At 47.0% G+C, this 230,686-nt stretch carries 212 protein-coding genes and 7 pseudogenes (2 of these 219 running past the window's edge); 113 read left to right on the forward strand and 106 right to left on the reverse strand.

All coding sequences use genetic code 11. The features are described 5' to 3' along the window. On the reverse strand, positions 1 to 683 hold the 5' portion of the coding sequence (locus tag G5S52_RS01300; protein ID WP_062664036.1) for an aminotransferase-like domain-containing protein. 469 nt of this gene lie to the left of the window's left edge; 683 of the gene's 1,152 nt are visible here — the first part of the coding sequence; its start codon is at positions 681 to 683; the stop codon falls past the left edge of the window. A 126-nt stretch (positions 684 to 809) separates the two neighbouring features. Between G5S52_RS01300 and G5S52_RS01305 the strand changes: the two genes are divergently transcribed. Beyond that, positions 810 to 1,679: an AraC family transcriptional regulator gene (locus tag G5S52_RS01305; protein WP_205743730.1), complete on the forward strand. Its 870-nt coding sequence runs from the start codon at positions 810 to 812 to the stop codon at positions 1,677 to 1,679. Positions 1,680 to 1,739: 60 nt separating this feature from the next. On the opposite strand, the gene G5S52_RS01310 is transcribed toward G5S52_RS01305, so the two are convergent. After that, positions 1,740 to 2,348: a DUF6198 family protein gene (locus G5S52_RS01310; protein ID WP_165011457.1), complete on the reverse strand. Its 609-nt coding sequence runs from the start codon at positions 2,346 to 2,348 to the stop codon at positions 1,740 to 1,742. Positions 2,349 to 2,834: 486 nt separating this feature from the next. Here G5S52_RS01310 and G5S52_RS01315 point away from each other — a divergent pair, with 486 nt between their 5' ends. Further along, positions 2,835 to 4,847 (forward strand): EAL domain-containing protein, encoded by a 2,013-nt coding sequence (locus G5S52_RS01315; protein WP_235956037.1) that lies wholly within the window; start codon positions 2,835 to 2,837, stop codon positions 4,845 to 4,847. Positions 4,848 to 5,229: 382 nt separating this feature from the next. Here G5S52_RS01315 and G5S52_RS01320 read toward each other — a convergent pair whose 3' ends face one another. Continuing rightward, entirely contained in the window at positions 5,230 to 5,940 is a 711-nt protein-coding gene (locus G5S52_RS01320; protein WP_165011459.1) for a TetR/AcrR family transcriptional regulator, read from the reverse strand. A 157-nt stretch (positions 5,941 to 6,097) separates the two neighbouring features. Here G5S52_RS01320 and G5S52_RS01325 point away from each other — a divergent pair, with 157 nt between their 5' ends. From G5S52_RS01325 to G5S52_RS01335, 3 genes and pseudogenes are all read left to right on the forward strand, one after another. After that, a complete protein-coding gene (locus G5S52_RS01325; RefSeq protein WP_165011460.1) occupies positions 6,098 to 7,174 on the forward strand; it encodes an efflux RND transporter periplasmic adaptor subunit in 1,077 nt (358 codons plus the stop codon). Further along, a pseudogene (locus G5S52_RS01330) lies at positions 7,174 to 8,237 on the forward strand (efflux RND transporter periplasmic adaptor subunit). The gene G5S52_RS01325 and the pseudogene G5S52_RS01330 overlap by 1 nt, the downstream one beginning before the upstream one ends. Beyond that, on the forward strand, positions 8,234 to 11,317 hold the full coding sequence (locus G5S52_RS01335) for an efflux RND transporter permease subunit (protein WP_165011461.1): 3,084 nt from the start codon (positions 8,234 to 8,236) through the stop codon (positions 11,315 to 11,317). The pseudogene G5S52_RS01330 and the gene G5S52_RS01335 overlap by 4 nt, the downstream one beginning before the upstream one ends. Positions 11,318 to 11,364: 47 nt before the next feature. On the opposite strand, the gene G5S52_RS01340 is transcribed toward G5S52_RS01335, so the two are convergent. The 5 genes from G5S52_RS01340 to doeA form a co-directional block, all read right to left on the reverse strand. Continuing rightward, positions 11,365 to 12,777, reverse strand: coding sequence for an aspartate aminotransferase family protein (locus G5S52_RS01340; RefSeq protein ID WP_165011462.1), 1,413 nt, complete (start codon positions 12,775 to 12,777; stop codon positions 11,365 to 11,367). Positions 12,778 to 12,790: 13 nt separating this feature from the next. Next, the gene (locus G5S52_RS01345) at positions 12,791 to 14,305 is read right to left on the reverse strand and encodes an NAD-dependent succinate-semialdehyde dehydrogenase (protein ID WP_165011463.1); all 1,515 of its coding nucleotides are present in this window, start codon (positions 14,303 to 14,305) and stop codon (positions 12,791 to 12,793) included. Positions 14,306 to 14,481: 176 nt separating this feature from the next. Beyond that, positions 14,482 to 14,961 (reverse strand): Lrp/AsnC family transcriptional regulator, encoded by a 480-nt coding sequence (locus G5S52_RS01350; protein WP_165011464.1) that lies wholly within the window; start codon positions 14,959 to 14,961, stop codon positions 14,482 to 14,484. 72 nt (positions 14,962 to 15,033) lie between these two features. Then, positions 15,034 to 16,041 (reverse strand): N(2)-acetyl-L-2,4-diaminobutanoate deacetylase DoeB, encoded by a 1,008-nt coding sequence (gene doeB, locus G5S52_RS01355; protein ID WP_165011465.1) that lies wholly within the window; start codon positions 16,039 to 16,041, stop codon positions 15,034 to 15,036. Positions 16,042 to 16,066: 25 nt separating this feature from the next. Next, positions 16,067 to 17,254 carry an ectoine hydrolase DoeA gene (gene doeA, locus G5S52_RS01360; RefSeq protein WP_165011466.1) on the reverse strand — a complete coding sequence of 396 codons (1,188 nt, stop codon included), beginning with the start codon at positions 17,252 to 17,254 and terminating at the stop codon, positions 16,067 to 16,069. Positions 17,255 to 17,910: 656 nt separating this feature from the next. On the opposite strand from doeA, the gene G5S52_RS01365 reads away from it, so the two are divergent. Then, a complete protein-coding gene (locus tag G5S52_RS01365) occupies positions 17,911 to 18,678 on the forward strand; it encodes a phosphotransferase enzyme family protein (RefSeq protein WP_165011467.1) in 768 nt (255 codons plus the stop codon). Between the two features lie 223 nt (positions 18,679 to 18,901). Beyond that, on the forward strand, positions 18,902 to 20,944 hold the full coding sequence (locus tag G5S52_RS01370) for an EAL domain-containing protein (protein WP_165011468.1): 2,043 nt from the start codon (positions 18,902 to 18,904) through the stop codon (positions 20,942 to 20,944). A gap of 46 nt (positions 20,945 to 20,990) precedes the next feature. Here G5S52_RS01370 and bamJ read toward each other — a convergent pair whose 3' ends face one another. Further along, on the reverse strand, positions 20,991 to 21,461 hold the full coding sequence (gene bamJ / locus G5S52_RS01375; RefSeq protein WP_165011469.1) for a BamJ family beta-barrel-assembly machinery protein: 471 nt from the start codon (positions 21,459 to 21,461) through the stop codon (positions 20,991 to 20,993). 631 nt (positions 21,462 to 22,092) lie between these two features. Here bamJ and G5S52_RS01380 point away from each other — a divergent pair. Together G5S52_RS01380 and G5S52_RS01385 are read left to right on the forward strand one after the other, a co-directional pair. After that, positions 22,093 to 24,433 (forward strand): annotated as a pseudogene (locus G5S52_RS01380) (glycosyl hydrolase family 18 protein). A 184-nt stretch (positions 24,434 to 24,617) separates the two neighbouring features. Beyond that, positions 24,618 to 27,365, forward strand: a complete 2,748-nt coding sequence (locus tag G5S52_RS01385; protein WP_165011470.1) for a M16 family metallopeptidase — start codon at positions 24,618 to 24,620, stop codon at positions 27,363 to 27,365. A 48-nt stretch (positions 27,366 to 27,413) separates the two neighbouring features. On the opposite strand, the gene G5S52_RS01390 is transcribed toward G5S52_RS01385, so the two are convergent. Further along, positions 27,414 to 27,587, reverse strand: a complete 174-nt coding sequence (locus G5S52_RS01390) for an ATPase (protein ID WP_046307449.1) — start codon at positions 27,585 to 27,587, stop codon at positions 27,414 to 27,416. Between the two features lie 310 nt (positions 27,588 to 27,897). Here G5S52_RS01390 and G5S52_RS01395 point away from each other — a divergent pair, with 310 nt between their 5' ends. The 7 genes from G5S52_RS01395 to G5S52_RS01420 all read left to right on the forward strand — a co-directional run bounded on the left by G5S52_RS01395 (position 27,898) and on the right by G5S52_RS01420 (position 38,956). Then, the gene (locus G5S52_RS01395) at positions 27,898 to 28,782 is read left to right on the forward strand and encodes a PhzF family phenazine biosynthesis protein (protein WP_165011471.1); all 885 of its coding nucleotides are present in this window, start codon (positions 27,898 to 27,900) and stop codon (positions 28,780 to 28,782) included. Positions 28,783 to 29,004: 222 nt separating this feature from the next. After that, the gene (locus G5S52_RS23680) at positions 29,005 to 29,421 is read left to right on the forward strand and encodes a hypothetical protein (RefSeq protein WP_235956038.1); all 417 of its coding nucleotides are present in this window, start codon (positions 29,005 to 29,007) and stop codon (positions 29,419 to 29,421) included. Further along, positions 29,367 to 30,143: an EAL and HDOD domain-containing protein gene (locus G5S52_RS23685; RefSeq protein WP_235956039.1), complete on the forward strand. Its 777-nt coding sequence runs from the start codon at positions 29,367 to 29,369 to the stop codon at positions 30,141 to 30,143. Before G5S52_RS23680 ends, G5S52_RS23685 begins: the two co-directional genes overlap by 55 nt. Before the next feature lie 4 nt (positions 30,144 to 30,147). Continuing rightward, positions 30,148 to 33,456, forward strand: coding sequence for an ATP-binding protein (locus G5S52_RS01405; protein WP_165011472.1), 3,309 nt, complete (start codon positions 30,148 to 30,150; stop codon positions 33,454 to 33,456). Positions 33,457 to 33,751: 295 nt separating this feature from the next. Continuing rightward, a complete protein-coding gene (locus G5S52_RS01410; protein ID WP_165011473.1) occupies positions 33,752 to 34,789 on the forward strand; it encodes an efflux RND transporter periplasmic adaptor subunit in 1,038 nt (345 codons plus the stop codon). A gap of 1 nt (position 34,790) precedes the next feature. Then, positions 34,791 to 35,888, forward strand: coding sequence for an efflux RND transporter periplasmic adaptor subunit (locus G5S52_RS01415; RefSeq protein WP_165011474.1), 1,098 nt, complete (start codon positions 34,791 to 34,793; stop codon positions 35,886 to 35,888). Next, positions 35,888 to 38,956: an efflux RND transporter permease subunit gene (locus G5S52_RS01420; RefSeq protein ID WP_165011475.1), complete on the forward strand. Its 3,069-nt coding sequence runs from the start codon at positions 35,888 to 35,890 to the stop codon at positions 38,954 to 38,956. Before G5S52_RS01415 ends, G5S52_RS01420 begins: the two co-directional genes overlap by 1 nt. Before the next feature lie 430 nt (positions 38,957 to 39,386). Here G5S52_RS01420 and nhaA read toward each other — a convergent pair whose 3' ends face one another. From nhaA to G5S52_RS01435, 3 genes are all read right to left on the reverse strand, one after another. Next, the gene (gene nhaA, locus G5S52_RS01425; RefSeq protein WP_165011476.1) at positions 39,387 to 40,583 is read right to left on the reverse strand and encodes a Na+/H+ antiporter NhaA; all 1,197 of its coding nucleotides are present in this window, start codon (positions 40,581 to 40,583) and stop codon (positions 39,387 to 39,389) included. A 135-nt stretch (positions 40,584 to 40,718) separates the two neighbouring features. After that, a complete protein-coding gene (locus tag G5S52_RS01430; protein ID WP_165011477.1) occupies positions 40,719 to 41,195 on the reverse strand; it encodes a DUF4442 domain-containing protein in 477 nt (158 codons plus the stop codon). An 84-nt stretch (positions 41,196 to 41,279) separates the two neighbouring features. Continuing rightward, the gene (locus G5S52_RS01435; RefSeq protein WP_165011478.1) at positions 41,280 to 41,801 is read right to left on the reverse strand and encodes an NUDIX hydrolase; all 522 of its coding nucleotides are present in this window, start codon (positions 41,799 to 41,801) and stop codon (positions 41,280 to 41,282) included. 218 nt (positions 41,802 to 42,019) lie between these two features. Between G5S52_RS01435 and G5S52_RS01440 the strand changes: the two genes are divergently transcribed. From G5S52_RS01440 to G5S52_RS01475, 8 genes are all read left to right on the forward strand, one after another. Next, positions 42,020 to 43,345, forward strand: a complete 1,326-nt coding sequence (locus tag G5S52_RS01440) for a DEAD/DEAH box helicase (RefSeq protein ID WP_165011479.1) — start codon at positions 42,020 to 42,022, stop codon at positions 43,343 to 43,345. A 147-nt stretch (positions 43,346 to 43,492) separates the two neighbouring features. Beyond that, positions 43,493 to 44,305, forward strand: a complete 813-nt coding sequence (locus G5S52_RS01445; protein WP_165011480.1) for an alpha/beta fold hydrolase — start codon at positions 43,493 to 43,495, stop codon at positions 44,303 to 44,305. A gap of 216 nt (positions 44,306 to 44,521) precedes the next feature. Continuing rightward, positions 44,522 to 48,199 carry a glycosyl hydrolase gene (locus G5S52_RS01450; RefSeq protein ID WP_165011481.1) on the forward strand — a complete coding sequence of 1,226 codons (3,678 nt, stop codon included), beginning with the start codon at positions 44,522 to 44,524 and terminating at the stop codon, positions 48,197 to 48,199. 258 nt (positions 48,200 to 48,457) lie between these two features. Further along, a complete protein-coding gene (locus G5S52_RS01455; RefSeq protein ID WP_165011482.1) occupies positions 48,458 to 48,907 on the forward strand; it encodes a DUF302 domain-containing protein in 450 nt (149 codons plus the stop codon). 215 nt (positions 48,908 to 49,122) lie between these two features. Beyond that, positions 49,123 to 49,641: a GNAT family N-acetyltransferase gene (locus G5S52_RS01460; RefSeq protein ID WP_165011483.1), complete on the forward strand. Its 519-nt coding sequence runs from the start codon at positions 49,123 to 49,125 to the stop codon at positions 49,639 to 49,641. After that, positions 49,638 to 50,150 carry a GNAT family N-acetyltransferase gene (locus tag G5S52_RS01465; protein ID WP_165011484.1) on the forward strand — a complete coding sequence of 171 codons (513 nt, stop codon included), beginning with the start codon at positions 49,638 to 49,640 and terminating at the stop codon, positions 50,148 to 50,150. The genes G5S52_RS01460 and G5S52_RS01465 overlap by 4 nt, the downstream gene beginning before the upstream one ends. A gap of 133 nt (positions 50,151 to 50,283) precedes the next feature. Further along, the gene (locus G5S52_RS01470) at positions 50,284 to 50,709 is read left to right on the forward strand and encodes a hypothetical protein (protein WP_046306315.1); all 426 of its coding nucleotides are present in this window, start codon (positions 50,284 to 50,286) and stop codon (positions 50,707 to 50,709) included. 180 nt (positions 50,710 to 50,889) lie between these two features. Further along, a complete protein-coding gene (locus tag G5S52_RS01475) occupies positions 50,890 to 51,462 on the forward strand; it encodes a glutaredoxin family protein (protein ID WP_165011485.1) in 573 nt (190 codons plus the stop codon). Positions 51,463 to 51,519: 57 nt separating this feature from the next. Here G5S52_RS01475 and G5S52_RS01480 read toward each other — a convergent pair whose 3' ends face one another. From G5S52_RS01480 to G5S52_RS01490, 3 genes are all read right to left on the reverse strand, one after another. Beyond that, the gene (locus G5S52_RS01480) at positions 51,520 to 51,822 is read right to left on the reverse strand and encodes a putative periplasmic lipoprotein (RefSeq protein WP_165011486.1); all 303 of its coding nucleotides are present in this window, start codon (positions 51,820 to 51,822) and stop codon (positions 51,520 to 51,522) included. Between the two features lie 78 nt (positions 51,823 to 51,900). Continuing rightward, positions 51,901 to 52,839 (reverse strand): hypothetical protein, encoded by a 939-nt coding sequence (locus tag G5S52_RS01485; protein ID WP_165011487.1) that lies wholly within the window; start codon positions 52,837 to 52,839, stop codon positions 51,901 to 51,903. Positions 52,840 to 53,360: 521 nt separating this feature from the next. Beyond that, positions 53,361 to 53,786 (reverse strand): cupredoxin domain-containing protein, encoded by a 426-nt coding sequence (locus tag G5S52_RS01490; protein WP_165011488.1) that lies wholly within the window; start codon positions 53,784 to 53,786, stop codon positions 53,361 to 53,363. Positions 53,787 to 53,970: 184 nt separating this feature from the next. Here G5S52_RS01490 and G5S52_RS01495 point away from each other — a divergent pair, with 184 nt between their 5' ends. Then, positions 53,971 to 54,405, forward strand: a complete 435-nt coding sequence (locus G5S52_RS01495) for a VOC family protein (RefSeq protein WP_165011489.1) — start codon at positions 53,971 to 53,973, stop codon at positions 54,403 to 54,405. A gap of 82 nt (positions 54,406 to 54,487) precedes the next feature. Here the strand turns inward: G5S52_RS01495 and guaD are convergent, their stop codons facing one another. The 7 genes and pseudogenes from guaD to aceB all read right to left on the reverse strand — a co-directional run bounded on the left by guaD (position 54,488) and on the right by aceB (position 64,213). After that, positions 54,488 to 55,804: a guanine deaminase gene (gene guaD / locus G5S52_RS01500; protein WP_165011490.1), complete on the reverse strand. Its 1,317-nt coding sequence runs from the start codon at positions 55,802 to 55,804 to the stop codon at positions 54,488 to 54,490. A 4-nt stretch (positions 55,805 to 55,808) separates the two neighbouring features. Beyond that, positions 55,809 to 56,705, reverse strand: a complete 897-nt coding sequence (gene xdhC, locus G5S52_RS01505) for a xanthine dehydrogenase accessory protein XdhC (RefSeq protein ID WP_165011491.1) — start codon at positions 56,703 to 56,705, stop codon at positions 55,809 to 55,811. A 23-nt stretch (positions 56,706 to 56,728) separates the two neighbouring features. Beyond that, positions 56,729 to 59,107 (reverse strand): xanthine dehydrogenase molybdopterin binding subunit, encoded by a 2,379-nt coding sequence (gene xdhB, locus G5S52_RS01510; protein ID WP_165011492.1) that lies wholly within the window; start codon positions 59,105 to 59,107, stop codon positions 56,729 to 56,731. Beyond that, positions 59,097 to 60,551: a xanthine dehydrogenase small subunit gene (gene xdhA, locus G5S52_RS01515; RefSeq protein WP_165011493.1), complete on the reverse strand. Its 1,455-nt coding sequence runs from the start codon at positions 60,549 to 60,551 to the stop codon at positions 59,097 to 59,099. Before xdhA ends, xdhB begins: the two co-directional genes overlap by 11 nt. A 295-nt stretch (positions 60,552 to 60,846) precedes the next feature. Continuing rightward, on the reverse strand, positions 60,847 to 61,581 hold the full coding sequence (locus G5S52_RS01520; RefSeq protein ID WP_062664139.1) for a GntR family transcriptional regulator: 735 nt from the start codon (positions 61,579 to 61,581) through the stop codon (positions 60,847 to 60,849). A gap of 249 nt (positions 61,582 to 61,830) precedes the next feature. Then, the gene (locus G5S52_RS01525) at positions 61,831 to 62,271 is read right to left on the reverse strand and encodes a GlcG/HbpS family heme-binding protein (protein WP_165011494.1); all 441 of its coding nucleotides are present in this window, start codon (positions 62,269 to 62,271) and stop codon (positions 61,831 to 61,833) included. A gap of 317 nt (positions 62,272 to 62,588) precedes the next feature. Further along, positions 62,589 to 64,213, reverse strand: a pseudogene (gene aceB, locus G5S52_RS01530) (malate synthase A). Between the two features lie 293 nt (positions 64,214 to 64,506). Here aceB and gcl point away from each other — a divergent pair. From gcl to G5S52_RS01560, 6 genes are all read left to right on the forward strand, one after another. Beyond that, positions 64,507 to 66,285: a glyoxylate carboligase gene (gcl, locus tag G5S52_RS01535; RefSeq protein ID WP_165011495.1), complete on the forward strand. Its 1,779-nt coding sequence runs from the start codon at positions 64,507 to 64,509 to the stop codon at positions 66,283 to 66,285. A gap of 32 nt (positions 66,286 to 66,317) precedes the next feature. Continuing rightward, positions 66,318 to 67,106: a hydroxypyruvate isomerase gene (gene hyi / locus G5S52_RS01540; RefSeq protein ID WP_165011496.1), complete on the forward strand. Its 789-nt coding sequence runs from the start codon at positions 66,318 to 66,320 to the stop codon at positions 67,104 to 67,106. Positions 67,107 to 67,110: 4 nt separating this feature from the next. Then, positions 67,111 to 68,001, forward strand: coding sequence for a 2-hydroxy-3-oxopropionate reductase (locus tag G5S52_RS01545; RefSeq protein ID WP_046306346.1), 891 nt, complete (start codon positions 67,111 to 67,113; stop codon positions 67,999 to 68,001). Between the two features lie 141 nt (positions 68,002 to 68,142). Next, complete coding sequence (locus tag G5S52_RS01550) at positions 68,143 to 69,498, forward strand: glycerate kinase type-2 family protein (RefSeq protein ID WP_235956040.1); 1,356 nt, start codon at positions 68,143 to 68,145, stop codon at positions 69,496 to 69,498. A gap of 70 nt (positions 69,499 to 69,568) precedes the next feature. Further along, complete coding sequence (locus G5S52_RS01555) at positions 69,569 to 70,183, forward strand: TetR/AcrR family transcriptional regulator (protein ID WP_165011497.1); 615 nt, start codon at positions 69,569 to 69,571, stop codon at positions 70,181 to 70,183. A 375-nt stretch (positions 70,184 to 70,558) separates the two neighbouring features. Next, positions 70,559 to 71,041: a GNAT family N-acetyltransferase gene (locus G5S52_RS01560; protein ID WP_165011498.1), complete on the forward strand. Its 483-nt coding sequence runs from the start codon at positions 70,559 to 70,561 to the stop codon at positions 71,039 to 71,041. Positions 71,042 to 71,043: 2 nt separating this feature from the next. Here G5S52_RS01560 and G5S52_RS01565 read toward each other — a convergent pair whose 3' ends face one another. Continuing rightward, entirely contained in the window at positions 71,044 to 71,955 is a 912-nt protein-coding gene (locus G5S52_RS01565; protein ID WP_165011499.1) for a LysR substrate-binding domain-containing protein, read from the reverse strand. Between the two features lie 106 nt (positions 71,956 to 72,061). Here G5S52_RS01565 and G5S52_RS01570 point away from each other — a divergent pair, with 106 nt between their 5' ends. The 3 genes from G5S52_RS01570 (at position 72,062) to G5S52_RS01580 (ending at position 74,708) form a co-directional block, all read left to right on the forward strand. Beyond that, positions 72,062 to 72,931 carry a pirin family protein gene (locus G5S52_RS01570; protein ID WP_165011500.1) on the forward strand — a complete coding sequence of 290 codons (870 nt, stop codon included), beginning with the start codon at positions 72,062 to 72,064 and terminating at the stop codon, positions 72,929 to 72,931. 52 nt (positions 72,932 to 72,983) lie between these two features. Continuing rightward, positions 72,984 to 73,526: an NADPH-dependent FMN reductase gene (locus G5S52_RS01575; RefSeq protein WP_165011501.1), complete on the forward strand. Its 543-nt coding sequence runs from the start codon at positions 72,984 to 72,986 to the stop codon at positions 73,524 to 73,526. A 225-nt stretch (positions 73,527 to 73,751) separates the two neighbouring features. Continuing rightward, on the forward strand, positions 73,752 to 74,708 hold the full coding sequence (locus G5S52_RS01580) for a hypothetical protein (protein ID WP_165011502.1): 957 nt from the start codon (positions 73,752 to 73,754) through the stop codon (positions 74,706 to 74,708). 67 nt (positions 74,709 to 74,775) lie between these two features. Here the strand turns inward: G5S52_RS01580 and G5S52_RS01585 are convergent, their stop codons facing one another. Continuing rightward, positions 74,776 to 75,660 carry a LysR family transcriptional regulator gene (locus G5S52_RS01585; RefSeq protein WP_165011503.1) on the reverse strand — a complete coding sequence of 295 codons (885 nt, stop codon included), beginning with the start codon at positions 75,658 to 75,660 and terminating at the stop codon, positions 74,776 to 74,778. 113 nt (positions 75,661 to 75,773) lie between these two features. On the opposite strand from G5S52_RS01585, the gene G5S52_RS01590 reads away from it, so the two are divergent. Together G5S52_RS01590 and G5S52_RS01595 are read left to right on the forward strand one after the other, a co-directional pair. Next, on the forward strand, positions 75,774 to 76,496 hold the full coding sequence (locus G5S52_RS01590) for an outer membrane protein (RefSeq protein WP_165011504.1): 723 nt from the start codon (positions 75,774 to 75,776) through the stop codon (positions 76,494 to 76,496). 21 nt (positions 76,497 to 76,517) lie between these two features. Continuing rightward, entirely contained in the window at positions 76,518 to 77,105 is a 588-nt protein-coding gene (locus G5S52_RS01595) for a luciferase domain-containing protein (protein ID WP_205743732.1), read from the forward strand. A gap of 28 nt (positions 77,106 to 77,133) precedes the next feature. On the opposite strand, the gene G5S52_RS01600 is transcribed toward G5S52_RS01595, so the two are convergent. The 4 genes from G5S52_RS01600 to uraH form a co-directional block, all read right to left on the reverse strand. Further along, positions 77,134 to 78,501, reverse strand: coding sequence for an 8-oxoguanine deaminase (locus tag G5S52_RS01600; RefSeq protein ID WP_165011505.1), 1,368 nt, complete (start codon positions 78,499 to 78,501; stop codon positions 77,134 to 77,136). Between the two features lie 70 nt (positions 78,502 to 78,571). Further along, on the reverse strand, positions 78,572 to 80,005 hold the full coding sequence (locus G5S52_RS01605; RefSeq protein WP_165011506.1) for a nucleobase:cation symporter-2 family protein: 1,434 nt from the start codon (positions 80,003 to 80,005) through the stop codon (positions 78,572 to 78,574). 136 nt (positions 80,006 to 80,141) lie between these two features. Next, complete coding sequence (locus G5S52_RS01610; RefSeq protein ID WP_046306369.1) at positions 80,142 to 81,482, reverse strand: NCS2 family permease; 1,341 nt, start codon at positions 81,480 to 81,482, stop codon at positions 80,142 to 80,144. Between the two features lie 86 nt (positions 81,483 to 81,568). Next, positions 81,569 to 81,922, reverse strand: a complete 354-nt coding sequence (gene uraH, locus G5S52_RS01615; protein ID WP_082111436.1) for a hydroxyisourate hydrolase — start codon at positions 81,920 to 81,922, stop codon at positions 81,569 to 81,571. Positions 81,923 to 82,373: 451 nt separating this feature from the next. On the opposite strand from uraH, the gene puuE reads away from it, so the two are divergent. From puuE to G5S52_RS01640, 5 genes are all read left to right on the forward strand, one after another. After that, entirely contained in the window at positions 82,374 to 83,309 is a 936-nt protein-coding gene (gene puuE, locus G5S52_RS01620) for an allantoinase PuuE (protein WP_165011507.1), read from the forward strand. Between the two features lie 14 nt (positions 83,310 to 83,323). Then, positions 83,324 to 83,839 (forward strand): 2-oxo-4-hydroxy-4-carboxy-5-ureidoimidazoline decarboxylase, encoded by a 516-nt coding sequence (gene uraD, locus G5S52_RS01625; RefSeq protein ID WP_165011508.1) that lies wholly within the window; start codon positions 83,324 to 83,326, stop codon positions 83,837 to 83,839. A gap of 201 nt (positions 83,840 to 84,040) precedes the next feature. Then, positions 84,041 to 85,033: an allantoicase gene (gene alc, locus G5S52_RS01630; protein ID WP_165011509.1), complete on the forward strand. Its 993-nt coding sequence runs from the start codon at positions 84,041 to 84,043 to the stop codon at positions 85,031 to 85,033. A gap of 63 nt (positions 85,034 to 85,096) precedes the next feature. After that, positions 85,097 to 85,591: an ureidoglycolate lyase gene (locus G5S52_RS01635; protein WP_165011708.1), complete on the forward strand. Its 495-nt coding sequence runs from the start codon at positions 85,097 to 85,099 to the stop codon at positions 85,589 to 85,591. Between the two features lie 134 nt (positions 85,592 to 85,725). Then, entirely contained in the window at positions 85,726 to 86,946 is a 1,221-nt protein-coding gene (locus tag G5S52_RS01640; protein ID WP_165011510.1) for a urate hydroxylase PuuD, read from the forward strand. A 519-nt stretch (positions 86,947 to 87,465) separates the two neighbouring features. Here G5S52_RS01640 and G5S52_RS01645 read toward each other — a convergent pair. Beyond that, on the reverse strand, positions 87,466 to 87,978 hold the full coding sequence (locus G5S52_RS01645) for a hypothetical protein (protein WP_165011511.1): 513 nt from the start codon (positions 87,976 to 87,978) through the stop codon (positions 87,466 to 87,468). Between the two features lie 201 nt (positions 87,979 to 88,179). On the opposite strand from G5S52_RS01645, the gene G5S52_RS23690 reads away from it, so the two are divergent. Both G5S52_RS23690 and G5S52_RS23695 read left to right on the forward strand, forming a co-directional pair. Then, the gene (locus G5S52_RS23690; protein ID WP_235956041.1) at positions 88,180 to 89,106 is read left to right on the forward strand and encodes an SgrR family transcriptional regulator; all 927 of its coding nucleotides are present in this window, start codon (positions 88,180 to 88,182) and stop codon (positions 89,104 to 89,106) included. A gap of 38 nt (positions 89,107 to 89,144) precedes the next feature. Continuing rightward, positions 89,145 to 89,936 carry an SgrR family transcriptional regulator gene (locus G5S52_RS23695; RefSeq protein WP_235956042.1) on the forward strand — a complete coding sequence of 264 codons (792 nt, stop codon included), beginning with the start codon at positions 89,145 to 89,147 and terminating at the stop codon, positions 89,934 to 89,936. A 4-nt stretch (positions 89,937 to 89,940) separates the two neighbouring features. Here the strand turns inward: G5S52_RS23695 and G5S52_RS01655 are convergent, their stop codons facing one another. The 5 genes from G5S52_RS01655 to msrP all read right to left on the reverse strand — a co-directional run bounded on the left by G5S52_RS01655 (position 89,941) and on the right by msrP (position 94,619). Beyond that, positions 89,941 to 90,822: an AEC family transporter gene (locus tag G5S52_RS01655; RefSeq protein ID WP_165011512.1), complete on the reverse strand. Its 882-nt coding sequence runs from the start codon at positions 90,820 to 90,822 to the stop codon at positions 89,941 to 89,943. 9 nt (positions 90,823 to 90,831) lie between these two features. Further along, positions 90,832 to 92,199, reverse strand: coding sequence for an MATE family efflux transporter (locus tag G5S52_RS01660; RefSeq protein WP_165011513.1), 1,368 nt, complete (start codon positions 92,197 to 92,199; stop codon positions 90,832 to 90,834). A gap of 24 nt (positions 92,200 to 92,223) precedes the next feature. Then, on the reverse strand, positions 92,224 to 92,853 hold the full coding sequence (locus G5S52_RS01665) for a hypothetical protein (protein ID WP_062664194.1): 630 nt from the start codon (positions 92,851 to 92,853) through the stop codon (positions 92,224 to 92,226). Positions 92,854 to 92,979: 126 nt separating this feature from the next. Further along, a complete protein-coding gene (gene msrQ, locus G5S52_RS01670; RefSeq protein ID WP_165011514.1) occupies positions 92,980 to 93,597 on the reverse strand; it encodes a protein-methionine-sulfoxide reductase heme-binding subunit MsrQ in 618 nt (205 codons plus the stop codon). Next, a complete protein-coding gene (gene msrP / locus G5S52_RS01675; protein WP_002535919.1) occupies positions 93,597 to 94,619 on the reverse strand; it encodes a protein-methionine-sulfoxide reductase catalytic subunit MsrP in 1,023 nt (340 codons plus the stop codon). Before msrP ends, msrQ begins: the two co-directional genes overlap by 1 nt. A 507-nt stretch (positions 94,620 to 95,126) precedes the next feature. Here msrP and G5S52_RS01680 point away from each other — a divergent pair. Together G5S52_RS01680 and G5S52_RS01685 are read left to right on the forward strand one after the other, a co-directional pair. Beyond that, on the forward strand, positions 95,127 to 95,537 hold the full coding sequence (locus G5S52_RS01680; protein WP_046306394.1) for a hypothetical protein: 411 nt from the start codon (positions 95,127 to 95,129) through the stop codon (positions 95,535 to 95,537). A 190-nt stretch (positions 95,538 to 95,727) separates the two neighbouring features. After that, complete coding sequence (locus tag G5S52_RS01685; protein ID WP_165011515.1) at positions 95,728 to 96,687, forward strand: L,D-transpeptidase family protein; 960 nt, start codon at positions 95,728 to 95,730, stop codon at positions 96,685 to 96,687. Between the two features lie 19 nt (positions 96,688 to 96,706). Here the strand turns inward: G5S52_RS01685 and G5S52_RS01690 are convergent, their stop codons facing one another. The 6 genes from G5S52_RS01690 to G5S52_RS01715 form a co-directional block, all read right to left on the reverse strand. Continuing rightward, complete coding sequence (locus tag G5S52_RS01690) at positions 96,707 to 96,952, reverse strand: LPP leucine zipper domain-containing protein (RefSeq protein WP_165011516.1); 246 nt, start codon at positions 96,950 to 96,952, stop codon at positions 96,707 to 96,709. A 204-nt stretch (positions 96,953 to 97,156) separates the two neighbouring features. After that, positions 97,157 to 97,609, reverse strand: coding sequence for a copper chaperone PCu(A)C (locus tag G5S52_RS01695; protein ID WP_165011517.1), 453 nt, complete (start codon positions 97,607 to 97,609; stop codon positions 97,157 to 97,159). Positions 97,610 to 97,669: 60 nt separating this feature from the next. Then, positions 97,670 to 98,254 (reverse strand): SCO family protein, encoded by a 585-nt coding sequence (locus G5S52_RS01700; RefSeq protein WP_165011518.1) that lies wholly within the window; start codon positions 98,252 to 98,254, stop codon positions 97,670 to 97,672. Next, the gene (locus tag G5S52_RS01705) at positions 98,251 to 98,706 is read right to left on the reverse strand and encodes a hypothetical protein (protein WP_235956043.1); all 456 of its coding nucleotides are present in this window, start codon (positions 98,704 to 98,706) and stop codon (positions 98,251 to 98,253) included. The genes G5S52_RS01700 and G5S52_RS01705 overlap by 4 nt, the downstream gene beginning before the upstream one ends. Positions 98,707 to 98,866: 160 nt before the next feature. Next, on the reverse strand, positions 98,867 to 99,790 hold the full coding sequence (locus tag G5S52_RS01710; RefSeq protein ID WP_165011519.1) for a polyprenyl-phosphate transporter: 924 nt from the start codon (positions 99,788 to 99,790) through the stop codon (positions 98,867 to 98,869). 61 nt (positions 99,791 to 99,851) lie between these two features. Further along, positions 99,852 to 100,544: a methanol oxidase gene (locus G5S52_RS01715; protein ID WP_165011520.1), complete on the reverse strand. Its 693-nt coding sequence runs from the start codon at positions 100,542 to 100,544 to the stop codon at positions 99,852 to 99,854. Positions 100,545 to 100,753: 209 nt separating this feature from the next. Here G5S52_RS01715 and G5S52_RS01720 point away from each other — a divergent pair, with 209 nt between their 5' ends. The 3 genes from G5S52_RS01720 to G5S52_RS01730 all read left to right on the forward strand — a co-directional run bounded on the left by G5S52_RS01720 (position 100,754) and on the right by G5S52_RS01730 (position 103,808). Further along, entirely contained in the window at positions 100,754 to 101,593 is an 840-nt protein-coding gene (locus G5S52_RS01720) for a pirin family protein (RefSeq protein ID WP_165011521.1), read from the forward strand. A 150-nt stretch (positions 101,594 to 101,743) separates the two neighbouring features. After that, positions 101,744 to 101,980, forward strand: coding sequence for a hypothetical protein (locus tag G5S52_RS01725; RefSeq protein ID WP_165011522.1), 237 nt, complete (start codon positions 101,744 to 101,746; stop codon positions 101,978 to 101,980). Positions 101,981 to 102,065: 85 nt separating this feature from the next. After that, on the forward strand, positions 102,066 to 103,808 hold the full coding sequence (locus tag G5S52_RS01730; protein ID WP_165011523.1) for a bifunctional metallophosphatase/5'-nucleotidase: 1,743 nt from the start codon (positions 102,066 to 102,068) through the stop codon (positions 103,806 to 103,808). A 449-nt stretch (positions 103,809 to 104,257) separates the two neighbouring features. On the opposite strand, the gene G5S52_RS01735 is transcribed toward G5S52_RS01730, so the two are convergent. Then, entirely contained in the window at positions 104,258 to 105,061 is an 804-nt protein-coding gene (locus G5S52_RS01735) for a hypothetical protein (RefSeq protein WP_165011710.1), read from the reverse strand. A 381-nt stretch (positions 105,062 to 105,442) separates the two neighbouring features. Here G5S52_RS01735 and G5S52_RS01740 point away from each other — a divergent pair, with 381 nt between their 5' ends. From G5S52_RS01740 to G5S52_RS01785, 10 genes and pseudogenes are all read left to right on the forward strand, one after another. Next, a complete protein-coding gene (locus tag G5S52_RS01740) occupies positions 105,443 to 105,634 on the forward strand; it encodes a hypothetical protein (RefSeq protein ID WP_002535900.1) in 192 nt (63 codons plus the stop codon). 185 nt (positions 105,635 to 105,819) lie between these two features. Next, positions 105,820 to 106,092 carry an HlyU family transcriptional regulator gene (locus G5S52_RS01745; RefSeq protein ID WP_165011524.1) on the forward strand — a complete coding sequence of 91 codons (273 nt, stop codon included), beginning with the start codon at positions 105,820 to 105,822 and terminating at the stop codon, positions 106,090 to 106,092. A 362-nt stretch (positions 106,093 to 106,454) separates the two neighbouring features. Then, a pseudogene (locus tag G5S52_RS01750) lies at positions 106,455 to 108,007 on the forward strand (Re/Si-specific NAD(P)(+) transhydrogenase subunit alpha). Between the two features lie 15 nt (positions 108,008 to 108,022). Continuing rightward, positions 108,023 to 109,408, forward strand: coding sequence for a Re/Si-specific NAD(P)(+) transhydrogenase subunit beta (gene pntB, locus G5S52_RS01755; RefSeq protein WP_165011525.1), 1,386 nt, complete (start codon positions 108,023 to 108,025; stop codon positions 109,406 to 109,408). 135 nt (positions 109,409 to 109,543) lie between these two features. Then, positions 109,544 to 110,986, forward strand: coding sequence for an ATP-binding protein (locus G5S52_RS01760; protein ID WP_165011526.1), 1,443 nt, complete (start codon positions 109,544 to 109,546; stop codon positions 110,984 to 110,986). After that, complete coding sequence (locus G5S52_RS01765; RefSeq protein ID WP_165011527.1) at positions 110,955 to 111,626, forward strand: response regulator transcription factor; 672 nt, start codon at positions 110,955 to 110,957, stop codon at positions 111,624 to 111,626. Before G5S52_RS01760 ends, G5S52_RS01765 begins: the two co-directional genes overlap by 32 nt. Then, entirely contained in the window at positions 111,626 to 112,510 is an 885-nt protein-coding gene (locus tag G5S52_RS01770; RefSeq protein ID WP_165011528.1) for a DUF2861 family protein, read from the forward strand. Before G5S52_RS01765 ends, G5S52_RS01770 begins: the two co-directional genes overlap by 1 nt. A 199-nt stretch (positions 112,511 to 112,709) precedes the next feature. After that, positions 112,710 to 113,884, forward strand: a pseudogene (gene traF, locus G5S52_RS01775) (conjugal transfer protein TraF). A gap of 55 nt (positions 113,885 to 113,939) precedes the next feature. Beyond that, the gene (locus G5S52_RS01780) at positions 113,940 to 114,092 is read left to right on the forward strand and encodes a YoaH family protein (RefSeq protein WP_002535891.1); all 153 of its coding nucleotides are present in this window, start codon (positions 113,940 to 113,942) and stop codon (positions 114,090 to 114,092) included. A 112-nt stretch (positions 114,093 to 114,204) separates the two neighbouring features. Further along, entirely contained in the window at positions 114,205 to 114,729 is a 525-nt protein-coding gene (locus tag G5S52_RS01785) for a nucleotidyltransferase family protein (protein ID WP_046306417.1), read from the forward strand. Between the two features lie 229 nt (positions 114,730 to 114,958). On the opposite strand, the gene nadE is transcribed toward G5S52_RS01785, so the two are convergent. Then, a complete protein-coding gene (gene nadE / locus G5S52_RS01790) occupies positions 114,959 to 115,795 on the reverse strand; it encodes an NAD(+) synthase (protein WP_165011529.1) in 837 nt (278 codons plus the stop codon). 266 nt (positions 115,796 to 116,061) lie between these two features. Between nadE and G5S52_RS01795 the strand changes: the two genes are divergently transcribed. Both G5S52_RS01795 and G5S52_RS01800 read left to right on the forward strand, forming a co-directional pair. Then, the gene (locus G5S52_RS01795; RefSeq protein WP_165011530.1) at positions 116,062 to 116,595 is read left to right on the forward strand and encodes a nicotinate-nicotinamide nucleotide adenylyltransferase; all 534 of its coding nucleotides are present in this window, start codon (positions 116,062 to 116,064) and stop codon (positions 116,593 to 116,595) included. Between the two features lie 107 nt (positions 116,596 to 116,702). Then, entirely contained in the window at positions 116,703 to 117,167 is a 465-nt protein-coding gene (locus G5S52_RS01800; RefSeq protein ID WP_165011531.1) for a hypothetical protein, read from the forward strand. On the opposite strand, the gene G5S52_RS01805 is transcribed toward G5S52_RS01800, so the two are convergent. After that, positions 117,160 to 117,810, reverse strand: coding sequence for a hypothetical protein (locus tag G5S52_RS01805; protein ID WP_165011532.1), 651 nt, complete (start codon positions 117,808 to 117,810; stop codon positions 117,160 to 117,162). The two genes, G5S52_RS01800 and G5S52_RS01805, sit on opposite strands and share 8 nt — an antisense overlap. Before the next feature lie 232 nt (positions 117,811 to 118,042). On the opposite strand from G5S52_RS01805, the gene G5S52_RS01810 reads away from it, so the two are divergent. Further along, entirely contained in the window at positions 118,043 to 119,155 is a 1,113-nt protein-coding gene (locus G5S52_RS01810; RefSeq protein WP_165011533.1) for a 1-acyl-sn-glycerol-3-phosphate acyltransferase, read from the forward strand. A gap of 60 nt (positions 119,156 to 119,215) precedes the next feature. On the opposite strand, the gene G5S52_RS01815 is transcribed toward G5S52_RS01810, so the two are convergent. After that, positions 119,216 to 120,112 (reverse strand): LysR family transcriptional regulator, encoded by an 897-nt coding sequence (locus G5S52_RS01815; RefSeq protein WP_165011534.1) that lies wholly within the window; start codon positions 120,110 to 120,112, stop codon positions 119,216 to 119,218. A gap of 637 nt (positions 120,113 to 120,749) precedes the next feature. Here G5S52_RS01815 and chrA point away from each other — a divergent pair. Next, complete coding sequence (gene chrA, locus G5S52_RS01820) at positions 120,750 to 121,898, forward strand: chromate efflux transporter (RefSeq protein ID WP_165011535.1); 1,149 nt, start codon at positions 120,750 to 120,752, stop codon at positions 121,896 to 121,898. A 231-nt stretch (positions 121,899 to 122,129) separates the two neighbouring features. Here the strand turns inward: chrA and G5S52_RS01825 are convergent, their stop codons facing one another. The 7 genes from G5S52_RS01825 to G5S52_RS01855 form a co-directional block, all read right to left on the reverse strand. Continuing rightward, positions 122,130 to 123,158, reverse strand: a complete 1,029-nt coding sequence (locus tag G5S52_RS01825) for a Gfo/Idh/MocA family oxidoreductase (protein WP_165011536.1) — start codon at positions 123,156 to 123,158, stop codon at positions 122,130 to 122,132. Positions 123,159 to 123,253: 95 nt separating this feature from the next. Next, on the reverse strand, positions 123,254 to 124,018 hold the full coding sequence (locus G5S52_RS01830) for a heme ABC transporter ATP-binding protein (RefSeq protein WP_165011537.1): 765 nt from the start codon (positions 124,016 to 124,018) through the stop codon (positions 123,254 to 123,256). After that, the gene (locus tag G5S52_RS01835) at positions 124,018 to 125,061 is read right to left on the reverse strand and encodes a FecCD family ABC transporter permease (protein ID WP_165011538.1); all 1,044 of its coding nucleotides are present in this window, start codon (positions 125,059 to 125,061) and stop codon (positions 124,018 to 124,020) included. Before G5S52_RS01835 ends, G5S52_RS01830 begins: the two co-directional genes overlap by 1 nt. Positions 125,062 to 125,070: 9 nt before the next feature. Beyond that, entirely contained in the window at positions 125,071 to 125,925 is an 855-nt protein-coding gene (locus tag G5S52_RS01840) for a heme/hemin ABC transporter substrate-binding protein (protein ID WP_165011539.1), read from the reverse strand. Continuing rightward, positions 125,922 to 126,338, reverse strand: a complete 417-nt coding sequence (locus G5S52_RS01845) for an ExbD/TolR family protein (RefSeq protein WP_165011540.1) — start codon at positions 126,336 to 126,338, stop codon at positions 125,922 to 125,924. Before G5S52_RS01845 ends, G5S52_RS01840 begins: the two co-directional genes overlap by 4 nt. Next, entirely contained in the window at positions 126,335 to 127,051 is a 717-nt protein-coding gene (locus tag G5S52_RS01850; RefSeq protein ID WP_165011541.1) for a MotA/TolQ/ExbB proton channel family protein, read from the reverse strand. Before G5S52_RS01850 ends, G5S52_RS01845 begins: the two co-directional genes overlap by 4 nt. Positions 127,052 to 127,053: 2 nt before the next feature. Then, positions 127,054 to 127,701 carry an energy transducer TonB gene (locus tag G5S52_RS01855; protein ID WP_368737436.1) on the reverse strand — a complete coding sequence of 216 codons (648 nt, stop codon included), beginning with the start codon at positions 127,699 to 127,701 and terminating at the stop codon, positions 127,054 to 127,056. Between the two features lie 285 nt (positions 127,702 to 127,986). On the opposite strand from G5S52_RS01855, the gene hutW reads away from it, so the two are divergent. From hutW to G5S52_RS01880, 5 genes are all read left to right on the forward strand, one after another. Further along, the gene (gene hutW, locus G5S52_RS01860) at positions 127,987 to 129,378 is read left to right on the forward strand and encodes a heme anaerobic degradation radical SAM methyltransferase ChuW/HutW (RefSeq protein WP_165011543.1); all 1,392 of its coding nucleotides are present in this window, start codon (positions 127,987 to 127,989) and stop codon (positions 129,376 to 129,378) included. A 13-nt stretch (positions 129,379 to 129,391) separates the two neighbouring features. After that, positions 129,392 to 129,916 (forward strand): heme utilization cystosolic carrier protein HutX, encoded by a 525-nt coding sequence (gene hutX / locus G5S52_RS01865; RefSeq protein WP_165011544.1) that lies wholly within the window; start codon positions 129,392 to 129,394, stop codon positions 129,914 to 129,916. Beyond that, positions 129,913 to 130,446 (forward strand): heme utilization protein HutZ, encoded by a 534-nt coding sequence (gene hutZ / locus G5S52_RS01870; protein ID WP_165011545.1) that lies wholly within the window; start codon positions 129,913 to 129,915, stop codon positions 130,444 to 130,446. The genes hutX and hutZ overlap by 4 nt, the downstream gene beginning before the upstream one ends. A 149-nt stretch (positions 130,447 to 130,595) precedes the next feature. Continuing rightward, positions 130,596 to 132,788: a TonB-dependent hemoglobin/transferrin/lactoferrin family receptor gene (locus G5S52_RS01875; RefSeq protein ID WP_165011546.1), complete on the forward strand. Its 2,193-nt coding sequence runs from the start codon at positions 130,596 to 130,598 to the stop codon at positions 132,786 to 132,788. Positions 132,789 to 132,884: 96 nt separating this feature from the next. Next, positions 132,885 to 134,708: an ABC transporter ATP-binding protein gene (locus tag G5S52_RS01880; protein WP_205743733.1), complete on the forward strand. Its 1,824-nt coding sequence runs from the start codon at positions 132,885 to 132,887 to the stop codon at positions 134,706 to 134,708. Between the two features lie 68 nt (positions 134,709 to 134,776). Here the strand turns inward: G5S52_RS01880 and G5S52_RS01885 are convergent, their stop codons facing one another. Continuing rightward, positions 134,777 to 136,171: a glycoside hydrolase family 1 protein gene (locus G5S52_RS01885; protein WP_165011548.1), complete on the reverse strand. Its 1,395-nt coding sequence runs from the start codon at positions 136,169 to 136,171 to the stop codon at positions 134,777 to 134,779. Between the two features lie 282 nt (positions 136,172 to 136,453). On the opposite strand from G5S52_RS01885, the gene G5S52_RS24270 reads away from it, so the two are divergent. Beyond that, a complete protein-coding gene (locus G5S52_RS24270) occupies positions 136,454 to 136,678 on the forward strand; it encodes a GDCCVxC domain-containing (seleno)protein (protein ID WP_062664278.1) in 225 nt (74 codons plus the stop codon). Here G5S52_RS24270 and G5S52_RS01895 read toward each other — a convergent pair whose 3' ends face one another. After that, on the reverse strand, positions 136,679 to 137,017 hold the full coding sequence (locus tag G5S52_RS01895; protein ID WP_165011549.1) for a cupin domain-containing protein: 339 nt from the start codon (positions 137,015 to 137,017) through the stop codon (positions 136,679 to 136,681). A 234-nt stretch (positions 137,018 to 137,251) separates the two neighbouring features. Between G5S52_RS01895 and G5S52_RS01900 the strand changes: the two genes are divergently transcribed. From G5S52_RS01900 to G5S52_RS01910, 3 genes are all read left to right on the forward strand, one after another. After that, complete coding sequence (locus G5S52_RS01900) at positions 137,252 to 137,473, forward strand: hypothetical protein (protein WP_165011550.1); 222 nt, start codon at positions 137,252 to 137,254, stop codon at positions 137,471 to 137,473. A 374-nt stretch (positions 137,474 to 137,847) separates the two neighbouring features. Further along, positions 137,848 to 138,474, forward strand: coding sequence for a YiaD family glycine zipper/OmpA-like lipoprotein (locus G5S52_RS01905; RefSeq protein ID WP_165011551.1), 627 nt, complete (start codon positions 137,848 to 137,850; stop codon positions 138,472 to 138,474). A 225-nt stretch (positions 138,475 to 138,699) separates the two neighbouring features. Further along, positions 138,700 to 138,906: a hypothetical protein gene (locus tag G5S52_RS01910; protein WP_165011552.1), complete on the forward strand. Its 207-nt coding sequence runs from the start codon at positions 138,700 to 138,702 to the stop codon at positions 138,904 to 138,906. Positions 138,907 to 138,972: 66 nt separating this feature from the next. On the opposite strand, the gene G5S52_RS01915 is transcribed toward G5S52_RS01910, so the two are convergent. Beyond that, on the reverse strand, positions 138,973 to 139,242 hold the full coding sequence (locus tag G5S52_RS01915; protein WP_046303351.1) for a hypothetical protein: 270 nt from the start codon (positions 139,240 to 139,242) through the stop codon (positions 138,973 to 138,975). 427 nt (positions 139,243 to 139,669) lie between these two features. On the opposite strand from G5S52_RS01915, the gene G5S52_RS01920 reads away from it, so the two are divergent. The 3 genes from G5S52_RS01920 (at position 139,670) to G5S52_RS01930 (ending at position 141,492) form a co-directional block, all read left to right on the forward strand. Then, on the forward strand, positions 139,670 to 140,032 hold the full coding sequence (locus G5S52_RS01920; protein ID WP_235956044.1) for a hypothetical protein: 363 nt from the start codon (positions 139,670 to 139,672) through the stop codon (positions 140,030 to 140,032). Between the two features lie 175 nt (positions 140,033 to 140,207). Further along, complete coding sequence (locus G5S52_RS01925; RefSeq protein WP_039849546.1) at positions 140,208 to 140,519, forward strand: hypothetical protein; 312 nt, start codon at positions 140,208 to 140,210, stop codon at positions 140,517 to 140,519. Positions 140,520 to 140,670: 151 nt separating this feature from the next. Then, the gene (locus tag G5S52_RS01930; RefSeq protein WP_165011553.1) at positions 140,671 to 141,492 is read left to right on the forward strand and encodes a hypothetical protein; all 822 of its coding nucleotides are present in this window, start codon (positions 140,671 to 140,673) and stop codon (positions 141,490 to 141,492) included. Between the two features lie 52 nt (positions 141,493 to 141,544). Here the strand turns inward: G5S52_RS01930 and G5S52_RS01935 are convergent, their stop codons facing one another. Beyond that, positions 141,545 to 141,940: an ACT domain-containing protein gene (locus G5S52_RS01935; protein ID WP_165011554.1), complete on the reverse strand. Its 396-nt coding sequence runs from the start codon at positions 141,938 to 141,940 to the stop codon at positions 141,545 to 141,547. Positions 141,941 to 142,101: 161 nt separating this feature from the next. Between G5S52_RS01935 and G5S52_RS01940 the strand changes: the two genes are divergently transcribed. Together G5S52_RS01940 and G5S52_RS01945 are read left to right on the forward strand one after the other, a co-directional pair. Then, positions 142,102 to 142,320 carry a DUF6500 family protein gene (locus G5S52_RS01940; protein WP_165011555.1) on the forward strand — a complete coding sequence of 73 codons (219 nt, stop codon included), beginning with the start codon at positions 142,102 to 142,104 and terminating at the stop codon, positions 142,318 to 142,320. Between the two features lie 42 nt (positions 142,321 to 142,362). After that, positions 142,363 to 142,749 (forward strand): VOC family protein, encoded by a 387-nt coding sequence (locus G5S52_RS01945; protein ID WP_205743734.1) that lies wholly within the window; start codon positions 142,363 to 142,365, stop codon positions 142,747 to 142,749. A 98-nt stretch (positions 142,750 to 142,847) separates the two neighbouring features. Here the strand turns inward: G5S52_RS01945 and G5S52_RS01950 are convergent, their stop codons facing one another. From G5S52_RS01950 to G5S52_RS01960, 3 genes are all read right to left on the reverse strand, one after another. Then, positions 142,848 to 143,705 (reverse strand): delta-class carbonic anhydrase, encoded by an 858-nt coding sequence (locus tag G5S52_RS01950; protein WP_165011556.1) that lies wholly within the window; start codon positions 143,703 to 143,705, stop codon positions 142,848 to 142,850. 612 nt (positions 143,706 to 144,317) lie between these two features. Continuing rightward, positions 144,318 to 144,779: an RES family NAD+ phosphorylase gene (locus G5S52_RS01955; RefSeq protein ID WP_165011557.1), complete on the reverse strand. Its 462-nt coding sequence runs from the start codon at positions 144,777 to 144,779 to the stop codon at positions 144,318 to 144,320. Continuing rightward, positions 144,779 to 145,201, reverse strand: coding sequence for an Xre family toxin-antitoxin system antitoxin (locus G5S52_RS01960; RefSeq protein ID WP_165011558.1), 423 nt, complete (start codon positions 145,199 to 145,201; stop codon positions 144,779 to 144,781). The genes G5S52_RS01955 and G5S52_RS01960 overlap by 1 nt, the downstream gene beginning before the upstream one ends. Positions 145,202 to 145,654: 453 nt before the next feature. Between G5S52_RS01960 and G5S52_RS01965 the strand changes: the two genes are divergently transcribed. Further along, positions 145,655 to 146,530: a LysR family transcriptional regulator gene (locus G5S52_RS01965; protein ID WP_165011559.1), complete on the forward strand. Its 876-nt coding sequence runs from the start codon at positions 145,655 to 145,657 to the stop codon at positions 146,528 to 146,530. Here G5S52_RS01965 and G5S52_RS01970 read toward each other — a convergent pair. Continuing rightward, a complete protein-coding gene (locus G5S52_RS01970) occupies positions 146,519 to 146,983 on the reverse strand; it encodes an Lrp/AsnC family transcriptional regulator (protein WP_062664302.1) in 465 nt (154 codons plus the stop codon). The genes G5S52_RS01965 and G5S52_RS01970 overlap by 12 nt on opposite strands. Positions 146,984 to 147,141: 158 nt before the next feature. Here G5S52_RS01970 and G5S52_RS01975 point away from each other — a divergent pair, with 158 nt between their 5' ends. Beyond that, positions 147,142 to 148,953, forward strand: coding sequence for a trans-sulfuration enzyme family protein (locus tag G5S52_RS01975; protein ID WP_165011560.1), 1,812 nt, complete (start codon positions 147,142 to 147,144; stop codon positions 148,951 to 148,953). A 32-nt stretch (positions 148,954 to 148,985) separates the two neighbouring features. On the opposite strand, the gene G5S52_RS01980 is transcribed toward G5S52_RS01975, so the two are convergent. Further along, on the reverse strand, positions 148,986 to 149,525 hold the full coding sequence (locus G5S52_RS01980; RefSeq protein WP_165011561.1) for a hypothetical protein: 540 nt from the start codon (positions 149,523 to 149,525) through the stop codon (positions 148,986 to 148,988). 675 nt (positions 149,526 to 150,200) lie between these two features. Here G5S52_RS01980 and G5S52_RS01985 point away from each other — a divergent pair. Further along, positions 150,201 to 151,712: an alanine/glycine:cation symporter family protein gene (locus tag G5S52_RS01985; RefSeq protein ID WP_165011562.1), complete on the forward strand. Its 1,512-nt coding sequence runs from the start codon at positions 150,201 to 150,203 to the stop codon at positions 151,710 to 151,712. 75 nt (positions 151,713 to 151,787) lie between these two features. Here the strand turns inward: G5S52_RS01985 and yciH are convergent, their stop codons facing one another. From yciH to G5S52_RS02000, 3 genes and pseudogenes are all read right to left on the reverse strand, one after another. Continuing rightward, positions 151,788 to 152,114, reverse strand: coding sequence for a stress response translation initiation inhibitor YciH (gene yciH / locus G5S52_RS01990; protein WP_165011563.1), 327 nt, complete (start codon positions 152,112 to 152,114; stop codon positions 151,788 to 151,790). A 261-nt stretch (positions 152,115 to 152,375) separates the two neighbouring features. Then, positions 152,376 to 152,528: pseudogene (locus G5S52_RS24145) on the reverse strand (DUF3319 domain-containing protein); the annotation flags it as partial. 194 nt (positions 152,529 to 152,722) lie between these two features. Beyond that, on the reverse strand, positions 152,723 to 153,076 hold the full coding sequence (locus tag G5S52_RS02000) for a DUF3319 domain-containing protein (protein ID WP_165011564.1): 354 nt from the start codon (positions 153,074 to 153,076) through the stop codon (positions 152,723 to 152,725). A 263-nt stretch (positions 153,077 to 153,339) separates the two neighbouring features. Between G5S52_RS02000 and G5S52_RS02005 the strand changes: the two genes are divergently transcribed. Next, complete coding sequence (locus G5S52_RS02005; RefSeq protein ID WP_165011565.1) at positions 153,340 to 154,302, forward strand: tyrosine-type recombinase/integrase; 963 nt, start codon at positions 153,340 to 153,342, stop codon at positions 154,300 to 154,302. Positions 154,303 to 154,314: 12 nt separating this feature from the next. On the opposite strand, the pseudogene G5S52_RS02010 reads toward G5S52_RS02005, so the two are convergent. Further along, positions 154,315 to 155,315 (reverse strand): annotated as a pseudogene (locus tag G5S52_RS02010) (D-alanine--D-alanine ligase). Positions 155,316 to 155,574: 259 nt separating this feature from the next. Then, the gene (locus G5S52_RS02015) at positions 155,575 to 156,123 is read right to left on the reverse strand and encodes an SPOR domain-containing protein (protein ID WP_165011566.1); all 549 of its coding nucleotides are present in this window, start codon (positions 156,121 to 156,123) and stop codon (positions 155,575 to 155,577) included. Between G5S52_RS02015 and G5S52_RS02020 the strand changes: the two genes are divergently transcribed. Both G5S52_RS02020 and G5S52_RS02025 read left to right on the forward strand, forming a co-directional pair. After that, the gene (locus G5S52_RS02020; RefSeq protein ID WP_165011567.1) at positions 156,122 to 156,379 is read left to right on the forward strand and encodes a hypothetical protein; all 258 of its coding nucleotides are present in this window, start codon (positions 156,122 to 156,124) and stop codon (positions 156,377 to 156,379) included. The genes G5S52_RS02015 and G5S52_RS02020 overlap by 2 nt on opposite strands. Beyond that, positions 156,354 to 159,035: a bifunctional acetate--CoA ligase family protein/GNAT family N-acetyltransferase gene (locus tag G5S52_RS02025; RefSeq protein ID WP_165011568.1), complete on the forward strand. Its 2,682-nt coding sequence runs from the start codon at positions 156,354 to 156,356 to the stop codon at positions 159,033 to 159,035. Before G5S52_RS02020 ends, G5S52_RS02025 begins: the two co-directional genes overlap by 26 nt. Before the next feature lie 73 nt (positions 159,036 to 159,108). Here G5S52_RS02025 and G5S52_RS02030 read toward each other — a convergent pair whose 3' ends face one another. Both G5S52_RS02030 and G5S52_RS02035 read right to left on the reverse strand, forming a co-directional pair. Continuing rightward, positions 159,109 to 159,411: a Dabb family protein gene (locus tag G5S52_RS02030; RefSeq protein ID WP_165011569.1), complete on the reverse strand. Its 303-nt coding sequence runs from the start codon at positions 159,409 to 159,411 to the stop codon at positions 159,109 to 159,111. Positions 159,412 to 159,476: 65 nt separating this feature from the next. After that, positions 159,477 to 160,382: a LysR family transcriptional regulator gene (locus G5S52_RS02035; protein WP_165011570.1), complete on the reverse strand. Its 906-nt coding sequence runs from the start codon at positions 160,380 to 160,382 to the stop codon at positions 159,477 to 159,479. 242 nt (positions 160,383 to 160,624) lie between these two features. On the opposite strand from G5S52_RS02035, the gene G5S52_RS02040 reads away from it, so the two are divergent. Then, positions 160,625 to 162,256, forward strand: a complete 1,632-nt coding sequence (locus G5S52_RS02040) for a DUF2813 domain-containing protein (RefSeq protein WP_165011571.1) — start codon at positions 160,625 to 160,627, stop codon at positions 162,254 to 162,256. Here G5S52_RS02040 and G5S52_RS02045 read toward each other — a convergent pair. The 13 genes from G5S52_RS02045 to G5S52_RS23705 all read right to left on the reverse strand — a co-directional run bounded on the left by G5S52_RS02045 (position 162,253) and on the right by G5S52_RS23705 (position 174,549). Beyond that, positions 162,253 to 162,777 (reverse strand): DUF3833 domain-containing protein, encoded by a 525-nt coding sequence (locus tag G5S52_RS02045; RefSeq protein WP_165011572.1) that lies wholly within the window; start codon positions 162,775 to 162,777, stop codon positions 162,253 to 162,255. The two genes, G5S52_RS02040 and G5S52_RS02045, sit on opposite strands and share 4 nt — an antisense overlap. Beyond that, positions 162,774 to 163,370: a chalcone isomerase family protein gene (locus G5S52_RS02050; RefSeq protein ID WP_235956045.1), complete on the reverse strand. Its 597-nt coding sequence runs from the start codon at positions 163,368 to 163,370 to the stop codon at positions 162,774 to 162,776. Before G5S52_RS02050 ends, G5S52_RS02045 begins: the two co-directional genes overlap by 4 nt. Continuing rightward, positions 163,316 to 163,852: a DUF2878 domain-containing protein gene (locus G5S52_RS02055; RefSeq protein WP_165011573.1), complete on the reverse strand. Its 537-nt coding sequence runs from the start codon at positions 163,850 to 163,852 to the stop codon at positions 163,316 to 163,318. Before G5S52_RS02055 ends, G5S52_RS02050 begins: the two co-directional genes overlap by 55 nt. A gap of 24 nt (positions 163,853 to 163,876) precedes the next feature. Then, positions 163,877 to 165,115, reverse strand: a complete 1,239-nt coding sequence (locus G5S52_RS02060; protein ID WP_165011574.1) for an SAM-dependent methyltransferase — start codon at positions 165,113 to 165,115, stop codon at positions 163,877 to 163,879. Between the two features lie 2 nt (positions 165,116 to 165,117). Beyond that, the gene (locus G5S52_RS02065; RefSeq protein WP_165011575.1) at positions 165,118 to 165,855 is read right to left on the reverse strand and encodes a DUF1365 domain-containing protein; all 738 of its coding nucleotides are present in this window, start codon (positions 165,853 to 165,855) and stop codon (positions 165,118 to 165,120) included. Further along, positions 165,852 to 167,144 carry an NAD(P)/FAD-dependent oxidoreductase gene (locus tag G5S52_RS02070; protein WP_165011576.1) on the reverse strand — a complete coding sequence of 431 codons (1,293 nt, stop codon included), beginning with the start codon at positions 167,142 to 167,144 and terminating at the stop codon, positions 165,852 to 165,854. The genes G5S52_RS02065 and G5S52_RS02070 overlap by 4 nt, the downstream gene beginning before the upstream one ends. Next, positions 167,144 to 167,872, reverse strand: coding sequence for an SDR family NAD(P)-dependent oxidoreductase (locus G5S52_RS02075; RefSeq protein WP_165011577.1), 729 nt, complete (start codon positions 167,870 to 167,872; stop codon positions 167,144 to 167,146). The genes G5S52_RS02070 and G5S52_RS02075 overlap by 1 nt, the downstream gene beginning before the upstream one ends. After that, positions 167,869 to 168,318: a nuclear transport factor 2 family protein gene (locus G5S52_RS02080; RefSeq protein WP_165011578.1), complete on the reverse strand. Its 450-nt coding sequence runs from the start codon at positions 168,316 to 168,318 to the stop codon at positions 167,869 to 167,871. The genes G5S52_RS02075 and G5S52_RS02080 overlap by 4 nt, the downstream gene beginning before the upstream one ends. Beyond that, positions 168,315 to 169,766: a deoxyribodipyrimidine photo-lyase gene (gene phrB / locus G5S52_RS02085; RefSeq protein WP_165011579.1), complete on the reverse strand. Its 1,452-nt coding sequence runs from the start codon at positions 169,764 to 169,766 to the stop codon at positions 168,315 to 168,317. Before phrB ends, G5S52_RS02080 begins: the two co-directional genes overlap by 4 nt. A gap of 13 nt (positions 169,767 to 169,779) precedes the next feature. After that, positions 169,780 to 170,619: a MerR family transcriptional regulator gene (locus G5S52_RS02090; RefSeq protein ID WP_165011580.1), complete on the reverse strand. Its 840-nt coding sequence runs from the start codon at positions 170,617 to 170,619 to the stop codon at positions 169,780 to 169,782. Further along, on the reverse strand, positions 170,609 to 171,568 hold the full coding sequence (locus G5S52_RS02095) for a YbgA family protein (protein ID WP_165011581.1): 960 nt from the start codon (positions 171,566 to 171,568) through the stop codon (positions 170,609 to 170,611). The genes G5S52_RS02090 and G5S52_RS02095 overlap by 11 nt, the downstream gene beginning before the upstream one ends. 169 nt (positions 171,569 to 171,737) lie before the next feature. After that, entirely contained in the window at positions 171,738 to 172,742 is a 1,005-nt protein-coding gene (sbmA, locus tag G5S52_RS02100) for a peptide antibiotic transporter SbmA (RefSeq protein ID WP_165011582.1), read from the reverse strand. A 283-nt stretch (positions 172,743 to 173,025) separates the two neighbouring features. Beyond that, positions 173,026 to 174,549, reverse strand: coding sequence for an EAL domain-containing protein (locus G5S52_RS23705; RefSeq protein WP_165011583.1), 1,524 nt, complete (start codon positions 174,547 to 174,549; stop codon positions 173,026 to 173,028). A 751-nt stretch (positions 174,550 to 175,300) separates the two neighbouring features. On the opposite strand from G5S52_RS23705, the gene G5S52_RS02110 reads away from it, so the two are divergent. After that, positions 175,301 to 177,310 (forward strand): putative bifunctional diguanylate cyclase/phosphodiesterase, encoded by a 2,010-nt coding sequence (locus G5S52_RS02110; RefSeq protein ID WP_368737441.1) that lies wholly within the window; start codon positions 175,301 to 175,303, stop codon positions 177,308 to 177,310. A gap of 35 nt (positions 177,311 to 177,345) precedes the next feature. Here the strand turns inward: G5S52_RS02110 and G5S52_RS02115 are convergent, their stop codons facing one another. From G5S52_RS02115 to G5S52_RS02125, 3 genes are read right to left on the reverse strand one after another with little or no spacing between them, the layout of a single operon-like run. After that, positions 177,346 to 177,894 (reverse strand): YaeQ family protein, encoded by a 549-nt coding sequence (locus tag G5S52_RS02115; protein ID WP_165011584.1) that lies wholly within the window; start codon positions 177,892 to 177,894, stop codon positions 177,346 to 177,348. 13 nt (positions 177,895 to 177,907) lie between these two features. After that, complete coding sequence (locus G5S52_RS02120) at positions 177,908 to 178,219, reverse strand: GIY-YIG nuclease family protein (RefSeq protein WP_165011585.1); 312 nt, start codon at positions 178,217 to 178,219, stop codon at positions 177,908 to 177,910. A 14-nt stretch (positions 178,220 to 178,233) separates the two neighbouring features. Beyond that, positions 178,234 to 178,872: a YceH family protein gene (locus G5S52_RS02125; protein ID WP_165011586.1), complete on the reverse strand. Its 639-nt coding sequence runs from the start codon at positions 178,870 to 178,872 to the stop codon at positions 178,234 to 178,236. A gap of 270 nt (positions 178,873 to 179,142) precedes the next feature. Between G5S52_RS02125 and G5S52_RS02130 the strand changes: the two genes are divergently transcribed. From G5S52_RS02130 to nadN, 3 genes are all read left to right on the forward strand, one after another. Next, positions 179,143 to 179,571, forward strand: coding sequence for a bactofilin family protein (locus G5S52_RS02130; RefSeq protein ID WP_165011587.1), 429 nt, complete (start codon positions 179,143 to 179,145; stop codon positions 179,569 to 179,571). Between the two features lie 114 nt (positions 179,572 to 179,685). Continuing rightward, positions 179,686 to 180,120 (forward strand): DUF3069 domain-containing protein, encoded by a 435-nt coding sequence (locus G5S52_RS02135; RefSeq protein WP_165011588.1) that lies wholly within the window; start codon positions 179,686 to 179,688, stop codon positions 180,118 to 180,120. A gap of 368 nt (positions 180,121 to 180,488) precedes the next feature. Next, positions 180,489 to 182,342 carry an NAD nucleotidase gene (gene nadN, locus G5S52_RS02140; RefSeq protein ID WP_165011589.1) on the forward strand — a complete coding sequence of 618 codons (1,854 nt, stop codon included), beginning with the start codon at positions 180,489 to 180,491 and terminating at the stop codon, positions 182,340 to 182,342. Positions 182,343 to 182,436: 94 nt separating this feature from the next. Here the strand turns inward: nadN and G5S52_RS02145 are convergent, their stop codons facing one another. The 3 genes from G5S52_RS02145 to nhaD all read right to left on the reverse strand — a co-directional run bounded on the left by G5S52_RS02145 (position 182,437) and on the right by nhaD (position 184,783). Beyond that, positions 182,437 to 182,715, reverse strand: coding sequence for a peptidylprolyl isomerase (locus tag G5S52_RS02145; protein WP_046306610.1), 279 nt, complete (start codon positions 182,713 to 182,715; stop codon positions 182,437 to 182,439). Between the two features lie 71 nt (positions 182,716 to 182,786). Further along, the gene (locus G5S52_RS02150; protein ID WP_165011590.1) at positions 182,787 to 183,245 is read right to left on the reverse strand and encodes a dCMP deaminase family protein; all 459 of its coding nucleotides are present in this window, start codon (positions 183,243 to 183,245) and stop codon (positions 182,787 to 182,789) included. Positions 183,246 to 183,358: 113 nt separating this feature from the next. Beyond that, positions 183,359 to 184,783 carry a sodium:proton antiporter NhaD gene (gene nhaD / locus G5S52_RS02155; protein ID WP_165011591.1) on the reverse strand — a complete coding sequence of 475 codons (1,425 nt, stop codon included), beginning with the start codon at positions 184,781 to 184,783 and terminating at the stop codon, positions 183,359 to 183,361. A gap of 751 nt (positions 184,784 to 185,534) precedes the next feature. Between nhaD and G5S52_RS02160 the strand changes: the two genes are divergently transcribed. From G5S52_RS02160 to G5S52_RS02175, 4 genes are all read left to right on the forward strand, one after another. After that, positions 185,535 to 186,503: an ABC transporter substrate binding protein gene (locus G5S52_RS02160; protein ID WP_046306604.1), complete on the forward strand. Its 969-nt coding sequence runs from the start codon at positions 185,535 to 185,537 to the stop codon at positions 186,501 to 186,503. 18 nt (positions 186,504 to 186,521) lie between these two features. After that, on the forward strand, positions 186,522 to 187,433 hold the full coding sequence (locus G5S52_RS02165; RefSeq protein ID WP_046306602.1) for an ABC transporter permease: 912 nt from the start codon (positions 186,522 to 186,524) through the stop codon (positions 187,431 to 187,433). Beyond that, positions 187,430 to 188,224 carry an ABC transporter ATP-binding protein gene (locus G5S52_RS02170; RefSeq protein ID WP_165011592.1) on the forward strand — a complete coding sequence of 265 codons (795 nt, stop codon included), beginning with the start codon at positions 187,430 to 187,432 and terminating at the stop codon, positions 188,222 to 188,224. Before G5S52_RS02165 ends, G5S52_RS02170 begins: the two co-directional genes overlap by 4 nt. Positions 188,225 to 188,394: 170 nt before the next feature. Then, on the forward strand, positions 188,395 to 189,018 hold the full coding sequence (locus G5S52_RS02175) for a LysE family translocator (RefSeq protein ID WP_235956047.1): 624 nt from the start codon (positions 188,395 to 188,397) through the stop codon (positions 189,016 to 189,018). 61 nt (positions 189,019 to 189,079) lie between these two features. Here the strand turns inward: G5S52_RS02175 and viaA are convergent, their stop codons facing one another. The 3 genes from viaA to G5S52_RS02190 form a co-directional block, all read right to left on the reverse strand. Then, positions 189,080 to 190,528 (reverse strand): ATPase RavA stimulator ViaA, encoded by a 1,449-nt coding sequence (viaA, locus tag G5S52_RS02180; RefSeq protein WP_165011593.1) that lies wholly within the window; start codon positions 190,526 to 190,528, stop codon positions 189,080 to 189,082. 9 nt (positions 190,529 to 190,537) lie between these two features. Further along, a complete protein-coding gene (locus G5S52_RS02185) occupies positions 190,538 to 192,172 on the reverse strand; it encodes an AAA family ATPase (RefSeq protein ID WP_205743755.1) in 1,635 nt (544 codons plus the stop codon). A gap of 286 nt (positions 192,173 to 192,458) precedes the next feature. Then, positions 192,459 to 193,307 carry a sulfurtransferase gene (locus G5S52_RS02190; RefSeq protein ID WP_165011595.1) on the reverse strand — a complete coding sequence of 283 codons (849 nt, stop codon included), beginning with the start codon at positions 193,305 to 193,307 and terminating at the stop codon, positions 192,459 to 192,461. 87 nt (positions 193,308 to 193,394) lie between these two features. Here G5S52_RS02190 and G5S52_RS02195 point away from each other — a divergent pair, with 87 nt between their 5' ends. After that, a complete protein-coding gene (locus tag G5S52_RS02195; protein ID WP_165011596.1) occupies positions 193,395 to 194,297 on the forward strand; it encodes a lipid A deacylase LpxR family protein in 903 nt (300 codons plus the stop codon). A 78-nt stretch (positions 194,298 to 194,375) separates the two neighbouring features. Here G5S52_RS02195 and G5S52_RS02200 read toward each other — a convergent pair whose 3' ends face one another. Beyond that, positions 194,376 to 194,912, reverse strand: coding sequence for an NUDIX domain-containing protein (locus G5S52_RS02200; protein ID WP_165011597.1), 537 nt, complete (start codon positions 194,910 to 194,912; stop codon positions 194,376 to 194,378). Between the two features lie 503 nt (positions 194,913 to 195,415). Here G5S52_RS02200 and G5S52_RS02205 point away from each other — a divergent pair. From G5S52_RS02205 to G5S52_RS02220, 5 genes are all read left to right on the forward strand, one after another. Then, the gene (locus tag G5S52_RS02205; RefSeq protein ID WP_165011598.1) at positions 195,416 to 196,570 is read left to right on the forward strand and encodes an HD-GYP domain-containing protein; all 1,155 of its coding nucleotides are present in this window, start codon (positions 195,416 to 195,418) and stop codon (positions 196,568 to 196,570) included. Positions 196,571 to 196,674: 104 nt separating this feature from the next. Continuing rightward, positions 196,675 to 197,097 (forward strand): DUF3010 family protein, encoded by a 423-nt coding sequence (locus tag G5S52_RS02210; RefSeq protein ID WP_046308234.1) that lies wholly within the window; start codon positions 196,675 to 196,677, stop codon positions 197,095 to 197,097. Between the two features lie 166 nt (positions 197,098 to 197,263). Continuing rightward, on the forward strand, positions 197,264 to 197,896 hold the full coding sequence (locus tag G5S52_RS23710) for a bifunctional transcriptional activator/DNA repair enzyme AdaA (RefSeq protein ID WP_235956048.1): 633 nt from the start codon (positions 197,264 to 197,266) through the stop codon (positions 197,894 to 197,896). Continuing rightward, positions 197,893 to 198,549: an AlkA N-terminal domain-containing protein gene (locus G5S52_RS23715; RefSeq protein ID WP_235956049.1), complete on the forward strand. Its 657-nt coding sequence runs from the start codon at positions 197,893 to 197,895 to the stop codon at positions 198,547 to 198,549. The genes G5S52_RS23710 and G5S52_RS23715 overlap by 4 nt, the downstream gene beginning before the upstream one ends. 9 nt (positions 198,550 to 198,558) lie before the next feature. Next, positions 198,559 to 199,041 (forward strand): methylated-DNA--[protein]-cysteine S-methyltransferase, encoded by a 483-nt coding sequence (locus G5S52_RS02220; protein WP_165011599.1) that lies wholly within the window; start codon positions 198,559 to 198,561, stop codon positions 199,039 to 199,041. 1 nt (position 199,042) lies between these two features. Here the strand turns inward: G5S52_RS02220 and G5S52_RS02225 are convergent, their stop codons facing one another. Both G5S52_RS02225 and pdsO read right to left on the reverse strand, forming a co-directional pair. Continuing rightward, positions 199,043 to 199,492, reverse strand: a complete 450-nt coding sequence (locus tag G5S52_RS02225; protein ID WP_002535776.1) for a GNAT family N-acetyltransferase — start codon at positions 199,490 to 199,492, stop codon at positions 199,043 to 199,045. 12 nt (positions 199,493 to 199,504) lie between these two features. Continuing rightward, on the reverse strand, positions 199,505 to 200,233 hold the full coding sequence (pdsO, locus tag G5S52_RS02230; RefSeq protein WP_165011600.1) for a sortase-associated OmpA-like protein PdsO: 729 nt from the start codon (positions 200,231 to 200,233) through the stop codon (positions 199,505 to 199,507). Between the two features lie 224 nt (positions 200,234 to 200,457). On the opposite strand from pdsO, the gene pdsR reads away from it, so the two are divergent. The 4 genes from pdsR to G5S52_RS02250 are packed head-to-tail and all read left to right on the forward strand — an operon-like array spanning position 200,458 to position 204,693. Then, a complete protein-coding gene (gene pdsR, locus G5S52_RS02235) occupies positions 200,458 to 201,153 on the forward strand; it encodes a proteobacterial dedicated sortase system response regulator (RefSeq protein ID WP_165011601.1) in 696 nt (231 codons plus the stop codon). Next, complete coding sequence (gene pdsS / locus G5S52_RS02240) at positions 201,150 to 203,351, forward strand: proteobacterial dedicated sortase system histidine kinase (protein WP_165011602.1); 2,202 nt, start codon at positions 201,150 to 201,152, stop codon at positions 203,349 to 203,351. Before pdsR ends, pdsS begins: the two co-directional genes overlap by 4 nt. A 35-nt stretch (positions 203,352 to 203,386) precedes the next feature. Then, the gene (locus tag G5S52_RS02245; protein ID WP_165011603.1) at positions 203,387 to 204,010 is read left to right on the forward strand and encodes a glutathione S-transferase family protein; all 624 of its coding nucleotides are present in this window, start codon (positions 203,387 to 203,389) and stop codon (positions 204,008 to 204,010) included. Between the two features lie 14 nt (positions 204,011 to 204,024). Next, positions 204,025 to 204,693: a glutathione S-transferase family protein gene (locus tag G5S52_RS02250; protein ID WP_165011604.1), complete on the forward strand. Its 669-nt coding sequence runs from the start codon at positions 204,025 to 204,027 to the stop codon at positions 204,691 to 204,693. Positions 204,694 to 204,740: 47 nt separating this feature from the next. Here the strand turns inward: G5S52_RS02250 and G5S52_RS02255 are convergent, their stop codons facing one another. After that, complete coding sequence (locus G5S52_RS02255; RefSeq protein WP_046308250.1) at positions 204,741 to 205,088, reverse strand: helix-turn-helix domain-containing protein; 348 nt, start codon at positions 205,086 to 205,088, stop codon at positions 204,741 to 204,743. 181 nt (positions 205,089 to 205,269) lie between these two features. Here G5S52_RS02255 and G5S52_RS02260 point away from each other — a divergent pair, with 181 nt between their 5' ends. Continuing rightward, positions 205,270 to 205,476, forward strand: a complete 207-nt coding sequence (locus tag G5S52_RS02260) for a DUF3283 family protein (RefSeq protein WP_002535765.1) — start codon at positions 205,270 to 205,272, stop codon at positions 205,474 to 205,476. A gap of 38 nt (positions 205,477 to 205,514) precedes the next feature. Here G5S52_RS02260 and G5S52_RS02265 read toward each other — a convergent pair whose 3' ends face one another. From G5S52_RS02265 to G5S52_RS23725, 6 genes are all read right to left on the reverse strand, one after another. Then, entirely contained in the window at positions 205,515 to 206,183 is a 669-nt protein-coding gene (locus tag G5S52_RS02265) for a methyltransferase domain-containing protein (RefSeq protein WP_002535764.1), read from the reverse strand. A 237-nt stretch (positions 206,184 to 206,420) separates the two neighbouring features. Further along, entirely contained in the window at positions 206,421 to 208,034 is a 1,614-nt protein-coding gene (locus G5S52_RS02270) for a sensor domain-containing diguanylate cyclase (protein ID WP_165011605.1), read from the reverse strand. 203 nt (positions 208,035 to 208,237) lie between these two features. Further along, positions 208,238 to 208,903: a cupin domain-containing protein gene (locus tag G5S52_RS02275; protein WP_165011606.1), complete on the reverse strand. Its 666-nt coding sequence runs from the start codon at positions 208,901 to 208,903 to the stop codon at positions 208,238 to 208,240. 305 nt (positions 208,904 to 209,208) lie between these two features. Beyond that, positions 209,209 to 211,083, reverse strand: coding sequence for a DEAD/DEAH box helicase (locus G5S52_RS02280; protein ID WP_165011607.1), 1,875 nt, complete (start codon positions 211,081 to 211,083; stop codon positions 209,209 to 209,211). A 300-nt stretch (positions 211,084 to 211,383) separates the two neighbouring features. Continuing rightward, the gene (locus G5S52_RS23720) at positions 211,384 to 212,274 is read right to left on the reverse strand and encodes a diguanylate cyclase domain-containing protein (RefSeq protein WP_235956050.1); all 891 of its coding nucleotides are present in this window, start codon (positions 212,272 to 212,274) and stop codon (positions 211,384 to 211,386) included. Beyond that, positions 212,214 to 213,047, reverse strand: a complete 834-nt coding sequence (locus G5S52_RS23725) for a hypothetical protein (RefSeq protein WP_235956051.1) — start codon at positions 213,045 to 213,047, stop codon at positions 212,214 to 212,216. Before G5S52_RS23725 ends, G5S52_RS23720 begins: the two co-directional genes overlap by 61 nt. Positions 213,048 to 213,284: 237 nt before the next feature. On the opposite strand from G5S52_RS23725, the gene G5S52_RS02290 reads away from it, so the two are divergent. Continuing rightward, a complete protein-coding gene (locus G5S52_RS02290) occupies positions 213,285 to 215,282 on the forward strand; it encodes an exoribonuclease II (protein ID WP_165011608.1) in 1,998 nt (665 codons plus the stop codon). Positions 215,283 to 216,040: 758 nt separating this feature from the next. Here G5S52_RS02290 and G5S52_RS02295 read toward each other — a convergent pair. Then, positions 216,041 to 216,283, reverse strand: coding sequence for a hypothetical protein (locus tag G5S52_RS02295; protein ID WP_165011609.1), 243 nt, complete (start codon positions 216,281 to 216,283; stop codon positions 216,041 to 216,043). 116 nt (positions 216,284 to 216,399) lie between these two features. Between G5S52_RS02295 and G5S52_RS02300 the strand changes: the two genes are divergently transcribed. Together G5S52_RS02300 and G5S52_RS02305 are read left to right on the forward strand one after the other, a co-directional pair. Next, positions 216,400 to 217,266, forward strand: coding sequence for a LysR family transcriptional regulator (locus G5S52_RS02300; RefSeq protein ID WP_165011610.1), 867 nt, complete (start codon positions 216,400 to 216,402; stop codon positions 217,264 to 217,266). Positions 217,267 to 217,471: 205 nt separating this feature from the next. Then, positions 217,472 to 217,954 (forward strand): C40 family peptidase, encoded by a 483-nt coding sequence (locus tag G5S52_RS02305; RefSeq protein WP_165011611.1) that lies wholly within the window; start codon positions 217,472 to 217,474, stop codon positions 217,952 to 217,954. Here G5S52_RS02305 and G5S52_RS02310 read toward each other — a convergent pair whose 3' ends face one another. Then, positions 217,955 to 218,659: an SDR family NAD(P)-dependent oxidoreductase gene (locus G5S52_RS02310; RefSeq protein WP_165011612.1), complete on the reverse strand. Its 705-nt coding sequence runs from the start codon at positions 218,657 to 218,659 to the stop codon at positions 217,955 to 217,957. Between the two features lie 125 nt (positions 218,660 to 218,784). On the opposite strand from G5S52_RS02310, the gene folM reads away from it, so the two are divergent. The 5 genes from folM (at position 218,785) to G5S52_RS02335 (ending at position 222,428) form a co-directional block, all read left to right on the forward strand. Continuing rightward, complete coding sequence (gene folM / locus G5S52_RS02315) at positions 218,785 to 219,498, forward strand: dihydromonapterin reductase (RefSeq protein WP_165011613.1); 714 nt, start codon at positions 218,785 to 218,787, stop codon at positions 219,496 to 219,498. Between the two features lie 17 nt (positions 219,499 to 219,515). Continuing rightward, positions 219,516 to 219,878, forward strand: a complete 363-nt coding sequence (folX, locus tag G5S52_RS02320; RefSeq protein WP_002535747.1) for a dihydroneopterin triphosphate 2'-epimerase — start codon at positions 219,516 to 219,518, stop codon at positions 219,876 to 219,878. Positions 219,879 to 219,993: 115 nt separating this feature from the next. Further along, complete coding sequence (locus G5S52_RS02325) at positions 219,994 to 220,533, forward strand: cytochrome b (RefSeq protein ID WP_165011614.1); 540 nt, start codon at positions 219,994 to 219,996, stop codon at positions 220,531 to 220,533. Beyond that, on the forward strand, positions 220,530 to 221,099 hold the full coding sequence (locus tag G5S52_RS02330; RefSeq protein WP_165011615.1) for a YceI family protein: 570 nt from the start codon (positions 220,530 to 220,532) through the stop codon (positions 221,097 to 221,099). The genes G5S52_RS02325 and G5S52_RS02330 overlap by 4 nt, the downstream gene beginning before the upstream one ends. Positions 221,100 to 221,279: 180 nt before the next feature. Beyond that, complete coding sequence (locus G5S52_RS02335; RefSeq protein ID WP_165011616.1) at positions 221,280 to 222,428, forward strand: amidohydrolase; 1,149 nt, start codon at positions 221,280 to 221,282, stop codon at positions 222,426 to 222,428. 66 nt (positions 222,429 to 222,494) lie between these two features. Here the strand turns inward: G5S52_RS02335 and G5S52_RS02340 are convergent, their stop codons facing one another. The 3 genes from G5S52_RS02340 to G5S52_RS02350 all read right to left on the reverse strand — a co-directional run bounded on the left by G5S52_RS02340 (position 222,495) and on the right by G5S52_RS02350 (position 227,055). Next, positions 222,495 to 223,946, reverse strand: coding sequence for an MFS transporter (locus tag G5S52_RS02340; protein WP_165011617.1), 1,452 nt, complete (start codon positions 223,944 to 223,946; stop codon positions 222,495 to 222,497). A 401-nt stretch (positions 223,947 to 224,347) separates the two neighbouring features. Further along, positions 224,348 to 225,412 carry a 3-deoxy-7-phosphoheptulonate synthase AroG gene (gene aroG / locus G5S52_RS02345; RefSeq protein WP_165011618.1) on the reverse strand — a complete coding sequence of 355 codons (1,065 nt, stop codon included), beginning with the start codon at positions 225,410 to 225,412 and terminating at the stop codon, positions 224,348 to 224,350. Positions 225,413 to 225,585: 173 nt separating this feature from the next. Continuing rightward, on the reverse strand, positions 225,586 to 227,055 hold the full coding sequence (locus tag G5S52_RS02350; RefSeq protein ID WP_165011619.1) for a cobyric acid synthase: 1,470 nt from the start codon (positions 227,053 to 227,055) through the stop codon (positions 225,586 to 225,588). A 199-nt stretch (positions 227,056 to 227,254) separates the two neighbouring features. Between G5S52_RS02350 and G5S52_RS02355 the strand changes: the two genes are divergently transcribed. Beyond that, a complete protein-coding gene (locus tag G5S52_RS02355) occupies positions 227,255 to 227,806 on the forward strand; it encodes a hypothetical protein (RefSeq protein ID WP_165011620.1) in 552 nt (183 codons plus the stop codon). 64 nt (positions 227,807 to 227,870) lie between these two features. Here G5S52_RS02355 and G5S52_RS02360 read toward each other — a convergent pair whose 3' ends face one another. After that, on the reverse strand, positions 227,871 to 228,758 hold the full coding sequence (locus tag G5S52_RS02360; RefSeq protein ID WP_165011621.1) for an AraC family transcriptional regulator: 888 nt from the start codon (positions 228,756 to 228,758) through the stop codon (positions 227,871 to 227,873). A gap of 226 nt (positions 228,759 to 228,984) precedes the next feature. On the opposite strand from G5S52_RS02360, the gene G5S52_RS02365 reads away from it, so the two are divergent. Both G5S52_RS02365 and G5S52_RS02370 read left to right on the forward strand, forming a co-directional pair. Then, a complete protein-coding gene (locus G5S52_RS02365) occupies positions 228,985 to 229,449 on the forward strand; it encodes a (2Fe-2S)-binding protein (protein WP_165011622.1) in 465 nt (154 codons plus the stop codon). A gap of 4 nt (positions 229,450 to 229,453) precedes the next feature. After that, a protein-coding gene (locus G5S52_RS02370) for a xanthine dehydrogenase family protein molybdopterin-binding subunit (RefSeq protein WP_165011623.1) crosses the window boundary here: on the forward strand, positions 229,454 to 230,686 show its 5' portion. The gene runs 972 nt beyond the window's last position; only the first 1,233 of its 2,205 coding nucleotides appear in the window; the start codon lies at positions 229,454 to 229,456; its stop codon lies beyond the right edge, outside the window.

Raw genomic sequence — 230,686 nt, forward strand, 5'->3', positions numbered from 1 at the left:
GCAATTTTCGAGAAAGAGCGGAGCACGATAGAGTGCTGCGGACAGAAATCAGAAACCAGTGGAATCGCTTCGCCTGAAAAACGCAATTCGCGGTAAGGGGCATCTTCAATCAGTGCCACATTATATTGCTCACAGAGTGCAGCAACCTGTTTACGGGTTTCCAGCGACCAGCACACACCCGTTGGGTTGTGGAAATCTGGCACCGCGTAGAACATTTTTGGTGACTGCTCATAGAACACAGTGCGCAAGGCTTCGATATCAGGGCCGAACTCGGTTTGCGGAACCGTCACGATATCTGCCTGAACCAGTCCAAATACCTGCATTGCACCCAGATAGCTAGGGGCTTCCATCACCACTTTATCGCCAGGGTTCACGTAAGCACGGGCAATCAGGTCAAGCCCTTGTTGAGAACCAGTGCAAGCCATCGCAATATGAGTATCTGGCAGTTGGAAGTAATCAGTCAGGAAGTTCAATAGCGGCGTATAACCCGCGGTAGCACCGTATTGAAAGACTTCTGGCATCTCAGAAAGAGTTTCGAGTGTTGGCTTCATCAGATCAATGGGAAATGTCTTTTCATCAGGCAAACCACCTGCCAGTGAAATAACGTTCTTATCTGATGCCGCAGCAAGAATTTCACGAATGTACGAAGACGGGGTCTGTTGAAGAGACTTAGCGATTTCCATGTTTGCACCTGATTGAGTTTTTATTATTGGCCCCATTTAGGGGGATTGAATCATATTACTCCTCGTTGATTGTTTTCGTATGTCTGTTTATGCTCTTAAACATGTCCATTTATGCTATTTCCATTAATGAGCCAACAGCATATTTCACGCATCAATGATGTGCTCTATTACATTCACAAAGATATTAGCCGTGACTTACCTGCAAAAGAACTGGCTGATGTGGCCGCGTATTCAGAGCAGCACTTTCATCGTATTTTTAAGAGTGTGGTGGGTGAATCAATTCATCAGTACATCCGGAGAACCCGCATGGAGTATGCGGCAAATCAATTGATGTTTGATGCAGGATCGTCAGTGTTGGAGATTGCCAATAAGTGTGGATTCAACTCAGTGTCTTCTTTCAGTCGTGCGTTCAAAGCGACTTTTCATGTCGCACCGGGAGAGTGGAGAAGGCATGAGTTGGAAGGGGACGAAAAGCCTTACTTACGAGACCCGGAAGTGGCGGCGGGTTATCACAGAGTATCTACCCGACAACTTCCTGAACCTAAAATCGTCGAAGTGCCAGAACGTTTCGCGGCATATGTTCGCCATGTTGGTTATAACCGCTCCATCAAGAATGCTTGGCGGGTGATGAGAGCTTGGGCGAACGCAGAAGGGCGGGATGACACTATTCAGTTTGGTTTGCATCACTCCAATCCCGCTTGGGTTGAACTGGATAAATGCCGCTATGTCGCCTGCATTGCCATTGATAAACCCATCAAAGTGCGTGGGGTGGTGAATCAATTGGTGATTCCGGGAGGATTACATGCGGTATTCAGGCTAACGGGCGTTTATGGAGAGTTGCTGCCACAAATCAGTAAGGTGTTGGAACAATGGCTTCCAGCGTCTGGGTTCAAACTGAACTCGACACCTGCATATGTTCATTATCATAACAATCATTTTCTTAACGAAGATGAACGGTTCGAACTCGATTTCTATCTTCCTATCAGTTTTTATTAACCGCACAGAAAGAAGAAAGCCGCCAAGTTTGGCGGCTTTCTTCTTTCTATCAGCGACTGTTTATGCAGTTTGCGGTTTAGGCTGATAACGGCCTGGTTTATGGTTCATTGCCAATATCAGATTGGTAGAAATGGCGCCAACAACAGACAGAGCAATCAGCCAGAAATCAACGATAAACAAAGACATCACGACAATGCTGCAGTCCAGAGCCATCTGAACTTTTCCAGCGCGGATACCAAAACGTTCCTGTAAATACAGGGCGAGAATATTGAACCCTCCCAGGCTCATCTTGTGGCGGAAGATGACTAGCATCCCGATACCAATCAACCCACCGCCGAGAATGGAAGCATAAACAGGATCAATGCGGGCAATCTCAATCACATGGTGTAGATGATCTACGGCGACTGAAACAATAGTGACTGCAATGAAGGTATTGAGGGTGAATCGCCAGCCCATACGCATGACAGACAAAATGTAAAACGGCAGGTTCAGAGCGAAGAATATTTGGCCGAAGCTAAAGGTACTGACCTTAGTCAGGAAAATGGCAAGCCCTGCTGTACCACCAGTCAATAAGCCGACTTTGTTGAAAAAAATAACACCAAGAGAAACCAGCGCACTGCCGAGCAACAATGCCAACAGGTTTTCTCTCAGACTATGTTCCTTATCCATGATGTAGATTCCTTCCTTGGGTCGCTGCCAAAAAGAAAGCGCAGCGAAAAACAGGGCACAAGATGCGGAAATCAGGTGTGAAAGTCGAGATTAATTGGGACATTGGAGAGCGTTGCGGTGTGGAGCAGGATTTACACATTGGGTTCACAGGCATGAGTTTTGGCTGAGGGAAAAACCACAAAAACTTGTACAAGGCTTAAATTTTGTATCACTTTTGCGAGGTTGGGGTAGTCTCTTAAACTATTCATCGATGTCTATTTTTCTTTTTTCATATTGTCGTATAGCTTTATCACCCGGGCTCCTAAGAATGTTGCACTGCAAGCAATGTCGTTCAGCTAGCTTTAGAGTCAATGAGCAGATTGCCCGGAAAAAACCGAGCATCGTATTACTCTATGTGTTGGTGTATACGCGATGAAGAATAACAACTCAATGCAACATCTATTCACCAAGTTATTATCAAGAACTGTCGAAGGTTTATGGAGCCCATTGAGGGCAGTACGCGATGGGATGCTCTGGCTGGTCCCGTGTTTGATCCTCTCTAATACCTTGGTATTCACTTCCAGCCTTCTCGACTTCTTTGGTTTTTACGTTCCCACCCTACAGGAAAATCTCACACAACTTATCGACATGTTGGTGGGGCTTTACCCCTACTTTTTTGCTGCTTCAATAAGCTCAATGTTCGCCATTTATTGGCGTCTCCCCAGACCGCCTGTCGTCATCTTGAACATGGCATATGTGGCTGTAACCGCACAGGTGATGGGGAGTGAGGACAAAGCCGTTGATACCCTGCTGCTTTTCGTCGGCTTGACCTTACCCCTTTATGCCGTACCGTTACTTTCGAAGATTAAGCGCTTTCGTTGGACAAGGATTCTAAGCAGTGAAATTGCTGGGAAACCGGTCAAAGACTCCATGAATATGATGTTACCTGGCGTGATTGTCGCTGGAATTGTTGCAGTGGTAGCAATGGGGCTTTCCTGGGTTTATCACCTGTTCGATGTGGGAATCATGCTGCAGACGCTCCATAACACGGATTTTGAGAACGCACCGATTGAATCCGGGGCTATCTTCGCTTCTCTGAATTCCATGCTCTGGTTCTTGGGGATCCATGGCTACTATGCGTTAACCCCACTGGTTGAACCTTTAGTGCATGCGCTCGAAATTAACCGCACAACCGTGATGGCCGGCGGCGAAGCTCCGAATGTGATGAACCTTTCTACCATGGCGCTGTTTGTATTTGTGGGTGGTGCGGGTTCAACACTTGGACTTTCATTTGCGGTATTGATGTTTTCCAAGAGTACTAAGATGCGGTTGATAGCTTTAACAAGTATTCCTCTTGGACTGTTCAACATTAATGAGTTACTTCTCTTTGGCTTGCCTATCATCTTTAACTTGCGTTTATTCCTACCATTTTTGCTCACACCTTTAATCAATGTTTGGGTTGCTGTTCTGGTATTGAATAGTGGACTTGTCACTATTCCATATACGTTGGCACCGCTAACCAGCCCTGTCGTGATCAATGCTTATATCGCGACAGGGGGAGATATCGCTGCAGTGATCTTCCAGATAGCGATTGTTGTGATGAACATCTTTGTGTATCTGCCATTCCTGAAAATGGTGGATGAGCAAGCGAGTAAGCAAAACGTTTATCTTCCATCGCTTGATACCACATACACCCGTAAGGAAGAGGAGGCTTATGTACTGTCATACGACCCGGTACGCGAGTCTCTGTTGCGTCTGCGCGAGATTGAAGTGACCCAGCTTCACATGGAGTCATTTTCCCATCGCGAGTTCTTCCTGGAGTTCCAACCCCAGATCAGCTGTGAAACCCGCAGGGTTGTGGGTGTTGAAGCCTTGATTCGGGTGAAAGATCAGCAAGGCAATGTCGAGCTGCCTGGAGATTTTCTGCCTGTGTTTGAAAAAGCCCGGATGATGAGTGATATCGACATGTGGGTGGTCGATAAGTGTGTTGAGCAGTGTCAGCAGTGGATGGCTCAAGGATTGGAAATTCCTATCAGTGTGAATATCACTGCCGATACCCTGAGTGATCAACATCGTATGGATAGGATCGTGACCACCATAAGTAGCATACCGGGCTTGATTCACTTTGAGATCACCGAAGGCGCTTTGTTGGGGAACGAAAAAACGGTGGGTGATTCTATCCGCCGTTTGCATAAGGTGGGGGCGTCAGTCCACATCGATGATTTTGGTACGGGTTATAGCTCGTTGAGTTACCTGAACCGTTTTGACATTGATGCGCTTAAAATTGACCAGAGTTTTGTCCGCGCACTAGCAGACGAAAAGGGCAAAAAAGTGTTCAACGGACTGATAGCGATTGCTCATGAGCTGGGCATGAAGATCATTGTTGAAGGAGTGGAGACCCAAGAGCAGTACAATTATGTCGCTAAGAAGCATGATGTCAAAGTACAAGGCTGGTACTTCGCGCGCTCAATGGGAGCGAGTGACTTCTTTGATTACTCGGAACGATATGCCCGGGCGTAAAAAAAGCCCCGGGTTAGAGGGGCTGGATACAGAGATCAAAATTTTAATGCGTTAAATCCATAGAGATGCATTTTTTGCATAAGCCATCGCTCTGCAGAAATTATCATGATGGATTAATAGGCGCCTGTTTTACCACTTGCTGCACCTTACGAATACGCTGATGGGGGAAATGGTAGGTTTTTGAACCCGCTATCAGGAAGTTCTAGAGCAAAAGTGTTAGCTGGGGCTAAGTACAAAGTACGGTTTAGATTTCGATTGTTCTAAACTCTATGTGCTCTAAAATGAACTGCAAACAAAAACCCGGCTTCCGCCGGGTTTTTGTTTGGCTGCTGGCTCACCTCGAACAGGTTATTGTCCTATGGATGACCAACGCGATTTAAGTTTAAACGTGGCATGGCACGTCGAAAAGCAGTGAGTCGAGGGTGTCTACTTTGATCATCTCATCGGCACTAATATCAAGCTGTATCGCGATTATCCGGTTGTAGAGAGACCAGTGCTTCAGCAATAGCTTGTCATGGTCACCTTCACACTCTGGCCAGGTTTCCGCCATCATCGGTCGCAAACTGGTCGCGGCATGGACGGTTTGCAGCATTTGCCATTTCGTTTCCCACATATCGACAGGCTTTTCGGGATTGTCACGGTTGTATTCGTCAAACAGCGAAGAGAAAGCCGCAGAAAACTCATCTTTGGAGCGAAGGAAGTAACGCAATAAAGCATCATCATCCTGTCGGACAGCGTCAGCTATAAACTGGATAGGGCGAGGGTGAACCAGCGTAAATGCACTCATGTAAGACAGGAAATGATAGACGCGTTGAGCGCTAGTGTATGACTCAGGAAGGTACTCAAGGATTGCGGCAATGTAGCGTTGCATGAAGTCGTCCATGCCATCGCTGATCGCTTGCCAGATCTGCTCTTTGCTGCCGAAGTGGTGGCGGATCAGACTATGGGAAACACCCGCTTTATCGCTGATACTCCTCAGCGATACACGCTCAAAACCCTGCTCAGCAAACATGTCTGCCGCCGCATGGAGAATATCACATTTCGTCTGTTCTGCTGCTTCCGCACTGCGACGGCCTTGCTTTCTTTCCTGCATAACTGCCTGTCTTACCCTCAGTTAACCAAATGCATATTTATCAGATTCAGCGCCAGCACTCCAACTATTTTATTATACACGTGGAAAACATATTGATCTGTTCTCATTCGGTCTTATACTGCACAGGTGTGTAATATAAACCTATGGAGTGAGTGTTGTGCGATATCAAAGAATGAAACGCACCCTCGGAAATGTCCTCGCCCTGTTTGTCATGGTGGGCTTGTTGTCAGGATGTAATGAAGCCGTCTCTGAAACGTCGGAACCAATGCCAGTGAAGCCAGTAAAGCTTCTGGCAGTGGAAGATTATGTACTATCAAGCACGGACAATTTCTTGGCTGAAATTGATGCGACAAACCGTGCCCAGCTTTCTTTTCAGGTTGGTGGTGAAGTCCAGCAACTGAATGTGCGAATGGGGCAACGCGTTGCCAAAGGTGATGTGCTTGCGACGCTGGATGATAGTGATCTGACTTTATCTCTGGATTCAGCGAAAGCCAGCTATTCACTGGCGCGCACCCAATGGGAGCGATCGCAGCGTCTTTATGCGAAGAAGCTGGTGAGTACTGATGTTTATGAGCAGTCTGAAACCAACTACAAAGCTGAACGCGCCCGTTACGAGCAAGCCAGAACAGAGTTGGGGTACACCCAGCTGGTGGCTCCGTTTGATGGTGTCGTTTCCTACACCTTCGTCAAACCGAACCAAGTGGTCGCAGCAAAACAGCAAATCCTGAACATTATCGACAATGCAAAGCTGGATGTGTCTTTCACTATGCCAGTGAGCTTTGTGGAGAAAATGGGAATTGCCAATCTGCCAGCTCAAACCATGTGGCTCTCTTTGGATAGCGAACCCAACGCAAAAATTCCGGGCGTATTCAAAGAAATCTCGACCCAGCCAAACACCGATACCAACACCTATCAAGCGACCATGACTGTTGTTCGTCCAGAACACCGTAACTTGCTTAGCGGTATGACAGGGCAGGTGCACATCGCGCGTTCAGAGGCAGGTTTGCAACTTTCGTTGCCTGAAAGTGCATGGGTCAGCCGAAATGACAACGAAGGAATGGTTTGGGTGATGAATCCATCTACCCATCGCGTCGCAAAAGCGGCCGTTTCTCTGACACCACAAGGCAAGATTCTTTCTGGTCTGGATGAAAATGACCTGGTGGTTGTCGCTGGTGTAGAAACGCTTCATGAAGGTCAGGAAGTGAAAGCATGGGAACGTGAGGAAGGGATTTGATGAAAGTAAAAGCACTCACTGCCGCAGTGATTGGCGCGTTAATGCTGACTGGCTGTCAGACCGAAGAACAGAACGTGACGGCGTCACCTCTATATGTGTCGACCGTACAGGTTGATGCTCCCGTGAAGAACCAATTCCGCACCTTTAAAGGTGAAGTAGTGCCTGCGGAAAAACGCCTATCGCGTTTCGAAGCACAGGTGAACTTCGCGAAGTTTATGTTAAAGCCGGCGACCATGTAGAAGCGGGTCAGTTGATTGCACGTCTCGACGACAACGCCGTCCGTCAAACTTACAACGATGCGAAAGCGCGATATACCCTGGCTTCCCGACAGCTTGAGCGTGGACGTGGTTTACGTTCAAACGAAATGATTTCAGAAGCGGAACTGGATGAGCTTCAAGCCAATGCGCAATTAGCCCGAGCCCAGTTTGCTTTAGCGCAAAATCAGTTGAAATACACTGAACTCAAAGCGCCATTCACAGGCACGGTTTCTGATGTGCCTAAAGAGCGTTTTGAGCGAGTTCAGGCAGGTGAGCCAGTGGTGAACCTGTATCAGGACGACAAGGTTTATGTGCAGATTGAGCTTTCTGACAATCTGCTATCGATGATCAACCCAACGGGTGAACGCATTCCTTACACACCGCAGGTAACCTTCTCCGGCATCGATGGTGATTATCAAATGGGTTACCTCGAACACACCAGTGAACCGAACGAGCAAACGGGCAGTTACGAAATGTGGCTTTCCATGGCACAGGTTTCACCGGAGATTTTACCGGGTACCACAGCAACGGTTTCTGTCGATATGGTGCAGGCCGGTATCTTGGCCGTTGATGGCTACAAAGTGCCAATGACGGTACTTCAAGCCGGAGACGAAAAAGGCCGTTTCTATGTCTGGAAGCTCAAAGACGATCAAGTTAACCGCATTGAAGTGGCAGTTACAGAAGTAACAGGCGACGGCGCCATTGTCGCGTCTGGTATTTCTGAGGGAGACATTCTGGTGAACTCAAACCTGCGCAAACTGCGTGAGGGAAAAAAGGTTGAGGCGACGGAGAAAAGTAACGGATGAACATCGCTGAATATTCGATAAAAAACAAAGTCATCAGCTGGCTTTTCATCATCATCCTCGCAGTTGGAGGTGTGTTCTCTTTCCTTGATTTGGGACGACTCGAAGACCCTGCGTTTACGATTAAAGATGCCATGGTAGTGGCAACTTATCCGGGGGCGACACCAAAAGAAGTCGAAGAAGAACTGACTTATCCGCTTGAAAAAGAGATCCGTCGTTTGCCTTATATCGACAAAATTACGTCCACATCCTCAAGCGGTATGTCGCAGTTGATGGTGTCGATGAAGATGGATTACGGCCCGGATGAACTCCCGCAGATTTGGGATGAAATGCGCCGTAAGATTAACGATCTTCAACCCTCTCTTCCGAGCGGCGTGAATTCACTCTCTATCATCGATGACTTTGGTGATGTTTTCGGCGTGATGCTGATGCTCTCCGGCGATGGGTACGATTATGTTGAGCTAAAGCGCTATGCCGATTATCTGGCCCGAGACCTTGAACTGGTCGAGGGCGTGGGCAAGGTATCGATCGCGGGCGACCAGCAAGAGATGCTGTTTGTTGAGATTTCCCTCGACCGACTTGCTGCTCTGGATTTGGATATGACCACGGTTTCGTCTCTGCTCAATCGCCAGAACAATGTCGTCTCTTCCGGTGAAGTCATGGTGAATGGTGAAAGTCTGGTGATTCGACCAAGTGGTACTTTGACCTCAGTAGAAGCGCTGGAAAACCTGATTATTCACGGCCGTGACACGGGCAATTTGATTCGCCTGAAAGATGTAGCGACAGTGTCGCGTGGCATTCAGGAAAAGCCGGGCAATGTCATCAGCTTCAACGGTAAGCCAGCGATCAACATCGGTATTTCTTTTGCCTCTGGTGTGAACGTGGTGGAAGTAGGGCAAAGACTGGATGCAGAGCTTGAACGTCTGGAGTCGCTCAAACCTGTTGGTATCGAATTGAACCACTTCTATAACCAAGCGGCAGAAGTTGATGCCTCGGTTCAGGACTTTGTAGTGAGTCTGGGGCAGGCGGTGGCGATTGTTATCATCGTGCTGCTGTTCGCCATGGGGATGCGAAGCGGGATCATCATCGGCCTTGTGCTGCTGTTGACTGTGTTCGGTACCTTCATCCTGATGGATTATAACGAAATTGAGCTTCACCGCATCTCACTGGGCGCGTTGATCATTGCTCTCGGTATGCTGGTGGATAACGCCATCGTGGTGGTCGAAGGCATACTGGTTGGTCTGAAGAAAGGGCGTACCCGTGTGCAGGCGGCGGCCGACATTGTTAAGCAGACCCAATGGCCTTTGCTTGGCGCAACCGTGATTGCGATTACGGCTTTTGCACCGATTGGTCTTTCGGAAGACGCGACCGGTGAGTTCATGGGCTCGCTATTCTGGGTACTGTGTTATTCACTGTTCCTGAGCTGGGTAACGGCGCTGACTATCACGCCTTTCCTTGCGAATCTGTTGCTCAAAGAAGAAGACGCAGCAAGCGAAGATGTTGACCCGTATAAAGGTTGGCTGTTCACCCTGTTTGGTTGGTCGCTGAAGCTGGCGATGCGATTCCGCTGGCTGACAGTGGCAGGCATGATCGCCTTGTTGGTTGCTGCGGTGATGGCGTTTGGCATGGTAAAACAACAGTTCTTCCCGCCGTCAAATACGCCAATGTTCTACGTCGATCTTTGGATGCCGGAAGGCACAGATATCCGCAAGACAATTGAAGAAACCAAGAAGGTTGAGGATTACGTTCGCAAACAAGACCACATTGATTTTGTGTCGTCTTCAGTGGGTCAGGGTTTGCAGCGTTTTGCGCTGACTTATCAGCCAGAACAAAGCTATGAAGCCTATGCACAGATCCAGATCCGTGCGACGGACCGGGAAAACATGTTCGTGGTATTGCGCCAACTCAATGCAGAGCTTCCACGGGAATTTGATACACCAACATTCCAGTTCAAGTTAATTGAATTCGGACCGTCTCCGGCTTCCAAGATAGAAGCCCGTATCACGGGTGCAGATCCGCAGGTATTGCGTGAAATCGCAGTACAGGTGGAAGACATTCTTCATACCGATCCGGGTGCGAGAAACATTCGCCATGATTGGCGTGAGCGCACCAAAGAGCTGGTGCCCGTGTTTAACGAGTCCAAGGCACGCCGTCTAGGTATCTCGAAAGAAGATTTGTCGAATACCCTTCAAATGACATTTGGTGGTGCGGCGATTGGACAGCTTCGAGATGGTACAGACATTCTGCCGATTGTTGGCCGTCTGCCAGAGAATGAGCGTGTCGATTTCGAATCGATTCAGAACGCGACGATTTGGAGTCCGTCTCTGCAAGCTTATGTGCCCATCGATCAAATCATTGATGGTGTTGAGCTGACATGGGAAGAGCCACTGATCAAGCGTCGTGACCGCAAACGCACACTGACGGTATTGGCAGACCATGACATTCTGAGTGAGGACACGCCGGCAGCACTGTTGAGCCGTATCCAACCGCAAGTGATGGCTCTGGAATTGCCAGCAGGATATGAGATTAGCTGGGGTGGTGAGTACGAGTCATCTAAGGATGCGCAGGATTCGCTATTTGGCTCGTTGCCGATGGGTTACTTGCTGATGTTTGTCATCACCATGCTACTGTTCAATTCACTGAAAAAGCCGTTGGTTATCTGGTTTACGGTACCGCTGTCGATCATCGGTGTGGCGTTTGGTTTGTTACTTTGGAACATGCCGTTTAGCTTTACTGCGTTCCTTGGCCTGTTGAGCCTGAGCGGAATGATCCTGAAAAACGGTATCGTACTGCTTGACCAAATTAACCTTGAGCTGGATTCGGGCAAAGAGCCTTATCAGGCGATTGTAGACAGTGCGGTAAGCCGTGTTCGTCCAGTGAGCATGGCAGCGCTGACAACCATTCTGGGTTTGATTCCATTGATGTTTGATGCCTTCTTCGGCTCGATGGCGATCACCATTATGGCAGGCCTTGGCTTCGCAACCATTCTGACGTTGATTGTGGTTCCCGTGATGTTCTCTATCCTGTTCGGCATTAAGCCACCGAAGAAAGTGAAAGAGGCGGAACTCGCTCCTGCGGTTTAGTGGGTAGTATGTAATAAAGAAAAAGCCCCGAAAGGGGCTTTTTTCGTTTATGCGGCTTTCCAACTGCCATTATTCACCAAGTTGTCGGTGACTTTATCAATGGCTTTCTTGGCGCGGGCGACGATTTCATCAATGTCCCCACGGTCGACCACCAAAGGTGGCGCGAATCCCAGAATATCGCCATGTGGCATTGCCCGTGCAATCAGCCCTTGCTCCATGCAGGCCGCCGCGATTTGTGGCCCAACTTTGAGGTTAGGGTCAAAGTGCTCGCGCTTGTATTTGTTGCTGGAAAACTCTAGTGCATGCAGCAAGCCAATGCCGCGGCTGTCACCCACCAATGGATGGTTAGCAAACGTCGCCTGCATTTGCTGTTGGAAGTACGCACCCGTATCCCGTGCATTGGCGGTCAGGTTTTCACGTTCGATAATATCGAGATTGCACAGTGCGGACGCTGCGCCGAGTGGATGGCCGGAGTAGGTGTAACCATGGCCAATCGCGCCCCATTGGTCAGTGCCATCCTCCAGCACTTTCCACACACGTTCACCAACCATCACACCAGAAAGTGGTTGATAAGCGGATGTCAGGCCTTTAGCGACGGTGATTAAATCCGGTTTCATGTCGTACATGATCGAACCGAAATCTGCGCCCAGACGACCAAAGCCACATACCACTTCGTCCGAAATTAGCAGAATGTCGTACTTATCCAGCACTTTACGGATTTCCTGCCAGTAGCCTTCTGGTGGTGGAACAATACCACCCGTTCCTAACACAGGCTCACCAATCATGGCTGCCACAGTCTCTGGGCCTTCAGCGAGGATCATTTTTTCCAGCTCGTCAGCGCAATGCTTCGAGAATTCGCGCTCCGACATACCATCGTCTTCACGGCGATAATAATAGGGCGCGAGGGTATGTTTGATGCGCTCGAGCGGCAGATCAAAATGTGCATGGAACAGAGGAAGACCAGTCAACGAACCTGACGCGATACTCGAACCATGATAGCCACGGTCTCGAGAGATGATTTTCTTTTTCTCTGGCAACCCACGTGCATTGTTGTAGTACCAAACTAGTTTGAGCTGAGTTTCGTTCGCATCACTACCAGACATGCCGTAATACACTTTACTCATGCCTTGGCCTGCCATTTTGAGAATTCGCTCAGAAAGGGTAATCAACGCCTCGTTAGTGTGACCAACATAGGTGTGATAGTAGGCGAGCTTTTTAGCCTGCTCATAAATCGCCTCGGCCATTTCCTCGCGCCCATAACCAATGTTGACGCAATACAGGCCAGCAAACCCATCAATCAGTTCAACGCCTTCAGAATCCTGAATGCGAATGCCTTTGGCATTAGTGATAATGCGGCCAGCCATCTCGCCGTGCGCATATTGTTTGAGGTGTGTCGATGCATGAAAGACGTTCTGGCGGTCAATCTCAAGCAGCGCTTTAGTATCAATTTTATTGTTCATAGTGAAGTTCCTTCTAGCATCCGCTGGCAGTGTCGAGACCGCCCAGACAGTAGTATTTAATTTCGCTGTATTCATCGAAGCCGTGGCGGCTGCCTTCGCGCCCAAGACCGGATTGCTTCATCCCGCCGAAAGGAATAGGGTGTCCCGTCATCTTGACGCTATTGACGCTGACCATACCGAACTCAAGGCCTCGCATTAGCTTCCAGATGTCGCGAATGTCGTGGCCATAGATATAAGCCGCCAGACCGTATTCAGTGTCATTCGCGGACTCAATTAAGACATCCAAATCGTCATAGGCGAGCACACCCGCTACCGGGCAGAAGTTTTCCTCACGGAATACCGCCATCTCTGGTGTGACGTTGGTGAGTAGCACTGGATTAAAGAAATTTTCTCCAGGCACTTTCTTGTGGCTCGTGGCAATCAAGGTCGCACCTTTCGCGAGTGCGTCATCTACCAGCATTTGAGCTTTCTCGGCTGCCTGAGCATTGATGAGAGGACCAATGTCCGTGGTTTTCTGCATGCCGTTACCCACGCGCAGCTTTTGCATCTCGGTGGCGAAAGCATCGATAAATGCATCGTAATGTTGGCGAGGTACATAGATGCGATTCGCCGCCAGACAATCCTGCCCGGAGGTTTGGAACTTGGCATCAATCGCTGCTTTAGCTGCCTGCTTGATGTCCATATCTGGCAGCACTATGAAGGGAGCATTTCCGCCCAACTCCATCGAACACTTTTTCACTGTGTTTGCACTTTGTTGAAGCAGCAACTTCCCAACCCTTGTTGAGCCGGTAAAAGAGAGCGCTTTGACCTTATCTGACGCACAAAGCACTCCAGAGATCATTGGGGCATCGCCAGTGACGACATTGAATACGCCAGCTGGAATACCTGCGCGCTCGGCCAATTCAGCCAAAGCGAGGGCAGAAAAAGGGGTTTCGTTTGCGGGTTTCACCACCACGGTACAACCAATCGCGATTGCCGCCGCAGCCTTTCGTGTGATCATCGCATTGGGGAAATTCCATGGCGTGATAAGGGCAGCAACACCAATAGGTTCACGCAGGGTGGCCAGTTGCGCGTTAGGAATATGGCTAGGCATGGTTTCGCCATATGCCCGTTTGGCTTCCTCAGCAAACCAACTCACAAAGGACGCGCCGTAGTCAATTTCGCCGCGAGCTTCATCGAGGGTTTTGCCTTGCTCCAGCACCATCAAATGCGCGAGATCTTCACGGCTATCGAGCAACAAGTCGTGCCAAGCCATCAACTTAGTGGCACGTTGTTCTGCGGATAGCGCGCGCCATTTCTTGAACGCTTTGTCTGCGGCATTAATAGCACTATCTATCTGCGATTTTCGAAGTGCTGTGACATAACCAATCACGTCATCATCGGCTGGATTGGTGACTGCGATGTCTTTGTTACCTGCTACCCACTTACCGTTGATGTAGGCGAGTTGACGGAACAGGCGTGCGTCACGCAAGTGGTTGAGCACGGCATCCGTCGCTTTCCCATCATGGGGCAAATTCAATGCAGCCATACGTTGACCTCCCAAAGCAAAATGATGTTCTCAGTAGAACTTTAAGCCAGCATCTGGGAATGAGTTTTCTGTATGAGGAGGGTTAAGGTTGGTGATTTTTCGGATTTTCAGCCGAAAACTTAGTGCTTTTTCTGTTTCGGCTTTAATTGGCTGAAAAATAGGGAATATGTTCGCCATTATTCAGCGAGACTTTCGTCGATATCGAGTGATTGTGGTGTCTGTTTGATGGTTTTGGTAACGATGTAGGTGTAGTAGCGTTCTATGCCTAAATCTGACATTAGCCAGCTATCAATCAGACGTTGGTACTGGTCGATGTCTTTTGCCATGACACGGATGATGTAGTCTACGCCGCCGCCTGTGGCGAAACAATCCGCTACTTCTGGGCAATCCTGCATGGTTTGTTCGAAACGCTGGAAACTGGTTGCGTGGTGCTTGCCGAGTGTCACCTCGACCATCACAGGCGTTTTTTTGGCAAAGAGGTCAGCATTGATTTTGGCACCATAGCCTTCAATGATGCCCGCTTCTTCAAGGCGTTTAACACGTTCCCAGCAAGGGCTGACCGACAAGTTAATGGATTCTGCGAGATTGGATTTCGTGATCCTTCCATCTCTGGTTAAGATTTGCAGAATTTTGATGTCATATCGATCAAGCTTCATCCATTACTCCCAGAAAAATAAAGAAAACCACCGCTTATAAGCGTGGCATATGGACCGGGGTAGAAGCGAGTTTTATTCGACAGTTTTGGCGATAACCGCAAAAGTATCGCCGATACTGATGTTCGAAGCGTGCCTTCTGGCCGCCAGAATGCCTCCAGTGGTGGCGCGATAATAAGCGGGAGTTTGTCCTGTTCGCTCGGTGGTGTAAATACGTGCAATTAGGTCGCCATCTTTGATCTCGTCACCCAGGCTTACACACATTTCCAGAATGCCGTTGTGTTCACTTTGTAGGTATGCGTCTTTGTCTGGAATTTCCAGCGAGACGGGCTCACTTGGCGGATCGATATAGTTTTTCTGCAAGATGCCGCTATAAACGAGAAAATTGTGGATACCACGATCTGCTATCGCGATGGTGTCGGGTGTGGTGGTGCCACCGCCACGAAGCTCGGTGGTAACGAACACCTTGCCTTTGGATTCGACAGCGGTGTCGTAAAGCTTGGTGGGGTCCATTTCCTCCATGTAGAAGGTATAAGGCGCACCAAACAAACGTGCTCCCTCAATACAGCGAAATTCCTGCGCTTTGTTCTTTAAACGATGTGCTGCAGCAAAGGGGATGATGTCTAATGTTTTGCCACCGGAATGAATATCTAATGCCGTATCACACATGGGGATTAGATGACGAGTGAAATAATCCGCCATGCGTTCAGTCATTCCCCCATAGGGATGACCGGGAAAGGCGCGGTTCATATTGCCATTATCAATCGGTGAAACCCGCGCCGATGCTTGAACCGCTGGCGCGTTCATCATTGGGATGATGATGACTCGTCCCCGTATTTGATTGGGTTTGAGTTTGCTGGTGAGTTTTAACAACGAGGTGATTCCCTCGTATTCATCCCCATGATTACCGCCAGTCAGAAGCGCTGTTTGCCCATCTCCGTTTTTAATGACGGTGATGGGGGTCATTATCGCGCCCCAAGCCGAGTCGTTGTGGGAATAGGGAAGTTTCAGAAATCCATGCTGAACGCCGTCGGCATCAAAATCGACAGTGGCAGATACTGAACTGGGCGGAAGTTTCGGCATAACAGGTCATCCCGATTTTTTTGAATCAATGTTTAATGAATAGCTGTCGCGGGAAATCACAGAGTGTCTCAGCACCGTGTTTTGTGATCACTATGCTTTCTGTGGTCTCCATTCCCCAGTCGTCCATCCAAAGTCCCGGCATAAAATGGAACGTCATACCTTCTTTCAATACCGTGCTATCGGTTGGGCGCAGGCTCATGGTTCTTTCGCCCCAATCAGGTGGATAACTGAGTCCAATAGGGTAACCACATCGGGAACCTCCGCGGTCAAAGCCGTATTTTTCCATTGTGGCATTCAGCGCTGCCGCGATATCACCACAGGTATTACCGGGTCTCGCGACCGCCATGCCAGCTTCCAAACCTTCATTGAGTGCATCATTAGCACGCTTGAAATGGTCTTCTGGTTCTCCGAGGTAGATGGTACGCGATAGCGGGCAATGGTATCTGCGATGAACCCCCGCCATTTCGATAAAGGTGCCTTCACCGGATTTGAATGGCCTGTCATCCCAGGTCAAATGGGGCGCTGATGCGTCTACACCGGAAGGCAAAAGCGGCACAATCGCAGAGTAGTCACCAAAGTGGCCATCATGTCCCATCACCGCATGTTTATTGATTTCCGCGACAAGAATGTGTTTTGGTAACCCGGGTTCAATAAGGTCGTAAGCGACGCGATGCATGTTTTCGACAATTCTCGCTGCAGCGCGCATGTAATAGAGTTCTTGGTCCGACTTTTCAGCGCGGCACCAATTCACCAGCCCTGTTGCATCCGCAAAGGAGGCGTTGGGGAGATTTTCCTGAAGTGATTCGTAGGCCGTGGCACTGAAGTAATAGTTGTCTTTCTCCACCCCGATACGGCCTCTGTCCCAAAGCTTTTCGTACAGCACAGCGTTGGCAAGGTATTCCATTGGGTGAAGGGGAGGGTTCATCACATAATGGTCGGGATAACCGACAACATTATCACGGCTCATGTAAACAGTGCGGCGAGCGCCATTGGCATCTTGATTCCTACCAAACCACAGTGGTGCACCAGTATGGCCAATAACGACGCATTGAGGGACGTAAAAAGACCAACCGTCGTAACCCGTTAGCCACGCCATGTTTGAAGGGTCGTGAATGATAAGTAAATCCAATTCACGGTTTTCCATGACCGCACGAACTTTCGCCAGCCGGACGCTGAACTCATCAAGCGTAAAATTAAGCACAACGTCACTCATGCCCCATGCTCCTTTTGGTACCGCCCATACAGGACGAACGTTGACATACAGAGTCATCGCCAGTTATCGCTATGGGTCTTGTTGGGGCGACTTATCGCTCAGACCAGATAACTGTTTTGCCTCTCAGCTTTGCGCTACCCGTTTTCATTTTTGCTGTGCGGGCGCGCGGCTATTTGTCACCTTTGTTGTTTTCTATTTTGTATCTATGAGATGCAAGTCATTAACATCTCATTACTTACACTTACACCACTGTTTGAAAAACAGTCAATATTAATTTACTCAATATTTTGTATGAATGACTTCAAAAAGCGGCGCAAAGCGCCTGAAAATCTCACATTCTCAGTTTTAATACGATACTGTTGAAAGTTCTGATCTTTGCAGTCAATCGGTTTACTGATGGCTGATTTTTATCGAACTCGATACGGTTCAAAGATATAGCAAGTCTGATGCGTTAGTATTGATACCTCATCCTTTCCCTTAACTCATGGAGCGACGGCCAATGTTGAATTGCTAATCACCTTAAATTTATGCCTTTGTTTTTATGCTTAATTTTATCTGGTGATGACGCGATCCATCATGGTGAGCTTTGTTATTGTTATGTTTACACCCATGCTTACCCTTTGATACGTCGTTGATCGCCAAACATGGAGCCAAATATGGAAAAACTCTCTGGCGGTCGAGACGGCATTTATCGGACGAGAAATCACGTTATTCGTCCCGCTAACAAAACGAGCCGAACAATTCATAGCTTATTGACTCATCTTCATCGACAAGGCTTTCATCAGTGTCCTAAACCCATTGCGCTTGACCATGAACATGAAACGGTTAGTTTTGTTGAAGGTCAGGTTGATAACTCTCCACTTATAGGCAATATTGCATCAAAACAGGCGTTAACAAGTGCGGCAAAGTTACTGAGACAAATGCACGATGCGTCAGCTTCTTATATCGATAGTTTGGAAGGGAATGAAACCTGGATGTTTCCAGTACGCGAACCAACTGAAGTGATTTGCCACGGCGATTTCGCGCCATACAACCTCGTTCTTAATGGGGAAGAAGCAGTGGGCGTGATTGATTTTGATACCGCCCATCCTGCACCGAGAGTCTGGGATTTAGCCTATGCGGTCTATTGTTGGGCACCTTTTAAGACCCATGAATTCGATAAAATGGGGACATTGGATGATCAGATCTCCCGAGCGCTCATGTTCTGCAAAGCATATGGCGCGACCAAAGGTATGTTAAGTAATTTGCCTGATGCCATGATCGAAAGATTGCAGGCTTTGGTTTCGTTTATGCGAGAAGAAGCAGAGAAGGGGAACGCGGCATTTCAACAGAACTTAGAAGATGGACACCACTTAGCCTACGAGAAAGATATTCAATATATTTCTCAAAATAAGCAAACATTTTTAACTGAGTTGATGAAATAAATTAACCATTAGCCTGTGATATCATTGACGGCGATGTCTATTTAAATAGCATCGCTGTTAATTTTTCTGGTTGGTTGTGAGTAATTAATTTTATTAACAGTAAGTAAAATTCTTTTCGTTGAATTAATATTGAATTTTCATCTATTTTTAATTGAGAGCATTTAATCCCACATATATAATCCGACATCTTTTTTGGCCTTGAACCGAGAACCAATTCATCAATATGTGGAAACTGCCTTCTTTAAGGTCTTGTTACGATACCTATGTTCGTGACATCTCAATCGTCTTCCTGCTTCTGCTCCCTCTGACCATTTGTAACGCGATTTCGATATTTGTAGGCCATTTTTTAAACTTTGCGGCAATGCCTGATATTGCGCAAAAGTTTTTCTACTTTTCAAATTTGCTGATTGGAATATATCCAACAGCACTTTGCATTATCACTACTTATTATTTGTCGACGAAGCATAACGTCAACCCTATGGTTGTCGTGCCTTATTCGTTGGTAATGTTTATTGCGATTTCACTCTCGAATGGGTTAGTGGCTGATAATGGCTTGCCGAATAACCCGCTTGTTGCTTTGCTAACAGCGGTAGTTGCTGCTATTTGCTGTGTTTCTGCACGAATATATCCACTCGACCCATCGCGACTTGATTTTGTTAGTGCGCTTTATAAACAAGCGGCTCATTTTTTCGGCTTTCTGCTGCTGACCATCTTTTTTAGCCGCGTAACAGGCAGCATCATGCAAAGTTCGACGCTGTTTAAAGATCATCTCAGCTTAGACCCACTCACGTTTGCTGGTGGCTTGGCGTATCAGTTTGTGCTAGGCCTTTTGGGGTCAGTGGGGATCAATGGTCATAACTTTCTGTTTCGGGCCAAACAGCAACTGTTCGAAGACACTCAACAGAACATTGCGGCATGGCAGTTTGGTGAAGAACCGCTGAATATTCTTAGCCAAGGTTTTTATGATGCGTTTCTGGCCATCGGTGGTTCGGGTAACTCGCTAAGCCTGCTTTTGTGTATCTTGCTTTTTTCCAGAGAGAAAAGGCATATTGCGTTGGCGCTTTCAGCGCTACCGTTGGTGATGTTTAACATTAACGAGCTGCTGTTGTTTGGATTGCCAATTATCTTTAACCCGACGCTGATTTTGCCGTTTGTTCTGGTACCCATGGCCAGCTTCATTCTGGTTTACAGCGTTATGGCTTTGGGATTGGTTAATCCTGTTAGCACCATTGTTGACTGGATGACGCCGCCATTTTTGAGTGGATATTTAGCCACCCAAAACAGCCTTGCAGGTACAGGACTCCAGATCGTCGTGATTGCGTTAGGTGTGTTGATTTACCGTCCTTTTTATCTGAACTATGCGGGTAAAAGCTCCACAGACAGTAAAGGTATTCTCCGCAAGATGGAAATTGAACGCAGTACCCTGAAGTCATTCTTAGGGGATGTGAATCAGTCGATGGGGAGCTATATCAGCAAACATGAAGTCAGCCAGCGCATCAGCAAAATGATGAATCGCGGTGAATTCGTCATGTACTATCAGCCTCAAGTGAACGTGAAAGACAGCACTCACTTGGCATTTGAGTCACTGGTTCGATACCGTGATGAACATGGAAACATGATACCTCCGACTTTCATCAACGACTTCCAGATGTTGGGCGCGATTAAGCAGCTCGATGAGATGGTGATCGATCTCGTGTTAGCGGATATGAAGACTTTACCTTTACTCGAACGCTGTAAGGTGGGCGTGAACATTTCCGCTGAGTCGATTTCACACAGAGATATTGTCGATAGCATTGCGGAGAGGCTGCATTACTACAAAATTCCAGCAAGCTCCTTAGAAATCGAGATTACAGAAGAAGCGCTTCTTGAAGACCATGAACAGATCAGCCGCAACATTGATGCGCTGCAACGCCTTGGCGTGAAAGTCGCGATTGATGACTTTGGCTCTGGTTATGCGTCTTTCCCTCACTTGCTGAAATACAACTTCGACAAGGTGAAACTAGACCGTTCTTTGTTGCTGAACGTGAAAGAAGAAAGAGGGCAAAACCTCTATCAACTGTTAGCTAAAATCAGTGAAGTAACAGGTTGTGCATTGGTTGCTGAGGGTATAGAAACTGAAACAGAAAAAACGTTCGTAGAAAGCTGTGGCATTGATATCTGCCAGGGATTCTATTTCTCCCGCCCATTACCGCTTGATGAAGCCATTGCCTGGTCTAAGGAGCAGACAGAGGCGGCTGGGGGCAAAGCATTACAACCCGCTGAGTGATAAAAAGAAGGCCGCGAACGCGGCCTTCTGCTATCTCGGATACTGATTATTTGAAATCGAGAAGTTCTACTTCGAATATCAGAGTTGAACCTGGTTTTATCGAACCTGCTGACATATTGCCGTAAGCCAGCTCAGCAGGGATGAAGAAGCGCGTTTTACCGCCTTTCTTCATCAATTGGACGCCTTCGGTCCAGCCTTTGATGACCTGGTTTAAACCGAACTCGATGGGTTCGCCGCGTTGGACTGAACTGTCGAACACTGAACCATCAAGTAAGGTGCCGTGATAATGCACTTTTACGCGAGAAGTGGCAGTCGGTTGTTCATCTCCTTCACCTTCTTCCAGAATCAGATACTGCAATCCAGAATCAGTAGTGATCACGCCTTCTTTGTTAGCATTTTTGGCTAGAAACTCCGAACCGATTTTCTTGTTTTCTTCAGCTGCTTTCTTTGATTTTTGGCGGATAAGGATGATGAAAACAACCATCACGAGGATGACGAGGGGTAAAGCAAAATCCATTGTAACTCTCTCAGTTGGGGACCTGGCAGCGCCAGCGGATAGCAACCATTATCCAGAACTCAGTAACGAATTGGAATACATGGAATTACATCCTCTTCCTGTTTAACTATGGTGCATTGCTTTGGTGCAACACTTGCCCCAAATGTAGTCATTTTCGCGATTGTAACCATCTGAAAAGAAAAGATTTCCCTGAATTTTCGGCAAATTCATAATTGGTACGGTGTTTGCTTTATAGAATTTGTGCTCCACAGCACGGCTTACACTCACTATCTCCGAAAGGGGATGAATTAGTTAGCGCATTCTCCTTGTTGCTTGTCTCCGCTACGTTTTGCACTGGCGGAGATTTTTTTTCATCCGTACTTAATTCGCTTCCAATTCCTGATTGTGATCTTTGTTCAATCTCATTGAATTATAAAGAGTTTGCATACAGTCCAATGTGCGGAAACCTACCAGCCGAATCTTGTGAACCATGATGCCTTCATGCAAAAAATTTCCGCAAAAAATGTAATTAATTAAATTCATTCCGAAGCACGATACCAAACTTTGCGATTTTCATTCGCGTCAGAAATTAAGTGATGGAAGAGTAAATCCGAAGGAAAACACCAACACCCAAGACGTGGAGAAAAATAATATGAATAAAGGACTTAAGTTCACTGCGATTGCTGCTTGTGTAGCCGGAGCGCTTGGCGTTACCGCGACTGCTACCGCAGCACCATCGCATGATAAAGCGGTTATCGGCTACCTGACCCAATGGGAAGCATGGAAGGGAACCGATGCTGGTTTTAGCGTAAAAGGTGAAGCTACACACCTCAACGTAGATATGGATATCTACAACATCCTCAACTTTTCTTTCTTCGGCGTAGCGAAAGACGGCTCCCTGCACAGTGGCGACCTTCGCAACAAGAGCATTTATCAGCCGGGTGCGGTTCAAGAGCCGGGCCCACTGCTTCACCCTGATGTTTATTCAAGCTGGGACTTCCACATCCTGTGGGGTGAGTTGGAATATATCCATGAATATCCAGGAACTGAACCTTGGCAAGCGGAAGCACTGGCAAAAGTTCAGGCGCAAGGTTTTGTAAAAGATGGTCGTGGTTGGAAGCATGCACCAACTGGTATCACTGGCCAAATGCCAATCCCTTTGAAAAAAGCGGGCGGCGCACCGGGTTTGATCGACTTGGCAAATGAAAAAGGCGTACAGGTAATGGCGTCTATCGGTGGTTGGAGTATGTCAAAGCACTTCCCAGAAATGGCTGCTGATCCTGTTAAAAAAGAGCGCTTCCTGCAAGACATCGACAAACTGATTGCGCTCGGTTTCCACGGTATTGATATCGATTGGGAATACCCAGGTTCTGGCGGCATGAACTTCACCGGTACGGATGCGGATTATGCCAACTTCGAACAGCTGATGGATGATATCCGTGAACGTATTGGTCCAGACCGTCTTCTGACAGCGGCATTTAAAGCTGTACCAGCAGCATTGGAAGGCTACGATTGGGCGCGCCTGCAACGTTCAATGGACTACTTCAACATGATGACTTACGACCTGAATGGCGGTTGGTCTAATGTTACCGGTCATAACTCTCCACTCTACCCATATCCAGAAGAAGAGTTTGAAGGGTTAAACCTGGATACTCTGAAAAACTGGATGGTGAACGTTAAGGGTATCAACCCGAAACAAATTAACTTTGGTGCCGCGTTCTATGGCCGTGGTGTTCAAACAACAGAAGCGGAAGCTTACCTTGGTGCACGACTGACAAACGTAATGTGAACTTCTCAGTTGATGGTCCAAGTGTTTCTGCCGTTGACCTGACCAACTGGAAAGCGTTCGAAGGCCAACCAAACTACAACTATCTGATCAAACAGCCTGGTTGGGCACACAAGTGGGACGCAAACGCGGAAGTACCCTATGCAGTGAAAGGCAAATACTTCCTGAGTTATGACGATCCAGACTCCATCCGTAAGAAAGCAGAGTACATTGTAAATAACGATTTGGGCGGCATCATTGTATGGCAGGTGCATGGCGACATTCAGTGTGAAGGCACGTTCGTTAACTACGGCACCAAGCTGAAGCAATGTACCAATCTCCGCTCGCCGTTGGCTGAGCAAATTGATCAGGTGTTCAGCGCGAATATCATTCCAAATGAAGCGCCAGTTCTGGCCTTGCCAGGTGCTCAAAATGCAGAGAGCGGAGCAGTCATTAGCTTCGTTGTGTCAGCGACTGATGCGGATGGCGATGCGTTGTCGTTTTCAGCACAAGGTGCCAATGTAACCGACAACGGTGATGGTACCGCAACGGTGACGTATAAAGCGCCAAACACAGCAGTCGACCTGACTGAAGCGGTGACCGTGAAAGTCTCTGACGGACGTAAATCTGACAGCGGTTCAGTGACGGTGAGTGTGAAAGGTTCAGGTGATGTGATTAACACTGCACCAGTACTGACTGCACCAGCATCGGTTTCCGTTAAAGCTGGTGAAACCGCAGTGATTGACCTTTCAGCAACTGATGCCGAAGGTGATTCTCTGACATTTACAGCGTCTGCGGGAGAGCTGGTTCAAACAGGTAACAGCGCAACAGTATCTGTGGCGACAGTAGACTCAACTGAAAACAGCGTTGTTAACGTCGTTGTTACTGTGACTGATGGTGTAGAAACTGTTGAAGCAACAGTCGTTGTGAACGTTGAAGGTAATACGCCAGTAGACAGCAACTGGGATCGAAACAAGGTCTACAACACTGGCGATAAAGTGACCCACAACGGCGTTGAATATACTGCTAATGGTGGACCAAAGGCGAAGAGCCAGGAGCGTCAGCAGTATGGGAAGCGTTTGATGATGGTTCAGCGAAAGAGTGGAGTGCAGACAAAGTCTACAACGGTGGCGATATTGCTATCTATAACGGCAGCACCTACAAAGCGAAATGGTGGACGAAAGGCGAAGTACCAGGATCTGCTTGGGGTCCTTGGGAACTTCAATAGTCCTTAGCGTTAAATCCCGACAAGGCCTCGTTTATGCGAGGCCTTTTTGTTTATATTTTCCGAGCGGATAACAGAAACTGAGATTGTTCAGAGAGTTTGGCGATACTTGCCTTTACTGATACGCCTATCTTGTGCTTGATTGAAATGATCGCATTCTTTTTTAATCACTTAGTTTGGTGTATCTATGCTCGTTCGTTACGCAGTCGCCCTTATTGTTTTACTGATTTCCGGCTGTGCGTCTCTTTCTTCCTCTCCACAACTAACCACAGATCCAAACTGGGTCTCTGAAACCTTGCCAAATGGCATGCGCTACCACCTTTATCCCATTGAAGGCGAGCAAATTGAAGTTCGGTTGGTTGTGAATGTGGGAAGCCTGAATGAAGGAGAAGATGAGCGGGGCTACGCGCATTTTATCGAGCATATGGCTTTCAATGGCACCCAACGCTATCCGAATAACTCAGTTTTTGAAGAGTTTGCTCAGGTTGGGGTTGAGTTTGGCCCTGATATCAATGCGGTGACTGACTATGGGCGAACCGTCTACCAGCTTTCTTTGCCGGATGCCCAGCGTCTTCCTGACGCGCTGGATTGGTTCCGTGATATTTCCGATGGTCTGACGCTGGATAGCCAAGAAGTGGATGCGGAGGTGGGCGTCATTTTCGCAGAATGGCGACGTGACAACCGGGAAGATTCATCTTGGCCTCTAAAACTCTATGAGGCGTTGATAGATGGGACGCCATACATCGACCGGGATCCGATTGGCACTGAGTTCTCGCTAAACAGTGTCACACCAGAAAGTCTCAGGGCGTTCTACGAAAAATGGTATCAGGCAAATCGAATCCAATTGGTGGTGATTGGCGGATTTAATGTTGAAAACCTGCAGACTGAAATAGAAGAGGAGTTTTCCTCGCTCCGCACTGAAAGCTCAAACCCCGAGCCTCACCGCATTCTCCACGTCGACAGAGATACGCAATATCCGCTGACGCTTTATGCCTCTCAGGGCGAGTCGCCCGCTTTAGTGGTCAGTTTCAAAGATGGTGAGGATCAATATCCCGAGACGCTAGCAGAGCAGAGAGCGCTGTGGTTGCACTGGATGATGCTTGATGCGGTGCAACTGCGGCTTGAAGAACAGTTCGAGCGGGAAAACCTTGCGCACAATGGCTTGTATTTCAACTTTGGCTTTCTACCAGGCTGGGCAGTGTATGAACTGAGCGTGGAGTACAACGATGTTGACCGTCCCTATGTACTCGAATCGGTTGCCAAAAACCTTGCATCGCTCCGTGACTATGGCGTTACAGAAGATGAATTTGCGTCTTTGGTAGAGCAATATGATGCCAGCATTGTGTTCTATGAGAATCAGTTGCCTATCGAAGTGGCGGAGAATGTGTATAACGACCTTTATTACAACCGCTTACCTCAAAGCAGAGTCGAGCAAAACGACAACTTCAGCCAGTTTCTTCAAAACATCGAACTAAAGGATCTAAACAGAGAGCTGGCACGCTTATTGACAGCATCAAATCAATCTCTGACGTTGGTTTACGGAAAGGGGGAGTCGATTGCTAATGCCGAGCTGCAACGAAATCGATATATAGAAACGTTGGCAAAGCCTGGTGAAGTGGTGAAGGTCTCCTACGCGGACGTGGAAATTCCTCAACCAGATTCCTTTGTCACGGTTACCGAAGATGCGGTTGAAATGGCGGAGAATGTTTTCCGGTGGAAACTCCCTAATGATTTGCCGGTTCTCTACTACAAAATGGATGACAGTTACTACGAAACACAGGTTGTCCTTCAGGCCAAAGGTGGTGTGGCATCAATGACAACGAAAGAAAGAGCAGCGTTAGATTTGATGTTCGAAACTTATCGTAACGGCAGTGTTGGTAATGTTTCGGCCAACGATTTCTCGCACTACCTTGAATCCTTGGGCGTGAACATCGAGCCACAGGTTTATGGCAATAGCCATAACTTTTCGATGTATGTGCCAACAGAAGTACTGTTGGAAGGCCTGAATGCATTGCGTTATCTGGTCGAAAACGTGTCGCCAAGTGAATTGGCATTTGAGCGCGAAAAAGCACGGCTGATTGAACGCATGAATTTGGCACAAACGTCGCCGTATGATGTGTTTGGACGGGCGTCATTAGCGTTGATTTATCCTAGACCTTCCTATGAGTCGCCATTAGGTGCCGAAGACTATCAAGGGTTAACGTTTGAAGATGTCACATCGCTGTATGAAAAGTTATTTGGCGATATGGGGCATTTCAGTGTCTATGTCGTGTCCGATGAACCTTTGCTGGCTGTTCAAGGTGTGGTTACGGCGTTGCTTGGAAACCTGCAAACGAAAAGGGAAAGAACAAATACCAGCCCACTCCACTACAACAAGAATGGGGGCAAGGTAGTCAGACACCTCTCTCCGGAAAACCGCACTTATGTGGAGCAGGTGTATATTCGCGCTTCAACGCCACGAACGGTTGATTCGGTGTTTGCGGAGGACTTGCTTAACCGAATTCTACAAGCGCGCTATAACCAGCTGGTGAGAGAAAAGTATTCGCTGTCTTACGATCCGTTTTTCTCTTCTTGGACGTGGGATGGGGAATCAGTCGTTACAACAACCATGACAGCGTTGGTCTCACCAGATAAGGAACAGGCATTGGCAGCATTATGGCCAACAATAAAACAGACGCTGACACAGCCCGTCACTATGACTGAGAGTGAGAATGCGGCACGTCAATTGCTGAAAGACCTTTATGATTCCCAAACCGATCCGCAATTTATTGTCGGAACCCTTGCTCGCTACGATCTCTGGGGATATGCACTGGAAGGACTCATTTTCCCGGAACAGGTTATCGACAGAATCGATACACAACGACTTTCCCGTATGGCGTCTGTGCTGTTTGATGATGCCGCTTTTTTCGAAAGTATTTTGCGGCCCGCTAAATAAGAAAAACGCGCCCCAAGGGGCGCGTTTTAACCTTCTTTCGATAGGTAATTAATGGCTCTTTTGACCACCGAAGTATTTTTCAAGAATCTCTGGCGTTAGCTCGCCTTTTTCTTCCAGTGCTTTTAGCTCTGCTGCGATACGCTTCTGCTCTTCCATTGAAGGTAATGGAATGTCCGGTTCACGTTCTGGCGCATCTTTAATCAGGTTTTCTAAATCGATCATGTGGTTATTACCCAAATTACGTTTGTCGGTATTTTAATGAAAAAGTGACCTAGCTATCAAGGCTACAGGCTCTCTATCGCGGCTTCCCTTAATATCAATCAATTTCTTGTGTTTTACGGCATTTTGTAACACTGTAACAAAGATACCCAAGAAAATTGATTTCCCCATGGCCTTAATTTCTTCAACAGAGAGAATGGGATAACGAAACTTGGTGTAGGTGCTGAACATTTTGGCGTGTTCAGGCTGAATTGACTCGACATCATTCGATGGAAAGCCAACTGACAATAATAAGAACTAAGGAAAGGTAACTATGTCAGATATTCTTGAAGTCTATGTAACCAACGCATTTGTGGCAGAAAACCAAGGCGGTAACCCAGCAGGGGTTGTAGTGAATGCTGAAGGGCTAACTGTTGCACAGATGCAATCTATCGCGGCAGAGCTAGGTTATTCTGAAACAGCGTTTATCTCGCCTTCCAAAAAAGCGGACTACCGTGTTCGTTTCTTTACCCCCACTGAAGAAGTCGATTTCTGTGGGCACGCAACGGTAGGCACGTTTTCAACGCTCTTCAAAACCGGAAAAATAGAAGCTGGAGACTACAAGCAGGAAACCGGAGCTGGAATATTGGGTGTGACGGTGACCGAAGACGGACGCATTAACATGCAGCAAGTGTTACCTGAGTTCGGTGACACCTACAACGAGGCAGATATTGCCCCATTGCTTGGTCTTTCAACGGAAGACATCCTTGCCACCGGGCTACCTATCAAAGCCGTATCAACGGGCCTCTGGGACATCATTATTCCTGTCGATGATGAGGCTAAACTTCTGGCGATCGAAGCAGATCACAAAGCGATTGCGGCGTTTAACCGCAAAACAAATACAGGGGCAATTCATGCCTTCGCACTGACCCCGACAGAATCTGATATCTCAGCGAGATGCAGAAACTTCGCACCAGCACTGGGTATTGATGAAGAGTCGGCTACGGGCAGTGCAGCCGGTGCTTTGGCCTCTTACCTTCATATCTATCAGGGCGGTAAATACCGTTACTTGTTTGAGCAGGGTGAGGTGTTGAATAAGCGCTCTTTGCTTTGGGCGAGTGTCGAGTCTGAAAACGACAAGATTAGCGCGGTATTTGTTGGCGGCGTCAGTGATAAGCCAGTGCGGATTCCTTACAGATTAAAAGTTGGAGCGGTGTAATTTTCAGAAGGGAGCAGAAATGCTCCCTTTTTCATGTGGTTGCTCATCGGTTTGCGTGTTCAAGGATGTGACTTATTTAGCGGAAAAAGAAGGAAAAATTCGGCAATTGGTCTAATTTTTAAAGAGGAATCTTAACTATGGGACTTACTCTGCGTGGCCGAAGTATTTTTCTCATGTCAGCCGGTTTTCGATAAAGACCTTCAACACTGGGGGAGTGAGCTCTTGTTCCGAGAAGGACTGGAGAACAAATTCCCTTCCATCGACGAAGACACAGCGACCTCTCGTATTCTCAGTGCAAACTTTTTAGCGTGTGGTGGTAAGCCTGACAAAACGCGATATATCGTTAGCTTTGGCCAGTCATCCCTGATGGATGAAATTCCACTTTCGATGCCGCCCCAGCACCTGATTATCTCTGTCACTGACGACTGTGCACCCACGCAGGAAGTGGTCAGTAAACTCCGTACCTATCGTACAGAAGGCTACCGTATCTTAATGGACGGAAAAGCCATGACAAATGAGTGGCGTAATCATCTAGAGTTGGTGGATATTTTCAGTATCAGCATGGAGCGCTCCAAGCCTTCTGATTGGGAGAATGTCATTTCCCAATATTCGCAGCAGGTTTTCTGGCCAGAAAGGTAGAAAAACAAGATGAACTCGCCGCCGCACAAAGCTGCGGTTTCGCGCTATTTCAGGGCTACTTCTTCGAGAAACCACAGATCAAACGTTCAGAAGATATCGCACCTTCTGTTATGTCGCTGCTGGATGTCTGCATCATCATTAACCGTAATCCGGATGACATTGATACGCTCACCAAAATTATCTCTAAAGATGTATCACTCCTGTACAAAGTAGTGGCGAGCGCCAACATTCTCGCTAAAACCAAAGCCAATAAGATTTCCAACCCGCGTCAGGCAGTGGTTTATCTTGGTGTGCAGGCTCTTAGACGTTTGGTGTCATTGTTGATCATGACGAACCTGAACCACCAACATGCCCATCAATTACAGAGTGCGTCGCTGATACGTGCGACGTTTCTATCTTCCATGGAAAATAACATTCGTGGTTTTGACAAAGATGAGGCATTCATTGTTGGTGCATTTTCTATGCTTGATGTGATGCTAAGCAAGCCAATGGAAGACATCGTCGGTGAGTTGGATCTCTCTAATGACGTAAAACGTGCATTGATTGCCAAAGAAGGGGTTTACGGAGAGTTCCTGTCGCTATGCCATGACATTGAACGGGCAAATTGGAATGGTGTGCTACACACCTGTAACCAGCTTAAACTCAATGACAAGGCAGTGTTGAAAGAATTCGAACAGGCTCGCAGCAGTACCGCGGACATGACTTCCAGCATGCAGGTATGATCCTATGCTGATGATGCGAACAAAACTCGCGGTAATTTTGGTGGTTAGTGGCACACTGATCCTCAGTGTGTTTGGCGTATTTAACTACTACAAAACCCACGATCGCCTTTATGGCGAGATGGACTTCGAACTCGAGTCTATTATTGCCCGACTTTCCTACCGGCTTCCCGCCCAGATGTGGAACTATGATTTTGAGTCCGTCGTTAAAGACCTGGAAAGTGAAACCCTTTCCCGTTTTGTCTATCGCATTGAAGTTGTTTCTAAAGACGATAATTTCCGTCATATCACCAAGCCAAAAAGTGGAGGGTTCAGTAACGAGTTTCGTCTGCGTAGTATTCCCTTGATTTACGACGAGCTGAATGAACAAACCAAAGTCGGGGATTTGATTATCTACGAAGACCCGAGACCGATTGAGAGTACCCTCACGTCTGAAATTGTTTCCGGTATCGCGCAGGTTTTCCTGCTGGATCTGATGATCATGTTCCTGATTTGGAAGTACGCCCGGGCGATCAAGGAAATTGAATCAAGCAAAAACTACCTCAACACTATCATCCACAGCTATAAAGACGGACTTTTGGTGTTGGGGGAAGACCACGAAATCACAACGCTCAATGAAGCTGCGAGGCGGATGTTTGAGCTAGAAGATGTGCCGATTGAGAAGGTGACTTTATCGAAAGTTATCGCCAAAGTCGTTCCTGATTCCCGCGCGTATTTCTCTCAAGCACTTTATGGCTTCAACACTAAAAGTCTGAATTATGAGCTTATCAGAACCGATGACCGTCAGATCGTTCAGGTTCGCTCTAATAAAATTGAGGTGAATGAAAGGCCGCTTCAGGTAGCGATTATCCGTGATATTACGGAACAGCATCTGGACAAAATAAAAGTGTCAAAAGGTGCCGAGCTATTCTCTGCCGTGAAAACCTTGCAGGACAAATTCCTGATCAGTGATGACTACCACAATAGCTTTCGTGAAGTGTTGAAGATCTTGTTAAAGATTGGTGAGAGTAATCACGGCATCATTGTGGAGTTGGATTACGAAGCTCAGAATAATTACCGCATTCTGGCGCAAACACGGCTGATTGCGAATGGCTATGTGTCAGAAGAATTCGTTCGCAACGTTGTCACGCGTGTCATAGACACCCAGAAAGGGGACAGAAGCCTGCAATTGGCGGGGCAATCTTCAAACAACGGGAAATTGATTATCAACTCCCTTAGCATGCCTCTGTTCCTTTCGAATCAATTGGTGGGCGTGGTTTGTCTCTTTGATGAATCTACTAATTATGATGAAGACTTGGTGTCTTGGCTTGAGCCGGTATTGTCGAGTCTCAGTGCCATGGTTAACTTCGTTCGCCAGAAGAAATTGAATGATTTAATCACCGAGCAAATGGTGCATGCCAAAGAGGAAGCGGAGAAGGCCAACGAAGCCAAGACCAACTTCCTGGCGATGATGAGCCATGAAATCCGCACGCCGATGAATGGCATTGTGGGTATGTCTAATCTGCTCAAAGAAACTGACCTCAATCAACAACAATCGTATTTTGTCGATACGTTGGTTCACTCTTCAAATGCCTTACTGAATATCATCAATGACGTGCTCGATTTAACCAAAATCGAGGCGGGTAAAATGCGTCTATTGGATCAGGAATGTGAGCTGCCGGACCTCGTTCATGATGCGCTGGTGGTTTTCCATGCCAAAGCTGTCGAAAAAAGCTTGAGGCTGCATTGCCTTATCGAACCAGACTTACCGCGTTGGTTAATGCTGGATCCTGTTCGCTATACGCAAATTATTCTGAACCTGGTGGGGAATGCTCTCAAGTTCACCAAACATGGGTCTGTGATGGTCCATGTGAGCAAAACCATGCTGGACGATGTGGAGCATATCAGGCTTGAAGTGAAGGACACGGGAATTGGTATTCCCGAAGAAAAGTTAGGAACCATCTTCGAAAACTTTACTCAAGTCGATAATTCCTATTCTCGCTCATATCAAGGCACAGGGCTTGGTCTGCCAGTTTGTCTGAAACTCACGGAACTGATGGGCGGCGCAATTGAGGTTGTCAGCAAGGAAGACGTGGGAACGACCTTTACCGTAGATGTCCCTCTCACGTTGGTGCCAGACAACACAAACTGTTTGTTGGAGAACCTGACACTGAAGCCGGAGATTGAAGGCAAAGCGGCCATCATCGCTACTCAGGACTCCCAACTGTATGCCGTATTAAATGCATACCTTTCAAACGTTGGCTTAAACGTTGAGCAATGGTCTAAGAGCACGCCGCCAGAAGAGGAAATCTGTGAATCGGCGCTGCTATTTGTTGATGATAATATGATCAGTGAAATGCGTCCTGCAATGAACCCTGCTAATCACACCTTGTTGATCAGTCATAGTGGTGTGGTAGACGAGTTTGGTATGCCGTGTCTCATTAACCCTATCAACCCAGATGCGCTTATTAATGCGCTTTCTGCTGACTCGCCTATTGATGTAGAAGTGCCGGAAGTAAAAGCCGACGCGGTGCGTTTTGATGGACTGAATGTTCTGATCGCTGAAGACCACTTAGTGAATCAGGATCTGATGGTGTTGGTACTTAACAGTTTAGGTTGCCAGTCGACGTTGGCGGATAACGGGTTAGAAGCGTTGGATAAACACCGGGCCAATCCGTTTGATTTGATCCTGATGGATTGTCAGATGCCGGAAATGGATGGCTTTGAGGCAACGCGAAACATCCGTGATTTTGATGAAAATGTCCCGATTATCGCAGTGACAGCGAATGCGCTATCTGGTGATGCGCAGCGTTGTTTAGATTCGGGAATGAATGCTCACCTTGCTAAACCGTTTACTAAAGAACAATTAGTGAATTTGATGCTGTTGTATGTGCCAGGAGAAAAAGCATTTCCGGTTTCCAAGGGGTGGGAGCCTGAAGCGATGAAGCAAGAGGGAACTGAAGCGTCAGAGCAAGTTTCATCCAAAGTCACGCTGGAAGAATGCACCACGTTTGATGTCAATCAGCTCAAAGATCAAGTAGGAGATAGTGAAGAGCTGATGCTTCATATTCTGACCAAATATCTCACTACCCAGGAGGCTGATATGGAAGCGCTTCAAAGCGCAATGTCTTCTTCCGACCTGGCTGGCGTGAGAAAAATTGCGCACCGAATGAAAGGTGCGGCGTCAATGATCGGGGCAAAGGAACTGGCAGAGCTGTGCCTTTCCATTGAAAAAGATCACGACAAAGGCCTAGAGCTCATACAAAACCGTTTTGACGAGTTGAATGCCCGTACTGCGGAAATCAAGCAAGAGTTAGAAAGCCTTTCCAGTGTCTGATAAAAGCAAACTGGCAGAAATGCTGTCTATAGAGTTGCTTGGACACAAAAACAGACGTGCAAGATCAGTAATACTTCAGGTCACGCTACGAAAGTCGAGTTGTGACCTTGTTGCAGACTTCACTTCAGCTACCTATCTCAATCCTCAGAATTTAAACAAAATTTCATCTCATTCACTTCCACACATATCCAAGATAGTTTAGAAATTGCTACTATTTTTTAAATACATAAATTTCTAGTCATATCATCAATGTTGCCAATGATTCCTTTGGTGACACAAAGCAAGGAGCGCGACCATGAAGAAAACGCTATCAATGGCGTTGGTCTCCCTTTACTTAACTGGTTGTAGTGAAGAACCCCCAATCCCCGAACCTGAAGCTCGCCCCGCAAAACTTATGACTGTCGCCATTGGTGATAGTGATGTTGTTCGTGAGTTCCCGGGCACTGTAGAAGCCGATGATGAGGCGGTACTCGCGTTTCGCGTGGCAGGGGAGATTGTCGATATTCCTGTCGTAGCGGGACAGGATGTGGCGACCGGTGATGTTCTTGCAGAGTTGGACAAAGACGAATACAGCCTTCTGTTGCAGAAGGCCAAGGCGAGTTACCAACTCGCCAAAGTGCAATATGACCGTGCTGTCAAATTGAAGAAAACCAACGTCATCTCCGCGCAGGATTTTGATAAAGCAAAATCCAGTCTTAATGAAGCTCAGGCCGGATTAGATTTGGCGCAATCAAACTTTAATTACACCACCCTCAAGGCGCCTTACACCGGTACGATTTCTCTGCGAATGAAAGAGAGGAACGAGTTTGCCAATGCCATGGAGCCAGTCATGCATATCCAAACTAAGGATGTGATTAATGTGAGCTTCCAACTACCGGAAAGACTGATTAGCTTCTTTGACCAAGAAAATGATTCTACTCATTCCAAGCCCCGTATTCGTTTTGACGCTTACCCAAATCAAGAGTTTGAGGCTGACTTCAAGGAAGTCGATACCGAAGCAGATGCGACATCTGCCTCTTATCGCATCACAGTTTCTTTGCCTCGGCCAGAGAATGTGAATGTTTTGCCGGGTATGGCGGCACAAGTCTTTACTTCTATCCCCGCATCCAGTCACAACAAATTGCCAGAAACGGCTGTAGAAGCCAGTGATGCGGGTACTCATGTCTGGCGTGTTGCGGACAATGGTGCGGTTTCACGCGTTCTGGTTGAACTGGGTGAAGATAACAAACTCGAAGCTGGGTTAAACAATGGTGATGTCATTGTGGTGAACGGTCTCTCCAGTCTTGAAGAGGGCATGGTGGTGTTCCCGTGGGTTAAGGAGCGAGGACTGTAATATGAAAAATACAATCGGCCTTACCGTAGCAATGACAGCATTGGCGTTGTCCCTATCGGGATGTGACAAAGCGCCTCAGTCCAAAGAAAAAGCACTCCTGAATGTTGATGTGGTCGAAATTGGTGACGACTCACTGGGAAGTGAACTGCATTTCCCAGCCATTGCGGCTGCAGCAGACAGAGCTGAACTTTCGTTTCTTGTCGCTGGCGAGATCAATAAGATCAACGTAAAAGCCGGGGATATCGTTAAGAAGGATACCGTGCTCGCGACTTTGGATCCGACAGATTACAAACTGCAGGTCGACAATGCGAAAGCGAGATTCGATGTGGTGGATAGCCAATATCGACGCTCCAAACCGTTGGTAGACAAAGGCTTGCTGGCTAAATCCCAATTTGACGAAATAGGCGCACAGCGGGCGATTGCCAAAGCTGAACTTGAATTGGCAAGGCTAAAGCTTTCTTACACCGAGCTCAAAGCGCCGGTAGATGGCGTTATCAGCCGTGTTCCAGTTCAGCAGTTCGAAAACGTGGGTATTGGGCAGAGTATTTTGAATATTCATGATGCTACTCAGGTAGATATCCGCATTCAGGTGCCGGATGTGTTGTTCTCCAAACATGGTGGTAAAACCCGTGAGGAAAACAACGCGACCATTCGTCCCCATGTCAGAACAGAAGATGGCAAAGAGTACCGTGCTTCAGTGAAAGAATTTACGGCACAGCCGGATCCTGAAACGGGCTCTTTCATGGTGACACTGACCATGCCAATGCCGGAAGACAAATTCATTTTGGATGGTATGACAGTTGAAGTTGTGGTTGAAGAGCTTGGCCTATACAACGATAGAGCAAGCCAGGTTGAAATCCCGATGGAAACGGTCTTCAACGAAGATGGCGATGCGCTCGATCCTTCCAACAAATTTGTGTGGGTCGTTGGCGCCGATAACACAGTTGAGAAACGCAAAGTGAAAGTGGGTGAACTCACGCCGACAGGCGTCTTGGTCACCAATGGCTTAGAGCGGGGAGACAAAGTTGTCTCTGAAGGTGTGAACCGCCTTCGTGCCGGGCAGTCAGTCAATATCGTTGCGAATAAGGAAATCAACTGATGAAACAGACCGTAGCCAGCTATTTTATCAATAACAAGATCATCAGTTGGATGCTGACGCTGATATTTCTGATCGGCGGTACCACTTCATTCTTTGGTCTTGGACGATTGGAAGATCCCGCTTTCACACTGAAAGATGCACTGGTCATTACCAGCTACCCGGGAGCAACGCCTCAACAAGTAGAAGAGGAAGTGACTTACCCGCTTGAGAAAGCCGTTCAACAATTAGTGTATGTCGACGAAGTAAGGTCGATTTCGAGCCGTGGTTTATCACAGATCACAGTAACAATGAAGAATAACTACGGCCCAGACGACTTACCACAGATATGGGATGAATTGCGCCGTAAGGTCAATGACGTCAGAAGCAGCTTGCCACCTGGCGTTGGTGACCCTCAGGTCATTGACGATTTTGGTGATGTATTTGGCGTATTACTCGCCATTACGGGTGAGGGGTATTCCTACAAGGAACTCTCTGATTATGTCGACTTTCTCCGCAGGGATTTGGAACTGGTTGATGGCGTTGGCAAGGTTCAGGTAACAGGTACCCAGCAAGAGCAAGTGTTCATTGAGATGTCGATGAGACGGCTTTCTAATTTGGGTATTTCACCTGATACCCTTAATAGTTTGCTTGCGACCCAGAACATTGTCTCCAGTGCTGGCGCATTACGTCACGGGGACGAATACCTTCGCATTCACCCCACAGGTGAGTTTGAGAGCGTTGAAGAGCTCGGTAACCTTATCCTCAACGAAGCCGGTTCTCAGGAGCTTATCTACCTGAAAGATGTGGCGGATATTAAGCGTGGTTATCAGGAAGTACCCACCAATGTCTTAATGTACAACGGTCAACAGGCGCTGCACCTTGGCGTGTCGTTTGCTGACGGCGTTAACGTTGTGGAAGTGGGCGAACGTCTGGAACGACGATTGGCCGAATTAAAAGAGAACCAGCCAATTGGCATAGATATAGGGGTGGTTTACGCGCAGCCAGTGGAAGTCGATACCTCAGTGAAGGGCTTTGTGGTGTCGTTGGGCCAGGCTGTGGCGATTGTTATCATCGTCCTTCTCTTCTTCATGGGGTTGCGCTCAGGTCTGCTGATTGGTTTGATTCTGCTGCTTACTGTGCTCGGTACGTTCATTTTCATGAAGTACTTCGCTATCGACCTTCAGCGTATCTCTCTTGGTGCTTTGGTTATTGCTCTCGGTATGTTGGTAGATAACGCCATAGTGGTGGTGGAAGGGATACTCATAGGGTTAAAGAAAGGGCGAACGAGGACAGAAGCCGCATCCGATATCGTCACGCAAACAAAGTGGCCGCTACTTGGAGCAACAGTGATTGCTGTCACTGCATTCGCGCCAATTGGTTTATCAGATGACTCTACTGGCGAGTACTGTGGCACCTTATTCTCAGTGCTGTTGATTTCTTTGATGCTGAGCTGGTTTACCGCAATTACATTGACGCCATTTTTTGCCAGCTTGTTCTTTAAAGAAGAGAACGTGGAAGACGGTAAAGCCATGGAAGACCCCTACAACGGTATGTTGTTTGTGGTTTACAAAAAGTTCTTGGATATCTGCATGAAGCGCGCTTACCTAACCATGATCATTTTGGTGGGAGCACTGGTGGCAGCGCTATATGGTTTCACTCTGTTGAAGCAGTCTTTCTTTCCATCTTCTACCACGCCAATGTTTATGGTCGACGTTTGGATGCCGGAAGGAACCGATATCCGCGCCACAGAAGAAACGCTGATTGAATTAGAGTCCTGGATTCTTGAACAACCCAACGTCGAGTACGTAAACACCAGTTCAGGTAAGGGTGTTCAACGTTTTATGCTGACCTATGCACCGGAGAAAAGTTACTCGGCTTATGGTGAAGTGATTATTCGCGTGAAAGATTACGAATCAGTGGTACCAACCATGGCGTCGATTCGTGAGCATATTGATGCGGACTTCCCGAATATCCAATACAAGCTCAAGCGTATTGAATTGGGGCCATCTTCCGGGTCGAAAATTGAAGCGCGTATTTTAGGTGCGGATCCAACGATTCTTCGTACGATTGCCGGTCAGGTTATTGACATCCTGAATGCAGATCCGGATGCAGTAAATGTGCGTCATGACTGGCGTGAACGTACCAAGATTCTCGAGCCACAATTCAATGAAAGTCAGGCGCGTCGTTACGGCATTACCAAAAGAGACGTTGATGAACTGCTGATGATGACCTTCTCGGGTCTGAATGTTGGTGTTTATCGTGATGGCACGACATTGATGCCGATCGTGACACGCTTGCCAGAGCAAGAGCGCGTTGATGTGAAGACCATTGAAGGAATGAAGATCTGGAGCCCTGTGCTGAAGGATTACATTCCTTTGCAGCAAGTGATTTTGGGTTATGACCTGATTTGGGAAGACCCACTCATCATGCGTGAAAACCGTAAACGCACTCTGACGGTACTGGCGGACCCTGACCCACTTCAGGATGAAGTGACAGCGGCGACACTGCAAAAACGTATTCAGCCTTTGGTGGAAGAGATTGAACTGCCAAAAGGTTATTACATCGAGTGGGGAGGTGAGTATGAATCTTCTGGTGAAGCGCAGGAAAGCCTGTTTACTACCATGCCAATGGGCTACCTGTTCATGTTCCTCGTCACTGTTGTGCTGTTCAATTCAGTCAAAGATTCGCTGATTGTCTGGTTGACAGTGCCATTAGCGGTCATTGGTGTAACAACGGGTTTGTTATTACTGGATACACCATTCGGCTTTATGGCTTTGTTGGGCTTCTTGAGCCTCTCAGGCATGTTGATTAAAAACGGTATCGTCTTGATTGACCAAATCAATATTGAAATGGAGAGCGGGAAAGACCATTACAATGCGATTGTTGATGCTGCTGTGAGCCGTGTTCGTCCAGTGTGTATGGCGGCAATCACTACGGTACTTGGCATGCTGCCTCTATTGCCAGATGTTTTCTTTAAACCGATGGCTGTTACCATCATGTTCGGTTTGGGGTTTGCAACGGTGTTGACCTTGATTGTGGTGCCGGTGCTGTACCGGATCTTCTACAAGATAAAATATCATCCTGCTTAACCCTGAATTTCACCGAAAAAATGCCTGCGTAATGCAGGCATTTTTCATTTTAAAATCTTGCGAATTATCACACACCAAAAAAAGACAAAAATTAGCAGAGTTAGCTGCATCAAATTATCTTTAATAAAAACAGTGCTATACGAATATATTGAGGTTGTGGATAACGAAATTTTTATCCACAAAAACGGTTGATAACTCGGTAGACTACTTCGTCTGAACCCGATGCGATGCGGCCTCTGGAAAAGTCAATACCTTGTATGTTGAGGGGGCTGAATTGACGTTTTCTGCTTGCAGAATTTTTTACTTCAGCTAGAGAAGATTTCGGTGGTCAAGACAAAAAAGAAGCCCGTAGGAGGATCATCCTACGGGCGGTAACTGACTGAATTATCAGAGGCTATCTTTTACATCAAACCATCGGAATACGGATTGGCTATTCCGCCTCTGCTACCTGACGTGGAAAGCGTTCGAACGTATTTTTCAGAGCGAGATAACCAATCACCGACGCAAGGAAAGAACCGATGAAGATGGCAATACGTGATAAATCAACCATGGCGTGGTTGTCCGCTCCTGGGAAGGCCAAGGTCGTAATAAATATCGACATCGTAAATCCGATACCACAGAGAATTGATGCCGCCATGATGTGAGAGAAATGCAGGCCTTTCGGCAGACTTGCGATGCCCATTTTGATTGAGATGAAGCATGCCAGAGAAATGCCAATAGGTTTACCAAAAAGCAATCCAAGCGTGATACCCAAAGGTAATGGCTCTAACAATAAACCAAAGCTCAAATTATCGAGTGGTACGCCTGAGTTGGCGAAAGCGAAGGCAGGCAGAATAAGATAACTGCTCCAAGGGTGAATACCATGCTCAAGGTATCTCAGTGGGCTGCGGACGCGGTGGTGCTTAATACGAAGTGGGATGGCAAATCCCAAAATAACGCCAGCCACGGTGGCATGAACACCAGACTTCAGCACGGCAACCCACAAAATAGCGCCAACGAGCAAGTAACCGGTCAGCCTGGCGACACCTTTTGCGTTCATGTAAAAGAGTGTCGCACTGGCAAGCACGGCGATAGACAGGGCAATAACAGACAAGTCGCTACTAAAGAAAAGGGCGATAATAATAACCGCCCCCAAGTCATCGATGACTGCCAGTGCCAATAGAAAAACCTTCAAGCTGACTGGCGATTGCTTTCCGAATAAAGCCAACACGCCGAGCGTAAAGGCGATGTCCGTTGCGGCTGGAATTGCCCAGCCTTGCATGGCTTTCGAATCATCGTAGTTAAAGACGGCAAAGAACAGAATGGGAACAACCATACCGCCAATGGCTGCTGCCACGGGAAACATAGCGCGGGAGCGGGTTCTGAGGGCGCCTTGAATCAACTCCCGTTTCACTTCCAAACCGATTAAAAGGAAAAAGATGGCCATCAGGCCATCGTTAATCCAAAGCAGAAGATTCTTTTCGATATCCAACGATCCCACTTTGAAATGTATCGGTGTATCAAGAAGTGCGAGATAGAAAGGAGCGAGGGGTGAGTTTGCGATGATTAAAGCCAAAAATGCAGAGGCAATCAGGATGATACCGGGCGCTGTATCGAGCTGGAAAAAATCGACTAGCTTTTTGTTCAAAATGCCTCTCCCGATATCTTTTAATACTACTTAAGTCTAATGAGTAAAAAGAGAAAAGGGCAAAGTCTGCCCCATGGATATGAGAGAAATTTGTGATAGAAGCTAGACAGATCGACCTTTAGTGCAACTAATTGATCATCCCGCAGCTTTAACAGACAAGGTTAGGTCAAACACAGCCATTGGTTCGTCGCCATGTAAGGAAGGGCATGTGGCAGTGATTCGGACGGGTTGATTGACACGTTCGCCGGTTGCCATGGTGTGGTCCAGCATCTCGTCGATTAATCGACCATCGTTACAAGTGAATATGACATCTGCCTCTGGGCGTTTTAAGAACTCCCCCGTCACAGCCTTAAAAGCCAGCGAAATTTTCTTTCCACGGGATTCTGCTTTACTCATTGCCATAAAACCACCGGCAACGTCAGCACCAACTGCTAGGGTGCCAAAATACATGCTGTTGAGATGATTCTTGGTTTTGCGTTTGAGTGGAATACGGATTTGAACTTGTTCTTCGTTCAACACCAAGATCTTGGGGCGGCAGTACCAAATCAGAGGAACTTTGAAGAAGCCAAACAGCTTGAGCATGCGGTTGGCGTAGGCGAGAGACTGTTTCATGCTTCATCCTTGAAGAGGAAAGATGCAATCACCCTAATTTTCAACTGGTCGGATGTCAATGTTAAGCCACTGTTAATGAGCGCTCTATGTGATCAGCCCGAGCAATTGCGCCCGACAAAACGCGACAATCGTTTTGCTGTCCTGAATTTCATTTTCTGCGATGAGTCGTTTGACTTCATCGACGGTAAAATGCACCACTTCAATCACTTCATCGTCATCCATCTCTGCCGCGCAGGGGGATAGCTGTTTAGCAACAAACAGGTATTGGGTTTCATTGCAAAAGCCTGGTGCGGGAAGAGACTCACCAATGGCGTGCCATTCATCGGCCTGTAATTGAGCTTCTTCTGCCAACTCTCGCTGTGCGCAAACATTGGGTGATTCCGATGATTCTAGGGTTCCTGCCGGAAATTCATAAATCCATCTGCGAATAGAAGGGCGGTATTGGCGGATCATCACTAATTTCCCATCGTTTGCGATCGGAAGAATAAGAACCGCGCCGGGATGCTCAAGGGTGATGTGATGGGTGACAAGACCATTTGGCAGCGTGTGTTCGCTCTCTTCAAGAGAGAATCGTTTCCAGGCAAAGAGTTGTTTAGGTTGGTTCATAGATGATAATTCCATTGGAGTGCTGTCGACTACGCTAACTGCAATACCGTTAAAGGCAGAAGATTGGTTGATTAGGCACCGTAAAAATGTGATCCACCACAATAAAAACTGCGGCAATTTACAGAAGTATGGTAGAATCCGCGCCAATTTTGTGGGAGTTGAGAAAGCCAAGTGGGCTCAGTAACTCTCTGTATAGATGATAATTCTGGAGTATTACCTTGCAATTTGAAGACCTGGGTTTAGATAAGCGCCTTCTTAAAACGATGGAACTTTGGGGCTTTAGCACCCCGACTGATGTGCAGGCTTCTGCCATTCCTGTCGTTTGTGCAGGCAAAGATCTGCTGGCGTCGTCTAAAACCGGATCAGGTAAAACCCTGGCTTTTCTCCTGCCTGCACTGCAACGCGTTATGCGCAGCAAAGCATTTAGCCGTTCTGGCCCACGTGTTGTCGTTCTTGCACCAACCCGTGAATTGGCAAAACAGGTTTACGGCGAACTGCGTAAGCTTCTGGCAGGCACCCAATACAAAGGCATGCTGATCCTGGGTGGTGAAAACTTTAACGACCAAGCGAAAGAATTCCGCAAAGATCCTGCGTTCATCGTTGCTACACCGGGCCGCCTTGCAGACCACTTGGAGCACCGTCATTTAACGCTTGAAGGTCTGGAACTGCTCATTCTGGATGAAGCAGACCGTATGTTAGACCTGGGTTTTGCTCCGCAACTCGAAGCGATCAATAACGCGGCCAACCATCGTCGCCGTCAAACGCTGATGTTCTCTGCAACTCTGGATCACCAGCAAGTTAACGAGATTGCTGCTGACATGCTCAAAGAGCCAAAGCGCGTTGCAATTGGCTTTGTGAATGAAGAGCACAAAGACATCGAACAACGCCTTTTCCTTTGTGACCATCTTGACCACAAACAAGCTTTGCTTGACAGAGTCATGGAAGAAGAGCAATACCAGCAGATGATGATCTTCACCGCGACCCGAGCGGATACAGATCGTTTGGCTAAAGTGTTCGCTGACCGTGGTATTAAAGCCGTTGCTCTGAGCGGTGATCTGAGCCAAAGTGCGCGTAATCGTATCATGAATGAATTCGAGCGCGGTCTTCATAAAGTGATGGTGACCACTGATGTCGCTTCCCGTGGTTTGGATATTTCAAACGTATCTCACGTCGTGAACTTTGACATGCCAAAACATGCTGAAGAATATGTTCACCGTATCGGTCGTACCGGTCGAGCAGGTAACAAAGGCATTGCGATTTCTTTCGTAGGTCCTAAAGACTGGAACAGCTTCAAGAGCATTGAAGGTTTCCTTGATAAGCGCATGAACTTCGTGACTTTCGAAGGTCTGGAAGGCAAGTTCAAAGGCCTGGCACCGAAGAAAAAGAAAACCTTTAGCAAGAAGCCACAGCACAAGAAGAAAACCAATAAGCCTTCAGAGAAGAAAGCGGCGTCACCTAAGAAGCGCAACAAGAGCTTCTATCAAGGTGTGGCTGTTGGTGAACAAGTGTTTGCTGTTAAGAAGAAAAAACCTGCGGAAGAATAATCAGATTCTGCTTCAAAAAAGCGCCTTTCATTGGCGCTTTTTTTCTATATTCTCGGTCTATTAAATTTCGTCTATCCAGATGTCTTGGATTCTGTTTTAACGGGATGTTTGGATAGTTAAGTAACAGTATAAATACAGGGAAATTAAATGAATTCGATTCAGATAAACGGCAAAAATATGTCGTACTTGGATGTTGGTGAAGGTCCAGTTGTACTGTTTGGCCACAGTTATTTGTGGGACAGCGAAATGTGGCGCCCACAGATTGATGCGTTAAGCCAAAATTATCGTTGTATTGTTCCTGATCTTTGGGCTCATGGTCAGTCGGATGCAGCGCCGGAAAGTACCACTTCGCTGATTCACTATGCTGATGACATTTTGGCATTGATGGACAAGTTGGATATTGAGCAGTTTGCGATAGTGGGTCTATCTGTTGGCGGTATGTGGGGTGCTGAGTTAGCGCTAAAAGCACCAGCACGTGTAAGTGCATTGGTATTGATGGACACATTCATTGGTTATGAGCCTGAAGTAGCGAAAGCTAAATACTTCGGCATGTTCGATACCATTGAGCAAATGGGCGTCATTCCGCCACCAATGATTGACGCGATTACGCCTTTATTCTTCGCCAATGATGCGGAAACGGCCAATCCAAAGTTGGTCGCCGATTTCAGAGAAAAGCTAGCAAATCTGAAAGATGAAGAGGCGAGAAACGTTGTCAGGGTAGGCCGTATGGTCTTTGACCGCAGAGATACCTTTGACGATATCGAAAAACTGACTTTGCCGACACTTATCATGGTCGGTGCCGAAGACAAACCGCGTCCGCCGCTTGAATCTATGTTGATGCATGATGCGATTGATGGCAGCGAATACACCGTCATTCCAAAGGCTGGCCACATTAGCAATCTTGAGCAAGACGTATTTGTTACCGAAGCATTGCGCAAATTTCTTTCAAGCCAGCTTTAACCCTGATTAAAGCAATGATAAAGCCGCAGTTTGCGGCTTTTTTTATGATGCTTTTCTATCAAAACTCATCGGATCTGTTTAGGTAGTGAGACAGAGCGAACGATCGTTTGATTCAACGGCAAACCCTCATTGTTAAGGAAATGTGAATCCTTATACTGCACCAAAAGAAAGCGCTTTCTTTGCATTATTAGTGCGTACACCATAAGGAGTTTGGGTTTGAAGAAATACTGCCGTTTGCTGTTTGTGACGTTAGCAACTCTAGTTCTTGCTGCCTGTGGAGGCGGCGGTGGAGGAGATACCGACTCCGGCACGCAACTTTATACCCTGACTGTGAATGTCACAGACAACTCCCGTGCTCCGTTGAGCGATGCGACAGTGAGTGTCGATAGCAAAAGCGCTCAAACGAATGCTTCTGGTGTTGCAGAGTTCTCACTCGCCAGCGGCACTTACAGTGTGTCTGTTCAAAAAAGTGGCTTCGAAACCTCTCAGTTAACAGCGACGCTAGGGAGTGTTGCCCAAACGTTGGATGTCAGCATGGCATCAACCCAGACCGTGACAGAGGGCGGAGAAAGTAGCGGCGGTGATTCCGGCACTAATGGCGGCTCAGAAGAACAAGGCGGATCAGGCGATAGCGGCACGGGTTCCGAAGAAGGCTCAGGCGAAGGTGGCGATACAGATTCTGGCGGTACTGATGGTGGTTCCGGGGAAGATGGCTCAGAAGGCACTGAAGAAGGTGGAAGCGAGGAGACAAGCAACACCAGCGAATTGACCGTAAAAGTGGTCAATGCCGATACAAACGAAACGCTAAGCGTTGCCACCATTGAAATTGATGGAACAACACTTCAGACCGACACTGCTGGTGAAGCTGTATTTAGCCTGGCTTATGGTGCACATCAGATCTCAGTATCTCATACAGACTATGAATCGAAACAACAGATCACCTATCTCTCAACAAGTGAACAGTTAGTAACTGTTGCGCTTTCTGCTAAAGAAGTGGAACCGCCTGTAGAGCCACCAGTGGAACCACCGAGTTCCAATGAAATCGCCTATGTGTACCATTCATCGTTTGCGCCTTCTTTCGAATTTGAACATCAGGGTGACGCCTGGAACTCAGGTTCGACAGCTGTGTGGAATCCATCTGGTAGCCAATTTGCTCAAAGTATTCAGGTAACAAGTGGCAGCAGTTGGGGAGCCCCATTTGCGGTTGCTGCATGGGGTAATGAATCTGCAAACGCTGTTGATACGACAGGTTTTGATCTTCTTCGTTTCAAATACAAATCAGACTTCGCAACGCAAGTTGAAGTGTCTATCCAAGGTGTAAACAGCACAGAATCAAAAGTGGTTTACTCGCTTGGCACTGCTGTTGCTTTGGGTAACGACTGGTATGAAATGGAAGTGCCATTCCCTGGGTTTGACGATCTGACCTGGATTGGTTTGATGTTCGCGGGTGACGGTACTATCGAAATCACAGACATTTATCTGGAAAACGTACCGTCAGATGCTTTCGTGACGCAATATGGCGCCGGTAACGTGGCAAACACATTCAACCCTGAGGGTTATGGCTGTACGGTAGACCATGGTTTTTGGGTTTCGAATGCTGGTGTGGTTGAACCGGGTGTACCTTCTTGTGACAACATAGGCACGCCAAAACAGCTTTACCCACAAATAGTTCCTGAACTGGAAGACCAACCTATTGCTACCCACAAATGGTGGGGTTCTGTTTCATTCTACGGTGAAATGACGATCGGCGATCCGAACGATGCTGGCTACATTACACCTGATCCAGTCACCGCCCGCATTTCAGAGCGCGGTGCAAGAATCATGGGCATTCCTAATGCACTGCAAGGGCAGGGTAACTTGTTCCAATACGTGGTTCCTGACCCATTCAACGAAGTATTTGATGGTATTGCCGTTGCCAACAGCAAGCACTCCAATATGGAAGGCTATCTGAAAGACCATAGTGATGGTGCGATGACGGTCGAGTGGTGGGCTGATTCCTCGCCAGTGATGGAAGCCACTTTTGTGCATGGCTCTCCTTATGTTTACTTCAAGTCTTACGACGGTGATTTCCAGATTAAAACGACCAGCTCTGATGGAGGCCAGAAAGGCACTTTCTATCAAAACAGCCAATCTTTGGGCGTGTGGACGGATATTGCAGGCAATAGAAACAGCTTTCTAATCGTTGGTGAAGGCAATACCTCCTTTAGTAATGTTTCCGGCAATCTCATTACGGTCAGTAACCCTGCGAAAGAAATGACAGTAGCCCTTTTGCCATCAGCGGGCACGCCAAGCAGTGCTGAATCAGCATATTTCGAAAGTCTTGCTCGCCAAGTTGTTCGTGATGTAGAGATCGCTTATTCGGTTAATCATGCAAACAATGAAGTGACGGTGTCACATGCATATCTTGATGCCAGCGGTAATCCAATTGAAACCCTTGCAGGAATGCAGCCTCTTCATTGGAAAAACAGCAATGCAACGCCGACACAATACAGCGTGCGCAGTACTCGCGGCATCACCAAGTTCGTTCAAAGTAATGGCTTCAGTTATACGCTGCCATTTGTAGGGGTGTTGCCTTTCTTACCGAATGTTGCTGACCTTGATCTGAACACTTTACGTGCTCTGGTTACTGAATACATGAACGGTGGAGAGCACTCTTGGAACCCTTACACAGACACCTACTGGTCCGGTAAGAGCTATGGTAAAGCTGCCGAAATTATCGCTATTGCACGTGATATTGGTATGACATCAGAAGCCAATACCTTAACCGCTTGGTTGAAGGGTGAACTTGAAGATTGGTTTACCGCTGATACATCTGGAGATCTCGATACCGTTAAATACTTTGTTTATGACGAGTTATGGACGACCTTATTAGGTGTTGAAGAATCGTTTGGCGCACACCAACAACTCAATGACCATCACTTCCATTATGGCTACTTTGTCCGTGCTGCTGCTGAAGTATGTCGCACAGATAAATCATGGTGTGGTGAAGATCAGTATGGGCCAATGGTTGATTTGCTGATCCGCGATTACGCAGCGAGCAAGGGTGATGACATGTTCCCATACTTGCGTAATTTCGATCCGGCTAATGGTTTCTCTTGGGCGTCCGGCCACGCGAACTTTGCGTTGGGTAACAACAACGAATCAACCTCTGAAGCTGCAAACTCTTACGGTGCCATCATCCTTTATGGGTTAATTAAAGGTGACCAAGAGTTGGTAGACAAAGGTATCTATCTACACGCCTCGTCTGCCGCGACGTATTGGGAATATTGGAACAACCTTGATGGTTACCGAAATGCCTCGCCGTCTTACCCAGATTTGGGTGACAGCTATGACAACTTCCCAGATAACTATAACCAGATCACAACGTCGATTATCTGGGGACAGGGCGCTTCATTCTCGACCTGGTTCAGCCCTGCCTTTGCCCACATTCTTGGGATTCAGGGATTACCGCTGAACCCATTGGTATTCCATGTTGGTTTACATGCTGACTACATGAAAGATTATGTCGAGGTGGGTTTGACAGAATCTTCAAACCGTAAACCTTCAGGTTTACTGGATGGCCACTGGCGAGATATTTGGTGGAACCTTTGGGCGATGACAGATGCTGATGCGTCTATCGCAGATTATGAAACCGTAGGCTCCAACTACATTCCGGAAGAGGGGGAGTCAAAAGCCCATACCTACCATTGGATATACAACTGGCAGGCGTTGGGACAACTTGAAACCGGAACGGGCGAATTGACAGCAGATTACCCAGCGGCTGTTGCCTTTAAGAACGGTAATACAATGACATATCTTGTCTACAACTATGATGATGTAGCCAAGACCGTGCGATTCAGTGATGGAACAACATTGAACGTACAAGCAAACAGTTTTGGCACCTTGGTGAAGTAAAGACGCGATTAAGTAGTTAGCAGAATTATCATATCCAAGCATCTTCATGATGTTTGGATTATTACCAATGTGTCGTTGACCACTGCCACTGGTTATTAGCGATACGATTGATACGCGCTCAACGGGGGAGACCTCGTTGAGTTTTTTTATTTGTGGCAGGGCCTACAAAACAGAAAGCCGATTGTAATTTTTAAGCGAGTTTTCATATCTGTGTACGAACGGAAAACTTAGAACAGAAACAGAGAAAGGAAAACGACAATGAAAAAATACGTAGTGGCTGCGGTGGCTTCAATGATGGTGGCATTTTCAGTACATGCTGAGAACGGATTGATAAAAATACAAAGTGCGCATTCTGTTGCTCAAACGGCAGATAATATTGAAGGATTCTTGAAGGAAAAAGGACTCACCCAGTTTGCACGCATTAATCATGCTGCTAACGCCGAGAAAGTAGGTTTGGAACTACGTCCTACAGAAGTGATCATCTTTGGTAATCCGAAGGTTGGCACTCCTCTGATGCAATGTGCGCAAAGCGTGGCGATCGACTTGCCACAAAAAATGCTGATTAGCCAAGATGCGGAAAATAATGTTTGGTTAACCTACAACGACCCAATGTATCTGAAAGAGCGCCATAAAATGGAAGGTTGTGAAAAGGTGCTGGAGAGAGTGTCTAAAGTACTTGGTGCGATCAGCAAAACTGCGACAAAATAGTCTATTCAACATTTATGAAGCCCAGCATACGGCTGGGCTCCTCGTTATTGGTATATACCCAAACAACCTGAAGATGCTGAATGCGAGCATCTTCAGGTCGTTTGGGTATATATCCGATTTCTACCGCAATTTGACGTAGCATGCATCGACAACCCCTCTTACTTACTGTCCAGTAAAAACCTGTCTGGGATGTTGTTTAACAAAAAGAGAGTACGATGAAATTGGTGACCCCATCATCGGGATATGAAAAAGCATTTCACGCATTTTACGATGACTTTTCAAAGAATGATCCAGAAAATGCTAATTACTATCAGGCAGCTAAAGTAGACTTTTCTGGCTACATTCAAAGCCTGTTAGATGAGTCTAAAGGGATCAATCTTCGGGAAGGGTTTGTACCTTGTAGCCATTTTTGGCTAGTGGATAGCGAGCAAAATATCCTTGGTGCTATCCGCGTTCGACATCACATAGACAATGATTTCCTTGCGTTGGAATGTGGCCACATTGGCTATGATATCGCTCCGTCACATCGCCGGAAGGGCCATGGCACCACTATGTTAAAGCTTGCCTTGCCACGGGCAAAATCACTCAGCATATCCAAAGTCCTGATTACGGCGGATGAAGACAATCTCGCTTCTCAAAAGATCATAAAAGCCAATGGTGGCCAGTATGAGAATACAATTGTTGGGAAAGTGAACAACTGGCGAATTGCTCGCTATTGGGTGGAATGCAAATGACAGTTTCGCTTAAGCCTATTGATATCAGAGAGCGGCATGTTCTAGAGAGTCTGTTTTCTTACTATGTGTATGAGTTTTCGCAACCTTTAGGGCTAAGCCTTGATAGTGACGGTAAATACGCCTTCAAATCCGAAACGCTAAATCCGTATTGGCTTCGTGATGATCACCATCCGTATTTCATTTTGTCGGATGGTGAATTAGCCGGCTTTGTGCTGGTTCGTCGTTATCCACCCAATATTGCTGTGTGGGACATTGACCAGTTTTTTGTTTTACGCAAATTCAAAGGCAAAGGGATAGGTAGAAAGGCGCTATCAGCAGTTTTGGATAAACGACACGGTGATTGGCAAATCCGCATTTTAAAGGAAAATATTTCGGTACTTGGCTTCTGGCAGTCTGCGGTCGAAGCGCTGGTGGAAGGTGACTATTCTTTGGGCTTGGAAGTGGACACCGATTTAGAAATGTATTTTATTCATTTTCACTATCCAAGCACCTCAAAGATATCAGAGTGACAACGTGTCAAACACGCCAAGCCATCGGTAACACTCTTCAATCTCCCGTTACCAAATTCTCTTTATCTAATGAAACAGTTTGCACTAATATGCTAGAACCCAATGCAGACTATCCCAACGTAGGCAGATTATGATGAAAAAGATGATTGTTTCAGCGGCTATTGTTTTCGCGCTGGCAGGTTGTGAAGAGGCCAACGAGGCGATTGATAAAGCGCAAGAAGCGGCAAATAGCGCAGTAGATAGCATTCAAGATAAAGTCGATTCCGTTGATTTGAGCGAGCTGAATTTGGATTCCCTGGAGAACGCGACAGCGTATGCCAAAGAGTTTACTGAGTCGATGGAAGAAGCACTCACTGCTGATTTGACGAATGCAGATGTCGTTGCGGATGTTCAGGAAAAAGTGGCGAACTCTTACGCTTGCTTGGTTGATGCCACTTCTGAAAGTACGGCAGAAAAGCTGCTGAACAAGTTCATGTCAGCGATTGGCAGTGAAGATACCCAATCTTTGATTGAGAAAGGTGTAGAGAAAGCCAAAGCGGCAAAAGAGTGTGTGATGTAATCGCACTAGCGATTTACATGAGACAACTAAGGCTGACTTTGCGTCAGCCTTTTTTAATAAAATATGCGTATAAATGCATATTTAAAATCATCAATTTTGCACTTAATGACTGAAATGAACCTAGAGGAAGGCAGGTCTTAATCTAAAGAGTTGAACTTTAATCAGTAAGGAATGATAGAAGTGACTAAGCCAATAAAAGTAACACTTTATCGCTGGGGTGGCAGTTGGGGACCTTTCAGTGTGAAGATTCCATGCGGGGAATGCACACTTACTAAAGACATCCTGAAAGATACCTTTGAAAAAGAGCTCGGTGATGTGCCCATTGAACTGGAAGTGAAAGATTGGCTTTCCCATTGGTGGGAACCTCTGAAAGTGGGAGCCTGGCATGCGCCAATCCTGATGGTAGAGGGCAAGCTCGTTAGCCAGGGTGAAGCGCTTAATCGCGGTGTACTTGTTCAATCTGTTATCAAAGAGTGGGCGAAACGCGACACACTGCAAGGCAACATCGTTTATGGCAAAGCAACGTGTCCGTATTGCGTGAAAGCTAAAGAGATGTTGGCGGAAGCCGGGATTGAATATAACTATCACGATGTGGTGGTTGAAAGCGCCGCTTTATATCGCATGATCCCTGAAGTGAAAGCCATCATTGGTGAGAAAACGCCGGTTACGGTTCCTCAAATCTGGATGGACGGAAAATATATCGGCGGGGCAGATAACCTAGAGCAATGGCTGGCTTCGAAAGCTAACGCTTAAATAGGTAAAGTATTTGAAAGCATCCGCTTGAGTGACTCAGCGGATGCTTTTTTTGTTTTAGTCAGTGACTTTCAACAGTGTTTTAGTCTCGTTATCGAAGGTGAAAGCGCGCGATCGGAAGGCCATGGTAGACATGAAATACGGAATAATATCGACGGTTTCGCGGTACTCATAAACGTAAACCGTGGTATCAGCGGCTTCAATGATCTCATCAGGCTCACCATGATAAGAAACGACGCTGTCCATTGTGGTGACATTGGTTTGAGCGTTGAATGCATCGAACTTCGCACTTTCATCAAAAGGCGTGGAACAGCCAGTCAGAGCGACTGATAGTGCGATAGCGAATACGAGCTTTTTCATGTTATTTCCCTACTTGCAAAAAAAGGGCGGATCAATACCGCCCAGTAAAAATGGGTGCCAAATCCAGTGTGAACTCTTTTAACGATTCACAAAGAAGTGTTTGTTCAGGTATTCAACCATTGGAATGAAAGCGGGGTTTTCCCAGCTTCTAAGAACTTCATGCGGCAACAGCGTTGGATCATCAGTGCCAACAATTCCCTTGTTGATGAACTTGCTGCCGTCATTGATTTGAAGCTCTCCAAGCGGTGAGGTTTTTGAACCCTCAACCATATACTCGTAGACCGTGCCGGCTACTGCCCCAGGGTTCATGTCTACACCAGAGGCTTCGTGAATTGGGTCAGGGTCATTGGTACATGATGGGATTTGACCATTGGAGTAAGGGCAATAGTCATAAGATGAGATGTGTGGCAGCACTACAGATTGAGCATTTGCCTGTGCCGCAACAAAAGGGATAGCGATATTGAAGGCGACATAGGCAGTATCCAGCTCGTCACCTGCCAACGTTTGATCGTCAATGTAGTAATCAAAAAGCTGCATCATTTTCTGGTAAGTCGTTGGGCCGTTCGTCTCATTGATACCGCCATCTTGGGTGAACAGTAACTCAACGCCATTGACCACACTTTTACCGTTCAAGGCGAGGTTAACAACAAACTCTCCTGCTGGCGTTGGTGAAGAAGGGTCAACATCGTTCTGAGAGGGAATGACGCCCAATACCAGTGTTTTGGCATTAAAGGCATTTTGAACATCACGGCTCGCCCAGGTCATCATATTAGTGACCCGTGTTACAACGGCTTGATGCTCTGAGGCAGAAATATTGGAAGGGTCAAAGTTAAGAACGTAAACCCCTTTGTTGAAAGGACAGTTATTCACGTCCTGTGCTGATGTGAATTCACAGTTATCAATGGACTGATAGATATTCACTGTTGTTGCTGTGTTACCTGAATTTGACTTGTCCTCGCCACAACCTGTGATGGCTAACCCCAAAGCCAGTGCAAGGCTGATACTTCCTGCTCGCATCTCTTTAATCCTAAATATACGAAAACACCAAAACATCCTAGTAAGGCGCTTTGTTAATCCTTATAGAGCATCCAAGCTCAATGCATTTGTTTTGCGAATCATCGTCCGGACAATCAATTCGGCGGCATTATATGAACGGTGTTTTTAATTCTCAAGATGTAATCACATGTAAAACATATGGGTATATATTTGCTTTTACTGATGGATGGGGCGATGAGTGTTCAGGAGAGAAAATAGATGGATACATTCTGTTAACAAGGTAGGAGTTGGCCGCGTTGGGCAATCGTTTGCGAACCAGCGACAACATCTTGCCAACTGTCACGTTGTTTAAGATTGTATAGACAACTACATGAGTACTGCGCCTTAAAGATGTACTAAGTAGTTATCTTAACGCTGTGTAAATGAGATCTGAGTTGTAACATTGAGTTAAAGTTTGATTGCTCAAAAAATGAGCTAATTGGAATAAAAAACGCACTTGGTGGGCCGATCACCAAGTGCTTTTTAGGCAGTATTATCGAAAGCTACTCAACGATAAATGTTCCCGCCATGCCTTTACTGGCAAATCCAGCACATTCAAAGGCGTATTTTCCCGGCTTGATCGGGACAAAGAAAAGCTCCACTTCGCCTTCATCTTCAAATTCGATCTCATAGAATCCATTCGCTTTGATTTCGATACCGCCAGCTTCCACCTTCCGCATCCAGACATTATCAAAGAAGCTATGGGCCTCGAACGCGCATTCTTTTGAGCCAGTACTGGATATCGTCAGCGCATAGGCTTTGCCTGTCTCCATTTGGAACTCCTTTTGGGAAATGGCGAAACCTGCATCATCAGTTCCGAGCACGAGCTCAGGTAAGTCTGTTGCACGTTGGGAGAGATTGCCTTTTGCTGTCGCTTGAAACGACAGGACTGTTGAAAGTGCAAGTACCAGAGATAAACCCATCTTCATTGCATTCATCCTTAACCCTCTGAATTTAAGTTTTTTATGAGTAGTGAGTTTGATACTAGTTAAGTCCTTTGCTTCGATAAATCCTCCTTTGGGAGGTTTTACTTGGACTAATAGAGGAAAGTGTTTTTCGAGGCGTGTTCTAATAGTGCTTTGGAGAAGTACCGTTTAGATGGAATAAGAAAGCATGAAGCAATCGATCATCCACATTGCCTTGGTCGTGAAAGACTATGACGAAGCGATTGATTTTTACGTGAACAAGCTGAAGTTTGAATTGATTGAAGATACTTATCAGCCAGAGCAGGATAAACGTTGGGTTGTAGTGGCCCCACCAGGTTCAAATGGCGTGAGCTGGTTGTTGGCAAAGGCCTCGAAACCTGAACAACGCAATTTCATCGGCAACCAAGCAGGTGGCGGGGTATTCCTGTTTCTGAATACTGATGATTTTTGGCGTGATTACCATCAAATGGTATCGCTGGGAATCAAGTTCGTCCGTGAACCCAAAGAAGCGGATTACGGCACGGTCGCTGTGTTTGAAGATTTGTATGGCAATCTGTGGGATCTACTGCAAATGAACGATGACCATCCAATGGCCCTTCGTGCTGCTCTGTGTTTAAGATGAAGAAGATGGTGAGAAAGAAGGCCTCTGGCTGCATGCTGGCAGAGCGCTGCTGACTGAGGCCTTTTATTATCAGGTTGTTTGTTCAACGGTTGTAAACGGATTGACCATAGGAATAGGTGTCACATACGGTTCTGTCATCACCCAAGGTCATTAGCACAAAGAGTTTGTCTTCTAAAGACTGTGCGTGTTCCATCCTGAACTTCATTAACTGGGTGGCATGTAAATCAAGCACAACAAAATCAGCTTCTTTGCCGGATTCGAAATTACCTATTAAATGATCCAGAGAGAGCGCTTTGGCTCCGCCTAATGTGGCCTGATACAGTGACTTCAAAGGATGCAGCTTTTTACCCTGAAGTTGCATCACTTTATACGCTTCGCTCATGGTTTGAAGCAGTGAAAAGCTGGTGCCAGCGCCGACATCTGTTCCCATTCCTACCTTAATTCCCTTGGCTTCGATCTCGGAAAGCGGGAACAAGCCGGAGCCCAGAAACAGATTAGAGGTAGGGCAAAAGGCTATCGCCGAATCGCTTTCCTGGAGCCTCTTGCATTCACCATCACACAAGTGAATACCATGGGCAAACACCGAACGGCTGGAAAGCAAGCCATGTTGGTCGTAGACATCTAGGTAGTTTTTACTTTCCGGGAACAGCTCCTGTACCCACTCGATCTCTTTCTGGTTTTCAGAGAGGTGTGTGTGCATATAAACGTCGGGATACTCTTCAAGCAGTTTGCCTGCTAAACGTAATTGCTCAGACGTGCTGGTGGGTGCAAAACGAGGTGTCACGGCGTAATGCAAACGGCCCTTGTTATGCCACTTCTCGATCAGCGCTTTGCTGTCTTCATAGCCAGACTCGGGGGTGTCGGTCAGATCTTCAGGTGCATTTCTGTCCATCAGTACCTTACCGGCAATCATCCGAAGATTTCGCTTCTCCGATTCCTGGAAAAAGACATCGACGGATTCTTTATGGACTGTGCCAAATACCAATGCTGTCGTCGTGCCATTGCGAGCGAGTTCATCAAGAAATTGCACCGCAACTTCACGAGCGTAATTTACATCAGCAAAGCGCTTTTCCTCTGGGAAGGTGTAGTTATTCAGCCAGTCTAGAAGCTGTTCACCGTAGGCGGCGATCATCCCTGTTTGCGGGTAGTGGATATGAGTATCAATAAATCCCGGTGTGATCAGTTTGTTCTCGAGTACGACCACTTCAACGCTGGGGTCGAGCGAAGGAAGGATATCGTCAGCGTGACCGACTTTCACAACGTGACCATCGGCAACCAGCAGAACGCCATCATCAAAGTACTGATAAGAGTCTTCTAAACCCACGTCCGTTGGGTTGGCAAGGCTATGTAATATGGCAGCGCGAAAGGCTTTTGCCGGATGAGCTTTTGGGTCTGTCATTCCTTTATGCCCTTATTTTCTCGTTATTTTTATTATCGTTATCTTCAGGCTCTCGTTTAAGAATAGAGAGTTTCTCAGCCTGTTTCTGTGATGCTGAATGGGTAGAGAACTCGCGTTTATTGGCAATCTGTTCACCCTGATAGCAAGCGATAAGCTCACCTGTTACAGATACTGCGATCTCCGCCGGGTGTTTTCCTTTCACCGCGTTGATGCCGATCGGGCAAATCATGGTATTGATGGTTGCATCATCGAAGCCACGTTCTTTTAAGCGATAGTCGAAGCGTTTACGCTTTGATAGGGAACCAATCAGGCCAAAGTACTTAGCGTCTCCACGTTTCAAAATGGCGCGCGAAAGATCGAAATCCAGCTGATGATTATGAGTGAGTACCAGATACATACTGTTAGTTGGGAGCGTGGAAACTTCGCCAACAGGATCGTCCGTTAAGCGCATTTCCACGTTGTCAGGAATGACATCAGGAAATTGATCTTCACGCTCATCAATCCATATCACCTTGAACGGTAAAGTAGCCAGAATATGAACCATGGCTTTGGCGACGTGTCCTGCACCGAACAGTGCAAGAACATGTCGTTGTTGGCCAATAGGCTCAAAGCTTAGTGTGACCATGCCTCCACAACATTGGCCAAGACGAGCGCCCAGATTAAAGCGTTCGATTTTCATGTCACTTTCACCATGCACCAGCATTTCTTGCGCGGCTTTCATCGCGACATGTTCAAGATGACCACCACCGATAGTGGCGATAACTTCATTTTCAGTCACCAGCATTTTTGTGCCGGCGCCGCGCGGCACCGAGCCTTTGTCTTCGAGTACCGTGACCATCACACAAGGCGTGCCTTTGGCTTCGAGCTCTGCCAGCGCCTGGATCCAATTATCTTTAAACATCACTGACCTCCATTTCCCCGCGTTTACAACGCGAATGACACAGGCGATTTGCCTTTTCGCGCTTGTTTGATGGCGTTGTAAACATGCTCAGGTGTCGCTGGTGCAGGTAGATGAGGGATTTCGCCTTCATCTGCCACACTGACGATTGCATCACGAATAGCGCTCCACACCGAAATGGCCAACATAAACGGTGGCTCACCGACCGCTTTCGAATGGAAGACGGTGTCTTCTGGGTTGGCCCGGTTTTCTACCAATCTAGTGTTGAATATTTCCGGTGTATCAGCGACAGCGGGGATCTTGTAGCTGGCTGGGCCTGAAGTCATCAACTGGCCTTTGTCATTCCAAACCAGCTCTTCTGTTGTCAGCCAGCCCATGCCCTGAATAAAGCCGCCTTCGACCTGGCCAATATCAATGGCTGGGTTAAGCGATGCGCCTACATCGTGAAGAATGTCAGCGCGCAGGACTTTGTATTCTCCAGTGAGGGTATCGACGATCACTTCTGAACATGAGACGCCGTAAGCGAAGTAATAGAAAGGGCGACCGCGTGCTTTTTCGTGATCGTAGAAGATCTTTGGTGTGCGATAGAAACCGGATGCCGCCAATGAAATTTGGTTAAACCAACACAGTTCGGTGAAGTCAGCAAAGGTCATGGTTTGCTTGTCGCCAATGGACACGATGCCGTTGCTGAAGACCACATTTTTAGGTGAGACATCGAAGTGCGAGGACGCAAAGTTAACCATCCGTTCTTTAATGGTGAGTGCGGCATTATGCGCGGCTTTACCATTCAGATCAGTGCCGGATGATGCTGCAGTCGGCGATGTGTTCGGTACTTTTTCTGTGTTGGTTGCGGTTACCTGAATCGCGCCGATATCCACACTAAAGGTTTCAGCAACAATCTGCGCGACTTTGGTGTTCAAGCCCTGACCCATTTCCGTGCCACCATGGTTCAGCGAGATGCTGCCATCGGTATAAACCGTAACTAAAGCGCCGGCTTGATTAAGAAACGTGGCGGTAAAAGAGATACCGAATTTCACAGGTGTGATAGCAATGCCTTTCTTCAGGATAGGGCTGTTGGCGTTGAATTCCGCAATGGCTTTTCGGCGCTTTTCATACTCGCACGACATTTCCAAATCGGCGGTCATTTCGTGAATGAAATTGTCCTCGACCTTCTGGTAGTAGTGCGTTTCATCACGACCTTCTGAATAGTAATTTGCCTTACGAACCTCGAGAGGATCTTTCTTGAGGTGGCAGGCAATGGTGTCCATCACATGTTCAATCGTCATCATGCCTTGCGGGCCACCAAACCCACGGTACGCAGTATTCGACGCTGTATTGGTTTTCACACAATGCCCGGTTACCGTGGCATTGCCGAGGTAATATGCGTTGTCAGAGTGGAACATGGCGCGGTCGACAATTGAGCGAGATAGATCAGGTGAGTGTCCCGCGTTACCCGACACCACGATTTCAATCCCTTGAATCACGCCATTGTTGTCGAAGCCCACTTTGTATTGATTAAAGAAGGGGTGGCGTTTACCCGTCATCATCATGTCTTCGCGACGAGGCAAACGGAATTTAACCGGTTGACCTGTTTGGTTTGCAATCACGGCAGCGATACAGGCGGGCGCGGCTGCTTGTGTTTCTTTACCACCAAAGCCACCCCCCATACGGCGCATATCGATCAATACCTTGTGCATAGAAACACCCAAAACGGACGCAACCAGCTTTTGCACTTCGGTTGGGTTTTGGGTGGAGCAGTAAACAATTACGCCACCATCTTCAGTGGGGACAACACTTGAAACCTGGGTTTCAAGATAGAAATGTTCCTGACCGCCGACATGAAGCGAGCCTTCCAACACGTGTTCGGCATTAGCTATCGCTGCCGTTGAATCTCCCCGTTTTTGGGTATGACTGTCAGTAACAAACAGCTCCTGCGCCAAGGCTTCTTCTACATCAAGAGCGGCAGGCAGCAATTCGTATTCAACGATGGCGGCTTCTGCACCTTTTCGTGCATTGTCGAGGCTGTCAGCGGCAACAGCAATCACAGGCTGACCGACATAAACAACCTTGCCGTCAGCGAGCATAGGATCGCCGGGAAGGATAGGGCCAATGTCGAGTTCACCCGGCACATCTTCTGCAGTAATCACAGTACGAACGCCAGGTACCTTATAGCAAGGTGAGATATCAAGCTTGGTAATGTTCGCGTGAGCATGTGGGCTCATCAGCGCGTATACATGAAGCTGATTAGGGAATTCGCCGCGATCGTCAATGTAGAGCGCTTCGCCTGATACCTGCTTTTCAGCACTTTCATGTTTTACCGATTTGCCGACGCCAGTGGCTAATCCAGCTTTCGCTTGCGCGGTCATTTCTTCCATGGTCATCGCTGGGGTCGTTTTACGAGACATAATGAATCACCCTCGTTTCAATTTTCTTTCCATCAGCCGTATAACTGAGCTCTGTGAACAGACGGTAAAGCAAGTTCGCTGCAGTTTCAGCGCGATATTCCTTTGTCGCTCTGAAGTCGGAAATGGGTGAGAAGTCATTTTCCAAAGCTGACATTGCGGCTTGAATAGTGGCGGCACTTAGCGGCTTACCTACAAGCTCCTGCTCGCAATGGGTAGCACGCGCTGGAATGGCGGCCATGCCACCGAAAGCAATACGGGCTTCAGTGACAGTGTCACCTTCAAATGTCAGTCTGAATGCTCCACAGACTGCTGAGATATCATCATCAAAACGCTTCGAAATTTTGTAGGCTTTGAATGCCTGACTAGGTTGCGGTTTCGGCACGCGAATGGTCTGTACGAACTCCGAGGGCTGCAGCGCTGTCACTTTGTAATCTTTAAAGAAGTCTTCAAGCAGGATTTCCCGTGCTGTTTCACCACGGCGAAGAATCACGGTGGAGCCCAAGGCGATCAGCAGAGGAGGCCCGTCACCAATGGGAGAAGCGTTGGCAATATTGCCACCGATCGTGCCTTGGTTACGGATCTGTAGGGATGCAAAGCGTTGTAACAGCGCGCCGAAATCTGGGTAGTGTGGCTCTAATGCACGATACACATCAGTGAAAGGCACATTGGCACCGATTTCGATGTGGGTATCGGTCTCGTTGACGGTTTTAATATCGTCAACGCGGCCAAGATAGATAAGTTTGTCGATATCGCGATGAAACTGAGTGACTTCCAGTGCGAGGTCAGTACCGCCTGCCAGCAGTTTAGCGGTGGGGTGCGCCATCAGCGTTTTTGCCAGTTCATCGCTGTTGGTCGGTGTGAATGCCGTTTTGCCGTTTGCGTGATATTCCAGTTCAGGCTTACCAATCGCATTCAGCTTTTCAATCGTTTCACGCTCGTATTCAGCAAACTGGTCGCGAATCGGCGTTTCCTGACTCAGCGACAATGCAGCTTCCACAATAGGGCGATAGCCCGTGCAACGACACAAGTTACCTGCTAGGGCTTCATAAGTGTCTTCTTTGTCTGCATTGGGATGATTCTTGGAGAGCGCGAACATCGACATGATAAAGCCAGGTGTACAGTAGCCGCATTGGCTGCCGTGAAAATCAACCATGGCCTGTTGAACGGGGTGTAGCGAATCCTTTGTTCGCAAGTCTTCTACTGTGATGAGTTGTTTGCCATGAAGGGCGGAAACAAAGGTCAAACAAGAGTTAACACTTCGGTATTCCAGCCTGCCATTAACTACTTCACCCAACACAACGGTACAAGCTCCACAATCACCTGAACCACAACCTTCCTTGGTTCCTGTTTTGCGTATATGTTCACGCAGGTAATTCAACACAGTCAGGTTAGGAGAAATGTCTTTCTCTTCCTGCAAAGTCTGATTTAAAAGGAAACGGATCACACGGCCTCCATGACGTTTTCGTATCCATTGATTACAAGCTAGTCATTTCTGACCGTTCGGTCAACTTTCTGTTAACAAGTGATTATTATGAAATTAACAATAAAATATTGTATAAAAACAGTAGGTAATGAGTATTCTTAAGGTTCAGTATCAGAAATGCAAAGTGCAGATTGTATACAATATGTGAGGTTGATCGTTCCAAAATCTCGGTTTTGATAATTGAGAGGACGATGACAGAAAGAAAAAACGGCCTGAATGCTTCAACATTCAGGCCGTTTTTAAGCTGATTGAGGTATCAGGCTTTCTTCTTCAAGACATTTGAAAACACAGCATGAAGATCCTGTGTGCCAGAGTCATCATGCAGGTTCAGTTTAGAATTGATATGGTCAAGGTGAGTCTTCATGAGCGCGATAGCTGCTTGTTTATCTCCCGCCTCAATCACATCGAGTAGCTGAGTGTGCTCGTCACAAGAGCAGTGCGTTTTCTTTGATGACTCATACAGAGCAATGATCAGGGAACATTGGGACACCAAGCTACGTTGGAAGCTCATCAAAGGTAGATTATTTGCCATCGCAGCAAGTTCGATATGAAATTCGCCAGAAAGGCGGATGCTACGTCCCGTATCGTTTTTCGCAATGGCTTCATTTTCCTCTGCCACCATGGCGCGGCATTTGGCGATCTGTTCCGGTGTCGCGTTCTCTGCTGCCAGTTCGACAATGGCCAGCTCCATCACTTCACGCGCTTTGAGGATTTGCATCGCTTCCTCAACGGTTGGTGACGCCACAATAGAGCCGCGGTTTGGGCGTGTACTGACAACCTGTTCTACAGAGAGCCGGAGTAATGCACGGCGAATGATGGTGCGGCTGACGCCGAAGATTTCGCCCAATGCTTCTTCGCTGAGTTTGGTACCAGGAGGCAGGCGTTGTTCCAGGATCGCATCAAAGATATGACCGTATACGATGTCATCCTGTGTCATTTTAGGGTTTGTCTGTTTGGTTTTTTTATTCGTTGCTTTGAGAAGCCCTGTCATACAGTAGTTCCTTTCCCAACTCGTCGTCTCTAACGAGGTGCTGTCAAATAACGTTCTGAAAATGAACGAAAAACAATCAAGATATTTATGCGCTTTGTTTTGTATAAGAATAGCTGACCTAATTGTACAACATTGCTTTGTTAATTGTATCGGTGCTGTTATCGGTTTGCGGGGCGGGTACTGTTCCAAGGTAGAGAAATGAGGATAGAGATTTAACGGCCGGAGAAGCCCGGCCGTTTGCAGGTGAAATCAGCTTGCCAGAACGGCATCAGTTTTTAGACTGGAAGCGACAATGCCGGCAATCGCGACGGCTTCATCCGTATCAGAGATATCGCCGGAAACGCCGACTGCACCGAGTAATTCCGATGCCGCGTCTCGGATGAGCACACCACCGGGAACGGGAACAAGGTTTCCCTGCGCAAGTGTGGCGACTGACGAGATAAAGCAAGGGCGGCTTTGGGCATCATCCGCAATCTTTCTGGAGGAGCACCCGAGGGCTAATGCCCCCCATGCTTTTGCAATCGCAATTTCCGGCCGCATCATGCTTGAGCCATCTTGCCTCTGTAGCGAAATGAGTGCGCCGCCTTTATCCAAAATGGCCACCGTTAGTGGTTGGGTTTTCCTTTCTTGCGCCGCATGGAACACCTTAGTGGTGATTTCCAGTGCTTTTATCATCGTCAGATTTTCCATTGAAGGTCTCCGAGGGTCTGTTGACCTTTGGTGGTTAAATTTTGTTCTAGCCCTAAGTGTTTTAGGCGCGGCGAGGTGTGTGCCGCCTAGTTATTCTAAGCAAGTACACCTCAACAAAGCATAAAACGCTTAGGGCAGAACCCTTCGGGCAGCGTTTGTGGGGACTTTCTCCTACGTTATCGGCTTCTCATGTAGGCCAGCTACACGTCGAAGCCTCTGCCTTGTATAAAGTCCCCACAAACAGCTGCAAAAATCATCACCAAAGGCCAACAGACCCCAGGTTTTTAGGGGCGGCTTAAAGCAGCCGCCAATGCTCGTTATTCGAGTTTTGCGTAGCAAGGAATGGTGAGAAAATCAGCAAAGTGAGCATCGGTTGAGAGGGTGAAAAACAACGCCGATGCTTCATCAAATTTCCTGAATTCACCATTGCCTGCTGACGCTTTCATGTCCTTTACTTCCTGATCGAGCCACGCTCTAAATAGCTCAGTGGTAAATGGTCGACCATCGTCCAAAGACACCTGATGCTTGAGCCATTGCCAAATGTTGGCGCGGGAAATTTCTGCTGTAGCGGCATCTTCCATCAACCCGTAAATAGGTACACAACCGATACCGCGCAGCCAGGCTTCCATATAAAGCACCGCGATTCGGATATTCTTTCTTACTCCAGGCTCATCTTTTGGTCCTTGGCTTGGTCGAAGAAGAAGTTCGCTGTTAAAGCTTCCATCAGGGATAAAGTGGCGTTGGTTTGTCGCGCCATTCAGGTATTCATCAAATATTTCGCGGGCAAGTGATACCAAATGTGGGTGTGCGACCCAGGTGCCATCATGGCCATTTGTCGCTTCTCGGCGTTTATCTTCAATCACTTTCTGTGTTACGCGAGCCATCTCGTCAGGATTTTTGGATGGAATGAAGGCAGACATACCGCCAATTGCTAATGCTCCGCGGCGATGGCAGGTCTGGATAAGACGTTTGCTGTACGCCTCCAAGAAAGGTTGATCCATGCCGATGGCATGACGATCAGGCAAGATGCGATCGGTGTGGTTCTTCAGCGTTTTGATGTAGCTGAAAATGTAATCCCACCGGCCACAGTTCATACCCACGATGTGCTTACGCATTGCGTAGAGGATTTCTTCCATCTGGAATACAGCTGGAAGGGTTTCAATGAGAACAGTGGCGCGTATCGTACCTGTTTCGGCAGAAAAGTACTCTTCGGTGAAATCAAACACGGATTCCCACCATGCAGCTTCTTCCATGGACTCAAGCTTAGGCAAATAGAAGTAAACGCCTTGGCCACTGGCTTTGCGGGATTGGTAATTGTGGAAAAAGTACAACCCGAAATCCATTAGGCTGGCTGGCATGGGTTTACCATCGAAAAGAATATGGGATTCCTGAAGGTGTAAACCTCTTGGACGATGGATCAATGTCGCGGGGTTATCAGCTAACTGATAATGCTTGCCATTTTTCGGGTCGCTATACGAGATTGTGCCCGCATTGGCATCACGCATGTTGATTTGGCCATTCACCATGTTTTCCCAGGTCGGTGAAGTGGCATCCTCGAAGCAACACATAAATACATTTGCGCCAGAGTTGAGCGCATTGATCACCATTTTCGGTCAATGGGGCCTGTTATCTCAACGCGCCTATCGAGCAATATCTCCGGAATATCAGCCACTTTCCAATCTCGAGCGTCTCGAATGTCTGCAGTATCGCTCCTGAAATCAGGTAGGGCACCGCTATCGAATTTCTCCTGCTGACGCTTTCTGTCAATCAGTAGCGAAGACAATGGTCCCGTGAACTGTTGGCAAAGCGCAGATATAAAGTTCAATGCATCCGCATTCAGAATGCTTTTAGCGTCTTCGCTGAACAAAGGCCCAGCGATCTTAATGCTGGAGCAAGCTGCTGAGCTGGAACGATTTTCTGAAGTACTTTCTAGTTCATACATCGGCAGGGTCCTTTAATCTAATGTATACAATAAAAATCTAATAATGTTTCTTTGTTGGTGTCGTTATAGAGAACAATAAAAGCACAATGTTAATGCGTTGTGAATAGGGTGGTACCAAAATTCCATTTACTCAGTAACTTGTCTGACCTCTTTCCAATGCACTGTCAGCCATGATTTTGCCGCCTTTGTGCTTCGTTCGATTGTTTTAAAACTGTAAAAAATTCCTTGCGATTAAAAATTAATCGATCTAAGAATACAAATAACACTCAAATTGTATACAAAAGGAGTTTTGTATGGGAAAGATGAGAGCGATTGATGCTGCTATTGAAGTGCTGAAGAAAGAAGGTGTGGTTAAAGCGTTTGGTGTACCGGGCGCAGCGATCAATCCCTTTTACTCAGCGCTGAAGAAAGCGGGGGGCATAGACCACATACTTGCACGCCATGTTGAAGGTGCATCTCACATGGCCGAGGGCTACACCCGAGCAAACCCCGGGAACATCGGTGTTTGTATAGGAACGTCAGGCCCTGCAGGTACCGATATGATTACCGGTCTTTATTCGGCACAGGCTGATTCCATCCCTATTCTTTGCATTACCGGGCAGGCGCCGCGCGCGAGATTGCACAAAGAAGATTTCCAGGCGGTAGATATTGAATCCATAGCACGTCCTGTGACTAAGTGGTGTTCAACGGTTTTAGAACCCGCACAGGTTCCACGCGCAATCCAACACGCTTTTCAGGTTATGCGTTCAGGTCGTCCAGGCCCTGTACTGATTGATTTACCTTTAGATGTTCAACTGGCTGAAATCGAATTTGATATCGACAGTTATGAACCACTTGAGCCTTACAAACCTTCGATTTCGCGCCATCAAGCAGAAAAAGCGATGGAGATGCTAAATGCAGCTGAGCGTCCACTGATCGTTTCTGGCGGCGGCGTGATCAATGCAAATGCTTCAGAACTTTTACAGGAGTTTGCCGAAATCGTAGGTGTACCGGTTATTCCAACTTTGATGGGCTGGGGCACTATTGCAGATGACCACGAGTTGATGGCGGGTATGGTTGGGCTTCAGACATCCCACCGCTATGGTAATGCGTCATTGCTGGCGTCTGATGTGGTGTTCGGTATCGGTAACCGTTGGGCAAATCGGCATACGGGCTCGGTCGATGTGTATACCGAAGGGCGTAAGTTCGTTCACATCGACATTGAACCAACCCAAATCGGGCGCGTGTTCTGTCCGGATCTGGGGATCGTGTCTGATGCATACCAAGCGCTTACTGTACTGATCGAAGTAGCAAAGGAATGGAAAGCACAAGGCAAACTGAACGATCACTCTTCATGGGTCGGAGGTTGTCAGCAGCGCAAAGCCACCATGCTGCGAAAAACCCACTACACCGAACAGCCAGTAAAACCAATGCGTGTTTATGAAGAGATGAACCGCGCGTTTGATCGTGAAACCTGTTATGTCAGTACCATTGGTTTGTCTCAAATTGCCGCTGCGCAATTCCTACACGTGTACAAACCTCGCCACTGGATTAATTGTGGTCAAGCCGGACCTTTAGGGTGGACGGTGCCTGCCGCACTAGGTGTTCGTGCTGCGGATCCTGAGCGCCAAATTGTCGCTATTTCAGGTGACTACGACTTCCAGTTCATGATTGAAGAACTCGCTGTTGGTGCCCAGTTCAACCTTCCTTACATCCATGTGTTGGTTAACAACTCTTACCTGGGGCTTATACGTCAGGCGCAGCGTCAATTCGATATCGACTACTGCGTACAGTTGGCCTTTGAAAACCAGAATTCACCTGAACTTGCCGATTATGGTGTCGATCATGTCACCGTGGTGGAAGGACTGGGTTGTAAGGCGCTGCGTGTTACCGACCCAGAACAAATTGCGTCGGCGTTTGAAGAGGCAAAGACCTTGATGGCTAAGCATCGTGTACCGGTTGTTGTAGAAATCATTCTGGAAAAAGTCACCAATATCTCCATGGGTGTAGAGATTGACTCTGTGAATGAATTTGAATCTCTGGCTGACTCTATTGCTGATGCGCCTACTGCATTGGCAGCCAATCGCCAATAACTGTTTGGTTCTTATGGAATAAGGAAATTGAAATGCCAAAGTTAGCTGCCAATTTATCAATGTTATTTACTGAACTGCCTTTCATCGAGCGCTTTAATGCCGCGGCAAACTTCGGTTTTAAGGGAGTGGAGTACCTGTTTCCGTACGCATTTGAAGCCTATGAGCTGAAGGCAGAACTGGACCGCAACCATCTGAAGCAAGTGCTGTTTAACCTACCTGCAGGGGATTGGGACGCGGGAGATCGCGGGATTGCAGCGGACCCAGCACGTGTTGATGAGTTCCGGGCAGGCGTTGCACTCGCGATTGAATACGCCAATGTATTGAACTGTGAGCAAGTGAACTGTCTCGCTGGGATTGTTCCTTCGGGTGTGAGTCAGGACCAAGCTGAAGAGACTCTGATTGAAAACCTGAAATTTGCGAATGCCCAGTTGGAAAAGGCAGGTATCCGGTTGGTTGTGGAAGCAATCAATACAAGGGATATCCCGGGCTTTTCGCTAACCAATACCAAACAGGCAGTTCGGATTTGCGATGCGGTCGGGAGCGACAACCTTTCACTGCAGTACGACATCTACCACATGCAAATTATGGAAGGGGATATTGCCCAAACCTTAAGCTCGACGTTAGACCGTATTGGGCATGTTCAGCTCGCAGATAATCCTGGTCGTCATGAGCCTGGGACCGGGGAGTTGAACTACCACTTCCTGTTCAGCCACTTAGATTCTATTGGCTATGAGGGTTGGGTTGGGTGCGAATATAAGCCAGCTACCACCACCGAAGAAGGCATGAAATGGCTTCAGACATACGGACAAAATGAGGAGTAATGGAATGACAACTATCGCATTTATCGGCACCGGCATCATGGGTAAGCCAATGGCTGAAAACCTACAAAAAGCCGGGTATCAACTCAATTTGTCAGAAAGCCGTACAAGGGCACCTGCTTCATTAGTCGAAGGTGGTGCAAAAGCCTATCCTTCGAATCGTGAAGCGGTTAATGACGCGGATTTCATTATCGTTATGGTGCCAAACACACCAGATGTCGAAGATGTTCTGTTTGGTGAAGATGGTATAGAGCCAGTGCTGGATGCCACAAAGACAGTCATCGACATGAGTTCTATATCTCCCATTGAAACCCAAAGCTTTGCTGCCCGGGTCAACGAAAGTGGTGCGGCTTACCTTGATGCGCCTGTTTCTGGCGGTGAAGTCGGCGCCATCAATGCCACTTTGACCATCATGGTGGGTGGCGAAGAAGCCACGTTCGAAAAAGCATTGCCACTGTTTGGCGCCATGGGGCAGAACATCAATCTGGTCGGTGATAACGGTGCGGGTCAGGTGTGCAAGGTAGCTAACCAAATCATTGTGGCACTCAATATTGAAGCCGTGTCTGAAGCGCTGGTGTTTGCTTCTAAAGCAGGCGCAGATCCAGCAAGGATCCGCAACGCGCTGCTGGGTGGCTTTGCTAATTCAAAAGTGCTGGAAGTTCATGGTGAGCGCATGGTGAAAGGAACCTTTGACCCTGGTTTTAGGATCCGCCTGCATCAAAAAGATTTGAACTTAGCATTAACAGGGGCTGAAACGCTTGGCGTTTCACTGCCGAATACAAAATCTGCACAAGAGCTATTTAGCTTATGTGCTGAGCAAGGTGGGGAAGATTGGGATCACTCTGCGCTTATTAAAGCCATTGAATCGCTTTCAAACCACAACATCCGCGGCGAATAACGCCGTGAACCATACCAAGCAGTTTGGAGTGTCCAGCTTTTCGCTGCTTGGAGTACCTCCAACTTGAGTTTACGTTTTACAGGTCCTTAGTGTTTTGCCCGCTTCTTTCACGACGGGCTTTTTTTTCTATGGAGATAAGCAATGGATCAGCAGGAAGAGTTCAAGGAAGGCGAAGAAACCCTAAGAAAAAATTCTGAATCAGAAAAGTCATCTGTTGGAGCTTTATCGCCCTCGATATTTCTCCGGAAATTGTTCGATGCTGCGGTCGATTCAGCCCTTCCTTATGGAAATATTAAAAAGTATCTGCCTGAAGACCGCTCGGGAAATTTAGTTGTGATCGGTGCAGGTAAAGCGGCCGCTTCAATGGCTCAAGCGTTGGAAGATGAATGGGATGGACCGATAAGTGGCGTTGTTGTCACACGTTATTTGCATGGCGCACCTTGTAAGCACATCGAAGTATTGGAAGCGTCACACCCGGTTCCTGATGGTGAAGGCGAGAAAGTCGCGAAGCTCATCCTAAATTTGGTCACGAACCTTGATGAAAATGACACGGTGATATGTTTGCTATCCGGTGGAGGCTCAGCCTTATTAAGCTTACCTGCACCGGGCATCGACTTTTCCGAGAAACAGGAAATCAACAAAGCCCTGTTGAAATCGGGAGCTGCCATCAATGAAATGAATTGTGTAAGAAAGCATCTTTCCGCTGTAAAAGGAGGGAAGCTGGCACAAGCGGCTTACCCTGCAAGTGTGCTTACGCTTGCGATATCTGATGTGCCGGGAGATGCCGCAGATGTTATCGCATCAGGTCCGACAGTCGCAGACCCGACGACACGTTTTGATGCTATTAACGTATTGAATAAATATGATATTCCAGTAAGTGACAATGTCACTTTCTGGCTGGAAAGCGAAGCATCTGAAACCCCAAAAGCCGGTGACGAGAGACTGTCAAAAAGCCGTTTTGAGATTATTTCAACGCCCTTCGTATCTCTGGTTGCTGCGCAGACTTTATCGGAATCGCTAGGGATACCCGCTTACATTCTGGGAGATACTCTGGAGGGAGAATCAAGGGATGTCGCACTGGTGCATGCAGCCATGGCAAGCAGTGCAGCTAAACATGATCAGCCTTTCCCTGCACCTTGCGTCATCCTCTCTGGCGGTGAAACCACTGTAACAGTCAGAGGTAATGGTCGTGGAGGGCGCAATTGTGAGTTTCTGTTATCACTCTATCAAGCGCTTGAGAAAGAGCCCGCGATTCGGGGCAGAATTTATGCGTTGGCCTGCGATACAGATGGGATTGATGGTGTGGAAGACAATGCCGGAGCAGAGTTGAAACCGGATTTCTATGTCGCCGCTGCAGAGAAGAAACTGTCCCCCGAACCTTACCTGACTAACAACGACAGTTATGGTTTTTTTGAAGCGCTTAGCGGCTTGATTTTTACCGGTCCAACCCGCACCAATGTGAATGACTTCAGAGCAATATTGATATTACCAGAGTGATTGACTGGATGAATTGTCTAGGATTCATTAAAGTTGTGATTACACGCTTTAATGAATCCACGGACGGGTAATGTCACGCATCAGGACGAAAAATCAGGAAAAGATCATCGAAGTCGCCAGCCAACTGTTCGCAGAAAAAGGCTATGCTGCAACGACGACCGCCGAAATTGCCCAACGCGCCGAAATTCCTAAACCCAACCTCTATTACTATTTCAATACCAAAGACAATCTCTATCGTGCAGTGCTGGAAAGCGTCACGCAGCCATTGCTCGAGGCGTCTTACCCTATCGAGCAGCTCAATGATCCGCGAGATGCGCTTACCCAATATATCCGTACCAAACTGCGTATATCTAAAGAATATGCCGCCGCTTCTAAGACTTTTGCTGCTGAAGTGATGGCTGGCGCACCACACCTCCCAAGTGACATTGCAGAATCCTTGATGGATCAATCTCGAATGATTCTGAACAAGTTCGAATATTGGATTGATCGGGGTTGGATGGAGCCAGTGCCTCCCAAGCATCTGATGTTTATGCTTTGGTCATCAACCCAAACCTACGCTGACTTTAACTGGCAGATATGTCAGGTCAGCGGTCAGTTTGAATTAGAAGATCAAGACTTCGAAGATGCGGCAGAATTTCTGGTGAATTTGGTGCTCAGAGGGTGCGGCGTAAAGCATGCGGATTGAGAGTGGGGGATGGTCCGGTGTCTAGTGGTTTTAAAAGACACTTATAAACCTGCGTCAAACTACTGAACTGGTGAAAAATGTGGCGACTACTTTGATGATCTTGCTGGGTGGCTTAGGTATGGTCTTCAGCCTCGTTTCGGGTTTTCTTATGCCTTGGTGCTTTCTTCTATTCTTTGTCTTTTTCGCCATTGGTGTCTTCCTGTATCTAACTAACCCCAATCGCAAACGCTACGATTCTCCATATTCTAGTGACACCTCAGACAGCAGCAATACTGGGGGAGACTTTGGAGGACATGTTGGCGGGGGAGATTAGCAACCATTAATGCTGATACCAAATTACTCCCATCGCAATTGAATAGACCGCATAGTGACTCCATGATCCGTGAAATAACCCCTCAAGACTTCCAATCCTTCTGGCCGACATTCTCCAGTGTTATTAAGGCAGAGGAAACCTATGCTTTTGATGCGGATATGACTTTCGAACAGTCTTATCAGCTTTGGTGTGAAGTGCCACAGAAAACATTTGTTTTCGTTGAGGATGACGTTGTCCTTGGCACTTACTACATCAAGCCCAATGCGATGGGGCCAAGCCGTCATATTTGCAATTGCGGCTACATGGTTTCCGACCAGGCAAGGGGTAAAGGTATTGCCCGTCAGATGTGTGAACATTCTCAGCAAGTTGCGATAGAGCTTGGTTTTAAGGCAATGCAATTTAACAGCGTGGTTTCTAGCAACGAAGTGGCAGTAAAACTCTGGCAGAAACTGGGTTTTGATATCATCGGAACCATTCCCAAAGCCTACAAACATCCGCGCATTGGCTATGTCGATAGCTTTGTGATGTATAAATGGCTGCTCTAAGGTCAACTGCCCCTAACCACCAAGGGAAGTTTCTCTCGAATAAATTCTGCCAACGCTTTGGTATGTGGCGGTACGCCTAGCCTTGAAGGCATCAACAGACTTAAACTTGCCGACTGTGAAAGCCAATCGGGCAGAACGCGAACTAGCTCTCCCGTTTGTAATGCAGTGCGGCATACGTAGTCAGGCAGGGCAGTCACACCTAACCCTTCAATCGCGGCTTGTCGTATGGTCGACATATCTTCTGAGCACAAAGCGATATTGGATGTTTGGTGAGTACGTAGCCCGTCTCGGTTCATGAGTGGAATAGCGTCTTTGGAACCGCTTCTACCTACTTTTAGAAACTGACAATCAGCAAGATCGTAGGGCGTGTTTAACTGTTGAAGCGTTTCGAGGTAACGGGGCGAGCAGAAGAACTGCCATTCCACAGTAGTAATAAATCGCTGGATGAGACTGGAGTCAGGCAGCTCTGCGCTATGTCCGCGGATAGCAATATCAATCCCCTCTGCCACAAGATCTTCCATTGCGTTTGTGACACGTTGTTCGATATGTACTTTGGGGTGTAGCTTGGCAAACTCGGTTACAATGCTTAGTAAGGCGAATTGAGCGACACCTGTTGAGCAACTAATGACCACTTTCCCTGTGAGTTTCCCACTGCGGTTATCCATGGCAGCTTCGGCAAGTTCTAAGGTATCTACCAACTTTCGGGCATGATGGTAGAAGCTCTTTCCCTCTTCTGTGACCGCAACATTGCGGGACGTTCGCTGCAATAACCTGACACCTAAGCGCTCTTCCAACTGTACAACATGTCGGCTCAACCGTGACTTTGGCATATTCAACGCTTTAGCGGCGGCTGTGTATCCCTTTTTCTCAACGACATGCACAAAGTAAAAGTAGTCATTCAAGTCGACTTTCATTTTATCGTCCTATTTATGGAACGTAGAGTTCGAATTCTAACGGTTTTTATCCGGAATCCAACTCGTTACATTATTTTTAGGCCAACAAATAGAACGGAGTAGAGTAATGACGAATTCAGCAGCTCAATCAAACTTGAATATCGCCTCGGATAAGCATGTGACTGGCAGCCCATTGAATATTGGCGAAGGATTCACGGGTATTGGTTTTCGCCATACGCAATTTGAAGGGGCGATGGACCCAATCATCATGGTTGATCATTACACCATGACAGTACCGACATTCGGCGCGCACCCACACGCAGGTATCTCAGCGGTTTCCGTTCTGTTTGAGGACACAGAAGGCAAATTTAACAACCGTGATTCGCTAGGCAACGACTTCGATATTCATGCAGGCGATCTCTATTGGCTAAACGCCGGTAGTGGTGCGGTTCATGATGAAGCACCAAGACTTGGTGCGAAAATTCATGGTTTGCAGATCTTCGTGAATCTCCCGTCAAGGTTGAAACATGAATCGCCTAGCTCTCTTCATGTGAAGCGAGAGGACATGCCTACGCTGGTGGGAGAAGGGTATCGAGTGAGACTAGTACTTGGACAAAGTAACCGTGCAAAAACACAGGCCTCTTCGGTATGGCCGTTTACCATTCTTGATGGTTTTGCTGATGAGCGTTCGAGTTTTGAACACCAGATTCCAGATGACTTCAATGCTTGGCTTTATGCCGTGGAAGGAAAAATCGAGTATCAATTAGACGATGAATGGCATGTTCTGGATCAAGGCGAGTCTGTCTCAATCGTCCCTAAAGACGTTTCCGTATTGAAAGTCCGTGGTGATAACAAGAAGCAGAGCCATTTTGCGCTGCTGTCGGGGGAGATCATTAACGAGAGCTTTGTCCAGCAAGGACCGTTTGCAATGAGCTCACAACAAGAAATCAATGAGGTTGTTGCACGCTATCAAGCCGGAGAATTAGGCCAGCTTTAAGGCCAGACCGACCTAGATTGTACCAAGTATCATTATTGAACGAGATAACACGATGAAAATACTCGCTTTTGCTGCAACTAACAGCCGTAAATCAATTAACAAGCAACTCGTCCAATATGCGGCGGGAAAGATCAAGAACGCTGATGTCGACTATGTAGAAATCAATGATTTTGATTTACCTATCTACAATAGCGATTTGGAAGAGGATTATGGCATTCCGAGATGTGCCTACGCTTTCCAGAAGCGGATAGAAAATGCCGACGCTATTGTAGTGTCATTTGCTGAACACAATGGCAACTTTACGGTGGCATTTAAGAACCTCTTTGATTGGCTAAGTCGTATCGATCGAAATGTTTATCAAGGAAAATCGATTATCTTGCTCGCGACATCGCCGGGGCCAGGTGGCGCGAAAACAGTACTGAAGCTGGCTAAAGAAGGGGCTCCGCATTTTGGTGGCAATGTCGTCGGAGTCTTTAGTTTACCGAGTTTCTATGACAACTTTGACCAGGAAAACAAAGCCATAAGAGATACAAGCCTTAGCGCAGAATTAGATGAAATATTGCGTCAATTTGAGGGCGTTACTTCTCCAGCTTAGCAAGTAATCTCTCTTATTTTCTCAGCGAAAACCCGCAGCCTAATGCGGGTTTTTTGTTTGCGAAAACACATAGCCTAAGACGGTGGCCTAGTCGAATATACCGATATAGATTAGTGCTTATTTCCAGAACTATTAGTTCATTTAATGCCGGATTATGTTGCTAATGACGGTGCTGTAGATTGGTTTCTGTACAACAAACAGTACGACTATGGATAAGGAGTTCGCATGACAATCAATAAAGTCACCTTAGCAACAGCGCTTATTACTTCAATGGCACTTGCTCCAGCGGTGATGGCGAAAGAAGGAAGCCCAAAAGGCGCTGATACTGTGAAATCTCACAAACAGTCTTATCAAGGTAAGCGCTTCAGCAACTCTGATGTAGATTTATCGAACTGCCGGGAAATTGCGGGAGGTATAGCTGTACAGAAGGATGCGCTGACTTCGCTGGTGCCGGCAGACATTAAAGTAAACAGCCTTTCAGACATGGGTTTTGTATTTGAGGGGTCAGACAACCTCGGCATGCTGATTATTCGATCATTACAGTGCGAAGTCATTCAAGTGACAGATGCAAAGGGCCGAGTATTCACTGATGAGAATGTCGCGTTTGCTCATGTGGGCACACCAATCAATACTTCCAATCTACCTGCGACGACGTTTAATAACGACGGTTCGAACGGCGCTGATTTCAATATCTTCGCATTGAGCTACCAAACCTCTTCTCCTGCATATTACGGCGCGATGAAAAGAATGGGTATGAAAACTGCGATGTTCAATGAACACATGATTAACGCGCAGGCTGATACCACTCCGGGTACCTGTGATGTTGCACAACTCAGTGTGAGTGTGCCGGGCAATCATGACTATTCATTTAGCATCTTCGGTGAAGTAGTAGAAGCTACCGCGGAATGTCACCCTGGCGGGGCTAATTTTGTGGCGAACTGGTGGAGTGTTGATCGCAAGAAACGCGTTTCAGCACTGAGCAATTTAGTGACGGATCAGACGTTCACTGAAACTGCTGGCCCTAACGTATACGTAGCAGCGAAACCCGGGACGACCATGAGTTCTCTGATTGGTGAGGCACCATCAGCCTTTACAGGATTCTCCGGTAGCGGCTATTTGCCATCCGGTGGTATTGGCAATGTCGATATGGTGGCTGAAGCTTTAGGTAAATTGGCGCGTTAAACTTCCACTGCAAATAGCGCTATTAAGTCAAACGCCCCTAATAGAATAGGGGCGTTTGTTTATGTGCTCATTCCGCGAACTGGTCTGCCAAAAACCGAGCCAACAAGAGCGTTAGATTCTCTCTTCGGGCTTTATCCGGCCAAACCGCGTATCGCCCAAGCTTACGCAGAGACCAATCTGGAAGAAGTTGTACCAACGCGCCGGATTTTAGCCCTGGCTCGGCGATATGTTGCGGTAAAATCGCGATCCCGGCATTTTGATGAGCGAGATGACAAAGCGCTTCAATGGTGTCGACTTGCAATTGAAAGTTGTTAAAAACGACGAGCACTTTGTCATCGCCTGACATGAACTCCATTCTGTCCTTACGATGTTTGAAGCTTAACCACTCAAGATCAACGAGATCGTCTGGATGCTGCGGTGTTGGGTGAGAAGCGGCATATTCAGCGCCAGCGACCAAAACACGCTGATATTCGCCCAATTTTCGAGAAAGCATGGAACTGTCATCTAGCCAGCCAATCCGTACGTTCAGGTCATACCCATCGTCAATCAGGCTGACGGGCATATCTGTATAAGAAATTGACAGGGAAACACGAGGGTATAAGCGGGTGAATGCAGCTAGTGCAGTGGATACGTCAGAGGAAGCAAGAAATGCAGGTAAGGAAATACGCAATTCTCCGACGGGTTCAACCGAGATAGCATTGAGCTCGTTTAACCCCAGTTCTGCCTGCTTGAGCATTTCTACCACTCGAGGGTAAAACATGCGCCCCTCATTGGTCAGGGAAAGCTTTCTCGTCGTGCGGTAGAGCAGCGTCTTCCCTAGGTAATCTTCTAGGTCTGAAATGGTTTGGCTCACTCGGGAAGGAGCAAGATTTAGCTGTTTGGCGGCAGCTCGGAATGATCCACCGTCGACAACACGGACAAAGATAGCCATATGTTTGAGGTATTCAATCATTGTTCTTCCTGAGCGAATTATGAAGTCCGTTAATACACGATAATACAAATAAACATCTTCTTGTACATTGTATGCGTGCGACATGGCGTACGGGAAAACAAAGGGACATGAAGATGATTTCAAAGAAAACCAGGCTCTCACTTGCGGTATTGGCTGCGACTGTATTCTCTACTTCGACTGTTGCAGAAGGTGTGTATGTCACTGTGCTGGCGGGTAAAAGCTATCAAGCGACAGACGGTGAAGCCTATGGCAATAACATCGCTGTTGAAGCGGATTTTCCAAACGACTTTGATTCCGGTGATGGTGAGGTAGGTACGATTGGCTTGGGCTATATCGTTAACGAGTCGTTCCGAGTCGAAGGGCGATTGGGTTATCGCGAAAGCGATTTTAGCAGCACACGTTTTGGCACCGGAGCGAGAAATGGCGAGGAGTATGCTCTGGTCGGAAAACTTGAGAGCACAACGCTAACGGTGGAAGGCTTTTATGATATCGATACAGGCACTGGCTTTTCGCCCTATATCAAGGGTGGCTTGGGTATCGCCCGTAACAAGTACAGTGCCAAACTAGGTGGTCAGGGCGTTTCCGCCTTTGACGCATTTGATGGTGTGTCAGATGGCTTTTACGATGGCTATCCAGACAAAACGGAGACGGAATTCACCTGGAATGTTGGCGTGGGAGCAAGCTATTCCTTCAATGAAAGCTTTGCAGTCGTTGGCGAGTATCAGTATGTCTCGCTGGGTGACGCTCAAACCTATCAGGATTCCTTTACCGATGGCTTCCAAATAGACGGCGCTACCGCCCACGAAGTGTCTCTTGGGTTGCGTTATCGTTTCTAATAAGGTTGGGAGAGAAAGCTTATGAAGTTCAGAGTGAAAAGCGTGAGTTGGTTTTCAACAGTTTTGCTTGCCGCAACATTAAATGCGCATGCCAATGTCGATGGCGAACTTTCTCCAAGAGAAACGGCTATTCCGGATACGACCGATAGCGTTCCTCACGTGCAGTTGAATGTGAAAACAGATGCTGACCTGATTGCTGAATTCAGAAACAAGGTAGCAAAGATCCCTGATGTATCATTGCAAAGCTCAATGCTTTCTCTTCCTGGTGCGGAAGGCTTCTGGATTCGCGAGGGTGTTCCGCTTGCGAATCCTCAGGCCATCGTCGGTGGCCGAGAATTCGCGCATTTACATCCAGACGGCAGTCTTCATGCTTCACTACCGCCAGAGTTAGCCAAAGAAGCGGTGAAAAACAACTGGGCAACCTTTCATCCCTGGTCGTCTCAGCGTTTGGGTTGGGAAGGCTTTGTCATGATCTATACGCCTTCGACTCAAGCCGAAGTTGATGTTGTTTATGCGCTGGTGGTTTCGTCGTTCAACTACGTCACCGGTAAAGAGATCAACGCGCAAAGCTTAAGCGGAAAGAAATCGGTTAAGCGTTCCCCTAATTAACATGGCAAAGAAAAAATGAAGGCGCTTTTTAGCGCCTTAGTTGTTGAGCTTTAGCAGCCAGCTTTCTTGCTGCTGCACGGTGCCTTACCATCAACTCTTGCTTATCAACATCGACCAATTCGCCATCAACCACCCGCCAATCACCATTAACCATGACGCGGTCTGCGCGATGGTGGCCGCAAAGCACCAGCGCAGCGAGAGGATCGTGGCTGCCAGAGAATTGAATTTCATCCAGCTTGAACATAGCAATATCTGCCAACATACCTTTGTCCAGCGTGCCGATGTCTTTTCGGCCGATATTTCTCGCAGAGCCTTGTGTTGCCCAGCGGAACGCATCAAAGTGACTGACTTTGGCAGAACCGTATCTCAGTCGTTGAATGTAAGTCGCCATTCGTAGTTCATTCACCAAATTGGAACCATCATTGGATGCAGAGCCATCCACGCCAAGACCAACAGAAGCGCCAGCTTCTTCTAGTTCCAGATTTCGGCAAATACCCGAGGCGAGCATCATGTTAGAACTTGGACAATGACAAATTCCAATGCCAGATTGTCCAAGCCTGCGAATCTCTTCGTCGTTGAAATGTATACCGTGTGCAAGCCAGGTTCTGTCATGCAGCCAGCCCACTTCTTCCAGATAATCGACGGGACGGTAACCGAAACGCTCCAGACAGAAGTTTTCTTCGTCTATGGTCTCGCAAAGATGAGTATGTAGCATCACATCATGTTGCTTGGCAATGTGAGCCGTTTCTTTCATGAGCTCTGTGGTGACAGAAAAAGGAGAGCAGGGGGCGAGGGCAATTTGGGTCATGCCGCCAAATTCAGGTTGATGATATTCGCGGATTAGGCGAACGCTATCATCAATGATGGCTTGTTCAGTTTGAATGGTGTGCCTTGGGGGAAGCCCGCCCTGATCTTCACCAAGGCTCATTGATCCTCGGGTCAGCACAGTGCGTAAACCGAGCTTTCTAGTGGCTTCTACCTGAATATCAATGGCGTGTTCCAAACCAACTGGGATTAAGTAATGGTGATCGGAAGCTGTGGTACAACCGGAGAGCAGCAACTCAGTACTGGCGAGCTCTGTCCCAAGCTGCATCATTTCTTCATCAAGGCCAGCCCACACGGGATATAGCGCCTTAAGCCAATGGAATAGTTCTTTGTCCAATGCATCGGGATAAGCACGGGTGAGCGTCTGGTAGAAATGGTGATGGGCGTTAACCAAGCCCGGTAACACGACATGCTCTGAAGCATCTAGGGTATGGTCGAATGGCTGGGTGGGAACTGCGCCCTTGGCAACCACTTCTATAATGGTGTTTCCTTGAACAACAATGCCGCCAGCCGCGTCATCATTCGTTCCAGTCCAAATCGCGAGAGGATTTTTAATCCAGGTCGTCGCCATGTATTTGTATCCTTTGCTGGAAAATGAACAGCCCCGAGTTTCTCAGAAAATCGGGGCTGACACGGAAGGTTTATTGCGTCGGTTTAGAAGGTTGATCTGTCGACACATCACTCTGAGAAGAAGTGCTAGCCATTGCAGGTTCTGTCGTATCTTCGCTGAGCGGGATTGTATGTTCGCTGTTCATCTCTTCCTCTTCTGCCTGCTTTTCAGCATGGACATCTTCTTTCGACTTCGGAAGCACTAGGTTCAGGACAACAGCGACAATTGTACCCGTAGTAATACCCGAATGAAGAAGCTGAGCAATATCGTGATGAAGGTGCTGTAGCAGGGAAGGTTTGATGGTGACAGCGAGGCCTGCCGCCAGAGAAACACAAATCACCAGCGCATTGCGGCGTGTGTCTGCTGCTTTAACCAACATTCGAATACCCGCATAGGCAATCATACCGAACATGATGAAACCAACGCCGCCAAGCACAGGCTTAGGTACAGTAACAGCCAATGCACCAAATTTCGGGAACAAGCCAGCAAGGATCAACAGAGCGCCTGTGGTACCAACAACATAGCGGCTTGCCACGCCAGTGATACCGACAATACCAACGTTCTGACTGAAAGAAGCCAGAGGCATGGCACCAAAGAATGAACCTACAGCACTGCCGATACCATCCCCGAGAAGGCCACGTTTAAGATCTTTACCAGAGATAGTTCGGTGACAGTTGCTGGCAAGCGCGAGGAAATCACCCGTTGCTTCAGCAATGACCACAATGTAGGCAAGACACATACTCACGATGGCAGGCCAGGAAAAGCTGAGTCCGAACTTCAGTGGCTCAGGTGCCGCAAACCAACTTGCTTCACCGATTTGCTTCATGTCTACCATGCCCATGCTGAGAGCTACCAGATAACCGCCTGCTAAGCCGATGACAATGGCTGATGCAGCCACTGAACCTTTTGCATAAGTCGCAACCAGCAAAACAACCAGCAGCGAAATAGCCGCAAGGAAAAGTTTGGGCAGCGTTGCAAAGTGTTCGCTGCCTGCTGGCGCATCACCCACCCAGTTCATGGCGACTGGAAGAATGGTTAAACCAATCAACGTGACGACAACACCACTGACGACTGGTGGGAAGAGCTTACGGATTTGCTCCATAAAAAAGGCGGAGACAATCACCATACATGCACCTACCAGTGCCGCTCCCATAATCCCAGAAACGCCATCAGCTTTCCCTATGCCTATCGCGATGCCGAGAAATGCAAAGCTGGAACCCATGACAACAGGGAGCCTGATGCCAACAGGCCCAAAGCCAATACATTGAATGATGGTGAAGGCACCAGAAATAAACAGGGCAGCGTTGATTAGCGTGACAACGTCACCTGTTGGTAGGCCAATTGCGGTGCCGACAATGAGTGGCACGGCGATAATACCGCCGATTGAGGCAAGCATATGTTGAATTGCAAGCAGGACTGTCGAGCCTGCAGGCGGTTTGTCGTTTAATTCATAGAGCAGTTTCATAACTTCTTCCTTTAAGCTGCCGGCGTTCCTTTTTTATTCGGCAGCGCTGGTGGTGAATGTTGAATTACCCCTTGGGACGTCGTTGGTCCTGAAAATTAAAGCGAAAAATAGGGGCCTCTTTGGGCCCCTTTATTTGTTATCCGAGAATGATCAGTTTGAACACAAACAGAATGCTCAATACATACATGGCGATGGAAATATCCGAGAACTTTCCTGTGCCCGCCTTGAGTACGGTGTAAGTAATAAATCCAAGTGCGATACCGTTTGAAATAGAGAAAGTCAGCGGCATCATTAATGCGGTGACAGCGGCTGGCACTGAGTCAGTAAAGTCATCCCAGTTCACGTGACGGATGCTGCTCATCATGAGAAAAGCGACATAAATAAGTGCACCTGCGGTTGCGTAAGCCGGGATCATTCCTGCCAATGGTGAGAGGAAAATGGCTGCCAGAAACAGTACACCCACGACGATCGCTGACAGTCCGGTACGTGCTCCCGCGGAAACACCTGAAGCACTTTCGACGTAACTGGTCACTGGTGGGCAACCGAAACATGCACCAATAACGCTGGACATACTGTCCGCTTTCAGTGCTTTTGGCAGGCCATCAATCTTGCCTGTTTCTTTGTTGATGAGATTGGCACGTTCAGCCACGCCCATGAGTGTGCCCGCGGTATCGAACATGTTCACAAACAGGAAGGCAAGAATGATACTGATCATGCCGACATTCAGAGCGCCCGCAATGTCCATGGCCATAAAGGTGGGTGCGATGCTTGGTGGCGCTGAAAAGATGCCGCCGTATTCGAAAAGGCCAAGACCTAAACCGATCAGCGTGGTACCGAAAATGCCGATAAGAACGGCACCGAAAACTTGCTTAACTGCCAATACAGAAATGATGAAGAAGCACACAGCAGCGAGAATGGCAGGTGGTTGAGTAAAGTCGCCAAGCGTTACCAAAGTGGCAGGGCTGCCAACCACAATCCCAGCGCTTTTTAAGCCGATAATACCGAGAAATAGACCCACGCCCGCTGTCATGGCATAGCGCAGTGAAGAAGGGATGCTGTTGATGATCCATTCTCGAACCCGGGAGACACTTAACCCGACAAAAATGACCCCGGAAATAAAGACCGCACCAAGGGCAACCTGCCAGCTATATCCCATTTCACCGACTACGGTAAATGCGAAGAAAGCGTTCAAGCCCATGCCCGGAGCAAGCCCCACCGGCCAGTTTGCAAACAGCCCCATCATCAGGGTACCGATTGCGGCACCAATACAGGTAGCAACAAACAGCGCGCCAGGATCCATACCGGACGCAGACATAATATTGGGGTTCACGAAAATGATATACGCCATAGTGGCAAAAGTGGTGACCCCACCTATGAGCTCGTTCTTAACCGATGTGCCGTGTTGGCTCAATTTAAAGTAGCGTTCGAGAAAGCCACTCTTTCCTATGGGTTGTTCAGCAGTGCTTTGCTTATCCATTGACATATTCCTTCTAGGAGTTACTGCGAGTTTTTCCTTTTCGCATTGATTCTGTTTATTTAAATGAGCATTCGTAGGCCAGTCAGCTAGCTACCTCTGTATGTTGAAAAGCTATAGGGAGAAACCAGTAAAGGGACGTGGTAATGCGCTTTCTCGTCATCGATGCCAAACCGGATAACGACATCGTCAAGAAAAGGGATATCGCTGAGGGCTACACCGCTATTTTTGAAGTATTCGGCAGTATTGAACTGCAGTTGGTATTTTCCTCGTTGGAAGTCTGTCTCTTCCAGCAATGGCTCGTTGGTTCGCCCGTCATGATTGGTCGTCATGGTGATGACGTGTTGAAGGGTATTTCCGTCTACACGGAACAATGACACTTCAATCTCCGCCCCCGGCTTACCTTTGGCCGTGTCGAGCACATGCGTTGTGAGCTTTCCCATTTACCTCTGTCCTTGTCTCTAAGGTTTATTCCTTCGTGCTTTCTTGTATCTAGCGAGGATCAACGTGATTTCGAGAGCGAATAACATGTGTATGATCCGATGCATTTCATTCTGTGTGCACATCTATGAACTTAAAATGTACACAATACTTAATTCTTGTAAAGGTCGAAAAATGCGCAGTATCAATAGTGAGAATCACGGAAGAAAGCTGTTATCTAAAGGGCTTAACGCAGGAATTTAATGCAAAACTCTCATGGGGTGGATTTCTAGAAATATGAAGGCGACGACATTTTGTTAACTTGTTCTTGTAAATTGTATACAAAATGTAATACTAAAAATGTGCTTGCCTGCCAGAGGAAAGATCCTCCTCTGATTGCTTCTAATAAACTGATAAAGAGAAACGGTAAGCCTCAAGACTTTTGATGCAAGGTTAAATAATAGGAATGGCGCGATGAGTAGTGACTATCCTCGGGATTTGAAAGGCTATGGTGCTCATCCCCCTCATCCAAGATGGCCGGGGGAGGCGAGGATTGCGGTTTCGTTTGTACTGAATTTTGAAGAGGGCGGCGAACGCTGTGTATTGCATGGGGACAGGGAGTCAGAAGCATTTTTATCTGAAATTCCTTCCGCACAACCCTTGGCGGGTGTCAGGCACATCAGCATGGAGTCAATCTACGAATACGGCACACGAGCTGGGCTTTGGCGGACTTTAAAACTGTTCCGACAACATGAGATTCCCTTGACGGTATTTGCCGTTGGGATGGCCGCTGAAAGATATCCCGAAGCCATTCAAGCGATGGCAGACGAAGGTCATGAAATTTGCAGCCACGGATACCGTTGGATTGACTATCAATATGTTCGTGAAGAAGACGAACGGGAAGACATGCAAAAAGCTATCGCGGCGATTAAAGCAGTCACAGGAGGGCGGCCATTAGGATGGTACACGGGCAGAACCAGCCCAAACACCCGTAGATTGGTTGCTGAAGAAGGCGGTTTTCTCTATGACTCTGATGCTTATGACGATGATCTTCCGTACTGGCATGAAGATGGAACTAAGCCGGGTAAGCCTCAGCTCGTTGTTCCGTATGCCTTGGATACAAACGATATGCGCTTCTCTACGGTTCAGGGCTTCAATTCTGGCGAGCAATTTTTTCAGTATCTCAAAGACAGTTTTGATGTGCTGTATGAAGAAGGACAGGACGCACCGAAAATGCTTTCTATCGGCTTGCATTGCCGATTGATTGGCAGACCGGGAAGACTGGCCGCGCTTAAGCGGTTTATAGAATACGTGAAGCAACATGACAGGGTATGGATCACCCGTCGTATTGATATCGCCAAACACTGGCACAAGCATCACCCACATCCAAGCATGACTAAACAGGTCTAAGGAAAGGCATAGTAATGGCACGATTTTCAACCTGTCGCCCCAGCGAGCAAACGAAAGAAGAGTTTGTCGATACGTTTGGCGGGGTTTACGAGCACAGCCCCTGGGTAGCAGAGCAAGCTTATGGTGCTGGGCTTGATGCAGCGTTTGATGAACAGGAGACGCTTCACACCCGCATGGCAGGTGTGCTCAACAATGCGGAAGAGTCTTCAAAAATGCAGGTGATTCTGGCTCACCCCGACCTTGCAGGTCGAGCAGCTCAGGCGGGTGAATTAACGGCAGAGTCTACGTCAGAACAGGCAAGCGCAGGTATCGATCAATGTACCTCAGAAGAGTTTGCCCGTTTCACCGATTTCAACGATCGCTACAAAGAAAAATTCCAGTTTCCTTTCATCATGGCGGTGAAAGGGGCAAACAAACACTTGATCCTTGAAGCGTTCGAAAAGCGTTTAGAAAACGATGTAACAACTGAATTCAACACTGCGATTGCTGAAATCAACAAAATCGCACTGTTCAGGCTACGTGATTTGTAGCTCTCTGGCCGTCGACATAGCAATCCTATTTCAGGGCTTGTCGACGAATTCAGCGTCTCGCAAATTGAAGCTCGCCGGAAGCACACTCGATGCTTCCAGCTACAGTGAAAGGGGAAAAGACGCGACCTTTTGTATCCACCGACACCACAGTTTTAACGTCATCCGGTGTCTCAGATATATGTGATAAAGGAAGCAATGGAAATGGATAATCGTCCTGATTTCGTCAAGCTCGTTAATCTCGCCAGTAGCCGGCTTGGTACTGAAGCGATCTACGCGACAGATGACTTCTTCGCAGACAAACAGCGCCTTGTTGATGATGCGCCTCCGGAATGGAAAGAAGGCGTTTACGATGAGAACGGTAAATGGATGGATGGTTGGGAATCGCGCCGCAAGCGTGAAGAAGGCCACGACTACTGTGTGATCCGCCTTGGTTTGCCGGGCAAGATCATCGGCGTAGATATCGACACCTCTCACTTCACTGGAAACTATCCTCCTTCAGCATCACTGGAAGGGTGTTACTGCCCCGACGGCAATCCAACAGACGAACAGCAATGGGAAGAACTTCTGCCTTCAATGAATCTTCAGGGAGACAGCCACCACTTTGCAGATATTTATTCAGACAATCCCTTCACTCATGTTCGCTTTCATATCTACCCAGACGGCGGGGTAGCAAGGCTTCGAGTTTATGGTCATCCTGAAATTGATTGGGAACGCGTTAACCCGGAAAGCGAACTCGACTTAGTCGCTGTAGAAAACGGCGGGCGTGCTCTGGCGTGTAATGACCAACACTTCGGTCACATGAGTAACCTGATCATGCCTGGTCGCGGTGTCAATATGGGAGATGGCTGGGAAACAGCGCGTCGTCGTGTGCCAGGGAATGACTGGGTAATCCTTTCTATGGGGCACGCAGGTTTGGTAGAGCGGATTGTTATTGATACAGCCCATTTCAAAGGTAATTTCCCTGACAGTGTCTCGATTCAAGCGGCTTTTGTAGAAGGTGGCACTGACGAGCAAATTGCCACGCAAAGCCTCTTCTGGCGTGAGCTCTTGCCAAGTCAGAAGCTATCTGCAGATGCCATCCATCAGTTTGCAGATCAGGTGAACAATTTGGGGCCGATATCGCACGTCAGGGTCAACATATTCCCAGATGGCGGCATTAGTCGTGTGCGCCTATTTGGCAGGAAATCTGGCTGAGCTGATTACCCGTTACAGTGAGAAAAGGACAAAGGAGAAGGAAGAGTGCCAGTCACGGAATTGATGTTAAAGCCGGAACCGCTGACGAAAGAAGCGTTCACGCCGTTTGGTGATGTGATTGAAGCCGAAAATCGTGAGTACTTCATGATCAATAACGGCTCGACGCGTCGTTACCATAAGCTCGCAACGACGCAAGTTGATGAGGGCAGTGGCGTTATCATCAATATCTTTCAGGCGACGCCTCTTTCCTATCCTTTGCACATCATGATGTTGGAACGCCATCCCAGGGGCTCACAAGCTTTTATGCCTTTGCTTGGCAATGACTATCTGGTGGTGGTCGCGCCGCCGGGAGAAGCGCCGGATCCAGGTTCGATCCGCGCTTTCCATGTAAAAGGTAGCCAGGGCGTAAACTACCATCAAGGCGTTTGGCATCATCCTGTTCTTGCATTAACACCCAATGACCAATTTTTGGTTGTCGACAGGGAAGGTGCAGGTAATAACTGTGACGAGTTTTTCTTTTCAGAACAGATACGTGTGATATTGGCGCCCAATTTTTAACGTCATCATTTTAACAAAAGCGATTTGTTGCCTTGGTTAACGAACAGGCCGATATCTGAGAAAAACAGGAAGGGGCGACGTAAGCTTTTTTGTAGCAGACAAATTTAGCGACGGCGTCCGTACAGGAGGTTGTTATGGATCCGTATATCACGGAATGGCTCAATCTGGTAGTGCGCTGGGTACACATGATTACTGGTGTTGCCTGGATTGGTGCGTCGTTTTACTTCGTATGGCTGGAAAACAACTTAAACAGATCGAACCCTAAAGAAGGATTGTCCGGCGATTTATGGGCGATACACGGTGGTGGTATCTATCACCTCGAGAAATACAAACTTGCGCCGCCTAAAATGCCTGAAACACTTCATTGGTTTAAGTGGGAGGCTTACTTCACCTGGATCACGGGTGTTGCACTGCTCACCATTGTTTTTTACTCCAATGCAGACATTTACCTCGTTAAACCGGGGTCGGGTATAACGCCAATGACAGCGGTAGCGATCGGTGTTGGGTCTTTGATTGCTGGCTGGTTTGTTTACGATTTTCTATGTGATTCTCCACTGGGCAAAAAGCCCATGTTACTTGGATTAGTGTTATTCGCTTTCTTGGTCTTTGCTGCTTGGGCGCTGAGCTTGGTCTTTAGTGGCCGTGGTGCTTACATTCATGTTGGTGCCATTATCGGTACCATCATGGTGGGTAATGTGTTCCGTATCATCATGCCAGCGCAGCGTGGGTTGGTGAAAGCGATTGAAGAGGGCACAGAGCCGGATCCTGAACTTCCTGCCAAAGGCCTATTACGTTCACGTCACAACAACTACCTCACGCTGCCTGTGCTGTTCATAATGATCAGCAATCATTTCCCCAGCACTTATGGCAACGAATACAACTGGGCGATTTTGGCGGGTCTTTCAGTGATTAGCGTATTGGTTCGCCATTACTTCAATACGCGTCATGGGAGTCAGAAGTATGCGTGGACCATCCCGACTGCAGCGTTAGGTTTGGTTTGTCTGGCATTTGTCTCTGCGCCTCAGTCTGCTTCTCAAAACGTCTCAGCAGGCCATTCTCACGAGATGCCGACTTCATCTACAGGTAACGAAGACCTTATATTTGTTTCGGTACAAGAGATCATTTTGGAGCGTTGTACGGTTTGCCACTCCCAAGCGCCAACCCATCCTGCTTTTGCCACTGCACCAGCGGGCGTCATGTTGGATACACCAGAACAGATGCAGCTAGAAGTCTCCAGAATCGTAGCGCAAACGGTGACCACAAATATCATGCCTCTTGGCAATCTGACCCAAATGACACAGGAAGAACGTGAATTGATCGGACAGTGGGCTGAAGAAGGTGCGCAGATCCAATAGGAAAGACATATTTATTTCATGAATAAAAAGCCACCTCGCCATGAGGTGGCTTTGTTCTTTTCTGATTTAAATCAATGAAATATGTGTTAACAGCTTTTACGCTGTATGAGTGGTTATGGAGGTGATTCACGGTTTCCATAGTTGTCGTGAATTTTTTAGCCAAAAAGTTAACATTTCACGAGATTTGCTAACGGGTTTTGGTTATACTTCGCGCCGAACAAAAATTCATCGATTCGCAGAAGCAAGACGTGGCGGCATTTCAGACGGTGCTACGCAAGCCGAGCAAAATACTTAGGAGAGAAACGTGGAAACTATTCTGGTCGTCGCATTTATCGTTGCAGCATTCTTTATCGTTAAAAAAGAGCGCGCTTGCCGTTCATAAATGCTCCGGTTACGACTGTTTGATACACTTTTTCAAAGCCCAATGTTCAGTCGATAACAAAAATTAAAAAGCGCTAAAGCGAAAAAAGAAAAAGCAGAGCCAGAGCTCTGCTTTTGTGTTTCTGGGAATACGTTACCCTATTCGCTTACAACAAGGTTTCCATTACCTGCCAATGAAATAAGGTGCTGTTTGATGGCGGTTGAAGCGTCAGTCGTCAGCCCGTATACATCGTAAATTCCGATGACTTTTCCATCAGACTCTTCCGAGCTAAATAACATTCCCGTTGCCACTGGTGTGCCTTCTTGCATTGCGACATACAGTTCGACATGCATGCCGTCAGGCGTCGGCAAATCTGTGAGTGAAAGTTGAGATAAGAACTCCATGATGGTTTCGCGTTCTGATTCTGGCCATTTTTGCGCAAGCGTTTTTGCGTAGCGAACCATCAGCGGGTGACAATCAACTTCATAAAATGTAAAGCCTTCTGCTGTGCCACCAGACGATTTTTCCGTTGAAGCGGGTTCTGCTTCCGCTGTCTTGTACAAACGTAAACCTTCTTTGCTTTCAGCCGTTGGGAATTGTGCACTTTCTACGTGGCTTGCCATCCAAGCCTGTTTTTTGTGGAAGTGGGAAAGAACGGTGGATTCGCTCATAAGAACTCCGGAATCTAGAATGTCCGAGAACTCAATCTCTCGGCAGCGTGAAGGCAATCTTCAATCGTGCTTCGATAATAGCGCTGTTCGATGAAATAACAATGGCTCACCAACAAAATGAGGAAATACTCAAGCCGAGTGGCGATAAGTTGACCAGTTAACCATTGCTGGAGAATCATGATTTTAGGTATAAAATAGGAAATGGATTCGATAATCGCTGACTTCTCAGGTTCCCCTTTTATGTCCGGACAACGCCTTCAAACCCAGTTTTCAATGATTTATAACCGTTTCGACGGAAAAGACGCCGATACCAATCTCGAGACCATGGCGGACATCTTTTGTTGTACCCGTCGCAACGCAAGAATGGTGCTCAACAAGATGGCAGAGCAGGGCTGGTTGAGCTGGGAGCCCGCAGTCGGCCGAGGAAAGCAGAGCCGCCTGACGTTTCACCGCAGTGATTCTGATCTTCAAATGCGCCGCGTTAGAAAGTGGGTTCAGGAAGGCAAACTGGACGCAGCGCTTGAAGAGCTGGACAATGACGCCGCTAAACTTGCAAGGCTGATTCAGGAACAGTTAGGTGTTTCTACACAGGAAGGTAAGCAGATCATCCGCCTTCCTTATTACCGCTCCTTCCCTACGTTAAACCCAGCCAAACCTTTACGCCGTTCCGAGCAGCACTTGGTCTCTCAAATATTTAATGGATTGACGCGACTTAATGAAACCAATGAGAAAGTCGAGGCAGATTTAGCACATCACTGGGAATCCATCACAGATACCCATTGGCGATTCTATTTGCGCCCTGCAGTGAAATTTCATGATGGCACGTTATTGAGTGCAGAAGATGTGATTTGGTCAATCAATGCCATGACCGGCAGTCCTTACTTTTCTCATATTCAGCATATTGAAGCGCCAGCAGAGAATGTCGTGGATTTCTTTTTGAGCCGGCCTGATGTGAGGTTTGCTGAAACCCTAGCTGTTCCCATGGCGTCTATTCAGTCCCACAAGGCGGCAAAAAGTAAAGATGCCGACGCTTTTCCTGTGGGGACAGGCCCCTATCGAATCGTCGAAAACAACAGACGCCACCTGGTGCTGAAAGCACACGACCAGTATTTGGGTATCGTGCACTGACTGATGAAATTGAAATATGGGTCCTGGATAGCGCAGCAATGTGTTATCTGCAGCCCACCGCGTCGCTTGATCCTACCGCGTTGGATTCTCGACAAGGTGCACTTCAAAGCGCAGCGAACGAGCGGCTGGAGATAGACGAAGGTTGTGACTACCTTTTGCTGAATAGAAAAACGGGTATTGCGAAGGACAAGCGCTGGGCGGATTACCTTTGTCAGCGTGTTTCATCGCTTTTCCTATTGCCTCACTTGGCGGAAAGGGGAATTGGTGAATACCGTCTGACTAATGCCTATGGTTTAGTTCCTGGATGGATACATACCAAAACGGCGAGACAAGATGTATTGCCTCCTTCAAAATCAAAACTGAGGCTGGCTCATCAGGCCGATAATCCTCTTTTTCCACTTCTTGCAGCGGCATTAAAAGACATGTTGGAAGAGGACGGCATCGAGCTGGAAATTCACACCGTGCCATACGAAGAAATGATGCAGCCTATCAACCCGAAAAAAGTGGATATCTGGCTTTGTGGAATGAGTTTGGGTAGCAAGAAGCATGATGCAATTCTGCCTTGGTTGATGAATTTTGATCATGTTTCATCAGCTATGCCAGAGGGTGAATTTGAGGCATTGATTGAGAAAATGGCGGCGTGGCGCGCCCAGAAAAACGAAACCTTCAATGCAGAGTCATTAGGGCGTCTGCTGGTTGAATCCTCACAGATCGTCCCACTTTTCCATATCTGGCAGGGCGTTGTAGACGGGCAGGAACTGGAAGATGTTGCCTCAAACCGCGTCGGCTGGTTTGATTTCAAATCTGTGTGGAAAAAGCCCTCTCTTTAACGCTTCATAACCATGCAAAAGCCGCGATAAGCAATAAAGGTAGCGTCAATACGGTAAAGCCATTTCCGAACAGTACCATTGATGCTACCTCATCTGCGCCCACTTTAAAGCGCTCGGCGTAGAGAAAATTCATCACTGCTGGTGGCAGCATGGCGAACAAAAGCATCATTCGCATGTGCTCTGAAGGAAGAGGGATAAAAAAGTAGATCAGCGTAAAACTGATTGCACCTGTCACCAAGCTCAATACCGTGCTCAACACCCCAACGCGAATCCCAGACCACTTAATGGCGGTAAGCTGAACGCCAAGTGAAATCAGCATAACGGGAACCGCAGCATTTCCAACAAGCGTCATGCCTTCATTGAGTGGATTCCAAACCGTCCAGCCATTGAAATTGAAAACCAACGCAAGCATAGCCGCCCAAAGTAGCGGCATTTTAAGGACGTTGCTGAAGCGATATTCGCTGTTGCTTAGTAAAGCCATGCCCACGGTGATGTGGAGAATGACTGATACTACAAATAGCAAAACTGCTGGAGCTTCCGCACTAACCCCAAATGCATAGCCAAAAAGAGGAATAGCAAGGTTCCCGCTATTGCGGAACATTTGCGGAGGTCCCCATGTTTTAAAAGGCAGTGACATCACTTTTCCGATGCCGAACATTAAAACACCTGGGAGTAAAACAGCGAGAACCGCAGCGGCGATGAGCGAATTCTGTTGGCCGCCCATAGGCATAACAGAAAGAGTCGTGAACACCAGACATGGCACCATTAAATCAATATTGATTCGGTTGATATGGCGCATATCAGGTTTGAATGCCTTGCCTACAAAAAAGCCAGCAGCGACGACGGCAAAAACCGGAAACAGTATGCTAATGACTTTTTCGAGCATCCTTGCCTCTTATAGTGATTGATTATCCTGTGACACCGTAACGGTTTGCGTTTGATATAACTTCCACAGCATCCATGCAGTGAGTAGAGTGCTTGTACAGGCTAAAGAAATCCAAGTGCCTGTTGTGCCGAGTAGTTTCGTCATGCAATACAGCATGGCGGCAATAATGACCAGTTTACCGCCAGTCAGCCAATTGGCAATGCTCGCCTGATTGATAGACTGAAAATATATCGCACCGACCAGGAGCAAACCTTCCATTGGCAAGCCCCAGAAGTAGAGGTATATGCCTTCTCGGGTCACTACCGCCAACTCTGGATTATCACCGGCAAAGGCATAAATAATGGCTTCAGGAAATCCGTATACGATAAACAAGCCAAAAGCGGCAACAATCATGGTCGCACCAAAAGCGATATTGCGGCTGGTTTTAACACGCTGAACCTGGCCTGCTCCCAGGTTAAAGCTGGTGATCGGCTGCATGCCCAAGGCGATACCTTCAAAAGCTAAATAGAAAAAGGCTTCTGTATAACTGACTATGGCATAGGCAGCGACATTGATAGGAGCACCAGAGGCGAGAAACGCCATATTGTGAAAAGTGAGCACCACAGACAGATACAGGTACATCAGAAAACCCGGAATGCCGAGTTGAAGAATGTCTGTGATCGTTTTGGCTCTAATGGCGATGGAATTTAGCGTAAAACGTAACCGGGTAGTTGGTTTGAAGAAGTGGCGTAAACAAAGCAATGCAGTCGCGGCCTGCGATAGCATCGTAGCAATCGCCGCGCCTTTCAGCTCCCATGGGATCAGAACGATAAATACCCAATCTAGAAAGATATTCAGTACGCCGCCAAAGATCATGATGAAAGTAACGCGGTTTGGTTCCCCATCATTTCTCAATAAAATAGAGAATGCCATGGATACCAGCGCAAATACGCCCATCCCGAAATACCACCGAAGGTAAGTGACTGCCATTTCTGCAACCCGACCTTCTGCACCAAGTGCGAGAATGACATCTTCGCAGAACGCTACTCCGATGATTGAGATAAGAAGGCTGACAATGAGAGATAAAGACAGTGCGTTCCCAACAATATGTTGCGCGACGTTTGGCTTTCCTTGTCCAAGATTGATAGAAACAAGAGATGCGGCGCCCATGCCAATCAGGTTGCCGAGAGCATAAAGCACTGATCCAATGGGATAGGCGAGCATAATTGCCGCCAGACCTTCTTCGCCCACGAAATGGCCGATAAACATGCCATCGACTGCAACGTAAATTCCGGTCACCAGCATGGCAGCGATTGTAGGTAGTGAATAGCGAAGGAAAAGGCGTAACAATGGCGCGTCGCGCAGCATCGCGTCGTTAGCGTGAACTTCTGTGGTCATGAGATTCCGTTCAGGGTGGATCAGTTACAGCGTGTAGGCAGCGGTGAGTAGCATGTATTTGAACAGTGGCAATCCATCGCGATGACGGAAAAGAGGATGAAATATCCGGTGTCGACCGTCACTCAGATTGCATTCTTGCGCAATATCTTCGGAAAGGCTGCGATCTGCGTCGACTAATCGGATCCCTTGCGCGGCATACTCTTCTTTGTGGATGGGTTGGTGACCGAGCCACCAACTCGGTACGGACTTACTCGCGCTGGAGCGGTCGACCCAGTGATCGGCAACAATGATGAGCCGTTTCTCTTTATCACTTGCCGTATCTAGATGCTCTAACGTCCATTGCGTGTCTTTTACAAGACCTTTTCGGCAGGCAACATTCGCACTGATTAAGCGATGCGCGACAATATAGATTTGATGTTCAGGGCTTTCAATGCGAAACGCAGGATGTTTGAGTGTGGCTGTTTCATCAAGCTGCGTGTATTCCGCATCGATATTGAGATTGTTGTAGGAGTGGATTAAACGACGCGCCAAGGCTTTGCCTAAATGGCTCTCTTTCATTCCACGGTTGTGGATCGTCGGATAATGGTGTTCGCAGAAGCTGACACAATCAGATTGGAAATCTCTCAAGCTCTGCGAAATGAGTTCGTCCAGCAAAAACGCCTACTCCAAAAAATCAACACTACAACATAGGGTTGCGTCAAGGTTCCTTAAAGTATGGCAAAAATTTGAAATTTGCTATATCTGGATGCACTAATTGTGCAGAGCTGTTCAAAAGTGAGGCTATGTCCTCCTAAATACTGGTCTTGCAACGATTCTTTTTAGGGTTTTCCAACGAATCGCTAACAGCGTCAGCGCCAAAAGTATGTAAATTGTCGGTTCGATAAGTTCTGATTTTGACGACCAGTAGAAATGAACCGGAGCAAGAATAAGTGCCAGATAAACTAGGTTGTGTAACTTCTGCCATTTCGCGCCCATACGGCGTTGGATTTTTGCAGTCGACGTAATTGTCAGTGCAAAAAGGATCAGCCAGCCTAATGCACCGAATGTCAGATAAGGTCGTGACAGGATTTCTGTCCCTAGAAGTGAGAAATTGAAAGTCAGATCCAACGCAAAATAGGTCAGCATATGTAACGTTGCCCAAAAGAACGCATAGAGACCGACAACACGACGACAACGAACCAACAAACCGTTTTTGGTAAAACGGGCGATTGGGCTGATCAACATAGTCACTACCAAGGTATTCAGCGCAGCGATGCCTGTGTAGTGAGTAATACCATCGACCGGGTCTGCACCAAATCGACCCGATAAAACCAAGTTTACCAAGTTGACGGCAAAGCCAAGACTAACAAGATGAACAATAGTTTTGATCAGTGTGATGTGCGTGGGCGTTAAACGCATTAATAATTCGCCTTCAGGTTCATGTCCGTATACAAGTGAGCGACTTCTTCCTGATAGCCATTAAACATCGCGGTCGGCTGACGACGAGAGCTGAAAATAGAACCTTCACCAATAAAACGCTCTGAAGCTTGGCTCCAACGAGGGTGGTCAACTTGCGGATTGACGTTGGCATAGAATCCGTATTCGTGTGGCGCCAACAAATTCCAAGTTGTCGCTGGTTGCGCTTCCAGAAGGTGAATCTTCACAATGGACTTGATGCTCTTGAAACCATATTTCCACGGCACAACCAAACGCACAGGTGCGCCATTCTGCGGTGCGAGTGTTTGACCAAACAGTCCGACGCTAAGCAAGGTCAGCGGATTCATGGCTTCATCCAGTCTCAAACCTTCTACATAAGGATAATCAATACCACCACCAACAAACTGAGAACGTTGTCCTGGCATTTGCTTTGGATCATGAAGGGTTTCGAATGCCACGTACTTAGCGCTTCCCATTGGGTCCGCTTCTTTCAACAGTGCCGCAAGGGAGAAGCCTACCCAAGGAATGTTCATGGACCATGCTTCAACACAGCGCATGCGATAGAAGCGGTCTTCGAGAGGGAATTTTTTGAGCAGATCGTCGTAACTTAGCTTCATGGGTTTGTTCACTAAGCCATCGACTTCGAGTGTCCATGGATTAACCACGAAATTTTGACTGTTTTCGACGGGATCACCTTTACCAGTGCCGAATTCATAGAAGTTGTTGTAGGTCAGCACTTTTGACTCAGGGGTTGTTTCCAGCCCTTTGCCATAAGGTGTTTTCTCTGCAACCAATGGGGATCTGACAAAGGTTGTGCCATCAGTTGCTTTGTCATCATCACCACCGAAAATACCAAAAATGTTGGCCTGGGATTGGGCGGCGAAGGGGAGGCTGGCGGTCACGATTCCGAGTTTTTTCAGAATTTCACGACGGGACTTGTAAACACTTTCCGGGGTGAGCTCATTTTCTTTTATTTCTGATTTCTTTGGCACTCGGATCAGCATCAGGTTACTCCGTTTTCAATCTGTGCGAAGGCACGTTACAACTCTTACCTATCAGACCTATATAACGTCAAAGTTCTTTCAATAGATTAGGGTCTGTTGACCTTTTTTTGTTAAATATTGTTCTAGCGAAAAGCGTTTTAGGCGCGGCGAGGTTTGTGACGCCTAGTGTTTCTAAGCAAACAGACCTCAACAAAGCATAAAACGCTTTTAGCACGGGACGCGCAGTCGAACCCGTAGGGCAGCGTTTGTGGCTCCTTTCTTCTGAGTTATCGGTTGTTTCATGTAGGATAACTACACATCAAAACCTCTGCCTTGAATAAAGCACTCACAAACAGCTGCAATATTCACAACAAAAGGTCATCAGACCCTATTCTTTTATGAAAAAACGTTCATTACAGTATGGTAGTTGCGATGGATGATGGGTAGAGTGAAGTCGAACGAGAAGTCATTGACTAAGTGATTATTTAACCGCCAGTTTCCAAACGTGCTCCGGGAATGGATTTTCAAATGAAACGTTATATCTTTATGCTCGCACTTGCATCATCGGCTATGCCGGCTTCAGCGCAAGGCCTTTCGGCGGGCGTGTTCATCGGTTCTCCTATGTCTGGTGTCAGCATTGCCCAGCATAACCTTCGTGTATCAATCGGCATTGAAGAAAACGGCGTCGCTGTCGACGGAACCTTTAATCTGGGTGATTGGCTCGCCCGCCCAGAATTTGCACCCGTTTATGCTTACACAGGTGCCCAATGGGTAGACGATAAACACCATAAATGGGGTCCGCGTGCTGGGTTGGGGATAGCTGTTCCAATGGGGCATGGTGATATCGAACTTTATGGCGAGGCGGGTACAACCTGGTATTGGCAGGATGACGCTGCTTTCAAGTTTGAAGGGGCTTTTGGCCTGCGCATGTTCTTCTGAGCATGTTTTGTACAAGGCACAATCTTGTTAAAAGAGCGCTGATAAGCGCTCTTTATCTTTGTGTGTCGGCCGTGAGAAACAACAGCGAATAATCAGGGGTATTGAAAGGCATAGCAGAGAGCAAAGGTCATATCTCGTGTTATCTTTTAAGAAGAAACTAATATCAAAAATTTTGAGAGAAATAGGCGAGATGAAATTCGCGCGTAAACTAATCCCAGTCTTGTTTGCCAGCCTCCTACCAACGTTATCGATGGCGAATGAGTATGCCTGGCCAGAAGCCGAAACACGTCTGATAGGGGACAACCCGGTCCATATTGTTAAGCCGGGTGAACACCTCGAATTGATTGCCAAAGACTACAACGTCGGTTTTTTGGCTTTGCTTTCTGCAAACCCGGGAATTGATCCTTACCTGCCAAAACCGGGAACGTTTGTCACCATTCCACAGCAATTGATCCTTCCTGACGTTGATTACGATGGTATCGTTATCAATCTGGCGGAGTTGCGTCTCTACTACTTCGATACGGAAAACCAAAAGGTTCATATATTCCCGATTGGTATTGGTAGTGTTGGTCGTGAAACGCCGATTATGACAACCAAAATTAGCCAAAAACGCGAAAACCCGACTTGGACACCACCAGCAAGCCTGAGAAAAGAGTATTTGGAAGAGCGCAATATTGTGCTGCCAGATGTGGTACCAGCTGGCCCTGAAAACCCGCTTGGTACTCACGCGCTGAGATTAGCTTATGGCACCGGCTCTTATCTTATACATGGCACGAACAAAGACTTCGGTATTGGGCTTCGTGTCAGTGCAGGCTGCATTCGTATGAGACCGAGCGATATCGTTTGGCTATTTGAGAAAGTCGCATTGGGTGAAAAGGTTCGAATTATCAATGAGCCAGTAAAAACCAGTTATGAGCCAGATGGCGCTGTATTTGTTGAAGCACATCGACCGCTTTCAATCGATGAAACAGAAGTGGGTAAACGAGTTTTGACGCAACCTGATCCGCGTATCACACATTGGCTGAAATCGAATCAGATGAATTTTAGCCGTTATCGCGCAGCACTTGCTGTGCAATCAGGTATACCCATTGAGGTAGGAAACGCTTTCGCACAAAACGCTGCGGCTCCCGAAGGAGCCGCAGAATTATAGGGGGAATATGGTGTAGTTCTTACTTGCTGTAAGACTGCGCCATGTTGTCAATGCGCTCATTCGCACGAGCCGCTTCATCATAAGAAAGCGCTGATGCCGCTGCTACGTCTGCTACGTCGCCTTGTAGAGCTGAAACTTGGTTAGACAGAGAGTCTACTTTAGACGACAGATCAGCAACGCTTTGCTCAAGACCTGATTTGCTTGAACAACCAGCGAGTACTGCGCTGGAAGCGATTGCTGCTACTGCTAGGAGACGAATTTTCATAGTAAAAACCTCTTCGTTTTTGTTGGGTTGCCTTACTGCTTTATATTTACCTGTTTAAACAACTGGCTGCAGTATAACCATAGACTGGGTTTTACTATTCTGCCGCTTGGGCGTCAGCTTATCCGCCTCAATGTTGATACAGCTTAAAAAACTAAGCATGTCATCAGCATAATAGATTAGAACTTTGGCAATTTTACGACCAATTCAGTGCTTGTGTTTCATATGTGCGCCCGACATAACCTTCTTGATTGGCACTTCTTGGGTAATTTGTGTTCCATCTGAAAAGGTTAGCGTTAGCGGAAGTGTCTCACCTTCCTTAAGTGGTTTTTGCAAATCAAAGAGCATTACGTGTAAACCACCCGGCTTCAATTCCGTCATGCCTTGTGCTGGTACCTCGATACTTTCTACTTGGCGCATTTTCATCATGCCATCGTGCATTGCATGGGTATGCAGTTCTACAACTCCCGCTGCGGATGTTTTTGCATTAAGGAGCGACACAGTTTCATCCCCGCTATTTTTCAGCATCATAAAAGCTGCGCTGTTTGGCGCGTGTGGCGGTGTAGCGCGTGCGTAGGGTTCTGAAACTTCAATCGCGGCAAAAGAGGAAAAAGAAATAGCACTGAATGCGGCTGCTAAAAGAGAAGCACGAAAGTTCATTGGAAACTCCTGTTAAATAAGCGCGACCCGTATCCACAAGTCGCCGAAATCTCATTGTGTTTATTGTGTTTGGGTGGTGAGCCTAAGAATGGCGTCTGAAACCATGTTTGGATTCAACGTATGAGGCACTTTTTCAAGTAACTCACCTTTAGGGTTCAGGAAATAGAAGTAAGAGCTGTGGTCTACGGCGTATTCCATGGCAGAGTCTTCCATATGTGTGATTTGGTAAAGCACGCCATATTTACGAGCCAATGCCGTCGTTTTATCTGTTGATGTGCTGGCGCCTTCAATATTCGGATGAAAATATCCAGCGTACTCCTGGGCGGCTTCACCATTATCTCGCTCAGGGTCAAGCGTGATGAATACGGGCCTTACACCTTCGAGTGTTTCTTCAGGCAAAGACTTGAGTGATGCTGAGAGAATTGCCAGTGACGTAGGGCATACATCTGGGCAATGGGTGTAGCCGAAATAGACCACGCGCACTCTTTCGTCGTTTTCATCAAACAGGTTGATGGTTTCTGTTCCACTTTGAAGTAGGCCGATTTCTGATGAGGTAGCAGCAGATTTGTCATTTTGCTCAACGAGGTATCGCGCACCAAAACCAGCCAAAAGAGCAGCGACAACAACCAGAACTTTTACTTTCATCGAGCCATCCTTACGTCAATAGGTAAAGAGAGAGCGTTATCAGGGCTTTTGACTACGCCTCGCCAAGTCATTTCATCTTCCATACAGATTGGGAGCATCAAGTCTCCTGTATACAGGTTATTGCCTGCAGAAGAGAGTTTGAGTTTGTAAATTCCCATGTTCATCTCAACGCCTTGAAGCTCTACCATCAGGTGATCGACACTTGCATTAGAAACTTCCACACGGATTTCAGTAGGAATAAGAGGAGCGGCCGTGGCTGATGCCATCGAGACGGTTGCGTGGTCAAACGTACAGGGAGTTGTGCCTATGGTGCAGTTTAGTGCTGGCGATGGCATGGCAGGTGTTGCTTCATCAAACAGGGTTTTATCTGCAAAGAAGTAGCCAAAGGCAACAACAAGCGCTAGACCCATTAATTCAACGCCGCGTCGGCGTCCGGTGCCAGTTAAATTCATAAAAGAGCTATAGCCAAAACAAAGAGTGAACAGCTTATCATTTCATAGTTGTTGAGGCTGTGAGAAACCTCTTGAAATGAAAGCAATTGTACTCATATTGACAGGTTAAATAACGAAAAAAGCCTCATAAAGAGGCCTTATCAATGAGAGCGTTCAGAAACTAGTCAGCGAGTTTTTCTGACACTTTTTCCAGCCCAATAACCAGCACGAAACCCACCACCATCATGACGATTGCAGTACCCATAAGCGCCGGTTGCCCCGTTGCGGCTTCAAACGCGCCTGGAGACAATACCTTTTCAACAAGAGGAACTTGCTCGCCAGACGAATTAACGCGGAAGCTGATGGCTTCTTTCCAAGGCCATACTTTCCCCAATGCGCCAATTAAAAGGCCGGTGAGGAAGGCGATAGTCAGACTACGGAAATTGTTTAGCAGCCATGAAAGCACGTGAGAGAAAGACAAAATACCGGCAAGACAGCCCAGAGCGAACAAAGCAAGGATTGGAATGTTGAAGCTTTTGACGGCATCCAAAACGGGCGCATACATGCCAAGCAAAAGCAGAATAAAACTACCGGAAATACCAGGAAGGATCATCGCACAGATGGCGATTGAGCCAGCAATAAATACCGTCAGCATACTAAATTCCATGCTGATAGGGTTAGCAACGGTAATGCCGTAGGCAAAAATAGCACCTGCAATCGCCAATACGATTTCACCCACGGACCATTTCTCTACTTGTTTGATCATGTGAATAGCGGACGCGATGATCAAGCCAAAGAAGAATGACCAAATAACAATAGGGTGGTTCTCGAGGGCATAAGAGACGGCTTTAGCCAGTGTCAGGATTGCCGTGAGAATACCAGTCAGCAAGGATGCGAGGAAGGTACCGTTAACATGCTGCCAGACTGCGCCAAAGCCCTCGCGTCGCCACAGTGAAATAATAGAAGGGTTTACGCGTCGGATGCTCTCTAGCAGAGTGTCATAAATCCCCGTGATGAATGCGATAGTACCGCCAGAAACGCCTGGAACGACATCTGCCGCACCCATTGCCATTCCTTTGAAAAAGGTGAGAATATTTTGCTTCATTGCGTGAAAACTAACCATAACTTATAGAGTGCCGCCATTATAGCGATTCAATCTGAAAGGGCTATGAATTCCTATCTCCGTGAAATGCCCACAAATACGCGGCGGCGAGCTTTTCCTTACCATTGAAAACAATGGGGTCTCCGTGAACGGGGAGAATATGATCGAAAGGCCATGTCAGAATTTCTTGCAAAGACTGACGAAGCAACTTCGATTCTCTTACTTGTATTTGGTAGGGAAGCGGGACGCAGGCTTCATTGTGGCATCCCAGTAAGCGACCGACAAATTGCCTGAAAAAGCTACCTTCCTGTAGCAACAAAAGGCTTTCACCTAACACCAATGTGCGACTATTCGGGTCGCAAAAGATCACTTCTTCGCAAGCATCGTTGCCTCTCAAAACCGTTTGGTAAAGCTGGTTACGCCACAAAGTCGACGTGGTGGAATTAAGAATCCCATCAAATCCTAAGTCGGTTCGTTTGTTGTAAAGACCGGGGGCTGCAAAAAAGCGCGCTTCCGGATAGGTAAGCCACCAATCAGACAAGTTCTGGTGTAAGTGCAGGTTGGCGGTAGTTATACAGCTAATTTTTCCAATTCGTTTGAGTTGTTCCTGAAGTTGGGGGGATAGGCTGGCTGGGTTGTGAACGAGTAATGAGTCATCGTTTAGGCGAAAAACAGTCATTCGTTGCCCAATATTCACGCCGAAGCGACGATAAGGCTCTGTGTGGTGCCACATGATATTGGCATGCCATTCAATCATTGATATTCATCCATGAATGTCGATTAGTCAGATAAATATCAAAACCTATGGCATTCGCAAAGCATTTCTTTTTCGTTCCAATCTTCTTCGTCATCTAGTCCCAAATAGTCCCAAATTCTTGTTCGAAAAATTTGAATGACTCGTTAGATTTAAGGTGGTGTTAACTTGTAACAGGGTTGCCTAAACTGTCTTCAACCAAGGAGTTAAGTATGACAACAAGAACTGTACATCGTGTCATTCGCTCTCACGCATCGCAGGACGGCGATGGTGTGAAGATCAGCCGCGCACATGGTTTTAATGACCCAAGGTTCAGCCCTTTCCTGATGATTGATGAGCTGAAAAGTGTAAACCCTGATGACTACATTGGTGGTTTTCCTCCGCACCCTCACCGCGGTATTGAAACCTTGACCTACATGCTTAAAGGGCATTTTCAGCATCGTGACCATATGGGAAATGTTGGTGAACTTAAATCTGGCGGTGCGCAATGGATGAGTGCAGGCAAAGGTGTGATTCACAGTGAAATGCCGATCATGAGTGATGGTGAACTTCATGGGTTTCAAATCTGGATTAACATGCCAGCAGCGAAAAAAATGCGCCCTGCGCAGTACCACGATTTTCAGTCACCTGAAATTAATGAGTATGGTGAAACCGAAAACTTACTGCGGGTGATTGGTGGTCATGCAGTCAGTAACGGTGTGCCTGTTGAAGGCCCATTACAACAAACCAGTATCGAAGTGTTTGTTGCGGACTGGCGTGCAGCATCAGATCAAAGTCGTGAGATTGTGTTGCCAAGTACCTATCAGGCAAACCTTTATGTCTACAAAGGAGAGGTGGAAGTTGCGGGCGAGTCAGTCAAACAAAGCCACTTCGTTCAACTCTCTGGCGGTGATGCTATTTCGTTGAAGGCAAACGAAGAGTCGGGGGTATTGATCTTATCCGGCATGCCCATTGATGAACCCGTTGTTCATTATGGTCCGTTTGTGATGAATTCAATGGAAGAGATTAATCAAGCCATAACGGACTACCAAAATGGTGTGTTGACTGATTGAGTCAGGCAGAAGAACAGAGGGAGCAGTGCGCTCCCTTTTTTACATCTATCTACCGTGCTTCACGAATAAACGCGCGAAAGTAAACAAAATGTTGAATAGCGTTAACTCTTTTGTTTTATTTCTAAATGACAAAACAACTGGAGTTTTCACTTGTTACTCGTAATTGCACACGCGATTGAAACTGTCTTACTCGTGACAGGTGTCGTAGCGCTTATTCGCTGCGCTTTTCAATACGCATCCCGAACAGAGAACTGGCACCAGCTCAATGTTGTTCTGTTTCATGTGCAAAGCCTTTCCCGAGACGAGATGAAATGGTGGTACATCGCGATGTTCAGCCTGATATTGGGCGGTATCGTTAGAGTTCTCAATATGTTGACTCCTGCATAACAAGTCTTGCAATAAAAGTGTGATGTGTGTGAACTAGGATTAAACTCTGATACACTTCGTTTTTGTGCAGCGCATAAAGGAAATCATGCCCAACGTCACACCTATCACGCTATCTATTGCGCACATCAATGACACTCACTCTCATTTCGAACCGACGCCGATCTCGCTTGCTGTAACAGGCCTAGAAGACCGTATCTATGCCAATGTAGGTGGTTTTGCCCGAATTGCTTCTGTCGCTAAATCATTCAGACAAGAAACTCAAAACGATACGGACGGCTTCCTTTTCCTTCATGCGGGGGACTGCTTTCAAGGCACGCTTTATTACAGCCTGTTTAAAGGCGAGGCCAACGCCACTTTACTCAACATGTTGAACCTGGATGCGATGGCTTTGGGTAATCATGAATTAGATTTGGGTAATGCTGCGGTTTCAAAATTCCTCGACCAAATTACCTTTCCGTTTCTGGCAGGTAACTGGGATGTCAGTAAAGAACTCCCGAACAAGCGGTTTCCTGTAAAAGGGAAAGCGCCTTTGCTGGCTTATGATCCAGACCTGAAAATTGCCAGCGTACTTACGAAAGAGTTTGGCGGCAAGAAAGTGGCTATCTTCAGCGTAGCTCTGGATAAAATGGCCGATATCGCCATGCCAGATCCTGACACGCCATTCGTCAACTCTAAAGAAACCATCATAAACACGGTTAAGTACATCCAAGAGGAAATCGGCACACCACACATTATCTTGCTCAGCCATTTAGGATATGACCAAGACCTGAAAATGGCTGAAGAGGTAGAGGGTCTGTCTGTGATTGTGGGTGGTCATAGTCATGTGTTACAGGGTGACTTTAGCAATCTTGGTCTTGGCGACATGGGACCTTATGGCCGTCAGATTAACGACACCCTTGTGGTGCAAGCCGGATGCCATTCACTTGCCCTTGGAAAGCTGACAGTCACCCTAGATGGAAATGGAAAGGTGACAGCGCATAGCGGTGGCAACTTCCTGATGCTTGGCCGCAGTTTGGCGATGGATGCGTCCTGGGACCAAAATCTTCCTGATGAAACGTTCCAGAAAGCCAAAGCGTATTTGCTAGAACAACCGAATGTTATTCATTGTCGCGGTGATGAAGGGATAAAGCAGGTGATCGCCGAGCGATATCGCCCGGCTGTAGATAAATTAAAGAGTGACGTTGTCACTAAGTTGCCTGCCCGATTACGCCATATTCGTGTACCAGATGAAAACGGCGGCAGCCAGATTGCCCCATTAGTTTGTGAAGCGATGATTTATTCTGCAAGAGAGCGCGGTTATGAGGTCGATTTTGCTATTCACAATGCGGGTGGTGTTCGCGTAAGCCTTGAGAATGGGAAGCTGACTGCAGCAGAAGTGGCGGGCAGACTCTTGCCGTTTGCCATCGATCTGATGTTATACAAGCCAACAGGCCTTCAAGTGATGCAGGCGCTGGAAGGCGCCATCAATAACGCGACGAATAACGGCGTAGAAGGCACAGGAGACGGTAGTTTTCCTTACACCGCTGGACTGCGTTATACCTATGAATGTTGCAAACCCAAAGGTCAGCGGATTACACAGTTGGAATATCAAACGCTAGGTGGAACCTGGAAAACAGTCGAATTAGAGAAGACATACATCGCGGTTTCCTCGGCGTACACGTCGCAAGGAAAAGAAGGCTATGATTCTTTGAAATGTATGAGCGAATTACCTCGTTCCATTTATGTCACTCTTGCCGACAGTTTTATTGAGTTTGCCAGAACGAAAGACACTCTGTTGGCACCAGAAGAAAATCTTTTAACTTACCTTCCTTGCCAGTCTAACGATTGAGCAAAGAGCTACTTGTGATAAATCTGACAGTTAGGCGGCAAGATTGTCGCCTATATCGTTCCTACACCTGACTTTTCACTTCCTGCTTCACATTTCTTTTAGTTTTGTGCCCGAAATTTGCATCAGCACAGATATATGGCGGAAATTTGCCGTCTATATAAAAAAGTGAAGAAATAACTCAATTTCTTTATCCGTTGACCGATATATAAACAAAGATGTTGTTTAAGGGGGAAGTCATGGTGGAAAAACGTGATTGGATGGATTTCGGACTTATCGCTTTCTGGATTGCAGCCTGGGCATCACTGGTTTACTTCGTGCCTGCGGCAGGTCTTTAAGCGAAAGATAAGCAAACTTGACTGAATCAGGGCCCATTCAGGCGATAACATTAAAACAAATCCAGTGGCAGGTACGGCGTGTTACTTGGGTAATGCTCACGCTTCAGTATGAATCTATGCTTTAGCGGTTCTCTTCCCGTCTCTCTTCAAAAATAGTTTCACCAGTATCGGCTGCACATAGATAGGAAGTTGCAGCGCTCCAATCAACGGCAAATACAAAGGCCCTAAGAAACTACCCGCAACAGAGTAGGTGAGTAATACATTTCTGTTCCCTGATGTGATTGCCGCCACGTATGCCTCTGATCTGCCTTTATGCCAATAGATTGCTAGACCGATCATGAAAAACAAAACGCAAATTGCCACTGCAATAAACAGCATGTTGATGGCAAAAGATCTGTCGCTATCCCATAACCAACGATATTGACCGGTTAGGCCAAAAGGAAAGCTAAAAACCAGAATGATGGTAAATTGTGCCAGCTTTCCATGAATACGCGTTAAACGTTCTTCGGGTATTGATTGGTGAACCAAGTAGGAGAACAACATTGGACCAAAAATGAATATGACGAGCCTGATGCAATAATCTTGAAGATCGAGGGAGAATTCATCCGCACTGAAGAGGGCCAGATTGATATAAAGTGCAACGGGCATCATTAGTGTGCTGGTAATGGTAAAAGCCATCGCTTTTAAGGGCTCAAACCCAACCGAACGCACGATGGCGGGGGTCGCAAACAGGGTGCCTGTCGCACAAACGGCGGTGGCAGCCATCATGAGCTCGGTGCTTGCTCCAAACACGGTGCCTATAGCGGTGACCGTCAGTGTCGTGACGCCACTATGAACCAGCGCGTAAAGCCATGCCTCTTTGTCAGCTACCGATTTGACGAGTGCACGCTGGTCAATACCCATCAAGGTAAACAGCATGAGAGTAAATAATACATAGGGAAGGTATGGTAGAGCAGATTCAGAAAGTTCTGGCAATGCAAAACCTGCAAAGGCGGCAGCGATAAGAAGAACAGAGGAATGTTTACTTAGGAATACAAGCAAGGTGGTCTCGTCATGTTTGTTAAAATCAGATGTTAACAAACTGAAATGAAATTGATAAATAACTATTAATAATGCATGCATCTACTCTATGTGTTTGTTCTAAATCAAATTGGTGCCCGATTTTGCTCGTTGTATGGTGACCGAATTATCATTTCGAATAAGAAAAACTAATCGATAAGAGCAATTTAAGTCATTTTATCTGCTATGAGCAAATGATTAGAATTTACTCAGTAAAGACAATCACATAGTGAGGCGGTTATGACACAGGCAGTTAACTTCGCTCCAGCAGTTGCTTCTGTAGAAAAAGTGCAGAAAAACTATGCGGTTTCTTTCAAAGGATTGATTGCCCATGCGATGGACGTAGTGCGCAAACGTGATCTGAATAAAGCAGTTCGTTCAACGAATGAACTTCCAGAGCACATCAAGCGCGATATCGGGCTGATCCGCTAATAGTACAATTCGATATACGAAAAGAAGAAAAGCGTTGGCTATGAGGTCAGCGCTTTTTTATTTTCTTCACCTCAACAATTTATCGTGCTCCTACCTCAATTTTCCCCATTTGTGTACTGGACAAAAACTGGGCGTTTCGTCACTATGATTTACTGATTTGATTCAAATATTGAGAGTGATTTAACGTGGGACTTTTTGACTGGTTATTCAGTAGTAAAGAAAAACCAACGAAAGAAACTGAGGTAACCGAATACAAAGGTTATTTGATTTATCCAGAAGCGAAATCAGAAGGTGGCCAATATCGAATTAGTGGGCGCATTTGCAAAGAAATCGATGGTGAGTTGAAAACTCACAGCTTCATTCGCTCAGACCTTCTGCCTTCTGAAGAAGGGGCGAATGAACTGATGCTCAAGAAGTCTCAATTATTTATCGATCAAATGGGCGAAAGAATGTTTTGATGGATGAATCCGGTTGCGTATTGCTTAGGGATTCATAAGACCTGACCGAGATCAAAGCAAAAACATTGGATTTCGGTCAAAAAGTACACCAGCGGTTCGTAAGGATACGGAACGTCGCAGAAATGTAGGTGAATGGAAAGTTAATAAGTATTAAATCAGCAAGTTAGTTGTGATGCGTCAAATCAGGTCTGACCTCTGGCCTTAACTAAATGGCGTTATTTTATTACTAAAAGTCATTAAAATTGCCTCGTTAGGGGCTTGCCAATCGATTATTTTAGTATTTTTCCTACAAAACTGTTGATTAAGCTTTTTCAGTTCGCTACAAACAGATTACTTACACTGCCAATAGTCAGGGACTAACTATGCAAATTGGTGTTCCAAAAGAAATACTTGCGCATGAAACGCGAGTTGCTGCCACACCGAAAACGGTTGAGCAGTTATTAAAAATGGGCTTCGAAGTTGTTGTCGAAAAGGATGCTGGTCAACTGGCGAGTTTTGACAATGCTGCTTTCGAGCAGGCCGGAGCGAAAATCGTTGATGCCGACGCTGTTTGGCAATCTGACATTATCTTCAAAGTTAACGCACCGCACAAAGACGACGCGGCTGGGATTAACGAAATTGATCTGATCAAAGAGGGCGCAACGCTCATTAGCTTTATCTGGCCAGCCCAGAATGAAGCCTTGATGCACGATCTATCCTCCAAAAAATCAATGTTATGGCGATGGATTCTGTGCCGCGCATTTCTCGTGCACAAGCGCTGGACGCATTGAGTTCTATGGCAAACATTGCCGGTTATCGAGCAGTGGTTGAAGCCGCCCACGAATTTGGTCGCTTTTTCACAGGCCAAATCACTGCAGCAGGTAAAGTGCCACCAGCAAAAGTATTTGTGGCTGGTGCTGGCGTTGCTGGTCTGGCAGCCATCGGTGCCGCGGGTAGCCTTGGTGCAATTGTTCGCGCGTTCGACGTTCGTCCTGAAGTAAAAGAGCAGGTTGAAAGTATGGGCGCTGAGTTCCTGCAAGTCGATTTTCAGGAACAAGCGGGCAGTGGCGATGGCTACGCGAAAGAAATGTCTGATGACTTCAATAAAAAAGCTGCTGAGCTATACGCTGAGCAAGCCAAAGACGTTGATATCATCATTACTACCGCTTTGATCCCGGGCCGTCCGGCACCAAAACTGGTGACTAAAGAGATGGTCGATTCGATGAAAGCGGGTAGCGTCATTGTTGACCTCGCTGCAGCGAACGGCGGTAACTGCGAATATACAGAAGCAGACAAAGTGGTTGTAACAGATAACGGCGTTAAAGTTATTGGTTACACCGACATGGTTGGTCGTCTGCCAACCCAATCGTCACAGCTTTACGGTACCAACCTGGTTAACCTGATGAAGCTGCTTTGCAAAGAAAAAGACGGCAACATCGATATCGACTTTGAAGATGTGGTTCTGCGTGGCGTGACTGTCGTAAAAGACGGCGAAATTACCTGGCCTGCGCCACCAATTCAAGTGTCTGCTCAACCTCAAGCGAAAGCAGAACCGATTGCTCCTAAAGAAGAGAAAGTCGAAGAACCAACTTCACCAGTGAAGAAAATTGCAGCACTGGCTGTGGGACTTGGTGCATTTGGTTGGGTGGCTTCGGTTGCACCGCCAGCGTTCCTTTCACACTTCACCGTATTTGTATTGGCTTGTGTGGTCGGTTACTACGTGGTTTGGAATGTGACACATGCTCTGCATACTCCGCTGATGTCTGTAACGAACGCCATTTCCGGCATTATCGTTGTGGGCGCGCTACTCCAAATAGGTCAAGGCAACGGTGTGGTTTCTTTCCTCGCCTTTATCGCCGTTCTCATTGCAAGCATCAATATCTTTGGCGGCTTCACAGTCACCAAGCGTATGCTTGAAATGTTCCGTAAAGATTAATAGGAGTAGCAAAGAATGTCTGCAGGACTAGCACAAGCAGCCTATATCGTTGCTGCACTGTTTTTCATCCTGAGCCTTGCTGGCCTATCAAAACAAACGTCAGCAAGATCAGGTAACTACTTTGGTATCGCTGGTATGAGCATCGCGCTCATCGCGACCATCTTTGGCCCCTATGCTGAAGGTCTTTCTTGGATCTTTATCGCTATGGTCATTGGTGCTGCTATCGGTATCTACTACGCAAAACGCGTAGAAATGACGGAAATGCCAGAACTGGTTGCGATCCTACACAGCTTTGTAGGTATGGCAGCTGTTTTGGTGGGTTACAACAGTTACTTAGAGCCACCAGCATACGCTGGCGAATTTGCGCACACAGAACACGTTATTCACATGGTGGAAGTGTTCTTGGGAGTGTTCATTGGCGCGGTCACTTTCACGGGTTCGATTGTCGCGTTTGGTAAGCTACGCGGAATCATTTCGTCTTCTCCTTTGAACTTGCCACACAAGCACAAGATGAACCTGGCGGCAGTTGTGATCTCAACGTTGCTGATGGTTTACTTCGTGAAAGCTGATGGCAGCATGTTTGCGCTGCTTGTGATGACGCTGATTGCTTTTGCATTTGGTTACCACCTTGTGGCATCAATCGGTGGTGCGGATATGCCGGTTGTCGTTTCAATGCTGAACTCATACTCAGGTTGGGCAGCGGCGGCGGCAGGTTTCATGCTGGCAAACGATCTTTTGATCGTTACCGGTGCACTGGTAGGTTCGTCGGGTGCGATTCTTTCTTACATCATGTGTAAAGCCATGAACCGTTCTTTTGTCAGCGTTATTGCTGGTGGTTTCGGTCAGGAAGTCTCTGTGTCGTCGGATGTTGAATACGGAGAGCACCGCGAAGTGTCTGCGGACGAAGTTGCGGAAATGCTGAAAGACTCTCGTTCTGTGATCATCACTCCTGGATACGGTATGGCTGTTGCTCAGGCACAGTACCCAGTGCACGAAATCACTGAAAAGCTTCGTGCCAAAGGTGTTGACGTTCGCTTTGGTATTCACCCTGTTGCAGGTCGTTTGCCTGGCCATATGAACGTACTGCTCGCGGAAGCAAAAGTACCGTATGATATCGTTCTGGAAATGGACGAAATCAACGAAGACTTCCCAGAAACAGATACGGTTCTGGTTATCGGTGCGAACGACACGGTTAACCCGGCAGCAATGGAAGATCCAAACAGCCCAATCGCTGGCATGCCAGTTCTTGAAGTGTGGAATGCGAAAAACGTTATCGTATTCAAACGTTCAATGAACACAGGTTACGCTGGTGTTCAAAACCCGCTGTTCTTCAAAGAGAACACGGCAATGCTATTCGGTGACGCTAAAGAGAGTGTGGACGCTATTTCGAAAGCGATCTAACCGCATACTCTTAATGAATCAGGCCAGCATCTTGCTGGCCTTTTTTGTGCGAGAAAACAGCAATTAGCGCGACTTCTTGCATAGACTCTTACAAACTACTGACATTGTGAAATATTTTGGTGGTAACCTCATGCCATGCAAAAGTTTCTGATTGTTTTTCTTACCTTGCTTAGCTCACACGCTTGGGCAAATGTGTCGTTCCCTGAACAGCTCAGTGCGTTCAGGCTTTCGCTATTGGCTGAACGTCCGATCGCTACTTATGCATTAAATGCTATCCACAGTGAATACCCAAAAGCGCTGCTTGTCCCTGATAGCTTGCTGCCTCAATCAGCCAACTATCCGCTTAAAGATCTCAAACGTCTTTATCAATCCTCCGAGAAATGCAAAGGGCCTTGGCCTGTGAGCCCTCTGGTCACCGATCCATTAGTGTTTACCCGAGCGATGTGTTTCAACACTCAACTTCCATCAGTATGGTTCTCCCGTTCTAATCTCATTCATCCGGGGGGAGGAAGTTACGCGGCTAAGTACGTTGAGAAATTCCCGGACCGCCGCGATGAGTTACTTCGCTTTTTCCACATCAAAGAACGGTTGTTATCACCACCTGAAACCTTGCTTGGCCGTTTGCAGCGCATGCCAGAAAACGGCATCAATGCGCTGAATGGCGGGGCAGAGTCCATTCTTTCCGGCGATGATTTGTGGCTTAGGGAAGGTAGCCAATACAAGGTTTATAGCTCGGACATATGGTTACCTCTGCTTGAAAAACAACACCTGCTTGCCTCTTCGATTGACGACAATGGGTTCTGTTTGTCCCGCATTGGCAATGTCTGTTGGAATCAGAAGCAAGCGCCCTCATATTGGTCACAGCTGGTAGTGATCCTTGCTGTCATCAACTTGCTTTGGATTGCTGGCTGGGTGTTTAACCGCTGGACGGTCAAAAGACGCCTGATGCAAGAAAGAATGCTGGTACTTCAAATCCTGACACATGAACTGCGTACGCCTATCGCGAGTCTGGGGATGACGGTAGAAGGTTTCCGCAGAAAATTCGACAGTCTGCCAGAGCCTCTTTATGATGAGTTTCGTCGCCTATGTGAAGATTCCATGCGACTGAAACAATTAGCAGAAGCAAGTAAAGATTACCTGCAGTCAAACCAGCAACAACTTGTCAGAGAAAGCATTCCTTCCTTGGAAGATTGGCTTGGTTACCTCTGTGAAGAACGTCAGGTAGAATTGCAGGTCAAAGAAGATGGACCGATAGCGGTCAACATATACTGGTTGACGACATCGCTCGACAACCTTATAAGCAATGCCAAAAAATACGGGAAAACGCCCGTCGTGGTGTTTGCCGAAATTAATAACGGTCAGCTCGCTATCCGGGTGCAGGATCAGGGAAGATTGACCGCAAAAGACTGGAAAACAATTCGAAAACCTTTTGTCAGTGAAAAAGGCCTGGGGCTTGGTCTGACAATTGTTGAAGCAATGATAGAAAGGATGGGGGGCAGACTGACATTGTCTGGGCCGCCAACCACATTTACTTTGGAGATACCTTGTGACCCAACAAACGACTCTGTTGCTGGTTGAGGATGATGCTAACCTGGCGGATGGTCTTCTTGCCAGTTTGGAACAAAACGGATACAAATGCTTGTACGCAGATTGTGCAAGTAAAGTTGAAGCGCTTTGGGCGCAGGCTGATCTTGTAGTTTTGGATCGTCAACTACCGGAAGGCGATTCTATGGAATGGCTACCGGCATGGAAAAAAATTAAAGATGTACCGATCATTATGCTGACAGCGATGGTGTCGGTTCGTGACCGCGTTGGTGGCTTAGACTCAGGCGCGACTGACTACATGACTAAACCTTTTGCAGAAGCAGAACTGCTGGCACGAATTCGAGTACATCTTCGCCGTCCTGTTACTGAAGGGGAAAGTGTCGCTGATGACATTGCGGTCGGTAAGCTGAGAATTAATCTCTCTACGCGCTCAGTTATTTGCTCTGAAAGTGAAGTTATCCTGACCCGTACTGAATTCGATTTGCTGGCTTTTCTGGCAAAAAATGCAGGCCGAGTATTCACCCGTGATGAGCTGCTGGATCAGGTTTGGGGTTATAACCATTACCCAACGACTCGTACGGTTGATACTCACGTGCTGCAGCTTCGCCAAAAGCTGCCCGAGGTAGAGATCGAAACACTGCGTGGTGTTGGTTATCGGATGAAAATGCACTGATGAAGCAGGCGGTATCTCTTTTTCTATTTCTGATGCTTCCGTTTGGAAGCTCTGCTGCGTGGTTCAGTGGTTCAGACGCGCTGACGTCTGCCCACCAACGCTTGCTTGAAGGGAATACCGCCCAAAGCTTTGAAGCCATGATTGAAGCTTGGCAACAGGAAAAAACGGATACAGAACAAAGGCACCTGACTGAGTTACTGTCTCTTGCTATCAGTGAGGATTGCGGCAGAAGTTTAAGTACTTTGTCATTACCGAAATGGCTTCAAGCGGTTGTCATTCGTCGTGAAACGGTGCAGACACCGAACAGGGTCTACTATCAGTTTTCTATCTATGGCTCGTCAGATTCTGGCGTCGCTAACGTCACCTTTTCGGAGTGGCCAGATACTAAACTGGTGGTCTCGAATTTAACCCCGGACAACGCGAACCGTTTCAAACTGGATATAGAAGGGCTCTCTGGTGCTGTTCATGCTGGTCTTTATAAGCTTGAACTCACTTCAACCGAAGGTGAGAGCTGGTCTTCCTGGGTGCTGGTGTCACAGCCTGAGCCCATTCAGAAAATCAGTTGGAAAGACAGTCGCAGCTGGCGTATCGCACCGCCGACAGACTTAAAAAGCACCTGTCCGAGACCTTTCTTGTCGATGAATCTCTATCAAACCGACGTGGGGCAGGATGCACCTATATGGTCTGATGAAAAGGACAAAAACCTTCCTACCTCATTGCCAGTGATTGATGTCCCGAACGGACAATATTGGTTCTCTGTCGCACTGATAGAAAGGCGGTGGCAGGGTGCAATTTTGTTCGAAGATGTTCAAAGAATCGCCAGATTTATTGATTTGCCTGATATCGATCTCAGAGAACTTTCTTTAAAACCCAATCAAGAATAGGTTTCTTAACTTTATTTCTTTGATCTTCTATCAATAAAACAACACACAGTTTTGAGTGTTGTCACACCTTCAAGAATTGTCTCTTTATTGCTATTTGGCTTCTACTACGATTTGTAGAGAAAGTAGACACAATGCCGTTTTTGAGTAGACATGCTCACCGTGTCTCCCGCCTTTGAACCATTGAGATGGAATTCTTGCCATGAAAAAGAGCTTACTTGCACTCAGCATTGCGCTGACTTCCTTGCCTGCGCTGTCTGCTAACTACAGTATTGATACCCGAATTGATGCAATGGGTGGTGCTGGTACGGCCGCCGCGGATTATCTTTCTGCTGGCTTTCATAACCCTGCGCTCGTTGCGATGGATCCAGATAGCGCATTCGGTGTGCTTTTCCCCGTTATTGGTATTCAGGTCCGCGACCCTGATGAACTGGTCGACGCCATGGAAGATTTTGGGGATGTTTATGACACTTTTACCAGCGACCCTACGAACACGAGTAACCGAGATAATGCTGCGAATGCATTGAGCAACCTCAACAATAAACTGGCTTACCTCAGCGGCGGAATTGGCGGGGCCGTTGCGGTTCCAACTTCCACGATTTCGGGCAACTTCTTTGTCAAGGGTTATACGGAAGCCATTGTCATGCCTGAGGTCTCACAGGCTGATATTGATGCCATTAGTGGAACGACAGGCCCTGGCAATGTTCCTTCCTCGTTAACGTCGAAAGGTCGCGTTCTAGCATTCGGTGTTGTTGATGTGGGTTTGGCACTCGCAGGAAACCTCGAACTCGCGGGACAGCGTATTGCGGTAGGTGTAACGCCAAAATCACAGCAGTACTACACCTATCACTACGAAGTCGACATCAACAGCTTTGAAGGCGATGACTGGGATTCAGATGCTAACCGTACCGAAGAAAGTGCATTTAACGTAGATATAGGTGCAGCATGGCAAACAGGACCCTTCCGTGTTGGTTTTGCAGCAAAAACCTGATTTCACAGGAAATTAAAACCGTAAACTACACCCGTGACTACACCTATCATATTGAGCCCCTCTATACTGTTGGCGGTGCTTTTGTAACAGATCTCTTTGTCGCTGCGATTGATGTGGATTTGAATGAACAGAAGCGCTTTTCTGCGTCAAGTGGGCCTGCGATTGTGGACAATACACAATTGGTACGCCTCGGTGCTGAGTTTAATGCGTTCGGTTGGGCTCAACTCAGAGCAGGGTACATCAACGATTTGGAAGACACCTTGGATGGTACAGTAACGCTCGGTCTTGGCTTATCGCCATTCAATACCGTTCACTTTGATCTGGCTGCCCAGCTCATTGATAGCAATAGCTATGGCGGTTCTGCACAACTGGCATTTACCTTCTAAGGTAATTGGCAGTAGAATGTGCGACTTCTGAAACAGAGTGATTTCGAGGTCGACAATGAACGGTATGCCAACACTGAGCCATGCTGAACAACAAGAAGCAGCCGAGCGTATTCACGCTTTAATGGCACAGGGCATGAGCAGCGGTGAGGCCATCATGTTAGTGGCCAATGAGATTCGCGAGCGCGAAGCATCGAAAAAAGATGATTAATGTGAAAGCGGCCAATAAATGGCCGTTTTCTTTTTCTGGCTTGACGTTATCCTAGAAGCAAGATTTTAAACCATTTTTTCTATATGGGAATAAGCAAGGTAAAGGAGCGACGTTGAACGATCGGTTAATGCTGGCAAAGACATTCGCTCGTGCTCGTCACGAAGGGCAACGTTACGGAGAATTTCCATACCATGTGCATTTAGATGATGTAGAAAAACTGGCACAACCGTTTGGGATCAACGCAATGATCGTGGCTCAACTGCATGATGTGCTGGAAGATACAACGACAAGTGTCGATGAGTTAGTCCAAGATTTTGGCGATAAGATTGCGTTGTCTGTCAGTTATCTTACAGATCCGGTCGCGGGTGACAGAGGGGAGAAAAAGCGACAACTCAATCAACGTTTTCTCCAACTTGATGAGACCGATGAAGCCGCGAAACTCGCATTGATCGTCAAAGCTTGCGATCGATTATCCAATGTCAAAGCCTGCCGGCTTTTCCATCCGGAAAAATTCGTGATGTATCAGAAGGAACATTCGGAATTTCGCAAAGCTGCCTATCGATATGGCTTGTGTGAAATGATTTGGTGGGAATTGGATATGCTGATTGAAGTCGGGGACAAGATAGCCCGATATTAAATCTCATACCAATCACAGTGAATAGGTGATCAGAAATAGCGTAGGAAAAATGCTCGAGAATAAGGCGGGAAATTTCGATAAGTAGTTATTCTACAGTCAAATTTCCCAACGCAATTATAGAGCATTTTAACAAGCTAGGATGAGCAGATATTTACTACGATTGGTATCAGATACCGCAGACAAACAAAAAGCGCTCATCAAGAGCGCTTTTGTGTTGTTAAGGACGAGTTTATTCGTCGTCGTAAATAGTCGGGATTGGCTGGCGTTTGTGCTGTGTGGCATTGTAGATAGCTACCAAACGATCTTTCACGCGATCTTCAACAGCTTTGCCTTCCAGAAAATCATCAATTTCGTCGTAAGTCAGTTGAAGTGCATCTTCATCTGCTTTCTGTGGTGACAGCTCTTCGAGGTCTGCTGTAGGGGTTTTCACAACAAGAAGTTCAGGTGCACCCATGTGCGCAGCAAGTTGGCGGACCTGACGCTTGCTCAAACCAAACAGTGGCGCCAAATCGCATGCACCGTCACCAAATTTTGTGTAGAAGCCGGTGATGTTTTCGGCGGAATGGTCGGTACCTAGCACCAAGCCGCCAACCATGCCTGCGATTTCGTACTGTGCGACCATACGAGCACGTGCTTTTACATTACCCTTAACGAAATCGACCTTGGCATTGTCTGTTGGAATCAAACCGGTGCCGTCCAGCGCGGTCAGTGTTGAAGCATGCAGGCCATCAACACCATCTTTAATGTTCACGCTGACAGAGTGTGTGGGTTGGATAAAGCTTAGTGCCAATTGGGCTTCATCTTCATCCTTCTGAACACCGTAAGGTAAACGCACAGCAATGAACTGATAATCAGATGAACCTGTTTCTTCATTCAGTTGTTCAACGGCTAATTGTGCTAGACGACCACATGTAGAAGAGTCGACGCCGCCACTGATGCCCAAAACCAAAGATTTTGTACCAGAGGCTTTCAAACGGTTTTTAATGAAGTTGATACGGCGCTGAACTTCAAATTCAGCATCGATTGTTGGCAATACTCGCATTTCTTCGCGGATAGCTTGTTCCATTTCAAGACAGACCCTTGTGACATGTTTCGTTTATTCTGCAACATCCTACGCGCAAAATCATGATCATTCTTACCTCAAGCTTCGCTTAGCGAAGATTTCCCCGTTTTAGGGCGTGAGTCATGTGTTCTTCTCACCAAAATGATGCAAAAACAGGCTCGGTAGATGGTTTCTTGTTCATCCAATCTCGATTTCGCTGCAAATAGATTGAAGGGGGCTGATTGAATCGGTTATCAATAGAGAATGGATGCAGAACAATACAAGAAGAAATGAGTAAAACGGAATTACGGCAAAACATTGCCATCTTTGGCAGCGCATTTAACCCACCTAGTTTGGGGCACCTGAGCGTTGTTCAACGTCTCAGCCATTTCGATCGCGTTTTATTAGTGCCAAGTTATGCCCATGCATGGGGTAAACAAATGGCGGATTTTTCTAAGCGCTGTGAATGGGTCAGTGATTTTATTGATGACTCAAACTGTGAAAATTTAACGCTTTACCGAGAAGAAGAAACCTTGTGCGCAGAAGAATCTGTGACTACCTGGGCTTTGCTTAACCATATTCAGCAGCAACATCCCAATTCTGATCTCACCTTCGTACTTGGGCCTGATAATCTTTTAAACTTCTCCAAGTTCCACAAATCGGCAGAGATTTTGCAAAGATGGAACGTACTTGCTTGTCCTGAGAGTCTACCCGTCAGGAGTACGACGATCAGGGAGCGATTGCTGGCAGGGGAATCCATTGATGACCTGACCACGCCAGCACTGGCTAACAAATTGAGGTCTGAAGACTTCAGCCAATTATAAGAAACAATGACTTTATCGGCGCAGATTTTTTGATATAGCCTTGAGCGAAATCCCGACGCGATAGGCAATTTGGAGGCGCACGATAAAGCAAGGGAAGATGCATACTCATGATTTCTATATTGATACCAAAATTGATGGCGGCTGCTTTTATTGTTACGCCGTCATTTGTTTCGGCTGCTTTTATTGAATCCGGCAATGCCATTGATGATGTAGATGTCGTTGAATCCATCAACTTTTCACAATCGCAAAATCGCAGCGTGATTGAATGGCAGGTGGAAGATCAGGTAATACCAACTATCTGGGACAGCTGGAAGCATGACTGGAACATACCACACTTCCTTTCCACACAAACGGGAGCCTCGTACTACGGATTTGGTGTTTGGAAACCGGAAGAGTACCAAAAGCAAAGCTTTACTGAGATTGGAATGGAAGATTGGATTTTAAACCACGGTTTGAACTTCAGTTTTACCACCGAATCTAATAACAGCGATACCCGGTATCGGTTGGATATGCGATGGCATGAAGACACCAATACCGAGTTTCTACTGCAAATGCAGGTGCCAATTAAATAGCACCAACCGTTCTTTCTATCAGCAGCATCAGTTCCTTTTCAGACATTGATGCTTGCTGTGCAATGTTTGTCAGTTTCTGGCCCGACTTCATTTTCTTTACGCAGTCTCTGACTTTCAGTTGTAGTTCAATCTGATCTTCACTAAAGCCCGTACATTCCAAAACTTCACTACGCTTGAGTCGTTCGCTGCCATCAAGGCGGGCTATGGCATCTGCTAACTGCGATGTCTTGGTATCGTAGTTGTCATCCGGTGTTACTGAAGCGAAGTAATCGCGCGCGCAGCGCAGCAACCTGCCATATCCACCATCCCAGCTATTGTCGACCGTTTGCCTCAGTTGCTCCGCAATACCCGCTACCAACAAAGATGGCAAAACGTAACCAGCTGAACTAGGCATTGATACTGTAGATCGAACAGAGAAATTAAAAGAAGAAATCACGGAGTTTTGTAATACGGTGACCGCACTCAGGCAACCGGAAGGTAGCCAGAAGCCTTGCCCCTTACAAACAGGAAGTTCTAGTTTGCCCAGGCGGATCAAAACCAAACCTTGGTGAACCAAAATATAGGAGGACTGAGGCTGTTTTTTTCGAGGGCCGACATTTAGGTAGTCGGTTTTTTGGTAAAAATATTCTACGGCTTGCTTCATGTTAACTTTCTCTCATTGCGAGGCGCACATAGTGTTGGGTTTTCAAAATGAGATCAAGCAAAGAGAGGGTTTAGTCGTGTTCTGTTGCCCAAAAATCCTCTGCATTGTTACAATCATTAGCAATGCAAGTGAGGTAAGACCTCCAACCTCTGTATAATGCCGATTAAAACAATGTTCGAAATCCTATATCCGCGTAAAATGGCGCGGTTTTTATCGGAGCAAGTAGAATCACGTGCAACAAACTAACGATCCTTTCTTAGAAATTCGTCCATACAATGACGATGAAGTGCCTGGTGCGATTGATCGTCTGATCGAAGATGAAGAATTCATCTCAGCCATTTTAAAGTACCGCTTTCCACAGTTTTCTGGCATAGCAGGTTGGCTCCTTAAGCCAATCTTGAAGCGATACCTACATTCCAAGTGGAATAAAATCAAAACTGTTCGCGACGTTCAGCTTCATATCGCCACATACATGGACTCAATGATCAAAAGCACGTCAGAAGGTTTGACGACAAGTGGTTTGGACAAATTGGATCCTAACAACAGCTATTTGTTTGTTTCTAATCACCGCGATATAGCGATGGACCCAGCGATGGTCAACTGGTGTCTGCATGAGAATCAGTTTGATACGGTTCGCATCGCCATTGGTGACAACCTGCTTAAAAAACCTTGCGCAACTGAACTGATGAAACTGAATAAGAGTTTTATCGTTAAGCGCTCTGCGAAAGGCCCAAGAGAAATGATGAAAGCTTTGGGTCAACTGTCTGCTTACATCAAAGCCTCTTTGGATGAAAAGCAGTCTATTTGGATTGCGCAGAGAGAAGGTCGTGCGAAAGACGGCAACGATAAGACAGATCCTGCGATTTTGAAAATGTTCTTCATGGAAGGGCGTCGTCAGAAAATTGAATTCGCTGAGTATGTGGCTTCGCTGCGTATAGTTCCGGTGACAATCTCTTACGAAAACGATCCATGTGATGCAGCAAAAGCGAACGAACTTTACCGCAAGCAGCAAGAAGGTGGATACGAAAAAGGTGAGTTTGAAGATATCGAAAGCATCGTTCAAGGCATTGTTGGCCAGAAACGCAGAATCCATGTCGCGTTTGGTGACGTGATTGGTAACGAGTTCGATTCACCTGAAGCGCTGGCTGCAGAAATTGATCGACAGATTTATCAAAACTATCACTTGTTCCCAGCAAACTACATTGCTGCGGGCAGAGAGCACAGTTCAATCACCGATAGTGACCGCGCCCAGTTTGATAGCAAGCTATCTTCATTGCCAGAAGGGGTTGCTCAGATCGTCAAGGCAATGTACGCCATGCCAACCGACAAAAAAGCTGACGCATAATATTGATTTATCGATTGAAAAGAGGATGTGACAATGTCACATCCTCTTTTCTTTATCTGCTTAAACGACCCGAATATTTTCCGAAAGGAAGTCTACAAAGTGTCTAACTTTAGGTGCTAAATACTCTCGGCGTGGGTATACGGCATAAACAGGCAGCTTCAATGTCGGCTTCCAATCCTCCATTAATACCTTTAGTTCACCGTTTTCAATTTCACCATCTAATAGATAAGTTGCGATATAAGCGATGCCTACGCCTGATTTGGCTGCTTCCAAAACCGCTGGGGCATTGTTGATACGGTAAGATCCTCTGACAGTCACTGATTGCTCGCTACCATCTCGTTGAAATAGCCACTGATCATAGGTGCGTTGAACGCTTTGATAAGTTATGCAATTGCGTTCGCGAAGGTCTGATGGGTGTTTGGGTGAACCGTTTGCCTCAATGTATGCCGGTGAGGCGACCAACTTAAACTGGCAGTCGCCCAGTTTTCTAGCGACCATTCCTTCTGGTGGTGCTTCATGAATCGCCAGCCAACAATCAAATCCATCTTCAACAAGGTTTGGACGGTGATCGAATAAATGTACTTCCAACTCGAGGGCAGGAAACTGTGCTTGAAATGCTGAGAGCAATTTTGTGATTTGAGCATTACCAAATGACTGAGCAACACCAACCTTTAATCTTCCAGAAACCTCATTTCTAAAACCAGCAACCATGGCTTCAGCGTCTTGCATGGTCTCGACAATCTGGCGCCCGAAGGCTGCATATTGTTCGCCGGCTTCGGTTAGGGCAACAGAGCGGGTATTTCTTTGAACCAACTGAACACCTAATCGTTCTTCTAGATAGCGAATTTGCTTACTGACTTGAGACTTGGAAATACCAAGGTACTCGGCAGCACGGGTGAAGTGCTGTTCATGCGCCACAGTCGCCAGGACCACAATTTGCTGAAGGTTATCTAACATATGGAATTTTCGTTAGTTATCGAGAGGAGGATAGCGTATCACATCTCTTTCAAATTCATTGAGTGACGTTGTCACAAAAAGTAAAACTCCTTTATTTAAATTTGAAGTTAGTAGGTCTCTGCCAACATTCCTTCAATTGGGAGAAGAGAGGCATGAAAAACATTTTTCTGAGCTGTTGTCATCAAAGATTCATTCAACCAAAAGGCTAGAAGATGCTGCGTAAGGATTGTGTTCAAAGATCCGCACTCTAGTGCTCAATCTGCCCAAATCAGATTCCAGATCGCGTTCTGAAAGGGATTTACGAAATTGAGTTGATAGCCAAACTCTTGGTTTTGATTTCAATAAGACTCTTTATAACAATGTCTTACATGCTTTGTTTTCAAATGGAAACAATGTGAACTCATGTAAGTGAGCACTAACATACATTTGTTGTAAATCTACAGATCTAGAGGATCTTTCTTCGTTACTTTGAATAGATGGTGAACATGACTAAATAGAAAATTAATCAAATCGATATGAAGGATTGATAAGAATTGTTTCTATTCATGGGGCATGAGATTTAAAATTGCGGGAGAAATTCAGGTATTTGATGTGAAACTCATCAATGGCCTGGTTCATTAAGGAGGTTTGTTTTCGGATGTTAGAAGTACTGTTTCGTTTCTTTGTGCTGGGATGCATGAGCTTTGGTGGTCCTGTCGCTCATATTGGCTATTTTCAAAGAGAGTTTGTTGAAAAACGTAAGTGGATTGAAGAAGAAAAGTTTTCGATGGCGTTAAGCCTATGTCAGTTCTTACCTGGGCCTGCAAGCAGTCAGCTAGGGATGTTTATTGGCTATCATCGTGCGGGCTACATTGGGGCAATTGCCGCTTTTATTGGCTTTACCTTCCCATCTTTTGCCTTATTGACGGCAGCGGCTATGTACAGCGCGAGCCTAGGGGAGTCTTCAACGTTGGCATTACTTATCTCTGCTGCAAAGCTGCTAGCAGTCGTAGTAGTCGCTGATGCTATTTGGACGATGGCACGAAAGTTTATCAGTGACGCTGTCACATTTGTTGTTTGTGTGGCTTCTGCTAGTTGGATCCTTTGGCAGTCTGGCCTCGTAGCTCAGCTGATGCCAATACTTATCGCTGGTATTCTTGGTTGGTTGTTTATTCGTAAACCAGAAGTAGCGACTGAAGCCAAAGAGCCAACAGGTATTAAGCAAACAGCCATTCTTTTCGGCGTGTTTGCTGCGCTATTAGTACTTCCAGCTCTGAGTAGCGCACCGGTTATCAGCTTGTTTAATCACTTCTATCAAGCTGGCAGCTTTGTATTTGGTGGTGGTCACGTTGTACTTCCTCTATTGCAACCTTTGATTGGCGACTCGGTTTCTGGCGATGCTTTGGTTGAAGGTTATGCAGCGGCACAATTGGTTCCGGGTCCTATGTTTACCATTGCTAGCTACATTGGTGCTTCAATGGAAGGGGTCAATCCAATCCTTGGTAGTGCAGTAGCCACCATAGCAATATTCCTTCCAGGGGCATTGCTATTGTTTGCGGCCATTCCTGTTTGGCAGGCTGTGATGAACCACCTTAAGTTTGCAGGTTCTGTAGTACTGATTAATGCGGCAGTGGTAGGTCTTCTGGTTGCAGCATTTTACCAACCAGTTTGGATGTCAGCCGTTCATGGTGTTTCTGATGTCGTGGCAGTCATTGTTGGCTTTGCGGTTCTGCGTAAATTTAACTTGTCAGTATTCTGGCTTCTTGCAGGTATGCTGGTTTACGCCATTGCTAAGAGCATGATGTAACACTAAATTGGCCACTCATTCTTGAGCCCGCAAATGCGGGCTTTTTTGTTTCTTGGGGAACAATCCATTCATCATAACGCACTATAACTAATTATTTTGTGATTTGATGGACAGCATGGGAATGACGTTACTTGATGAATTTTCGTGGATTTTCTTGGGAAGGGACAAAAACAGAACAATTCTCAGCAAAGATATAAAAGCGCCGAAATTTCTCGGCGCTTTGGTAGAACCCTAAAACTCCCACCGCTCAGTCTTTCCTGCTTCTGAGGCATGTTGGGCAAGTTCTAACGCGTAAATACCTTTTACCGCGTCATAAGGGTCGATTGGTGGTGTAGTGCCATTCAAAATGGCGGATGCAAGGCTGGCAAAGAGCTCAGAGTAGCAACCGTGTTCCAATTCGATATCCTTTTCAGTGACGTTGTCACCAATTTCTAGCTTTCCAATATGTTGCTGGCGGCCAAATTCTGAATTTGTTACCGTGACGCCGTCACGTAGTTGTTGTTCCTGAATATCCAAACCGGCGCATGAGAACGTGGCTTTGTCTCCTTGTACGACAAAGCGAGACCCTTTGCCTGAACGGTATGGACTGGAATTCAACACCACTTCTTTGTCAGCGTAATGCAGCGTCATCTTGAAGTAGTCGGTAGCTTGAGATTGTGGACGCATAGCTTTGCAATGAGCGGTGACAGCTAAGGGAGAGCCGAACAAGTGAAGCGCTTGGTCGACTAGATGTGAACCCAAGTCATAAAGAATGCCCGATCCTTCGCCAGCCTGTTCACGCCAGCGCTGGCGAACCTCAGGACGAAAACGGTCGAAGTTCGACTCGAAAACACGAACTTGTCCTAGTTCGTCAGATTCAATCAACGCTTTTACTGTAAGGAAGTCACCATCCCAGCGTCGATTCTGGTAAGGACAAAGAATTTTGCCGCGTTGGTTCGCGATTTTAACCAGCTCCAAGCCTTGTCCGCTGTTTACCACGAAAGGCTTTTCGAGCAACACATGGCAATCCGCTTCCAGTGATTGTTTGGCAAGATCGAAGTGCGTGTGGTTTGGCGTGGTGATAATGACCAAATCCAATTCTGCATCACGAAGCATTTCTTCAATGTTTGAGTAGTACGCCGCGGAGGGGAGCTTCTCTGCCACTAAATCATGATTTGAAGAAACAACCGCGACAGGCTCGAAATCAGGATGAATAGAGAGAAAAGGAAGGTGGAAAGTCTGGGCAGCAAAGCCAAATCCTACGATGCCAGTACGAATCATTTGTCGTTCCTTGTTTTGTGTTCGTTTAGCGCTAGTATACGTGAGCAGATATAAAAAAGCCCTCATCAGAGGGCCGCTTACAGAGTTTGCTAACGTCAAGCCAGTACAACAGGATAATCACCCGTTGGATGAGGCATAACAGAGACGGGCCAGCCGTAAACTTCCTCGATTATTTCAGGCGTCAGCACATCTGTTGGGATGCCATCTGCCGCTATTTTTCCTTTATTTAATATTAAGATACGGTCTGCATACTGTGCAGCGAGGTTGAGATCATGGATCACGGCGATCACCGCCGATCCGGCTTGTGCCATCTTTTTCGCCAAGCTTAAAGTCTTATGTTGGTGGCCAATATCCAGCGCGCTCGTTGGTTCATCCAGCATCAATATGGTGTCTCTTGGCGATTTTGCTGTTTGTGTTAGCACGCGAGCGAGGTGTACGCGCTGCTTCTCGCCCCCGGAAAGGCTTGGGTAAAGCCTGTCAGCAAGGTGAAGTACATCGGTCTTTGCCATGTTTTCAGATGCGATCTCAGTCAGTTCTGCTTGGGATGCACTCAACGCCAGCCCGCCAAGTTCAACCACTTCCCGAGCGGTGAAGGCAAATGTCAGGCTACTGGACTGCGGGAGTATCCCCATTGATGCGGCGAGGTGTTCAGGTTTCCAATCTTTTGCGGATTTTCCATAGAAGCGAAGTTCGCCATTACATGGCCATTCGCGGCTAATCAATTTAAGCAGGCTACTTTTACCGGTTCCGTTTGGTCCAAGAATAATTGTTAGCTCACCCAATTTGAAAGACGTGCTGAAGTTATCCAGTAGAACCTTGTTACCCAGCGTGAGCGACGCATGTCGAATATCAATACCCATTATGCTAAACGACCTTTTTGTTTAAGCAGCAATGCCACGAAGAAAGGCGCCCCTAGAGCCGCTGTGATAATGCCCACCGGGATTTCAAGTGGTGCAACAATGGTACGAGCAACCATGTCTGAAGCCAGTAGTACCAAACCACCTAAAATCGCTGAAACCGGAATCAGAGTGCGGTGGTCTGGGCCAGTCAGCATGCGTCCGATATGGGGAACAACAAGGCCAATAAAACCAATCATGCCGGAAAGGGCAACTGTCACGCCGACGCCTGCAGCAGTGAGAAGGATGAGATTGCGCTTGAGTGATTGGACGTTGATGCCTAGATGACGGGCTTCAGCTTCACCCAGCAGCAAAGCATTTAGAGGTTTTGCGTAGCGTTGGAACAAGAAGCCCAATGCGGCTAATGAAACAAAAGCCAACACAATCGCATCCCATGAAGCGCCTGCTAAAGAGCCCATCGTCCACAGAGAAAGATCACGAAGCTCCTGATCGTCAGCAAAATAGTTTAGAAGCCCCATGCCAGCACCGGCAATTGCGCCAAGCGCAACGCCTGCGAGTAACATGATAGTGACTGAAGTACCATTACTACTGGTGCCCATGTAATAGATGGCAAAGGTCGTTAGCGCACCACCCAAAAAAGCAAATACCGGCACCGTACCCAGCACCAGAAATGCCGTATGGGTAATCACGCCACCAAATAGAACAATCGCAATGGCCGCTCCAAGTGAAGCACCGGCAGACACCCCGATAATACCGGGATCTGCCAATGGGTTTCTGAAAAGCCCCTGCATGACGGTCCCGCACATCGCAAGAATACCGCCTACAGCAATGGCAAGAAGTGTGCGTGGTAAACGGACTTCCTGAATGATCACAGAGACATAGTCAGGAAGGTCCGATTGAACGGGAAGTAGTGCTTTCAAACTGTCTGAGAAGCCGATATTCATAGGCCCCAAAGTAATTGAGCTCACGACAGTGATGTACAACAAGATCGACGAAACGATCATCATCCACCGCGCTGAGACGCGGCTAGTCAGCAAATCATTCATGGAAACGTACTACTCACCAGCTACAATGCGTTTGTTAAGGTCGGTAGCGAGATCTAGGCTCGCCAAACCAAAGCCACCCAGAATTGCGTATCCAGAAATAGGGATTATGTTGTCGTTTTTGAATGCGGGTGTTGCGCTTAACAAAGGCTGCTGCTTTACCATACCTTCAATACCGCCAACCTGCGAAAGGGTGCGTTCGGATACCAGAATGTATTCAGGCTGCATCTCTACGATCGACTCGGTGGACAGCGGCTTGTAGCTGCTGGTTTCTTTGGCTGCAGGGTTCATGCCGCCAGCCAACTCGATCACTGTGTTCACCGTAGTTTCATCACCCGCGACGGTCAGTGGGCGGCCATCAGACATCATCATGAACATCACTGAAGGGCGTTTCTCAGGTGCTGAGGCGTTCAACTTTCCTATTTTATCAGCGACATCCGCTTTAATCTCAGCGCCTTTGTCTTCGGTACCAGTAATTGACGCGACTGAATCCACGCGCTGATTGAAGTCTTCAATGGAAGTGCCTGTTGGCAGCTTTTGAACATCGACTTTTGCCGATTTCAATAGGTTCAACGTGCTTTCCGGCCCCATTTCTGGCGAGCCCACGAGATGGGTAGGGCTTAGTGCTAATAGGCCTTCGGCTGATAATTGGCGATGATAGCCCAGTACGGGAATCTCTCTCCCATCAAGGTAATGGCGGCTGGTTAAATCTACTGCAACCACTTCTTTTTCTGCGCCTAGTGCAAACAAAAGTTCAGTGACGGTTGAGCCGGCGCTGATGATTCTTGCATCCTGGGCGAGCGCCGATGAAGCAAATAAGCCAGTAAAAAGCAGCGCAGCAGCGCCAAGTTTGAAATTCTTTTTCATTGTTCTTCCATCACAATATTGGTGGCGTTGATATTGTTGTTTTGCATGAAGGCGAGGACTTTAAGCATGCTTTCCACATTGGCTTGTTTGTCCGCAGCGATCACCACCGGTTTATCAGGGGCTTGCTGAATAGCTTCCAGAAGCTGTGCCGTAAAGGTTTCCCAGTCGTGAAGAGGTTCACCTTGAAGCGCCCATGAAGGCTCGCCGCTCAACACGTTGATGGCGATGACTTCACGGTTTGGAGATTCCAGAACTTCTGAATCATTGGTTTGGGGAATCGCGATATCCATGGTTTTGATTTGGATGTTTGCCGTAAGCAGCAAAAACACCATCACGATAAAAATAATGTCCAGCAATGGCGTGAGATCCGGTGTGAATGATGTTGGTTCACTTTCTGGTTGAGAGCGGATCATGCGGCGCTTTCCCTCGGTGACTCTGAGCTTGAACCAGCGCAAGGTTTGCAATGCTTCGGACAGTCCGCGCTTTCATCGAATGACACACCGGCGAGATGCAGGTTGAAGTGGTTCAGCACGTATTCAATTTTTGCCAATGTGCGATCTGCCCACAGCGCAAAAACTTGTGATGAAGCAATAGCAGGTAGGGCAATCAGCAAACCCGCTGCTGTTGTAGACATCGCCAATCCCAAGCCATCGGCCAATTCTGCAGGTGAAATACCACCTTGTGTGGCAGAAAGTCCTTTAAACATTTCAATCAGGCCGACAACGGTTCCCAGCAGACCAATCAAAGGACTCAGCACGCCAATAATGTTCAGCAATTTGAGACCTGCAGTGAATTGACGGCGTTTCTTTTGCAGCCAGATAGAAACAGCTTCTTCACGCAAAGATTTAGTGAAATGACGATGATTGATCAGCATGCAGATCCCTTGGGATAGGGTGCTTTTATCCTGTTGATGACGTTCTACATAGGTTTCTAGTTGTTTGTCATTGGTCAGCGAAAGTGAGTAGATCTCTTTTTGCAAAGGTTTGCTGCCCGTTTTTGTGTTCATGATAACGAAAACGATACGCTCAAAAATGAGCATCAACATGAGTGCGGAAAGCAGTGTCAAAGGCCAGGTCATGATGCCCAGTTGAGCGTGGATTGACGTGAAAAATTGTAAGTCGAACATGATTAATCCAAATTAAAACGAACAGGAATTCTTACTCTGTGCGCCAGGGCGACACCATTTTCTTCGTGGCCGTTGAAGCGCCACTTTTTCACTGCATCCATTGCAGCGCCATCAAGCAATTCAAACCCGGAACTTTTTAGTAGGGAGCGATGGGTTTGATGGCCTTCTTCGTCCAGCCAGACTTCTATAAGCACTGTGCCTTCCATCCCTTTACGTTTTGCCATTCTCGGGTACTTAGGTTGGGAAGGGCGGACTTTAAATGTGGGCCTTTCGACCAACATGGGAGAAGATGATTTCGCCTGAGTCATCTGGTTTTCTTCGCTCATCTCCTCAGCAGTTTCTTCCAGTTTTTCCTCAGGTTTTTCTATTGGTTTTTTCGGCGGAAGAGGCTTGCTTTTCTCTTCTTTGCGTTCCTTCTTCGTCACCTTCTCAAGTGGTTTTTTCTTGGTTTCTTTTGGCGGGTTGACCTCTGGTTTCACCTTTTTCTGAGGTTGGACTTCTGCCTTTTTTGGTGGCTCCTTTTTTACCGAAGGAGATTTAACCGGTTTAGGTTCCGGCTTTGTGGTTTCTTGCTGTGGAGGATCTTCGACAGGAGCTGGCTCTGGCTCTTTTGGTACCTGTTTCGTCGACGCAATGAGCTGGATAGCCACACGGTTACCCGTATTGGCATCGTTAATTGTGAATTGAGGCGAGGGCGGTTGAGCCCAAATCGCCAAACTGTGCAGTGCAACTGAAACGACACCACAAACTACGTACCGTCGAGTGTTCACACGTACTCCTGAAGAACTGATTTTAATAAGTGATTAGGTGCATTATGCATGAAATGCTAATGAGATCAATTATCAGTTGCATTATTATCTTTTATGAATATGATTGAAATCACTAGGAAACAGCTCGCAGTTTGACGCTGTTAATGTTAAAGGTTGCAAAATGAGATGAATGTTGATCTTCACAATCCGGAATTGGTCGGGCTAAGAACACCCGATCCACTTCGTTTTGCTTTTCAACGCAAGAAGAGTGCGCATGCCGGTGGCATGATGCGTTCAGTTAACTCTGAAGATATCCAAACCGAGCTTGAAAAAGCACATGCAATCCCAGCGTCATCGGCGCATGCACCACGCTGTTTGTACATTCACATTCCGTTCTGTCGCGTGCGTTGTACATACTGCAACTTCTTCCAATACGCATCCAGCAAGTCATTAATTGAAGGCTACGTTGAAGCACTGCGCGCAGAAATTCGATGGAAAGCGTCGCAAGTCTGGAGTCAGTCAGGGCCGTTCCAAGCGGTATACATTGGCGGAGGAACCCCAACCGATCTTAGCGGCGAACAAATCCGAATGATCGTCTCTGATATCCGCAGCCAATTTCCGCTGACACCTGACTGCGAAATCACACTAGAAGGTCGTATCAACCGTTTTGGATTAGACAAATTTGAAGCGGCACTGGAAGGGGGCGTTAACCGCTTCTCATTCGGCGTTCAGAGCTTCAACACTCAGGTTCGTCGCAGTGCGAAGCGGCTTGATGACCGTGAAGTTGTGTTGGACAAAATCCAGCAATTGGCCAAATACAACGCGGCTCCTATCGTTCTGGATTTACTTTATGGTTTGCCTCACCAAACTCTGGATATCTGGCAGCAGGACTTGAATGACTATCTTGAGTCCGGTGCCCATGGTGTCGACCTGTATCAGCTTATCGAAATGCAGGGCTTGCCAATGGCAAAGTTGGTTGAGCAGGGCAAATTGCCGTATCCCGCAGATACACAAATGAAGGCCAGTATGTTTGAGATGGGCGTGAACTTCATGGCGAAGCACCATCAGAAACGTCTCAGCGTTAACCATTGGTCTTCAGACAACCGCGAACGCAGTATTTACAACTCGTTAGCGAAAACAACTGCGGAGATCATGCCTTTAGGAGCCGGGGCTGGTGGCAATGTCAATGGCTGTCAGATGATGCAAACCCGCGATATGGATACCTACATCTCAGCGATAAATGATTTACGTTACCCTGTCACTATGATGACATTAGCACCTGCCAATAGAGGTGTGTCTGCTGAAGTGAAAAGCGGATTTGATGCGGGTGTGCTGGCTCAACACAAGTTGGATTCCGTGGCTGGACAAGGCTCTTTTGAAGCGCTGTCTCCCTTGTTTGAAGCGTGGCAGGAAAACGGGCTGGTCTATCTTGAAAAGAATGGAAATGGCAGAAGTTATCTCACGCTGACTCTCGCCGGACAGTTCTGGGCGGTTACATTGGCCCAAAACCTGATTGAAGTATTACAAAACCAAACAGCGCAGAAAGTGCAAAGAAAAGCGGCAAATGTCGCAGCTTAGGAGTAGTTAAACGATGCAACAAGCGATCATCGTGACGGAAGAAACCAAACAGCGCGTGGCTGAATATCTGGCTCAGGATGAGCACACACCAGTATCAAACATGGTGGACTCACTGAAACTGACGGAAGGTGAAATTACGCTGGCACTCCCAGAAAGTATGATTTCCCACGTGAAGGGTGAACTTGCGCAGACCATTCTGGAAGCAATGCCAGCATGGGGTAAGGTCACCACCATCGTACATTCCGGTGGTTCTGTCTTTGAATTTAAAGCGCCATTTCCGAAAGGAAAAGTTGCACACGGTTACTACAACCTGATGGGGCGCGAAGGCCAGTTACATGGTCATCTTCGTCTGGATTTGGTCTCTGACATTGCGTTTGTCAGCAAGCCATTTCGCGGTACTGAGAGCCACTACATTGGTTTTTTCGACAACACTGGCCACTGTGTGTTTAAGATTTACCTTGGCCGTGACAAAAAGCGTCAGCTATTCCCAGAACAAATTGAACTGTTTAACGCCATGAAGCAGGAGTTGGCAAAATGAGTGACAAAGCAGAACGTCTACAAAACCGTCTAGGCCCAGAAATTCAGGAGTTTCGTGATTCTCGCAACACGCTTCAATTGGGTACTGTAGACAAAGAAGGCAAACCACATACCAGCTATGCGCCTTTCGCTTTCTCTGAAATGGGTTACTACATTCTGGTTTCAGATCTTGCTACCCATGGTCAAAACCTCAAGCACCGCAAAGCCGTCTCTATCATGATGATCGAAGACGAAAGCGAGGCGCGCTCGATCTTTGCGCGTCGCCGCCTATCATTTGACACCAATGCAGAACTGATTGAGCGTGATTCAGAGCACTGGACCACAGCAATTCAAGTGATGCGCGATCGTCTGGGCGAGATGATCGACAACCTCAGCCAACTCGGCGATTTCAATCTCTACCGTTTGAATCCAGTCATCGGCCGTTACGTGAAAGGTTTCGGTCAGGCATTTGATGTGTCGGGCGAAGACATGCTTTCCGTGATCCACCTGAATGAAGGTCACGTGAAGAAGATGAAAGAAGAGAACGCTTAATCTCTTTTATCAGGTCGTTTGGGTATATTTTAAGGGCCTGATATCACCTCCCATAACTATAAAAAACTCACGGAAACCAGTGTGAGTAGGTTTCTTTTGCCTGAAGAAAACTGATTGGGATTTCTCAGGCGGTTTAAAGAGTGGAAATTATGACTATCAAGAAAAACAAGCTGGCGATTTTGGTCGGCCTTCTCTGTGCGGGCACAGCTTCAGCCCAAGACGTTTATACCTTTGACGAAGTGGTTGTCTCTGCAACCCGAAGTGAGCAAAACATCAGTGATGTAGCCGCTTCTGTTGATGTAGTGAATAGCGAAACAATCGAAGAGAACCTTGCTCAAGATCTTGAGCAGGCGATTGCGAATGAGCCGGGCGTGTCGATGCCGGGCACGGGTCGTTTCGGTAACTCAGGTTTTAATATTCGTGGTTTGAGCGACAACTACGTAAAAACCATGGTGGATGGTGTTGAACAACCTTCATCGTTCAACCCAGGCGCAGATGTGATGCGCAAATACAACAACACTGTTGAGACCGATACCTTGCAGCGTGTAGAGATAAGCAAAGGTCCAGCCTCCAGCCTATACGGCAGTGATGCACTGGCCGGTGCTGTGATCATCCGCACCAAGAACCCGGGCGACCTTCTGGTAGCTGAGGGTGATGACACCTATGCCAGCGTTAAAGGCGGTTACTACAGTGCTGATGAGAGCTACAAAGCGACTGCAACTTTGGCAAACCGTATCGGCGATCTGGAAACCTTGTTAATTTTCACACATCGCGATGGTCACGAAACAGCGACCCACGGCAGTGGCGCCGATGTTGAAGGCCGCGAACGTGGACAGGCTGACCCATTTGATATCAACTCAGACAACCTTTTGCTGAAAGCTTTCTATCAGTTGAATGATGCGCATCGAATTGGCCTGACGGGTGAGATTTATAACCGAGAAGCAGATGGCCTGGTGCTGTCTAACGAAGGCTATGAAATCATGCCAGGCTTCGTATATACGCGTAACAGCGCCAGTGATGAAGACAAGCGCAAGCGCGTAACCTTCGAGCATGAATGGCAAGCGAACAACGTCGCGTTCGACCACCTGAAGTGGCAGGTGACCGCGCTGGAAAGTGAAAGTAATCACAACACCTTTGATGAAACGCCACAGCCGCCAACGTCATTTGGTCATGGATACCGTCAGCGTATGCGTAACGGTGTAGATAAGAGTGCCCAGTTTGATGCCCAGTTCGACAAGGCCATTGAACTGGAGAACAGCTTCCATGAAATCAGCTATGGCGTGAATTACATCACTAACGAGTTTGACCTGGATTACCGCGATTATTACCTAGAGGGTTACAAAGCTGGTACGTCAGTAGATAAAACCGGTGAAGTGCCAAACGCAGAGTCAGTGAAATGGGGCATCTTTGTACAGGATCAAGCTTTCTTCCTGGAAGAACGCCTGGTAGTGAACGCGGGTCTTCGCTATGACAAGTTTACCGCAGAGCCAAAACAAGCTTCAGAAGATAATCCAAAGTCCAAAAGTGATGCGTTAACGGCGAAACTGGGTGCGGTTTATCACTGGACGGAGAGCCTGAGCAGCTACGGTAATATCAGCCAAGGTTACAAAGCACCAACACTTCAAGACCTTTACTACTTCTACGAAACTGACGCGGCAAGCGGTGCGGTATTCGAGGCAAACCCGAACCTGAAGCCGGAAGAGAGCATTGGTTACGAAACTGGTCTGCGCTTCACTCAGGACTTCGGTCGTATTGAGTTCTCGGTTTATTACAACGACTACAAGAACTTTATCGAAACGCACAAATTGGCTGATGACAACGGCCAGGGTAAAGAACTTTGGACCAAAGAGAACATCAGCAAAGCAGAAATCTATGGTGCTGAGCTGAAAACACATCTGGCATTGGATGTGCTGTTTGGCGCACCAACGGGTCTTTACAGTGACATGAGTGTGGCGTACACCCAAGGTGAAGACAAAGAAAACGGTGAAGCGCTGGATACTGTCGCTCCACTTTCTGGTTACTTTGCGCTGGGCTATGCCGACGTTGAAAACACTTACGGTGGTAAGTTGTCAGTGAAAGCTGTTGCGGGTAAATCCGACTCTGATTGGAGTAACTCAAACGGCACTGAAAACGTGAGTGCGCCTGGTTACGCTGTAACAGATGTGACTGCGTTCTACCGCCCGGTGACAGATCTGACGCTGCGTGCCGGTCTATTTAACGCCTTTGATAAGAAATATTGGGACTACAACGACCTGATTGGTGCGGAATCAACCACAGAAGGACTTGATCGTCGCACGCAACCAGGACGTAACTGGGGTATTGAAGCCGAATACGTGTTCTAAAGCGCAGATTAACCCCTGACGATAAACACCCCGGATTTCTCTGGGGTGTTTTCGGTTCTAGCCTGAGTTATGCTCAGAAGGTACATGATAATAAAAATGACAAAGAATTCTGGAGATACAGTGACTAGCAGTACGCTAACAACCATTTCGACACGTTGGTTGATTGATCAGGCGAAAAAGCACAAGAAACGCCTGATTACCGCCAACCTTATCGCTATCTGTGCGACGCTAATCAGCGTGCCAATTCCTCTTTTTATGCCGCTAATGGTCGACGAGGTGCTGCTCAACAAACCTGCCGGTGGGGTGAATTTCTTCAACCAGATTTTGCCTGAGTCACTGCAGCAACCAGCCAGTTATATCGTCATGGTTCTGATACTGGTGATTGTGATGCGGATTGTCAGCCAGGCGCTGAATATATGGCAAAGCCGTCAGTTTACTCTGGTGTCCAAATCCATCACTTGCAATATTCGCCAGCAACTCCTCGATAAGCTTGGCCGCATCAGTATGAAAGAGTACGAAGAGCGTGGCAGCGGCGGCGTGAGTTCCCACCTGGTGACGGATATTGAGACTATCGACTCTTTCCTAGGCAACAGTTTGAGCCGCTTTGTGGTGGGTGTACTGACGGTCTTTGGCACGGCAATTATTCTTCTATGGCTTGACTGGGCGCTTGGCTTATTCATATTGCTGGTTAACCCGCTGGTCATCTACCTCTCACGCAAAATGGGTCAACGCGTTAAGCACCTGAAAAAGGCCGAAAACCAATCTTTTGAGCGGTTCCAACAACGCCTGGTAGAAACGCTGGATGGCATCTATCAGCTCCGTGCTGCTAACCGTGAACGTGCTTACCTTGATGTTCTGAAGACAGACGCCGAAGCGATTCGCCTCGATGCTGATAAGTACGCTTGGCAGTCAGAGGCGGCGGGACGTGTTTCCTTCTTGATGTTCCTGATCGGTTTTGAACTGTTCCGTGCGGCGGCGATGCTGATGGTGCTGTTCAGCGACCTGACGATTGGCCAGATCTTCGCGGTGTTTGGTTATCTTTGGTTTATGCTCAGCCCGATTCAAGAGCTGCTGGGTATTCAATACGCTTGGTTCAGTGCTTCAGCAGCAATGAAACGTTTGAACGGTCTGCTTGCATTGGATGAAGAGCCACGTAACGCATCCGAGAAAGATCCGCTGGAAAGCAAAGAAACCTTTGGGGTGGAATGTCGCGACCTGACCTTCAGTTACGACAGTGAGAAAACGGTGTTGAACGGCCTTTCTCTGAACATTCCTCAAGGCAAGCGTGTGGCGCTGGTTGGTGCTTCAGGTGGCGGTAAATCGACGTTAATTCAGCTGTTGCTGGGGCTTTATCGCAAGTCAGACGGTGAAATCTTGATTGATGGCAAACCTGTCGAAGAGATTGGGTACGAAACCCTGCGACAGCATACGGCCGTGGTCTTGCAACAACCTATGATCTTCAACGACACATTGCGTGAAAACCTGACATTAGGGCGAACTGACTTCTCTGACGATCAGCTGTGGCAATCTCTGGAAATTGCTCAGCTAAGTGATGTTGTCGATAAGCTGGATAACGGATTGGAATCCCAGTTGGGCCGACAAGGCCTCAAGCTTTCTGGAGGACAGCGTCAGCGCTTAGCCATTGCCCGTATGATCCTGACCAATCCTAAGCTGGTGATTTTGGACGAAGCGACCTCAGCGCTGGATACTGCAACAGAAGCAGCGTTACATGAGGCGCTGAATAACTTCCTTCAAGGCCGAACCACACTGATCGTGGCGCACCGTTTGTCTGCGGTGAAACAAGCTGACCTGATTTATGTACTGGAAGATGGCAAGGTTGCGCAAAGCGGTAACCACAGCGAACTGGTGCAGGAAGAAGGGGTTTATCAAACCCTATACGGTAATCTTCAAGTCGGTTGATTACAAACAACGCCTCAAACGAAAGCCCTGCATCAGCAGGGCTTTTTAGCTTTCTGGAGCGGTACGGATTACTCCACTGTCAGTGAAGCACCTTGGGTTTTAATCACGTCTTGATACCAGAAAAAGCTTTTCTTACGTTTTCGTTCGAGAGAGCCACTAAAGTCGTCGTGTCGGTCCACATAAATGAAACCATAACGTTTGCGCATTTCCGCGGTGGAATTGGCGACAAGGTCAATCGGTCCCCACGTTGTGAATCCCATTAATTCCAAACCGTCTAACATGGCTTCACGTGCCTGAACTAAATGATCATTAAGGTAAGCAATGCGGTAGTCATCGTGAATCTCACCGTTTTCATCCAGTTCGTCGATTGCGCCCAGTCCATTTTCCACAATAAATAGAGGCTTCTGGTAACGGTCATAGAGGAAATTCAACAGAATACGCAGGCCTTTCGGGTCGATGAGCCAACCCCATTGGCTCTTCTCCAGATAAGGGTTTGGCACACTGGCGACGATATTGCCGACTTCTTTTTGTTTAGGATCAGCACTCGCACAGCCACTGGCGTAATAACTGAACGAAATAAAATCGACTGAAGCACTGGCGATTACTTCCAGATCGTCTTCTTCCATCGCGATCTCAATGTCATTTTCTCTGAAGTAACGAAGCATGTAGCCCGGGTATTTTCCGCGCGTCTGAACATCACCAAAGAACAGCCATTTGTTGTTCTCATGCATAGCAGCGATAACGTCGTCTGGGTTGCAAGTAAATGGATAGTTGATTGCTCCCAGCAGCATGTTACCAATCTTGGCGTCTGGAATAATTTGATGGCAGAGCTTCACCGCTTTTGCATTGGCGACCAGTTGGTGGTGAATTGCCTGATAGATTTCCTGCTCGCTGGCATCTTCCTGAAGCCCAACGCCGGTAAAAGGCGCATGTAGCGACATATTGATTTCATTGAATGTCAGCCATAGCTTAACTTTGTCCTTATAGCGTTCGAAAACGGTGCTGACATACTGCTCGAAGAAGCCGATCAGTTGTCGGTCCGCCCAGCCCCCATAGTTTTCTACCAGTGAGTAGGGCATTTCGTAATGGGACAGGGTTACAAATGGTTGGATATTGTGTGTGGCCAATTCATCGAAAATACAGTCGTAATAAGCGAGGCCTGCTTCATTTGGCGATTCTTCATCACCGTTGGGGAAGATGCGGGTCCAAGCGATGGAAAGGCGCAGGCAGTTGAAACCCATTTCATTGAAAAGGGCAATGTCCTCTGGGTATCTGTTATAGAAATCTATGGCCACATCTTTAATGCCTGGTGTTCGTTCTTCGCGGGTTTGATGCGGACTTAGAATGCCTGAAGGGAGCATGTCTGAGGTTGAAAGCCCCTTACCATCGTGATTGTAAGAGCCCTCTACCTGGTTAGCGGCAATCGCACCGCCCCAAAGAAAATTGTTTGGAAATAGCTTCATGTGAACCTCTGAATTCACGTTTTCAGTATGCTGGCAACAGGTAACAGTATTGATAACTATCAATGGAAGAAAAAGAGAGTTTTCGCATGAAAAGCGCTTCCTCATTTGCTTGAGGTTGCCTCAGAAATTAGGTGTTTTACGTTCAAGAGGACAAAAAGGGGAAGGCAACACAAGTAGGAATGACAACATTTCCCACGGCAAATACAGAGATGTGCTGGCAAGAGTGCCAAGAGTGTTCCACCCTTATTAATAGATATCTTTATAGAAGGGTTACTGTCGCTAATGAAAGTGCTGCTGAAATCCAACATAACCTGCCCGAAATGCGGTCACATAAAGTCAGAACTCATGCCAATAGACAAGCCCTTGCAGCACTACGAATGCGAAGGATGTGGCGAGATAATGATCGTGCAGGAAGGCATGTGCTGTGTGTTCTGTGCTTATGGTGATGCTCCCTGTCCTCAAGCGCAGGTGAAAGGTGTTGGGCGATGCACCGACAAGCTCCATTGATTATTCGATCTCTCCAGAAGGGTAGAACACCGCCAGCCAAACAGTTTCTCGCTCCGGATCAGTCCAACTGACTTTATGCCTGGTATGGGCTGGGATATTAAGATGGTCACCCGCCTCCAAAGATACAGATTCACCGTTTTCAAACGTTAGCTCTGCGTTGCCTTGCAATACAACTACCCATTCGCTTTCTTCCTGATCATACCAACCTGTTTCAGGTGACGTTTGGCCTCGCGACACTATTCTCTCAATTCTGACAAACGGGTGTTTGATTAGATCTTCAAATACTTCATGATTTCTGGCGTTTGGCAGGGTTTTGAAGAGGTTTCCTTGTTTGAACATCTTTTCTGACTCCATCTGAAGCAACCTGTTGAACATAAAGAGTAAACATAATTCACTCTTGCATAATAAGGTGCCTAAAAATCGCTACGCAATGCTGTTTTCTATGTCGAAAACCATCCGGGAAAAGTCTATTACCGACAAATTGCTCTTTGTCTCAACATTGCATCACAAATTGAGAGTTATATGAAATTACACTCACCGCGACGGAGCAAGGTTTTTGGCAAGGAGATAACGATGAGTGTACACACTTGGTATTGCGCTAACTGCAAAAAAGAAACTGGACATGAAGTACGTGAGCAAGCTCACCATGATCCAGCTGTTCGCGCGCTAACAGCACCCCCAAAGGGGAACAACTATAAAGACTACACTGAGTGCACTTGTACTGTGTGTGGCACGGTTGAGTGGGTTGATCCAGTTGACATCTATCAGCTCGCAGTACACGACTTTGGTGATTAAGTCGCCTCTGGAAGAGGGAGCAGGTAAGTTAACTGCTCCTTAATTTTAACCATATAACGCACTATAACTTATAATTGGTATAAGAGTTTAACCGTAACCACCTCAGATTAAACGCTTTTTTCTAATCCTCATAAATTCGCGGCCTAAATAACTCATTCATTTCCGTCATCTACGTTGAATCAATCTTGAATTCCATAGTCATATATAATATGACTATAAAACAGTGTTCGATTGTGGGTTAAGTTTGCAATGTGCTGACAATCAGTGCCTTACGGATATCTATGATTGGCCACCTTATCAATACGCATATTCTCGGCCCAGCCGGCTGAGTAGAGCCCCTCGAAGTATGAGGGTGGAAAGAAGGAGATATTGTTATGCGTAAATCTATTCCTGTAGTGACTTTACTTGCCGCTTCGCTGGTGCTTGGAGGCTGTGCCTCAAATACTGGGACAGGCGCAGCCATAGGGGCGGCTACTGGCGCTGTGTTAGGTAAAGCTACCGGCAACCATAAAGACAAACGTATCTTTATCGGTGCTGCGATTGGCGCATTGGCAGGTGCTGCAGTCGGGCAATATATGGACCAACAAGAAGCTGCGTTTCGTGAAGAGTTGTCAGGATCTGGAATCGAAGTCGTGCGTGAAGGTGACAATATCCGTCTGGTGATGCCTTCTAATATTACATTCGGCACCAACCAAAGTGGCATCACACCGGGCTTCTACCAATCTCTTGATGCAGTAGCCCGAGTTATGAATGAATATGACAAAACCTTCCTGAGCATAGAAGGACACACGGACAGCACAGGTGATGCAGCATATAACTTCACCTTGTCCGAAAAACGTGCGGAGAGCGTGAAAGGGTATCTGCTTCGCTCGGCGGTCAACGCACAGCGTTTGTATGTGACAGGGTATGGTGAAACCCAACCCATTGCTTCCAATGAAACCTCATCAGGAAGAGCAAAGAATCGACGTGTTGAGGTTCAAATCGTACCAAATCAAGCGTGACCTCACTCGAAGGGGAAGCTGGCCAGCTTCTCCTTCACCTTATTCCCGTCAGAAAGTATGTGTTTTTCATGAATTTTCTCAGGAACTTGATCGTTTCAGTGATTTCTATGCGAACTATCTAGTTAGGTGAGGCGACTCGTAATAATATGTATCGCCTAACGTTCCACGATAAGTGATTTCGCGGACGATCATTATAAAAGAGTCAAAAAGGAATAAGAGGTTTACATGCCATTAGTAGCTTGCCCGGTTTGTGAAAAACAGGTATCCAAACGAGCGTTATCTTGCCCAGGGTGCGGAGAACCGGATCCTGCCCGCTATCACTCACGAAATACATGGCTCTCGCGCCTGTTTTGGTTACTGGTCTGGGTGGGTATCGGCGCCGCAGTTTGGTATAAAGTCGTTCCAATGGTGATGGAAGTATTTAAGCAGTAATTGACTTCACTGCCTCGGTATACCGAATCGAATAAAGAGGATGGGGCAAGCCCATCCTCTTTTGCTTTATATTTTTTCTAGCCGTTCATGTTCTAGATCTGGTGTCGGTGACCAATCGCACAAGCTTAAGTGTGTCAGTAAAATGCCAGGCGAACTTTCCCCCAAGGCAATAGAATAGAAAAGCTCAGCTATCTCTTCATCGCCGCCAAAACACCGCAATATCGAGCCAATGATTTCCGATCTTTCTGTGCCTTCTTCAACCTGTCGTCTTATCCAGTCATACTCCAGGGAGCTTTCGTTGATAATGGTTTTTCGGCCCAGTGCAAACGTTGTCATGATGCCTCCCGACACCTTTACTTTCTCTGTGACAAGTACGTTACATAAGCTATTAAACCGCATCTAATCTGTTGTTAACTCGACAAAGATCTCAAATATAATCAACTAGTGGCATATTGGTGTGTATGCTTCTTAAGCATGCATGTTTCAGATCACATCAATTTGAGAGCAATTATTTATACTCGATGTGCTTATTCATTAAAAAATGGCGCTCAAAGCGCAAAATTTTTTCATAGATCTAACCAATACGCATGGAACAGTGGTAGGTTAGCGCCGTTAACAGACCCAAGACTATAAAGCCTATGAAATGGATTCTGACGAATTGGATTCGCAAGAAGAAGTTTGAGAAGTTTTTTACCCGTGTGGAAGAAGACTTCTTCGATAAAAAAAGTATGCGCCATACCTTGAAGCTAGGATTCTTGAATCATTGAAAGAATCTGGCGAGACAAAGCCTAAGCGAGCTTCACGTATTGTATTGGCCTGTATCAGGCAAGCATTACTGGACAAATACCTCACTGAAAACCGCTATATCCGCTTTTTGGAAGACAATAAGAGAGAATTCTTCTTGGATAGAGTGTCAGGGAGTGATGTAGACGTTGATTACGAGCATATTATTCGTAACTTCATCCACAACAAACACTGCGAATGTTCAGATTACATCCTTTCTCATGTTCCAAAATACTTCCAAAAGTTCGCGAAAGAGTTAGAAGTCGACATGAGTTACCCCATGAACAAGCAGGGTGAGCAAGAGATGTTAGACGACATCATCATGCTGCTGAATCACAAATAGAAGTTTTCACATCTAGGCGGGTGACTATCCGCCACTCTCACCAGTCTTCACTACAAGTCTATATACCCGAACGCTGAAATTGAGACCGTTACCGTTAACCGTCTAATCAAAGCAGCTTGCCGTTCTTCATAAACAGAGTAGAATTATACTGTATACATAAACAGTATTTATTGTTATGCCTGCAATCCGATACCGACACAATTATAAAGCCGTTGTGATGAGCGGCTCTGACGAGCACCAAAAAGGTCAGATGATCCCTGCCTACTTGAGAGACGGCAGTTTGATTTACTATCCATTTGGTGGCTTCGTGAAGCGCGAAGTACTGACCTATGAGCAATACGTTAAGTTGATGTTCATCGACGCATTTTCACAATCTGACGATGGTGCTGCTTGGGAAGACATCAGCAGCAATAAAGTATTAGGGGTATTTATGCGAGGAGAGTACTTTGTTGTACTTTCTGAAGGTAAACCCATCATGGTCCAGTAGCTTAGTACTTCTGGCACCACCTATGTATCTGCTTACTAATGCTTTTTAGTCGCTAGAAAAATAGTGACGTCCTTCCAGAGCCTTTGCATCGTGATCGACTACGCCTGTTCAAACCTCATAATGAAGACTCAGCAGGACAAGGACAGTCAGTATGTCGAACAATAAAGAACAAGACTTCAATTCACTATTGAACCAAGGGTGGCAAAAACATGAGTCAGAACCAAACGCGGTTTTTGATTCGATGGCCTCTATGTTAGGTAGCTTGGAACCAGAGCAAACCGAATCTGCGATGACCTTATTGCTCCATACAGCAATAGGGCACCTATACGCTCCTGACAAGCTATTACACCTACTGTCATCCTTGCCACCTAACCGAGCAAATCTTCCATCAAGCCTTCGTGCGCAAGTCCTGGCAGATTACTTTCAAACCAAAAAGCTTTCCGACATGAGCCATTTGGCGACTGATGATCAGCACCGGGTGTTTGCACAAATTGCCAATGAGTACGCCGCATTAAAAAAAACAGCTCAAGCCTCTCAATGGTTAACGATGGCAACGGAAGGCGTTAGCACGAGTTCAGTGTCAAAACCCCTTGCGCGCGCTCTTGCTATCACTGGTAATAACTTAGCGTGTCAGTTTGAGGGGTTGGAAGAACGCTCGATAGAGCAAGACCAACAAATGATAAAAGCAGCGCAACTGGCTTTACAGTTTTGGCGAGTTGCAGGAGGCTGGATGCAAGAAGAGCGTGCTGAATACCGACTGGCTATGAGCTTCATTAAAGCAGGCCGATATGAGGAAGCTCGAACACATGCACAGCGCTGTGAAGCAATATGCATTGAAAATAACGCAGATGATTTCGAGAGATATTTCGCCAGTGATCTGTTGATGCTAGTGCACTTCCATTTAGCACAAAGCCACAAGCTTAAGGTAGGTGAAGATCTCCGCGAATATTGCGAAACGAGTTCGCTAGACTGACCTTCGGACTTTCATAGTAAAACTGGCATCTTCTCACTAGAAGCCAGTTTACTCAGACGGAAAACTCCAGCAATGCCGCCAGCGCTGCTTCCGCTTTTTCTGCCTGCACAAAGATATGGTCGTGGTAGTAGGCGGCGAGCAGGTTGGCACTAATGCCTTTCTCTGCCAACTTCGTAGATACTGCGGCCGTTAAACCCACAGCATCGAGGCTTGAATGCACCGTCAGGGTTATCTGGCGGTAGACACCTTCAAATACCATGCTTGCAGAGTCGGCCACTGATTTCTCCAGCAATAAGGTCAACCCTTCAGCTTCCTGAAAAGTAGCCAGTGGGGCTAGTTCAATAAAATCTGCAAGCTCACCCGAAACGGTGCAAAAAACAAACTCATCTTGCATAAGCTTTGGCTTCATGGAAGCTAAAAGGGCGTCTAAATCAACCATTCCCGCCATGCAATTCTCACTATCAACGTCCTATCAATACCACTCAATGTATCGCGTCCCTGGATTCAAAAGAAGTGTAGGGTGGTTCAAATTCTCACAAGTGCCACTTTTAACATGGACTGTATTTATATACAGTCTTGCGATTCGGATAACCCCAATTCAGGAAAAACATGAGAGATTCATTGCGCACAAAAGTTATTGAGGTCTGTAAAAAGAAAATCCTGACGAAAGGAGATAACGTGAACGTCTCCTTGTATGCATTCTTTGCGAACAAAAATGACGACCCAGAACTACTCATGGAAGCGGCGACTTGGTGGATAAAAACTCACGAACTCGACCATTTTGTTAAAGCGCGGGATGTTATCACCCTGGTCGAAAACGACAGATAAATCAGGCTCAGCGGTACCGAGCGAAAAAATAAGGATTCAGGCATGTCTATCATCAGCCACATCACACTGGGTACTAATGACTATGAAAGAGCGTCAGCTTTCTACGATTCGGTATTAAAGCCTTTGGGAATGACACGTGTACCCAAACCACCCGGTAAACCACCGCTTTACGCTAAAGATGACCAAATTCCGTTCCTTTATATCTACAAACCCATTGATGGTAGGCCAGCAACTTGGGGGAATGGTACTCATGTCGCCTTTAAAGCTGAAAGCCGCGAAGCGGTCGATGAGTTCTATGTAGAAGCGCTGGCGAATGGCGGCGCGGATGAAGGTGCTCCGGGTTTACGTGAGCATTATGGGCCGAACTACTATGCAGCGTACGTCAGAGATCCAGACGGCAATAAGCTCCAAGCAGTTTGTTACGAATAGAAAATGGCGCATCAGCGCCATTTCTTTTGTCATCAACTGACGAGAATCAAGAGAAGAAGAATAGGGCGCATAACCCTGTTACGCGCCCCTAAATACCCTTAGTTCACGATTTCTGACAGTAGATCTTTATTGACTACAAGGTTACGCACGCCGTGCGCATGTTCTTCGTCAAAGGCATTGCCTTCACACCATTCACCAACGGTTTCAATATTTACTTTGGCCACTTTCGGACGAACGCTCCAGGTGACCTGGAATGGTGAGCCTTTCTCGTTGTAGCCAGGGCCTGTGGTTGAGCCCATGTATTGAATTGGCTTACCCGTATTAGTAGGAATCGCGACCGCCTGATGCACGCCATCTTGAACTTCATGCTCTGTCAGCTCTTCAAAGTCGTAAGCATTTTTATCGTTCACCAGCACGTAAACCTGCGTTTCTACGCGAAGCTGCGGGTTTTTGTTGGCATCACTCAAACAAGCACCAAGCGTCGGGCCCGGTTCAACCTGCGCCGTTGAGTGAACATAGTGAACTTCAATGGTATCACCAGGTTTCAGGTCGCCATGCTTGCTTGGGCAAACCTTGTTTTTTACTGGTGAGAGTTCAGCATCTGACAGCTTGCCAGAGTAGCGGTAACCGGTGTGGTAGCCTTCACCGTCACCATTGCCGGCATAAACAGTAAATTCGCCACCTTTGTGCTCAGCATTTTTGTGGAAGTGGATGTTACACAGATTCATTTCTGTGTAAGACGGTGCAGTGCTGAACAAAGTGGTGTTATTGCCTGCTTTAGAATCAATATCACGCGGTGATTGAGGACCAAATCCTTCATCTTCCGTGTTTTCAGCCAGCTCTTGACGTTGCTCTGAAATAACAGCGTCTGATACCGGCGCGTTTGCGTCTTTTGCCAACACACCGAATGACGTTGTTATAGCCAATGTAATGATGCAAAGGTTGCTTGCTTTCATTGGTTTATCCCTTATTAATTGAAATAGTTCGATAGTGTTCTCGTGGAATTCATTGTGAAAAAACAACCTGATAGTTTCACATGTCCTTAAGGCAGTTTTCCGTTTACTGTGAACACATGACGAGAGTAACGAAAGTCAGCTCAGATGTTCATAGACGAAGTTAGCCAGTCTCAAATCTTTACGAGTAATTCTCTGAACTGAAGCAATTGGATGTATCACATGGCCAAACATCTGCGGATGGTGTCATGTTTGGTTGAAAGTACGAATACAGCTAAACAGTAAACTCATAGGCCAATCTATGTAGATTCGTCCTGAACCGAGTCGTTAATATACAAAACAACATTAGTGCGCATTATCTATCTTATGTTAAATATGATATGCAGCTATGCCAAATATGACTCTCCTACGTCTGTCATTACCCACTTTCTTGAAAGATTTCAGTCTATTGAACGTAATTATCTATTTACCATAAATAGATAATTACCCATTCTCTAAGACGCTCATCTTGGATCATTCTGTTCCAACTGAGCTCTTCGCGTCTCTGCAATTATCTTTTTTGAAGAAGCGCTGGCCGTTTCTGCGTCATCAGCGCTTTTGTTTAGAATGATTTTCCTAACGCATCATCCGCTTCAGACGACTGTCGTAATAGAAATCGCGTTGGTCGATGATTTTGACTTTGTGGCTGTCAGGATGTGCGGGATTAATCAGAAAGTTGTATTCGCTGGCGATGATCGCTGATGGTAGCTGGATGACTGGTGTCGTCATATCTCGAAGCCAGGCGGTTCCGTAGTTACGTGACGTATCGGCATCTGGGACAGCGTCCCAACCATTTGGGAGTTCTTGCTCTGAGACTCGTTTGATTGGTAGATCGTCGGGTATGTAGATGGTCATCATAACTAAAGGAGGCATTTGAATTGGGCTTTCATGAACAAAGCGTTCAAGCGCAGCCAGAGAGCGTGAGCCTGCAGTGTAGAGAATGGGTTGGCCTTTCTGATGCCAACGGCCAGAACCAAACATGCCCCCCATCCCACTGAGATCAGCAAACCGCTTAACAGAAAGTCGAAACACCTCCATTAGGCGGTCATGCCATGCATCAGTCGGTTAAGCACGTTTTCTACATATTGGATACCTGTATTAGTATCCAAATAGTCAACTGCTGCCTTCCCGCCAAAAGCGACTTGTGGCGTTTTCAGCCAACCTAGCGCTGTATCACGGTCTTCATAGTATTCGACGGCTAAATCGACCACTCGGCGAATGGCCAATGTTTTTTCCGACTGCGAAGGTGTCAGTAAGTCAGAGTCGCTTTTGCGCTGGAGACTTCGTGGACTAAGGCCAATTAAAGTGACCCACTCACCACTGCTCATCGCCATTTCTTTCATCACCTTGCGCGCATGTTTGACTTTCAGCCCATGGCGGATGATATCCAGTTCCATATCCTGATTGATAACCTGACCTTCTTTTACGATGCCAAGAGACATTAACTGTTCTGCGTACATACCAACCTCCAATAACTTTTGGTTAAATTATGTGCGTCATTTGTCGTATTGTAAAGCGACACTTGTCGTAAGGAAAAAGTTGTAACACGGACTGGATCAAAAGAAGCTATAGTCTAAGGTATCTGAAAATTCGTATGTTTTTCTGTGCAAGCGCTTGCTTGAAAAGAGTGCGGCTTAGATAAATTAAGCCGCAAGTTGGCAAAAAAGGTACTTATTTTTGGTTAGCTACAAGAGCAAGAGGGATTGCTCTGTAGTGGAGTTACGCAGTTGCTTTGAACTAACCTTAACATTGCTGCGGGAATATATAATAACCACAATTAATACAAGGCATATTCAAATTGCGCTTATAGTGTGCTCACTCAAGTTGATATCGTAAACAGTGATATTTGTATAAATCATTACGGATTCTGGAAAGTTAGGTAAAGCATGACGTCTTTTAAGAAATCTCTGTCAATGATAAAGCCCATCTCCCACTTTTTAGCAGTCGTGTCGAACCAATCTGTCACGCATGCTGGAGAAGCGCTGGGAATTGCGCCATCAAGGATTAGTGAATCTCTCAAATACTTAGAAGAGATTTGGAATGTTCAGTTATTTCGCCGTGAAGGCCGTCAAATGAAACTGACGAATGCTGGCCAACGAGCTTATGAGCGATACCACCACTTGGTTTACACCTTACTCGACACTGTGAGTGAGGATATCGATCCTGACGCCATTCCTTCGGTCTTATCTATTACCACGCCCGTTGATATTGGTACCCACCTGATGCCGAGCGTTATATCAAGCTTCAATAAGCAATACCCGAACGTGGAAGTGAAACTGTTTGCTTCCGATCAGGTCATGGATATGTCTGAGGCCGATATTGATTTAGCTATTCGCGTAGGCAAGCTAAGAGGCAAAGCAACAACCGAGGAAGAGGTGATCATGAAAACCCGCCCTTTCCTGGCAGCTTCTCCAGAAATCATTCAGAACATCCGTGGGGGTCTATACCCTGAAGGTGCGCCTTTTATTCGTTTGTTGCGCCTACCTGAAAGTAAAGAAATGAAGCTGAAAAGTACGGACGCCATGCTCAAGTTAAAGACTGTCGCAGCTTCAGACAATGCCACTGCCGCACAACAAATGGCCTACGACGGATTGGGAGCTGCTCTGTTTACCGGTTTGCCAACTAAGCCTTACCTGGAAGAAGGAAGGCTGGAAAAGATAGACCATGTTGTGATGCCTGATATTTACATTTTTGCGAGTTGGCCAGGGCGGCGTATGACTCAGGGTGCCAAAGCGCTTTTAGAGCTGTTCAAACTGGAGTTAAACGAGCAACTAAAACTATATGGGTAAGCGAGACCGCTTTTTCACCTGTCCAAATGCAAAGCTGGATTCAATGGCTGCAATATTGGGAAGGCGGGTCAACTCTCTGCGAATAAACCGTTCGTATGTCTTGAGTGACTCACTCACAACATGAAGTAGGTAGTCGTGAGTGCCCGTCATGAGGAAACACTCAAGCACTTCATCCATTTGGTCGATTAACGACTCAAACTTCACCATGTTCTCTTCCGTGGGCTTTTCGAGTTTAACCAAAACGAAGACGTTGATAGGCAAACCACATTTTTCCTGATCAATGTGAGCGTGGTAACCAGTAATTATTCCCTTTTTCTCCAACGCTCTCACCCGGCGCAAACAAGGCGAAGGGGATAGTGATACACGGTCTGACAGTTCCTGATTGGTTAGACGTCCCTCTTTTTGCAGCTCGTCGAGAATCTTCTTATCAATGCTATCAAGATTATGCTCCATGCCCTGCTCTATCCTTACATTAGTAGCGCTAGATAATTAAATATTGGCAGATACTGCCATTTAGTAACAACTATAGGGTGAAATTCGCAATCATCCTTATCGTTAGGTCGGCTAATTTATCGTTATACCTACTACGTGATTTAGTGAAGGGAACAACGATGAACAAAGCCACTCAACTCAGCCCACTACGCAATACGACAAAGCTGGAAGGTGCAGCGTCTCTAGCAACGGAGCAGGCAAAGCACTTCGGCATCGACACTGATTCAGACTTTGGCCAGGCATTGGTCTCCCTCGCAACCACCTTATATACCGCTAATCATCACACGCATGATCTTTGGGCAATTACCTTAGATGGCCTTAACGACTTGGACAGAAATGACCGCATAGCTTGGTTCAACGCTAAACGGTTCCTGTCATTTCAGTTAGCGAAAATTCTCGACAACCTACAGAACCCGATGCGTGCGACTTATAAGTCCATCGCAACCAAAAACGGACACTTCGCAGCAAAAGGGGCTTACCCAATATTTGATAATGTGGCTGCGATATTCTCAGCAGCGCCGGTGATCACGCGTACTGCTACCTACCTATTTGCCTGCACAGAATGGGTAGAAGATGCCTTTAATGGCCGGGAACCGCTGCACGAAATCTATTCCCGTCTGCTGAACCCAACGTCTATCGCGTTGGCTAACCATATTGTCGATATCGAAGCGGGAGACATGGCGGATCAATACCTCGCTTGGAACTTCAACTCCGGGATGGCAGCGATTGATGGCTTGCTAAGTCATTTGTTAGGCCGTGAAGATATTGTCTTGGCCTCACGCAACATCTACGGTGGCAGCTACCAGTTACTACAAGATTGGTATCGCAAATCCTCTAATCTGGATGTGGCAATAGAATGGGTAGATGGCTACGACGCAGCAACTTTTGCAAAAGCCATGGATGCAACGGCGGAGAAATACGCAGACAGAATCAAAGCTGGCCGCCAGATCTACATATATCTTGAGAGCCCCTGTAATCCCCATGGTTTCGTTTTGGATGTCGTCGGAATCAGCAGAGCCGCCCATGAGCGAGATTGGAGTATCATGGTAGACGCTACGGTTGGCACTCCTTTTCTTCATCCTGTGTTAAAAAGAAGTGACCCTATGGAGCGCCCCGACTTCGTTATTCATTCGTATACGAAAGAATTGGCGGGTTCAGGAAGCACAACCGCTGGTGTAGTGATTGGGCGGAATGAAGACATGTTTATTCCGAAAGGTGACAGCGTAACCTGTAAGACACCTAGTGGAAAGAAACGTGAAGTAAGCTGGAATAACACCTTGTTCTGGAACGTCTATTACATTAAAGGCGCTTTTCTTGATGCCGACAAAGCGTTTGAAGTCTTGAATGGCATGAAGACCTTTGAATTACGTGTACTGCAAAAAGCCATCAATACCCTGTCGCTGGCGCGCATATTTGCACTTCACCCAGATATCAACGTGTCGTGCCCTGCACTGCCTGACAGCCCTAACTACCCTTTGATGCAGTCTCAAATGCGCCTTGGCTTACCGGCTTCTCTATTCACCATTGATATGGAAGGGAAAGCGGACCGTCAACCTATTGATCAGTCGTCATTTAAACAGTTCTTCGACATGTTGGAGCCTGCAATTGGTATGCAGGTTAGTCTTGGGCAAACCAACACAGTTGCGCTGTGTCCTGCTATGACGACACATTCGGAACTATCAAGTGCTGCTTTAGCCGATGCAGGTATCAAACCGACAACACTGCGCATTGCGGTAGGCTTAGAAGACCCAAGGGCTTTCATTGCTCATATGCAGCGTGCAGCTGAAATGACCATTGATGTGAAACACCCTGGTTTCTCGGATCTTTTCCCGAGCGCAGACAAGATTGATGACATCTACAGAAAAACGTATTTGGATGTGCAGCAGCGCTTTGTTGAACATCTACCAAATTACTCAACATTGATTCAGTGAGAATTGGCAACATAGCTAAATACGACAGGCTGCTAAGGATCCAGCTCTTCAGTTGCATTCAAGTCTAAGGAGGAAGCGCTGGACATCATGGTTGTGCCATCACGGTTAAGATAACAAAGGGTGACCTGATACTGAGGTCTAAGCGTCAGTGGTTCCAGCTTTGCGATTTGATTGACTAATTGGGTATTTGGTTCACAACCTTCATCACCAATACGGTGAAGTTCTCTTTCATATTCTCTGCTGGTCATTTGGCTGGCGCGAAGGATCTCAATTTTCATCGCGAGTCTTCGTTGTTCGAAACTTGAGTATTGGCTAGTGAGCAATTTGGCAAGCGTGTCTTCAAGCATATTCACTTGCTGGGGAACGAGTACTGTGCCATCAGATGCTTCCAGTGCACTTTGCGCTTTAACCATTTCCAAAGAAATAGACGGCAATACTTCCAAGTACTTAGTTAAGAGCACTCGACTCGATTCGGACTGTCTCTGCATCACCACATCAGACGCTATCGTACCCACGGCAATCGACAGGAAGATCAGCGTTGGTGAGGCAGTGAACTTAGCTAACCACAGCATGACTGAATAAGAAAGTAAAATGACTAATTATGCTTAAATAAACCACTTAATCGGATAGATATTCTTAATGTGATTCTTATCACCAATTGGCATATTAGATCAATTAAAAACCACCCAATCCCACCTTGCTATTTTACTTCTCCTAAACATTTACTAGGAATTTAGTTTGTTTCATATATAAGAATGACCAGAATATTTGCAGCTTAATACTTTTCTAATTCTAGTGTTAATTTCTTACCAATTTAATTGGTTCTCAATATTGCTTCATGTGCCACATTTAAAGATTGATGAAATAGTTATTTAAATTCATCTGTTAACACCACCCTATATCGGCATGCTTTACAGCGGTGCAACGAATGCCCCACGAGAAAGCGCTTGCAGGCATCTGAATGAATTAAAGAAAGTAAAAACCATATTTGCATATTTATTTGTACACCATCTGTCGATATTATTTTTAGGCTAACAAAATTCGCGGAATAAATTATCAAAGGGGAATGAAGTTAGAAAAGTGTGAGCGCTTTATCTTGTTATAAAAAATGCAAAATCGAGGGGTCGAAATATATTGCAAATATGTTTATACGTGAAATAATCCGCAGCGCAATGGTTGTTAACAATCATGTAACACAGCATGTTGCGGTAAGTATGAAGCTATATAAAAAAGAAAAGGACTCGGTAATGAAACGTATAATGACGACTGCTGGACTTTCGTTGTTTGCGAGCTCAGCCTCTGCGGCAGGGATCGATGAAGCAATCAATGAAATAGTCGCTCCAATTGTAAACCCATTCGTGGGTATGATCTTCTCCTCTGTTCCACTCCCCTTTCTAGATGCTGAAGCGCCATGGATAGTAATGTGGCTGGTTGTTGCCGCTATCGTATTCACGCTGTATCTGGGCTTTATTAACGTTCGTGGATTCACTCACGCAATCCGCCTTGTTAAAGGTGACTACACCGATCCAAAAGAGCCAGGTGAGGTTTCGCACTTCCAGGCGCTTGCGACCGCACTTTCCGGTACGGTTGGTCTGGGTAACATCGCAGGTGTTGCTGTGGCGATCTCTATCGGTGGTGCAGGTGCAACCTTCTGGATGATCCTTGCGGGTCTACTTGGTATGTCTACCAAGTTTGTAGAGTGTGCCCTTGGTGTTAAATACCGAAACACTAACCCAGATGGTTCTGTTTCCGGTGGTCCAATGTACTACCTGAGCAAAGGTCTGGCTAACAAAGGTAACCCAGCATTTGGTCGTACCCTCGCCGTTTTATTCTCAGTTTGTGCGGTCGGCGGTGCTTTGGGTGGCGGTAACATGTTCCAGGCTAACCAGGCGTTCAAACAAGTTGTTGGCGTTACCGGTGGCGACATGTCTTTCTTCGCGGATAAAGGCTGGTTGTTTGGTCTTATCATGGCGGTTATCGTTGGTGTGGTAATCATCGGCGGTATCAAGTCAATCGCGAAAGTGACTGAGAAAGTCGTTCCTTTCATGGCGATTGTTTACGTTGGTGCAGCTCTGATTATTATCCTGATGCACATCGACCAAGTAGGTGCAGCATTCGGCGCAATCTTCAACGGTGCATTCACTGGTGAAGGTGTTGCGGGTGGTGTTATCGGTGCCATGATTCAGGGCTTCAAACGAGCCGCGTTCTCGAACGAAGCAGGTGTTGGTTCGGCGGCAATTGCTCACTCAGCAGTAAAAACCAAAGAACACATGTCTGAAGGTTTCGTATCTCTGCTGGAACCGTTCATCGATACCGTTGTTATCTGTACCATGACTGCTCTGGTTATTATCATTACCGGCCAGCTGTATGAAGGTCAGGAGCTGAGCGGTGTTGCACTGACGTCAGCAGCATTTGAAGCTTCACTGTCTTGGTTCCCTCTGGTTCTTGCAGTAGCAGTTGTACTGTTCGCGTTCTCAACCATGCTTTCTTGGTCTTACTACGGCCTGAAAGCTTGGACTTACCTGTTCGGTGAGAGCAAGCGTGCAGAGATGATTTTCAAAATCATGTTCTGCTGCTTCGTTGTTATCGGTGCATCGATGAACCTGGGTCCAGTTATCGACTTCTCTGATGCAATGATCTTCGCAATGGCTCTGGTTAACATCGTAGGTCTGTACCGTCTGGTTCCAGAAATCAAAGCGGACATGAACGATTACCTGGCGCGTCTGGAAAGCGGTGCTATCCAACGTTACAAAGGCTAATCGAAAACCCCTCTTGCATAACAAAAAAGAGATGCCATTTGGCATCTCTTTTTTTATGTCTTTCTGGAAGGAAAATTAACCGCCGGCCAGTTTGACTGTGTGACCTTTCTTCTCAAGATACGCTTTGATTTGGTCGCGCTTGTCACCCTGAATTTCAATCACGCCATCTTTTACGGCACCGCCACAACCACAAACTTTCTTTAGCTCAGCGGCGACTAGTTTCAGTGCGGCATCATCAATGTCCAACCCTGTCACCAGACAAACCCCTTTGCCTTTACGGCCTTTGGTTTGACGCTGAATCCGAACGATCCCATCGCCTCTTTCACGAACTGGCGCCTGCTTTTCTTCCTTAATACGCCCGGAATCGGTTGAATACACCAGGCGGCTGTTATCGTCTCTCATATTTCACTCTTTGACGCTTGTTGATAGCACCAATGCTATCAAAACTCGCACTATCAGAATACGTTAACGACGGAATTAGCGTGAAAGCGCATTTTGGTCGATAAACTGCTTAATCTTCGGTAAAGGGCCTTTGAGAAGCTGCCCACGAACCAGTATGTACCAAAGCCCTGGTTGTTTATCGTCACTCATAATCTGAATGCCTTTGTACATTTCCGTTGAAGGCCCCTGAGCAGAGCGAAAAGTCTGTCGCCCAAATTCAGAGGGTTTTCGGAAAATCCTCGTGTCGCACCACCAGTCAATACACTGTTTTACGCCCAGCATCGTTCCAGATACCGTTCTTCCTGCGACAATTGACGTATAAACATCGTCCTTACATTCAATAGTATGACCACGATGAGAATATCGCTTTTTCATTCGCTACCTGTTCTATGGATTGCTTACCCATTGACTTAACCGCCAAGGATCAGGCAGTTAGAAGAAAATTGAGTATAAATTTGTTATCGGGGCGATTTTAATGAAAAAGAATGGATAGTTCGACAATTAACGTGACATCTGCCTAAGATTTATCGTCTTAAACACGACTCGATAAATGGTTGGCAACAAAAGCATTAAGACTTGGTAACGAGCTTTTTGTCGATAAAATTTTTCAACGCAGGAAGAGAACCTTTCAGGAGTTTTCCCCTGACCATCATGTACCAGCCCTTTTCATCTTCTGGGCTGTCATTCATGATTTGAATGCCTTTGTACTCTTCTGTCTTCTTCTCTTTAGGTGCATTGAATTCTTGTTTATCGAATTCATCCGGCAAACAAACCACATTGGTTTCACACCACCAATCAATGGACTGCTTCACACCCAGCAACGTGCCTGTTACACGCTTGCCGCCTAAACGAGCACTGTATTGATGTGTTTTTTCATCGGATAACTCGATGTTGTATCCACGATGGTATAAGCGCTTTCTCATCAGGCTTCCCCTCAAGGAGCTATATCCAAGTTGACAACGACACTCCTTTGGCTTCATCTTGGATACAAATAAATGGATTACACGCAACAATATACGTATCACTATGTAAATTAGACCAAATAGCGTTAACAACCAAATTTCTGACTTTTGGTAGACTAGAAATACTGACAATTCTTCATGAGTTTATGTGATCAGTCGCGCTTTCCATATCGCCTTACGAATGGAATAATCGAATTAACAAATTTAAGTTATAGTGCATTAAATTGAAAAAGATAGAACCTATTTCTGACCCGGTAGCAGCCAAAAACAGCATCTCGCTATTTAAACAAGGAGATGTGCCTATAGAAGATTGGCAAGCTTTGACACTCGGGTTGTATAGCAAGAATTCACTACTCAGTTTTCAAAACGATTGGCAGGTATTTATTGAATATTGCCGAGAGGTGAATGTTTCCCCTCTGCCTGCTGCCGTCACCGCTGTTCGTCGCTTTGTGGATAGCAAAGCCACAACGCGTAAAGCATCCAGCATTAAGCGCTATATCATTACGATTTCGATGTTGCATCGTATCCATGCCCTTTCTGATCCAACTCGTCATAGAGAAGTGCGTTTTACGCTAAATAAACTTTACCAAGAGAAAGCAGACGAGGCCGGTCAAGCCAATGCTTTTCATTACCATCATCTTCAATCGCTACATTCAAGACTTAGCAACAGTGATCGGCTCAAAGATATCCGGGACTTACTCATTTGGACCCTATGCTTCGAATGCATGTTAAAACGAAGCGAACTGGCTGCTATCCAATATGACGACATTGAGAAAACCGACCTCGGTTATACGCTCCGCATTTCAGATAACGTCATGGAGCTTTCTTCGGAAGCTTCGGGTTTGATTGAACAATGGTTTGAAATGACGGCAATATCGGAAGGCCCATTGCTGCGCCGAATCAATAAGCACCAACAGCTTGGTGATGCACCCATGGATCACTCATCGATTTACCGCGTTTTCAGGCGCGCAGCCGAAGAGTTAGGTGTTCAAGGTACATTGACGTTTTCGGGTCAATCACCACGGGTTGGCGCGAGTCAGGATTTGTCAGATTCAGGTCTGACTATCAAAGAGATTCAACAACAGGGAAGATGGAAAAGCCCCGCCATGCCAGCTCAATATGTGGGAAATAAGCAGGCTCGTGACGAGGCAATGGATAAGTTTAAACGTAAGCTGGATAAGGATTAGGAACCGTTGGTTTTAGCCGAAGTTAACTCCCGAGCGAATGCAGCTAGCCAAATACTCAGAGAACGTATGACCATTGTGCTCAACGAGTTTTGGGAACATTGAAATCGGCGTCATACCAGGGAAGGTGTTGATTTCGTTCAATAGCACCTCACCCTCAGGCGTCAGGAAGAAGTCGATACGCGACAAATCTTTGAGCTTCAGGTGAACAAACGCTTTCTCAGCGTACTCGCGCATTTTCTCAACCTGGTCTTCCGTCAGATTTTCTGGCTCTACGGTCGTTTGGCTGTGGCTTCCCGCACTGTATTTCTCGTCATAGGTATAGAAAGTGTCTTCAGGACAAGCAATCTCACCTGGACGCGTTACAACGACTTCACCGTTATAATGGTACGCCGCGATTTCCAATTCTCGTGGACGAACAGCCTTCTCAACCAGTACCTGATTGGAGTAGCCAAATGCACCTTCGACAGATTCTCGCACGGCTTTCTTATCCGTCACTTTATAGCAACCAACAGAAGAGCCCTGACACGCAGCCTTAACGAATATCGCCCCCCAACGCTCAAAAGCCTCTTCTGCTTTTCAATGCTTTCCTCGTTGTTGTCCGTTAGGAAAACATAGGGGGTATTGGGTATGCCAATCGCATCAAACCACAATTTTGAAGTGATCTTATTGAAACAGACGTTGCTGGCTGACGAATCGCAGCCCATGTATGGCACACCTGCAAGCTCAAACAAGGACTGGACATCCCCTGTTTCGCCGGGAAAGCCGTGGATACAAGGGACGGCATAATCGATATTAATGATCTCGTCACCGACTTTGAGGGTTTTATCCAGATTCAGTCGGCAATCTTGTCCTTGACCGTCTTTCCAGCCTTCCTCTTTGGTGATTTCAACGCGAATAACTGAAACGGATGGCAGCTTTTTTAATTCAGATTCCAGATAGTTTGCTGACACCATCGATACTTCGTGTTCAGCGCTACCGCCACCACACAGCAACAATACTTGAGTTGGTTTCATGACCATTCCTACTTCGCCCTGGTAATTCGTTCAGGGATAACAAATCCAATCGCACAATCCGTGAGGCACCTACAATACCCAAACACATTCGCGCTTTCACTCAATCAAACGCAAATAACTGACAATTTTTGCGTGATCGCGCAAAAACCCGCCGACCACTGGCGCAGAAGCCAACGTTTTGTCTCGATTGCTTTTTAAAGGCGACAAAAAAGAGAGCATTAGCTCTCTTTTTTGTGAATCACTATTCCGATACTGCTATTCAGTTCAAACGCTTAACTTCAGGGTTCGCAGACGATTTAATCGAAGCAAACGAGCGGATAAACGGCCCATATTGCTTGATATCATTCGGCAGTGCCTTTAACGCATTTTGTGCCTCAGATTTCGAATTAAATTCGCCATAAAGTAAGGTGTACCACGGTAAGCCATCAACCATCTTTTTATTTGACCAGACCGGCTTATCGGAAGGCAATTTGTTCATGTACTCACTGAAGCCTTTGTTATGGCTCAGTGCAATCACTTGAATGGTGTACGTGGATGACGCTACAGCAGGTTTTTTCACCGGCTTTGGAGCCGGCTTAGGTTTCTTCTGAGCCGTCATAACAGGTTTTGGCGCTGGCGCTTTAGGTTTCTCAGCTGCAACCGGTTTTGGCATAGGTTTCGTCATTTCTGGTTTTGAAGCCGGTGCCATGGTGTCAGTCACTGGCATGACTTCTTCTTCCGAAGACTGGGTCAAAATCTGTGTGGTACTGGTTCCACCAGCACAACCAGCAAGCACAAGTGTGAAAGCGATCGAAAGGATTTTCTTCATGAATATTCTACTTTTAGGAGCCACTGCCTTTATTCTGTACCCACCCCGCCATTCATTCAACTTAAACCAAGCGCACTCTGATAAGTATCTGCCACATGTCACACATCATTTTGCGGTTATGGGCAATCACGCGATGCTTTTCGTTACGGATCACAGCCATGCTAACCGATTGAATCATCGTGCCGTGAAAAACAGTAAACTGTCTACGGGTTACCAAGTCGGAGAGCGAAATGACCAGCCTGGATACGCTGTTTAAACCAAAATCAATTGCCGTTATCGGCGCTTCTGACACACAGGGACGCGCCGGTAACGTGATTATTCGCAACTTACAGTCTGGCGCTTTCCAAGGGCCAATCATGCCAGTTACCCCGAAATATCAGGCTGTGGCGGGGATCCTTGCTTATCCAACCATTGAAGCGCTGCCTCTGGTTCCTGATCTCGCCATTCTATGCACGCAGGCTTCTCGCAACAGCGAACTCATTCGCCAGTTAGGCGAAAAAGGCGTGAAGGTGGCTATTATTCTGGCTGCAGGCATGAAAAAGACCAAAACAGAAGACGGCCGCAGCGAATTTGAAGTGATGAGAGACATCGCCTCTCAATACGCGATGCGGGTAATTGGCCCAAACAGCCTCGGTTTGATCCTGCCTTGGTTGAACCTGAACGCGTCATTCTCTCCCATCCCCGCTAACCGCGGGAATATCGCATTTGTTTCCCAGTCAGCGGCGGTATGCACCACCATTTTGGATTGGGCACGTAACCGTCGGATTGGCTTTTCTACGTTTATTTCTTTAGGGGAAGCCAGTGACATCGACTTTCCCGAACTGCTCGATTATCTGAGCCGCGAAAGTAAAACTGACGCCATTCTTTTGTATATCGACAATATTCAAGATGCCCGCGCCTTTATCTCCGCTGCAAGAGCGGCTTCCCGTAACCGTCGTGTTTTGGTTTTAAAAAGTGGGCGTACGCCGGAAGGTGCATCGCTTCTTCCTCACTTACAGGAAAATGAAATTGGGCTCGATGGCGCATACGATGCAGCGATTCGACGTTCCGGTATGCTGCGTGTGCGCACTACACACGAATTGTTTGCGGCAGTAGAAACCCTGTCGCACTCTGTGCCACTGCGTGGTGAGCGATTAGCGATTATTTCCAACGGAGGCGGCCCTGCGGTGATGGCCGTTGATACCTTGTTGGAAATGGGTGGCAAACTGGCTGTACTGAGTGAAGAAACCAAAGCCAAGCTGGATGCCATCCTTCCTGCAAGTTGGTCTCAGTGTAACCCTGTCGATATCGTGGGTGATGCGGACACGGAGCGCTACAAGAAAGTCACTGAAATACTGTTAGAGAGTGATGAAGCCGATGCACTCCTCATTCTTCATTCTCCCTCTGTCACTGCGCCTGGCTTAAAAACAGCAAAAGCACTGGCAGACATGCTGAAAAAGTCTCAGCGAGCAAAGCGTTTCAACATTCTCACTAACTGGCAAGGTGAAAGTGATGATGCCACCGTAGCCAGACTCGCTTTTGCCCACGCAGGCTTCCCGGCTTACCGCACCCCAGAAAGTGCTGTTACCGCATTTATGCACTTGGTTGAATACAGAAGAAACCAGAAGCAATTAATGGAAACGCCAACCTCTATCGGCCAAATAGATTATGACGTTGAAGGTGGAAAAGCGCTTATTGAACAGGCACTGGAAGAAAACCTGCGCATCTTAACCACCCATGAAGCCCGTCCTTTCCTTTCAAAATACGGTATTAACGTGATGGCAACCTGGTTGGCATCTGATGCTGCTGAAGCCGCGCAAATCACTGAACAGGTTGGTTATCCTGTCGCAGTTAAACTTCGTTCACCTGACATCGCACATAAGTCCGATGTGAATGGCGTGATGCTGGATTTAAACAACGCCACCGAAGTGGCTAATGCAGCTCAGTTAATGTTGAACCGAGTCAGCATGACCTATCCAACGGCAAGGATTGAAGGCCTGCAAATCCAAAGCATGGCTAACCGTGCGGGCTCACAGGAACTTCGCGTTTGCGTTCGCCATGACCCCGTTTTCGGCCCAGTAATTCTATTGGGTGAAGGCGGCTCTGAGTGGGATGTAAACCGAGATGCTGCCGTAGCCATTCCACCACTCAACATGGCGCTTGCAAGGTATTTGGTCATTGGTGCCATTAAGAGTGGAAAGCTACGCCAACGGGGCCATCCGTACAATTTAGATGTCAATGCGCTTTGCCACTTTCTCGTGACACTGTCACAGGTTTTGATTGATTTTCCTGAAATCACTGAACTGGATATCCACCCATTACTCGTGACCGGCGACAGCTTCACTGTGTTGGATGCTTCTATCAAGCTGAGCCCCTTTGATGGCGATGGCAGCACCCGAATGGCGATTCGCCCTTACCCGAAAGAGTTGGAACAACGTGCCGAACTGAAAGATGGCCGAGCCATTCTGCTGCGTCCTATTCTTCCGGAGGACGAGCCTAACCATAAGGCCTTTATCGAGCACGTCTCTGTTGAAGATCTCTACAAGCGTTTTTTCTCAGATGTGGGCGAGTTGAACCACGAAGCCTTGGCGAATCTAACGCAAATTGATTACGACCGCGAGATGGCCTTTGTCGCCGTTCACCGTTTGGAAGATGGAAGCGATGAAATTCTGGGCGTTGTCCGGGCGCTTGCTAACCCAGACCATACAGATGCTGAGTTTGCCGTGTTGGTTCGCTCTGATCTTAAAGGAATGGGCCTAGGCCGTATTTTAATGGAGAAGGTGATCAGCTATGGTCGGGTGAGTGGCATCAAACGTTTCAACGGTATGACCATGCCATCAAACTCCGGAATGATTGCACTGGCTCAGAAAGTGGGCTTTGAGATTGACGTGCAATTGCAAGACGGCATCGTCGAGATGGACATGGCACTGTAAGCACTTCCGGAACACGCAGTCAAAACCCAAAAAAGCCGCATAATGCGGCTTTTTGTTATCTCAATAGTCCATCTCAGGCAGGTAAGGTGTAATCCACCACAATGATGTCTTCAATGTGCGGAACAAACACTGCTTTCAACGCCTCGTGTTCAGGGTGAAACAAATAATTCTGTCGCCCTTCTTCATCAGCAAAGGTCATGAAGACAACATGGGTGTAACCTTCGTTTTTCCCTTCTGGGCTGTCATTCTCCCCCCATTCAACAGAGACGACGCCTTCAACACGTTCGGGCATAGACATAAACTCTTCGCGGATTTCTTCGTGATCGGCTTCATTAGAAGTCGGTTTGAATTTTACCAACAGCAAGTGTCTGATCATGAGGTGCTCCATGCAGTGATTTAAAGGCGATTTCCATTGAGGTGAAAGAAAACCTCAAGTCCTGTTTATCCTACTTTCTCTGACGGGATTGGCTGAATCACTTTTAGTAATCGCGGAATTTCGCGGATCATCCAGCTCTTCGCATTTCCCATACGGTTGCGTTTCCAAGCCATTACCCAATAGAGCTTGTAAGGTTCGCTGCCTTTGATGACTTTCAAGCGCCCTTCTTCAATATCTTTATTCACCCACCAGTCTGGCATGGTTCCGATACCATAACCGTCCAGAATAGCGTGGTATTTCTCCGTCATCGAAGAAACCGTTAGGCGTGGCTGTTCATCTAGGATATTGAATGTATACGTCTTGGCATTTCGCGCAGAATCTGCAACCGAAATACTGCGATAGAGACGGCGAACATCCGCATCATAAGGATTGGAATGACGGTGAATAGGATGATTCGCAGCCGCTACCCAATAGCCATCTGAAAAGCCGATTTCCTGCATTTTAATCCCTGGAGGCGCAGCAGGCGGTTTGGGGCTAATGAGAATATCCGTGCGGTCCTCTTCCAGAGATTCCCAGGCGCCAGCGAGGATTTCTTCCTGCAAACGAACACGCGTGCTGGCCTCTCTACCCAACTTATCCACCAGCGGGAAAAAGTGTCTCGCAGTGAGCAAACCATCAAATGCAATGGTGATATCCAACTCCCAACCATGAGCCAGAGACTTAGCATCCGCCACCAATTCATCGGCGGCATTCATCAGAATCCTGCCTCTTTCAAGCAGCAATTTCCCTGCATCGGTGAAAATCGCTTTGTGACCGGAGCGGTCGAAAATCACCAAATCCAGCTCCTGTTCGAGCTTTTGAACCTGATAACTTAAAGAGGAAGGCGCGCGATTAAGAGACTCAGCTGCAGCCGCAAAGCTTCCTTTGCGGTCGATAGCATCCAGTACTTGAAGAGCTTCGAAAGATAGCATGGGTTAATTCGTTCCTTGTTCTAGTTCCAAAGCCATTTTTGATGTTGTTTCGGGCTTAGGTCTTTATATGACCCGATAAGAGCCATTTTGTATTCGTTTCGGGATACACCAAAAATTATGACTATTTCAAATGTGTCACAATCAGCTGATAGAAAACAGAAAAATCTTCTACATCAGTAAATCCGTGAAACACACACCTCCACTCGCTCGTTATGTGTCTTAGGCTTAATAAAGAGGTGATTATGAAGTTAGACCGCATTGAGATTTCTGGTTTCAGAGGCATTCGCCGCCTGTCTTTAAGTCTTGATGAGCTTACCGTGCTCATCGGCGAAAATGCGTGGGGTAAAAGTTCACTGTTAGACGCCCTTTCCCTTTGTTTACCCTCATCAGGTGAGCATTACGAATTTGTCCGCTCTGATTTCCATATTGACCATACGCTTGGCAACGCGCAAACCAACCAAATCCAGATCATTTTTCGTTGGATTGAGGCCTTTTCCGGTGAGCATAGAGCGCGCCGTTACCGCCAGTTCAATGAAGTATGGAACGGAACTGACAACAACGGACTTCGGCGGCTAGATTTCCACATTAATGCGCTTCACGTTGACGGCAAGATCACCATTTCCCGCGACTTTCTCGATGAGCAAGGAAAGGTCATTGAGACCCCAAACAGTGAAGCCCTCGCCCGTAAGCTGATTCTTTTGCATCCTATTATCCGTATTCAGGATGCACGTCGTTTACGCGACAGCGACCTTGATTTGAATGGCAACAAAACCAGGCTGGAAAAACGGCTGGAAAATACGGTTAAACGACTGCAGCAGAAACCCGGTCACGTGAATAAAGGCGAAGTCCGCAGCGGCTTGAAGGCCATGAGAACGTTGCTCGACCATTACTTTGCGTTTGACAGCCATAACCGTTCACCCGCGGAAATCGAACCTTCCCGACACCTGAACATGCGTGCGAATTATGTGCATCCACTTGAGATGGTGGCCAATAACACCTCTAATCACAGCCGTCTTTTGTTAATGGGTTTGCTAAGTACTTTCGTTCGTGCCCGTGGGCCAAAACAACTCAAAGCCAACGCGCGTCCTATTGTGATCTTCGAAGATCCGGAAAGTCGACTACATCCAACCCTGCTTAATCAGGCGTGGCGACTTATCAGCATCATGCCAATGCAGAAAATCCTGACCACCAACAGTGGTGATTTACTATCTGCAGTGCCACTCAACAGTATTCGACGTTTGGAACGTGGCGCGACACAAACAGAATCCCATCAAGTTCCACCGAATCGTTTAAGCAAAGACGAAGAACGTAGAGTGTCTTTTCATGTCCGTTTTCACCGCCCAAGCGCCCTATTCGCTCGATGTTGGCTTCTGGTAGAAGGTGAAACAGAAGTTTGGCTGTTCAATGAGATGGCACGCATTCAAGGCTATGACTTAGCGGCGGAAGGTGTCCAACTGATAGAGTTTGCTCAGAGTGGCTTGAAACCCCTTATCAAACTCGCGATTGCTTTGGGCATGGAATGGCATGTGATTGCAGACGGTGACATGGCAGGCCAAAAATATGCCCACACAGCGCGGAGCAAACTAGACGGGGAAAAGGAAAAGCACCGACTGACTGTGCTTCCAGACAGAGACATCGAGCATTACCTGTTTAACCACGGATACGAACCGCTGTTCCGGGAAATGGCGCATATTGAGGGTAATACCTACATTGCTCCTAAGAAAATCATTGCGCGTGCATTGAAAAAGTACGCCAAACCCGATGCTGCATTGGCTATCATCGAATACACGGAGCAACATTTAGAAGATGATATCCCGCTGCTTCTCAGATGGATTGTGCAGCGGGTGGTGAGTATGGCGCGGGGAGCGGGTTAATCCTGCTTCTCGAAGAAGATGGAGATCCTTCCTACCTCAATACCAAACTTCTTCATTGAGGTTAGATTGAAAGCACGCTTTTCGTCCTGACGATAAAGCCAGTCGTCGAGTGTCAACACATACGTACTGTCGCCGACTTCCACACTGAGATCGTAAATCCAGTTCAAGGCATTGCCAGATTCACTTCCCGTTGCGATTCCCACAACATCACCCGCCGTGCCTTCATAGCTGCCGTCTTCGAGCCGAGTGATAGTCCAAATCCGTTTTTGTTTTTCACCATCATCAAAAACAAAGTCTTCATCCAAGGTGATTTTGTTACCTTCAACGGTGCCGACGATGCTGACTTCAAAACGACGGGTTTGCTTCCCGGTATAATCCTGCACCATTCCCCAAGCCAAGGTCTCTCCTTCAAAATACTCAAACAGATTAAAGGCGGGACTCGTCGCTTTGTAATCTTCTAACGACGCTGAACAACCAACCAATGCGGTGATCAATGCAAAAGCAGCGATGAGTTTCTTCACTCAGAATTTCCTCCAATTAAAGCAAGACGAAGTGATGGGTAGGCAGTGGCTGGTGATAGCCAAATCGCGGAAAAAGCATTGGCGAGGTTGGCATTGTTCAAGGTGCCTGTTGGCTCTGCTTTTCCTTGTTTGGGTTGATAGAAAAACTGGCCTTTGTCCTGGGAAAGCACATAGATCAGTCTGTCTCCCTCTTTGACGTTCGGCCATACGCCCTCCATGTTCGGCAACCATGCTTCAATCTGCTGTTGACTGAATCCAAGGTGTTCCCACTGTTCTACTGTTGCATCGAGAAGATCGTCCGCATCAATGTCGCGGCTGTATGTAATGACAAGCGCCAGCGGATCACCATTGGCGGGTTCGAACTGACCACTTGGCGTGCGGAGTTCGCTGTCATAGATTTTCCAGAATCCCCAAGTCAGAGATGCCGCGCCAACAGGTTTCCACCAAGCCCAATCTTCTGAGGTTTGCATACCTGTGGGGCTGGCTGTTATTGGTGCAGACAGCGTGAACGCTATGACGAACGCAGAAAAAAGTGCCGTTATTCTTTTTCGGCCAGCGACTTTCCCGTCATGGAAAGATGTGATTTTGAACATGCCTCCCCCTTCCCTGAAAGACGTTTTAAGATGACAAGAAAAACAACACTGTAGATGAACCAAGCAGCAGCAAGGACAAGGGCAGTGTTTACAAGCGTCATAGAGAACTCAACCGCGCCAAGGCGCTCTCCTCCTAGGTAGCTCCCTGCTCCACCGACAGCACCAACAATGGCTAGTAGCCAAAGCGGCTTTTCCATCAGCCAATCACGAACCAGCCAGATGTACGTTCCAAATCCTGCCCAGAGGAACCCAAGCCATAAAGGCATGTATGAGGTGTCGAAATTCAACACTTGTAAGTGGGTTAATACGCTGTCGCCTGCCACACCGATCAGCGTAAAAAGCGGCGTAGCAAACAACACGCCTCTATCGAGCAACACAGCACCGATAAGGGCAAGCACCAGGAAAGGAAGCATGCTGTTTTGACCCAGCACAGCAGCGAACCAGTAAGCATTGAACGCCAGTGATATCAAGACAACTCGCATACTTCCCCCTTACTTACATCGAAACTACTCGCGCCAATCAGGACGGCTTAACACCAGCTGGACAGTGCTGATGGTACGCTCTCTGAATCCGCCTTCGCAGTAACAGAAGTAATAACGCCACAAACGGGCGAAACGCTCGTCATAGCCCAATTCGGCGAGCTCCGTCAGGTTGTCATTGAAGCGCTGGTGCCACTCTTCAAGGGTCTTGGCATAATCCAGGCCAATGTCCTTCAAATTGCGCATCACAAGGTCACTCTGGCGGGTAAATTGGTCCAGCAACACGCTAACGGAAGGCAGGAAACCACCGGGGAAAATGTGCTTTTGAATAAAGTCCACATTGCTGCTGTAGTGCTCGTAACGTTGGTCAGCAATGGTTATCGCCTGAATGGCCATCAGACCATTTGGTTTTAACAGAGACTCACACTTCTTGATGTAGGTCGTCAGGAACTGTTTGCCTACCGCTTCGATCATTTCAATGGAAACAAGCTTGTCGTATTGTCCTTCCAAATCACGATAATCTTCTTTTAGAAGCGTGATCCTATCGCTTAGGCCTTCTTGCTCAACACGACTTCTCGCCCATTCATATTGCTCGTTGGAAATCGTCGTTGTCGTCACGCGGCAGCCGTAGTGTTTAGCCGCGTGAACTGCCATACCGCCCCAGCCGGTACCTATTTCTAAGAGGTGGTCAGAAGGCGTCAGTTTGAGCTGTCGGCACAAACGATCCATTTTGAGGAACTGAGCGCGTTCTAGCGTATCGGTGTCACTCTCATAAATACCGCTGGAATAAAGCATCTCCTGATCCAGGAAACGTTCGTAAAGATCGTTACCCAAATCGTAATGAGCGGAGATATTGGAACGCGAGTTCTCTTTGGTATTGCGATTTTTCCAATGCGCAAATTTGGTAGCAATATTGGCAATCCATCCCACTTTGCTTTCTAGTCGATCCAAAGCTGGCAGGTTTCTGCACACAGCACGGATGACAGCGGTTAAATCGGGAGAATCCCACCAACCATCGATATATGCCTCGGCTGCGCCAATACTGCCGCCTGTCAGCACACGACGGTAAAATCCTGGGTGGCGGATAATCACTTCTGCATGAAGATCAGCATTAGGATCACCCAGCTTTTGAGTCTGCCCGTCGAAGTCGACCAAGGTCAATGAAGCGCCTTCAAGGTAGCCAAACGTGGAAACCAACATGCTTCTTGCGAAGGTATCCTTCTTCGTGACTGGCCAGGCTGATGATTCGATATTACTTGAATACATAATTACTCCTTTGCCTGTTCAGGATGACCGTAAAATGGCGCGCCTTTTATCCAGAGTTTTAGCGCTTGCCAGTAGATCGAAAACACGACCTTTACCGTCATCACGGGCGTTTTAGCGATAAGTTTGGTGAGCTCAGACGAAGTGAATGGCTTCTTCGACATGGCGAGTGTGGCGTCAAACTCCCGTCCTTCCCGATGCGTTTCGAGATGAACAAAGGCTGTTTTATCAACAGGACGCAGCTTCCAAACGTACTTTTGATCTATCGGGTTAAAGGGAGAGACGTGAAATGCCTTGTTGTTCTCCCAATGTCTACCCGCAGGAACCGCATAGTAATGTCGCTGGTTCCACGGAGTGTTGCTGACTTCTGCAAGCATATAAGTCCAACGATCTTCCTCGTCATAGAGGTAATAGAAATTCACTGGGCTGAAATACAAGCCGAAGTATCGGAGATGGCAAAGCGCTAATACCTTGCCGTTGTAGCGTTTCCCGGTCAGCGTGTAGATTTTGTCTTGAACCGCTTTCTTCGTATCCTCCCGACCTTCCATGTAGTCAGGCCTGTGAAACGACGCCATTCCCCACTTTTTGGTTGTGAAACCTCTTACCGATTTAGTGAGCGAGTCGACTTCATCCAAATCAATCATGGGCATAAACATCGGGTACGAAAACATATGCTCTACCGGCATAAATCGGCGGTGACGAACACTGCCGACGAATAGGCCGCTGAGAGAGTCACCACTCATGACGCACTCCGTAGCGGCATTGGCTCAACATTGCTGTTAATGCCTGCCACAACGTCGAGTGCGCTTCGAACGCCATCTTCATGGAATCCGTTGTACCAGTATGCGCCGCAGAACCAGGTGTTATTTACACCGGAAACCAGTTCGCGTTTTTTCTGTGCCGCGATACATTTCTGGTCAAACACCGGATGGGCGTATACGAACTTTCTCAGGATCTTGGATTCGTCTATGTGCTCGGTTTGGTTGAGCGTCACGCAGAAGGTTTCAGGAGACTTGATGCCCTGAAGGATATTCATGTTGTAGGTCAGCGCAGCGCCTCGGGATTCGCGTCCGTCATTCTTGCCGAGATGATAGTTCCAGCTCGCCCATGCGGCTTTACGCTCTGGCAGCATTTTTTCATCGGTATGCAGGACAACATCGTTGTCTTGATAATCGATGTCTCCAAGCACTTCCGTTTCGTGTTGACTTGGGTCAGCCAGGAGTGCCAGTGCCTGATCACTGTGGCAGGCGAAAATGACTTTGTCGAAGTACTCTTCACCCTTTTCAGACTCAACAACGATATGGTCAGGGTATCGAATGACCTGTTTTACTCGGGCATTGAGACGAATGCTTTCTTCAAAAGCAGGCACCATCTTACGAACGTACTCGCGAGAGCCGCCAGGGATAACGTACCACTGGGGACGGTTTGCCACTTCCAGCAAGCCGTGGTTAGCAAAAAAGCGCAGGAAAAACTTCAGTGGGAAAGCTCGCATGTCAGACAGCGTCGATGACCAGATCGCAGCACCCATTGGCAGGATGTAGTTCTGGCAAAAGTACTCACTGAAACTACGACGGGTCAGAAAGTCTCCCAGCGTTTGCTCAATCAGCGGATCACCATGAGTCGACACCGCATAAGCTTCACGCGCCTCTTTATTGAATCGCAGAATTTCGGAGATGAACTTATAGAACTGCGGGTTAAAAAGATTACGTTTCTGGGCAAATAGAGAAGACACACTATGGCCGTTATATTCGAGCCCATTATCGTCATTGTGAACGCTGAAGCTCATTTCAGTTTCTTGCGCACCGATGCCGATGTCCGCCATCAGGCGCTGAAAATTTGGGTAGGTACGATCGTTAAAAACGATAAAGCCGGTATCAATCGCGTAGTGACCGCTGTCGACTTCAACATCTACGGTTGCGGTGTGTCCACCGATGTAGTCGTTATATTCAAAAAGCGTGATGTCATGTTCTTTATGCAGGTAGTGCGCACACGTCAGGCCAGAAATGCCTGAGCCAATAATTGCAATTTTCATTATGCTTTCCTTGTAATTTTTCTTACCAGCGCGAGTTGCATTGCCATTGGCAGTGTAGACAGAAATTTTAGGAAGTAGCTGAACTTCTTAGGAAAGTGCACCTCTACTTTCTTTTTAGCCAACCCATGACGAATAGATTCTGACGCTTCTTCAGGCGTCACCAGCATCGGCATAGCGAAGTCGTTCTTGTCGGTGAGCGGTGTTTTCACAAAACCGGGCGAGATAAGTGACACTGTCACCCCTTTATTTTCTAAATCTACCGAGAGAGAGCGAGCCAGATAGGAAATTGCCGCTTTGGATGCGCCGTATGCTTCCGCTCTGGGAAGACCAAGATACGCTGCAGTAGAGCCCATTAGAGCTAAATGGGTACCTTTTTGAAACTTACTCTGAAGCGCTTCTATACAGTTCAATACGCCAAATAGATTGATATCGAAAACGCGTCTAAACAGCGACACATCAATTTCACCGTGATCAATGTACTCACAGGTGCCAGCATTCAGGATAATGAGATCATAAGACGTTTCGTTTTGGGTCAACGCCTGCTTGGTAGCCTCGGCATCCGTCGCATCAAAACTCAGAACAGTGACGTTGTCACGCTCTTTCGACCAGGAAAGCAAAGCAATCACGTTTCTGCCGCACGCCGTGACATTCCAGCCATCAGCGGCATAGTCTTTGGCCAACTGCAAACCAATGCCCGATGTCGCCCCTGTAATGAGTACACGTTTCATTGGCCCAATCTCTTTTTGATCATTTTAACGGCAGAGCCGAGCACAGGTAGCGCTTCGTAAAGCATTTCACCCAAATCGAAATAGTCGCGGTGCACAACCACACGCCCTTCTTTCAACACAAGTCGCGTGCATCCTTTGACTGCACGCTCAGCGCCGCCTTCCAGCTTAGGGTGAGATAACGTCATGGTCCAACTGATGAAGGCAACGTCACCGTTGACAGCATGGTCGTGGATGTCGAAGCGACAATCAGTAACATTGGTGTACATGGATTCGAAATACCGTGAAAGATTGTGGTACCCCTCAATGCGGTGAGCGGGGTCTTCAAACACAACATCTTGGCTGTAGATTTCATCCAAGGAGTTCAGGTTGTCCTTGCGCAGAGATGTGTAGACAGTGATGAACCTGTCTAGTGTGTCGCTCTGTGATGTGGCTGCTGTTTGGATCATGATTCTGCCCTGTGCGTGTTCTGATAGCTCTTCGCCATCTCGAACATTTGTATGGCTCTCTCTCTTGCCAACTTGTGGTCAACGACCGGTTTCGGATAGGAGAGCTCTATACCGTTTTTCTCTGCCCAAACATGAGGTTCGTGAAGCGACTTGTCTGGAACAGACTCTAGTTCTTTCAACCATCTACGGATGAAACGCACGTTAGGATCAAATTTTTTGCTTTGAGCTGTGGGATTAAACACACGAAAATAAGGCTGGGCATCGGTGCCTACCGATGCAGACCACTGCCAACCGCCGTTATTTGCGGCAAAATCGCCATCAATCAACTTAGTCATGAAGTACTGCTCACCCCAACGCCAGTCTATGTGAAGGTCTTTCACCAGGAAGCTTGCCACGATCATACGGAGGCGGTTGTGCATCCATCCCGTGTCATTGAGTTGGCGCATGGCAGCATCCACGATAGGGAAACCCGTGCGGCCTTGTTTCCATCGTTCGAACAGCAGTTCATCGCGATTCCATTCGATGGTTTCGGTCCAATCGAGGAACGCTTTGCCTTTGCTGATATCGGTATATGCAGCGACGATGTGCTGATAAAACTCCCGCCACACCAATTCTGACAGCCAAACATTGGCCCCCCCTGAATCCTTCTCAAAACAGTTCTGCTCTTCCACCAGCAATCGCGCAAGGCATTGACGTGGCGATACTGCACCAATCGCAAGGTATGGAGACAGCTGACTGGTAGCGGGAACAGCAGGGAAATCTCGTGTGGTGTCATACTGGTCCACACGATAGCGGCAGAAATCGCGTAAACGCTGAATGATGGCACTATCATCAATCGGCCAGCCTACAGAATCTCTTTGCGGATACCTGAAAGACACATTACAAAGCTGACGTAGAAGCGAGGACGTGAGCGCATTAGTTTGCACCGGTTCTGGCGCACTTAGTGGCGCGATGTTTTCCGCTCTTGCTCTGGCAATCCACGCTTTTTTGAACGGAGTAAATACACGATAAGTGTTGCCAGCTCCATTTGTCACCGTGCCAGGCGCAAAGATGCATTTGTAATCGAAGCGGTGAAGCTGGGTGCCTGTCAGGCTGAGCATGCCTGCAATCGAGTTATCACGATCAACTTCGTCGGACTCGTAATCGCGTGTGCAGTAGATATCGGCAATTTGATATTGCTGGCACAACTGCGCAAGGGAGTAATTGATGTCTTTATAAGTGTCCACCGAACGCACCAACAGAGGGATTTTCAGCGCTTCTAGTTCCTGTTGAAGCACGACTAAACGCCGGCGGATGAGATCTGCCTGGATGGGGGCCAGGCGATGCGAACGCCACTGAATTGGCGTTTCATAGTATATGGCAATCACAGGCTCACCACTTCGGCACGCCTCGGTCAACGCGATGTTATCCTTTATTCGGAGGTCTCTCCTAAACCAAACCAGCTTCATCCTTACGCTCCCTCTACATGCTGTTATGTGGTCTATTGGCCAAGCCCATGCTTGCCATTGCGAGTTCTGGGTGAATCTTGGTGCATTCACCGGATACTTCTACCTGGAGATCAGCCGACATCATTAATTCGGCAATCTCCCTTTTCATCGCGGGCGTAAAGGCCTGATCGGAATGAATAACAAACCGTGAAACCCCTTTATCCACCATGCTTTTACCGAGAATGGACAACCCTGCACCCACTCCACCGAGAGTGGTGACAGTGTAACCTTCCGACTGAAGCGTCAGCGCTTTCAGGTAAAAGCGGAAGCTTTGGTCCCGCGTTACACTGACAATCCAACACTTCTGTTTGCCCTTCACTTTCTGGTTCATATGCAAGCAGTGAACCAGTACGTTGTTCAGTTGCGCACGCCATATCTGTGCGCACAAGGCACCAGCTTCAGAGGTTTGTTTGTCAAACCAATCGGTTAACGGTTCAAACAGCTTCGATTCCAATACCTGAATGGGGTAGTTTTTGGTGAGCTCATAAAGTCTGGCTTCCAACGCTTTTACTTCAAAATTGGTCACCAAATTTTTTAACGTATCCCATTCCGGCAAATTTTGGACGTTCTCGACATGGGTCTGGTTTACCCCAAGCAACTCTTTTACCTGGCTGACCGGTACCCCTTTGTCTAACCAGGACAAAATCTCCTGAATGTGTTGAACATCCTGCTCTGAGTAGAGACGATGCCCTTTTGGGGTACGTTGCGGGGTGACCAGGCCATAGCGACGCTGCCAGGCACGAAGGGTGACGGAGTTCACCCCGGTGCGCTCTGACACTTCGCCGATAGACAACAATTTCTTTTTAGAGTCCATAACGTAATCTCAAGCTATCCGGATAAGGATTCAGGTAGCTCTGTTGAGCCAGATAAGGATCCGGATTTTGGTTCAAGTGGTGATTAATGAGAGTAAGAGGCGCCAGCAACGGCATGGTGCCTCTGCGGTACGCATGAATGAGATCCGCCAATTCCGCTTTCTGTTGCTTGTCGAGTGCGCGTTTGAAATAACCCTGTAGGTGCATCAACACATTGGTGTTGTTCTTGCGCGTCGCACGTTTCGTAATGGCTTGCATAAAGCGGGTGCGGTATTCAGCGTAAAAATCATTGATATCATGATTGGCAATGTCTGCGACGAACTTGCCCAGTTCTTTGTAGTCGGATGGCGAGTGCGCCATCAAAACCAGTTTGTAGCGTGAATGGAATTCAACAATTGCTCGGCGGGAAAGTCTTTCAGCCATCGAGTCGTAGAAGTCCCGAAGGGCAAAGATGCGGAAAACAAAGTTTTCACGAAGCACAGGGTCATTAAGGCGACCATCTTCCTCGATAGGTAACCAAGGCATGCGTTCTATCAATTGTTGGGTGTAAAGACCTACCCCAATCTTTTCAGAAGCCACATAACCGTTCTCACGGTATACCTTGACGCGTTCCATGCCACAGGTTGGTGATTTTGCACAAACAACGTAACCGCACAGCTCCATCCCCGCGAGGTGTTCGGCTTTTTTCTTGCTGAAATCTACCATCTTCGCTGTATGGTCAGCGTCTGCATCTTTGGTTTCCACCAAGCGCACGCCAATGGGTTCGCCGCGATCCAACAGACGAATGGTAGGCCTTGGTACTGGCAGACCAATGCCTACTTCAGGGCAGACAGGAACAAACTCTACATAAGGTTCGAGTTCGCTTGCCACAAAATGACTTCGCTTATGTCCACTGTCGAAACGAACTTGATCGCCAATAACACAAGCACTCACTCCCAGTTTGATCGTCATAACGCTGTTCCTTAGTTATACATGTTTTTATATTTGTACAACTTAAGGATAAGAAAGGATCACTCTTGTACAATTATTTTTTTGTGTACAAGGTGATAAATTTGCGCCATGCAATAAAAAACGCCCCTCCCTGGTCAGGAGAGGCGTTTCAGTTCGCAGTTTTCAAAGGTTAATCGGTCGCGGTGGACTGTTCGGCTTCAATAGCTAAATCGATCTGTTCTTCAAAGCCTTTAAGGCGCTTGTAGATAGACATGAGCTCAACAATAGTCGACCAGGAATTCACCAGAAACTGGAAAGATTCTTCTACCCTGCCAAACGCACGGATAATTTGCTGCAGCACACCCAAGGTAACAGCACCGGACACTATGGTTGGACCCAAGGCAATGTAAGGAACAATCACTGTTCCCTGTAGATACGACCATTTAGCAATATCGAAGTAGAGGTAATGACGGTAGAGATTGAAATAGTTTCGTCTCACGTTAAAAAACAGTTCTTTCAACGATTCTGGCTCTGCACGGTCTTCGTGGTCTTCGCCATAAACCAACTCTTTCCGGTAGGCTGCTTCTACTTTTTGGTTTTTAAACTCTAATCCTGGCAGCTTTATGCCCACAACAGCCAGAAGCACAGTACCAAACAGTGCGGAACAGATGGCGATATATACCAGCGAGCGGGACACTTCGCCAATCCAAGGCAGTTCAGTGATATTTTCACTCAGCACCCAAAGAATCGGTAGGAAGGCAAACAGTGTCATCACAGAACGCATAAAGCTTACGCCGAGAGACTCCATGATGCGGGCAAATCGCATCGTGTCTTCCTGAATACGTTGAGACGCCCCTTCGATGTGGCGAATTTTGCTCCAGTGTGAAACGTAATAGTCATTCATCGCGGTTCGCCATCGAAAAACGTAATGGCGAATAAAGAATTCAAGAATCACGGCCACAACAATGTAGATGGTCGCAATGGTCAAGAACTCGAGGCATGAGGAAAGGAATTCGTCAAACTCGACGGTATTTGGCTCAGAGAGCGCTTTTTGAATCAGGTTGTAGAAGGAACCGAACCATTCATTTATCTGAACATCCAACTCTACTTTGTACCAGGTCACGTAAAGAATGAGCGCGGAGCCTAATATCGACCAGTGAAACCAGCGTCTATCCAGAAAAAAAGATTTAAACATATAAACACTTCCCAAAACTCTGTGTGACTCTTTGATATACCCTAAAGAATTTCTCTCCCCTCAGACCAATCTGTCAGAGGTTTATAAAATGAACGTTTTTCTAAGAAGATCATTTCAAGTCTAGACATTAGTGGACTGATTTACGAAAAGATAACAAATTGATCTTGTTGATTATTCTATCACTTGTCAGGAAATATATTGATGGAGTTCACACCTTGCTAAATTGTGTGATCATTTACCCAAAAACCTGATGGAGAGAGAGCTCAGGAATTTTGGGTAATGGCTACTGAATGGCCATGTTTGAGGCGTCAATGAGTTCGTCGTTATCTACCAGTTTGCGGAAAACCTCGAAAGGCACAGGGTCACCGAAATAAGAGCCTTGCAGCATTTCGACTCCAGATTTAATCAGGTAGTCAGCCTGCACTTTGGTTTCCACACCCTCTGCAACAACATGGAGCTTAGATTCACGTGCAAACGCGAGAATGGAATCAAGAATGGTGTTCTTAAAGTCTTCCATGCCAATACCATCGACGAACATACGATCAATCTTAATGGTGTCGATGTTAAGCACATGAAGGTAGGAAAAAGCGCCATAGCCCGTACCACAGTCATCCAATTTGATAGAGATCCCTCTATCTGTCAGCGCTTCGATACAGACTGCAGCCTTATTAAGATCGCCAAATTTTGTCCGCTCAGTAATTTCAAGCGACAGCAGATGAGGGTCCAAACCTGCTTCTTCAATTTTGCTAAGGATTTTGTCCGCAGTATCAAATTTCTCCAGATAACTAGGGGATACATTAACACTGACAAAGAACCCTTCTGGCACTCGAATGTCATTGAGGTGAGCCAACACGTTATCTATCAGTTGGTCGGTAATCCTATCTATGGCCCCGTTTTGTTCTGCAAGCGGGATAAAGGTATCCGGCTGAATAAATTCGCCGTGGCTCGCCTGCCAGCGAACCAGCACTTCTGCGCCGACGATTCTATAGCCGTTTCCTTCCGGCATAACAATCGGCTGATAGAAAGGCTTGAGGGCATTAGACTCGATAGCTTCATTGAGGAGACCACTGAGTCCTTTGCGTTCTGATTGGTTGAGTTCCACACCCACAGCCACTAAGACCCCAAACAAAATCACCAGCGCGCCGAACAGAATCACAAGATCCCCGACCAGATACTCAACCCCATCTTCATTGATGTACAAACTGACATTAATGTCTCCGTCCAACTCTCCGCTATAGACCTGACGATAAGGCAAATCGTTTCGTTGGTAGAGTGAGATCTCCTGTCCATTAACCCTCACCACCATATAAAGGCAGCGATCACAATTGGATAGGAAGTTTCTTGGCTGTTGAAAGGTGAATCGCAGAAGGCCCTGCTTGTTTTGAAGACGCATCTCTTCAAATTGATGATCACTCAAAATGAGTGATACACGGTCAAAGAAGATCTCTTCTTCGGAGGAAAAGGTCATCAACTCACGTCCGGCCTTGTCGACGTTGTATATCGAACAAGAACGCCCGCTGGGGAGGTGCAGGTCAACATACTCTATAAAGAGATTTTGATTCTTTGACTCGCTCATCAACTCGACATCATCATTGTCACACTGATAGAGCAGGTTTTCTTCAAGCGCCCGCATCTGCTCAAAACTCTGACGATAGAGCTCAGAGTAGAGTTCAGAGAGCACGGAGACATCTTCCCTGATCTTTTTCTTCACTAACCAGTTGGAAACCGCAAACTGCGAGAAGTAAGCGAAAAGAACAGTCACAAAAATAATCGATAGCGCTTTAATGTGTTTTCTGAGCCAATCCACTGAGGCTCCTGTTGAATCCCAAATCATTGATAGTAAGGATAGGACAAATAGCAATACGATCTTTGTAAAAATACGAGACTAATTCAAAATTAATCCCTTCACGTTTTGTGTCTACCTTCACGACACATCCACACTGCTAATTGTCAAATTACTTTCTGTTTATCATGGAGATAGTATCAAACCCACGTTTTAATCTGCAGTTTGAGTACTTTTGAACGATTTTAAACCTAGATAATCATTCGGTCATAAATCAGCATTAAGCGTGATTAATCTTCTTTCTTCGACACTTTCCCAAGCTAGAAAACATTTATCGCTGAGTATGAGCTAGCTGTCCTGTTTCCAAATTGAAGACCTGTCTCAAAAATCATATCCCAAACCATAAGTGCCGGCGATGTCATGACACCCTTCTCCGACCTGCTGAATTTCTAGGATTTTTATTCCACTTCACATTGCGATCTGACGCATATGACATAGACTTTTTATAGAGACACATGACTCATATGTAAGGGTTTAACTTGCCTTCTGTGCCACCTCTTTCGGAAAACGTGACAACTACCGACGCAAACGCCCCAAGGTTCCTTTCTTTGCTCGGGATCGTCGTAGTTTGCGTTGTTATCCTTATCTCTACCTTTACTTTGTATAAAAGTGCCCTTTCGAGGCAGATAGATCTTCAACACCAAATGTTGAGTGTGGAAGTCAACCGCGTACAACGTGCCATTGAAGTGAACTTGCAAAAAGAAGCCTATTTTTGGTGTGGTTAGCCAACAACCTTCAAAACAAAGGCCAAGTCAATGAGGATAACTGGCAGAGTGCCACCACAGGTATCGAGCGTACCTTTCCTTTCTTCTCGGGTGTTTACTGGCAAGATCAAAACCAAGAAGTTCTCTATACATCCCCGGCTTACTTCACACCAAAACCGATGGAAAGTGCCTGGCAGATAGCGCCCTCCGTCCGGTTCAATAGCATGCCGGTTCTATCTAAGCTTTCTACGTCAGAAGTTCGGGTTGCCCCTAACGGCGCCATTTCGATTGAAATGCTCCACCCCGTTTTCTTTGATGGACGGGTAGCGGGCTATTTGGGCGCAAGCTACAACATTAAACAAATGATCGAAGCTATAGCTACTGAATTTCTACGCCCTGAACAAGAGCTCGTGTTGAGCGACGGCAACGCCCCTTTTGTTGGAAATCTGCCAGATTTTAGTGGCGCAATGATGGATACGGTTGAACTCACCGCACTAAATGGACAGTGGCAGCTGACAGTATGGCAACGACCACAGTTCGACCAAGTCTATTTCTCGCTGCCTATGCTGATTTTCCTCGCTGGTATTGTCGTGACGCTGCTGGTCGCCATTTCGCTGTACCTGTTGGAGGTCAACATTATCGGGCGTCGTGCAGAGTCCAAAACCGTTTATAAGTTGAAGAAAGAGATCATCCAAAGGCGTGAGGTCGAGGCTCAGTTGCAGTTCACTGCGAACCATGACCCACAAACCCATCTTCCGAATCGATTTGCGCTACAAACCTATCTCGACCGGGCTCTCAGCTCCGATCAAGACATTGTTTTGATGTGTCTATCTCTCGATAAACTTCGGGAGATCAATGATATGTACGGTCATCTGGTTGCTGACCAATTGGTGTTCGAAGCAGCTAAACGTTTTAAAACGGTGCTTCCCCCACACGCGATACTTGGGCGCACGGGCCACGATCAATTTATGATTGCCTGTGCAGGCATGTCCCAGCTGGAAGCGGAAATGCAGGCCAACCAGCTGAGAATGTGTCTAGAAGAAGAGTTCTACATTGAAGACAACGACATATTGACCAGTTGTGCCATTGGGATCGCCTATCGCTACAGTGATGATCTTCGTGCGGAAAACATGGTACGCCATGCAGATACCGCCGCCAATAAAGCACGAGCTCTTGGAAACCGAAAAGTTGTCGCCTACAACCAGACCATGCAAGACCAGCTGAACCACAAGAAAGAGCTGGAACGTGCGATCCGCAAGGCAATCAATAACGACGAGCTTGAGCTCTATTTTCAGCCACAGGTCGATCTTCGCACGCGACAGATTGTCGGCGTAGAGGCTTTAGTGCGTTGGGAAGCCAAAAGTGGCGCGGCGATCAGCACCGACATCATCATCAAAACTGCCGAAGAAACTGGCCTGATGCAAAGACTTGGTCATTGGGTCGTTGATACTGCGCTTAAACACTATTCGCACATGCTCGATGAGCGCTGTGCGCCAAAATGTATTGCTATCAATGTCTCTGGCCACGAGTTTCAGGATGGTTATCTGGCAGACTATGTTATTCGCTCCGTTACCCGATACGACATTCCGCCTTCGCGCGTTCAAATTGAGCTGACGGAACAAGTTTTCATTGAAAACCTTGAACGAAACCAACACATTCTCAACCGACTTACCACCTCGGGGATTAGTCTGGCGATTGACGATTTCGGTACCGGCTATTCCTCGCTGGCCTATTTGAAGCATTTCCCTGTAAATACCGTAAAGATTGACCGTGGCTTTATCAAAGATTTGCCAGAATCGAAAGACGATTTGGTAATTTGTCAGGCAGTGGTCAGCATGGCGAACTTACTGCAATTGAAAGTGGTTGCGGAAGGCGTAGAAACACTTGATCAACAGGAACTGTTGAGAAACATTGGTTGTAACTTTGCCCAGGGCCATTACTACTATGCGCCAATGACCGCAGAACAACTGATGACAGAACTCAAGAAACAAAGAGCCGGGCGTTTATACCCGGCTTCTTAATTGACATTATTATCGCAAATTGCAAAGCATTCTGGTTATGCTGCTGCAGTTTTCCAGACATCCGGTTGAATCGCGATGACCGAATCCCCTACTGAGAACCAAATCTGGCCATCTTCAATTGTTGCCTGAATGGCCATCGTGCGGCTACTTGCCGCTGCGGCTGCATCCAACACTTCATCAATCACGTTGATAATCGTCAGGTTCTTGAACGGGAACAGTTTGTTCAACATGCTCGCTTTCCAAACGCTGGCTGGATTGTCGTCATAGGTGAACAACACCACTTCTTTTGCATGCGAACAGGCTTTCTTCAGGCGTTTTTCATCTGGCAAGCCAAGTTCAACCCAAAGTTCAATCTCATCGCTGTAGTTTTTGATCCACAGCTCCGGCTCTGTGTCTTCGCACAATCCTTTTGTAAATTGCAGACGCTCATCGGCGTACATGGTCCATGCAAGCAGACGAAGCATCATGCGCTGTTCAGTTTCTGACGGGTGCTGCGCCAGCGTTACTGAATGATCGAGATATACATTTCTCGACATGTCAGCCACATTGATTGAGGCTTTATACACCGTTGCTTTAAGTGCCATGGTTATACCCACTCTAAAATTTGTCGTTCAATAAGACCTGTATACGGTCAGGTTCTTTGCAAAGTTGTTCTTTTTCACGTTTTGTCAGCCGCTTGATATGCCACTCAAGCGACATCGCCTGTTGTTTCGTTCCCACCTCATAAGACCAGGCTAGTGTAAGAGGCTGTTTGCCTCTCAAGTACTTTGCAGTTTTTGTGCCGTTTTGCTGGTGCTCATCAAATCGACGCATAACATCAGTGGTAACACCACAATACAAAGAGTTATCACGCGCACGAATGAGATAGACGTGCCAGAGAGGCACGTCGTTGGAAGGAGTCAAAGTCATGACGTAAAGATGTGCTAGCCTTGGTTGTCCATGAGTTGATTAACCAAAGCTTTGAGTTCAGCGACTTCGGCTTCTAATGCTTCGACACGATCAGTCAGACCTTCTTGTTGCGGTTCTGGTGAGAATGAAGGTGTCACCGTCTCGGTTGGGGCTTCTGACCCAAAGAGATGTGCGTAGCGGCTTTCGCGTTTACCAGGTTCTCTTGGCAATTGAGCAACATAGCCCTTTTCAATCATGCCATTTAGCACTGATTCAACCTGACCCACATCGCTGAATTCGCATAAACGGTTTGTTCGGGTACGAAGCTCGCCTGGGGTTTGGGGACCACGCAGCAGCATCACGCATACGATACCCTTCTCTTGCTCCGAGAACTGGAGCGATCCGAATTCCGTGTTACAGAATCTGTGCTGGTATTTAGTCACTCGGCTACCAAAGCCTTCCAAATCACTGATAAGTCGTTTGGACTTGAGCGATTCCACGGCATCTAGCACTTCCGCTTCGCTAAGTGCATAAACAGGTTCACGGTTACTTTTCTGGTTAGCGGCAGTGGTCAGGCTGTTGAGGGTCAATGGATAGAGATCCGGCGTAGTGACTTCTTTTTCCAATAAACATCCAATCACTCGCGCTTCATAAGGGTTGAGTTCAATCGCCATGAGAATACCTCAGTTAAATCCTATGCAGCGGTTTATAGCAATCAAGTGCTAGCACGGCAACTGCCCATACGAGTATTTGCCATATTGGCGCGGTAACTGCCGGAACTTTGGTCAATTTATGGAATGTCGACCTGCAAAATCGTCTTATTCCTGTGATTTTGGCTCAACAGAGACAATTTTCTGTCACGTGATTTATCAGTTTTCAGATAAAATCGCCCAATTGTTGTTTTAGGTGAATAATTTTGCCGACTTGGAGTACAGGAGAAAGTAATGGGTATGTTCGGAAAAAAGGCAACATCGAGCCCATGTTTGTCACTTATCGCTAAAGAATGCCGTGTAATCGGTGAATTTGACTTGGAAGGTGACATTCAGTTTGACGGCCAAGGTGAAGGCACCATTATCAACGCACGCAATGTCGTGATTTCTTCTACTGGTCACTTTAAAGGCGACATTCGTGCAGAGCACGTCACCATCAATGGTTATGTTGAAGGCACCTGTATTGCACGCGAAGTCAACATCCTGAGCTCGGGTAAAATGAAAGGCCAAATTCAAAGCGAGCAATTGACCATTGCCAAAGGCGGTTGCCTGATGGGCGAAAACAAACTGAAAGACGAGCCATCACTCAAAGTGGTCAACGAGGATAAAAGCTCACCAGAAAAACCAGCTTCAAATCAGGAAAAATCTACTGCATCGGCCTAAATACATATTCTGATGCAATGATCAGCAGTTAACTGCCCTATTGTCTTTCAACTGTTGACTTCATTCGCCAACATTATACGATCCGCGAAATTATATTATTTCGGAAGTACCAAGATGTCTGAACAAGCAAACCAAGCGCAAGAAACCGTCAAGCTGGAAGATCTGTCTGCAGAACTGCAGCAAGTGATCAAATATGAACAAGTACCAGCCGAGCTGTTCACCATGCTGGCATCTATTCATGAAGCGTCTGAAAGCGTTGTTCGCGAAGCTTGGGATACAATGCCTGCAAGTGCACAAAACATTCTGGACAACTTCGAGCAGTTCCACGCACTGGTTAGCCTGAGCCAAAGCTACGCGGGTCTGGATTTCATGCAAGAAACCCAAGACATGAAGTTCGATGACATGGACGAAGAGAAAACTGCAGAATACAAAGCCGTTTTGCTGGATAAACTACTACACAACTGTGTGAAAGATCTGGTTAAGCAACTGAAGCAAGCTCGCCTGAAACCAGCGATGAAACGCGAATTCCGCGAAATCTTCACCAAGTAATTTTCGCTTAACAACCGAGCAAGAACAAAAAAGAGGTGACAATGTCACCTCTTTTTTGTTTTGTAACTGTCAGGATATCGCAAGGAATGAAAATTCGGATTCGCACATAAGCACGAGCTATTTACGCTTAAAACTTGTCGCCAAAAACCTGCGTCCTGCCTCCCAATTCTCCCCTATATATATCCCAGACAAATTAATACAAACTGTAACAAGCAGAATAGATTCACAAATATGTCACAAAATGGCTGCATTTTACGACCCGTTTCTCATTAATTAAGTGTAAGTTGCCATCCAATTTCATTTAGAACCTATAGTTGTAAGCTGTGCGAAAGCCAGCCTAAAAATCTACAGAATTACAGGGACGAAAAATGAAGAAAAGCCCACTAGCATTAGCTCTCCTGACAGCAGCAGTCGCAACAGGATGTGCTGTCGACAATTCGAACAATGCTCCGTTCGATCTCACTATCTTACACATTAACGATCACCACTCTCATTTAGAGTCCTCTTCTCAGAAGCTGAAATTGGCAGGTAAATCTACGTATGCTGAAGTCGGTGGCTATCCAGCATTGGTTTCGGCACTCGATCAGCGTACCAACGCAAATGACAACGTATTGAAGCTTCACGCTGGCGACGCGATCTCAGGAACGCTTTACTACGCTCTCTTCAAAGGCGAAGCTGACGCTGCCATGATGAATCACGCATGTTTTGATGCGTTTGCATTAGGAAACCACGAATTCGATGACGGAGATGCAGGTCTGGCACAGTTCCTTGATTGGTTAAACGAAGGTAACTGCAACACTGAAGTATTGGCTGCAAACGTTATTCCTGAGCAAGGCGTTTCTGCTCTCGCCCAGAATTCTGCAAACGACTACTTCAAGCCTTACACTGTCAAGCAGTACGGCGGCCAGAAAATCGGTATTGTCGGTATCGATATCGCCAACAAAACAATGAATTCTTCGAACCCGGACGAATCGACTCAGTTCCTGGACGAAGTCGAGACGGCTCAGAAATACATTGATGAGTTGGTTTCTCAAGGCATTAATAACATCGTTTTATTAACCCACTATCAGTACTCAAACGACCTTCAACTGGCTGAAGCATTGACAGATGTAGACGTTATCGTCGGTGGTGACTCACACACCCTGTTGGGTGATTTCGCGGAAGTAGGCTTGAAAAGCGATGGGCCATATCCAACGCTGATGAAAAACAAAGATGGCGACACGGTTTGTGTTGCTCAAGCTTGGCAATACACTCAAATTCTTGGCGAACTTTCAGTATCGTTTGATGGCAACGGCAAAGTGGCCTCATGTAACGGTACGCCACACCTTCTGATTGGTCAGGAGTTCAAACGTAAAGATGAAAATGGCAAGAAGCAGGTTCTGGTTGGTGCTGAACTTGCAGAAGTGATTGCAGATGTTAAAGCTCAGCCTAACCTTGTACAGGTTAAGCCAGATGAAGCAACAGCAGAAACACTTTCTGTATTCAGCCAGAAGCTGGATGTGCTGAAAGATCAGGAAATTGCTCAGTCTTCCGAACTACTGTGTTATGACCGTGTTCCGGGTCAACAGAAACATAAAGGTGCAGACGGCTGTGATGCGCAAACCAATCTGCACGGCTCTCAAGTCGCTGACCTCGTTGCTCAAGCCTTCCTTGCAGAAACAAAGCGCGCTGACGTTGCTATCCAAAACGGTGGTGGTGCGCGTGCAAACATCACCCAAGGTGCATTTACGGTAGCTGGCGCGACCAAAGTACTTCCGTTCAATAACACCATGGTTAACCTGACCATGACGGGTGCTCAGGTGAAGAAAGTCATCAACGAAGCTGTTGATAAAGCTTACCTGGAATATGTGGACAACAGTGCTGAAGGTTCAGACGGCGCTTACCCGTACTCTGCGGGTATCCGTTACGATGTTGATTTCAACAAACCTGCCGGTCAGCGTGTTCACAACTTCGAAGTGAAGGCAAAAGGCGATGGCACTTGGTCTAAGCTGGCTGACGACCGTGAGCTTGTTGTCGTTACCAACAACTACATTGCAGGTGGTAAAGACGGCTACCTGACCTTTGGTGAAATTTCCGGTGATAAATCGAAGTATGAAGATACGTTGAAGCTCTATACGGAAACCTTCATCGATTACGTTCGTGGTTTGACGGAAAGTGGCCAAAAAATTCAGCCAGTTTCTGAAGAAGATCGCAGCACCCAGACGTTTACGCCAAAACGTTAATGACGCAGAAAGCAAAACTAAAAGAGGCCAAGTGAATCACTTGGCCTCTTTCTATGTTCTAAAGAGCCGAAATTTTAAAAGCAAAGTGCTCTTTTCAGGTCCGGTACAGAACCTTCACCACGTGCCAGCCGAAGCGGGTTTTAACAATGTGCGGCGTCAGCACTTCAGCGTTAAAGCACACTTTGTCGAACTGAGGCACCATTTGACCGCGCTTGAACTCCCCCAAGTCGCCGCCCTTTTTGCCTGACGGACAGGTGGAGTATTTCTTTGCCAGCGTCTGAAATTTTGCGCCTTTTTTTAATTGACTAACAATATCTTCCGCCTGGTTCTGGTGCTTCACCAGAATATGGAGTGCGTGTGCTGTGCTGGCCATGCATGTGCCCTTTTACTGCCGTTCTTTCATTGGCCGCGGATTATATCTCCGAGACCGCTACCATTCCAGATTTAGTTCGCTGTAGTATTTTTCAGTGCATCCAGTGGCAACCAAGTGACTTTCACACCCGCTTGTTCAAACATATCTGCGCTAACTTTAATTTTTTCGCCCCAACGTGAAAGGAAATCTTCCGTTTGTTCAGGGCAGTGAACCTGCGTAATGCCGGTCTGGATGATCTTCGCAGCACAGTTTGGACAAGGGAAATGCGTTACCCAAATTTCGCAGTCAGCCAAATCCCGCTTTGCAAAGAGAATGGCATTTTCTTCTGCGTGAAGTGTTTTAAGAAGCTTCATTTCACGATCGTCAGTATCTGCACTATCAGAAATGCCATGCGGATAACCATTGAATCCGACAGAGACAATACGATTGCCTTTTGTTATGACAGCACCAACCTGTGTTGAGGGATCTTTACTCCAAGAGCCAACCAGCTCTGCCATTTGATAGAAACGTACAGCCCACTTCGAGATCATTGCCTTTCCAATAAGTTACCCATTCACAATGTCGCTATTTTGCTTAATCCATGAGCTCAGCTCAACAAAAAAGCGGCCTTAGGGCCGCTTTCATGATGAAATGCTGAAAATCGTTAAAATAGCGACTCATTAAGCACTAGATGGCACATTATAGATGCTGCATAACCCAGCATAATCACTGGGCTCCACTTCAAATGGCCAAAGAAAGTGTACTTGCCTCGAGCCTGTCCCATCAAAGCAACGCCAGCTGCTGATCCTAAGGACAACAGGCTACCGCCCACACCGGCAGTTAGTGTCACCAACAACCAGTTACCCATGGACATATCCGGCTGCATCGTTAGTACAGCAAACATCACCGGGATGTTATCAACAATCGCCGATAGTATACCGACAATAATATTCGCCCAAACGGGATCCCACTGTAGGTACATGACATTGGAAATCGTCGCCAAGTATCCAATCAGACTCAAACCACCTACGCACATTACAACACCATAGAAGAACAGCAACGTGTCCCACTCTGCATGTGAAACCCGGCGGAAAACGTCAAATGGGATGACTGAACCCAATCGTTTCAGAGCCGCTTCGTCTTGCTTAGCCTGTGCAACAGCGCGTTTTCTCGCCAATGAACGTGGCAATGTCTTACGCAGATAGAAACCGAAGAATTGCAGGTAAGCCAAGCCCATCATCATGCCGATAACTGGCGGGAAATGAACCAGACCATGGAACCCTACTGCTGTCACTATGGTAAAGAGGAACAGAACGACTATACGCTTCGCACCGCGTTTGATTTCGACATACTCATTCACCACGTCTGGTTTATCTTTCGGTATAAACAGAGACATGATGAATGCTGGTAATACGTAGTTGACCACAGAAGGAATGAAGAGCGCGCCGAATTCGGAGAAGCTGACTAATCCCGCCTGCCAAACCATCAGCGTAGTAATATCACCAAACGGGCTGAAAGCCCCACCAGCATTCGCCGCAACGACAATGTTGACGCAGGCAAGATTGATAAACCTTGGGTTATCACCACCAATCTTCAACACCACAGTACACATCAATAGTGCCGTGGTGAGGTTATCTGCAATCGGAGATATAAAGAAAGAAAGGATGCCGGTAATCCAGAAAAGCTGGCGAAGATCATAGCCTTTACCGACGATCCAGGCTTTCAGGCCATCAAACAACCGACGCTCTTCCATCGCAGAGATATATGTCATGGCCACTAGTAGGAACAGCATTAACTCGGCGTATTCGAGTAAGTTGTGTTCAATCGCGCCTTGTGCCACCTCAATTTCACCGGCATTTGAATAAACAAAGCCAATCATCAGCCAAATAAGGCCTGCTGCCAGCAAGACTGGTTTGGATTTCCTTAAGTGAAGTTGCTCTTCGAGCATGACGAGGGTGTAAGCTGCCGCGAAAATGATGAGAGAAATATAGCCGACAGCCGATTGAGTTAAATCTAGGGGGTTACCACTACCTGTGGCGGCGAAAGCATTACCGGAGAACAGCAACACAAACGCTAATATACACTTCATCCTGGTGCCTCCAAGCGAATTTAAATGAATTTCGCGAGGGGCACTGCCGGGCTACATGAGCTCGTTCAATACACTCACAGACGCAACGCCCCTAAATCATGACTCCCTGATATATATGAATTTATTGTTACCCTTAAGGTTATTAAGGGCCGGGAGCCTAATTGTCGCGCCACAATGATAGATCTTGTTACAGAATAATTCAGAGTAAATTGTTTACTTTTCAGGCATCACCCACAAACCTGATTTTTAAGGCGATAACTGGCGTTTCACTGTTGGTAAATGAGAGCATGATCTGCCATTTCAAAACAAAAAAGTGCTAAAGCACTGTGTCACAGAATCTCCGTATTCCTCTTAAGCTCTTCGATTTACAATGTAAAAAACCGAACGACGATTAACGCAGATCAAACTTTTTTACAAAAAGCACAGGCAACCACTGTAAAGCCATTGTGACATTTCATTCACTACTTTATAACTTATTAATGAGATATGTTGCTAGTTTAGATAGCCATAAGCAGTTGATGAATAGGTGCGCACAATCTTTAAGCACCGTTTACTTGTCGATTAAATTCCTATTTTATTCATGGGCTTAACAACAAATATGCAAATATGACCTCTGCAACCACTTAAACAGTCGTCTTAATCCACAACTTTAGTGCCTGATTTTGAATCAGATTTTGGATATAACAATGGATTAACACTGGCGGAAAGATTGGGTGTACCACTCAATCGCCATTTCATCACGGAGAATGATATGAACGTGTCCAAACTACTTCTTTCGGCATGCTGTGCCGCAACACTTTTATCTACCCCTTTCACAGCAATGGCCGACACAGCGAAAGTCGCCGTCTCTCAGATTGTTGAACACCCAGCACTTGATGCAACCCGCCAAGGCCTGTTGGATGGCCTAAAAGCCAAAGGCTACGAAGAAGGTAAAAATCTAGAATTTGCTTACCAAACCGCACAGGGTAACCCTGCGATCGCTGTACAGATTGCCCGCCAATTTGTTGGTGAGAAGCCAGACGTGTTGGTCGGTATCGCGACTCCTTCTGCGCAAGCATTGGTTGCTGCAACTAAGTCTATTCCTGTTGTATTCACCGCTGTTACCGATCCTGTGGGCGCGAAACTCATCAAGGACATGGAAAAGCCAAATGCTAACGTAACTGGCCTTTCAGACCTTTCACCCGTTGCTCAACATGTGGCACTGGCAAAAGAGCTTCTTCCAAATATGACTTCTATCGGCGTGGTTTATAACCCAGGTGAAGCGAATGCAGTTGCATTGGTTGAGCTTCTGCGTGAAGCCGCCGATGCTCAAGGCCTGAAAGTAGTTGAAGGAACTGCGTTGAAGAGTGCTGACGTTCAGTCTGCCGCGCAAATTGTCGCATCTCAGGCAGACGCTATCTACGCACCCACTGACAACACAGTAGCGAGTGCGATTGATGGTCTTGTTGGCGCAGCGAACCAAGCGAAGAAACCTGTTATTGGTGGTGCAACCTCATACATTCCTAACGGCGCTGTAGCAGCACTGGGCTTTGATTACTACCAAATCGGTGTTCAAACTGCTGACTATGTTGCTGCTCTATTGAATGGCGAGCAAGTATCTGCACTGCCAGCAAAAGTGGCTGTAGGTTCTGACTTGGCGATTAACCTGAAAGCCGCGCAAAAACTGGGGCTGGAAGTGCCTCAAGCATTGCTGGATCGTGCAACAACAGTAGAAAAATAAGAACGTCAGGAGCAGTACATGACCTCAATTGCCTTTTTTGGCACGCTGGAAGTAGGTCTGGTTTATGGCCTGGTCGCTCTGGGCGTATATCTGACATTCCGGGTTTTGGACTTTCCGGATCTGACTGTCGATGGCAGCTTCCCGATGGGAGCTGCTGTTGCAGCCACGCTTATCGTTTCAGGCGTTGATCCTTGGATTTCCACTTTTGCCGCTATCATCGCAAGTTCTATGACAGGCTTGATCACCGCATTTCTTACTGTGAAATGTGGCATTTTGAATCTGCTTGCCAGTATCCTGACGATGATCGCCGCGTTCTCTATCAACATCCGCATCATGGGACGCCCAAACATCGCCTTATTAGGCGTAGACACCATTCTTACACCGTTCGAAAACATGGGTATCGATCCTGTTTATGCCCGACCACTGGTGGTCTTTGTTCTGGTTGTTTTGAGTGCTTGGTTTGTCATTCGACTTCTCAATAGTGATTTTGGCTTGGGACTGAGGGCAACCGGTGTCAATGCTCGCATGGTAAAAGCACAAGGCGCGAGCACTGCGTTTTATACCTATTTTGGTCTTGCCTTATCTAACGGCTTTGTTGGCTTTTCGGGTGCGCTTTTTGCCCAAACCAACAGCTTTGCTGATGTCACCTCAGGTGTCGGTACCATCGTTGTCGGCCTCGCAGCCGTCATCCTCGGGCAAACCTTGCTGCCAGGACGAAAAGTCTGGGTGGCTGTGGTTGCCGTTATTCTTGGTTCGGTTCTCTACCGTTTGGCCGTCGCATTTGCACTTAGCTCCGGCATGTTCGGTTTGGAAGCTTCCGATCTGAACCTCGTCACCGCAGTGCTTGTGGCACTCGCTCTGGTCGCGCCAAAAGCCAAACAGCAGTATCAGAAGAACAAGAAGATGAAAGAAGCGGGAGCGGTGAAATGATCGAGCTACAAGACATTCAAGTCACCTTCAATCCTGGTACCGTGCTGGAAAACCGCGCTCTGCGCAGTGTCTCTCTCACGGTTCCAGAGAACCAGTTTCTTACTATCATTGGTTCAAATGGTGCGGGTAAATCCACCCTTCTTGGTGCAGTTTCCGGTGAAACGCCTATGGTCGGCGGTCGTGTAATCATTGATGGTACTGATGTGACAAAGCAGCAGGTCCATCAACGCGCTGCCCTAGCCGCCCGTGTGTTCCAGGACCCGCTGGCCGGTACTTGTGCTTCTTTAACCATCGAAGAAAATCTGGCTTTGGCTTTTAAGCGCGGAAGTATGCGTGGATGGAGCCTTGCCCTGTCCGGCAAACGCCGAGAAATCTTCAAAGAGCGCATTTCCATTCTGGGATTAGGACTGGAAGATCGTCTGAGCGACAGCATAGGCCTTCTTTCAGGTGGTCAACGCCAGGCTGTCAGTCTGGTGATGGCAACGTTGTCTGACAGTAAATTACTGTTATTGGATGAGCATACAGCGGCACTTGATCCTCGTATGGCTGCCTTCGTTATCGATCTGACCAAGAAAGTCATCACAGAGTTTGGTTTGACTGCCCTCATGGTGACGCACTCGATGAAAGACGCGCTAGCCTGCGGTGATCGCACCGTGATGCTTCACCAAGGTGAAATTGTTCTGGATGTCGAAGGTGAAGAACGTGCCAACATGGGCGTTCCTCAGCTATTGGAAATGTTCAGTAAAGTTCGCGGCGAAGAACTTGCAGACGATAGTTTGCTTCTAAGCTAACACTTGAAACCCGACCCTATCATATTGGGCAGTTTCGACTGCCCTTTTACTTTTAAAACGGAAGTATTGGTCATGGTTTCAAGCCTACGACACGTAAATTTGGTCGATTGGTGACATAGTCAATTGACTAGGGCCTGTTGACCTTTGATATAAAGAGAGAAAGGAAGGAAATGATGGTAACTCTCGAGTTTCTAATAACTTCTTTAGTTGTTGTGCTAATTCCCGGAACCGGTGTGCTTTATACCGTTTCAACCGGATTGTTTCTTGGCTCTAGAGCAACCATCTGGGCATCTTTAGGCTGCACAGTGGGTATTGTTCCTTCCATGCTTGCCAGTATCACCGGTCTTGCCATCATTCTACATACCAGTGCATTGGCTTTTCAGATCGTGAAATACGTTGGGGTGGCTTATCTGCTTTACCTTGCCTGGACTATGTGGCGTTCGAGCAGTGCTTTGTCGCTTAGCGAAGAAAAAGAGCCAATGAGCATGTTGGGTGTGGCGATTAAAGGTTGCCTGATGAACATTCTCAACCCGAAGCTGACGATTTTCTTTATGGCATTCTTACCACAGTTTGTTCCCGCTCAAGCGGTGTCTCCAACCACCAACATGTTGGTATTGGGAAGCATCTTTATGGCGATGACATTTGTGGTTTTTCTGATGTACGGCGCCCTCGCCGCTTTAGTTCGCGATTACATCATCAATTCAGAACGTTTAACGGTGGCGTTGCAAAGAGTATTCGCTGGCAGCTTTGCCGTTTTGGGGTTAAAGCTAGCATTTTCTGATAGAACCAACTGATATCCAAAAGAATCAAAGGAGAAAGCCCCGGATTTCCAGGGCTTTCTTTATGTACTTTCGCCTAAAATCGTTTGAGCAACCGGCCCATCAAAGACGGATGGTAATCCCAAGTGTGGTCGAACATTTCCATCAACTTAGGGTTTCCATATTTGGAAAGATTGATGGCGTGAAAGCGGTTGTGTTGCTGCTTCAACGCATCTACTTTGTCCTGTACTTCTTTTGGCTGTACCGGGGCGATGAAATCCGAAATCACAACCAAATCAGCGTTGCGGTATTTATCTGTTCCCATCAAATCTATCGAATGAGTTAAAACAGGTTCAAGATCCGTCCCGCCATGGAAAGAATATGAGAGGAAATTCAATGCTTCTTTTAACCCCTCCTCGCCCGTTAACTCATAAGCAATGTGGTCGGTGGAGAAAATCATCACAGAGCAATCTCGGTCTTCCTGAACGGCTATTTGCATCAGCGCATACGCCATGGCTTTTGCACACTGCTCAGGGAAGCCACTCATAGAACCGGAAGCATCCACACAAATCAGGAAAGGCCCCTTTTCTATCTCTACCTGTTTGTTTTCCGGCTTGAAGGATTTCACTTTCCGCAGGGTGCGTTGCATCCCTTGCATGCGATAAGTCAAAAGACGTTTATCTGCAAAGTGCTTGTAGAAAAGGATTTCGAGCGCGGGTTCAGCCAAATAAATGGTTTCATTCGGCACGATTTTCTCTAAGTTATCGCTCTGGTGAATACCAACAATATCATCAGCTACGCTGTCGTCAGGTTCCTCGACCAGCTTCAACTCTTCCGCTGGAGAACGGTGCAGCGAAGGGTCATCAACGTCATTCGCCATACGACCTAGCTTTTCCGCGATCTCCTGAAGATCTTTATTCTCTTTTAGAAACGCGACAAAACGTTTGAGCAGCTCTACATCCGTTTGTGTCACCTTCGAAGATGCCAAATCCCACAGGCGGCCAACTTTTTCAATGGCGCCATGCTCCTGAACGTTCTCCAGCGTTTTGTAGGTTTCGATGCGCTGGTAGAGCTCTTTCAGCAACTTATCCTTATGTGCTTCCAGTTCTTTTTGTTGTGCATCTTGAATAGCACTGGCCAGATGCTCATACCACTTATTGCAAAAGTACGCCTGAAACATCGGTGTTTCTTTCGCGATGTTCTTCTCTAACATACGGCGCGCTTCGAGATAAAAGCTCGATTTACCCTCGAGCTTTTTAATCATAGATTTCGCATTCGTGGTGAAGTCTTGCTGAGAGAGAGAGACAGCATTCTGATAAAGCTGTATCTCTTGTTTCAGATCGTTAGTAATACAATCTGTGCTGAGACGACGTTTAACCGAGTGACGCCATTTGCGAATGTGCTGGCGCACCGCGGATTTCGCAGACGGACTGGCTTCTGTCATCACCAGAAGTTGGGGCTTGGCCATCACCTCAGTGACAGCGTGCTCAAGCATGCCGGTTTCCGCCAGCATCATGCCAAGATGGAGGCTTTCTGGACTTACCATAGCTCCTCCTTACTCAAAGTATTCGGTTAACATGCGCGTTCGGAACGCGCCTTTCTCAAATTTGGTGGTTTGACGCTGCAGCGTTTCTTCCGCATCGGTAATGCTGTTTGCCAGAAGTTCGAGTAATTCAGAGTTGGCAAAGTGATGAGGTAAAGCAGCGTTAATTTGTGTTCGGGCAACCCGAATTAAGTGTTTCGCCTCTTCAATTTTAGCAATAGAAGCTTCATTGCGCGTTTGCCACTCAGTAAAGGTATTTGGGTCATTGTCGTCGATACCAGCAATGGCAACAGGAACAGGACGGTTTGCAATGTCTTTGATCACGAGACGATGCTCGCCGTCGACATCAAACTTCAACATGCAGAGATTAGGGTTTTTATTAACGTAACCGTAAACGTCACACGCACCATTTTTAATTTTCTTTTCAAATTCATTGGCGTCGACATACACCCATCGGCTGTCACCCTTCTCTTTTTCAGACACAGAAGGATTGGTATCCAACATCACGAACTTCACCAGATTGTTCGCCATGTTGACTGAATAGCGGCGCGCACCGGCTAAATCAATCCGGTTCTTTTCCTTTCGCATTGAAAGTTCGGTTTCTGCCGTGTGGCCGAGTACATCTTTGATTTCTTCTGCCAATTCCCGACTGTCTTCATTCGCCTCGTCAGCAATCGCCAACGCTTCTTGCTGGTTAAAGCAAATCTCCTGAGCGAAACGGCGCATCACTTGCGTGACCACATTGCGTGATTCTGGGCTGTGCCATAAGCACTCCTGCAGGAGTAAAAGATCGACGGGATTGACGTCATGTCGGCCGTTAAAAAATGCACTCGCTTTAAGCAAACGTACCGCTTTTTTCCAACGACGATCAGAAATATACAGCTCTTCTGATGGGAAGTTATTCCCTTCTTCTTCCGCTTCTCTCTCCAGAAGCATTTTTAGGGCGTAGATTTTCTCGAACACATCATCAGACAGCGAAACGTTATCGATCTGACGCTGCCATTGCTCATATTCATGGGCTTTGATGGAAATATCACTGCCGATGGAAATCTCAGTCTCGCCGCTGTCACCCGTCAGCAGACGCTTGAAGTTACTTTTTTCCTGAATACGGTTGACGAAAATGCGTACCAGCATACGGTCATAAAGCGCGTCTAAGCCGCTGTCTGGCTCAGGCAGCTCATTCGAAGCGGTTACCAAAAGGCGCATCGGAACTGGCAGTACTTCACTACCATTGCGGAAAACCCGCTCATTAACAACAGTCAGTAAGGTGTTCAATATGGCAGGGCCCGCTTTCCAAATCTCATCCAGAAACACCACGTCTGCGGTGGGTAAGTAGCCTTCTGTTAAACGCACATACTTACCGTTGTCTTTGAGCTCCTGAATAGAAAGAGGACCAAACACCTCTTCAGGCGTTGAAAAGCGGGTCATCAGGTACTCGAAAAACTGACTGTCATCAAACGCTTCAATCAGGCGTTTTGCGATATAGCTTTTCGCTATCCCCGGAGGCCCCAGTAAAAAAACACTTTCACCACTGAGTGCAGCAAGCAGACAAAGGCGAATAGTGTTCTCCCTCTCGTAAACACCATTTGAAAGGGCATGTACAAGTTTTTGAATACGCTCTGGGAGTAAGACATTGTTTGTCGTCATAGCAATTTGATTCGCCACGTTGCTGCTCCATTTATACTAATCAACAACATGACTCCATTCATATCACGTTGTTAACACTTTGTAACCATTAATATCTGCTTACATCTTGTATACCATCTCAAGTTTGACCCCTTCTACCTTTCAATCTTAGTTTTCATTTTTGTTGCATGGAAATTACGCAACACATGTCGAGTTTTACACCGTTTCATTAATACCCAAACAAGAATTCCTTTATCGCAGACATAAAAAGCCCCCGCATTGGCGAGGGCTGTTATCAAACATTGCGTTAGTCTTTCACAACGGGTAACGCAGTATGACTGCCCCACTCACTCCAGGAACCATCATAAACTGTGACTTTCCTGCCTAACGCCCATTCCGCTGCGAGCGCAAAGGTACAGGCGGTAACCCCCGAACCACAGGAAGATACATTGGGCAAATCGTCAGAAAGGACGGGCAACAACAACTCAGTCAGATCCTCTTTTGACTTGAACTTGCCGTTCTCCGTCAAAGTAGAAAAAGGTAAGTTCTTAGCACCAGGCATATGTCCACTTCGCACACCGGGTCTAGGTTCAGTGACGCTGCCAGAAAAGCGGTCTGCAGGTCGGACATCAATCACATTAAGCGTTCCTGCTTCAATGCCAGATAGCAACGCGTTGGCATCAATCACGCCTTCTCTATCAAGACTCGCCCGATATACTTCTGGCTCCAGTGATGTAGGCGCATCTTTGACGATCTCGCCGCCAATGGCCTCCCAGACTGGCATGCCACCATCAAGCAAGGCGACATGCTCATGTCCCATCACTTTAAACATCCACCATACGCGCGGGGCTGAGAAGATACCTGCAGTGTCATAAACAACGATGTGATCATCATTACTTATACCTAGCGCTCCCGCTGCCTTTTCAAATTGTTCTTCTGAAGGCAGCATATGCGGGAGTGAAGAAGACTTATCGTAAATCTCGCCATCAAAGTCGAAATACACCGCGCCGGGAATACGCTTCGTGAACCATTCCGATTTGGCGTTTCTGTCTGTACCTGGCATGAACCAACTGGCATCCACCAGCTTTAACTTTGGTGAACTCAGGTTATCTCTTAACCACTCCGCACTCACCAGCACTTCATTTCTCTGTAGCAAGTCACTCTCCTTATATCTCACCGTCGTAAGACCCTAACGAATGGTATAGCATGAGCCAAGTCGCTATTAAATATTAAAAAGGACAATATGTTGTCACGCAGATTATTTGGCGCTGCAATTTTTGCTTTTCCACTATTATGCGCCCCGGTACAAGCTGCTTCCGTGTCTTTTTCTCTCGATAATGATGGGGCTCTGGGAACAGACAGAGATTACACCAGTGGTCTTTTCCTGCGTTGGTCTTCTGACCCGGGTGTGATCGGTTATAGTCTGGAAATTGGTTCTCAGATGTGGACGCCTTCAGATATCGAGCTCACTACCCCTCAGCCAAATGAGCGCCCCTATGCGGGATTAGTCTACGGTATGGGACGTGTCTACCACCAAACCGACTTTTACGCGGTTAAAGGGAGTTTGATGTTAGGTACCGTTGGGCCAGACTCCTATGCTGAAGAAGCTCAGTCCATTGTTCACGAAATTGTGGGCTCTCCAGATCCTAAAGGCTGGGCATACCAAATTGATAACGAATTCGTTTATCAGGCAGGTCTTGAGGCGCACCAGCTCATCGCCAGAGGACACATTGGCGAATTTAGCGTATTTGGTCGCGGTCAGGGAGGTAACTTTCAAAGCGAAGTAGCTATTGGCGGCACATACAGGATCGGATTTGATCTATCGAATACCTTTGGCTCAACATCTCTGTTGCCGGGTAACGCCGTCGATGTCGGACTTCTAAGCCATAGCGACAACGGTATGTTCTTCTTTACCTCTGTCGAAGCCCGATACCGTTTTGATGACATTACGATTGAAGGTGACAAGCCGCCCGAAAATGATGATGTCCACGTTGAGCACGTGCAGGCCGGCGTAACCGGTGGGGTGACTTGGTATTCACGGCATTGGGGGGCCGTGGCTTCCGTCACCGCCCACTCCAAACAGTATGAAGAAGCGTCGCGCAACCATAGCGCCTACGCCAATTTCACACTTTTCTATCGCTACTGATTAAGGCAGTACGAAGATAAAGGGCAGGATTTCCTGCCCTTTTGCTTGTGATACCCAAATAACCTGAAGATGCAGGATTCAGGTTGATTGGGTATATAACCCTAACTCTTTAACGACCATTTCTAACAGATAGGTTTCTCGTTCAATCGACAAGCCTTGCTTATCGCTGGTTGCGATTGTTTCCTTGTTGTGGGCTATCGCTTCATGGATATTTACCCAAAGCGGTCGCATACCATTTTTTACTTCGTAATCTTCCAGCGAAACTTCACCAAGCTCATCGTCAATGTCACACCAAAAGCAATAAGACATCATATGAACCACATCAAAGTCCGGTTTGTGCCAGGGACGAAACTCCTCATAAGCACCAAACGCTCGTATGTTGCGAATATTCTGAGCACCCGTTTCCTCGCTGAGTTCACGAACCAACCCTTCTACTTCGTTTTCGTGCTCATCAATCCCCCCGCCAGGAAGTGAATAATCATGATATCGCTCGGTGAAAAGAAGAAGGATCTTGTCCTCTTTTACTACAATGGCTCGGGCGGCGCGTCGATGAAAGACAGATTTATCCTCAAGAGGAAGTACTTCGGGGTGGTAACTGGTTTTTAGAATATTCATAGATAGCAAGTGGACTCGCGGCGTTTTGACCTTTTCGAAGACACGCACTCTAACGGGAACAGATAATCAGAGCAAATAAATGGCTATCATCCAATTGATCAAGAGATGCGAGCCACATAAAGCTTTTTTGCTGCTGACAATCGAGTCAATTATTGCTTTTGACGACTGACCTCTTAAAATACAGAAAACCTTAAATGTGAAATCTGGTTAGACCACTTAAACATGAGTCGCAATGGGTAAAAGAAGCACGTTTCTGAACGTTTAATCTTTAATATTCATTACGTTATGACACCAGATAACGCTGACACTCAGGGATGAAAGAAAGTCCGACATGCATGGATGTAAATTATTGCGACATTTGAGTCTCACGATTAAGCCTTAAACTCGTATTTTGTATATAGTTATATTCATCAATAACGCCTTTTTCCTGTCACTTTTTCAACACGGTGTCGGTTAAACCAGTGAGAAACGACCACGAATGATTTTTAACGGAGCAAACATCAATGCTGCAGAAAGTCGCCATTGATAACGTTGAGATCGGCATGTATGTCGAGCAAATTGAATCTCAACTCGCCCGCACAAAGATGAAAAAGCCGGGTTTCATCCGACGACAGGAAACCATTGAAAACCTGCGCGAAAAGGGTGTGCTTTTTGTTTATATCGACGCCGACCAAATTACTTCTGACGAAGACATTCAGTACCGCGAAACCAAAGTAGGTAAGCACTCATCCGTTAAAGGCAATGACGAGTTCGGTGCTGCAAAAGAACTCGTAGACAAATCAAAGAAGCAATTGAGCAAGCTACTCAACGATGTCTATGAGAACAAACCCGTCGACATTGAACCCGTCAAGCAAGTCAGTTCCGATATCGTAGAAAACATTTTCGAGCGCCGAGACGCGGTGCTTTGGATTAGCGGCATACGTGAAAAAAGCGCCTACCTGCTGGAGCATTCAATGAATGTGGCCTTCCATTTGGTGAACTTTGGCCGCTACCTGGAACTTGATCGTCAAACGCTGGAAGAGCTCGCTATTGGTGGGCTTGTACACGATATCGGCAAAATTCTGGTTCGTGATGAAGTCTTGAACAAGCCGGGCAAGCTTAGCGACGAAGAGTTTCTTCACATGAAGGAGCACCAAACACTGTCGCAGCCCGTTTTGGATAGCATGATTGATTTGCCGAAGCTCAGTAGAGACGTTAGCTTGATGCACCACGAAAAGATTGACGGTAACGGCTACCCCAATGGACTCAAGGGCGATGAACTCACGTTGATTGGGCGCATGTCCTGTATTGTCGATATTTATGATGCCCTAACCGCAGAGCGTTGTTACAAGCCAGCGCTATCACCGTCAGAGGCGTTCAAGATTATGATAGGTCTGACGCCTTTCCATCTCGACCCAGATCTTCTCAAAAAATTCATCCGTTGTATTGGCTTCTACCCTATCGGATCAGTTGTCGAACTCAGTAACGGTCGGGTGGGATTGGTGTGCAAAGAAAATCCAGATGACTTGATGACCCCAACGGTGAAAATGTTCTATTCCGCGAAAACGGAATCCTTCCGTGAAGTCGAGTACATCGACCTCAAGAAGCGTCCCGACCTCAAAATTATACGCGGGCTGACCGAGGCAAAGCTAAAAACGGATTTTGCCGAATTCCGTTGATCGTTCCATTCTTCGCCAATCGCACCACTTCTCTTTTTTATTTCATGACCTAGCCGACAGTTTTTCTTATACTTGTCGGCTCTTTTACTTGTGGAACTGAAACAATGCGTATTTGTGCTGTCGATTTAAAAAGCAACGAAGCAAACATTTGCCTGCTGGAATCTAATCAAGGTCTGTTTGAGGTGCCTGATTGTCGCGCGCGAAAGTTCACGATCACTGACGCGGCAAGTGCCGAGCAGATCCGCAACTTCCAAAAGCAATTTGCTAAGCTGGTGGAAGACTACAAAATCGAAAAAATTGTTATCCGTGAACGCCCTACCAAAGGTAAATTCGCGGGCAGTGCAGTGGGCTTCAAAATGGAAGCAGCACTGCAACTCCTGGAAGGCGTAGAAGCGGAAGTGTTCAGTTCTTCTGAAATGAAAGCATCACTTAAGCGCAACCCTATCCAAGTTTCGCTGAAAGAAGTCGGTCTTAAGCAATTTCAGGAGCAAGCGTTCTTAACTGCCTGTTCTTACCTGAACAAATAATCCTCAGGGTCAACAGACCCTAAGAACTTCAAGGGCTGCAATCGCAGCCTTTTTGTTTTAGTTCAAACCTGATCGTCTATTCAGTTCCGTTTCTGGCTAATACCCTCCATTCATGATGATATGTTTATACCCAAGCTACCTGAAGATGCAGGAATCAGATTGAAATATGACGGACAATACAACTTACCAACAAGCCAGACTTTCCCGCGACGCACGCTTTGATGGCTTGTTCTTTACCGCTGTGGTCTCAACCGGTATCTACTGCCGTCCTATCTGCCCTGCACCGTCGCCAAAAGAAGAAAACGTTCGCTACTACGCCTCTGCAGTTGAAGCGGCAGCACAGGGCTTTCGACCTTGTCTTCGCTGTCGTCCAGACAGCGCTCCCGGTTCCCCAGCCTGGCTGGGGAAAGAAACCACATTTCGACGTGCACTGAACCTGATCCAGGAAGGCTACCTGCATGAACACAGTGTGCCTGAACTCGCGGAAAGACTGGGCGTTAGCGATCGATACCTTCGCAAACTCTTTACAGCTTCATTGGGCTGTTCGCCAAAGCAATACGCCCAGTACCAGCAAATCCTGTTTGCGAAAAAGCTCTTGCATGAAAGCCAGTGGTCAGTCGCTGATATTGCTTTTGCATCAGGGTTTAACAGCATTCGACGCTTCAACGACTGCTTTCAACAACAATTGTCGCTTTCACCCACTCAAGTGCGCCGTAAAGAGTTCAAAAGTCATGAAGCAATGACCCTCAGTATGAGTTTTCGACTCCCTACCACTGGGAGGCTTTTAAACGTTATATGACACCGCGGATCGTTCCCGGTCTTGAATGGCTAGGCGAAAATAGTTACGGCCGACGTTTTACTGTTCAGGAGCAACAAGGCCGTTTCACCGCCACACTAAAGCGAGATAAGAATGTTTTTGAGGTGGAAATTGATCTTGAAGATCCCAAACTGCTCTATCACGTAGTCAACCGCATTCGCCACTTGTTGGATTTGGACGCAAATCCAGAGGTGATTGATGAAGTAATGCGACTTGCCGCACCATCGCGCGATGCTAAAGGGCTGCGTATACCCGGATGCTGGAGCATGAAAGAAGCAGGGCTAAGAGCCTATTTGGGTGAACATATTGACCCCGTCAAAGACGCAACATTACCCATGAACAAGCCTTTCAATAAAGAAGACCAAGAACAAGCAGCTTTCATGGCGCATTGGTCGGCTATTTGTGAACGCTATAAACACGAACCATGGCCAGAAGCATCACCAACCCCTTACTTAAACGACGAACAATATACCTATGCACGCCTGCGGGGGTTGAGTCTCCCTGATTTGGCAGGTTTTGAAATAATTAGACAGAAGTCTGCACTTTCTGCGAAACCGTGGAGAAGCTATCTGGCATTGTCTGTCACAGATCATTTGGCTACAGAAAAAGAGAAAGCCATCGCGGGCAACGAATAAGGATATTTCATGAAACAGTACCGATATGAATACGACTCGCCACTTGGCACCATTACCCTTACCGCTTCAGATAAAGGGCTGACTTCCCTTTCGCTGCCAGAATACAAATACGACATTCCGGTCTCTGATGAAGAAATCATCGCCCGTGAACCTTTCGAAGCCGCTCTTTCCCAGCTGGAAAAATACTTTGCCGGGGAAGCCGTCAAATTTAATGTGCCTTTGGATCTATTGGGTACTGACTTTCAATGTGAAGTGTGGGAGGCATTACAATCCATTCCGGCGGGAGAAACCCGAAGCTATGGAGAATTGGCTCAAGACGTTGGCAGACCCAAAGCCTCCCGCGCTGTCGGTGCTGCAAATGGTCAGAACCCTGTAGCGATTATTGTTCCCTGTCATCGCGTTATTGGAAAGAACGGAAAGCTGACAGGATACGCAGGAGGACTGGATGCCAAGGCCTGGCTGCTAAAGCATGAACAGGCCATGGCGAAGTAGCTTAACTCGCTGCCACCAGCACACGTTGAGCCAGTAATTTGATAAACCGAAGGGGCGTAATGCGGTAACCCAAGTGAAGATAAAACCCATGCGCCTCCTCACGACTGATATGACTTGTTACTTCAATGCGATGGCAATTTTGTTTCTTAAGATATGTTTCAGCATGTTCGAGTAACTGCTTGCCAATACTCATGTCTCGAAAGTTTTCATCAATGACCATGGATGAAATTCTTCCCCAAGGCATATCATCGTGAACCACATCAACGGTATGCACGGCAATAAAACCCACTACCATGTCGCATAGCTCAGCCACAAACAGTGCATCCCGTGGCTGGGTCATGATCTTTTCTAAGCGATGCTCGGTGCCTTCGAGTTCAGAAGGGTAGCCAAGGGTATGGCAGAGCGCATTAATGCGCTCTGCATCTTCCAATGTTGCCGGACGAATAATCATCTCCAGCTCCTTTTACTGGTTGTTTGCAGTGGGCATTGCATCTGACACAGAACGCAGGCTCACGCGGCGGTCAAAGAAGTAACCTTCGCGGTCACCTTCTTTTTCCAATGCCAGTTGATGACCAAATGCGGTTTGAGCCAACTGCGAAGGAGCTACACCCTGCTCCACCAAGTAGTCATAGACAGCCTGAACACGCTGCTGCGAGAGTTTCAGGTTGTATTCTTCATCACCACGCACATCGGCATGTCCTTCCAAATCCCACTGCACATCAGGTTGCTGGCGCATCAAAGCCGCCACTTCATCGAGCTGTAACCGGAAGTGTGGCTCAATTTCTGATGAATTAGTGCGAAATTGAATATCCATCGCCAATTCCATTGCGATTTCTTTCTCGTTCATTTCGGCTTTGAGTTTTGCCAGTTCGATTTCGTTTTCCGCATATAGGGAGCGATAGGTTTCTAATTGCGCGTTTTGTTCGCTGATGTCTGCAATCACATTCGCCTGCTGTTCGTTTTGCTCATCGATACTCACCACCTGGCCTATTAAACCACCTACAACTGCACCAGCGATAGCTCCAACAGGACCACCAATCACCGCCCCCAATGCCGCACCGCCACCAAAGCCAATCATTTCCGTTGTTTGGTCGCGCTCTGCGTTCAGCGTTTGGTCTGCCGCATACGCCGTAGAGACAGTCATAGGGATAACCAGAGAGATTGCAGCCAGCGTTTTATTCATCTTGTTCATTGTTATTTCCTCATCCATTTCAGGTTTTGAAGGGAGAACCCGTTCGTCGTTTCGATGAGGTCATTAAAACAAGGCAAAATGGCACTGGCTGGGAACAAAAAAGGCAATGCTCGGGGCAATTGTGGCAAAAAAATGGCTTTTGCCCTGATTCGGCCTGTACCCCTTTTTCAACGCACGAATTACGGTATAGTCAAATCATCTACTGTTTGATTACCTGAATAAAAATGAAACGTATCGCTATTGTTGAAGACGAACCAGCCATTCGAGAGAACTACGCAGATGTATTGCGTAAACAAGGTTATTCGGTCTCTACCTATGCCAACCGCCCTGATGCTGAAGAAGGCTTTAAGCAACGCCTGCCAGATTTAGCCATTATCGATATCGGTTTGGAAGAAGAGATTGATGGAGGTTTTCAGCTTTGTCAGTCGCTACGAGCCATGTCCGCCACCCTTCCGATCATTTTCCTGACCGCAAGGGACAGCGATATAGACACGGTTGTCGGCCTGCGAATGGGTGCTGATGACTATCTGACAAAAGACATTAGCCTCCCTCACCTGATGGCGCGCATTGCCGCTCTTTTCCGTCGCAGCGAACTGTTGAGTCTCGCTTCGACCCAAACAGAGTCCTTGTTAGAACGCGATAACCTCACACTTGATCTCAACCGCATGCAGGTTAAATGGAAAGACCAAACGGTGGATCTGACCGTGACAGAGTTCTGGATGGTTCATGCGCTAGCGAAGCGACCAGGCCACGTGAGAAGTCGTCAGGATTTGATGCGAGAAGCGCATGTGGTCGTCGATGACAGCACCATTACCTCTCACATCAAGCGCATCCGCAAGAAGTTTATCGCGCTGGATAACACGTTTGACCATATCGACACTGTGTATGGCATGGGTTATCGCTGGGACAGCACAAAATGAAGTTCATCACCGAAAAGGTGTGGCGCTGGTTGTCAGGCATCCGCACAAAAGTGGTGCTGTTAAGCGGCCTGTTACTCTTGCTGCCCTTTATTGGTTACAACTACGTGTGGGAGCTGGAAAATGTGCTCAGGCAAGGTCAGGAACAAACCCTGATGGGATCTGCCCGCGCCTTTTCAATGGCACTCAATCAACAGCCTGAACTGTTCGAACGCCAACAAAACACCAAGCCAAGGCTGGAAGAAGGCAAAGACCTCTATGCCCTTGCATTAAAATCTCCCATCGATATCGATGGAGCAACCTTAGATTGGGATCGCTATCAGACGCATCGCGTGAACTATGCAGACGCGCATGTCATTTTCAGCCGAACACCTTATCAAAGGAACGAACTGAACTTTAATTTGATCATGGCCAGCGATGGAGACGACCTCTACGCCCTGATCGATATCGTCGATAAAACTCCGATACTCAGACGCGAAAATACTGCCAGAATTGACCGCAACGATCATCTGGTGGTCACATTAACTACGCAGCAAGGAGAGCTAAAACGTTACGCGGTCACTGCCAATAAAAGTGGCAAAGCAGATATTTATCTCATTGAAAACACGATTGATGATACGGAGCATACTTTTCTATCAGAAGCCATCAATGGCTGGTGGCAGGAAACCGCACAAGGGCATGTTATCGAGCTGGCCATTCCTGATTGGTTGGTCGGCGAAAAATTGAGTTTCGCCTACTACGACGTGACCAATCGTTACAATCGCGATATTGAAACCATACTCGCTACGTCAAACCCAAGAAGCGCCGAAACCCTCGGCACTCTCCTTGTTCCCTCCCCAGAAATCGAGCGCGTATTGACGCGAATGAACGATGGCAGCTCGAGAGTTTGGGTGGTTGATCAACACGGCCGGGTACTTGCAAAAGCAGGCGATCTGCAATCTGCCAACGGTGTATGGGAAACCACTATCAAGTATCAGGAAGCGCCAAGTGGATTGATGGGCTGGATTCAAAACAACATTCTTAACCCTTTCTACTACCGATTGCTTGAGCGCCCACCAGAAAAGGTCATTGATGCGATGCACAATGCTGCTGTCTTCCGTGGCGTTGAAGTGCAGCAGGCACTGATTGGTCGCCCTTACGCAAATTGGCGCCTGACACCCGATGAAAGCACCACCATTCTTTCCGCAGCTTACCCTGTAAAAGTTGGTGAAGCCGTCGTCGGTGCTGTTGTCGTTGAAGAGACCACAAAAGGCATTAAAACACTGCGTAACAAAGCGCTGGAGCAACTGTTTAATGTCTTGCTTGCGGTTATTTGTACTGGCGTGGTTGTACTTCTGCTTTTTGGGTCTCATATTTCCCGACGTGTCAGGAAACTGCGTGATGACGCAGAGAGCGCCATCGACTCACAAGGACGTGTTATGCATCAGTTGGAACCCGCGACCAGCAAAGATGAAATCGGAGACTTATCCCGCACTCTATCCACCATGGTCACGCGCCTCGCTGACTACAATGCATATCTCGAGAAAATGTCGTCCAGTTTGTCACACGAGCTAAGAACCCCCGTCGCGGTTGTGCGTTCTTCCTTGGAAAACCTAGCGTTTGTGACCAAAGAAGAGGACCAGCTTCGCTATATCGAACGCGCTCAGGAAGGTGTAACCCGCTTGGCAACCATTCTCTCAAGCATGACGGAAGCGACCCGTTTGGAACAGAGCTTTGAACATGCCGAGCACACAGAATTTCCGCTCGACAAAGTGGTATCCGGTTGCGTCCAGGGCTACGAGTATGCTTACCCTGGCCAAGGCTTTACTCTGCACATCAAAAACGGCAACTACCAGATGTCCGGCGTACCAGAATACATCGCACAGCTTTTGGATAAGCTGGTTGCCAACGCGGTTGAGTTCCACCAGCAAGACACCAATGTCGAAATATACATGCTGATTCACGACAACATGGCTCGCATCACAGTCTCTAACATTGGACCTCAATTGCCTGAAAATATGGGAAATCAGTTACTCGGTTCCATGGTCTCTGTTCGGGAGGAAAAGCATAAATCAGACAAGCCACACCTTGGTTTGGGTTTGTATGTAGCCAGATTGGTGGCGGAGTTCCATCAAGGGCGGCTCTCGATAACCAATCGACCAGATGGCAAAGGCGTGAACGTTACGGTTTGGCTGCCACTCCCATCTACCCAAACGAGCTGAGTATACAATCAGGGAAAACAACAGAAGGAATGTCCATGAAACTACATGAGTTTGCACCAGCACCTAACGCACGGCGCGTTAGACTTTTTCTTGCTGAAAAGAAAATAGATATTCCTTCAGTGCATGTCGATATTCGTGGCGGCGAAAACCTAACAGACAAATTTAAAACAATGAGTCCAAACGGACGCATCCCCTTCTTAGAGCTAGACGATGGCACAACGATCTGTGAGTCCATTGCGATATGCCGTTATTTGGATGCCGCTTTCCCAACTGATCACAGTTTGTTCGGTTCTACGCCAGCAGAAATCGGCAAAGTGGAAATGTGGAACCGAATTGTCGAACTTCAAGGTCTCTTTACTGCCTTCCAAGCATTTAGAAATCTTACTGGCATATACAGTGACCGCGAGCGCTGTGTTGAAGCCTGGGGTGAAGAAAGTAAATTAAGAAACATCGAGTTTTTGCCAGTATTGGAAGAGAGATTTTCGCAATCAACCTATCTGGCCGGGGAGCATTTTTCCGTCGCGGACATTTCCGCTCATGTCATGGTAGATTTTATTAAGCACATTGATATTCATATCGATGACAGTATGCCTTCTATTCAGCGTTGGTATAAGCAAGTCAGTCAACGAGAAGCATTCATCGAAGCCAACTCGAAATAACAAGGATTGAAAATATGATTGAGCTCTACACTGCAGGAACGCCGAATGGCTACAAAATATCGATTGCCCTTGAAGAAATGGGGCTGCCTTATGAGTACCACGCGCTTGATTTGATGGCCGCAGATCAGAAGAAACCTGAATATCTGGCGATTAACCCCAACGGACGTATTCCAGCGATTGTTGATAAAGACAACGATGACTTCGCAGTTTTCGAGTCAGGTGCAATTCTTATTTATCTCGCAGAAAAAACGGGAAAATTCCTCCCTAGCGAACCAAAGAAGAAAAGCCAAGTGCTGCAATGGTTGATGTTCCAGATGGGTGGTGTTGGGCCAATGATGGGTCAGGCTAATGTATTCTATCGTTACTTCCCTGAGAAAATTCCTGCTGCGATAGAGCGCTACCAAAACGAAGGGCGTCGCCTGTTCGAGGTCATGAATGGTCAATTGGCCAATAATCGTTATTTGGCTGGTGACGAATACACAATTGCAGATATTTCGACCTGGCCATGGGTTCGTATTCATGAATGGAGTGGCGTCGATATCTCCGGTCTTGAGCACTTGCAACGCTGGGTTGATGAGTTGGCACAAAGACCAGCTTGCCAGAAGGGTTTATTGGTTCCTCCTCCATCTAATCTGTCAGACGAAGAGAAAGCAAAACAAATCTCTAAGATGGTAACGAAGTAAAATCTCTCTTCTCCAGAAACAGTAAAGCCGTCCCGAAGGACGGCTTTTTAAATTTCTTTCACGTACTCGATAAACACTTGGTCGCCTGAATATTCGACCTTGGCAATTGTGCCATCAACGGTTAAAGAGGTTCTTACCACTATCGGTCCGTTATTCATGATGTTTTTGTTGTCTTTTAGACTGGGTAGTGAGCTACCAGGATCCAACCCCATCTCTTTACAGAAACGGAAAACGAAGTTTCGATCCATTGGAACATCACCGCGCATGGTCTTTGAGAAGTCCAACTGACTCACCCCAAGGCGTTTGGCCATTTCAATTTGGGTGATTCGTAATTTCGCTTTGTAAGACATCCACGCGTCATAAAGTGTCTGCCTGTCATGATAGGTAAATTCCATAAATCCCCGCTTGTTACCTACCTCTCCATAGACAAAATCATAACGATGAAGCGCTTTCTTAATGTCAGCGAGGCGTAAGTGCGGCGTAAACACTTGTCGAAACTGGTGCTCTTCGCTATGTTATCGCCCTGCCTGATCGTTCATTTCATTCTAGGCACATTATGACAAAGAGAGAGTTACCATGAGCCATAACCTTGCATTGCTGCCACCTGATGAAAAACAAAAAATTGAACTTGATAAGCAAGCCGCTTATTCGGTGTGGCAGGTGAAAAATGCGCTGGCTGAGAGAAGCGTACTTGCACAACAGGCAAGAGACATTTCAGATGAAAATGAACGCGCGCATTTTGTAGATTGCGTAGATAAGTATTCAAAAATAATGGGGCTTTAAAGCCCCATTTTTCCATACCCACTTAGCAAAAGTCTTGTTTACCGTTTTGTCAGCAAAGCCACGTACTTATTGCTGTCATCACAGTAAACGATGCGACAGTTAAAGTTATGACTGTCTGCCACTCTTCGGAGCGTAGACATGCCGATATCAAACCACGGCACTTCCTCACTCACTCTCCCGTCAAATTCAAACGTCAAATGACGTGTGCGATAACCTTCGTAACGAAGGTTTTCTGAGCTTAAAATCAATCTGCCGCCTGGATACAAATTACGGTGCGCCAGATTCAGAAAGTGAAAGAAATTTCGAATATTTCCCAGCTGACCAATCACACCGCGAAGTGCCAGCCAGCTAAAGGTGCGGTCAAACATAGGGTGTTGATCGAACAGATGCCCGCATACCACTGATGGCACACCTCGCTGGTGCATGATCGCGCAGGCGATTGGTGAACTGTCTATCGAGGTAACCTTGATGCCTTTAGCTGTCAGGTAAAGAGAATGCTCCCCACTGCCTGCACCCACGTTTAACACGCTCCGGCGGCAATAAGACAACGCAATTCTGTCGGTGGCGACATCTTCCGGACGGCGAAAGAAATCTGATGTCGGGATAACGGATGTACCATTGTTTTCCCTTACAATCAGTTTTCCTGATTTATTGCCGTTGTAATAGCTGGCAAGCGCGGTACCAAAGACCTCTACAACACTCTGCATGACCATTCCCTCTGTTATTCAACAAAGAGAATACTCGGAAGCGTTACACTCAACTGTCTCATTTACGAAACAGATAATAGGTATCAGAAAAAAGTCTTAGAAGACTGAGATTCTCGTTACCATCAGTGTTGTCAGAAAAAGAAAATCAACGAGTTAACGAGGAATGATAAATGGCGGTGAGTCAGTAACGTTCAGATTATCTGGGTAAAACATAGAATAGCTGTGAAGAGGTCATTTCTAATGCTTTCGACTGAGGCGCATTTTCTTTCGCGACCGTTTGTGCTGATACATGGTTTTATCTGCTTCGCTAAGCCATTGTTCTGCTGATACAACTTTCTCTGAAAGCTCAATCGCTCCAAGACTTATCGACACATTGACACCTTCCGGAAGGCCATCACTCTCAATGTCACATTTCAGGCGCTCAAGAATGTGTGGGATTTCTGCTTTAGCGGTGTGTCTAAGCAGTACAACGAATTCATCACCACCAATTCGACCAGCAACATCGGAGTCACGGATATTTGAAGTTAAATGTCCGGCTATCGCTTTCAGGACTTTATCGCCTACGTCGTGCCCGTAAGAATCGTTGATGTTCTTAAAACCATCGGCATCGATATAAACCAGCACAGATGGATCGCTGGTCTTATCGAACTCCTGATAAGCGTCCTGTATGTCCGTCATGATGGCATGACGTGACTTGATACCGGTCAGCGAATCGTATTCCACCATTTCCCGCAGCTTTTTCGCCATCACAACCACGGTATCCCTTTGGTCAATCTCTGCGGTGATATCAGTCAGTGTGCCTACGCGATAAATCAGTTCACCGTTTCCATCAAAAACACAGTTGCCGCTGTCGCGGATGTGCTTCACCCTGCCGTCATCAAACAACAGTCGATAGTTAATATTCCAAGAGTCAGTTGATGCGGAAAAACGTGTGCTCTCTGCCATCTCTCTTTCAGAGGGATGGATCTTGTTTAAGAAGGCGCGAGGATCGTGATAAAGAACTTCGACTTTCTCTTCCCAGATAGTGTCGTAGCATTTGTTGACGTAAAACAGACGCGCAGGATCCGCAGCAGAAATCCACACCACGGAACTGACATTCTCAGCGATCGCTCGAAACCGTCGCTCTGATGTGGCAATGGCTTCCTGCAATTGTTTTTCTTCATGGATATCCAAAACAGCAATCAGAAACTGCTGTTGGTTGGTGTACTTGCAGTTAATCGAAGAAACAAAAGTGCGCACCCAGATTTGATGCCCATTTTTGTGAAGATAACGTTTGTCGACCCTGTACTGGTTACCTGAACTCAATGTAAGGTTTTCGCGCAGCGGCTTTTCGCTGTTTGCATCTGAATGATAGGTAAGATCAAATTCGGTCAGTGACTGAATCTCTTCATCCTGATAACCCAACATGGCCAAGTACGCTGGATTCACACTGATAAAACGGCCTTCGGTATCCACGCGCGCCATGCCCATAGGTAAGCGTTCCTGAAGGGCTTCATTCAATTCATCATCAGGATAGTAAAGGGTTAATGCCACAATATAAATGTTGCTGGGAACCGTATTGAGTAGGTTCACTTTGAGGATGTAAGTGTCTTTGCTTCTTGTCAGGCGAACAACTTTGGTAAATGGCTCATGCTTTACCGCTTGGGAAACGACCTGAAAGTAACGGATAACTTCATTCCACGTAGCCGTGGTGAGATAGCCGTCGATGTTGGCTTCATCTGGCATAATCTGGAACAGCTGCTGACACTCACGGTTACTCTGAATGATCTCGCCGAGGTCATTGATAATCACCATGGGTACAGGTGCCAGTTCAAAAAACTGCATCTGGAAGGGGCTGTCTGTCTGAAACATCCGAGTCTGTCATGTCCTGTTGCCACTGAGGCACTTTCAAGAAAAAGGCTCATAAGTACGAGCCCTGCACTCAACCAACATACTAGCGATAAACCACGAAGACATTTGTCTCAGATTTACGTCCATGCAGATAAAACATGCAATGATATCAATCGTCGTTGGTTAATCTGTACATTCTTCTGTGTTCAACCAGCCATCTATTTTCAACTGACACCGGGGTAAGGAAGGTGTCCAACCTTTACCCATAACAATGTGTCTTCTTCTGCGTATGGGTTGTATTCGAACATATGCGGATTTCGGATCCAGGTTCCTTGCCCATATCTGCCAAATTCATCACGATACTCCCCTTCAAGCACATATACCTCTTCACCGCAGAAGTGGGAAATATTGAAAAAGTGCTGTCCCGCCGGCCATCGAATCATGGCAACCTGTTCGCCATTAAATTCATGAAGTGGGAGCATCAACAAGCGCCCCTGACCTTCTATCCAATCTTCTTCCGAACGCGTATTGATTCGTACCTGATTGCGATCGTTAGCTGAAAACTGATGAAGTTTAACCAGTAAGGTGCATCCAACTTCGCTATAGGGCGTATGGGAAGATCCGGGAGGGTTCCGAATGTAGGTACCTGCCGGATAGTCCCCTGTTTCATCAGAAAAGATGCCTTCAAGGACAAGAATTTCCTCTCCCAATGGATGTTCATGACGAGAAAAGGAAGACTTGGGTGCGTATTTCACAATACTGGTGGCATGCCCACGTTCGGCTCCCTCTCTAGCGAGAGGCTTACGAAACACACCACCCGAAGGCGATGGCTGCCAGTCCATATCGCTGGTATCTATGATCACCCGCTGGTCAAACTGCATATTCAGCATAAAACAGTCCTCAAACAGGGAAACAACCTACACGACCTAACCCAGATTGTTTAAATTTCTGGAATCAGTCACGCGAATCTTTACCCAAACTACATCAATGATGGAGCGTGGGTTACAGGATTAACGCCCAGTTTCGGCTTGCTGTTTCAACAATATAGCAGTGTGAATCTGACAGCCTCGTCCCAATCCTTGGAACAGCGTCTATTGATTTAGCAAATACGTAAGTAAATATTTCAAAGCCACACAAATGCAAAAAGCCCGCTTTAAAAGCGGGCTTTGGGATATTGAATGGCTAATCGGGCAGATTATGCGTCAGCGTGACGGCGCTCACCACGGAAAGAGCGTTTGTCGCCACCACGGTCACGGTCAAAGCGACGGCCACCACGATCACCACGACCTTCGCCACGGTTGCCACCACGAGGACCACGGTCATCAAAGCGACGTGGACCGCGCTCGCCACCACCGTTACGGTCACCGCCATTGCGACGACGTGGTGGAGACATGTCAACGTGACCCTCAACCAGTTGTGCATCAGTTGCTTTCTGGCGAATGCGTAGTTGCTTCAGTTGACCCAGGATTTCTTTTGGCATTTTCTTCGGCAGCTGAACGTAAGTGTGACCTGTTGCCAGCTTGATTGAACCGATGAATTGCTTCTCAAGACCCAGTTCGTTAGCAATTGCACCAACGATATCTTTAACTTGAACGCCTTGATCACGGCCAACTTGCAATTGGTAAGTATCCCAATCTGCTGCGTTGTAGCTACGACGCTCACCACGCTCTGAACGATCACGTGGACCACGATCATCACGGCGAGATTCACGACGACGGCTGTCACGCTCCATCGCTGCGATCATTGGATCAGGACCGTTGTAGAACAGCGGGCGTTTGCCTTGCTGACGTTGAAGCAGCATTGCAGCCAGTGTTGCCGCATCTACATCGATTTGCTCTTGCAGTTTTTCAACCAGACCAACGAACGCTTCAATGCTGTCAGACTCTTTCTGCTCTTGTAGATCAGCAGCCAGACGTGCCAGACGCGCTTCAGCAACTTTGTCACGCAGTGGAAGTTGAATTTCTTCCATGCGGGTAGATGTCACACGCTCGATGGTACGCAGCATACGGATTTGGTTAGTACGAACCAGCAGGATTGCTTTACCTGCACGTCCCGCACGACCTGTACGACCGATACGGTGAATGTACGATTCAACATCGAATGGGATGTCGTAGTTGAATACGTGAGTAATACGTGGCACATCAAGACCACGTGCTACAACATCAGTCGCAACCAGAATGTCGATAACACCACGTTTGATATGATCAACAGTACGCTCACGCAGAGACTGTGGGATATCACCGTGCAGTGCAGCGGCTTTGAAGCCACGCGCGCTTAGCCAATCAGCCAGACGCTCGGTGTCCTGACGGGTACGCACGAATACAATAGATGCGTCAGTTTCTTCAGTTTCAAGCAGACGAGACATCGCTTCGTCTTTCTCTACGCCTTTAACAACCCAGAACTGCTGTTCAACTTTCTCAACAGTACGGTTGCTGCCTGCTACGTCGATACGAGCAGGTTCGCGCAGGAAGCGGTCAACAATTTCTTTAACCATTGGAGGCATGGTTGCAGAGAACAGAACACGTTGTGCTGATTCTGGCGCTTGCTCCATGATCCAGGTAACGTCGTCAACGAAGCCCATTTTCAGCATTTCGTCAGCTTCATCCAGAACGAAAGTGTGTACTTCGTCCAGCTGCAGACGTTCGCGGTTGATCAGGTCTTTAACACGGCCTGGGGTACCAACAACAATGTGAGCGCCGCTGCGCAGAGCACGCATTTGGTCAACGATTGACGCGCCGCCGTAGATTTCGAGAACTTTCAAGCCATTGATGTTTTGGCCAAGTTGTTTTACTTCCGCCGCAACCTGAATTGCCAGTTCGCGGGTTGGAGCCATAACAATCGCTTGTGGTTTGTGCTGTTTCAGGTCCAGTTTGTTCAACAGAGGCAGAGAGAATGCCGCGGTTTTACCGGTACCTGTTTGTGCTTTACCGAGTGCATCCACACCGGTCAGAAGTAGAGGAATTGAAGCTGCCTGGATAGGAGTCGGCGCTACAAAGCCGATTGCGTCAAGAGCAGAAAGAATGTTTTCAGCCAGATCTAACTGGCGAAATTCAGTAACAGTATCTTGCATTGGGATCCAATATATAGACAAAAAAAACGGGGCCCTGCTAGCGGTTTCGCACTGTTATTATTCACTGATACAGGGTCACTACTCAGAACTAAGTGACTTCCTACTCTCTGTAACAGTATCTAACGCTACGGGCCTCGACAAATAAGGCGTGCATTCTGCGCCACTAGACCAAAAAAAGCCAGAAAAAATTGAACAAGTTCACAATTCTTTCTACGACTGATGGCTTTTTGACTGCAAACGCCTATTTCGAAAACAAATTGCTGTTATTTCAGGCAGGACGTTATAGTGAGGTTGGATTTCTTAGTCAAGACAAACCCTATTTTGTCCCAACTTAATCGCAGTTGTTTTCAGTTTCTCTGCGCGTTTCATGATTTTAAGTTTTCGGGTAAAGACGGAAACCGAGCTCAGGGTCATGCCAAGACTCAGGGTCACACGCTGGTAATTCGCTGAAGGTTTGTTAGGAATATTGAGATGATAGACACCATGCACCATGTTTTCCGCGACCTCTCGCAGCATCAAATCATCATCATGTAGTAAAAGAAGAGAAAATGTTCCCGGTGACGAATAAGCAAACATTCCCGAAAGATGCGAACCCACCTGTCTTTCCATCACATCAGCCAGCTTTTTGACTAAATTTGTCGCAGCCATGTCGCCATAAAATTTTCGATATCCTGCAAAGCAATCAATATCGATAGACAAAGCCGCAATCCGCAGTTTTTCTTTTCTCGCCTGTTTTAACAACCCCGGCAATGCCATTTGCATTGCCAAAGCATTCGGCAAGCCCGTATCCGGGTCGGTGATGCCCATCCAGCGTTCATTTCGCTTCTTGGCAAACAACTTATGCTTGAGTGCCTTTAATTCAGATTCGCGCTTACTATTGATGGTAACAAGCTGACCGTATCGGGCGTCAGAAGCTTCTGTGTGCCGAAGCTTCACGATTTTCTGGCAAACTGAAGCGGCAAGCAGTTTTATCGCTTCTTTTTTCGGTTCATCAAGAGGGGTCCGGTATAGAAGGTTATCTGCAGCCAGCCAACCAATGCACTCGTCACCATCCCACATCGCCATCATGATATTCCAGCCAATACCCACCTGCTCCTTTCCAAAATAAAGGGGCACGTTTTCTTTTACGATCAGTTCATTTTTTTGGTAAAAGCTTCTTCCATAAAAAGCGTATTCGGCATTTCCTGGCAAAACTCGGAACGGTCTACCACCTGACCATCAGGATCGGTTCCCCAAGTTCCCCACATTTTGTGGGTTTCCACATCACACAGAAAAATACCCATACGATCAATTTGCAGCTTATCCCGCCCTAATTCGACAGCGATTCGACATAAAGAATTAATGGTAGTGGCTTTGGTAAACCGTAGGGAAATTTCATGCAGGTTTTTCAGGTAGCCCAGTTGCGAAGCAAGCGTGTGATTGTGCAACGCGAGGTCGAGTTCGCTTTTACGGCTATTGACGTTTTGCTGATTTAGACGATGCGCAAGGATTTTGCATTTCAGGTGCGTGTCGACATTTTCTCGCACCCAGTCAAAGCCTTTTTCGGACAGTCTGCGTTCACGGGTTGATGTTTCAGCCTCAACCAGCAGATACCCAAGCCGATGCTCTCTTTTATAAAGAGGAATGACGGCATGTTCCCAGAGCTGGTTGTCTTGCTGCCAACCGCCGTTAAACGCCAGTTCGGAAATAAAAGAAAAATGCTGTTTGTGCTTGTTGGCGAGAGATTCCCAGTCAATATAGTAACCACTATATTCTTCGCAGGGTTTGAAGGCAGGGTAAAAGTTAAATACATCCTGTGTCTGGCTGGCGATGAGCTTCAGCTTATCATCAACTAATACAAACAGAGCAATATTGCTGATTCCGTTTTCACAGACCAGGCGGCTAAAGATGTCTTCACACCATTTATCCAGCGTGCTCGACACATCTTCAGCTGTACACCTTTGCTGCACTTCAGCACTTTCCATACGCCAAACCGTTACATCCTTTTACGAAAGTGTCATTTTGTCATTGATGTTGAATATGGCCTCTTCGTTACATCAAGTTTGCGAGAGAAATGGTTATTCTTATTTCATTTCGATGACTTACCTCTCAGTTTGCGCTAAGGCGCAACAGATATCGTCACGTAGGTTTAATGAGTGATGACTTGGTTTTGGGCTACTGAATCCGTATAGTGTGGCGGTTCACAATCTGAGACCAGGCTAATGTTTCAAGACAATCCATTACTTGCACAGCTAAAGCAGCAAATCAAAGAGACCATTCCTAAAAAAGAAGGTTCGATCAAAGCAACCGAAAAAGGGTTTGGCTTCCTCGAAGTAGACAGTAAAACCAGCTACTTCATTCCGCCTGCATACATGAAAAAAGTCATGCATGGCGATAAAGTCGTCGCGCTTATCCGCACCGAAAAAGAAAAAGAAGTGGCTGAGCCAGACGAACTGATTGAACAATCGGTAGAGCGTTTTATTGGCCGTGTAAAAATGATCCGCGACAAACTGAATGTCGTGCCTGATAGCCCTCAACTCAAAGATGCCATCCGCGCAAAAACCCAAAAAGGTTTGAGCCGTGACGCACTGTCTGAAGGTGACTGGGTCGTCGCTACTCTGATTCAACACCCATTGAAAGGCGACAACAACTTTTTCTGTGAAATCAGTGAAAAAATCACAGATGCCAACGACAAGATCGCGCCTTGGTGGGTCACTCTGGCTAAACATAATCTGCCAAACCAAGAACCGGCACCACAGCCTAGCTGGGAGATGCTGGACGAATCTTTGGTTCGTGAAGACCTGACCCACCTGCCTTTTATTACTATCGACAGCGAGTCCACCAAAGACATGGACGATGCGCTGCATACAGTGGCAAACGAAGATGGCACTTTCACGCTGACCATTGCGATTGCAGATCCAACGGCATATGTCGCTCAAGGCACCGATCTGGATAAAGAAGCGCGTGAACGTGGATTCACTATTTATCTGCCGGGCCGCAATATTCCAATGTTGCCGCGCGAACTGAGTGACGACTTGTGCTCACTGCGTGACGAAGAAATTCGTCCTGCTCTATGCTGCCGCGTTACCCTATTAGCAGATGGCACTATCTCAGAAGATGCGCAATTCTTCTCGGCTACCATTAAGTCTCAAGGCCGCCTGGCTTATGACAATGTTTCTGATCTTCTGGAAACTGGTTCTTGTGAGAAATGGCAACCATCAGAGGTCATTGCTGAACAAGTGAATGCGCTACACAATCTGGCTAAAGCGCGCATGGCATGGCGTGAAGCAAATGCTGTGACCTTCCCAGACCGCCCTGACTACCGCTTCGAGCTAAGCGAAGATAACGACGTTGTCGCGATTCACGTTGATCCTCGTCGTATTGCAAATCGCATGGTAGAAGAAGCAATGATCACGGCAAACATTTGTGCTGGACGTGCCCTTCGTGAACATTTTGGTTTCGGCGTATTCAACACCCATGCTGGCTTCCACCCAGAGAAAATGGCGGATGCAATTGAGCTTATCAACGGTCACGGCGGCAACGTGACTGCTGAACAGCTCGCAACTATCGAAGGTTTCAGTGCTTTGCGTCGTTGGTTGAACGAGCAGGAAACCACTTATCTGGATAACCGCATCCGTAAGTATCAGTCTTACAGTGAAATTGGTAACGCTCCAGCGCCACACTTCGCCATGGGCCTTGATGTTTATGCCACGTGGACATCTCCAATCCGTAAATACGGCGACATGGTCAACCACCGTCTTCTGAAAGCCATTATTCGTGGTGAAGACGCTGCTCAAACACCAGACGAGATGATCGGTGAAGAATTGGCATTGCACCGTAGACACCACCGCATGGCAGAGCGCGATGTAGCAGATTGGTTATATGTCCGCCTTCTTAAAGACTGCGTTGCCGAGAAAACGACATATAACGCAGAGATCTTTGATATCAACCGTGCAGGCATGCGTGTTCGTTTGCTGGAAAATGGCGCAATGGCGTTCATTCCAGCGCCACTGATTGTGGACAATAAGAAACGCATCGAATGTAATGGCGACGCTGGCACCATTTCTGTTGATGGCGTGAAAGAGTTCCAGCTTGGCGATACCATTGAAGTCGTTCTGGCTGAAGTCAAAGAACCTACCCGTTCGATCGTTGGTAAACCAACCCGCGAATTCGCAGTGATTGCTGAAAAAGTGGAAGCAGAATCAGCCAAAAGCGAGTAATCACACTCCAAAATGACAAAAGCCAGACATCAGTCTGGCTTTTTTGTTTTCATGTTTTCCAATGTGGCTTTGACGGTAGCCCCTAGATTCAGGTAATAAAAAACCCGGTCCATGGAAGCCGGGTATCGGTTACTTATTTGACTTTTCATGCAGCAAGCGAATGTAAAGTCCAGCTATGCAGTAACGCCAAAATTGGACCAATCATTGAGTTGTCGGCGGCCAAACCAAAGCTCAGTGACTGTTTGTGTCCAATGATTTGCCTAACGACAAACCTTATTGTTATGAAAAAAATCTTACCAAGTGTTGCTGAAAAGCAACTGAACGAGAGAGACATTGCTTAGTCTTCTATCGCTCATTAATTTGTATTGCGTCGCAATATTATACCAGCATAAGCAATATGGTCGACATCAATGGTGACAATAATCACATAAAACCAGTGCAGTTGTAAAGTTTTTGTCAAAACCCACATCCACAGCGATAACAAAAACTGATTCATATTCATTGGGTTACTAAAAGTGTAGTCAGCCAAATCCTGACCTGCCAAATTTTTAGTACAAAACACGCCTATAGATTCAGGCGGTTATCTTTCACATCTCAGAGGCCATTAAAACAGCAGACTTTTTCAGTTGTATTAACAACACAAATCAGTTGAGCACTCATTATTTGTGATGTTACTGAAGGATCGATGGGGCAAAAAAATACCGCAGCACCAGACTGGCGTGCGGTCGGATAGTTGGAAGCATCCAAGGACTCGATTCTTATATTTTACTGTGACGAAGCTTCTGTATTTCTTTTTCTACTTGTGCCCGCGTCAAACCAACATCTTTTAGAAATCGTTCGTCATCTAGATTTTTAGAAAGATCTTCAATCAAAAAATGTTTGCGATTAAAGCGCCATAACCCATGAATCAGTCTGGCGACAATCTCGCCTTGATGTACGAAGCGATGGATTCCCCGCCGGTCATCACTGATTAAATCACTGTCATTTGTTTTTACTACCATGCCTGCTCTCCCCTGACGTTGTCATTGTTTTCCTTCTTGACAGTTCAATATTTAATCAATTTAATTAATCAGAAAAGCCAATATTTCTTTCACAATACTTCAAAGGAGTTGAAGTAATGACAAATTTCGACATTGACCAACTTCGTACCTTGGTAGCGATAGCAGATTGCGGGAACTTCGCAGCGGCTGCTGACAGCGTTCACAGAACGCAATCAGCTGTGAGCATGCAGATGAAAAAGCTTGAAGAGTTAGCGGGCGTGTCGATTTTCCAGAAACAAGGAAGGCGGCATGTTCTTACTTCTCATGGCTTAACCTTGGTCAGTTATGCCCGTCAAATGCTTAACCTCAATGATCAAGCTGTCGCACATTTCCATAGCCCGGATATGAACGGCATGGTGAAATTCGGTGTTTGCGATGACTACGTTAACCTGATTTTCAGACGCGTCCTGAATGGATTTACTGAGCGCTATCCAAATCTACAGCTATCCGTACAAAGTAACAGCAGCCAACGGTTGTTGAAGCAGGTTCAGGATGGACGACTAGACCTCGCCCTAGTGAATATTCATGACGACCTATACCCCGTTACCCAGTTATCTACGGAAAGGCTGGTTTGGGCGAAGTCGCGCCATGTGAGCTACTGCAAAGACAACCCCTTACCTGTGGCGATAGAAAGTGACTGTCGTTGGGGACGGCTCGCGTTGGAACTATTAAATCGTGAAAACATCTCTCACCAAGTCGTTCTCACCGCAGCTGATTTCCACGGCTTAAATGCGGCCATTGAATCTGGTATGGCTGTCTCTCTGATCGCCGCTTGTTCGGTCACCGAAAAAATGGATTTACTTGAGCATGTGAATTCCAACTCTCTCGAAACGGCGATTGCAAATGGAATAGCAGTCAAACCCGGCGCGAATGAACCTGCAGTTCTTGCATTGGCTGATTACATCACCGAGTGGTACGTACGGAGAAACCAGAGCGCTGCATAGAGTTTTAGACTTGAGACTTACGTAAAAGCATGAGTGAAACGTCATTGCACAGTCATTTTTCTGTCAATAAACTCAATAGAAATCAGCGAACATTACGTTGCACAGCAATCATGAACTTTCCCTGTAGAACAAACGCGGCTTTATAGGTGAACATGCCAATGCCGAGAATCTGGATGCTCTTTACTGGTTTTTTTCTGCCCTATTCATGACGGGTTGCGAGTCGCCGACATCTGCAGAAAATCGTCCAGACCATTCGTCATACCACGAAACCAATCGTCCTACGACGTTAGCGCCCTCTGGCTCTGACTTAGATACATCAAAAAGCCTTGCGTTATTTGCATATTTTGAGGAATGGGAAGGCACGCCTTATCGCTACGGTGGTGCATCCAAGCGAGGTATTGATTGCTCCGCATTCACCCAACAAGCTTTTCTCGCCGTATACGAGCATTCACTCCCCAGAACAACAAGACAACAGATCAAAACCGGCGATAAAATTTCTCTGGCAACCGCAGATCATGGAGACCTGATTTTCTTCAAGACTGGCTCTACCCGCTATCATGTCGGGATTTATATTGGCGAAAAACAGTTCATGCACGCTTCTTCCTCAAAAGGCGTCACGATTTCCCGTGTCGATAACCCCTATTGGTCTGCAAGAGTCATCGACGTCCGACGCTACCCTCTTCAATAATCACCAAGGTATCACTGAACCGTCGTGATGATAGAGTTTTCCTGACCCTTCAGGCGTCATATGCTCAAACACGGTGACGATTCTTTTTGCCGTGAGTTCAGGACTATACAGTTTATCTTTCGGCCAATTTGCAGTGAAAGGCTTAGAGAGTGTGCTCGGCGTGGTTCCAGGGTGCATAGCAATCACTGTGGATCCTGGCGCTTTCCTTCCCCATTCAATGGCAAGATTTTTGATAAACATATTTAGGGCGGCTTTAGACATTCTATAGCTGTACCAGCCTCCCAAACCGTTGTCTTCAATGCTGCCAACTTTGGCGCTTAGCGATAACCAACGGAGCTTGGAGTGACGCTTTACAAACCCGTCCAATGCCTGTGCAACGTGGACATGACTCATCACGTTCACATTCATTGACTGACTGAGCCAGTCACCGCTAAGTTGCATGAGGTTTTTCTCGGGCCTCTTGTCGCCCAGATGGAGAAGGCCAGCACACTGAATGACCCCTACCAAACCCTCAACACGCCCTTCAAGCCAACGAGACAAAACAGCCACGCTTTCTGGGTTACTCATGGAAAGGCTAAGGTGGTTGTCTGATTCTCTTTCTACTCGACTCAGTGTCAGTACCCTATATCCCAAGTCCTGCAACTGAATGGCTATCGCTTTTCCAATAGTTCCGTGTGAGCCAACCACCAATACGCTCTTTTGCATCCTTCCCTCACTCGCCGTTCTGCTAGAATCTAACCTACTGATTTTAGGATTATCATCACCCAACTCTGATCTTTTCTGATCGGCATTCGTATTGGGTTCCGCACATCAAACGCTATAAGAGTTATATGACTGATAAAACAATTGTGATCACTGGTGCTGGTCAGCGTATCGGATTTGCGCTGGCGAGCCATTTTCGGGCTTTGGGTTTTCACGTGATCGCGTCATATCGTTCGGAAAAACCCGGTGTGACTGCCTTGCGGGAAATGGGGGTCACTTGTATTCAGGCCGACTTTTCAGCCGATGTCGCGATCCATCAATTCGCAAGGGAAGTCGCTGAGCAGAACATTCAGATCCGTACGTTGATCCACAACGCATCAGACTGGAATGCCGAGAGTAAAACCAATGACTATGCCGCCCTGCTGGATGACATGATGCAGATACACGTCAAAACGCCATATCTGCTTAACCTCGCCTTGTCTCCCTTTATGGCGACTGACTCAACGGCGGGTTCAGACATTATTCATTTTACAGATTACGTCGTGCGCAAAGGTAGCGAGAAACATATCGCCTACTCGGCAAGTAAAGCGGCATTGGACAATATGACGCTTTCATTCGCACAGAAATTGGCGCCGAGTGTCAAAGTCAACAGCATCGCTCCAGCGCTTATCATGTTTAATGAAGGCGATGACGAGGCTTACAGAAAGAAAGCGTTGTCTAAATCACTGATGGCGATAGCGCCTGGCGAACAAGAAGTGGTGAACGCCGTCGAATTTATCATGAACAGTAACTACATGACCGGCCAAAGCATCAATTTGGATGGCGGTCGAGCACTCAAATAACTAACGGAGGCTGCGCTATGCAAAATGCCATTATCAAAATTACAAATCTTCGCCTGCGTACCTTTATTGGCTTCAACCCTGAAGAACAAGAGAAGAAACAGGACGTCGTACTAAACATTGAGATCCACTATCCAGGCGATAAAGCCTGTATGAATGACAATGTAGAAGAAGCACTAAACTACAAAGTGATCACCAAATCTATCATCGACCATGTCGAAAATGGCCGTTTCCTACTGTTGGAAAAATTGGTCTCCAGTGTGTTAGAGATTTCTCGCTCTCATCATTGGGTAACGTTTGCCAGCGTCACAATAGATAAGCCACATGCCTTGCGCTTCGCTGACTCTGTGTCTCTAAGTTTAAGTTGGCAACAAGAAGAGTAATGTAGACAGAGTTCCATCGAAATTTTCGAATAACTCGTTCAGTTGTATCCGGTTCACCTACAGTTAATGATGATTATAATTCTCATTAACTTATTTGATTGGACACAAACGTAAGATGGAACAACCTTCGCAGTACAATGCTGTTTTGCGCGCCATCCATTGGCTGACAGCCTTGGTCGTTATCGGCCTTTTTGCTGTTGGTCTATGGATGGTTGACCTCACTTACTACAGCACTTGGTACAAAACCGCTCCCTACTGGCACAAATCCATCGGCATTCTCCTTTTGGGTTTAACCTTATTCAGGTTGGTCTGGCGCATAGTAAAAGGCACCCCTCAAATAGAGGGAAATCGTCTCGAACGTGCGGGGGCACACGCTGCTCACCATCTTATTTACGTGTTGTTGTTCGTCATTTTTGCATCTGGTTATCTGATCTCTACGTCAGATGGTAGAGCCATTGAAGTATTTAACTGGTTTGAAGTACCGGCTCTGGGTGAGCTATTCCCGAATCAGTCAGATATTGCGGGCGCAATCCACTACTACGCTGCCTTTACATTGATAGGTTTAGCTGTTCTTCATGCGGCAGCGGCACTTAAGCACCACTACATAGACAAAGACAATACATTACGGAAAATGATTGGAGACAAATCGTTATGAAAAAGACTCTTGCTGCTCTGGGACTGACCGCAGCTGCCATGCTGCCAACAATGGCGGTTGGCGACAACTACGTGATTGACACCAAAGGTGCTCACGCATCAATTAATTTCAAAGTACCTCATCTCGGCTACAGCTTTATTAAAGGTCGTTTCAACGACTTTGATGGTGAGTTTTCGTATGACCCTGCCAATATTGAAGCATCAACCGTTGTTGTAAATATTGATACTACCAGTCTGGATTCAAACCACGCAGAGCGAGACAAGCATATCCGTAGCGGTGACTTCATCAATGCTTCGAAATTCTCTACGGCAACGTTCAAGAGTACTTCAGTAAAAGACAATGGTGATGGTTCTATCACCATCAATGGTGACCTGACGCTTCACGGCAAAACTAATCCTATCTCGATCGCTGCAAACTTCATTGGCGCTGGCAGCGACCCGTGGGGTGGCTACCGCGCAGGCTTTGAAGGTACCACTCGTCTTGAACTGAAAGACTACGGTATCGCGGTTATGGGTCCATCAAGCTACGTAGATATGGAGCTGCACGTAGAAGGTGTCCGCAAGTAATTCTGGCAAATTATATTTAGAAAAATGGCAGGTTTTACCTGCCATTTTTTTACCTGTTAAGCACAAACGATACGAATAACAACTCTGATCACCATGCCCTCGCAGATCTGACTTCGATCACATAAATCACGTGCTTCAGAGCGTACAGTGTGGAGCTTAATTCCGGCTGTAGGGGGAATCATGTTCAATCCTATCCTGTTTAGACACCAGTTACATAAAATGCCTGAACTCTCTGGTTTTGAAGACAAAACTGGAAAACTGATTGCGGATACATTGCGAAGCTTTGGCTACGATCCTCAGGTTAGTATCGGTGGACATGGGATAGTATTACATCTTGAGAGCAGCCAGCCAGGACCCCATCTTTTATTCCGCGCCGATACTGATGCATTACCCATTCATGAAGTGGCCTTACACAGTCATTGCTCTGGTAACGCCGGCGTCATGCACGCCTGTGGGCATGATGGTCATTCGGCCAGTTTGATGGCGCTGGCTTACCGCTTGTCCAAATCGGACATCCAGCGAGGCAAAATCACCCTTATTTTCCAGCCGTCAGAAGAAAATGGCCAAGGAGCCAGAGCCATGCTGGATGATGAAAGTTGGGACAAGGGAAAAGTCGATTATGCCTTTGGGTATCACAATGTGCCGGGACACCCGCTAGGGCAAATCCTATGTCGGGAAAACACCTTCGCATGCGCGTCTGCCGGCGTTTCTATCACACTGAAAGGCAAAACAGCCCATGCAGCTTACCCAGAAACAGCGGTCAATCCGACTCCAGCCTTAAAAGCTCTGATGGATGATATTGAAAAACTGCCAACTGCTTTTCCAAGCAGCTTTGCGCTTGCGACCATCGTTCATGTCAACCTTGGCCAGCCAGCCTTCGGAACGACGCCGGCACAAGCAACGGTGATGGCAACGCTTCGAAGCGACAGCAATAAGTGTTTTGAATCTCTCTGTTATCAGGTTGAAAGCATGGCAAGACATTATTCAGGAAGGGATGGACTTGAGCTCAACATTGGATGGTTCGATAAATTCAATGCCATCATCAATCACAGCGAAGCAAACATGCTTCTTAAGCAGGCATGTAAAGATCTGGGGTTTGTTCACAACGACCTCGATGTGCCAATGAGATGGTCAGAAGATTTTTCAGAATATTCCAGAACCTGGCCATCGGCATTTTTCGGCCTTGGTAGCGGCGTTGAGCATCCACCACTGCACGATCCTCACTATGACTTCCCGGATGCCTTGATCGATGTCTCCAGTAAAATCTTTGAGCAAATCATTCGGGATATGAACGGATTGAAATCGCAAGATTTTATTCAAGCTATTTAGCTTTATTTATTCTCCCAAAACGAAAAAGCGAGGCCAAAGCCTCGCTTAATTCATGCTTGATGAGAATTACAGTTCGCCGCGCAGCTCAATCAGCTTTTGTTTGATTGCACGTGCTTTCTCTTCAGTCAGGTCATACTTCCACATAACCAGAATCGCCAGGAATGCGGTAGACGCTGGAATGATAATATCTGCAAGACGCAGGTTAGTGATGGTTTCAACAGACTGCGCGCCTGCGCCTGGATCGAAGCCAACCACTTTCAATACAAGACCACCAAGGATAAGCGCCAGTGCTTGACCAATCTTAACCATCAGCCAGTAAATTGCACCGAACGTTCCCTCTTTACGAGGCATGCCATTGTCCAATTCATCCATGTCACAGACGTCAGCCGTCATGCTCATCATCAGCGTAAACAAACCGCCGATACCGAAAGACATCAGTGGAATAGGCATAAAGATCATCCAAGGATTGCTTGGGTCGAAGCCCCACCATTTAAGGCCATAGCCAACAATTGAAATAACAGTGGAGATAATAAACGCGTTGCGCTTACCCCATTTGTTTGCCATCCAGGTAATTACAGGGATAACAACAAACGCGGTAACAATCGCGCTGACCGTTGAGAACCATGCAGGCCACGTACCTGTTGCACCATAGTCACCACCAAACATGTGGAACACGATGATGAAGAAGCTGAATGACGCAACAAGCTGGAAGCCATTAAAGACCAAGAAGGTTGCACCACAAAGACGAACGAAAGGTTTGTTTTTGAAAACTTGCTTAATGCCTTTAAAGACTTCCTTCAAGTTAGAGAAAATCGTCTTGAAAGAGATCTCAGCGCGGTTACCCATGTCTGAAGCATCAATACCTTTACAGAACAGACCAGGAAGAATACCCAGAGTGATACAAGCACCTGCGACAAACAGTGACAATTGCTGCACGCCTTCTGCCTGGCTGCTGAACAAATCAGGGTCAGCGATAAGTACCCAGAACCAAGGTACAATCATCCAAGCCACCTGACCCATGGTATTTGCAAATGCCATCAAACGCGTACGTTCGTTGTAATCAGAGGTCATTTCATAACCCAGACCAACAAACGGTGTTGCAAACATGGTGTTACCGATAGTGAAGATCAAAGAGAAAATGAGGAAATACCAGAAGTTGTACTCTTGTGATGCTTCAGGGTCCAGCTGCCAAAGCATGGCAAAGAACACGCCACTCAAGATCGCACCAACGACAATATAAGGACGTCGTCTACCCCAGCGTGATTTAGTGTTATCAGTGATAAAGCCCATGATGGGATCAGTAATCGCGTCAAACAACCTTGGGAGGCCGCCCAGCAAACCTGCCAGAAAAGGATCCATGCCGAAGGCGGTAATAAGGAAGAAAGAGAATACCCCTAACGCCCCCGGAAGAAGATTAAGCGTCAGTGTACCTGCGCCATAAGCTCCTTTCTGAAGGACTGGAACGCTCTCCCTTGCGTCGTGAAGTTCACCTGCTGTGTTTTCTATTTGTTGTGACATATCGAAATGTTAACCGTATGTAAATGCCGTTATCGAATACTACCTAGCTAAGCTAAAACTCAGCAAATTACACGCATACGATATATATCTCTAAAACTACATTTTGAAAGCGCTTTCTTTGGTTGCAAATAGTGGCAGTGAGAAATGCTGTTGGAAAGGCGTTTAATTACAGTTTGATTGCACGATTATGTGCTGAATTTACGGCTCATCGCGCTATTTTTCTGTTCCGTCGTTAGCAAGCGATTTTTTATGTAATACCAAGTAACAAGTCTCATAATAAAGACCGCAGATAACCTCTACAGGCTTTGAAGTCGCTTGAATAGAGCAAACTAAAAGACAAATAAAAAACCGCCGAAGTCACAAGACTTCGGCGGTTCAAGGTTTGATGAAGTTAGCTAAGCTTACTTCTTGGCAGCTCTACGCTCTTGAACAGCATCTGCCAGAATATTTAACACTTTCTCGGTGTCGTCCCAGCCGATACATGCATCAGTGATGCTTTGGCCATAAGTAGGTGCTTGGCCATCAACCAGATCCTGACGTCCTTCTACAAGGTGGCTTTCAATCATCACGCCAAAGATCGCATCGTTACCACCAGCGACTTGATTTGCTACATCTTCACCAACAACTAGCTGACGCTTGTATTGCTTGCTGCTATTCGCATGGCTGAAGTCGATCATCAGCTTGTTGCGCAGCTTAGCGGAATCCAGTTGTTCAGTGATTGCTGCAACGTGCTCTGCAGAGTAATTTGGCTCTTTGCCGCCACGGAGAATAATATGGCAATCTTCGTTACCTGCAGTCTCCACAATCGCTGAGTGACCGAATTTAGTCACAGACAGGAAGTGGTGAGGAGATTCTGCTGAGCGAATGGCATCAGTCGCAATCTTTATGTTTCCATCGGTACCGTTTTTGAAGCCTACCGGGCAAGACAAACCAGATGCCAGCTCACGGTGAACCTGAGATTCAGTGGTACGTGCGCCAATGGCACCCCAGCTGATAAGGTCGCCCATGTACTGTGGCGTGATCATATCGAGAAACTCACCTGCAGTTGGAAGACCCATGTCTGTAATATCCAACAACAACTTACGTCCCATACGCAGACCATCGTTCAACTTAAAGCTGTTGTCCAAGTACGGGTCATTGATAAGGCCTTTCCAGCCTACTGTTGTGCGCGGCTTCTCGAAGTAAACGCGCATAACGATTTCCAGTCTATCGCTCAGTTGGTCACGAATAACCTTCAGCTTCTTACCGTACTCAACCGCTGCTTCTGGATCATGAATCGAACAAGGGCCGATGATAACGAGAAGACGATCATCCTTGTCGTTCAGAATGTTATGGATTGCCTGACGAGCGTTAAATACTGTTTCAGACGCATTTTCAGTCGCAGGAAATTTTTCCAGTACCGCTACCGGCGGCAGAAGTTCTTTGATTTTACTAATTCGGACATCGTCTGTTTGATGGAAGCTCATTCATTCACCCTTGCTACACTCTTCACACCCACCAACTTTAATGGAGTGCGTATTCCCTAGTTATTTGTAGTTAACTTATCGCCAATCCAATAAGAGTGCAAACCTAATTTTACGCTTTTTATAATATTTTTATGCCACTTAAACATTGACTATTGATATTTGTATGCTAGCAATTATTTTTCAACTGTGTTTGGGAACAGGAGTTCCAAATCCAGATACTTTTCAAGCGTGTCTGCCAGCACGTCTAGACTGCGTTGTTTTTCTTTCACTAAATCAATACCTTTAGTGTCATCCAGCCCAGCCCATTCAAGAATAAGTTTGAGTGCTTCTGGTTGATCGAACAGCCCATGCCAGTATGTCCCGAAGATATTGTTATCTGAGTTGATCAGACCATCATCACCCTCTTCACAGAAGACAGGGCTCACACCTTTTGATGTGGTCACACCCATATGGATCTCATAGCCCGTGATTGGACTCACCTTTCCATTGAGGTGAAGATGTCCCGATTTTTGGGTAAGCACTTTTTCTTTTTCAATCACAGTCGTTGCATCAAGGTAACCCAGTCCTTCTGTTTCCAACTGGTAATCTTCGAGCCCCAATGGGTCTGAAATGTGCTTTCCTAGCATCTGATAACCACCACAAATACCCACGACTTTGCCGCCATATCTCAGGTGTTTTTGAATTTGTTTATCCCAACCAAACTCTCTCAGGCTGGTTAAGTCTGAAATCACACTTTTACTGCCCGGCACGACAATCAAATCACACGAAGGAATAGGTTTTCCTGGCGCCACATATTGCAAGTTAACCTGTGGATGAGCTCGCAGTGCATCGAAGTCAGTGTGATTGCTAATACGTAGAAGGACGGGCACCGCAACGTTGAGAATGCTACCGCTGGAGTCGAGTTCGTCCTGTTTAGTGTCTATTGCGTCCTCCGCATCAAGCATCAGCCCTTGAAGATAAGGGACGACGCCAAGTACGGGCTTACCTGTTTTCTCCTCAAGCCATTCAAGTCCCGGCTCTAAAAGACTCACATCACCTCGAAAACGATTGATAACAAAACCAACTACACGATCACGTTCCGATTGAGACAAACAATCCAGAGTGCCTACAAGATGAGCAAACACACCACCGCGGTCGATATCAGCCACGATAATTACCGGAACATCTGCCTCCTCTGCAAAACCCATGTTCGCGATGTCGTTTTCACGCAGATTAACCTCGGCTGGGCTGCCCGCGCCTTCGATCAACACACACTCATATTCTGAGCTGAGCTTGGAAAAAGAGTCCAACACCGGCGTCATCGCAAATGCTTTGTAAGATTGGAAGCCAATGGTATCCATGGCATCAACGGCCTTTCCCTGAACGATAACCTGTGCGGCGCAATCAGTACTTGGCTTCAACAAAATAGGGTTCATATGTACCGTTGGCTCAATACCACAAGCAAGCGCCTGAAAAGCTTGCGCACGGCCAATCTCACCACCATCCTGAGTCACAGCACTGTTAAGCGCCATATTCTGTGGCTTGAACGGGGCCACTTTCACGCCTCGACGAGCAAGCACGCGGCATAGGCCCGCGACAATGACACTTTTCCCAGCATCAGACGTTGTGCCCTGAACCATAAGGGCTTTTGAAGTAGGTAACATGAAGGAATCCGAAAGATATGAAACTTTGACTTGAGCAGCAACGATATCATAGTCATTGCAAAAAAATGCTAGCGCCATTGTTTAGCCGCAAATTCTTTGTAATCGCGGTCAAAGTTATTTGCATCGCTACTAAAGTTTTCGCACAGGTAGCCATACACTCAATGACATGTTGCAACAAACCTTAGCTGCAAGGAATGCTGTGGAAAATTTAAAAAAATCATTTGCTATCAAAGCAATTGTGACTGCAATGAGCCTGACTTCATCAGCCGCAATGGCGACCAATTTTAATTACACCAATTTAGAAGTCGGTTTTACATCAAACCCTTCGGGACTCGCTGGCACAGGTAGGCTTGCCTTCATGGATGGTGCGCATTTCATTGTCAATGCAAGTAGCCAGTTTGAAGGTGATTGGTTAGTGTCTGGTGGGGCCGGTTTTCACGCTCCAGTTAACGGCTTTGTAGATATACACGGTGACGCACGCATTTATTCCGTTAAATTCCCCGAAGATGACAAGCACGATTGGGGAGAATTGGCGTACGGTGTGAATGTCGGCGTTAAGGCTTGGATTCTCCCCCAAATAGAAGCAAATCTCTTGGTTGGACAAATTGCTTTTGACTCGGATGATACCCGATCAGTAGTAGAGTTGGGGGGACGTTTTCATTCAACCGACATCTTATCTTTGGGCGCAACCTACCGAGCAAACGGCTTGTATAAAGAACAGTTTTACTTCGACGTATTGTTCAACTTCTGACCCAAATATCAAATCAATTCAAAGCGGGCTTAGAGCCCGCTTTTTGTTTGGAGTTAGATGGCTACTATTCAATGGTTGTAGCCAAAGAACGTGCTTCACTAGGTGTAAAACCAAAATAGCGCTTAAACTCGCGGCTGAATTGAGACGGACTGCTGTATCCTACCTCATAACAAACCTCCGCTACTTGATACCCTGAAGAAAGCAGTGATCTGGCTTTATGCAGCCTAAGTGATTTCACATACTGCATCGGCGAAACTGTCGTAACCTGCTTAAAATGCTCATGAAGCGTCGAAGCGCTCATTCCCGCTACGCTCGCAATCTCCTCAATCGCCAAGTTTCTTTCAAAGTTCTGCTCAATGTAATGAACAACCGGCGCAATACGGTTGGCGCCCGCATGGTTACTCACGCAATTTCGTAGCAATCCACCACCTGGCCCTTTCAACACTTCGTAGTAAAGCTCTCTAAATATTGAAGGCGCTAAAATGTCGCGATCCATTGGGCTATCCAGCAAACCCAACAATCGAGCCACCACGTTTTCAATGGCCGGAGTCATTTTGGTTGACTGAGTAAAGTCGCGCTGCGGTAGCGAAGAGGTTTCCTGCTGCCAAGGCGACATTTCCATCATCAATTGGCCGACCATTTGCTGGTCTATCGCCAGACTGAAACCCACATAAGGCCTCTCTTGGCTAACATCTAAAAGGCTTGCTTCTACGGGCCGCGTAACAGAGTTGATTAGGTAGGTATCTTCACTGTAGACAAAGGTTTGCTTTCCGGTGGAGACGTGCTTTTCTGCTTGCAACACAAAACAAATTGAAGGCTGGAGCACTATCGGCATCAGATCAACCTTCTCCAAACTCGCATACAGCTTTAAACCCTCTATTTCAGACGGTTGACCACACTCACCCTTTACTTTTTCAAACACTTGCTTTGCAAGCGATGAGGCAAACTCCATTTCATTAACCTTTTGCTAAGCATTGTCTACATGGCCGTAGAATTATGACACTAAATACGCAGTTAGAATGATACTCCTTATAAATTCCGGAGTAATAGGCAAGAGTTCTGGAACATCTCGATAACATTAGCCTTAAATTGAATACATAGTAAATAAAGGCTAATGCCCACAGTTACGTGTGTTAAAGCCAAATACGCTGCCGTTCTATGTACGAAAGGAGACTACCATGAGCGTATCCGTGAATATTAACGGACAGGATCTTGAGCTCGATGTACCTGCGGACACCCCATTACTCTGGGCCATTCGTGACAACCTCAACTTAACAGGCACTAAATTCGGATGCGGCCTCGCACAATGTGGCGCGTGTACTGTTCATATGGGTGGTCAACCCATTCGCTCTTGTGTCACCCCAGTCTCTGCCGTTGCAGGGCAGAAAATCACCACCATTGAAGGTATTGATTCAAAGGCTTCCAAAGCCATTCAAACCGCTTGGGAAGAGATTCAAGTGCCGCAATGTGGGTACTGCCAGTCAGGCCAAATCATGGCTGCCAGCGCACTGCTAGCCAGCAATCCATCCCCTACCGACGCAGACATTGATGCGGCCATGAACGGAAATATCTGCCGCTGCGCAACCTATGTCCGTATTCGTGAAGCGATCAAGCAAGCAGCCACTGAACTGAGACAGGGATAGAACCATGCGCGATTTTCTGAACGGTTATGTGCCTGAAGAGGCTTTCCTCAAAAATACTAAACAGGCGGGAACCAGCCGCCGGAACTTCATCAAACTCATGTCAACAGCCGGTGCAGGCTTAACCTTGGGTGTTCACCTCCCTTCTGTTGCAGCCGGTGCCAGTGAAACAGTGGGTAAGCCTTTTGAACCCAACGCTTTTGTGCGCGTCGGTTCAGATGACACAGTCACTATCATGATTAAACACTTGGACATGGGCCAAGGCGTAACGACAGGCTTGGCAACCATTGCCGCTGACGAACTCGATGCAGATTGGAGTAAAGTCACCACAGAGGCTGCTCCTGCAAACGCCAACGAATATAACAACCTTCTGTTTGGCCCAGTGCAAGGCACAGGCGGCAGTACCGCTATCGCAAACTCCTTCATGCAGCTCCGCATGGCGGGTGCAAAAGCCAAAGCAATGCTGGTGAACGCTGCCGCCAAAGTGTGGGAAGTCCCTGCAGCAGAAATCATGGCGAGCAGCAGCACCCTCTCCCATTCTGGTACGGGAAAATCAGCCACTTATGGTGAGATGGCTGAGCTCGCAGCACTCCAATCAGTGCCTTCTGATGATCAAGTAGTACTAAAAACGCCGGACCAATTCACCATCATCGGTAAAACGGGAACTGCCCGAAAAGATACAGGAAAAAGCAACGGCACTGCGACCTTCACACAGGACGTACAACTGGACGGCATGCTAACCGCGTTAGTGGCTCATCCACCAGCATTTGGTGCCAAAGTCGTTTCGTTTGATGCCACTGCTGCGAAACAGTCTCCCGGAGTTGTCGATGTTGTCCAAATCCCGACAGGTATTGCGGTGATTGCAAAAGACTTCTGGAGCGCCAAAACGGGACGCGACAAATTATCGATAGAGTGGGATCGCTCTGCGTTCACAAAGAACACTGAGCAGCTGAAAACAGAATACACGGTACTCGCTCAAACGCCCGGTCTTCCTGCCCGCAACGATGGCGAAGCAGGTAAAGTTCTCGAAAACGCCGAAAATGTTGTCGAAGCCACTTACTATTTCCCCTACCTTTCCCATTCACCGATGGAACCCATGAACTGTGTGGTTTTGGTTGGCGATGGCAAAGCTGAGCTTTGGTACGGCGCGCAGATTCAAACGATTGATCAGTTTGCTGTTGCCACCGTCCTCGGTATCAAGCCAGAGAACGTCACCATCAACACCTTGTTTGCAGGGGGC

Source organism: Grimontia sedimenti (assembly GCF_011045095.1).
Taxonomy (GTDB): domain Bacteria; phylum Pseudomonadota; class Gammaproteobacteria; order Enterobacterales; family Vibrionaceae; genus Enterovibrio; species Enterovibrio sedimenti.

What these genes read in the sequence shown, in the direction of transcription:
- G5S52_RS01305 (WP_205743730.1), top strand. Translation starts at nt 810, where the DNA reads ATGAGCCAACAGCATATTTCACGCATCAATGATGTGCTCTATTACATT.
- G5S52_RS01310 (WP_165011457.1), bottom strand. Translation starts at nt 2,348, where the DNA reads ATGGATAAGGAACATAGTCTGAGAGAAAACCTGTTGGCATTGTTGCTC.
- G5S52_RS01320 (WP_165011459.1), bottom strand. Translation starts at nt 5,940, where the DNA reads ATGCAGGAAAGAAAGCAAGGCCGTCGCAGTGCGGAAGCAGCAGAACAG.
- G5S52_RS01335 (WP_165011461.1), top strand. Translation starts at nt 8,234, where the DNA reads ATGAACATCGCTGAATATTCGATAAAAAACAAAGTCATCAGCTGGCTT.
- G5S52_RS01340 (WP_165011462.1), bottom strand. Translation starts at nt 12,777, where the DNA reads ATGAACAATAAAATTGATACTAAAGCGCTGCTTGAGATTGACCGCCAG.
- G5S52_RS01345 (WP_165011463.1), bottom strand. Translation starts at nt 14,305, where the DNA reads ATGGCTGCATTGAATTTGCCCCATGATGGGAAAGCGACGGATGCCGTG.
- G5S52_RS01350 (WP_165011464.1), bottom strand. Translation starts at nt 14,961, where the DNA reads ATGAAGCTTGATCGATATGACATCAAAATTCTGCAAATCTTAACCAGA.
- doeB (WP_165011465.1), bottom strand. Translation starts at nt 16,041, where the DNA reads ATGCCGAAACTTCCGCCCAGTTCAGTATCTGCCACTGTCGATTTTGAT.
- doeA (WP_165011466.1), bottom strand. Translation starts at nt 17,254, where the DNA reads ATGAGTGACGTTGTGCTTAATTTTACGCTTGATGAGTTCAGCGTCCGG.
- G5S52_RS01365 (WP_165011467.1), top strand. Translation starts at nt 17,911, where the DNA reads ATGGAAAAACTCTCTGGCGGTCGAGACGGCATTTATCGGACGAGAAAT.
- G5S52_RS01370 (WP_165011468.1), top strand. Translation starts at nt 18,902, where the DNA reads ATGTGGAAACTGCCTTCTTTAAGGTCTTGTTACGATACCTATGTTCGT.
- bamJ (WP_165011469.1), bottom strand. Translation starts at nt 21,461, where the DNA reads ATGGATTTTGCTTTACCCCTCGTCATCCTCGTGATGGTTGTTTTCATC.
- G5S52_RS01385 (WP_165011470.1), top strand. Translation starts at nt 24,618, where the DNA reads ATGCTCGTTCGTTACGCAGTCGCCCTTATTGTTTTACTGATTTCCGGC.
- G5S52_RS01390 (WP_046307449.1), bottom strand. Translation starts at nt 27,587, where the DNA reads ATGATCGATTTAGAAAACCTGATTAAAGATGCGCCAGAACGTGAACCG.
- G5S52_RS01395 (WP_165011471.1), top strand. Translation starts at nt 27,898, where the DNA reads ATGTCAGATATTCTTGAAGTCTATGTAACCAACGCATTTGTGGCAGAA.
- G5S52_RS01405 (WP_165011472.1), top strand. Translation starts at nt 30,148, where the DNA reads ATGCTGATGATGCGAACAAAACTCGCGGTAATTTTGGTGGTTAGTGGC.
- G5S52_RS01410 (WP_165011473.1), top strand. Translation starts at nt 33,752, where the DNA reads ATGAAGAAAACGCTATCAATGGCGTTGGTCTCCCTTTACTTAACTGGT.
- G5S52_RS01415 (WP_165011474.1), top strand. Translation starts at nt 34,791, where the DNA reads ATGAAAAATACAATCGGCCTTACCGTAGCAATGACAGCATTGGCGTTG.
- G5S52_RS01420 (WP_165011475.1), top strand. Translation starts at nt 35,888, where the DNA reads ATGAAACAGACCGTAGCCAGCTATTTTATCAATAACAAGATCATCAGT.
- G5S52_RS01430 (WP_165011477.1), bottom strand. Translation starts at nt 41,195, where the DNA reads ATGAAACAGTCTCTCGCCTACGCCAACCGCATGCTCAAGCTGTTTGGC.
- G5S52_RS01435 (WP_165011478.1), bottom strand. Translation starts at nt 41,801, where the DNA reads ATGAACCAACCTAAACAACTCTTTGCCTGGAAACGATTCTCTCTTGAA.
- G5S52_RS01445 (WP_165011480.1), top strand. Translation starts at nt 43,493, where the DNA reads ATGAATTCGATTCAGATAAACGGCAAAAATATGTCGTACTTGGATGTT.
- G5S52_RS01455 (WP_165011482.1), top strand. Translation starts at nt 48,458, where the DNA reads ATGAAAAAATACGTAGTGGCTGCGGTGGCTTCAATGATGGTGGCATTT.
- G5S52_RS01460 (WP_165011483.1), top strand. Translation starts at nt 49,123, where the DNA reads ATGAAATTGGTGACCCCATCATCGGGATATGAAAAAGCATTTCACGCA.
- G5S52_RS01465 (WP_165011484.1), top strand. Translation starts at nt 49,638, where the DNA reads ATGACAGTTTCGCTTAAGCCTATTGATATCAGAGAGCGGCATGTTCTA.
- G5S52_RS01470 (WP_046306315.1), top strand. Translation starts at nt 50,284, where the DNA reads ATGAAAAAGATGATTGTTTCAGCGGCTATTGTTTTCGCGCTGGCAGGT.
- G5S52_RS01480 (WP_165011486.1), bottom strand. Translation starts at nt 51,822, where the DNA reads ATGAAAAAGCTCGTATTCGCTATCGCACTATCAGTCGCTCTGACTGGC.
- G5S52_RS01485 (WP_165011487.1), bottom strand. Translation starts at nt 52,839, where the DNA reads ATGCGAGCAGGAAGTATCAGCCTTGCACTGGCTTTGGGGTTAGCCATC.
- G5S52_RS01490 (WP_165011488.1), bottom strand. Translation starts at nt 53,786, where the DNA reads ATGAAGATGGGTTTATCTCTGGTACTTGCACTTTCAACAGTCCTGTCG.
- G5S52_RS01495 (WP_165011489.1), top strand. Translation starts at nt 53,971, where the DNA reads ATGAAGCAATCGATCATCCACATTGCCTTGGTCGTGAAAGACTATGAC.
- guaD (WP_165011490.1), bottom strand. Translation starts at nt 55,804, where the DNA reads ATGACAGACCCAAAAGCTCATCCGGCAAAAGCCTTTCGCGCTGCCATA.
- xdhC (WP_165011491.1), bottom strand. Translation starts at nt 56,705, where the DNA reads ATGTTTAAAGATAATTGGATCCAGGCGCTGGCAGAGCTCGAAGCCAAA.
- xdhB (WP_165011492.1), bottom strand. Translation starts at nt 59,107, where the DNA reads ATGTCTCGTAAAACGACCCCAGCGATGACCATGGAAGAAATGACCGCG.
- G5S52_RS01520 (WP_062664139.1), bottom strand. Translation starts at nt 61,581, where the DNA reads ATGACAGGGCTTCTCAAAGCAACGAATAAAAAAACCAAACAGACAAAC.
- G5S52_RS01525 (WP_165011494.1), bottom strand. Translation starts at nt 62,271, where the DNA reads ATGGAAAATCTGACGATGATAAAAGCACTGGAAATCACCACTAAGGTG.
- gcl (WP_165011495.1), top strand. Translation starts at nt 64,507, where the DNA reads ATGGGAAAGATGAGAGCGATTGATGCTGCTATTGAAGTGCTGAAGAAA.
- hyi (WP_165011496.1), top strand. Translation starts at nt 66,318, where the DNA reads ATGCCAAAGTTAGCTGCCAATTTATCAATGTTATTTACTGAACTGCCT.
- G5S52_RS01545 (WP_046306346.1), top strand. Translation starts at nt 67,111, where the DNA reads ATGACAACTATCGCATTTATCGGCACCGGCATCATGGGTAAGCCAATG.
- G5S52_RS01550 (WP_235956040.1), top strand. Translation starts at nt 68,143, where the DNA reads ATGGATCAGCAGGAAGAGTTCAAGGAAGGCGAAGAAACCCTAAGAAAA.
- G5S52_RS01555 (WP_165011497.1), top strand. Translation starts at nt 69,569, where the DNA reads ATGTCACGCATCAGGACGAAAAATCAGGAAAAGATCATCGAAGTCGCC.
- G5S52_RS01560 (WP_165011498.1), top strand. Translation starts at nt 70,559, where the DNA reads ATGATCCGTGAAATAACCCCTCAAGACTTCCAATCCTTCTGGCCGACA.
- G5S52_RS01565 (WP_165011499.1), bottom strand. Translation starts at nt 71,955, where the DNA reads ATGAAAGTCGACTTGAATGACTACTTTTACTTTGTGCATGTCGTTGAG.
- G5S52_RS01570 (WP_165011500.1), top strand. Translation starts at nt 72,062, where the DNA reads ATGACGAATTCAGCAGCTCAATCAAACTTGAATATCGCCTCGGATAAG.
- G5S52_RS01575 (WP_165011501.1), top strand. Translation starts at nt 72,984, where the DNA reads ATGAAAATACTCGCTTTTGCTGCAACTAACAGCCGTAAATCAATTAAC.
- G5S52_RS01580 (WP_165011502.1), top strand. Translation starts at nt 73,752, where the DNA reads ATGACAATCAATAAAGTCACCTTAGCAACAGCGCTTATTACTTCAATG.
- G5S52_RS01585 (WP_165011503.1), bottom strand. Translation starts at nt 75,660, where the DNA reads ATGATTGAATACCTCAAACATATGGCTATCTTTGTCCGTGTTGTCGAC.
- G5S52_RS01590 (WP_165011504.1), top strand. Translation starts at nt 75,774, where the DNA reads ATGATTTCAAAGAAAACCAGGCTCTCACTTGCGGTATTGGCTGCGACT.
- G5S52_RS01595 (WP_205743732.1), top strand. Translation starts at nt 76,518, where the DNA reads ATGAAGTTCAGAGTGAAAAGCGTGAGTTGGTTTTCAACAGTTTTGCTT.
- G5S52_RS01600 (WP_165011505.1), bottom strand. Translation starts at nt 78,501, where the DNA reads ATGGCGACGACCTGGATTAAAAATCCTCTCGCGATTTGGACTGGAACG.
- G5S52_RS01605 (WP_165011506.1), bottom strand. Translation starts at nt 80,005, where the DNA reads ATGAAACTGCTCTATGAATTAAACGACAAACCGCCTGCAGGCTCGACA.
- G5S52_RS01610 (WP_046306369.1), bottom strand. Translation starts at nt 81,482, where the DNA reads ATGGATAAGCAAAGCACTGCTGAACAACCCATAGGAAAGAGTGGCTTT.
- uraH (WP_082111436.1), bottom strand. Translation starts at nt 81,922, where the DNA reads ATGGGAAAGCTCACAACGCATGTGCTCGACACGGCCAAAGGTAAGCCG.
- puuE (WP_165011507.1), top strand. Translation starts at nt 82,374, where the DNA reads ATGAGTAGTGACTATCCTCGGGATTTGAAAGGCTATGGTGCTCATCCC.
- uraD (WP_165011508.1), top strand. Translation starts at nt 83,324, where the DNA reads ATGGCACGATTTTCAACCTGTCGCCCCAGCGAGCAAACGAAAGAAGAG.
- alc (WP_165011509.1), top strand. Translation starts at nt 84,041, where the DNA reads ATGGATAATCGTCCTGATTTCGTCAAGCTCGTTAATCTCGCCAGTAGC.
- G5S52_RS01635 (WP_165011708.1), top strand. Translation starts at nt 85,097, where the DNA reads ATGTTAAAGCCGGAACCGCTGACGAAAGAAGCGTTCACGCCGTTTGGT.
- G5S52_RS01640 (WP_165011510.1), top strand. Translation starts at nt 85,726, where the DNA reads ATGGATCCGTATATCACGGAATGGCTCAATCTGGTAGTGCGCTGGGTA.
- G5S52_RS01645 (WP_165011511.1), bottom strand. Translation starts at nt 87,978, where the DNA reads ATGAGCGAATCCACCGTTCTTTCCCACTTCCACAAAAAACAGGCTTGG.
- G5S52_RS23690 (WP_235956041.1), top strand. Translation starts at nt 88,180, where the DNA reads ATGGATTCGATAATCGCTGACTTCTCAGGTTCCCCTTTTATGTCCGGA.
- G5S52_RS23695 (WP_235956042.1), top strand. Translation starts at nt 89,145, where the DNA reads ATGTGTTATCTGCAGCCCACCGCGTCGCTTGATCCTACCGCGTTGGAT.
- G5S52_RS01655 (WP_165011512.1), bottom strand. Translation starts at nt 90,822, where the DNA reads ATGCTCGAAAAAGTCATTAGCATACTGTTTCCGGTTTTTGCCGTCGTC.
- G5S52_RS01660 (WP_165011513.1), bottom strand. Translation starts at nt 92,199, where the DNA reads ATGACCACAGAAGTTCACGCTAACGACGCGATGCTGCGCGACGCGCCA.
- msrQ (WP_165011514.1), bottom strand. Translation starts at nt 93,597, where the DNA reads ATGCGTTTAACGCCCACGCACATCACACTGATCAAAACTATTGTTCAT.
- msrP (WP_002535919.1), bottom strand. Translation starts at nt 94,619, where the DNA reads ATGCTGATCCGAGTGCCAAAGAAATCAGAAATAAAAGAAAATGAGCTC.
- G5S52_RS01680 (WP_046306394.1), top strand. Translation starts at nt 95,127, where the DNA reads ATGAAACGTTATATCTTTATGCTCGCACTTGCATCATCGGCTATGCCG.
- G5S52_RS01685 (WP_165011515.1), top strand. Translation starts at nt 95,728, where the DNA reads ATGAAATTCGCGCGTAAACTAATCCCAGTCTTGTTTGCCAGCCTCCTA.
- G5S52_RS01690 (WP_165011516.1), bottom strand. Translation starts at nt 96,952, where the DNA reads ATGAAAATTCGTCTCCTAGCAGTAGCAGCAATCGCTTCCAGCGCAGTA.
- G5S52_RS01695 (WP_165011517.1), bottom strand. Translation starts at nt 97,609, where the DNA reads ATGAACTTTCGTGCTTCTCTTTTAGCAGCCGCATTCAGTGCTATTTCT.
- G5S52_RS01700 (WP_165011518.1), bottom strand. Translation starts at nt 98,254, where the DNA reads ATGAAAGTAAAAGTTCTGGTTGTTGTCGCTGCTCTTTTGGCTGGTTTT.
- G5S52_RS01705 (WP_235956043.1), bottom strand. Translation starts at nt 98,706, where the DNA reads ATGAATTTAACTGGCACCGGACGCCGACGCGGCGTTGAATTAATGGGT.
- G5S52_RS01710 (WP_165011519.1), bottom strand. Translation starts at nt 99,790, where the DNA reads ATGAAGCAAAATATTCTCACCTTTTTCAAAGGAATGGCAATGGGTGCG.
- G5S52_RS01715 (WP_165011520.1), bottom strand. Translation starts at nt 100,544, where the DNA reads ATGATTGAATGGCATGCCAATATCATGTGGCACCACACAGAGCCTTAT.
- G5S52_RS01720 (WP_165011521.1), top strand. Translation starts at nt 100,754, where the DNA reads ATGACAACAAGAACTGTACATCGTGTCATTCGCTCTCACGCATCGCAG.
- G5S52_RS01730 (WP_165011523.1), top strand. Translation starts at nt 102,066, where the DNA reads ATGCCCAACGTCACACCTATCACGCTATCTATTGCGCACATCAATGAC.
- G5S52_RS01735 (WP_165011710.1), bottom strand. Translation starts at nt 105,061, where the DNA reads ATGCTGTTTACCTTGATGGGTATTGACCAGCGTGCACTCGTCAAATCG.
- G5S52_RS01740 (WP_002535900.1), top strand. Translation starts at nt 105,443, where the DNA reads ATGACACAGGCAGTTAACTTCGCTCCAGCAGTTGCTTCTGTAGAAAAA.
- pntB (WP_165011525.1), top strand. Translation starts at nt 108,023, where the DNA reads ATGTCTGCAGGACTAGCACAAGCAGCCTATATCGTTGCTGCACTGTTT.
- G5S52_RS01760 (WP_165011526.1), top strand. Translation starts at nt 109,544, where the DNA reads ATGCAAAAGTTTCTGATTGTTTTTCTTACCTTGCTTAGCTCACACGCT.
- G5S52_RS01770 (WP_165011528.1), top strand. Translation starts at nt 111,626, where the DNA reads ATGAAGCAGGCGGTATCTCTTTTTCTATTTCTGATGCTTCCGTTTGGA.
- G5S52_RS01780 (WP_002535891.1), top strand. Translation starts at nt 113,940, where the DNA reads ATGAACGGTATGCCAACACTGAGCCATGCTGAACAACAAGAAGCAGCC.
- nadE (WP_165011529.1), bottom strand. Translation starts at nt 115,795, where the DNA reads ATGGAACAAGCTATCCGCGAAGAAATGCGAGTATTGCCAACAATCGAT.
- G5S52_RS01795 (WP_165011530.1), top strand. Translation starts at nt 116,062, where the DNA reads ATGAGTAAAACGGAATTACGGCAAAACATTGCCATCTTTGGCAGCGCA.
- G5S52_RS01800 (WP_165011531.1), top strand. Translation starts at nt 116,703, where the DNA reads ATGATTTCTATATTGATACCAAAATTGATGGCGGCTGCTTTTATTGTT.
- G5S52_RS01805 (WP_165011532.1), bottom strand. Translation starts at nt 117,810, where the DNA reads ATGAAGCAAGCCGTAGAATATTTTTACCAAAAAACCGACTACCTAAAT.
- G5S52_RS01815 (WP_165011534.1), bottom strand. Translation starts at nt 120,112, where the DNA reads ATGTTAGATAACCTTCAGCAAATTGTGGTCCTGGCGACTGTGGCGCAT.
- chrA (WP_165011535.1), top strand. Translation starts at nt 120,750, where the DNA reads ATGTTAGAAGTACTGTTTCGTTTCTTTGTGCTGGGATGCATGAGCTTT.
- G5S52_RS01825 (WP_165011536.1), bottom strand. Translation starts at nt 123,158, where the DNA reads ATGATTCGTACTGGCATCGTAGGATTTGGCTTTGCTGCCCAGACTTTC.
- G5S52_RS01830 (WP_165011537.1), bottom strand. Translation starts at nt 124,018, where the DNA reads ATGGGTATTGATATTCGACATGCGTCGCTCACGCTGGGTAACAAGGTT.
- G5S52_RS01835 (WP_165011538.1), bottom strand. Translation starts at nt 125,061, where the DNA reads ATGAATGATTTGCTGACTAGCCGCGTCTCAGCGCGGTGGATGATGATC.
- G5S52_RS01840 (WP_165011539.1), bottom strand. Translation starts at nt 125,925, where the DNA reads ATGAAAAAGAATTTCAAACTTGGCGCTGCTGCGCTGCTTTTTACTGGC.
- G5S52_RS01845 (WP_165011540.1), bottom strand. Translation starts at nt 126,338, where the DNA reads ATGATCCGCTCTCAACCAGAAAGTGAACCAACATCATTCACACCGGAT.
- G5S52_RS01850 (WP_165011541.1), bottom strand. Translation starts at nt 127,051, where the DNA reads ATGTTCGACTTACAATTTTTCACGTCAATCCACGCTCAACTGGGCATC.
- hutW (WP_165011543.1), top strand. Translation starts at nt 127,987, where the DNA reads ATGAATGTTGATCTTCACAATCCGGAATTGGTCGGGCTAAGAACACCC.
- hutX (WP_165011544.1), top strand. Translation starts at nt 129,392, where the DNA reads ATGCAACAAGCGATCATCGTGACGGAAGAAACCAAACAGCGCGTGGCT.
- hutZ (WP_165011545.1), top strand. Translation starts at nt 129,913, where the DNA reads ATGAGTGACAAAGCAGAACGTCTACAAAACCGTCTAGGCCCAGAAATT.
- G5S52_RS01875 (WP_165011546.1), top strand. Translation starts at nt 130,596, where the DNA reads ATGACTATCAAGAAAAACAAGCTGGCGATTTTGGTCGGCCTTCTCTGT.
- G5S52_RS01880 (WP_205743733.1), top strand. Translation starts at nt 132,885, where the DNA reads ATGACAAAGAATTCTGGAGATACAGTGACTAGCAGTACGCTAACAACC.
- G5S52_RS01885 (WP_165011548.1), bottom strand. Translation starts at nt 136,171, where the DNA reads ATGAAGCTATTTCCAAACAATTTTCTTTGGGGCGGTGCGATTGCCGCT.
- G5S52_RS24270 (WP_062664278.1), top strand. Translation starts at nt 136,454, where the DNA reads ATGAAAGTGCTGCTGAAATCCAACATAACCTGCCCGAAATGCGGTCAC.
- G5S52_RS01895 (WP_165011549.1), bottom strand. Translation starts at nt 137,017, where the DNA reads ATGTTCAAACAAGGAAACCTCTTCAAAACCCTGCCAAACGCCAGAAAT.
- G5S52_RS01900 (WP_165011550.1), top strand. Translation starts at nt 137,252, where the DNA reads ATGAGTGTACACACTTGGTATTGCGCTAACTGCAAAAAAGAAACTGGA.
- G5S52_RS01905 (WP_165011551.1), top strand. Translation starts at nt 137,848, where the DNA reads ATGCGTAAATCTATTCCTGTAGTGACTTTACTTGCCGCTTCGCTGGTG.
- G5S52_RS01910 (WP_165011552.1), top strand. Translation starts at nt 138,700, where the DNA reads ATGCCATTAGTAGCTTGCCCGGTTTGTGAAAAACAGGTATCCAAACGA.
- G5S52_RS01915 (WP_046303351.1), bottom strand. Translation starts at nt 139,242, where the DNA reads ATGACAACGTTTGCACTGGGCCGAAAAACCATTATCAACGAAAGCTCC.
- G5S52_RS01925 (WP_039849546.1), top strand. Translation starts at nt 140,208, where the DNA reads ATGCCTGCAATCCGATACCGACACAATTATAAAGCCGTTGTGATGAGC.
- G5S52_RS01930 (WP_165011553.1), top strand. Translation starts at nt 140,671, where the DNA reads ATGTCGAACAATAAAGAACAAGACTTCAATTCACTATTGAACCAAGGG.
- G5S52_RS01935 (WP_165011554.1), bottom strand. Translation starts at nt 141,940, where the DNA reads ATGGCGGGAATGGTTGATTTAGACGCCCTTTTAGCTTCCATGAAGCCA.
- G5S52_RS01940 (WP_165011555.1), top strand. Translation starts at nt 142,102, where the DNA reads ATGAGAGATTCATTGCGCACAAAAGTTATTGAGGTCTGTAAAAAGAAA.
- G5S52_RS01945 (WP_205743734.1), top strand. Translation starts at nt 142,363, where the DNA reads ATGTCTATCATCAGCCACATCACACTGGGTACTAATGACTATGAAAGA.
- G5S52_RS01950 (WP_165011556.1), bottom strand. Translation starts at nt 143,705, where the DNA reads ATGAAAGCAAGCAACCTTTGCATCATTACATTGGCTATAACAACGTCA.
- G5S52_RS01955 (WP_165011557.1), bottom strand. Translation starts at nt 144,779, where the DNA reads ATGGAGGTGTTTCGACTTTCTGTTAAGCGGTTTGCTGATCTCAGTGGG.
- G5S52_RS01960 (WP_165011558.1), bottom strand. Translation starts at nt 145,201, where the DNA reads ATGTACGCAGAACAGTTAATGTCTCTTGGCATCGTAAAAGAAGGTCAG.
- G5S52_RS01965 (WP_165011559.1), top strand. Translation starts at nt 145,655, where the DNA reads ATGATAAAGCCCATCTCCCACTTTTTAGCAGTCGTGTCGAACCAATCT.
- G5S52_RS01970 (WP_062664302.1), bottom strand. Translation starts at nt 146,983, where the DNA reads ATGGAGCATAATCTTGATAGCATTGATAAGAAGATTCTCGACGAGCTG.
- G5S52_RS01975 (WP_165011560.1), top strand. Translation starts at nt 147,142, where the DNA reads ATGAACAAAGCCACTCAACTCAGCCCACTACGCAATACGACAAAGCTG.
- G5S52_RS01980 (WP_165011561.1), bottom strand. Translation starts at nt 149,525, where the DNA reads ATGCTGTGGTTAGCTAAGTTCACTGCCTCACCAACGCTGATCTTCCTG.
- G5S52_RS01985 (WP_165011562.1), top strand. Translation starts at nt 150,201, where the DNA reads ATGAAACGTATAATGACGACTGCTGGACTTTCGTTGTTTGCGAGCTCA.
- yciH (WP_165011563.1), bottom strand. Translation starts at nt 152,114, where the DNA reads ATGAGAGACGATAACAGCCGCCTGGTGTATTCAACCGATTCCGGGCGT.
- G5S52_RS02000 (WP_165011564.1), bottom strand. Translation starts at nt 153,076, where the DNA reads ATGAGAAAGCGCTTATACCATCGTGGATACAACATCGAGTTATCCGAT.
- G5S52_RS02020 (WP_165011567.1), top strand. Translation starts at nt 156,122, where the DNA reads ATGAATATTCTACTTTTAGGAGCCACTGCCTTTATTCTGTACCCACCC.
- G5S52_RS02015 (WP_165011566.1), bottom strand. Translation starts at nt 156,123, where the DNA reads ATGAAGAAAATCCTTTCGATCGCTTTCACACTTGTGCTTGCTGGTTGT.
- G5S52_RS02025 (WP_165011568.1), top strand. Translation starts at nt 156,354, where the DNA reads ATGACCAGCCTGGATACGCTGTTTAAACCAAAATCAATTGCCGTTATC.
- G5S52_RS02030 (WP_165011569.1), bottom strand. Translation starts at nt 159,411, where the DNA reads ATGATCAGACACTTGCTGTTGGTAAAATTCAAACCGACTTCTAATGAA.
- G5S52_RS02035 (WP_165011570.1), bottom strand. Translation starts at nt 160,382, where the DNA reads ATGCTATCTTTCGAAGCTCTTCAAGTACTGGATGCTATCGACCGCAAA.
- G5S52_RS02040 (WP_165011571.1), top strand. Translation starts at nt 160,625, where the DNA reads ATGAAGTTAGACCGCATTGAGATTTCTGGTTTCAGAGGCATTCGCCGC.
- G5S52_RS02050 (WP_235956045.1), bottom strand. Translation starts at nt 163,370, where the DNA reads ATGTTCAAAATCACATCTTTCCATGACGGGAAAGTCGCTGGCCGAAAA.
- G5S52_RS02055 (WP_165011573.1), bottom strand. Translation starts at nt 163,852, where the DNA reads ATGCGAGTTGTCTTGATATCACTGGCGTTCAATGCTTACTGGTTCGCT.
- G5S52_RS02060 (WP_165011574.1), bottom strand. Translation starts at nt 165,115, where the DNA reads ATGTATTCAAGTAATATCGAATCATCAGCCTGGCCAGTCACGAAGAAG.
- G5S52_RS02065 (WP_165011575.1), bottom strand. Translation starts at nt 165,855, where the DNA reads ATGAGTGGTGACTCTCTCAGCGGCCTATTCGTCGGCAGTGTTCGTCAC.
- G5S52_RS02070 (WP_165011576.1), bottom strand. Translation starts at nt 167,144, where the DNA reads ATGAAAATTGCAATTATTGGCTCAGGCATTTCTGGCCTGACGTGTGCG.
- G5S52_RS02075 (WP_165011577.1), bottom strand. Translation starts at nt 167,872, where the DNA reads ATGAAACGTGTACTCATTACAGGGGCGACATCGGGCATTGGTTTGCAG.
- G5S52_RS02080 (WP_165011578.1), bottom strand. Translation starts at nt 168,318, where the DNA reads ATGATCCAAACAGCAGCCACATCACAGAGCGACACACTAGACAGGTTC.
- phrB (WP_165011579.1), bottom strand. Translation starts at nt 169,766, where the DNA reads ATGAAGCTGGTTTGGTTTAGGAGAGACCTCCGAATAAAGGATAACATC.
- G5S52_RS02090 (WP_165011580.1), bottom strand. Translation starts at nt 170,619, where the DNA reads ATGGACTCTAAAAAGAAATTGTTGTCTATCGGCGAAGTGTCAGAGCGC.
- G5S52_RS02095 (WP_165011581.1), bottom strand. Translation starts at nt 171,568, where the DNA reads ATGACGATCAAACTGGGAGTGAGTGCTTGTGTTATTGGCGATCAAGTT.
- sbmA (WP_165011582.1), bottom strand. Translation starts at nt 172,742, where the DNA reads ATGTTTAAATCTTTTTTTCTGGATAGACGCTGGTTTCACTGGTCGATA.
- G5S52_RS02115 (WP_165011584.1), bottom strand. Translation starts at nt 177,894, where the DNA reads ATGGCACTTAAAGCAACGGTGTATAAAGCCTCAATCAATGTGGCTGAC.
- G5S52_RS02120 (WP_165011585.1), bottom strand. Translation starts at nt 178,219, where the DNA reads ATGACTTTGACTCCTTCCAACGACGTGCCTCTCTGGCACGTCTATCTC.
- G5S52_RS02125 (WP_165011586.1), bottom strand. Translation starts at nt 178,872, where the DNA reads ATGGCGATTGAACTCAACCCTTATGAAGCGCGAGTGATTGGATGTTTA.
- G5S52_RS02130 (WP_165011587.1), top strand. Translation starts at nt 179,143, where the DNA reads ATGGGTATGTTCGGAAAAAAGGCAACATCGAGCCCATGTTTGTCACTT.
- G5S52_RS02135 (WP_165011588.1), top strand. Translation starts at nt 179,686, where the DNA reads ATGTCTGAACAAGCAAACCAAGCGCAAGAAACCGTCAAGCTGGAAGAT.
- nadN (WP_165011589.1), top strand. Translation starts at nt 180,489, where the DNA reads ATGAAGAAAAGCCCACTAGCATTAGCTCTCCTGACAGCAGCAGTCGCA.
- G5S52_RS02145 (WP_046306610.1), bottom strand. Translation starts at nt 182,715, where the DNA reads ATGGCCAGCACAGCACACGCACTCCATATTCTGGTGAAGCACCAGAAC.
- G5S52_RS02150 (WP_165011590.1), bottom strand. Translation starts at nt 183,245, where the DNA reads ATGATCTCGAAGTGGGCTGTACGTTTCTATCAAATGGCAGAGCTGGTT.
- nhaD (WP_165011591.1), bottom strand. Translation starts at nt 184,783, where the DNA reads ATGAAGTGTATATTAGCGTTTGTGTTGCTGTTCTCCGGTAATGCTTTC.
- G5S52_RS02160 (WP_046306604.1), top strand. Translation starts at nt 185,535, where the DNA reads ATGAACGTGTCCAAACTACTTCTTTCGGCATGCTGTGCCGCAACACTT.
- G5S52_RS02165 (WP_046306602.1), top strand. Translation starts at nt 186,522, where the DNA reads ATGACCTCAATTGCCTTTTTTGGCACGCTGGAAGTAGGTCTGGTTTAT.
- G5S52_RS02170 (WP_165011592.1), top strand. Translation starts at nt 187,430, where the DNA reads ATGATCGAGCTACAAGACATTCAAGTCACCTTCAATCCTGGTACCGTG.
- G5S52_RS02175 (WP_235956047.1), top strand. Translation starts at nt 188,395, where the DNA reads ATGATGGTAACTCTCGAGTTTCTAATAACTTCTTTAGTTGTTGTGCTA.
- viaA (WP_165011593.1), bottom strand. Translation starts at nt 190,528, where the DNA reads ATGGTAAGTCCAGAAAGCCTCCATCTTGGCATGATGCTGGCGGAAACC.
- G5S52_RS02185 (WP_205743755.1), bottom strand. Translation starts at nt 192,172, where the DNA reads ATGACGACAAACAATGTCTTACTCCCAGAGCGTATTCAAAAACTTGTA.
- G5S52_RS02195 (WP_165011596.1), top strand. Translation starts at nt 193,395, where the DNA reads ATGTTGTCACGCAGATTATTTGGCGCTGCAATTTTTGCTTTTCCACTA.
- G5S52_RS02200 (WP_165011597.1), bottom strand. Translation starts at nt 194,912, where the DNA reads ATGAATATTCTAAAAACCAGTTACCACCCCGAAGTACTTCCTCTTGAG.
- G5S52_RS02205 (WP_165011598.1), top strand. Translation starts at nt 195,416, where the DNA reads ATGCTGCAGAAAGTCGCCATTGATAACGTTGAGATCGGCATGTATGTC.
- G5S52_RS02210 (WP_046308234.1), top strand. Translation starts at nt 196,675, where the DNA reads ATGCGTATTTGTGCTGTCGATTTAAAAAGCAACGAAGCAAACATTTGC.
- G5S52_RS23710 (WP_235956048.1), top strand. Translation starts at nt 197,264, where the DNA reads ATGACGGACAATACAACTTACCAACAAGCCAGACTTTCCCGCGACGCA.
- G5S52_RS23715 (WP_235956049.1), top strand. Translation starts at nt 197,893, where the DNA reads ATGACACCGCGGATCGTTCCCGGTCTTGAATGGCTAGGCGAAAATAGT.
- G5S52_RS02220 (WP_165011599.1), top strand. Translation starts at nt 198,559, where the DNA reads ATGAAACAGTACCGATATGAATACGACTCGCCACTTGGCACCATTACC.
- G5S52_RS02225 (WP_002535776.1), bottom strand. Translation starts at nt 199,492, where the DNA reads ATGATTATTCGTCCGGCAACATTGGAAGATGCAGAGCGCATTAATGCG.
- pdsO (WP_165011600.1), bottom strand. Translation starts at nt 200,233, where the DNA reads ATGAACAAGATGAATAAAACGCTGGCTGCAATCTCTCTGGTTATCCCT.
- pdsR (WP_165011601.1), top strand. Translation starts at nt 200,458, where the DNA reads ATGAAACGTATCGCTATTGTTGAAGACGAACCAGCCATTCGAGAGAAC.
- pdsS (WP_165011602.1), top strand. Translation starts at nt 201,150, where the DNA reads ATGAAGTTCATCACCGAAAAGGTGTGGCGCTGGTTGTCAGGCATCCGC.
- G5S52_RS02245 (WP_165011603.1), top strand. Translation starts at nt 203,387, where the DNA reads ATGAAACTACATGAGTTTGCACCAGCACCTAACGCACGGCGCGTTAGA.
- G5S52_RS02250 (WP_165011604.1), top strand. Translation starts at nt 204,025, where the DNA reads ATGATTGAGCTCTACACTGCAGGAACGCCGAATGGCTACAAAATATCG.
- G5S52_RS02255 (WP_046308250.1), bottom strand. Translation starts at nt 205,088, where the DNA reads ATGGAATTTACCTATCATGACAGGCAGACACTTTATGACGCGTGGATG.
- G5S52_RS02260 (WP_002535765.1), top strand. Translation starts at nt 205,270, where the DNA reads ATGAGCCATAACCTTGCATTGCTGCCACCTGATGAAAAACAAAAAATT.
- G5S52_RS02265 (WP_002535764.1), bottom strand. Translation starts at nt 206,183, where the DNA reads ATGCAGAGTGTTGTAGAGGTCTTTGGTACCGCGCTTGCCAGCTATTAC.
- G5S52_RS02270 (WP_165011605.1), bottom strand. Translation starts at nt 208,034, where the DNA reads ATGTTTCAGACAGACAGCCCCTTCCAGATGCAGTTTTTTGAACTGGCA.
- G5S52_RS02275 (WP_165011606.1), bottom strand. Translation starts at nt 208,903, where the DNA reads ATGCTGAATATGCAGTTTGACCAGCGGGTGATCATAGATACCAGCGAT.
- G5S52_RS02280 (WP_165011607.1), bottom strand. Translation starts at nt 211,083, where the DNA reads ATGCAAGATACTGTTACTGAATTTCGCCAGTTAGATCTGGCTGAAAAC.
- G5S52_RS23725 (WP_235956051.1), bottom strand. Translation starts at nt 213,047, where the DNA reads ATGGAAAGTGCTGAAGTGCAGCAAAGGTGTACAGCTGAAGATGTGTCG.
- G5S52_RS02290 (WP_165011608.1), top strand. Translation starts at nt 213,285, where the DNA reads ATGTTTCAAGACAATCCATTACTTGCACAGCTAAAGCAGCAAATCAAA.
- G5S52_RS02295 (WP_165011609.1), bottom strand. Translation starts at nt 216,283, where the DNA reads ATGGTAGTAAAAACAAATGACAGTGATTTAATCAGTGATGACCGGCGG.
- G5S52_RS02300 (WP_165011610.1), top strand. Translation starts at nt 216,400, where the DNA reads ATGACAAATTTCGACATTGACCAACTTCGTACCTTGGTAGCGATAGCA.
- G5S52_RS02305 (WP_165011611.1), top strand. Translation starts at nt 217,472, where the DNA reads ATGACGGGTTGCGAGTCGCCGACATCTGCAGAAAATCGTCCAGACCAT.
- G5S52_RS02310 (WP_165011612.1), bottom strand. Translation starts at nt 218,659, where the DNA reads ATGCAAAAGAGCGTATTGGTGGTTGGCTCACACGGAACTATTGGAAAA.
- folM (WP_165011613.1), top strand. Translation starts at nt 218,785, where the DNA reads ATGACTGATAAAACAATTGTGATCACTGGTGCTGGTCAGCGTATCGGA.
- folX (WP_002535747.1), top strand. Translation starts at nt 219,516, where the DNA reads ATGCAAAATGCCATTATCAAAATTACAAATCTTCGCCTGCGTACCTTT.
- G5S52_RS02325 (WP_165011614.1), top strand. Translation starts at nt 219,994, where the DNA reads ATGGAACAACCTTCGCAGTACAATGCTGTTTTGCGCGCCATCCATTGG.
- G5S52_RS02330 (WP_165011615.1), top strand. Translation starts at nt 220,530, where the DNA reads ATGAAAAAGACTCTTGCTGCTCTGGGACTGACCGCAGCTGCCATGCTG.
- G5S52_RS02335 (WP_165011616.1), top strand. Translation starts at nt 221,280, where the DNA reads ATGTTCAATCCTATCCTGTTTAGACACCAGTTACATAAAATGCCTGAA.
- G5S52_RS02340 (WP_165011617.1), bottom strand. Translation starts at nt 223,946, where the DNA reads ATGTCACAACAAATAGAAAACACAGCAGGTGAACTTCACGACGCAAGG.
- aroG (WP_165011618.1), bottom strand. Translation starts at nt 225,412, where the DNA reads ATGAGCTTCCATCAAACAGACGATGTCCGAATTAGTAAAATCAAAGAA.
- G5S52_RS02350 (WP_165011619.1), bottom strand. Translation starts at nt 227,055, where the DNA reads ATGTTACCTACTTCAAAAGCCCTTATGGTTCAGGGCACAACGTCTGAT.
- G5S52_RS02360 (WP_165011621.1), bottom strand. Translation starts at nt 228,758, where the DNA reads ATGGAGTTTGCCTCATCGCTTGCAAAGCAAGTGTTTGAAAAAGTAAAG.
- G5S52_RS02365 (WP_165011622.1), top strand. Translation starts at nt 228,985, where the DNA reads ATGAGCGTATCCGTGAATATTAACGGACAGGATCTTGAGCTCGATGTA.